Source organism: Pseudomonadaceae bacterium SI-3, from assembly GCA_004010935.1.
Classification (GTDB): Bacteria; Pseudomonadota; Gammaproteobacteria; order Pseudomonadales; family Pseudomonadaceae; genus Stutzerimonas.
This window is the reverse complement of record CP026511.1, coordinates 1-229,988: the sequence shown is the minus strand read 5'-3', so window position 1 is coordinate 229,988 and position 229,988 is coordinate 1. Positions and strand designations below refer to the sequence as shown.

At 61.1% G+C, this 229,988-nt stretch carries 221 protein-coding genes and 3 pseudogenes (1 of these 224 running past the window's edge); 78 read left to right on the top strand and 146 right to left on the bottom strand.

Going from position 1 to position 229,988, the window contains the following annotated elements:
* Positions 1-2,111: the 5' portion of a hybrid sensor histidine kinase/response regulator gene (locus tag C1896_01120; protein ID AZZ47473.1), read on the bottom strand. Its footprint begins 649 nt before the window's first position; the window shows 2,111 of its 2,760 coding nt (coding positions 1-2,111); it begins with the start codon at positions 2,109-2,111; its stop codon lies off the left edge, out of view.
* Positions 2,112-2,179: 68 nt separating this feature from the next.
* Complete coding sequence (locus tag C1896_01115; GenBank protein ID AZZ43647.1) at positions 2,180-3,334, bottom strand: acyl-CoA dehydrogenase; 1,155 nt, start codon at positions 3,332-3,334, stop codon at positions 2,180-2,182.
* A gap of 243 nt (positions 3,335-3,577) precedes the next feature.
* Here C1896_01115 and C1896_01110 point away from each other — a divergent pair, with 243 nt between their 5' ends.
* Complete coding sequence (locus C1896_01110; GenBank protein ID AZZ43646.1) at positions 3,578-4,756, top strand: 3-carboxymuconate cyclase; 1,179 nt, start codon at positions 3,578-3,580, stop codon at positions 4,754-4,756.
* Positions 4,757-4,782: 26 nt separating this feature from the next.
* On the opposite strand, the gene C1896_01105 is transcribed toward C1896_01110, so the two are convergent.
* From C1896_01105 to flgB, 12 genes are all read right to left on the bottom strand, one after another.
* Positions 4,783-5,814 (bottom strand): hypothetical protein, encoded by a 1,032-nt coding sequence (locus C1896_01105; GenBank protein ID AZZ43645.1) that lies wholly within the window; start codon positions 5,812-5,814, stop codon positions 4,783-4,785.
* Positions 5,815-5,828: 14 nt separating this feature from the next.
* On the bottom strand, positions 5,829-6,743 hold the full coding sequence (gene flgL / locus C1896_01100) for a flagellar hook-associated protein 3 (GenBank protein ID AZZ43644.1): 915 nt from the start codon (positions 6,741-6,743) through the stop codon (positions 5,829-5,831).
* A 37-nt stretch (positions 6,744-6,780) separates the two neighbouring features.
* Positions 6,781-8,148, bottom strand: coding sequence for a flagellar hook-associated protein FlgK (locus C1896_01095; protein ID AZZ43643.1), 1,368 nt, complete (start codon positions 8,146-8,148; stop codon positions 6,781-6,783).
* Positions 8,145-9,170, bottom strand: a complete 1,026-nt coding sequence (locus C1896_01090) for a lytic transglycosylase (protein AZZ43642.1) — start codon at positions 9,168-9,170, stop codon at positions 8,145-8,147. The genes C1896_01095 and C1896_01090 overlap by 4 nt, the downstream gene beginning before the upstream one ends.
* A gap of 61 nt (positions 9,171-9,231) precedes the next feature.
* Complete coding sequence (locus C1896_01085; GenBank protein ID AZZ43641.1) at positions 9,232-10,329, bottom strand: flagellar biosynthesis protein FlgI; 1,098 nt, start codon at positions 10,327-10,329, stop codon at positions 9,232-9,234.
* 28 nt (positions 10,330-10,357) lie between these two features.
* A complete protein-coding gene (locus C1896_01080; protein AZZ43640.1) occupies positions 10,358-11,023 on the bottom strand; it encodes a flagellar basal body L-ring protein FlgH in 666 nt (221 codons plus the stop codon).
* Between the two features lie 5 nt (positions 11,024-11,028).
* On the bottom strand, positions 11,029-11,814 hold the full coding sequence (flgG, locus tag C1896_01075) for a flagellar basal-body rod protein FlgG (GenBank protein ID AZZ43639.1): 786 nt from the start codon (positions 11,812-11,814) through the stop codon (positions 11,029-11,031).
* A gap of 14 nt (positions 11,815-11,828) precedes the next feature.
* Entirely contained in the window at positions 11,829-12,557 is a 729-nt protein-coding gene (gene flgF / locus C1896_01070; protein ID AZZ43638.1) for a flagellar basal-body rod protein FlgF, read from the bottom strand.
* Between the two features lie 9 nt (positions 12,558-12,566).
* Complete coding sequence (gene flgE, locus C1896_01065; GenBank protein ID AZZ43637.1) at positions 12,567-13,754, bottom strand: flagellar hook protein FlgE; 1,188 nt, start codon at positions 13,752-13,754, stop codon at positions 12,567-12,569.
* 50 nt (positions 13,755-13,804) lie between these two features.
* Complete coding sequence (gene flgD / locus C1896_01060) at positions 13,805-14,482, bottom strand: flagellar basal body rod modification protein (protein AZZ47472.1); 678 nt, start codon at positions 14,480-14,482, stop codon at positions 13,805-13,807.
* A gap of 5 nt (positions 14,483-14,487) precedes the next feature.
* Positions 14,488-14,916, bottom strand: coding sequence for a flagellar basal body rod protein FlgC (locus tag C1896_01055; protein AZZ43636.1), 429 nt, complete (start codon positions 14,914-14,916; stop codon positions 14,488-14,490).
* A gap of 3 nt (positions 14,917-14,919) precedes the next feature.
* A complete protein-coding gene (gene flgB, locus C1896_01050) occupies positions 14,920-15,285 on the bottom strand; it encodes a flagellar basal body rod protein FlgB (protein AZZ43635.1) in 366 nt (121 codons plus the stop codon).
* A 110-nt stretch (positions 15,286-15,395) separates the two neighbouring features.
* Between flgB and flgA the strand changes: the two genes are divergently transcribed.
* The 4 genes from flgA (at position 15,396) to C1896_01030 (ending at position 19,093) form a co-directional block, all read left to right on the top strand.
* Positions 15,396-16,190, top strand: coding sequence for a flagella basal body P-ring formation protein FlgA (gene flgA / locus C1896_01045; protein ID AZZ47471.1), 795 nt, complete (start codon positions 15,396-15,398; stop codon positions 16,188-16,190).
* 287 nt (positions 16,191-16,477) lie between these two features.
* The gene (locus C1896_01040; GenBank protein AZZ43634.1) at positions 16,478-17,389 is read left to right on the top strand and encodes a Lateral flagellin; all 912 of its coding nucleotides are present in this window, start codon (positions 16,478-16,480) and stop codon (positions 17,387-17,389) included.
* 352 nt (positions 17,390-17,741) lie between these two features.
* Complete coding sequence (locus C1896_01035) at positions 17,742-18,614, top strand: CadC family transcriptional regulator (protein AZZ47470.1); 873 nt, start codon at positions 17,742-17,744, stop codon at positions 18,612-18,614.
* Positions 18,611-19,093, top strand: coding sequence for a hypothetical protein (locus C1896_01030; protein AZZ43633.1), 483 nt, complete (start codon positions 18,611-18,613; stop codon positions 19,091-19,093). Before C1896_01035 ends, C1896_01030 begins: the two co-directional genes overlap by 4 nt.
* A 634-nt stretch (positions 19,094-19,727) precedes the next feature.
* Here C1896_01030 and C1896_01025 read toward each other — a convergent pair.
* From C1896_01025 to C1896_00945, 17 genes are all read right to left on the bottom strand, one after another.
* Positions 19,728-20,642, bottom strand: coding sequence for a hypothetical protein (locus C1896_01025; protein AZZ43632.1), 915 nt, complete (start codon positions 20,640-20,642; stop codon positions 19,728-19,730).
* Positions 20,639-21,511: a flagellar motor stator protein MotA gene (locus C1896_01020; GenBank protein AZZ43631.1), complete on the bottom strand. Its 873-nt coding sequence runs from the start codon at positions 21,509-21,511 to the stop codon at positions 20,639-20,641. The genes C1896_01025 and C1896_01020 overlap by 4 nt, the downstream gene beginning before the upstream one ends.
* 225 nt (positions 21,512-21,736) lie before the next feature.
* Positions 21,737-22,516, bottom strand: a complete 780-nt coding sequence (locus C1896_01015) for an RNA polymerase sigma factor FliA (protein ID AZZ43630.1) — start codon at positions 22,514-22,516, stop codon at positions 21,737-21,739.
* A 10-nt stretch (positions 22,517-22,526) separates the two neighbouring features.
* Positions 22,527-22,988, bottom strand: coding sequence for a flagellar basal body-associated protein FliL (locus C1896_01010; GenBank protein AZZ43629.1), 462 nt, complete (start codon positions 22,986-22,988; stop codon positions 22,527-22,529).
* Positions 22,989-23,024: 36 nt separating this feature from the next.
* Entirely contained in the window at positions 23,025-24,203 is a 1,179-nt protein-coding gene (locus C1896_01005) for a flagellar hook-length control protein FliK (GenBank protein AZZ43628.1), read from the bottom strand.
* Complete coding sequence (locus tag C1896_01000) at positions 24,200-24,523, bottom strand: hypothetical protein (protein ID AZZ47469.1); 324 nt, start codon at positions 24,521-24,523, stop codon at positions 24,200-24,202. Before C1896_01000 ends, C1896_01005 begins: the two co-directional genes overlap by 4 nt.
* Entirely contained in the window at positions 24,507-24,905 is a 399-nt protein-coding gene (gene fliS / locus C1896_00995; protein AZZ43627.1) for a flagellar export chaperone FliS, read from the bottom strand. Before fliS ends, C1896_01000 begins: the two co-directional genes overlap by 17 nt.
* Positions 24,902-26,242, bottom strand: coding sequence for a flagellar hook protein FliD (locus C1896_00990; GenBank protein AZZ43626.1), 1,341 nt, complete (start codon positions 26,240-26,242; stop codon positions 24,902-24,904). Before C1896_00990 ends, fliS begins: the two co-directional genes overlap by 4 nt.
* Positions 26,243-26,857: 615 nt before the next feature.
* A complete protein-coding gene (locus C1896_00985) occupies positions 26,858-27,298 on the bottom strand; it encodes a flagellar protein FlgN (GenBank protein AZZ43625.1) in 441 nt (146 codons plus the stop codon).
* A complete protein-coding gene (gene flgM / locus C1896_00980; protein ID AZZ43624.1) occupies positions 27,295-27,570 on the bottom strand; it encodes a flagellar biosynthesis anti-sigma factor FlgM in 276 nt (91 codons plus the stop codon). Before flgM ends, C1896_00985 begins: the two co-directional genes overlap by 4 nt.
* 173 nt (positions 27,571-27,743) lie before the next feature.
* Positions 27,744-28,169, bottom strand: a complete 426-nt coding sequence (locus C1896_00975; protein ID AZZ43623.1) for a flagellar export protein FliJ — start codon at positions 28,167-28,169, stop codon at positions 27,744-27,746.
* Positions 28,166-29,497: a flagellum-specific ATP synthase FliI gene (gene fliI, locus C1896_00970; GenBank protein AZZ43622.1), complete on the bottom strand. Its 1,332-nt coding sequence runs from the start codon at positions 29,495-29,497 to the stop codon at positions 28,166-28,168. Before fliI ends, C1896_00975 begins: the two co-directional genes overlap by 4 nt.
* A 1-nt stretch (position 29,498) precedes the next feature.
* Entirely contained in the window at positions 29,499-30,197 is a 699-nt protein-coding gene (gene fliH / locus C1896_00965) for a flagellar assembly protein FliH (protein AZZ43621.1), read from the bottom strand.
* Positions 30,198-30,203: 6 nt separating this feature from the next.
* Positions 30,204-31,271 (bottom strand): flagellar motor switch protein FliG, encoded by a 1,068-nt coding sequence (gene fliG / locus C1896_00960; protein ID AZZ43620.1) that lies wholly within the window; start codon positions 31,269-31,271, stop codon positions 30,204-30,206.
* On the bottom strand, positions 31,243-32,922 hold the full coding sequence (locus C1896_00955; protein ID AZZ43619.1) for a flagellar M-ring protein FliF: 1,680 nt from the start codon (positions 32,920-32,922) through the stop codon (positions 31,243-31,245). The genes fliG and C1896_00955 overlap by 29 nt, the downstream gene beginning before the upstream one ends.
* Positions 32,923-32,942: 20 nt before the next feature.
* Positions 32,943-33,263: a flagellar hook-basal body protein FliE gene (locus tag C1896_00950; GenBank protein AZZ43618.1), complete on the bottom strand. Its 321-nt coding sequence runs from the start codon at positions 33,261-33,263 to the stop codon at positions 32,943-32,945.
* A gap of 28 nt (positions 33,264-33,291) precedes the next feature.
* Positions 33,292-34,677, bottom strand: coding sequence for an AAA family ATPase (locus C1896_00945; GenBank protein ID AZZ43617.1), 1,386 nt, complete (start codon positions 34,675-34,677; stop codon positions 33,292-33,294).
* 436 nt (positions 34,678-35,113) lie between these two features.
* On the opposite strand from C1896_00945, the gene C1896_00940 reads away from it, so the two are divergent.
* From C1896_00940 to C1896_00910, 7 genes are all read left to right on the top strand, one after another.
* Entirely contained in the window at positions 35,114-35,953 is an 840-nt protein-coding gene (locus C1896_00940) for a hypothetical protein (GenBank protein AZZ43616.1), read from the top strand.
* Entirely contained in the window at positions 35,950-36,321 is a 372-nt protein-coding gene (fliN, locus tag C1896_00935; protein AZZ43615.1) for a flagellar motor switch protein FliN, read from the top strand. Before C1896_00940 ends, fliN begins: the two co-directional genes overlap by 4 nt.
* The gene (gene fliP / locus C1896_00930) at positions 36,318-37,073 is read left to right on the top strand and encodes a flagellar biosynthetic protein FliP (protein ID AZZ43614.1); all 756 of its coding nucleotides are present in this window, start codon (positions 36,318-36,320) and stop codon (positions 37,071-37,073) included. The genes fliN and fliP overlap by 4 nt, the downstream gene beginning before the upstream one ends.
* 955 nt (positions 37,074-38,028) lie before the next feature.
* Positions 38,029-38,301, top strand: coding sequence for a flagellar type III secretion system protein FliQ (locus C1896_00925; protein ID AZZ43613.1), 273 nt, complete (start codon positions 38,029-38,031; stop codon positions 38,299-38,301).
* Between the two features lie 20 nt (positions 38,302-38,321).
* Entirely contained in the window at positions 38,322-39,101 is a 780-nt protein-coding gene (gene fliR, locus C1896_00920) for a flagellar biosynthetic protein FliR (protein ID AZZ47468.1), read from the top strand.
* Positions 39,094-40,233: a flagellar type III secretion system protein FlhB gene (locus C1896_00915; GenBank protein ID AZZ43612.1), complete on the top strand. Its 1,140-nt coding sequence runs from the start codon at positions 39,094-39,096 to the stop codon at positions 40,231-40,233. The genes fliR and C1896_00915 overlap by 8 nt, the downstream gene beginning before the upstream one ends.
* Positions 40,230-42,326 carry a flagellar biosynthesis protein FlhA gene (locus C1896_00910; GenBank protein ID AZZ43611.1) on the top strand — a complete coding sequence of 699 codons (2,097 nt, stop codon included), beginning with the start codon at positions 40,230-40,232 and terminating at the stop codon, positions 42,324-42,326. The genes C1896_00915 and C1896_00910 overlap by 4 nt, the downstream gene beginning before the upstream one ends.
* Before the next feature lie 659 nt (positions 42,327-42,985).
* Here C1896_00910 and C1896_00905 read toward each other — a convergent pair.
* Positions 42,986-43,681, bottom strand: a complete 696-nt coding sequence (locus C1896_00905) for a carboxymethylenebutenolidase (protein AZZ43610.1) — start codon at positions 43,679-43,681, stop codon at positions 42,986-42,988.
* Between the two features lie 479 nt (positions 43,682-44,160).
* Between C1896_00905 and C1896_00900 the strand changes: the two genes are divergently transcribed.
* Positions 44,161-45,477 carry an MFS transporter gene (locus C1896_00900; GenBank protein AZZ43609.1) on the top strand — a complete coding sequence of 439 codons (1,317 nt, stop codon included), beginning with the start codon at positions 44,161-44,163 and terminating at the stop codon, positions 45,475-45,477.
* Here C1896_00900 and C1896_00895 read toward each other — a convergent pair.
* Together C1896_00895 and C1896_00890 are read right to left on the bottom strand one after the other, a co-directional pair.
* A complete protein-coding gene (locus tag C1896_00895; GenBank protein ID AZZ43608.1) occupies positions 45,474-45,809 on the bottom strand; it encodes a PilZ domain-containing protein in 336 nt (111 codons plus the stop codon). The two genes, C1896_00900 and C1896_00895, sit on opposite strands and share 4 nt — an antisense overlap.
* Positions 45,810-45,985: 176 nt before the next feature.
* Positions 45,986-46,204 (bottom strand): hypothetical protein, encoded by a 219-nt coding sequence (locus C1896_00890; protein ID AZZ43607.1) that lies wholly within the window; start codon positions 46,202-46,204, stop codon positions 45,986-45,988.
* A 189-nt stretch (positions 46,205-46,393) separates the two neighbouring features.
* Between C1896_00890 and C1896_00885 the strand changes: the two genes are divergently transcribed.
* Positions 46,394-47,842, top strand: a complete 1,449-nt coding sequence (locus tag C1896_00885) for a hypothetical protein (GenBank protein ID AZZ43606.1) — start codon at positions 46,394-46,396, stop codon at positions 47,840-47,842.
* A 24-nt stretch (positions 47,843-47,866) separates the two neighbouring features.
* Entirely contained in the window at positions 47,867-48,814 is a 948-nt protein-coding gene (locus tag C1896_00880; protein AZZ43605.1) for an SAM-dependent methyltransferase, read from the top strand.
* A gap of 98 nt (positions 48,815-48,912) precedes the next feature.
* Here the strand turns inward: C1896_00880 and C1896_00875 are convergent, their stop codons facing one another.
* The 4 genes from C1896_00875 to C1896_00860 all read right to left on the bottom strand — a co-directional run bounded on the left by C1896_00875 (position 48,913) and on the right by C1896_00860 (position 53,389).
* Positions 48,913-49,845, bottom strand: coding sequence for a transporter (locus C1896_00875; protein ID AZZ43604.1), 933 nt, complete (start codon positions 49,843-49,845; stop codon positions 48,913-48,915).
* 543 nt (positions 49,846-50,388) lie between these two features.
* Positions 50,389-50,913 carry a transcriptional regulator gene (locus C1896_00870; protein AZZ43603.1) on the bottom strand — a complete coding sequence of 175 codons (525 nt, stop codon included), beginning with the start codon at positions 50,911-50,913 and terminating at the stop codon, positions 50,389-50,391.
* Between the two features lie 71 nt (positions 50,914-50,984).
* Complete coding sequence (locus tag C1896_00865) at positions 50,985-52,157, bottom strand: glutathione-dependent formaldehyde dehydrogenase (GenBank protein AZZ43602.1); 1,173 nt, start codon at positions 52,155-52,157, stop codon at positions 50,985-50,987.
* A 368-nt stretch (positions 52,158-52,525) separates the two neighbouring features.
* Entirely contained in the window at positions 52,526-53,389 is an 864-nt protein-coding gene (locus tag C1896_00860) for an NAD(P)-dependent oxidoreductase (GenBank protein ID AZZ43601.1), read from the bottom strand.
* A gap of 167 nt (positions 53,390-53,556) precedes the next feature.
* On the opposite strand from C1896_00860, the gene C1896_00855 reads away from it, so the two are divergent.
* The 3 genes from C1896_00855 (at position 53,557) to C1896_00845 (ending at position 58,035) form a co-directional block, all read left to right on the top strand.
* Positions 53,557-54,477, top strand: a complete 921-nt coding sequence (locus tag C1896_00855; protein ID AZZ43600.1) for a hydrogen peroxide-inducible genes activator — start codon at positions 53,557-53,559, stop codon at positions 54,475-54,477.
* A 4-nt stretch (positions 54,478-54,481) separates the two neighbouring features.
* A complete protein-coding gene (locus C1896_00850) occupies positions 54,482-56,557 on the top strand; it encodes an ATP-dependent DNA helicase RecG (protein AZZ43599.1) in 2,076 nt (691 codons plus the stop codon).
* Between the two features lie 74 nt (positions 56,558-56,631).
* Positions 56,632-58,035: a histidine kinase gene (locus tag C1896_00845; GenBank protein AZZ43598.1), complete on the top strand. Its 1,404-nt coding sequence runs from the start codon at positions 56,632-56,634 to the stop codon at positions 58,033-58,035.
* Between the two features lie 69 nt (positions 58,036-58,104).
* Here the strand turns inward: C1896_00845 and C1896_00840 are convergent, their stop codons facing one another.
* From C1896_00840 to gspE, 9 genes are all read right to left on the bottom strand, one after another.
* The gene (locus C1896_00840; GenBank protein ID AZZ43597.1) at positions 58,105-58,617 is read right to left on the bottom strand and encodes a type II secretion system protein M; all 513 of its coding nucleotides are present in this window, start codon (positions 58,615-58,617) and stop codon (positions 58,105-58,107) included.
* Complete coding sequence (gene gspL, locus C1896_00835) at positions 58,614-59,756, bottom strand: type II secretion system protein GspL (protein ID AZZ43596.1); 1,143 nt, start codon at positions 59,754-59,756, stop codon at positions 58,614-58,616. Before gspL ends, C1896_00840 begins: the two co-directional genes overlap by 4 nt.
* A 3-nt stretch (positions 59,757-59,759) precedes the next feature.
* Positions 59,760-60,743: a general secretion pathway protein GspK gene (locus tag C1896_00830; GenBank protein ID AZZ43595.1), complete on the bottom strand. Its 984-nt coding sequence runs from the start codon at positions 60,741-60,743 to the stop codon at positions 59,760-59,762.
* Positions 60,740-61,456 carry a type II secretion system protein GspJ gene (gspJ, locus tag C1896_00825; GenBank protein AZZ43594.1) on the bottom strand — a complete coding sequence of 239 codons (717 nt, stop codon included), beginning with the start codon at positions 61,454-61,456 and terminating at the stop codon, positions 60,740-60,742. The genes C1896_00830 and gspJ overlap by 4 nt, the downstream gene beginning before the upstream one ends.
* Positions 61,453-61,860: a type II secretion system protein GspI gene (gene gspI / locus C1896_00820; protein ID AZZ43593.1), complete on the bottom strand. Its 408-nt coding sequence runs from the start codon at positions 61,858-61,860 to the stop codon at positions 61,453-61,455. Before gspI ends, gspJ begins: the two co-directional genes overlap by 4 nt.
* On the bottom strand, positions 61,857-62,432 hold the full coding sequence (gene gspH, locus C1896_00815; GenBank protein AZZ43592.1) for a type II secretion system protein GspH: 576 nt from the start codon (positions 62,430-62,432) through the stop codon (positions 61,857-61,859). The genes gspI and gspH overlap by 4 nt, the downstream gene beginning before the upstream one ends.
* 3 nt (positions 62,433-62,435) lie before the next feature.
* Positions 62,436-62,870 carry a type II secretion system protein GspG gene (gene gspG, locus C1896_00810; protein ID AZZ43591.1) on the bottom strand — a complete coding sequence of 145 codons (435 nt, stop codon included), beginning with the start codon at positions 62,868-62,870 and terminating at the stop codon, positions 62,436-62,438.
* 5 nt (positions 62,871-62,875) lie between these two features.
* A complete protein-coding gene (gspF, locus tag C1896_00805; protein AZZ43590.1) occupies positions 62,876-64,090 on the bottom strand; it encodes a type II secretion system protein GspF in 1,215 nt (404 codons plus the stop codon).
* A 161-nt stretch (positions 64,091-64,251) separates the two neighbouring features.
* Complete coding sequence (gspE, locus tag C1896_00800) at positions 64,252-65,763, bottom strand: type II secretion system protein GspE (GenBank protein ID AZZ43589.1); 1,512 nt, start codon at positions 65,761-65,763, stop codon at positions 64,252-64,254.
* A gap of 522 nt (positions 65,764-66,285) precedes the next feature.
* Here gspE and C1896_00795 point away from each other — a divergent pair.
* The 8 genes from C1896_00795 (at position 66,286) to C1896_00760 (ending at position 72,729) form a co-directional block, all read left to right on the top strand.
* Positions 66,286-67,407: an NAD(P)(+) transhydrogenase (Re/Si-specific) subunit alpha gene (locus C1896_00795; GenBank protein ID AZZ43588.1), complete on the top strand. Its 1,122-nt coding sequence runs from the start codon at positions 66,286-66,288 to the stop codon at positions 67,405-67,407.
* Between the two features lie 13 nt (positions 67,408-67,420).
* The gene (locus C1896_00790; protein AZZ43587.1) at positions 67,421-67,741 is read left to right on the top strand and encodes an NAD(P) transhydrogenase subunit alpha; all 321 of its coding nucleotides are present in this window, start codon (positions 67,421-67,423) and stop codon (positions 67,739-67,741) included.
* Positions 67,738-69,189 carry an NAD synthetase gene (locus C1896_00785; protein ID AZZ43586.1) on the top strand — a complete coding sequence of 484 codons (1,452 nt, stop codon included), beginning with the start codon at positions 67,738-67,740 and terminating at the stop codon, positions 69,187-69,189. The genes C1896_00790 and C1896_00785 overlap by 4 nt, the downstream gene beginning before the upstream one ends.
* A gap of 224 nt (positions 69,190-69,413) precedes the next feature.
* Positions 69,414-69,614: a hypothetical protein gene (locus tag C1896_00780; protein ID AZZ43585.1), complete on the top strand. Its 201-nt coding sequence runs from the start codon at positions 69,414-69,416 to the stop codon at positions 69,612-69,614.
* Positions 69,615-69,721: 107 nt separating this feature from the next.
* Positions 69,722-70,039, top strand: a complete 318-nt coding sequence (locus C1896_00775; protein ID AZZ43584.1) for a DUF2388 domain-containing protein — start codon at positions 69,722-69,724, stop codon at positions 70,037-70,039.
* An 85-nt stretch (positions 70,040-70,124) separates the two neighbouring features.
* Positions 70,125-70,448, top strand: coding sequence for a Holliday junction resolvase (locus C1896_00770; GenBank protein ID AZZ43583.1), 324 nt, complete (start codon positions 70,125-70,127; stop codon positions 70,446-70,448).
* A complete protein-coding gene (locus C1896_00765; protein AZZ43582.1) occupies positions 70,445-70,765 on the top strand; it encodes a DUF2388 domain-containing protein in 321 nt (106 codons plus the stop codon). The genes C1896_00770 and C1896_00765 overlap by 4 nt, the downstream gene beginning before the upstream one ends.
* A gap of 44 nt (positions 70,766-70,809) precedes the next feature.
* On the top strand, positions 70,810-72,729 hold the full coding sequence (locus tag C1896_00760) for a hypothetical protein (GenBank protein AZZ47467.1): 1,920 nt from the start codon (positions 70,810-70,812) through the stop codon (positions 72,727-72,729).
* 627 nt (positions 72,730-73,356) lie between these two features.
* On the opposite strand, the gene C1896_00755 is transcribed toward C1896_00760, so the two are convergent.
* Positions 73,357-76,101: a DNA polymerase I gene (locus C1896_00755; protein AZZ43581.1), complete on the bottom strand. Its 2,745-nt coding sequence runs from the start codon at positions 76,099-76,101 to the stop codon at positions 73,357-73,359.
* A 76-nt stretch (positions 76,102-76,177) separates the two neighbouring features.
* Between C1896_00755 and C1896_00750 the strand changes: the two genes are divergently transcribed.
* The 3 genes from C1896_00750 (at position 76,178) to C1896_00740 (ending at position 79,224) form a co-directional block, all read left to right on the top strand.
* Positions 76,178-76,459, top strand: coding sequence for a DUF2782 domain-containing protein (locus tag C1896_00750; GenBank protein AZZ43580.1), 282 nt, complete (start codon positions 76,178-76,180; stop codon positions 76,457-76,459).
* Between the two features lie 30 nt (positions 76,460-76,489).
* Complete coding sequence (locus C1896_00745) at positions 76,490-77,440, top strand: homoserine kinase (protein ID AZZ43579.1); 951 nt, start codon at positions 76,490-76,492, stop codon at positions 77,438-77,440.
* A 410-nt stretch (positions 77,441-77,850) separates the two neighbouring features.
* Positions 77,851-79,224, top strand: coding sequence for an LOG family protein (locus C1896_00740; GenBank protein AZZ43578.1), 1,374 nt, complete (start codon positions 77,851-77,853; stop codon positions 79,222-79,224).
* 144 nt (positions 79,225-79,368) lie between these two features.
* Here C1896_00740 and C1896_00735 read toward each other — a convergent pair whose 3' ends face one another.
* Complete coding sequence (locus C1896_00735; GenBank protein AZZ47465.1) at positions 79,369-80,148, bottom strand: Zn-dependent hydrolase; 780 nt, start codon at positions 80,146-80,148, stop codon at positions 79,369-79,371.
* Between the two features lie 91 nt (positions 80,149-80,239).
* Between C1896_00735 and C1896_00730 the strand changes: the two genes are divergently transcribed.
* A complete protein-coding gene (locus tag C1896_00730) occupies positions 80,240-81,208 on the top strand; it encodes an AraC family transcriptional regulator (protein ID AZZ47466.1) in 969 nt (322 codons plus the stop codon).
* 141 nt (positions 81,209-81,349) lie between these two features.
* Here the strand turns inward: C1896_00730 and C1896_00725 are convergent, their stop codons facing one another.
* The 3 genes from C1896_00725 to C1896_00715 form a co-directional block, all read right to left on the bottom strand.
* Positions 81,350-82,045, bottom strand: coding sequence for an NrdJb (locus tag C1896_00725; GenBank protein ID AZZ43577.1), 696 nt, complete (start codon positions 82,043-82,045; stop codon positions 81,350-81,352).
* A gap of 48 nt (positions 82,046-82,093) precedes the next feature.
* Positions 82,094-84,244 carry a ribonucleoside-diphosphate reductase, adenosylcobalamin-dependent gene (locus C1896_00720; GenBank protein ID AZZ43576.1) on the bottom strand — a complete coding sequence of 717 codons (2,151 nt, stop codon included), beginning with the start codon at positions 84,242-84,244 and terminating at the stop codon, positions 82,094-82,096.
* A gap of 152 nt (positions 84,245-84,396) precedes the next feature.
* Positions 84,397-85,422 (bottom strand): zinc ABC transporter substrate-binding protein, encoded by a 1,026-nt coding sequence (locus C1896_00715; protein ID AZZ47464.1) that lies wholly within the window; start codon positions 85,420-85,422, stop codon positions 84,397-84,399.
* Positions 85,423-85,486: 64 nt separating this feature from the next.
* On the opposite strand from C1896_00715, the gene C1896_00710 reads away from it, so the two are divergent.
* Genes C1896_00710 through C1896_00695 form a run of 4 tightly spaced genes read left to right on the top strand, consistent with a single transcriptional unit; the run spans position 85,487 to position 88,038 of the window.
* Positions 85,487-85,972, top strand: coding sequence for a Fur family transcriptional regulator (locus C1896_00710; protein AZZ43575.1), 486 nt, complete (start codon positions 85,487-85,489; stop codon positions 85,970-85,972).
* Positions 85,969-86,739 carry a zinc ABC transporter ATP-binding protein ZnuC gene (locus C1896_00705; GenBank protein ID AZZ43574.1) on the top strand — a complete coding sequence of 257 codons (771 nt, stop codon included), beginning with the start codon at positions 85,969-85,971 and terminating at the stop codon, positions 86,737-86,739. The genes C1896_00710 and C1896_00705 overlap by 4 nt, the downstream gene beginning before the upstream one ends.
* A gap of 5 nt (positions 86,740-86,744) precedes the next feature.
* Positions 86,745-87,530: a zinc ABC transporter permease gene (locus C1896_00700; GenBank protein AZZ47463.1), complete on the top strand. Its 786-nt coding sequence runs from the start codon at positions 86,745-86,747 to the stop codon at positions 87,528-87,530.
* A gap of 22 nt (positions 87,531-87,552) precedes the next feature.
* Entirely contained in the window at positions 87,553-88,038 is a 486-nt protein-coding gene (locus tag C1896_00695; GenBank protein ID AZZ47462.1) for a metal-dependent hydrolase, read from the top strand.
* 90 nt (positions 88,039-88,128) lie between these two features.
* On the opposite strand, the gene C1896_00690 is transcribed toward C1896_00695, so the two are convergent.
* Positions 88,129-90,273, bottom strand: coding sequence for a catalase HPII (locus tag C1896_00690; protein AZZ43573.1), 2,145 nt, complete (start codon positions 90,271-90,273; stop codon positions 88,129-88,131).
* A gap of 260 nt (positions 90,274-90,533) precedes the next feature.
* Here C1896_00690 and C1896_00685 point away from each other — a divergent pair, with 260 nt between their 5' ends.
* The 3 genes from C1896_00685 to C1896_00675 are packed head-to-tail and all read left to right on the top strand — an operon-like array spanning position 90,534 to position 93,047.
* The gene (locus tag C1896_00685) at positions 90,534-91,553 is read left to right on the top strand and encodes a methionine ABC transporter ATP-binding protein (protein AZZ43572.1); all 1,020 of its coding nucleotides are present in this window, start codon (positions 90,534-90,536) and stop codon (positions 91,551-91,553) included.
* Positions 91,553-92,230, top strand: coding sequence for an ABC transporter permease (locus tag C1896_00680; protein ID AZZ43571.1), 678 nt, complete (start codon positions 91,553-91,555; stop codon positions 92,228-92,230). The genes C1896_00685 and C1896_00680 overlap by 1 nt, the downstream gene beginning before the upstream one ends.
* Positions 92,231-92,273: 43 nt before the next feature.
* On the top strand, positions 92,274-93,047 hold the full coding sequence (locus tag C1896_00675; protein AZZ43570.1) for a methionine ABC transporter substrate-binding protein: 774 nt from the start codon (positions 92,274-92,276) through the stop codon (positions 93,045-93,047).
* Positions 93,048-93,181: 134 nt separating this feature from the next.
* On the opposite strand, the gene C1896_00670 is transcribed toward C1896_00675, so the two are convergent.
* The 5 genes from C1896_00670 to C1896_00650 are packed head-to-tail and all read right to left on the bottom strand — an operon-like array spanning position 93,182 to position 97,158.
* Positions 93,182-93,814, bottom strand: a complete 633-nt coding sequence (locus C1896_00670; GenBank protein ID AZZ43569.1) for a cytochrome c oxidase assembly protein — start codon at positions 93,812-93,814, stop codon at positions 93,182-93,184.
* A gap of 20 nt (positions 93,815-93,834) precedes the next feature.
* Positions 93,835-94,734 (bottom strand): protoheme IX farnesyltransferase, encoded by a 900-nt coding sequence (locus C1896_00665; GenBank protein AZZ43568.1) that lies wholly within the window; start codon positions 94,732-94,734, stop codon positions 93,835-93,837.
* Positions 94,735-94,744: 10 nt separating this feature from the next.
* Positions 94,745-95,806 (bottom strand): cytochrome B, encoded by a 1,062-nt coding sequence (locus tag C1896_00660; protein AZZ43567.1) that lies wholly within the window; start codon positions 95,804-95,806, stop codon positions 94,745-94,747.
* A gap of 57 nt (positions 95,807-95,863) precedes the next feature.
* A complete protein-coding gene (locus C1896_00655; GenBank protein ID AZZ43566.1) occupies positions 95,864-96,445 on the bottom strand; it encodes a hypothetical protein in 582 nt (193 codons plus the stop codon).
* Between the two features lie 5 nt (positions 96,446-96,450).
* The gene (locus C1896_00650; protein ID AZZ43565.1) at positions 96,451-97,158 is read right to left on the bottom strand and encodes an SURF1 family protein; all 708 of its coding nucleotides are present in this window, start codon (positions 97,156-97,158) and stop codon (positions 96,451-96,453) included.
* Positions 97,159-97,240: 82 nt separating this feature from the next.
* On the opposite strand from C1896_00650, the gene C1896_00645 reads away from it, so the two are divergent.
* Positions 97,241-97,444, top strand: coding sequence for a twin transmembrane helix small protein (locus C1896_00645; GenBank protein ID AZZ43564.1), 204 nt, complete (start codon positions 97,241-97,243; stop codon positions 97,442-97,444).
* A 5-nt stretch (positions 97,445-97,449) separates the two neighbouring features.
* Here C1896_00645 and C1896_00640 read toward each other — a convergent pair whose 3' ends face one another.
* From C1896_00640 to C1896_00590, 11 genes are all read right to left on the bottom strand, one after another.
* Entirely contained in the window at positions 97,450-98,349 is a 900-nt protein-coding gene (locus C1896_00640; protein ID AZZ43563.1) for a cytochrome c oxidase subunit 3, read from the bottom strand.
* Positions 98,346-98,927, bottom strand: coding sequence for a cytochrome c oxidase assembly protein (locus tag C1896_00635; GenBank protein ID AZZ43562.1), 582 nt, complete (start codon positions 98,925-98,927; stop codon positions 98,346-98,348). The genes C1896_00640 and C1896_00635 overlap by 4 nt, the downstream gene beginning before the upstream one ends.
* Before the next feature lie 273 nt (positions 98,928-99,200).
* Positions 99,201-100,829, bottom strand: coding sequence for a cytochrome c oxidase subunit I (gene ctaD / locus C1896_00630; protein AZZ43561.1), 1,629 nt, complete (start codon positions 100,827-100,829; stop codon positions 99,201-99,203).
* A gap of 12 nt (positions 100,830-100,841) precedes the next feature.
* Positions 100,842-101,975, bottom strand: a complete 1,134-nt coding sequence (gene coxB / locus C1896_00625; GenBank protein AZZ43560.1) for a cytochrome c oxidase subunit II — start codon at positions 101,973-101,975, stop codon at positions 100,842-100,844.
* A gap of 212 nt (positions 101,976-102,187) precedes the next feature.
* Complete coding sequence (locus C1896_00620; GenBank protein ID AZZ43559.1) at positions 102,188-102,442, bottom strand: hypothetical protein; 255 nt, start codon at positions 102,440-102,442, stop codon at positions 102,188-102,190.
* Between the two features lie 114 nt (positions 102,443-102,556).
* A complete protein-coding gene (locus C1896_00615; protein AZZ43558.1) occupies positions 102,557-103,621 on the bottom strand; it encodes a radical SAM protein in 1,065 nt (354 codons plus the stop codon).
* Positions 103,622-103,834: 213 nt separating this feature from the next.
* Entirely contained in the window at positions 103,835-104,605 is a 771-nt protein-coding gene (locus C1896_00610) for a hypothetical protein (protein ID AZZ43557.1), read from the bottom strand.
* Positions 104,606-104,622: 17 nt separating this feature from the next.
* Positions 104,623-104,904, bottom strand: a complete 282-nt coding sequence (locus C1896_00605) for a DNA-binding protein (protein AZZ43556.1) — start codon at positions 104,902-104,904, stop codon at positions 104,623-104,625.
* On the bottom strand, positions 104,901-106,949 hold the full coding sequence (locus C1896_00600) for an oligopeptidase A (GenBank protein ID AZZ43555.1): 2,049 nt from the start codon (positions 106,947-106,949) through the stop codon (positions 104,901-104,903). Before C1896_00600 ends, C1896_00605 begins: the two co-directional genes overlap by 4 nt.
* 124 nt (positions 106,950-107,073) lie before the next feature.
* Entirely contained in the window at positions 107,074-107,259 is a 186-nt protein-coding gene (locus C1896_00595) for a hypothetical protein (protein AZZ43554.1), read from the bottom strand.
* A 294-nt stretch (positions 107,260-107,553) separates the two neighbouring features.
* Positions 107,554-108,546, bottom strand: coding sequence for a bile acid:sodium symporter (locus C1896_00590; GenBank protein AZZ43553.1), 993 nt, complete (start codon positions 108,544-108,546; stop codon positions 107,554-107,556).
* Positions 108,547-108,631: 85 nt separating this feature from the next.
* Between C1896_00590 and C1896_00585 the strand changes: the two genes are divergently transcribed.
* From C1896_00585 to C1896_00575, 3 genes are all read left to right on the top strand, one after another.
* A complete protein-coding gene (locus C1896_00585; protein AZZ43552.1) occupies positions 108,632-109,453 on the top strand; it encodes an AraC family transcriptional regulator in 822 nt (273 codons plus the stop codon).
* Between the two features lie 34 nt (positions 109,454-109,487).
* Positions 109,488-110,030, top strand: a complete 543-nt coding sequence (locus C1896_00580) for a gamma carbonic anhydrase family protein (GenBank protein ID AZZ43551.1) — start codon at positions 109,488-109,490, stop codon at positions 110,028-110,030.
* A gap of 336 nt (positions 110,031-110,366) precedes the next feature.
* Positions 110,367-111,011, top strand: coding sequence for an HAD family hydrolase (locus C1896_00575; GenBank protein ID AZZ43550.1), 645 nt, complete (start codon positions 110,367-110,369; stop codon positions 111,009-111,011).
* A gap of 6 nt (positions 111,012-111,017) precedes the next feature.
* Here C1896_00575 and C1896_00570 read toward each other — a convergent pair whose 3' ends face one another.
* The 6 genes from C1896_00570 to C1896_00545 all read right to left on the bottom strand — a co-directional run bounded on the left by C1896_00570 (position 111,018) and on the right by C1896_00545 (position 118,588).
* Positions 111,018-112,907 carry a hypothetical protein gene (locus C1896_00570; GenBank protein ID AZZ47461.1) on the bottom strand — a complete coding sequence of 630 codons (1,890 nt, stop codon included), beginning with the start codon at positions 112,905-112,907 and terminating at the stop codon, positions 111,018-111,020.
* Positions 112,908-113,324: 417 nt separating this feature from the next.
* Positions 113,325-114,296, bottom strand: coding sequence for an IS110 family transposase (locus C1896_00565; protein AZZ43549.1), 972 nt, complete (start codon positions 114,294-114,296; stop codon positions 113,325-113,327).
* A gap of 312 nt (positions 114,297-114,608) precedes the next feature.
* The gene (locus C1896_00560; protein AZZ43548.1) at positions 114,609-115,190 is read right to left on the bottom strand and encodes an alpha/beta hydrolase; all 582 of its coding nucleotides are present in this window, start codon (positions 115,188-115,190) and stop codon (positions 114,609-114,611) included.
* Positions 115,191-115,368: 178 nt separating this feature from the next.
* Positions 115,369-116,091 (bottom strand): ferritin Dps family protein, encoded by a 723-nt coding sequence (locus C1896_00555; GenBank protein ID AZZ43547.1) that lies wholly within the window; start codon positions 116,089-116,091, stop codon positions 115,369-115,371.
* Positions 116,092-116,102: 11 nt separating this feature from the next.
* On the bottom strand, positions 116,103-117,278 hold the full coding sequence (locus C1896_00550; GenBank protein ID AZZ43546.1) for a hypothetical protein: 1,176 nt from the start codon (positions 117,276-117,278) through the stop codon (positions 116,103-116,105).
* A 251-nt stretch (positions 117,279-117,529) separates the two neighbouring features.
* Positions 117,530-118,588, bottom strand: coding sequence for an aminopeptidase (locus C1896_00545; protein ID AZZ47460.1), 1,059 nt, complete (start codon positions 118,586-118,588; stop codon positions 117,530-117,532).
* A gap of 124 nt (positions 118,589-118,712) precedes the next feature.
* Between C1896_00545 and C1896_00540 the strand changes: the two genes are divergently transcribed.
* The 4 genes from C1896_00540 (at position 118,713) to C1896_00525 (ending at position 122,327) form a co-directional block, all read left to right on the top strand.
* Entirely contained in the window at positions 118,713-119,138 is a 426-nt protein-coding gene (locus C1896_00540; protein ID AZZ43545.1) for a hypothetical protein, read from the top strand.
* 120 nt (positions 119,139-119,258) lie between these two features.
* On the top strand, positions 119,259-119,669 hold the full coding sequence (locus C1896_00535; GenBank protein ID AZZ43544.1) for a hypothetical protein: 411 nt from the start codon (positions 119,259-119,261) through the stop codon (positions 119,667-119,669).
* Positions 119,670-119,694: 25 nt separating this feature from the next.
* On the top strand, positions 119,695-120,690 hold the full coding sequence (locus C1896_00530) for an LLM class flavin-dependent oxidoreductase (GenBank protein ID AZZ43543.1): 996 nt from the start codon (positions 119,695-119,697) through the stop codon (positions 120,688-120,690).
* Positions 120,691-120,962: 272 nt separating this feature from the next.
* Entirely contained in the window at positions 120,963-122,327 is a 1,365-nt protein-coding gene (locus tag C1896_00525; protein AZZ43542.1) for a sodium:proton antiporter, read from the top strand.
* A 69-nt stretch (positions 122,328-122,396) separates the two neighbouring features.
* Here C1896_00525 and C1896_00520 read toward each other — a convergent pair whose 3' ends face one another.
* From C1896_00520 to C1896_00495, 6 genes are all read right to left on the bottom strand, one after another.
* On the bottom strand, positions 122,397-122,612 hold the full coding sequence (locus C1896_00520; protein ID AZZ43541.1) for a dodecin flavoprotein: 216 nt from the start codon (positions 122,610-122,612) through the stop codon (positions 122,397-122,399).
* A gap of 344 nt (positions 122,613-122,956) precedes the next feature.
* Positions 122,957-123,172 carry a KTSC domain-containing protein gene (locus C1896_00515; protein AZZ43540.1) on the bottom strand — a complete coding sequence of 72 codons (216 nt, stop codon included), beginning with the start codon at positions 123,170-123,172 and terminating at the stop codon, positions 122,957-122,959.
* Positions 123,169-124,968, bottom strand: a complete 1,800-nt coding sequence (locus tag C1896_00510; GenBank protein AZZ43539.1) for an ABC transporter — start codon at positions 124,966-124,968, stop codon at positions 123,169-123,171. The genes C1896_00515 and C1896_00510 overlap by 4 nt, the downstream gene beginning before the upstream one ends.
* Positions 124,965-126,119, bottom strand: coding sequence for a beta-glucosidase (locus C1896_00505; protein ID AZZ43538.1), 1,155 nt, complete (start codon positions 126,117-126,119; stop codon positions 124,965-124,967). The genes C1896_00510 and C1896_00505 overlap by 4 nt, the downstream gene beginning before the upstream one ends.
* A gap of 15 nt (positions 126,120-126,134) precedes the next feature.
* Positions 126,135-127,376, bottom strand: coding sequence for a UDP-galactopyranose mutase (gene glf, locus C1896_00500; protein AZZ43537.1), 1,242 nt, complete (start codon positions 127,374-127,376; stop codon positions 126,135-126,137).
* Positions 127,364-128,548: a glycosyl transferase gene (locus C1896_00495; GenBank protein AZZ43536.1), complete on the bottom strand. Its 1,185-nt coding sequence runs from the start codon at positions 128,546-128,548 to the stop codon at positions 127,364-127,366. Before C1896_00495 ends, glf begins: the two co-directional genes overlap by 13 nt.
* A gap of 407 nt (positions 128,549-128,955) precedes the next feature.
* On the opposite strand from C1896_00495, the gene galE reads away from it, so the two are divergent.
* Entirely contained in the window at positions 128,956-130,026 is a 1,071-nt protein-coding gene (gene galE / locus C1896_00490) for a UDP-glucose 4-epimerase GalE (GenBank protein AZZ43535.1), read from the top strand.
* A 31-nt stretch (positions 130,027-130,057) separates the two neighbouring features.
* On the opposite strand, the gene C1896_00485 is transcribed toward galE, so the two are convergent.
* From C1896_00485 to C1896_00470, 4 genes are all read right to left on the bottom strand, one after another.
* Complete coding sequence (locus C1896_00485) at positions 130,058-131,449, bottom strand: serine protease (protein ID AZZ43534.1); 1,392 nt, start codon at positions 131,447-131,449, stop codon at positions 130,058-130,060.
* 238 nt (positions 131,450-131,687) lie between these two features.
* Positions 131,688-132,350 (bottom strand): hypothetical protein, encoded by a 663-nt coding sequence (locus C1896_00480; GenBank protein ID AZZ43533.1) that lies wholly within the window; start codon positions 132,348-132,350, stop codon positions 131,688-131,690.
* Positions 132,351-132,491: 141 nt separating this feature from the next.
* Positions 132,492-132,821 (bottom strand): hypothetical protein, encoded by a 330-nt coding sequence (locus C1896_00475; protein AZZ43532.1) that lies wholly within the window; start codon positions 132,819-132,821, stop codon positions 132,492-132,494.
* A gap of 312 nt (positions 132,822-133,133) precedes the next feature.
* Positions 133,134-134,018 carry a LysR family transcriptional regulator gene (locus C1896_00470; protein ID AZZ43531.1) on the bottom strand — a complete coding sequence of 295 codons (885 nt, stop codon included), beginning with the start codon at positions 134,016-134,018 and terminating at the stop codon, positions 133,134-133,136.
* 126 nt (positions 134,019-134,144) lie between these two features.
* On the opposite strand from C1896_00470, the gene trpB reads away from it, so the two are divergent.
* From trpB to C1896_00440, 6 genes are all read left to right on the top strand, one after another.
* Positions 134,145-135,362 (top strand): tryptophan synthase subunit beta, encoded by a 1,218-nt coding sequence (trpB, locus tag C1896_00465; GenBank protein ID AZZ43530.1) that lies wholly within the window; start codon positions 134,145-134,147, stop codon positions 135,360-135,362.
* A complete protein-coding gene (locus C1896_00460) occupies positions 135,359-136,168 on the top strand; it encodes a tryptophan synthase subunit alpha (GenBank protein ID AZZ43529.1) in 810 nt (269 codons plus the stop codon). The genes trpB and C1896_00460 overlap by 4 nt, the downstream gene beginning before the upstream one ends.
* Positions 136,169-136,263: 95 nt before the next feature.
* On the top strand, positions 136,264-136,476 hold the full coding sequence (locus tag C1896_00455; protein ID AZZ43528.1) for a hypothetical protein: 213 nt from the start codon (positions 136,264-136,266) through the stop codon (positions 136,474-136,476).
* An 808-nt stretch (positions 136,477-137,284) separates the two neighbouring features.
* Positions 137,285-138,436, top strand: coding sequence for a two-component sensor histidine kinase (locus C1896_00450; protein AZZ43527.1), 1,152 nt, complete (start codon positions 137,285-137,287; stop codon positions 138,434-138,436).
* A gap of 217 nt (positions 138,437-138,653) precedes the next feature.
* Positions 138,654-139,496: a glutathione-dependent disulfide-bond oxidoreductase gene (locus C1896_00445; GenBank protein ID AZZ43526.1), complete on the top strand. Its 843-nt coding sequence runs from the start codon at positions 138,654-138,656 to the stop codon at positions 139,494-139,496.
* Between the two features lie 392 nt (positions 139,497-139,888).
* Positions 139,889-140,683, top strand: a complete 795-nt coding sequence (locus C1896_00440; protein ID AZZ43525.1) for a hypothetical protein — start codon at positions 139,889-139,891, stop codon at positions 140,681-140,683.
* Between the two features lie 82 nt (positions 140,684-140,765).
* Here C1896_00440 and C1896_00435 read toward each other — a convergent pair whose 3' ends face one another.
* The 4 genes from C1896_00435 to C1896_00420 form a co-directional block, all read right to left on the bottom strand.
* Positions 140,766-141,257 (bottom strand): DUF4126 domain-containing protein, encoded by a 492-nt coding sequence (locus C1896_00435; GenBank protein ID AZZ43524.1) that lies wholly within the window; start codon positions 141,255-141,257, stop codon positions 140,766-140,768.
* 97 nt (positions 141,258-141,354) lie between these two features.
* A complete protein-coding gene (locus tag C1896_00430; GenBank protein AZZ43523.1) occupies positions 141,355-142,038 on the bottom strand; it encodes a TrkA family potassium uptake protein in 684 nt (227 codons plus the stop codon).
* Positions 142,028-143,359: an ATPase gene (locus C1896_00425; GenBank protein AZZ43522.1), complete on the bottom strand. Its 1,332-nt coding sequence runs from the start codon at positions 143,357-143,359 to the stop codon at positions 142,028-142,030. The genes C1896_00430 and C1896_00425 overlap by 11 nt, the downstream gene beginning before the upstream one ends.
* A gap of 245 nt (positions 143,360-143,604) precedes the next feature.
* Positions 143,605-145,083 (bottom strand): DUF945 domain-containing protein, encoded by a 1,479-nt coding sequence (locus C1896_00420; protein ID AZZ43521.1) that lies wholly within the window; start codon positions 145,081-145,083, stop codon positions 143,605-143,607.
* Positions 145,084-145,575: 492 nt separating this feature from the next.
* On the opposite strand from C1896_00420, the gene C1896_00415 reads away from it, so the two are divergent.
* Positions 145,576-146,100 carry a transposase gene (locus C1896_00415; GenBank protein AZZ43520.1) on the top strand — a complete coding sequence of 175 codons (525 nt, stop codon included), beginning with the start codon at positions 145,576-145,578 and terminating at the stop codon, positions 146,098-146,100.
* Between the two features lie 192 nt (positions 146,101-146,292).
* Here the strand turns inward: C1896_00415 and C1896_00410 are convergent, their stop codons facing one another.
* From C1896_00410 to C1896_00395, 4 genes are all read right to left on the bottom strand, one after another.
* Positions 146,293-146,919 (bottom strand): peptidase S51, encoded by a 627-nt coding sequence (locus C1896_00410; protein ID AZZ43519.1) that lies wholly within the window; start codon positions 146,917-146,919, stop codon positions 146,293-146,295.
* A 109-nt stretch (positions 146,920-147,028) separates the two neighbouring features.
* The gene (locus C1896_00405) at positions 147,029-147,556 is read right to left on the bottom strand and encodes an N-acetylglucosamine-6-sulfatase (GenBank protein AZZ47459.1); all 528 of its coding nucleotides are present in this window, start codon (positions 147,554-147,556) and stop codon (positions 147,029-147,031) included.
* Positions 147,557-147,581: 25 nt separating this feature from the next.
* Positions 147,582-149,417: a multidrug ABC transporter ATP-binding protein gene (locus C1896_00400; protein AZZ43518.1), complete on the bottom strand. Its 1,836-nt coding sequence runs from the start codon at positions 149,415-149,417 to the stop codon at positions 147,582-147,584.
* Between the two features lie 376 nt (positions 149,418-149,793).
* Positions 149,794-150,381, bottom strand: a complete 588-nt coding sequence (locus tag C1896_00395; GenBank protein AZZ43517.1) for an aminotransferase — start codon at positions 150,379-150,381, stop codon at positions 149,794-149,796.
* Between the two features lie 308 nt (positions 150,382-150,689).
* On the opposite strand from C1896_00395, the gene C1896_00390 reads away from it, so the two are divergent.
* Positions 150,690-151,871, top strand: a complete 1,182-nt coding sequence (locus C1896_00390; GenBank protein AZZ43516.1) for a Patatin — start codon at positions 150,690-150,692, stop codon at positions 151,869-151,871.
* A 158-nt stretch (positions 151,872-152,029) separates the two neighbouring features.
* Here the strand turns inward: C1896_00390 and C1896_00385 are convergent, their stop codons facing one another.
* From C1896_00385 to C1896_00345, 9 genes and pseudogenes are all read right to left on the bottom strand, one after another.
* Complete coding sequence (locus C1896_00385; protein ID AZZ43515.1) at positions 152,030-152,596, bottom strand: DUF1993 domain-containing protein; 567 nt, start codon at positions 152,594-152,596, stop codon at positions 152,030-152,032.
* Positions 152,597-152,706: 110 nt separating this feature from the next.
* Complete coding sequence (locus C1896_00380) at positions 152,707-153,090, bottom strand: ACT domain-containing protein (GenBank protein AZZ43514.1); 384 nt, start codon at positions 153,088-153,090, stop codon at positions 152,707-152,709.
* Positions 153,091-153,374: 284 nt separating this feature from the next.
* Entirely contained in the window at positions 153,375-154,265 is an 891-nt protein-coding gene (locus tag C1896_00375; protein AZZ43513.1) for a hypothetical protein, read from the bottom strand.
* Between the two features lie 201 nt (positions 154,266-154,466).
* Positions 154,467-154,949 (bottom strand): hypothetical protein, encoded by a 483-nt coding sequence (locus C1896_00370; protein ID AZZ47458.1) that lies wholly within the window; start codon positions 154,947-154,949, stop codon positions 154,467-154,469.
* A gap of 114 nt (positions 154,950-155,063) precedes the next feature.
* Positions 155,064-156,197, bottom strand: coding sequence for a hypothetical protein (locus C1896_00365; GenBank protein ID AZZ43512.1), 1,134 nt, complete (start codon positions 156,195-156,197; stop codon positions 155,064-155,066).
* A gap of 482 nt (positions 156,198-156,679) precedes the next feature.
* Complete coding sequence (locus tag C1896_00360; protein AZZ43511.1) at positions 156,680-157,678, bottom strand: NAD(P)H-quinone oxidoreductase; 999 nt, start codon at positions 157,676-157,678, stop codon at positions 156,680-156,682.
* A gap of 220 nt (positions 157,679-157,898) precedes the next feature.
* Positions 157,899-159,933 (bottom strand): annotated as a pseudogene (locus C1896_00355) (hybrid sensor histidine kinase/response regulator).
* 110 nt (positions 159,934-160,043) lie between these two features.
* Entirely contained in the window at positions 160,044-160,241 is a 198-nt protein-coding gene (locus C1896_00350) for a DUF2934 domain-containing protein (protein ID AZZ43510.1), read from the bottom strand.
* Between the two features lie 156 nt (positions 160,242-160,397).
* A complete protein-coding gene (locus tag C1896_00345) occupies positions 160,398-162,491 on the bottom strand; it encodes a hybrid sensor histidine kinase/response regulator (protein ID AZZ43509.1) in 2,094 nt (697 codons plus the stop codon).
* Positions 162,492-162,869: 378 nt separating this feature from the next.
* On the opposite strand from C1896_00345, the gene C1896_00340 reads away from it, so the two are divergent.
* Entirely contained in the window at positions 162,870-164,663 is a 1,794-nt protein-coding gene (locus C1896_00340) for a sensor domain-containing phosphodiesterase (GenBank protein AZZ43508.1), read from the top strand.
* A gap of 85 nt (positions 164,664-164,748) precedes the next feature.
* Here C1896_00340 and C1896_00335 read toward each other — a convergent pair whose 3' ends face one another.
* The 3 genes from C1896_00335 to treS form a co-directional block, all read right to left on the bottom strand.
* Positions 164,749-164,931 carry a hypothetical protein gene (locus tag C1896_00335; GenBank protein ID AZZ43507.1) on the bottom strand — a complete coding sequence of 61 codons (183 nt, stop codon included), beginning with the start codon at positions 164,929-164,931 and terminating at the stop codon, positions 164,749-164,751.
* 64 nt (positions 164,932-164,995) lie between these two features.
* Entirely contained in the window at positions 164,996-165,637 is a 642-nt protein-coding gene (locus tag C1896_00330) for a hypothetical protein (protein AZZ43506.1), read from the bottom strand.
* Between the two features lie 97 nt (positions 165,638-165,734).
* On the bottom strand, positions 165,735-167,804 hold the full coding sequence (gene treS, locus C1896_00325) for a maltose alpha-D-glucosyltransferase (GenBank protein ID AZZ43505.1): 2,070 nt from the start codon (positions 167,802-167,804) through the stop codon (positions 165,735-165,737).
* Between the two features lie 351 nt (positions 167,805-168,155).
* On the opposite strand from treS, the pseudogene C1896_00320 reads away from it, so the two are divergent.
* Positions 168,156-168,389: pseudogene (locus tag C1896_00320) on the top strand (hypothetical protein).
* Positions 168,390-168,451: 62 nt separating this feature from the next.
* Here the strand turns inward: C1896_00320 and C1896_00315 are convergent.
* A complete protein-coding gene (locus tag C1896_00315; protein AZZ47457.1) occupies positions 168,452-169,393 on the bottom strand; it encodes a D-alanyl-D-alanine endopeptidase in 942 nt (313 codons plus the stop codon).
* Between the two features lie 417 nt (positions 169,394-169,810).
* Here C1896_00315 and C1896_00310 point away from each other — a divergent pair, with 417 nt between their 5' ends.
* A complete protein-coding gene (locus C1896_00310; GenBank protein ID AZZ43504.1) occupies positions 169,811-170,122 on the top strand; it encodes a DUF883 domain-containing protein in 312 nt (103 codons plus the stop codon).
* Between the two features lie 15 nt (positions 170,123-170,137).
* Positions 170,138-170,746, top strand: a complete 609-nt coding sequence (locus C1896_00305; GenBank protein ID AZZ43503.1) for an NADH-flavin reductase — start codon at positions 170,138-170,140, stop codon at positions 170,744-170,746.
* Positions 170,747-170,753: 7 nt separating this feature from the next.
* Here C1896_00305 and C1896_00300 read toward each other — a convergent pair whose 3' ends face one another.
* A complete protein-coding gene (locus tag C1896_00300) occupies positions 170,754-171,572 on the bottom strand; it encodes a shikimate dehydrogenase (protein AZZ43502.1) in 819 nt (272 codons plus the stop codon).
* A 45-nt stretch (positions 171,573-171,617) separates the two neighbouring features.
* A complete protein-coding gene (locus C1896_00295) occupies positions 171,618-172,535 on the bottom strand; it encodes an oxygen-dependent coproporphyrinogen oxidase (protein ID AZZ43501.1) in 918 nt (305 codons plus the stop codon).
* 154 nt (positions 172,536-172,689) lie between these two features.
* On the opposite strand from C1896_00295, the gene C1896_00290 reads away from it, so the two are divergent.
* Entirely contained in the window at positions 172,690-173,667 is a 978-nt protein-coding gene (locus tag C1896_00290; protein AZZ43500.1) for a quinone oxidoreductase, read from the top strand.
* A 28-nt stretch (positions 173,668-173,695) separates the two neighbouring features.
* Here C1896_00290 and C1896_00285 read toward each other — a convergent pair whose 3' ends face one another.
* The 3 genes from C1896_00285 to C1896_00275 all read right to left on the bottom strand — a co-directional run bounded on the left by C1896_00285 (position 173,696) and on the right by C1896_00275 (position 176,518).
* Positions 173,696-174,253, bottom strand: coding sequence for a tRNA threonylcarbamoyladenosine biosynthesis protein RimN (locus C1896_00285; GenBank protein ID AZZ43499.1), 558 nt, complete (start codon positions 174,251-174,253; stop codon positions 173,696-173,698).
* A 63-nt stretch (positions 174,254-174,316) separates the two neighbouring features.
* A complete protein-coding gene (dprA, locus tag C1896_00280; GenBank protein AZZ43498.1) occupies positions 174,317-175,408 on the bottom strand; it encodes a DNA-protecting protein DprA in 1,092 nt (363 codons plus the stop codon).
* Between the two features lie 84 nt (positions 175,409-175,492).
* Positions 175,493-176,518 carry a LysM peptidoglycan-binding domain-containing protein gene (locus C1896_00275; protein AZZ43497.1) on the bottom strand — a complete coding sequence of 342 codons (1,026 nt, stop codon included), beginning with the start codon at positions 176,516-176,518 and terminating at the stop codon, positions 175,493-175,495.
* A gap of 148 nt (positions 176,519-176,666) precedes the next feature.
* Here C1896_00275 and C1896_00270 point away from each other — a divergent pair, with 148 nt between their 5' ends.
* The 4 genes from C1896_00270 (at position 176,667) to C1896_00255 (ending at position 180,930) form a co-directional block, all read left to right on the top strand.
* Positions 176,667-177,173, top strand: coding sequence for a peptide deformylase (locus C1896_00270; GenBank protein ID AZZ43496.1), 507 nt, complete (start codon positions 176,667-176,669; stop codon positions 177,171-177,173).
* Positions 177,174-177,226: 53 nt separating this feature from the next.
* The gene (locus C1896_00265) at positions 177,227-178,156 is read left to right on the top strand and encodes a methionyl-tRNA formyltransferase (GenBank protein ID AZZ43495.1); all 930 of its coding nucleotides are present in this window, start codon (positions 177,227-177,229) and stop codon (positions 178,154-178,156) included.
* 5 nt (positions 178,157-178,161) lie between these two features.
* A complete protein-coding gene (locus C1896_00260; protein AZZ47456.1) occupies positions 178,162-179,484 on the top strand; it encodes a 16S rRNA (cytosine(967)-C(5))-methyltransferase in 1,323 nt (440 codons plus the stop codon).
* Between the two features lie 72 nt (positions 179,485-179,556).
* Positions 179,557-180,930 carry a Trk system potassium transporter TrkA gene (locus C1896_00255; protein ID AZZ43494.1) on the top strand — a complete coding sequence of 458 codons (1,374 nt, stop codon included), beginning with the start codon at positions 179,557-179,559 and terminating at the stop codon, positions 180,928-180,930.
* A 65-nt stretch (positions 180,931-180,995) separates the two neighbouring features.
* On the opposite strand, the gene C1896_00250 is transcribed toward C1896_00255, so the two are convergent.
* Together C1896_00250 and C1896_00245 are read right to left on the bottom strand one after the other, a co-directional pair.
* A complete protein-coding gene (locus C1896_00250; GenBank protein ID AZZ43493.1) occupies positions 180,996-181,649 on the bottom strand; it encodes a hypothetical protein in 654 nt (217 codons plus the stop codon).
* A 196-nt stretch (positions 181,650-181,845) separates the two neighbouring features.
* Positions 181,846-183,255: a GntR family transcriptional regulator gene (locus C1896_00245; protein ID AZZ43492.1), complete on the bottom strand. Its 1,410-nt coding sequence runs from the start codon at positions 183,253-183,255 to the stop codon at positions 181,846-181,848.
* Between the two features lie 247 nt (positions 183,256-183,502).
* On the opposite strand from C1896_00245, the gene ehuB reads away from it, so the two are divergent.
* The 5 genes from ehuB to C1896_00220 all read left to right on the top strand — a co-directional run bounded on the left by ehuB (position 183,503) and on the right by C1896_00220 (position 187,130).
* The gene (ehuB, locus tag C1896_00240) at positions 183,503-184,357 is read left to right on the top strand and encodes an ectoine/hydroxyectoine ABC transporter substrate-binding protein EhuB (GenBank protein AZZ43491.1); all 855 of its coding nucleotides are present in this window, start codon (positions 183,503-183,505) and stop codon (positions 184,355-184,357) included.
* Positions 184,358-184,601: 244 nt separating this feature from the next.
* On the top strand, positions 184,602-185,261 hold the full coding sequence (ehuC, locus tag C1896_00235; GenBank protein AZZ43490.1) for an ectoine/hydroxyectoine ABC transporter permease subunit EhuC: 660 nt from the start codon (positions 184,602-184,604) through the stop codon (positions 185,259-185,261).
* Positions 185,258-185,917, top strand: coding sequence for an ectoine/hydroxyectoine ABC transporter permease subunit EhuD (gene ehuD / locus C1896_00230; GenBank protein ID AZZ43489.1), 660 nt, complete (start codon positions 185,258-185,260; stop codon positions 185,915-185,917). Before ehuC ends, ehuD begins: the two co-directional genes overlap by 4 nt.
* Positions 185,914-186,747, top strand: coding sequence for an ectoine/hydroxyectoine ABC transporter ATP-binding protein EhuA (ehuA, locus tag C1896_00225; protein AZZ43488.1), 834 nt, complete (start codon positions 185,914-185,916; stop codon positions 186,745-186,747). The genes ehuD and ehuA overlap by 4 nt, the downstream gene beginning before the upstream one ends.
* 65 nt (positions 186,748-186,812) lie before the next feature.
* Complete coding sequence (locus C1896_00220) at positions 186,813-187,130, top strand: tetratricopeptide repeat protein (GenBank protein ID AZZ43487.1); 318 nt, start codon at positions 186,813-186,815, stop codon at positions 187,128-187,130.
* A gap of 33 nt (positions 187,131-187,163) precedes the next feature.
* Here the strand turns inward: C1896_00220 and C1896_00215 are convergent, their stop codons facing one another.
* The 3 genes from C1896_00215 to C1896_00205 form a co-directional block, all read right to left on the bottom strand.
* Positions 187,164-187,436: a PilZ domain-containing protein gene (locus C1896_00215; protein ID AZZ43486.1), complete on the bottom strand. Its 273-nt coding sequence runs from the start codon at positions 187,434-187,436 to the stop codon at positions 187,164-187,166.
* A gap of 28 nt (positions 187,437-187,464) precedes the next feature.
* The gene (locus tag C1896_00210; GenBank protein AZZ43485.1) at positions 187,465-188,352 is read right to left on the bottom strand and encodes a lipid A biosynthesis lauroyl acyltransferase; all 888 of its coding nucleotides are present in this window, start codon (positions 188,350-188,352) and stop codon (positions 187,465-187,467) included.
* Between the two features lie 76 nt (positions 188,353-188,428).
* Positions 188,429-188,995 carry a DNA-3-methyladenine glycosylase I gene (locus tag C1896_00205; protein AZZ43484.1) on the bottom strand — a complete coding sequence of 189 codons (567 nt, stop codon included), beginning with the start codon at positions 188,993-188,995 and terminating at the stop codon, positions 188,429-188,431.
* A 139-nt stretch (positions 188,996-189,134) separates the two neighbouring features.
* Between C1896_00205 and glyQ the strand changes: the two genes are divergently transcribed.
* Genes glyQ through C1896_00185 form a run of 4 tightly spaced genes read left to right on the top strand, consistent with a single transcriptional unit; the run spans position 189,135 to position 193,414 of the window.
* On the top strand, positions 189,135-190,082 hold the full coding sequence (gene glyQ, locus C1896_00200; GenBank protein ID AZZ43483.1) for a glycine--tRNA ligase subunit alpha: 948 nt from the start codon (positions 189,135-189,137) through the stop codon (positions 190,080-190,082).
* The gene (locus tag C1896_00195; GenBank protein AZZ43482.1) at positions 190,079-192,133 is read left to right on the top strand and encodes a glycine--tRNA ligase subunit beta; all 2,055 of its coding nucleotides are present in this window, start codon (positions 190,079-190,081) and stop codon (positions 192,131-192,133) included. The genes glyQ and C1896_00195 overlap by 4 nt, the downstream gene beginning before the upstream one ends.
* A gap of 4 nt (positions 192,134-192,137) precedes the next feature.
* On the top strand, positions 192,138-192,680 hold the full coding sequence (locus C1896_00190; protein ID AZZ47455.1) for a D-glycero-beta-D-manno-heptose-1,7-bisphosphate 7-phosphatase: 543 nt from the start codon (positions 192,138-192,140) through the stop codon (positions 192,678-192,680).
* Positions 192,677-193,414, top strand: a complete 738-nt coding sequence (locus C1896_00185) for a 1-acyl-sn-glycerol-3-phosphate acyltransferase (GenBank protein AZZ43481.1) — start codon at positions 192,677-192,679, stop codon at positions 193,412-193,414. The genes C1896_00190 and C1896_00185 overlap by 4 nt, the downstream gene beginning before the upstream one ends.
* A gap of 67 nt (positions 193,415-193,481) precedes the next feature.
* Here C1896_00185 and C1896_00180 read toward each other — a convergent pair whose 3' ends face one another.
* The 20 genes from C1896_00180 to C1896_00085 form a co-directional block, all read right to left on the bottom strand.
* Positions 193,482-195,044: an alkyl hydroperoxide reductase subunit F gene (locus C1896_00180; GenBank protein AZZ43480.1), complete on the bottom strand. Its 1,563-nt coding sequence runs from the start codon at positions 195,042-195,044 to the stop codon at positions 193,482-193,484.
* Positions 195,045-195,614: 570 nt separating this feature from the next.
* Positions 195,615-196,796, bottom strand: coding sequence for a hypothetical protein (locus tag C1896_00175; protein AZZ43479.1), 1,182 nt, complete (start codon positions 196,794-196,796; stop codon positions 195,615-195,617).
* Between the two features lie 219 nt (positions 196,797-197,015).
* A complete protein-coding gene (locus tag C1896_00170; protein AZZ43478.1) occupies positions 197,016-197,879 on the bottom strand; it encodes a hypothetical protein in 864 nt (287 codons plus the stop codon).
* The gene (locus C1896_00165; protein AZZ43477.1) at positions 197,879-198,544 is read right to left on the bottom strand and encodes a hypothetical protein; all 666 of its coding nucleotides are present in this window, start codon (positions 198,542-198,544) and stop codon (positions 197,879-197,881) included. Before C1896_00165 ends, C1896_00170 begins: the two co-directional genes overlap by 1 nt.
* Positions 198,545-198,557: 13 nt before the next feature.
* Positions 198,558-198,971, bottom strand: coding sequence for a hypothetical protein (locus C1896_00160; GenBank protein AZZ43476.1), 414 nt, complete (start codon positions 198,969-198,971; stop codon positions 198,558-198,560).
* A 411-nt stretch (positions 198,972-199,382) separates the two neighbouring features.
* Positions 199,383-199,904 carry a hypothetical protein gene (locus C1896_00155; GenBank protein ID AZZ43475.1) on the bottom strand — a complete coding sequence of 174 codons (522 nt, stop codon included), beginning with the start codon at positions 199,902-199,904 and terminating at the stop codon, positions 199,383-199,385.
* Positions 199,901-200,212, bottom strand: a complete 312-nt coding sequence (locus tag C1896_00150; GenBank protein ID AZZ43474.1) for a hypothetical protein — start codon at positions 200,210-200,212, stop codon at positions 199,901-199,903. Before C1896_00150 ends, C1896_00155 begins: the two co-directional genes overlap by 4 nt.
* Before the next feature lie 60 nt (positions 200,213-200,272).
* Complete coding sequence (locus tag C1896_00145; GenBank protein AZZ43473.1) at positions 200,273-200,995, bottom strand: hypothetical protein; 723 nt, start codon at positions 200,993-200,995, stop codon at positions 200,273-200,275.
* A 28-nt stretch (positions 200,996-201,023) separates the two neighbouring features.
* A complete protein-coding gene (locus C1896_00140) occupies positions 201,024-201,368 on the bottom strand; it encodes a hypothetical protein (protein AZZ43472.1) in 345 nt (114 codons plus the stop codon).
* Positions 201,365-201,898: a hypothetical protein gene (locus C1896_00135; GenBank protein AZZ43471.1), complete on the bottom strand. Its 534-nt coding sequence runs from the start codon at positions 201,896-201,898 to the stop codon at positions 201,365-201,367. Before C1896_00135 ends, C1896_00140 begins: the two co-directional genes overlap by 4 nt.
* 120 nt (positions 201,899-202,018) lie before the next feature.
* The gene (locus tag C1896_00130; protein AZZ43470.1) at positions 202,019-202,675 is read right to left on the bottom strand and encodes a hypothetical protein; all 657 of its coding nucleotides are present in this window, start codon (positions 202,673-202,675) and stop codon (positions 202,019-202,021) included.
* 38 nt (positions 202,676-202,713) lie between these two features.
* Complete coding sequence (locus C1896_00125) at positions 202,714-203,064, bottom strand: hypothetical protein (protein AZZ43469.1); 351 nt, start codon at positions 203,062-203,064, stop codon at positions 202,714-202,716.
* A 66-nt stretch (positions 203,065-203,130) separates the two neighbouring features.
* The gene (locus tag C1896_00120; protein AZZ43468.1) at positions 203,131-203,421 is read right to left on the bottom strand and encodes a hypothetical protein; all 291 of its coding nucleotides are present in this window, start codon (positions 203,419-203,421) and stop codon (positions 203,131-203,133) included.
* Positions 203,422-203,524: 103 nt separating this feature from the next.
* Positions 203,525-203,920, bottom strand: a complete 396-nt coding sequence (locus tag C1896_00115; GenBank protein AZZ43467.1) for a hypothetical protein — start codon at positions 203,918-203,920, stop codon at positions 203,525-203,527.
* A gap of 2 nt (positions 203,921-203,922) precedes the next feature.
* A complete protein-coding gene (locus tag C1896_00110) occupies positions 203,923-204,336 on the bottom strand; it encodes a hypothetical protein (protein ID AZZ43466.1) in 414 nt (137 codons plus the stop codon).
* A gap of 14 nt (positions 204,337-204,350) precedes the next feature.
* Complete coding sequence (locus C1896_00105) at positions 204,351-204,686, bottom strand: hypothetical protein (GenBank protein ID AZZ43465.1); 336 nt, start codon at positions 204,684-204,686, stop codon at positions 204,351-204,353.
* A complete protein-coding gene (locus C1896_00100; GenBank protein AZZ43464.1) occupies positions 204,680-206,560 on the bottom strand; it encodes a hypothetical protein in 1,881 nt (626 codons plus the stop codon). Before C1896_00100 ends, C1896_00105 begins: the two co-directional genes overlap by 7 nt.
* Complete coding sequence (locus C1896_00095; GenBank protein ID AZZ43463.1) at positions 206,557-207,519, bottom strand: transposase; 963 nt, start codon at positions 207,517-207,519, stop codon at positions 206,557-206,559. The genes C1896_00100 and C1896_00095 overlap by 4 nt, the downstream gene beginning before the upstream one ends.
* A 40-nt stretch (positions 207,520-207,559) precedes the next feature.
* On the bottom strand, positions 207,560-209,470 hold the full coding sequence (locus tag C1896_00090; protein ID AZZ43462.1) for a hypothetical protein: 1,911 nt from the start codon (positions 209,468-209,470) through the stop codon (positions 207,560-207,562).
* Entirely contained in the window at positions 209,467-210,183 is a 717-nt protein-coding gene (locus C1896_00085; protein AZZ43461.1) for a hypothetical protein, read from the bottom strand. The genes C1896_00090 and C1896_00085 overlap by 4 nt, the downstream gene beginning before the upstream one ends.
* Before the next feature lie 123 nt (positions 210,184-210,306).
* On the opposite strand from C1896_00085, the gene C1896_00080 reads away from it, so the two are divergent.
* The 6 genes from C1896_00080 (at position 210,307) to C1896_00055 (ending at position 214,721) form a co-directional block, all read left to right on the top strand.
* Positions 210,307-211,356: a hypothetical protein gene (locus C1896_00080; protein AZZ43460.1), complete on the top strand. Its 1,050-nt coding sequence runs from the start codon at positions 210,307-210,309 to the stop codon at positions 211,354-211,356.
* Between the two features lie 445 nt (positions 211,357-211,801).
* Positions 211,802-211,987 carry a hypothetical protein gene (locus C1896_00075; GenBank protein AZZ43459.1) on the top strand — a complete coding sequence of 62 codons (186 nt, stop codon included), beginning with the start codon at positions 211,802-211,804 and terminating at the stop codon, positions 211,985-211,987.
* A gap of 63 nt (positions 211,988-212,050) precedes the next feature.
* Positions 212,051-213,343: a hypothetical protein gene (locus C1896_00070; GenBank protein ID AZZ43458.1), complete on the top strand. Its 1,293-nt coding sequence runs from the start codon at positions 212,051-212,053 to the stop codon at positions 213,341-213,343.
* Between the two features lie 225 nt (positions 213,344-213,568).
* Positions 213,569-213,955 (top strand): hypothetical protein, encoded by a 387-nt coding sequence (locus C1896_00065; protein AZZ43457.1) that lies wholly within the window; start codon positions 213,569-213,571, stop codon positions 213,953-213,955.
* A gap of 58 nt (positions 213,956-214,013) precedes the next feature.
* Positions 214,014-214,259, top strand: coding sequence for a hypothetical protein (locus C1896_00060; GenBank protein AZZ43456.1), 246 nt, complete (start codon positions 214,014-214,016; stop codon positions 214,257-214,259).
* A gap of 255 nt (positions 214,260-214,514) precedes the next feature.
* The gene (locus C1896_00055; protein ID AZZ43455.1) at positions 214,515-214,721 is read left to right on the top strand and encodes a hypothetical protein; all 207 of its coding nucleotides are present in this window, start codon (positions 214,515-214,517) and stop codon (positions 214,719-214,721) included.
* A 54-nt stretch (positions 214,722-214,775) separates the two neighbouring features.
* On the opposite strand, the gene C1896_00050 is transcribed toward C1896_00055, so the two are convergent.
* From C1896_00050 to C1896_00005, 10 genes and pseudogenes are all read right to left on the bottom strand, one after another.
* Positions 214,776-215,294: a preprotein translocase subunit SecB gene (locus C1896_00050; GenBank protein ID AZZ43454.1), complete on the bottom strand. Its 519-nt coding sequence runs from the start codon at positions 215,292-215,294 to the stop codon at positions 214,776-214,778.
* On the bottom strand, positions 215,291-215,782 hold the full coding sequence (locus C1896_00045; GenBank protein ID AZZ43453.1) for a toxin-antitoxin system HicB family antitoxin: 492 nt from the start codon (positions 215,780-215,782) through the stop codon (positions 215,291-215,293). The genes C1896_00050 and C1896_00045 overlap by 4 nt, the downstream gene beginning before the upstream one ends.
* Positions 215,779-216,066, bottom strand: coding sequence for a hypothetical protein (locus C1896_00040; protein AZZ43452.1), 288 nt, complete (start codon positions 216,064-216,066; stop codon positions 215,779-215,781). The genes C1896_00045 and C1896_00040 overlap by 4 nt, the downstream gene beginning before the upstream one ends.
* Positions 216,067-216,323: 257 nt before the next feature.
* On the bottom strand, positions 216,324-219,662 hold the full coding sequence (locus C1896_00035) for a type I restriction endonuclease subunit R (protein AZZ43451.1): 3,339 nt from the start codon (positions 219,660-219,662) through the stop codon (positions 216,324-216,326).
* 25 nt (positions 219,663-219,687) lie between these two features.
* The gene (locus C1896_00030) at positions 219,688-220,845 is read right to left on the bottom strand and encodes a hypothetical protein (protein AZZ43450.1); all 1,158 of its coding nucleotides are present in this window, start codon (positions 220,843-220,845) and stop codon (positions 219,688-219,690) included.
* A pseudogene (locus C1896_00025) lies at positions 220,842-223,105 on the bottom strand (DNA methyltransferase). Before C1896_00025 ends, C1896_00030 begins: the two are co-directional and overlap by 4 nt.
* Before the next feature lie 648 nt (positions 223,106-223,753).
* Positions 223,754-226,168: a DNA topoisomerase (ATP-hydrolyzing) subunit B gene (gene gyrB, locus C1896_00020; GenBank protein AZZ43449.1), complete on the bottom strand. Its 2,415-nt coding sequence runs from the start codon at positions 226,166-226,168 to the stop codon at positions 223,754-223,756.
* Entirely contained in the window at positions 226,165-227,277 is a 1,113-nt protein-coding gene (locus C1896_00015; GenBank protein AZZ43448.1) for a DNA replication/repair protein RecF, read from the bottom strand. Before C1896_00015 ends, gyrB begins: the two co-directional genes overlap by 4 nt.
* Positions 227,278-227,287: 10 nt before the next feature.
* Positions 227,288-228,391 (bottom strand): DNA polymerase III subunit beta, encoded by a 1,104-nt coding sequence (locus C1896_00010; protein ID AZZ43447.1) that lies wholly within the window; start codon positions 228,389-228,391, stop codon positions 227,288-227,290.
* A gap of 37 nt (positions 228,392-228,428) precedes the next feature.
* Complete coding sequence (locus tag C1896_00005) at positions 228,429-229,889, bottom strand: chromosomal replication initiator protein DnaA (protein AZZ43446.1); 1,461 nt, start codon at positions 229,887-229,889, stop codon at positions 228,429-228,431.
* Positions 229,890-229,988 lie beyond the last annotated feature (99 nt).

Genomic DNA, 229,988 nt, shown 5'->3' with positions numbered 1-229,988 from the left:
TAGCCGAGCCCATTGAGCAGCTCGACCACCGTACCCTGTACCGCCAGGTCATCCTCGACCACCAAAATGGTTTCGTCGCCACCCACAGCCGGCCCGACCGGCAGTGGCACGGCTAGGACTTCCGGCTGTTCGGTTCGCGGCAGATACAGCTTCACTGTGGTGCCGCTGCCGGGCTCGCTGTAGATCCGTATGTGCCCGCCGCTCTGCTTGGCAAACCCGTAAGCCATGCTGAGGCCGAGGCCGGTACCTTCGCCCTCGGGCTTGGTGGTGTAAAAGGGTTCGAACGCATGCTCGAGGGTTTGCGCCGACATGCCAGAACCGGTATCGGACACGGCCAGCAGCACGTACTGTCCGGGCTCGACATCCACTTGAGTCTGGGTATACAGCTCGTCAAGCATCGCGTTGCTCAGTTCCAGCGTCAGCTTGCCGCTGGCCTGCATGGCATCGCGCGCGTTGATCGCCAGGTTGAGCACGACGTTTTCAAGCTGGTGCGGGTCCACCATGGTGGTCCACAGCCCGCCGGAAACGACCGTCTCGATCTCGATCGCCTCGCCGAGTGCCTGGCGCAGCAGTGCATCCATGTTGCGCAACAGACGGGCCAGTTGCGTGGGCGCCGGACGCAAAGGCTGTTTGCGAGCAAAGGCAAGCAACTCCGCCGCCAGCTTGGCACCCCGATCAACAGCGCCGGTCGCTGCATCGAGCCGGCCGGTACCAAGGCGATTGCCGCTCAGCAGCGGACGCAACAGCTGTAGATTGCCGCTGACGACCTGAAGCACGTTATTGAAATCATGGGCCACACCCCCGGTCAGCTTGCCGATGGCTTCCAATTTCTGCGACTGGTAGAGCGCATGACGGCTCTGCTCCAGCTCCCGGGTCCGTTCGTCCACCAGCGCTTGCAGGTCTTCTTGTGAACGCTGCAGCGCCAGCTGCGCCAGTACCTGCTGAGTTACATCATGGCCCTGACAGAAAACGCCAGTGAGCTGATCCTGCTCGGACAGCACCGGCTGGAAGACGAAATCGACATAGCCTCTGCGCGGCTGCTCTTCGTCAGCACGAGTGACCAATATTGGCGTGCCGCGCCCCACGTAGGGCCGCCTGGTGATGTAGACCCGCTGCAGCAGGCTGCCAACGTCCTGTCCCTCAATCTGAGGAAACACGACTGCAGCGGGCAGGCCGATCACGTCACGTAACCCAACGAGCTGGTGAAACGAGCGATTGGCGATTTCAACAACGTGCTGCGGACCCTGAGTGATGGCGATGAAGCCGGGCGCCTGTTCAAACAGCCGATGCAGGTGCTGGCGCTCCTCGCTCAGCTGACGCCCCCGCTCTGCGTTGGCGCGACGTTCCGCGGCCAGGGCCGTAATGTCGCGGATAGTCAGGGACGCGCCCACAGCCAAACCATCGCCACCACTCACTGCCGAGACGTTGACCTCAAGGGCCAGCTCGACTTCCCCGACTACGCAGCTGCATTCATGGCTTTGCGTACCGCTACCCGACAACACCTGGCGTACTGCGGTTACCAGCGCTTCCGACCAGAACGGCAGCTGCTCGGCCTGCCGCCCGACCGTGTCACGAGCGGAGAGCCGGAACAACTCGCAAGCGCCAGCACTCCAGTACAACACCTCAAGCGTGGTATCTAGCCCGACAATGGCATCACGGGCGGCGTCGATGATGTTGTGCACGTAGTAATCGGCGTTCAGCCGACGCTGCGATATGCCTTCGAACTCCGTACGGGGTTTTGCAATCGTCGCATTGGCACGGTCCAGCGTGGTTCGCAGCTTGCTACGCCGCCGCCCCGCGTTCAGCGAGCGAGCCACCTCACGGGCGAGCTGGTCACGCTCCATCTCGGCGATGGACCAGTGCGTCCCAATGAGCGGTGCGATACCGAACGACTGACGTAGCGTATCGACGCCGCCCGGCAGGCAAAGAAAAATCAGCTCGCATTGCGGCCATCGCTTGCGCACCGCGCGGGCAAGCGACAACGTCTTGCCAAGCCCAGGTGCCAGCAGCACCAGCGAGGGTTCATCTTCTGTCTGGAGCCGCTCGCTTAATGATGATTGGTCAAGGATATCCAGCCGTAATTGCTGCGCTACCGCAATGTCTTCAAGCATGCGGCGCGGTGCTTCCTGATTTGCCACGGCGGTGAGCAAGAGCAGCGATTGCACGGCCTCGATCCTCTTCAAAGCAGTGGCAGGCCGAGCAAGCTACGGCCTGCCCAGAGTTTCAACAGATCGGTCGTAGGACTCATGATGTGAGCGGCACGGGCGTCACGCAGCATTTGGCCGATGCGGCTGTTCTCCCGGTACGCAGCTCCACCACAGAGCGTCATCGCCTCATTGGTGACTCGCACCACCGTGTCACCGGCGTCAGCCTTGCAGGAGAGGATGAACGGCAGCGCCTCGGGATGGTTCATGTCGCCGCGCCGACTCGCCTCGCGAATCAGCGCACGGGTCTTCTCAACCGCCATCCACATTTCGGCGTAACGCGTCTGCATCGATTCGATATCGCGCAACGATTCGCCCGAATGGGTATAACGCCGCGCACGCAAATGCTCACCGGTAACGTCGAGCGCAGCCTGAGCCAGGCCGAGATAGGTGCCGGCCATGGCCATCAGAAAGAACGGCGCGACTACCTCAAAGACATACCAGACTTGGTCGCCCTCTTCTCCGAGCAGATTTTCGTGCCTCACCTGCACCCGATCCAGATGCAGCGGACGCGATGAGTTGCCGCGCATGCCGAAACCCCGCCAGGGATCGAGCCAGTTCATGCCAGCGCTGTCGGAATCAACGATCAGACAGCTGAAGTCGCCAGCATCACTGTCCGAACTCGCGACCGAGGAAACAACATAGGAGTCGGCGTGTCCGCCATTGGTGACGAACTGCTTGGTGCCGTCGACGAGAAAATGCTGGCCGGTATCCTCGATTCGGGTCTGGGGTACGTAGAAATGCGCACCGGAACCATGCTCGGACAACGCCAGCGTGGTGATGTGACGCCCTTCAGCGATGGCCCGCAGATAGTGCTCCTGCTGGAACTCGGTAGCCTTGGCGGCGATAACCGCCGTGCCCACGCAATGCATGCCGAAACACAGCGCAGACGACGGACAAGCCCGCCCGATGGCTTCGGTAATCACGCTCAGTCCCAGTAGTCCTTGGCCATGGCCGCCGAGCGCGGCTGGCACCATCAGCCCCAGCAGCCCTGCTTCGCCAAGCGCCTTCATCGAATGGGCTGGCCACTGAGCGGCCTGGTCCACCTGAGAAGAGCGCGGCGCGATTTCGGCTTCAACGACAGCGGCCGTGCGTTCCTGGAGCGACTGAAGGTAAGCAGGTAGTTCCATGAGAGATAAGCCACGCTGATGAGAGTCAGTGCCCGGAATGGTTCGGGATGGAGTCTGGTGGGATTGGCCCCGTCATAATGCCCGAGCTTTTCGCTTGGGCAATGGTCTAGTCAGAGAAATGACACAGATCGCCCTACGCAGTTCGGCAGAGAGCTTCACAACGTACCGCCAGTAAGTTGGTCAAAGACGATCCACAGGCAAGAACGGCTCCCAGCCACGCGCCGCCATCAAAAGGATGCAGGCATGCACGAACCACGCACCTTTCGCCACGGCATAGCCGCGGCACTCCTAACCATTTGTACCAGCGGAGCAGCGGCCCCCATGCATCAGATATTGGTCGGTAGCTACACCAGCGAAGGAAACAGCGAAGGGATTTATCGCATGCAGTTCGATGCCGAAAGCGGCCAGATCGAACCGCAACCGCTACAGGTCGCACGGACCCACAACCCGTCCTGGTTGACGCTGGATCTCAACCGCAACCGGCTCTATGCGGTAAACGAGAACGGACCGGGCCATCCTGATCCGGTGGGTCGGGTCAGCGCATTCATCCTGGCGCCGACCAGTGGCAAGCTGTCGGTTCTGGAGCAGCAGATCACCCTGGGCGACGAACCCACGCACCTGAGCCAGAGCCGCGACGGGCGTTATCTATTCGTCTCCAACTACGGGTCGCGCGCAAATCCGGGTGGCAGCCTCGCGGTGGTCCCGCTAGCCAAGGATGGGACGCTTTTGCCGGTCACCCAGATCGCGACCCACAAGGCCAGCGAAGTGCACCCGGAGCGCCAGCAATCGCCTCACGTGCACTCCGCGGTGATGTCGCCGGATGGCAAGACGCTTTTCGTCAGCGACCTAGGCGCCGACAAGATCTTCGTCTATCGCTACGACCCGACCAACGCCGAGCGACCATTGTCGCCAGCCGACCCGGCCTTCATCAGCCTGCCGGACGGCAGCGGCCCACGTCATTTGGTGTTCAGCCCGGATGGCAGCCAGGCCTACGCGACGCTGGAGCTGAGCGCCCAGATCGCGCGCTTCGATCATGTCGATGGCAGCCTGGTGCAGCGTCAGTTGGTCGATCTAGCCGCTGGCGGCGATGTCAGCCTGCACTCGCCCGGCGCCATTCATCCTTCACCGGACGGTCGCTTCCTCTACGTCAGTGACCGCGCCGAGAAGAACCGCATCATGGTGTATGCCATCGAGGAGAACGACAATCTGCGCGAGATCCAGCAGCGCGACAGTGAGGGCCGCGAGCCGCGGGAGTTCGCCATCGACCCGAGCGGCCAGTTCATGATCATTGCCAACCAGAAGAGTGATGCGCTGGTGATCGTGCAGCGCGACTCCGACAGCGGCAAGCTGGGCGATACCGTGCAGACGTTGCCGATGGGGCGACCTTCGGATGTGAAATTCATCGATCGAACCGGGCCGTAAGCAAGGCAGGCCCGGCGCAGGATCGATCAGGAGAGCAGACTGACCACCGCGAAGCGGCTGATGGTCGCCTGGGCCACCACCGTCTGGGTGACCGCCGCGTAGCTGGAGGGGCTGCGCTGCATCAGGTTGAACACCGAGCGGGAGAAGTCCATCGCCCACTGCTTCTCATCGGCATGAGCCTGACGGGCAAGGAACTCGCGAATTTCCTGCTGGCGGTTGCTCAGCTGCTCGCGCAGCGAGGTGACCTTGTCGAGCCCTGCGACGACCGAGTCGAGCAGACGGCGCAGTTCACGGAAGGAGTCGAGCTGCAGCTCTTCGGGGAAGCTCAGCAGTTGCTCGTCCTCGCTCTGCACACGAACGTATCGGCCTTTGTCGAACAGCTTGCCTTCGCCCTGCACCGCCAGCTGGTCCTTGAGCTTTTGCCAGTCGCCTTCGCGAGCGGAAAACTTCAGCTCGCCGTTCTGATCCAGTTCGGCGCGGATACCGGCCTGGCCCAGGCTGCCATTGAAGCGGCGCAGGATTTGCTCGTCGCTCATCTCGTCGTCGAGCACTACGGCCACCGGCTCGGCCAGTTGGCGACCGCCGCTGAACAGCAATGTCTCGCGGCCTGACTGGCGAATCTTTTCCAGCGACTCCAGCCCTTGCAGGCTGAAGCGGCTGCGCACCGGTTCGGTCAGTCGCAGTTTGAGATTGGCATCCAGGGAGTTGCCGGAGCGTTTGCTGCGTTCTTTGAGCAACTCGCCAACCTGCTGCACGGTCTGGCGAATGCTTTCCTCGCCGTTGGGCTGCGGCGAGCTGATCTGGCGACTGAGGTTCAGCTTGAGCTGCGACAGGCGCGTCTGCAGATCGCCCAGGTAGCTGTCGGCCGACTGCATCGAGGACAGTTGCTGATTGAGCTGCAGGCTGAAGCTGGTGTTCTTGCTGGGGGCCGTCTCGGTGTGCGGCGTGTCAACCGGCGTACCGGCCCGCAGCGGCGCAGGCGCATCCCGCAGCAGCGCCTCGCGGCGTTCCTGTGGGTTGATTGCGGAAACAGCGGGGAGCTGCTTGCCAATCTTCATTCACGCTACCTCGGTCAGAGCATGCCGAACAGCGACAGCCCGTTGATCTTCAAATAGGTTTTCTGCGTCGCCTGCAGCGACAGCTGATAGTTGTTCAGGTCGATGCTGGCCGAGGCGTAGTCGAGTTGCGACAGCTCGCCGTCGATTTTCTGGTTCACCAGCGAAACATCCTCGTTGCTGCTCGACAGCAACGTCAGGGTGTTCTGCCGCCCGCCCAACTCCGAGACCGCACCGAGCAAGTCGCCGTGAGTCTTGTCGAGGCTGTTGAGCGTAGCGCTGATCGAAGCCTGTACTGCCGGATCGTTGGCATTCAGTGCCGGGTCGGCGAGCATTTTGACCAGCGCGTTGAGGTCGTTGAGCATGCCGACGCCGCCACCGAAGACCTGCGCGGCGGTGACATTCTCCTCGACCAGTACGCCATTGGCGACTGCCGCCTGGCGGTATTGATCGTTGCCGGTCAGCTGGTAGCTCTGGGTGGCGGCATCGAAGGTAATGGCCGGCCGGTCGCTGAGGGTGCCTGAGAACAGATAACGGCCTTCCTCGTCACGCACGTTGGCGAAGCTGACGATGGTGCGTTCCAGATTGCCCATCTCATTGGCGATGGCGGCCAGGTCTTCGCTGGTGTTGCTGCCGTTGGCGGCCCACAGCAGCAGGTCGCGCACGTTGAGCATGGTGTCCGACGTCGCCTTGAGGTTGGCTTCTTGCTTGGACAGGTTGCCGGACACGTTGGCGATGTTGGTGCGGTACTGGGTCAGCGTCGCTTCCTCGCGCTGGATGCGCAGCACGCGCACGGCGGAGATCGGGTCATCCGAGGGCATCAGCATGCGCTCGCCGGTGGCCATCTGCTGCATCAGCTTGCCGAGCTTCTCGGAGCTGGTGTTCATCGAGCCGTGCATCATGGCGGTGATTTGGGCGTTGGAGATGCGCATGGTGTCTTTCTCGTCAGTCAAGTTGGCTTGCGCCAGCTCAGAACATCGCCAGTACGGCGTTGAACAGATCGTTGGATGTGCTGATGACTTTCATGTTGGCTTGGTAGGCCTGCTCGTAGGCCATGAGATTGACGGCCTCCTCGTCCAGGTTGACCGCACTGACGCTGTCGCGCTGCGCCTGAGCCTGCTCGGCTACCGTGGTCGCGGCGCGCAGATCCGCCTGGTTCTGCCGGCTGGCACTGGCAACGCGGCCAACCAGGCCGGCGTAGGCGTCGTTGAGCGGTACGGTGTTGCCGGCGACCGTGACACCCGCTGATTTGAGTTCAAGCATGGTGAGCAGGGTCTTGTTGTTACCCACCTCGCCTGCGGTGCCGGAAAACGCCAGTTCCGAAGCGCCCAACGCGTTGACCGCCAGCATCCCGCTGGTGCTGCCCGCGTTGTAGCTGAACAGCGGCTGGCCCGGGTTGCCGTTGAGGTCGAAGCCACCGGCGAGGGCGTCGTTGACCATGGTCGCCACGGCCGAGGCCATGTCGTGCAAATCCTGCTGGGCCGGGCGCAGCGCGCCGTACTCCATGTCGTAGAGACCGCCGAGCGAGCCGCCGATGCCCTGCTGGTTGAGCGGGAAGGTGGTCTTGGCGAACACCAGCGTCATCTCCTGCTCGCCGGCGAGGTTGGCGTTGACCTTCAACTGGCCCGCCGTCGCACCGGCAACCAGCGGCTGACCGTTGGCCAGCGAGACATTCAGAGTGCCATCAGCGGCTTCCTGCACGCGGATGCCGGCGTATTGGCTAAGGTCCTTGACCAGGTTGTCGCGGTAATCGCGCAGGGTCGCGGTATCACGGCCCGAGGATTCCATCTCGCGGATCTGTGCGTTCAACTCGGCGATGTTGCCGGACAGCCCGTTGATTTCGCTGGTCATGGCCACGCGCTGGCCCTGCAGGGCGTTGAGCTGGGTGCCGATGTTGCTGTTCAGCCCGTTGAAGCGCTGCGCCAACTGCTTCGACTCGCCGATGATCTGCTGGCGCAGGGCGATGGATTCGGGGGTCGAACTGGCTTCGCTGAGGGCGGCGAAGAAGTTGTCCAGGCCAACGCTGACGCTCGAGCCTTCGCTATCGATCAGGCCTTCGAGGGCGGTGAGGTATTGCTGGCTGGTGTTGAAGTAGTTCTCGTCGGTGCTGGCGCGCCAGAGCTGCTGATTCTGGAAGTCGTTGGACAGACGCCGGATGCTGCTGACCTGTACGCCACCACCGATGCTGACCGAGGTCTGCCCGCCCACCGACTTCATGTCTGGCGTCAGACGGCTGAAGCCCGGCGTGTTGACGTTGGCGATGTTCTGCCCGGTCGCCGAGAGGGCGATCTGCGAGGCGCGAACGCCGCTGTAGCCAATTTGACCAAGAATACTCACGACACGACTTCCTTCGGCTCGATCCGGATCGGTTGCGCGAACGCCACCGAGAGGCGGGCGCCAGCAACAACACTGTGCCCAGTAGAAAGAGCGACCGAATCGCCAGCGGAATTAAGCGGCGACGGCACAACAGGCGGAACGGCTTGCAGCTGCGCACGCGGTTCGGCCTGCCGAGGCGCGGCGGCGCTCAGATCGTTGAGGATGTTGCGGGTGTAGTTGCGGGTCTCCGCAAAAGGGATCTTCTGCACCCAGGCGCCGGTGCCGATCTCGCCCTTGCGGGGGTCACCGTGGCTCTTCAGCCACTCGTCTACCCGGCCGGGGCCGGCGTTATAGGCGGCCAGCGCCAGCGCCTGATGGCCGTCGTAGCGGTCGAGCATCTTGTTCAGGTAGGCACTGCCGAGGCGCTTGTTGTATTCCGCATCGGTGGTCAGCCGCGCTTCACTGAACGGCAAACCCAGCTCGGCCGCCATGTCCCGCGCCGTACCCGGCATCAACTGCATCAGGCCACGCGCGCCCTTCGGCGAGACGGCGGCGATGTTGCCACTGGACTCATGCTTGATGACGCTGTCGACCAGCGACTTGAAGCCGGCCTTGCCGCTTTCCCAAGCACTGTCCAGCGCATCGACGCCTCGCTGCCAGGTGCCACGCAGCGCATGCAAGCCGCCACCCTGCAAACCGCTGCCAGCGTGACCGGCCAGGGCTGTCGGCGCGGGCGCGCTGCCGGCTTCACCACTTAGCTGCTGAACCAGCATGTCGGCGATCCCCGTCTGGCGCTTGCCGGCCAGGGTGTCGGCGAGCACTTCGTCATAGAAGTCGCGCATGGTATCCAGCTCGCGGCTGCGCATCGGGTTGCCGGCACCGAGCACGTCGCCGGCCTTGCGCATCTGCTTGAGGATCTGCTGCAGGAACATCGCCTCGAACTGTTCGGCAACGACTTCCAGCTGCTGGCGCCGGGCCGCGGTCGGGCCGTCCTGGCGGTTGCGCAGGGTGTTGAGGTGCTGGGGGAGGGATACGATGCTCATCCGACAAAAACCTATTCAATCTGCTGCGCGTCAGGCCTGCTTCATCAGAAGCAGGCGCTTGTTACATCACGATCAATTCAGCGTTCAGGGCGCCGGCACGTTCCAGCGACTGCAGGATGCTCATCACGTCGTCGGGTGTGGCGCCAAGACTGTTGATGGTGCTGATGATGCTTTCCAGGCTGGCGCCTTCGGGCCACTTGAACATCGCCTTGCGGTCCTGCTCGATGGTGACGTCCGACTGCGGCGTGACCACGGTTTCGCCGTCCGCGAATGCGTTTGGCTGGCTGACCTGGGGATTCTCGCTGATCGTCACGGTCAGGCTGCCGTGGGCCACCGCCGCGGCTTTGACCCGCACACCCTGACCGACCACGACAGTGCCGGTGCGGCTGTTGAACACCACTTTCGGCCGGGTGCGGCCCTCTTCGACTTCCAGGCGTTCGAGCATGGCCATGAAGCTCATGCGCTGAGTGCTGGTAAGGGGCGCACGGATCGACACCTTGGTGGCGTTGAGCGCCGTGGCGGTGCCTTTGCCGAAATAGGCATCCACCGCGTCGACCACACGGGTGACGGTCTGGAAGCTCGGCTGGCGCACGTTAAGCATCACTTCCGGGCGTTCGGTGAAGTCGCTGGGAATCATCCGCTCGACCGTCGCACCGTTGGGGATCAGGCCGCTGTTGGAGGTGTTGATGGAAACCTTGGAGCCGTCTGCACCTTCGGCGCTGACGCCGCCAACGATCACCGCGCCCTGAGCCAGGGCATAGATCTCACCGTCGACGCCCTGCAGCGGGGTCATCAGCAGTTGGCCGCCGCGCAGGCTCTTGGCGTCGCCCAGCGAGGAGACGGTGACATCCACCGTCTGGCCGGCGCTGTAGGACGGCGGCACCGTCGCGGTGATGGTCACCGCGGCGACGTTCTTCAGCTTCGGGTCGACGTTCGGCGGCAGGTTCACGCCGAACTGCTTGATCATGTTCGTCACCGACTGGCTGGTGAATTTGACCTGATTCTTGTCGCCGGTACCGTCGAGGCCCACAACTAGGCCGTAGCCGATCAGCTGGTTGCCACGGATGCCCTCGACATCCACCAGGTCCATCAACGGCACGGCCTGGGCCGGCAGTTGCCACAGCGCGACGGCGGCGAGGAACAGCTTGAGTGGTCGCATGAGGCTAGTCATGTGGAGATCGGCTCGCTTAAAGGGGGAACAGCGGCGACGCGAAGAACCGCGTCAGCCAGCCGGCCGAGTTGCTGTCGTTGAGCACGCCGCGCCCGGCGTAGGAAATCTTGGCGTTGGCCACGCTTTGCGAGGACACCTGGTTGTAGCGGTTGATGTCGTCGATACGCACCAGGCCGGTCAGGCGGATGTATTCGTCGCCCTGATTCAGCCGCAGGGCCTTCTCACCCTTGATCAGCAAGGTGCCGTTGGGCAGCACGCGGTGCACGCTGACGGCAATGGAGCCGCGCAGGGTGTTCTGCTGCGAGCTCTTGGCCGAGCCCTTGAACTCGCGTTCGCCGGAGGCTGAGGTTTCAACGTCCGGGTAGGTCTTGCCGAGAATGGTCGGCACGCCGATGCCTACGCTCGATTCCTTGCCGAAACTGGTACCGGCGCTCTTGCTCGACTGCGTGGACTCGTCCAGCACCACCGTGAGGATGTCGCCGACCCGCACCGCGCGCCTGTCGCTGATCAGCGAGCCGCTGTAACCGGAGCGGAACAGGCCGCCACCGGTGGTCGGCGGCAGGCTGTAGTCCAACTCCAGCGGTTCGTACTCGGTGGAGGGCTCTTCCGGCAGCATTTCGTTGAAGCTGGCGCAGCCGCCGAGCAAGGCCAGAGCGACGAGCAGAATGGGCGTACGCATCATGATTCTCAGACGGTCTGGTTGAGGAACTGCTGCATGCCGCTGGCGGCATCGAGGACCTTGGCGTTGGCCTCGTAGGCGCGCTGGATGGCGATCATCGCTACCATGGCCTCGACCACCTGCACGTTGGAGCCTTCGAGCACGCCCTGCTTGAGCTGGCCGAGGCCCTCCTCGCCCGGCACGCCTTCCACCGCTTCGCCGCTGGCGACACTTTCGCGATAGAGGTTGCCGCCCAGTGCTTCCAGGCCACCCGGATTGGTGAAGTTGACCAGGGTGATCTGGCCCAGCTCGGACGGCAGTGTGTCACCGGGCAGAACGGCCGTAACGATGCCATCGGCGCCCACGGTAAAGCCGGTGCTGCCCTGCGGCACTTCGATGGCAGGCGTCAGCGGCAAGCCCTGGGCATTGACCATCACGCCTTCGGCGTTGAGCTGGAACTGGCCGTTCTCGGTGTAGAGGATGTCGCCGTTGGGCGACTCGACCTGGAAGAAGCCACGACCGACGATCGCCAGGTCCATCGGCTGACCGGTGGTCTGGATGCTGCCTTCGGTGAACACCTTCTGCGTGCCGGCGACGCGCACGCCGCTGCCCAGCTGAATGCCGGACGGCACGGTGTTGATCTCATCCGCTTGGGCGCCGGGCTGCTTCTCGATGCTGTAGAACAGATCCTCGAAGACCGCGCGGTCGGCCTTGAAGCCGTTGGTGTTGACGTTGGCCAGGTTGTTGGCGACGGTCGCCATGGCGGTGTCTTGTGCAGCCAGGCCGGTCTTGCTGACCCAAAGTGCGGAATTCATGCGTTATCTCCCGATCAGCTGCCGCGGATCATTCGGTTGCCGGCGTCGGAGAGGTCCTCGGCGGCTTTCATCATCTTTACCTGAGTCTCGAACAGGCGGTTGAGGCTCATGGTCGAGGCCAGCTCGTCGATGGCCGAGACGTTGCTCGACTCGAGGAAACCACTGGCCAGGCGCACGTCTTCGCTGGGCGCGGCGGGCTCGCCGTTGCGCGTGACCAGCAAGCCGGCCTCGTTCTTCATCAGGTCCGCAGCCGGCACGTCGACCAGGCGGATGCGGTCGACCTCGGCCATCATCCAGTCGCCCGGCGCCATGATCGACACGGTGCCGTCATTGCCAATCTCAACCCGCTCATGCTCGGGCAGCTCGATCGGCCCGCCCTCGCCCATGACCGCGCGGCCATTGAGCGTCAGGCGACCTTCGGCATCGATCTGCATGCTGCCCTGGCGCGTATAGGCCTCGCCTTCGCCGTCCTGCAGGACGATCAGGCCGGTGCCCTTGACGGCGAAATCCAGCTCGCGACCGGTGGCGACCATCGGGCCGGCGGCCAGGCTGACACCGTTGTTCTCGACCACCGCCATGTGGCGGCTGTCATAGCCGTAGCCTTCCACGGCGACGGCCTGAGCGCGCTCGAGGTCGGCGCGAAAGCCCGGTGTGTTGACGTTGGCGAGGTTGTTGGAGCGCACCTGCAGCGACATCATCGTGCGGCTCGCAGCGGTCATCGCCGTGTATCCCAAACGATCCATGGATCAGCCTCAGAGTGCGCTAAACAGAACCTGGGTCAGTTCCTTGTTGGTGGAAATAACCTGGGTGTTGGCCTGGTAGTTACGCTGGCCTTCCATTAGGCCTACCAGCTGCTGGGTGAGGTCGACGTTGGAGCTTTCCAGCGCGCCGCTGGCCAGGTTGCCGTACTGGCCGACACCCGGCGCCCCGAGCATGGCCGCGCCGGACGCCGCGGTTTCGGTCCAGGCGGTGCCACTGATGTTCTTCAGGCCTTCGGCATTGACGAAGTTCGCCAGCACCACCTGGCCCTGAAGCAGGCGCTCGCCGTTGGAATAGCTGGCGTAGACCTTGCCGTCCTTCTCGACACTCATGCCGGTCTGCTCGCCGGCCGAGTAGCCGGTGGCGCGGTTGCTGGTGACGCTGAATTCAGAGCCGTACTGGCTGGTGCCGCTGTAGTCGAGCTGGATGGCCAGCGGATCGACGCCGCCGGTCAGCGCCGCATTGATCGCAACCTTGCCGATGGGCGCGGCAAGCGTGCCGGCGCCGTCAAAGGTCAACGCTTGCGGGCCGGCAACCGCAGCGCCGTCGACGTAGTAATGGGCGTTCCAGCTGTTATCAGCGGTCTTGGCGAAGTACTGGGTCAGGGTGTGTTCCTTGCCCTGGGAGTCGTACAGCTTGGTGGTGTAGGTGGAGTTGTAGCTGTCGGCGACCAGCGGATCGAAAGCGACCGCAGGGACTTCCTGGTTCGCGTCGAGGTTGGCAACGAAGCTCAGCGCATCGGTGGCTTTGGCGGGCAGACCACCGGATTTCATTTGCAGGTCGCTGACCACGCCGGTCTGCGGGTTGCCAGTTGCATCGGCCGGATAACCTTGCAGGCGTTGGCCGAGGCTGTTGGTCAGGTAGCTGTCCTTGTCGGTGCCGAACACGCCCGCACGGGTGTAGGCCACATCGCCGTTACTGGCGCGGGTGACGAAGAAGCCACCGCCGGAAATGGCCAGGTCGAGGTTGCGATTGGTGGTGGTCAAGGCACCGCCCTGACTGATGCTCTGGCTGGTGCCGGTCACTTCAACGCCCATGGCCTGGCTTTCGGCATAGAGACTGCCGAAGTTGGTCCGGGATGACTTGAAGCCGACGGTGCCGGCGTTGGCGATGTTGTTACCGATGGTGTTGAGTTGCTCGTTGACGGCGGACAGGCCGGTCAGGGCGATGTTGAAGCTCATGGGCTGATCTCGATACTTAAAGGGAAATGAAGACTGGCGAGCCCTGGGGCTCAGCCGCCGAGCAGCCCGGCATCGGCCTGGGCAAATTCAAGGATGTTGTAGAAAGGCACCGAACCGACGCCCTTAACCTGGAGCACCGGACCTTCGGCGCTGACGCGCACGTTGGAGACCTGACCGGCGACTTCCACCTGTGGGAATTCACCGTTCTCCGATTCGATGCTGACGCTGTATTGGCCATCGCGCAGCCCGTGTTTGGCCGGGTCGATGACGAAGGGCACCTTGCCAGCGGACTGCGCGCCCAGCTCGATGCGGGTCTGGGTGCCGTTGGAATCGGTCAGGAGGACTGCGGTGCGGGTCGAGGCATGGCTTAAATCGAAGCCACCGCTGACGGCCTGCCCACTGAGATCCAGCGACTCGACCGCCACGCTCACCTGCTGGCCGACCAGACCAGCCGCGGTCAGGGTCTGCAGGTTGTCGGTCAGCACCAGATTGTTCTGCGCCAGGGTGGCCAGGTTCTCCATGCTCTTGACCTGAGACATCGCCGAGAACTGATTGAGAAACTCGGTGCTGTCGACCGGCTTGGTCGGATCCTGATACTTGATCTGCGCAACCATCAGGCTGATGAAATTGTTCTCCATCTGCGTGGCGTCGCTGATGTTCACCGCCTGCTTGGGCAGATCGCTCGCTGCAGCGCCGGACAGACCGCTGCCCTGTAGGTTATTGGTCACCGCCATCAGGATTCTCCCAGCCGCAACAGGCTCTGCTGCATGCTTTTCACGCGGTTAAGCACCTCGACGCCGGTCTCGAAGCTGCGCGTGGCCGACATCATGTCGGTCATCTCTTCGATCTCGTTGATGTCTGGGTAATAGACGTAGCCATCGCCATCGGCCAGCGGATTGCCCGGCTCATAGCGGCGCTTGGGCTCGGCGCCGGAGGTGACTACGTCGAGCACCTGTACATGGGCACCACCGAGACCGACGCCGCGGGTCAGCGAGTTGTTCTCATACACGGCGGCAAACATCGGCTTGCGCGCCTGGTAGACATCGGCCGCGTTGTTGGCGGCCGAGTCGGTGTTGGCCAGGTTGCTCGCCACGGTATTAAGGCGCACGGTCTGGGCATTCATCGCCGAGCCGGCGATGCGGTAGATAGAATCGAATGACATGGCTTAACGGCCCTCGATGGCTTGCTTCAAGCCACGAAATTTCATCGTGACGAAGGTCAGGCTGGTCTGGAAATCCATGGAGTTGCGCGAGAACTGCGCCTGCTCGGTCGACAGCTCGACGGTATTGCCGTCCTGAGAAGCCTGGCCCGGTACGCGGAACAGCAGATGTGGGTCGCTACTGGCCATGCTGGCGCGCGGTGCGGTGCTGCTTTCCAGGCGACGCATCTCCTTGTTGAAGTCGATGTCCCGCGCTTGGAAGCCCGGGGTGTCTTCGTTGGCCAGGTTTGCCGCGAGAATCTCGCTGCGCTGCATGCGCAGACCGAGGGCGCGCTCGTGAACGCCCAGCGCATCATCAATCCGTATACTCATTTGCCGATACCCTTTGCAGCCTGTGCAGGCTGAACCCAGCCCACCGCTTTGCTGTTACTTTTTGCAGAAAGCGTGCCGAACCTACAGATATGGGTAATCCATTGATTTTCATGGCAAAAAAAGAGAACAGGGCAGAACGCAGCGAGCGTCTTTTTCCGCTTGGCAAGAAGCGGCCATGCGGAAGCGGAAAAGCGCCTTCCGCATGGTGGCTCGTCACCTTTCTCCTGATGGGTGTCATGCCCCAGGCGCAGGCGGACGCCACAACGCAGGTTCAGCAGGTCGTGGAAAACCACCTGCGGCTGATGCTCGAACAGCAGGCCACGCGGCAGGGCTGGCAAGGCATGCAACTGCGTTACGACATCAGCGTGCCGGCCAGCGCGGCCAATCTGCCGCGCTGCTCCGAAGCACTCCAGGTCCGGGCGACTGGCGAGGCGCCATCGGCCATGGAGCGGCAGAACCTGAAGCTTCGCTGCGTCGACACACCCGGCTGGTCAACGAACGCCACAGGCCAAGCCCACGTCTTCCTTCCGGCCGTCCACGCCGAAGGCATCATCGACCGCGGCCAGACCCTGACCGCCAACGACCTCAAACTGCAACGCATCAACGTCGCCAAGGCCCGGCGCGGCTACTACAACCGCATCGAAGAGGTGGTCGGCCTGGCGGCCAAACGCCGCATCCGCGCCGGCCAGACCATCACCCCAGCACTGCTCGAACAAGCCATGGCGGTCAAACGCGGCCAGCCGGTAAAGATCGTCGCCAACAACGAAGGCATCGAAGCCTCCACCTCCGGCGAAGCCCTGGCCGACGGCCAGCCAGGCGACGTCATCCGCGTGCGCAACGTCGGTAGCGGCAAGGTGATCGACGCGAAGGTCGTGGAAGCAGGGGTCGTCACCAGCACTTTCTAAAAGCTGTTTGCGGGCCAGCCCCTACAAAGAAGCGGTGGATCACCGGCGCCCGATCGTCCCGTTCTGTAGGAGCCAGCTCGCTGGCGATCCGAGCGGCAATAAGCGGTACAGACGAGGCTTAACCCTACAGCCCAGCCGCGACCAAACCGATGCCTTATCCGACGCGCCGATCGATTTCGAAAAAATTTGACGTCAGGATTTAATCCTTCGCTTGGTGCTGTCGCCTTACCTTTTCAGCAGGCAGTCAAGCCAGCTCCTAACAGCCCAACGCACGAAGGATGATCACCATGGCCCTGTCCATTCACACCAACTACTCCGCACTGACCACCAACACTGCACTGAACAAGTCGAACAGCGCTCTGAGCACCAACCAGCAGCGTCTGGGTACTGGTCTGCGCATCAACTCCGCTGCCGACGATGCCGCTGGCCTGCAGATCGCCACTCGCCTGAACGCCCAGAGCCGCGGCATGGGTGTTGCAATGCGCAACACGGGTGATGCGACCTCCATGCTGCAGACCGCCGAAGGCGCCTTCAGCGAGATGACTGACATCGTTCAGCGCATGAAGGACCTCACCACACAAGGTGCCAACGGAACCAACAGCGGCAGCGACCTGATCTCTCTTCAAGCAGAGTTCGACGAACTTGGCAAAGAGCTGGCCAACATCGTCAAGAACACTCGTTATGCTGGCGAAACACTATTCAGTAACGGCACAGCCGTAGACGGTACCGTGGGTAAATTCTCCGCAGCCGTCAGCTTCCAGATCGGAGCAAGCCAAGCCGAGACACTTAGCTTTGACGCAACTGCCGCTCTCACCAAAATTACTGGGTCCCTGGCCGCAGCAGCCGATACCTACAGCGTTCCGGGCACGCCTGGTACCGAGATCGCAAGCACTCAGGTTGCAGCAACGGCCGTGAACACCAACGCTGGTGCAACTATCACGCTGCTTGAGACGGCATTGAATGACCTGGGTTCAATGCGCGCCAAGTTCGGTTCAACCATCAACCGCCTGAACCACGTCAACAACAACTTGGCGAACATGAAAGACAACACCGACATGGCCAAAGGCCGGATCATGGACGCCGACTTCGCCATCGAAAGCGCCAACATGAGCAAGAATTCCATGCTCATGCAGTCGGGCATCTCTATGCTCAAGCAGGCTGGCCAGATGCCAGGCATGGTCATGGGCCTGCTGGGCTAAGCCGCACGCAGTACCGCTGGTCGCTAAGACCGGATCAAAAAGCCCCGACTGGTTCGGGGCTTTTTGCTTTCCAAGCCCAGCCCCATGGAAGCTCCGACAAACGGCGGCTATTTTTAGCCAGACGTCCGCACACCAGATATGCCCGATTAATCCTAAATTTCAGCCGTAAAACGCTATATCTGCCCTTCCAACGGCACCTGTTCGGAGCGCTCGGCCCCTCGCCGCTCAGCGCTTTTAATGGTCTACCCGCTTGCCCTATCAAAAAAACGACGCCAATATGCCGGCGTCCCGTTTTGCCAAGGTCATCACACCGGTAAAACCATTAATCCGCAAAACCCGAACTCAGGCGCTCATGACCTCATCTCTGACCCCACCGGCCACCGATGCCCTCATCTGTCACCTGTTGAAAACCGGGCGCGACGGTTGCACGGCTCGCTTCGACCGCGCGCTCTTCCAGCTCGTGCTGACCCATGATGAACACGAAGAAACGCTCGATCTGGGTTTTTCCGGTAGCCGAGTGCTGGAGCGCCTGCTGCAGGTGCCAGGACAGGTGGTGTCCCGCGAGGAGCTGATGACCTATGCCTGGGAGGGTCGGGTAGTTGGCCAAGGCAGCCTCAATCAGCAGATCTACACGCTGCGCCAGGCCCTGTTCGATGCGGGCAACCAGATCATCCAGACGTTGCCGCGCCGCGGCTACCTGTTCAATCCGCAGTATTTGAAAGTCGACCAGGCGCAGCCCTCAATCAAAGCCGCGCCGTTGACGGTCATTGCTGAAAAGCATGGCGCGGTGGTGATGGACCTGCCGGCGCCGAGCGTTTTGCCAAAGACCGAGCAGCCTAAAGCCGCACGTCGTTACCGTTCGTGGCAAAGCATGGCACTCGCCGGCTCGGGAATGATGGTGCTGCTGGGCCTGGCGACCCTCGGCTTTCGCCTGGCCAGCAGCTCTGCGCCGTCGTTTACTCAAACGGTCGATGTCGGGGCGCTTGAGGTGCTGTATGTGGAGAAGAGCCAACACCTGCTCGATTCGCTGATTAAGGAAACAGGGCTGCTGGTCGATACGATGAGCAACATAAGTGCCGAGCCGGCGCGGTTGATCGTCAACATGTCCCCGGGCTTCTACGAGATCCGTTGCCTGCAAGGTGACGGCCGGGTCAATTGGCTCAAGGTACACAAGAGCCGCGTCCAGACCATTCCCAGCGACCATTTACAAGAGTGCCTGCAATGAATAGCCAGAACGAAACCGGCGCAGTCGGCAAACGCATGCTGCGGGTGATGGCACCTGCTGCGCTGCTGCTATGGGCGTTCGTGGCAATGGGCACCACTGGCACGGCTTCGTCGAGTCTCGACGGTCATTACAGTTCCAGCGGACATGTCTTGCTGAGCGACGGTACGACCCTCAAAGTCAGTCAGAGCCTGGTCTTCAACAAGGGCCGCTTTTACTCGATGACACGCAACGCGCCGGCCATCGTCGAGGCGTCCGGTCGCCTGGAAACAGATCTGCTCGGGCGGGCATCGCTGGTGGTGGAAGAAGGTCAGGTGCACGGCCTGGGGCCGAAAGACCAGATGGACGATGAGCTGGTATTCAACCTGTTCTACGGCTCCCACAAGGGCGCACGCATCACCCTCGAGCAGGTCGGCGCCTGCCTGTACGGCGTCGAAACCCGACAGGTCTATTGCGCAGACGACCACCCTAACCGCGGCTGAAATACATACCCGCCAGCGGCTGCGATGCGCCTGACAGAGCGCCTATCGGAATCGCGATATAGGCGCTGCAATCCATCCCATGCAGTGAACACCAGCGCCTGAACCCGTAACGGCGCCCGCGTGATCCAGCACCGATACGGCCCATCGCCAGCAAGCTGGCTCCTACGAACGGCCTATCTGCTAGATCCAAACCCGACATTTTGGTCCGAATGCCGAGCCTGCCGTCAGCCAATTCTGTAGGAGCGAGCTTGCTCGCGATCAAGGCACAGGGAGCTCCAAGGAGCCAGTCTCTGCAAAATGCCCAATCGTCAGCAAGCTGGCTTCTACAAACGGCCTATCTGCTAGATCCGCCCCGACATATTGTTCCGGATGTCGGGCCTGCCGTTGGCAGATTCTGTAGGAGCGAGCTCACTCGCGAACAAGGCGCAGCGAACTCCAAGAGCCGGTTTCTGCAAATATCCCACCCCAGCAAGCTGGCTCCTACGAACGGCCTATCTGCTAGATCCAACCCGATATATTGTTCAGGATGTCGGCCCAGCCACCGGCCAATTCTGTAGGAGCGAGCTTGCTCGCGATCCAAGCTTTAGTGGCACGCTCCGTAGGCGCTCATTCGCGCCTACCGCCCCCGAGCTGGTTAATCCGCGGACGCTCCGCTATAGCTCGCCCCGCTTTCGGAAAAGCGCACCTTGCCGTAGCTGTCGCCGAACAATTCCTTGTACAGCGCCTCGGCCGAGGCGGTGAGCAACAGGATTTCTACCCGGCGGTTGGCGCCGCTCTGTGGGTCTTCGGGGTGCAGCGGCATGACGTCCGCCTGAGCCGTTACCTGCAGCACCGAGCCTTCGCCCAGGCCTGAGTCGACCAGTGCATTGCGGGCGCGCAAGGCGCGATCCCCGGAGAGGTTCCAGTTGTTGTAGCCATTCTTCTGCCGGTACGGCGTGGCGTCAGTGTGACCGCTGATGATCAGCTTGTTGTCGACCTTGGCCAGCACGCCGGCGAGCACGCCTAGCAGCTTCTGGAAATGCGGATTGAGCGTCGCGCTGCCACGCTGGAACATGAAGCGCTGCTGGTCGTCCTTGATCAGAATGCGCAGCCCCTGCGGGACCACGTCTACTTCCAGGTTGGCCAAAGCATCGACTTCGCTGGCGACCTCGCGCATCAGCTCGGCGAGCTTTTTCAGCTCTTCGGTCGAGCCATAGTTGTGGCTGCCATCCCGATCGCCTTTCCCTTCCTTGTGGTCGGTGTCGTCAGCCTGCGGTGGGCGCACCGGCACGCCGTCGAGCTCCAGCGGCGAGGTGCTGGTGCCATCGAAGATACCGGCTCCGCCATCAACCAGTGGGTTGCTTTCCATCTCACCATAGGAGGGGTTGGTCTGATTCATCTGCGGCTGGATGATCCAGAGCACCATGAACAGCGCCATCATCGCCAGGGTGAAGTCGGCAAAGGCCACCTTCCAGGCACCACCATGTTCGTCGCCATGGCCCTTCTTGCTGCGGCGCTTGATGATGATCTCGTGCTCGCCGCCGCCCTTGCTCTTGTCCCGGCTCCTCATGCGGCGTCCCTTTCTTCCTCGTACTGCGTCACCCATTTTTCCAGCTGACGGAAGGCGGGTTTGACGTCCTGCTCGATCAGCTTGCGACCGGCGTCCACCGCCAGCAGCGTGGGCTTGCCGGCCACATGGGCGACCAGCGTGGTGCGCACGCATTCCAGCGCCGACAGCTCGGTCTTGATCCGCTGACTCATGGCGTTCGACAGTGGGTCCATCAGGCAGTAGCAGAAGAAGATGCCGAGGAAGGTACCCACCAGCGCTGCGGCCACGTGTGCGCCGATTTCCGCGACGCTGCCGCCGATGCTGCCCATGGTGATGATGATGCCCATGATCGCCGCGAGAATGCCGAAGCCCGGCATGGCTTCGCCGATCTTGTGCAGCGAGCGCGCCGGCTGCAGGAGGGCGTGCTCCATGGCTTCGAGCTCTTGTTCGAGAAAGCCTTCCAGCTCGTGCGCGGTGATCTTGCCCATGGCCATCAGACGGAAATTGTCAGCGATGAAGGCCATCAGGTTCTTTTCTTGGAGGATCAGGGGATAGCGCACGAACAGGTCGCTCTGCTCCGGCTCTTCGATATGCGAGTCGAGAACCTTCAGACCACCCACGTCGACCATCTCCAGCAATTCATAGAGCAGCATCAGCAACTGACGCTGAAATTCCTCGCCACGGCGCTGGTAGGCAAAGACGCCCTTGATCTGATGCAGCATCTCGATCAGGACTTCCTTGGGGTTACCGACCACCAGACTGCCGAGCGCGGCGCCGAGGATGATGACCACCTCGGCTGGCTGCCAGAGCATGCGCATATCGCCATTGGCCATGGCGTAGCCGCCCAGCACGCAACCGATGATGATGAAGGCACCTAATACTTTCTGCATGACTACTGACTTCTCTCGGTTAAGGGGCTGCTGACGCTTCGGCGCGAGCCGCGTTGCTGCGCCAAATGACGCCAGGTAAGGCGCGGGACGCCGGTAATGGTTATTCCCTTGCCAAGTCCCGCAACGCCGCATGGCGTCATTTGCCGCGCAACCCGAAGGGCCGGGCCTGTTTTTGCGCGGTTCAGCGTTATTCGTCGTTCATTTGGAGTAACCAAACTTCTCTCCTCATGCCTTGCCGCGCGCAAAAACAGGCTCCCGCGCGGCCGCGATCGAAGCGTCAGAAGCCCCTAAAAACCGACAGGCCTTGCCGATCGCCTGCTTGCTTAGCTGACAAACCCGGGCATCGCTGACTTCCAGCACCAGGGCGATTTCCTTCAGGCTCAGTTCGTGCTGGTAATACAGTGTCAGCACCAGGCGTTCGCGCTCGTCCAGTCGCGCCAGCGCTTGCGCCAGCACGCGCTCCTTGATCAGGCGCTCCTCGAATAGCTCGGTGGTGTCAGGGAAGTGCTCGTGGCCGCTCTGCAACAGCTCATCGAGGCTTTCGATCGCTTCGGATGAGTCAGCACAGAGGAATTCCTGGTATTCCTTTTCATCGAGGCCGGTGTGGGCTTTGATCTCTTCATCGCTGGGTTCATGGCCCAGTTGACGTGACAGATCGCGGATCGCATCGCGGACTTTGTGGGCTTGCTGGCGGACCTGGCGCGGGCGCCAGTCCTGGCGGCGCAGCTCATCGAGAATGGCACCACGGATTCGCAGGGACGCGAACTTGCCGAAGCCTTCGTCCGGCTCGCCGTAGCGGCGTAGGCCTTCGAGCAGCCCCATCATGCCGATCTGTTCCATGTCCTCGCGGTCGAGCACCTGGTTGGCCTGCAGTGACAGCTGGCGAACGATGCGTTTGACCAGCGGCAGGTACTGCATCAGCCAGCGCTGTTCGACCGCCGGTGCGAACACCGAGGGGCCGGCCGGCGTAGCGCCGTAATAGTCGATGGGGCAAGTGGCACTCATGGCGCGGCCTTTACTGCACGATCAGCTTGTTGACCAGCACGTGCTTGAAGGGCACCGCTGCATTCTTGGCTGCAAAATCGGCGAACAGGGCTGTTTCCAGACGCTCCTGCAACTCACCGATCTTCAGTCCACGCAATTCATCGAAGGAACGGGACGACAGGTAGCCCACCACCGAGTTACGCACGATGGGTTCCACCTGCTCGAAGTTCTTTGGCTCGTCCGAGGCGTCCGCCTGCAGCGCCAGATCGAGCACGAAATAGTGCTCACGACCCTCGCCGCGCACGCTGACGATCACTTTATCGACAGGGAAAAATTCGTACTCGGAGGGCTCAACCGGCTCGGCCGCTGCGACCTGTTCCGAGCCAGTGCCTTCCAGGCCAGGCTTGAGCAGCCAGTAGCTGACGCCAACCCCACCGGCAACGGTCAGGACGTTGAGCAACAGCATCAGCAGGACAATACGGGACGTCGACATAACTCACTCACAAATGGCTAATTAGGTTGAAACGGGTCAAACCGTTACCAGGACGTCCCGGGCGCGGCCGCTTTCACGTTGCTGTTCCTGCTCCTGCGGCCGGGCCGCCAGAGGTGCCTCTTCCCCTGCAAGCACAGGCCGTTGACGCGGCTGACCCTGCTGGCCGCCGCTGTCGGCGCCGACCTGCACGTTGACCTGGACGAAGTGCTGGCCCACCAGTTCATGGCGCAGACGCTCGCTGGTCTGCTGCAGCAGGCGCGCCACGTCGGCGTTCGCGGCAGACAGGTGCACGTTGAGCCGGCCCGACTCGTGGCTGAGCAGGATTTCCATGCTGCCCAGTTCCGGCGGATCGAGGCGGATGGTGGCGCTCTGGATCTTCTGCTGGATTTGCAGATCTACGTTTTCGCGCAAGGCGTGGAGCATCTGCTCGCCCCACTTGGCCTCCGGTGCCTGCAACTTCAGCGCACGGTCGGCAGACTGCAGCGGCGCGCTTTGTCCGCGCTTGACCGTCGCGGTCAGCGGGTCGCCCGCTTCCAGTGGCTCAGCGACGTCCAGAAGCGAGTCCAGCGACGCGGCCGGCATGGCATCGGCCGGCGTGATTGCGGCGGCCAGGGATTGGCCGACGCTCATCTCGACGATGGGCTTGGGCATGGCCGTCGCCACCGGGTTCAGCTCGACGATGCGGCCCTGAACAGCCATCTTCACGATGTTCAGCGAATCGTCCTGCACGGCGTCGAGCGGGGCATTGGCAAGCTGGGCCTGCCCCGGCAATAGGCTGAGCAGGTCGTCGCTCGCCGATGTGGCGGTTTGCGACAGTGCCTGTGGCACAGGTGCGGCGGCAACTTGTGCCGCATCGCGCGCCTGAATTTCGGCCAGCTGCTGGTCGATCATCCCCAACAACCATTGCTCAGGGGTCAGCTCTTGGGGCGCTTCATTGCCCTGGCTGGAATTGCCGCCTGCCTGCATCACCTGGCCCTGCTCGGCTGCCAGCTCAGGCAGCGCACCTTGCAACAGGGCGGCGGAGAACTCAGAGAGCTGATCATCAGCTGTGGTCGACGCCCGCTGCATGCGCTCAGCAAAGCCTCGCAGGGCATCGGCTGCCATCGCTCGGCCGGCTGTGGCTTGCCCACCGTGGCTCGCGCGCGCGGCAACCGGCAATGCGGCTTCAGCACTTGCTGCGGCGGCACGCGGGGCGGAAATTGACTGGATGATCATCCCCTGTCTCCGGCTTGGAACATGTCTATGCGCTGATAGGCGGCACGCCCTTCGGCGTGTTCGAGGTGGTTCAACAACAACAGGCGCAGGCGCTCACATTCGTCGGCACAGGCTTGCAGGCCTTCACCGTGGAGCTGCTTGAGGCGGTTCTTGGCAGCGTGGGTCGGCTCGTCCAGCTCAAGCCGCCCGGCCAGTGTTTCGAGACACTGGCGGATCGCCGCGTCAACCGCGGCGACCGCCGTCCAGTCGCTGCTCTGCAACGCCTGCTGCAATTCGCCGTGCAGCGCCATCAGGCGCTCGCTGTCACTTACGGGCGGCACTGACGCCCTCCCAGCCCTCGCGGAGAATGCTGAGCAGGTTGATCACCTCGTCCAGCCCTTCCAGCGACAGCGACACGCTGACGTCCGAAAGCCGATAGATGCAGTACTCGTACAGACGCGCCAGTCCCTGAACCACCTCGCCACCGCCCTCTTCGTCGAGCGCACCGTTGAGGCCGTTGAGGATGTTCATGCACTTTTCCAGCGATACGCCCTTCTGCTGGTAACGCTTGTGTTCGATGTGGCCGCGGGCACGGGCCAGTTCGTCCAGCAGGCCGTCCATCAGCACCAGCACCAGTTCGTAAGGGGACGCCGAGGCTGCACGCGCCTCAAGGTCTACCGAGCGGTAGCTGTCATAACTGTCGTTAGGGTGATAGCTGTTCATGAGAACAATCCGTTAGCTTGCGGTGTGGTTGGCATCGAGAACATTCCGCTGGTCTGCTCCATGCTCTGCATGGTCTGCATCATGGTGGTGAACTGCCGCAGGTAGCGGCTGTAATGGGTGTCGTACTGCTGCTGGAGGTTCTCGAACTGCTCGTCGATACGGCGCAGGTTCATGTCCAGCGTGTCCATGCGGTTCTTCAGCAGCCCGTTGGTGCTGCTGGTGTACGCGGCGACGGTTTTGTCCATGCTGTCGAGCAGCTTGTCGGTGCCAGTGAACAGCTCCTCGAAGCCCGCTGGATCATTAGCGACCGCGGCTTCGAAACGCTTGGCGTCGATCGTCAGCTTGCCGTTACGGTCGGCACTGATGCCGAACTCGATCAGGCTCTTGCCACCGAAATCGGCACGCAGCAAGCCGTTCAGGCGGCTCTCGATGGAGCGCACGCTGGAATCGCCGGCCAGAGCGCCACGCTTGGCACTGTCACCGCCACTGGCGGTCAGCGAATCGAAGCTGGTCATCAGCGCATTGAAGGCGTCGATGAAGGTCTGCGCCTTGGCCTGGGTGCCGGCCTTGTCTTGCGCAATGTCGATCGTGAGTGCCTCTCCGGCCGCATGCGCCTTGGTGAACGTCATGCTGACGCCGTCAATGACGTTGGCAAACGTGTTGCTCGTGCTGGTCAGTTTGATGCCGGTCGCATCGCGCCCGAGATAAACCTCGGCATCTGCCGCACTGGACAGGCGTACTGGAGCGGTAACAGCAGCTTCGACGTCTGTATTGCCAGCAGCGCTCAGGCTGATGGCTTGATTGGCACCGGTTGTCGTGCTGGTCAGTACGAGATTGACGATGCCGTCGCTACGCACCAGGGTGGCTTGAACACCTGAATTATCAGCTGCACCGTTGATGGCGCTGGCAAGGCCGTCAAGCGTGGTAATGCCAGCCATGTCTACCCCGAACGAAGGAACGCCAACCTGTCCGATCGTGAGCGTGCCTCCGCCGGCCAGGCTGGCATCGGTAAATCCCTGCAGCGCGACCTGGTCTTTGCTGGCGAGCCGTTTGACGAAGAAGTCATAGCTTCCCGATTGCGCTGTGGTTCCGACCGTGGCGGTGGCGTACCCCTCCTGGCTGAAGGTCGCGCTATTGGTCAGCATGCTCGTCGTAGTGCTGTTGAGCTTGGTGATGGCCGACTTGAAAGTCGTCATCGACGTGCGCAGCGAGCTCAACGCGTCGCGCTGAGCCTTGTAGCGCGATTCGTTGCGGTTAAGCCGATCCAACGAACCCTGAACTTCGTAGGTGGCCAACTGCGTCGACATCTGTTGTACGTAATCGGAATTTATAGCCATCACCATCCCCTCTTGAAACAGGTAGAGCAAGTTGGATGCCAGTTCTCGAATACCCGTATTACAGGCGTTTCAGAGCCGGCCATGCAGAAAAAAGGCTTCCGCAACGCGACAAGACGAGGAAACGGGGAAGCACCGTTTCCGCCTCGGCCGATGGCGGAACATCTGTCTATAAAGGCGACGTGAAAGGCGAGGGAGTTAAAGCGGCAACCGAAAAGGATTAATCCTTATCAGCACGAGCGGCTTGACGATCGTGGGTCGCGCCCAAAAGCGCCATGCAGTGGATTGAGCTGTGGAAGGCTTGGGCTCGAGACGAGCCTTTTTACTTGATGGCGCTCGCAGACTTTGATCGCCAGCAAGCTGGCTCCTACGAAAAGCGATACGTGCAGGTTGGGTGCGTCACGACAGACAGCCGCCGCCGCGATAGCGCGCTCCTGTAGGAGCCAGCTTGCTGGCGATCGGCGGACTAGAGGAAACCTCGACCACCACTGGACGTAAGACGGGTTCGCTTTTCCCATCCAACGTTTCGCTTTAAAACACGCTGCATGATTTATCCCCCATGAGGCCAGCGCGACGTGCTCTGCTCATGGGAAGGCGCAGGGAGTCGAACGTTACGCCTCAGTAGGCCTGAGGCGAGTAGAGCCGCGCGTCCTGCCCACCGGCGAGCAGCTGCTGAAGGATGTCGTGGTGCATGGCGAGCAGCTTGCCGTTGTGCTCGTTGAACTGCTGGCACTGCACGGCGAGGTCGCCAACCTGGCGCCAATGCTGCTGGAGGGATTCGCCGCGCTCACCCGTGCAGCTGGACAACAGCCGCCGCATGCCCACGCCCGAGGTTTCCAGACGGAAAGCCGCCAGCACCTTGCTGCGGCGCTGGGCACGCGCGGCAATGGCTTCGACGCGGACGGTGATCTGCAGGTTGATGCGATCGATCTCCAGCACATCGCGTTCGAGCAGACGTCCGTAGAGTTCCTGCATCAGCTCGCGCAGGGCGAGGTAATCGCCGCAGTCCTGTTGCAGGTCGTCATCGACGACTGACAGCAACTTCTCACGCTGGCTCACGCATCGTTTCCACGGTGGTAGCTGAGCATGCTGCTGGCCAGCTCACCTACGTCGGTGGAGATTTCGCCGCGCTGCAGGGCTTGCTTGATGGCCGCTACCCGATCCATATCAACCTCGGGCATGGCGCGCAGGGCATCCTGCATTTGCTCCAGCGGCAGGCTTGCGGCTGGACGTGCGGTTGCCTGGGCAGCAGGACGGGCGCTGGCCGGACGCGCCGCGGCGGTCTCGGTGGGCATTGTAATGGCGGGCTTGAACTGCCGGCTGATTTCCATGATTTCGTTCCAACTCGGTGGTTACTGCCTAACAAGCGACCGCTCGGGCGGATTACTTAAATCTTTTTTGCAATCGGACGGACGAGTGGCGCCGTTAGCGCCGTGCGGCGCCGGGTGTACCGTGATCGCCAGCAAGGACTTGGCGTCCCCCTGGCTCCTACAGCCGAAGCGACCTAGGCAATCTGGTTTCGCCACCAGGTCTGCGCCGCCAGACCGTCCTGAATCTTCTGTTCCTGCGCCATCAACAGTTGCTGCCACTGCTGCATCTTGGCCTCGATCACATGCTCGACCACCTTCTCGCTGCGCATGGCCTGCAGCAGCTCCTGCTGAATGCGCGTCAGGGCCTGCTCGGCCACCGCCAGTTCGCGGCGCTGCAGCTCGACCATCTTGTACAGCGTGGCCTTGTAGCGCTGCTGGTTGTCACGCTGCAACGGCGTGCTCATCGGCACACTGAAGCCGCACAGGCGACTCAACCCGGTGATGTTGTTGCGATAGCGCTGGCAGAGGTTCTGCTGATACTGAACCTGCCCGAGCATCTGCTTGACCCGGTTGCCACGCAGGCTGGCCAGGCGCGTGAGCGTTTCGATCTGCTGCTTCATGGTTGTTTGATGATGCTCTGCAGGATGGTGAGACTGGTTTCCAGCTCCGCGGCCTCGCCCACCTCTTGGCGCAGGAAGCGCTCGATGGTGGGTGCCAGCTTCACGGCGCGGTCGGTTTTCAGGTCTGCGCCCGGGCTGTAGCCGCCCAGCGGGATCAGTTCCTTGATCTTCTCGTAGGTGCTGTAGAACTCCTTGAGCTGGCGCGCCGCGCCCAGATGCGGCGGCTGGCCGACCTGGCTCATGCAGCGGCTGACCGATGCGCAGATGTCGATGGCCGGGTAGTGCCCGGCATCGGCCAATCGGCGCGACAGCACGATGTGGCCGTCGAGAATCGCCCGTGCGCAATCGACGATTGGGTCCTGCTGGTCATCACCTTCAGCGAGTACGGTGTACAACGCACTGAGGCTGCCATTGTCGTTGGCACCATTGCCGGCGCTTTCCACCAATTCCGGCAGCATGCCGAATACCGACGGCGGATAGCCCTTGGTGGCCGGCGGTTCGCCCAGGGCCAGGGCGATTTCGCGCTGGGCCATGGCGTAGCGGGTCAGGGAGTCGACCAGCAACAGCACGTCGTTGCCCTGGTCGCGGAAGTAGGCAGCGATGCTGTGACACAGCTCGGTGGCCTTGAGGCGCATCAAGGGCGATTCGTTGGCCGGCGCGACAACGACGACTGCCTTCTTCAAGCCCTCCTCGCCCAGCGAATGCAGCAGAAACTCCTGCACCTCACGACCCCGCTCGCCGATTAGCCCGACCACCACCACGTCGGCCTTGGTCTGCCGGGTAATCATCCCAAGCAGCACGCTCTTGCCCACACCGGAACCGGCGAACAGGCCGACGCGCTGGCCCTTGCCGAGGGTGAGCATGGAATTGATCGCCCGCACGCCGACGTCCAGCGGTTCGCTGACCGGCTTGCGCTTGAGCGGATGCACCGATGGCAGCTCGGTGGGCAGCAGATCACGCCCGCTGAGCTTGCCCATTTCGTCCAGCGGCTCGCCAAGGCCGTTGACCACCCGCCCCAGCCAGGATTCGTCGATATGCAACTTGGCGTCATCCGGTGCCGGAAACACGCGCGAGCCGGAGGTGAGCCCAACCGGCTTCTTGAATGGCATCAGATAGGTGATATCGCGGTTGAAGCCCACCACCTGCGCTTCGAGCATGCTGCCGTCGCCCTGTTCGACGAAGCAGCGCTGGCCGGTCATGCGCTGGCAGCCGAGGCTTTCCAGCAGCATGCCGGAGACGCGCACCAGCCGGCCGCTGACTTTCGCCAGCTGCACGGTATCCAGCGAGCGCAGCGCCTCGTCGAGCCGGAAGCTCTCGCGCAAGGACATTTCAGGCTTCCGCCCGGATGTGTTCGGCCAGGGTGTCCATGCATGAATCCAGGCGCTGCTGGCAGCCGATATCGGCTTCGGCCTGAGCCGTCACTACACGGCACTCGCCGAGCGCCAGCTTCTCGTCCGGGACCAGCCGCCAGGCTGTTGCGCGCTCAGGCGCCAGCTCCTTGATGCGGGTGCATTCCTCCGGGTTGAGCAGGATGCGGACGTCTTCCTGGTCGCCCGGCATGGCGGCCAGGGCTTCCTCGGCCAGCGTCAGCAGCTGGGTCGGATGGAGGGTCAGTTCGCAGCGAATCACCTGCTTGGATACCTTCTGCACCAGCTCCAGTAACTGCTCGCGACGCGCCTGCTCGAACTCCTGCCGGAAGCGCTCGAAGCGCTCGACCAGTTCATCCATCGGCCGGGCCGCTTCGTCGAATGCGCGACGCCCGTGGGCGCGGCCTTCTTCACGGCCGATGGCCTTGCCGTCCTCGACACCACGCTCGAAACCTTCGCGATGCCCGGCCTCTCGGCCCTGCTCCAGCCCCTGCTCGTAACCCTTGTCGATGCCTTCCTGAAAGCCATCGGCGACCGCTCGTTGCAATGCAGCCGGGTCGCCAGCGACGCTGTCGGCCAGTTCGGCGGCGGTGCGCACGCGAGGCGGAAAGCGGAACGGACGCCAGGAGCGGCCTTCACCCTTGATGATCTTGATGCTCATCGGCGCTTACTCGACGGTCTGTTCGCGGAACAGCTGAACCTGCAGATCGCCGTCGTTGGACATGTCGCGGACCACCGCCATGATGTCCTTGCGCACCTGCTCCACCCGCGACAGCGGCACCGGGCCCTGGCGACGGTTGATCGATTCCATCTGCTGCGCCTGACGCTTGGGCATCGCACCCTGAATAGCCTTGACCAGCGCGGGTTCGGCGCCCTTGAGCGCAACCACCCACTCTTCCAGCGGGATCACTTCCAGCAGCGTCTGCAACACGTCCTGGTTCTGCCGCGAGAGGATGAAGAAGTCATACATCTCATCCTCGATCTTGCCCACCAGCTCTTCGTTGTGGGCGCGCAACAACTCGAACATCTGGTCACGGTTGCCCTTGAAGCGGTTCATGATGTCCGCCGCCTGCTTGACGCCACGCACCTGCGAACCCTGATTTGAGAGCACCTGCAGGCTGCGATCGATGAGCTGTTCCAGCTCGGCGATCACGTCACTGTTGACCTCGTTGAGGTTGGCGATGCGGTAGAGCAGCTCGTCCTGACGCTCGGCCGGCATGCACTCGAGCACGTCGGTGGCCATGCCCGGCGGCAGGAAAGCGAGGAACACCGCCTGCATCTGCGCGTGCTCCTTGGCAATCAGCGCAGCGAACTGCTTGGGATCGAGCCACTCCATCTTGGCCATCTTGGCGCGGATCTCCTCGCCATAGATGGAGTCGAGCAGCGAACGGGTGATGTCGCCACCCAGCGCCTTGCCGAGCATGCCAGACAGGTAGGTGCGCGAGGCGCCCTTGATGCTGCTCTGCTCCTTGTAATCGTCGAAGAAGCGGCTGATCACGTCGGAAACCATCGGCTGCTTGACGTTGGACAGACGCGCCATCGCTTGGCTGATGCTGATGATTTCCTCGCGGGAAAAGTTGCGCAGGATGCCAGCGGAAATGTCGTCGCCCATGCTCAGCATGAGGATCGCCGCTTGATCCAGCGAACTCACCGAGCGCAACTGCACCGGGCGCGCTTTGATTTCCTTGCTCGAGCCGGTCACCGACTCAGCTGGCTGGGTTGAGGTCTCTTTCATTGCGGCCTATCCAATGCTTGATGACTTCCGAAACGCGCTCCGGGTCGTTCTTGGCGAGCATCTGCAAATGCTCGATCTGTAGCTCCAGCCCCGAACCAGGCGCTGGCAGGCGAATTTCCGAAAGCGGATTGAGTTCGCCGAATACATGGATGCCGTCGCCACTGGGCCGTGGGCTGGCCAATGCCGCGCGGGTCTCGGCCTCGATGGGCAGCGGCCCGGGCGCAGCCGCCAGGGTGCCTTCCAGTGCAACCGGATCAGCTTCGCCTGGCGCGTTGCGCTGGGTCAGGCTGCGAACAGCCGGACGTACCACGATCAACAGCAGCAGCAGCGCGATCAGGCCGGCCACGCCAAGCTTGGCCAGGGCATGCACTTGACTGTTTTCCCACCACGGCACTTGTTCAGTGACGGTTTCAACGGCGGCGAAGGGCAGCACGCTGAGGGTCAGCAGGTCGCCACGCGTTTCCTTGAAACCGACGGCGCTGCGTACCATGGCCTCGAGTTCCGCGCGGGCCTCGTCGCTCCAGCCGCCTTCCGGCGCGGCGGCGGCGTTGAGCACCACAGCCACACTCTGCTGGCGCAGGGCAAAACCGGCGTGCTTCACGTGGATCACGCTCTGGTCGTAGTCCAGTTGACGGGTGGATTCTTCGCGCAGGGAGGTCGCGCCCTTGGTCTCGCCTGGGGCCGGCTTGGGCTCCTCGCCTTCCTTCGGCGGGGCCACAGGTCGGTTGGCCAGCGAGCCGGGCACGCCGAGCGCCAGTTGATCCAGCGCGCTCTCGTTGCTCAGCACTTCGCGACGTAGACGCGGCGTTTCGCCGTAGGACTGGAGCGTCTCTTCCTTCTGGCTGAAATCGATATCGGCCGCCACGCTGATGCGGTAGTTACCGCTGCCCAGCACCGGCGCCAGCACTTCCTCGATATTAGCCACGGCCTTCTGCTGGTACTCCTCCACCGCACCCCAGCTCTGCGACGGGCCACCACCGACATTCAGACCGCGAGACAGCAGTGCACCGTATTGATCGACCACGCCGACGTCTTCGCCCTTGAGGTTGGGCACGCTACCGGCCACCAGATTGACGATCGCGCCAACCTGATCCGCGCTCAGCTTGTAGCCGGGTTCGAGCTGCACCATCACCGAGGCCTTGGTCGGTGCGCGCTTGCTGACCACGAAGGAGCTGTTCTCCTCCTGCGCCAAGTGCACACGCGCATGCTGGATGCCCTTGAGCGACATCACGGTGCGCGCCAGCTCGCCTTCCAGGCTGCGCTTGAGGCGCACGTCCTGAACGAACTGGCTGGTGCCCAGCGGCTCTTCCTTGTCGAACAGCTCGTAGCCGGCCGGCAGTGCGACCTTCACACCCTTGGCGGCGAGCAGCATGCGTGCACGGGACAGCTGGTCCTCACGCACCAGAATCTGCCCGCTCTGCGGATGGATGCGGTATTGCACGACTTCGGCGTCAAGGACCTGCATCACCTCGGCGACCGGAAAGGCTTCACCGGCGCCATGCAGCGGCCGGAACGAGCCGTTGTCGCGCCACAGGTAGAAGGCCACAGCCACGGCCAGCGCGGCAGCGATCACCGCCATGCCGGCGAGCGTTACCCGCGGGTCGAGTTGGAAGCCACCTGCTGGCATCCTGCTTTTCAGTTTTTCAAACACGGCTTAGCTCTCACGCTCGATCACAGCGGCATTCTCATGACGTCATCGAACGCCGTGGTCAGTTTGTTGCGCACTTGCAGCAACGCGGAGAACGACACGCTGGCCTTCTGGCTGTCGATCATTGCGCCCACCAGGTCATCGCTCTTGCCGCTGTCCACCGCGGCCATGGCTGCGCCGGCCTGGTGTTGCTGGGCATCGACCGAACGCATCGCCGCCATGAACATCCCGCCCGCATCGGGCGCCGCCTGGTCAGCCGGCTTGATGGGCGCGCCTGAGGCGACACCCTGGAGCTGCTGCATCCGGCCCAGCAGCTCCTGCTGTACCTGAGTGATTGAACTCATCGCTGGCTCTCCCCTTGCCTTGTTTAAATCAGAAATTCAGCTCAATGCCCTGCTCGCGCATGGCATTGAGGCGGTAGCGCAAGGCACGCGAGGTCATGCCGAGGCTGGCTGCGGCCTTGGTCTTGTGCCCGTCGAACTTGCGAATCGTGTCGATCACGTGCTGGTACTCGGCCCACTTGCCGCTGGCGCGCAGGGCGGCCTTGCCGGTCTCGGCGTTGGGTAGCGGCAGCCGCTCGGTGCGCACTTCGGCTTTTGCCGGTGCCGCCAGGCCGAGATCCTGCGGCTGAATGAACAGGCCGTTGCGCAGGACCAGGGCGCGCTGCACGGTGTTCTCCAGCTCGCGAGCGTTGCCCGGCCAGTCGTGTTGCAGCAGAGCGCGGCAGGCATCGCTGGTGAACAGTTCTTCACCGGCTTCCTGCGGTGCGTACTTGGTCACGAAACGCCGAGCCAGCGGCAGTACGTCTTCCTTGCGCTCACGCAGCGGGCTGATATGCAACGGCAGTACGTCGAGACGGAACATAAGGTCGGCGCGGAAGCGCCCTTGTGCCACTTCCACCTGCAAATCACGGTTAGTGGCGGCGATGATGCGCACGTTGAGTTCGATTTCCTTGCGCCCGCCGAGGCGCTCCACACGCTGCTCCTGCAGTACGCGAAGCAGCTTGGCTTGCAGCCCCAGTGGCAGCTCGCCGATTTCGTCGAGCAGCAGGGTGCCGCCGTTGGCCAGTTCGAACTTGCCCGGCTGGGCCGTCACGGCACCGGTAAAGGCGCCCTTCTCGTGACCGAACAGAATCGATTCGAGCATCTGCTCGGGGATGGCCGCGCAGTTGACTGCAATGAAGGGTGCGTCGGCGCTGGCCGAGAAACGATGGATGTAACGTGCCATCAGCTCCTTGCCGGTTCCGGTTTCACCGGTGATCAGGATCGGCGCCCGGGTCAGCGACACACGCTGCGCCATGGCCAGCAAACGACGGCCAGCCTGGGAACAGGAGACGAAACTTTCCTGGGCCGCGTCGGCAAATTCCTGGCGACGCAACAACGCACTCAGCTGGCTTTCGCTGAACGGAGACAACAAGTAGTCGACACAACCCAGTTCAAGCAAGGCGGCGGCCTTTTCCTGATCGGCGTATTGCACGACGGGAATAACACTGATGGCGCGTCCACGACGAATCAGTGAATCGACCTGCGTATAGAGAGTTGGCTGTTGCATGCCGCTGATCAGGATAAAAACCAGCGACGCGCCCTTCAATGCGGCGTTATCCAGATCATTCAGGCCGGCATAGGAAAAGACCGCACAACCTTCCTTGCGCAGACCCGCTTCAAGGAACTCGCAACCCGCCTCTGCGGGATTGCCGACAATAAGTATTTTCTTGCGCGCCGGCGCTGGAGCGAATAGCTCTTCGCGGCAGTAGTTCATTGCATGACTGACACTGTTCAATGTGACCACCTTGGCGCTGTTACGCCTGTTGCTCGAGCACAACGCCGGATTCGCTGAAAAATTTATTTAAGTCTTTCGGAACTTTTGTCGCCCTGTCTGTCCAACTCGCCGAACGAGACAGGTAACTGCAGCCGACCACTCCGAAACAATTGCGCGCACGCTAACAAGCCCGCCCGGAACTGCCCAATCAGTTCCGCTAAATTAAAATCAAATGCTCATCAGTGATCTCAAAAAAGATCAATTGATACCTATTGATTTAATTCTTCCTCGCGCCCAAGCCTAGACTGGCGGCACGCTAGAGCCGTGCCCGTGACCTCAGGCATTGCACACCCGCCCTGGCCAAACCTTCTTCTGCTTATACCCGCGCGACAGGCCTTCGCCAGCCGAGCAAGAACCAGGAACTACCGTTCACAACATGTCTGGCAATTCAAAAGTCCACCATGGCGTGCCCGCCCAAAGCCTGACTGTATTGAAACCGCAGAAGCTTGGCCGGCATCACCACAAGATTCCTCAGTTCATCAAGGAAACCACCAACAAGAACCCTCGTTTGATCGGCGACTACTTCTTGCGCAATTACCGGATCAGCCTCGAGCTGAGCAAGGTCGATGTTCAGGAACCGGCAGATAACGCACCAGAATGCATCTACCGTTCGCCAATGGGAAAAGTTGGTTTTTCAATTGACCGGGCCCTGCTCACCGAGGCACTCGAGTGCTATTACGGCGGAACAATCGTGCCCAGTCAGGAAGCACCGCCGATCAGCACTTCCGAACAACGGATGCGTGATCGCCTGGGCTTGGATCTGACTTATATTTTTGCGCGCTCTATATTATCCGGCGACACATTCGGCGCACTTGAGCGCTACGAAAACGATTACGAAGAAACCACCTGGGAATATGTCGCTGAGTTCGAATACATCAGCCACCTGACCAATAGCCGCTCATCGATTTTTATTCATTTGGACACCGATCTGGTCGATGACCTGACCAGTCGCCTGGCCGGCCCGTTGCCTGCTCGGCTGACCGGCAATCCGGTCGATCACATCAAGCACCTGCCGGTACGCCTGGATTGCGTGGTCGCCTCGGTGCAGATGCCGCTGTCGCAGGTGCTTGCCCTGCAGCTCAACGACATTCTCATGGTGCGCCCGCTGGACCGCTACGAAGTGCGCATCAACCAGCAGAAGCTCTATCGGGGGACTGTCTTCGAAGAAGACGGCGCCTTGTTCCTCACTTCACTTGAAAGCGTGAAATCCCAATGACCGGTCAACTGTCCGACAACGAATTCGAGAACCTCATCAACGAGGGCGACCTGAGCCTCGACGGCACCGACGAGCCAGCCGCCGCGCCCGCTCCCCAGCCCCAGGCACCACGCCAGGACCTGAGCTTCTTCGGCAAGATCCCAGTGAACGTCACCCTGGAAGTGGCCTCGGCAGAGATTTCGCTGAAAGAACTGATGGAGTGCGACACCAGCAGCGTCATCGTGCTCGACAAGGTGGCCGGCGAGCCGCTGGACGTGAAGGTCAACGGCACCCTGTTCGCCAAGGCCGAAGTGGTGGTGATGAACGGCAGCTACGGCCTGCGTATCGTCGAACTGTCCGGCGTCGGCCTGGATGCGCTGACGCAATGAAGCTGCGCCACGGGCTGTCGCTGCTGTGTCTGCTGCTGGCCGGCCTGTTCCCGCTGGTGGCGCAGGCTGCCGGTGGCGAGATCACGTTGTTCAACCTGAACGATACCGAGAACGGCCAGGAATTCAGCATCAAGCTGCAGATCTTGATCATCATGACGCTGCTCGGCTTTCTGCCGGCGATGCTGATGATGATGACCTGCTTCACCCGCTTCATCATCGTGCTGGCCATCCTGCGCCAGGCCATCGGCCTGCAACAGAGCCCGCCGAACCAGGTGCTGATCGGCATTGCACTGATCGTCACCCTGCTGGTGATGCGCCCGGTCTGGCAGGAAATCCACAGCGCCGCCTTCGAGCCCTTCCAGAACGACGATATCAGCCTGGAGCAGGCGCTCGACGTGTCCAAAACCAGCCTCTCGGCGTTCATGCTGGCGCAGACCAACAAGACCTCGCTGGAAACCATGGTGTCGCTGGCCGGCGAAGAAGTGCCGGAGAATCTCGATGATCTGGACTTCTCCCTGCTGTTGCCGGCGTTCGTGCTCAGCGAGCTGAAGACGGCCTTTCAGCTCGGCTTCATGATCTTCGTGCCGTTTCTGGTAATCGACCTTGTTGTCGCCAGCGTGCTGATGGCGATGGGCATGATGATGCTGTCGCCGATGATGATCTCGTTGCCATTCAAGCTGATGGTGTTTGTGTTGGTGGATGGGTGGGCGTTGTTGATGGGTACGCTGACCACCAGTATTCAGCCGTTTTAGGGGGCGTTGAGATGACTCATCGCCCCTTCACTGCCGTTATCGCTTTTCGTAGCGAGCTTGCTCGCGATCCGGCAGCGTTGGCGCAACCTGCTAACGAAGGCGCCGCTCTACTGGTGGCCCTAGTCTCAGGTTTCGCCCTGCTGGGCGAGTCACTTTTTCCAAACGCCGAAAAAGTAACCAAAAACGCTTGCCCCTACATCCGGGTCTCGCTTCGCTCGACTTCCCTCATTCCATCCGCGCTCCGGGGGCCGGCGTACAAGGGCCATCCCTGGCCCTTTACGCCTCTCGCGGCATCCATGCCGCTCGCTCCCCTCCGCGCGGATTCCATTCGGCCTCCTGAAAGGGGCGTTCGGCGTCGTCTGGGAGGTCGTGCAATGGAAAAGCAGAAAGCCGTGTCGAGCCAGGATCACTTAATCAATGACCGTCAAAAGTTCGTAGGGTGGAAAACTGCGGAGCATTTTCCACCGAAACTGGCACTGGAATCGTCAGCGCCCAACCTTTCCGAAAACCGGTGGGTAAGCTTCGCGTTACCCACCCTACGTTTAGGTCCTACTTCCGCTTCGTTGCACAGGCCATCAGACGCCATCGAATCGCCCCTTTCAGAAGGCCGAGCGCAGGTGGCGTGGAAGGGATTGAGCGGCATGGATGCCGCGAGAGCGGCGTTGGGTCGGGGCCGCCATCGGCATGGATGGCCCGTCGCCGCGGGCCCCTGGAACGTCACCGGAGCGAGGGAAGTCGAGCGCAGCGAACCGGGGACGCCTAGTCCGGTGCAGGGGCAAGACCTTTTTGTTCCTTTGGGCGGGGCCGGCCATCCGGCAACTGCCAAAAGGGACTCGCCCAGCAGGGCGAAACCACTGCCTCAGCCAACCACAACAAAGAGCCATTACACTCGAGGCCAAAGCCACTACCGGCTCGCCGCGACCTGTAGCGGCTGTATCACCTCCCAGGTGCTCCCATGCTGACCCCCGACACCGCCGTCAACATCATCTCCAACGCCATCCACGTCATCGTACTGGTGGTCTGCGTATTGGTGGTGCCGAGCCTCCTCGGCGGGCTGCTGGTGAGCATTTTCCAGGCCGCCACTCAGATCAACGAACAGATGCTCAGCTTTCTGCCGCGCCTGCTGATCACCCTCGGCATGCTGGTGTTCGCCGGGCATTGGATCCTGCGCACCTTCAGCGACCTGTTCATCGAAACCTTCACCCAAGCCGGGCGGCTGGTCGGTTAGCCATGGGCAACGAACCCATCATGCAGGTCGGTCAATACCTGCAATCCTTGCTGGGCTACTGGTGGCCGTTCTGCCGGATCATGGCGGTGTTCAGCCTGGCGCCGATGTTCAGCCACAAGTCGCTGAGCATCCGCGCACGGGTGCTGCTGGCGATTGCCCTGACGGTGGTGCTCACCGCCGCCCTGCCGCCCACAGCGCCCATCGACCCGCTGTCCATGAAGGGCATTCTCACCGCGCTGGAGCAAATCGCCATGGGTTTGCTGCTGGGCGTGGCGCTGATGTTGGTGTTCACGGTATTCACCCTGATCGGCGACATCGTCTCGACCCAGCTGGGGCTGTCCATGGCGGTGTTCAACGACCCCATGAACGGTGTGTCGTCGGCCTCGATCGTTTATCAGCTGTATTTCATCCTGCTGGCGCTGCTGTTCTTCGCCACTGACGGCCACCTGGTGATCGTCACCATCATCTATCAGAGCTTCATCTTCTGGCCGATCGGCAGCGGCATCCATTTCGACGGCCTGCAGACCATCGCGATGTCGCTGAGCTGGGTCATTTCCGCCGCCCTGCTGATCGCGCTACCCATCGTCTTCTGCATGACGCTGGTGCAGTTCTGCTTTGGCCTGCTCAACCGAATCTCGCCAGCGATGAACCTGTTCTCTCTGGGCTTTCCCATGGCGATCATCGCCGGACTGATCCTGATTTTCCTGACCCTGCCAAACCTGTCGGAAGCCTACCTGCACCTGACGCGCGAGCTGCTGGGCAACATCGGCGAGATCTTGCGGAGCGGCCGCGATGTCTGAGCAGAACAGCAGCCAGGAAAAAACCGAAGAGGCCTCCGAGCAGAAACTCAAGAAGAGTCGCGACGATGGCCAGGTCACCCGCTCCAAGGACGTCGCCACCACCGTCTCGCTGCTGGCCACGCTGCTGGTGCTCAAATTCAGCCTGGGCTTTTTTTTCGACGGTCTGCAGCAGGCGTTCAGTTACTCGTACATCGACTTTCACAAGAGCGAAATCACCGTCGATGATCTGCAGCTGATCCTCACCCACAACCTGCTGGTGTTCATCAGCGTGCTGCTGCCGTTGCTGGTCACGCCGATCTTGGTCATCGCCTTCGCCCTGGTGCCGGGCGGCTGGGTGTTCGCCTCGAAGAATTTCTCCCCCCAGTTCAGCAAACTCAACCCCATTACCGGCCTGGGCCGGATGGTGGGCGCGCAGAACTGGACCGAACTGCTCAAGTCGCTGCTGAAGATCGCCACCCTGCTGGGCATCGCCGTCGGCCAGCTGTATTACGCCGCGCCCAAGCTGATCGCCTTGCAGCGCAGCGACATCACCAATGCCATCAGCAGCGCGTTCTCGCTGACCTTCGATCTGGCGATTTCGCTGCTGCTGGTATTCGTGCTGTTCTCGTTCATCGACATCCCGCTGCAGCGCTTCTTCTTTCTGAAAAAGATGCGCATGACCAAGCAGGAGCGCAAGGAAGAGCACAAGAACCAGGAAGGCCGGCCCGAGGTAAAGGCGCGGATCAAGCAGCTGCAGCGCCAGCTGGCCCAACGGCAGATCAGCCGAGTGATCAAGGACGCCGACGTGGTGATCGTCAACCCGACGCATTACGCCGTGGCGCTCAAGTACGACCCGAAGAAGGCCGAAACACCTTTCGTCATCGCCCGTGGTGTCGATGAAACGGCGTTGTACATCCGCAAGCTGGCCCAGGCCAACAACCTGGAGGTGGTCGAGCTGCCACCACTGGCACGGGCGATCTACTTCAGTACCCAGGTCAACCAGCAGATCCCGGCGCCGCTCTACACCGCGGTGGCCCATGTGCTGACCTACATCCTCCAGCTCAAGGCCTGGAAGCAGGGTCGCCGGGCCAAGCCCAAGCTGGCGAGTGACATCCATATTCCCGAAGAACTGTTCAACCGAGCCCGATCATGAATTTGATTCAGAAACTGACGCCGACCTTCAGCAGCGGACGGATTGGGATCCCGCTGATCATCCTGTCGATCCTGGCGATGATCATCCTGCCGCTGCCACCGCAGCTGCTGGACGTGCTGTTCACCTTCAACATCGCCATGTCGATTCTGGTGTTGCTGGTCAGCGTGTCGTCGAAAAGTCCGCTGGATTTCTCGCTGTTCCCGACGGTGATCCTGATCACCACGCTGATGCGCCTGACGCTCAACGTCGCCTCGACGCGGGTGGTGCTGCTCGAAGGTCATACCGGCACAGGCGCCGCGGGCAAGGTGATCGAAGCCTTCGGTGAGGTCGTCATCGGCGGCAACTTCATCGTCGGTCTGGTGGTGTTCATCATCCTGATGATCATCAACTTCATTGTCATCACCAAGGGCGGCGAGCGGATCTCGGAAGTGACTGCGCGCTTCACCCTGGACGCCCTGCCGGGCAAGCAGATGGCCATCGACGCCGACCTCAACGCGGGTCTGCTGACCAACGAAGAAGCCAAGGCCCGGCGCCAGGAAGTAGCCAAGGAAGCCGACTTCTACGGTGCAATGGACGGCGCCTCGAAGTTCGTTCGCGGTGACGCCATCGCCGGCATTCTGATCCTGCTGATCAACCTGTTCGGCGGCTTCGCCATCGGTGTTTTCGTTCATGAATTGGCCGCGGGCGAAGCCTTCAGGCAGTACGCCCTGCTGACCATCGGTGACGGCCTGGTCGCGCAGATTCCGGCGCTGCTGTTGTCCACCGCGGCGGCGATCATCGTCACCCGCATCAACGAATCCAGCGACATCACCAGCCAGGTTCAGCGCCAGCTGCTGGCCAATCCAGCGTCGCTGTACACGGTGGCCGGCATCCTGTTCGTGCTCGGCCTGGTGCCGGGCATGCCGCACCTGGCGTTCATCGGCTTTGCCGCGCTGATCGGCTTCATCGGCTGGCGTGTGTCGCTGCACGAGCCGCCAGCCGCCGGTGCCGATCTGAAGGAAATCCAGGCCATCGGCCAGGCGATGGACAAGGAAAAGGCCCAATCGCTGGCCTGGGAAGACATTCCGCTGGTCGAGCGGCTGTCGATTTCGCTGGGCTATAAGCTGGTCGGGCTGGTCAACGAAGCCTCCGGGGCGCCGTTGCCAGCGCGGGTACGCGGCGTGCGCCAGACCCTTTCCGAACACCTGGGCTTTTTGCTGCCAGAAGTGCAGATCCGCGACAGCTTGCGGCTCAAGGCGTCGCAATATGACATCTACATCAACGGCGAGAAGATCGACGGCGCCGAACTGCACGCCGATCGCCTGATGGCGATTCCGTCGCCGGAACTCTACGGCGAAATCGACGGCATCCTCGGCACCGACCCGGCCTATCGCATGCAGGTGGTTTGGATTCAGCCGTCGGACAAATCCCGCGCGCTGAACCTTGGCTATCAGGTCATCGATTGCGCCAGCGTGGTCGCTACGCACCTGAACAAGGTGGTCCGTGAACACCTGCCGGACCTGTTCAAGCACGACGACGTCGAGCACCTGATGCAGCGCTTGACGCTGCAGGCGCCGAAGCTGGCAGAAAGCCTGAAGAATGCGCTGAGCTATACGCAACAGATGCGCGTCTATCGCCAGCTGCTGCTGGAGGAAGTGCCGCTGCGCGATATCGAAACCATCGCCAGCACCCTGCTCGAATGCAGCGAAACCACCAAGGACCCGGTGCTGCTGGCGGCGGACGTACGCTACGCATTGCGCCGCAGCATCGTTTCGATGATTGCTGGTGATCGCCGCGAACTGGCGGTGTTCGTGCTGGAAAATGCACTGGAAAACACCCTGCTCAATGCGCTGGCGATCGCCCAGCAAGCCGGTCAGGTGAGCCTGGACAACATTCCGGTGGAGCCGAGCCTGCTCAACCAACTGCAGAACAGCATGCCCGTGGTGAAGGAGAAGCTGCGCAAGGACGGCCACCCGCCGATCCTTACCGTGATGCCGCAGCTGCGTCCGTTGCTGTCACGCTACGCGCGGGTGTTCAGCCCTGGCCTGCACGTGCTGTCGCAGAACGAAATTCCGGATCGGGTCGGGGTGAACATTCTCGGCACGCTGGGTTAACCAGTCGCAGACCTTGGCGCGCCGTGAGACGGCCAAGGGCGCCCAGTTTCGTGCTGCCTGTCAGAGCCCTGCCCGAACGACCAGGATCGCCAGCAAGCTGGCTCCTACGGGTGCGGAAAGGCGCTCCCGCTAACTGTCCGTGCGGGCTGCTTATGTAGGAGCGACCTTGGTCGCGATCAAGGATCCGTCGTGGCTACTCGCATGCAGACCAAGGATCGCCAGCAAGCTGGCTCCTACAAGTGCGGAAAGGCGCTCCCGCTCACTGTCCGTGCGGGTTTCTCGTGATGCCGCAGCTGCGTCCGCTGCTGTCGCGCTACGCACGGGTGTTCAGCCCGGGCCTGCACGTGCTGTCGCAGAAAGAAATTCCGGATCGGGTCGGCGTGAACATTCTCGGGACGCTGGGTTAACCAGTCGCAGTCCTTGGCCCGCCGTGAGACGGCCAAGGGCGCCCAGTTTCGTGCTGCCTGTCAGCGCCCTGCCCGAACGACCAAGGATCGCCAGCAAGCTGGCTCCTACGGGTGCGGAACGGCGCAACCGTTCGCCCCGAGCGAGCTGCTTATGTAGGAGCGAGCTTGCTCGCGATCACGGGCCCTTCGTGGCTGCAGACTGCCAGCAGAGCGTGTGCCTACAGCCCTCAGGGCACGGCCCGCTTGGATTGCTTACAGGTTCTCGGCCAGGAACACCAAGCTCCGCCCATGGGCCAGCGCCGCAGCGTTCTGGTTGTACATGGGCCGTGCCCAGCAGTTGAAGCCGTGGTCGACGCCCGGATAGGTCTCGATCTGCGCCTGACCGACCTGGGCCATCTTTTCCTGCACGGCGGCCACCGCGTCACTATCGATGTGGTCGTCTTCTTCGGCGAAGTGGAACAGCGTCGGGCAGGTAATCCGCTCGGCATGGTCCAGGCGTTTCTCGATGCTGCCGGGGTAGTAGCAGACTGCAGCATCGACGCCCGCATTGGCTGCGCTCAGAAACGACAGCACGCCGCCCATGCAATAGCCCACCGACGCCACGCGGCCGTTGCAGTCATCGCGCCCGCGCAGCAGCTCGACGCTGCGCCGTAGGTCGTCGATCGCCAGATCGAAATCCAGCGCCTGCATCAGCGAGAAGGCCTGCTCCCAGTCCTCCTCGCCATAACCGAGCTGGACGCCCGGTTCGCTGCGCCAGAACAGGTCCGGGGCCACTACAACGTAGCCATCGGACGCGTACTGATCGGCGACCGACTGGATGTGTTCGTTCACACCGAAGATTTCCTGAATCAGCACGATGCCGGGGCCATGGCCGGCCGGCGGCAGTGCCAGGTAGCCCTTGAAGGTCTTGCCGTCTTGCGCGGGAATGTCGATCCACTGTGAAGTCATGCCTGTCTCCGTTGGGTTGCGAGTTGCCGGACAATTTCAGGCGCACCGAAGAGCACCGGTCGAACAGGTGCGACAGGTGCAGACGGGGCGAGTTCGCGCCGGCTCACTCGTCATAAGCGGGTCGGGCCCGAAGCAGCAACCAGCCTCCGGCGCCGGCCCGATCCGGCCGCACGCTTGGCCATGCTCGGATTGGTAGTGGCATCACCGGTCTTCTTTTGGAACAGCAGACGCAGCTGAAACAGGGTCGGCTCGCACCGGCGAGTGGGCAAGATGTCGAGGGTGGGACAGAGAGGGGTATCGACACTGTCTGGGCAGTTATGCAGTTGCTGCTGTGCAGCTCCGTCAAGTCCGCCTGTCATCACGGCAGAGCGACGAGGAACATTCCGCCGCGCGCCTTGGGTCAGAGGTTCTGACTCGACAGCCCGGCTCCATTAACATGCCGGGCTTGCTTCGACACCCGACCAACACGGAGAAGACCGATGCCTCAGGCGCCCGCGCCAGATGCTCACGCCCTTAGCGGCGAGCCGAACAACCCGCGTCTTTATCGAAAGATCGCCTGGCGGTTGATTCCGTTTCTGTGCTTCTGCTACCTGGCCGCCTACCTGGACCGCATCAATGTCGGCTTCGCCAAGCTGCAGATGGCCGAGCAGCTGCAGCTCAGCGAGGCGGCGTTCGGCCTGGGTGCGGGCCTGTTCTTCGTCGGTTATATCCTCTTCGAAGTGCCCAGCAACCTGATCCTCAAGCGTGTCGGCGCGCGGGTCTGGATCGCGCGGATCATGATCACCTGGGGCGTGCTGTCGGCCTGCACCATGCTGGTCACCACGCCGGCGCAGTTCTACGTGGTGCGCCTGCTGCTGGGCGTCGCCGAAGCGGGCTTTCTACCGGGCGTGCTCTATTACCTGACGTTGTGGTTCCCGACCTATCGCCGAGGGCGGATCATCGCGCTATTCATGATCGGCCTGCCGCTATCGAGCGTGATCGGCGCGCCCTTGTCCGGCTGGATTCTCGGGGCATTCGATCAGGTGCAGGGCCTGCGTGGCTGGCAATGGCTGTTCCTGCTCGAAGGCATCCCCAGCGTGCTGCTCGGACTGCTGGCGCTGCGCCTGCTGCCCGACGGCCCAAAGCGCGCCGGCTGGCTGGACATCACCGAGCAGGGTCAGGTGCTGCGCGACCTGGCCGTCGACGAGGCGCAGAGCCCGGCCAGCGGCGAAACTTTTCGTCAGGGCTTCTTCAACCTCAAGGTGTGGATGCTCGGTGGCATCGATTTCGCGATCCTGCTGAGCGCCTATGCGCTGGGCTTCTGGATGCCGACCTTTATCCGCAATGCCGGTGTCAGTGATGTTTCAGAGATTGGCCTGCTGACTGCAGTGCCCAGCATTGCCGCGGTGATTGGCATGCTGGTGCTCGGCGCCAGTTCCGACCGCTTCCGCGAGCGGCGCTGGCACATCATCCTGCCGTTCTGGATCGGCGCCGCAGCCATGGCCACCAGTACCGCCTTCACCGACAACGTGATGGCAACGGTGCTGCTGTTCTCCATCGCCCAAGCGGCGATCATTGGCGCGGTTCCGGTCTTTTTCAGCCTGCCGGCCACCTTTCTCACCGGCACCGCGGCGGCAACCGGCTTTGCCCTGGCCTGCTCCCTGGCGAACATCGCCGGACTGGTCAGCAATACGTTGATCGGCGTTACGCTCGACCTCACCGGGGAAAGCGGTGCGGCACTCTGGTTTTTCGCGGCGTGTCTGGTGCTCGGCTCGCTGCTGGTGATCGCGCTGCCGGCAAAGGTGGTGAATCGCTAGTCGCGCCGCCTGGGCATCAGCTCACCAATCAGCCGGGTGTATTCATCACTCGGCCGGTCCAGGGAGAAGCCCATTTCGAAACTGTCACGGCGGGAATCCTTGCGTACCCACTGGCACAGCACCACGACCTGCACTTCACGGGTTCGATCGCCTACGGTGGGCACATGCAGGCACATTTCGTAGCAGCCGTTCACGCCCAGGGGTTGCTTCGCGACCAGGCGCAGCCCGCCCATCGACAGGTCGGCCACGTAGCCCATGGGGTCGCCGCTGAGGCGGTTGGTGACTTGAATACGGCTGAGATGGCGAAAGGTGAGTCGGCTGTGTTGGCGCATGGCGAGGCTCTGGCAGTCCTTTATTCCGCAGCACTGCAGCAGAGAGCGTGCTCCCCGGCACGACGGCATGCGGTGTACCTACTGCCTGCAAGCGACCGAAACACAGCAGAAATTAAGTGCCTATCCAGCTTTTTTTCAGCTAGCGGAGCGGGGCCAAACCTCCGCTCCGCCGTTGCTCAGCGCTCGGGGCGGTCCTGCTTGTTGCGCTTGAGCGCCTCTTCCTCACTGACATCGTCAGCCATCCCCGGCGGGACGTTGTAGGCACCGCCTGGAACGTCGTCGCGATCGCCTCCGGCGGCTTCGCCATTGCTGGTTCTGCTCGCCTGATCGACACGCTCATCGTTGCGATCGTTGATCGTTTCCAGGTTCTCTTTGCCGCGTTCGGATTGATTCATGGGACCTCCGTCTGGTTGCACATTCGGACACCGCTCGGCATCCCCATAGGTTAGGAAGACGCGCGATCGCAGAAGTTGCATGCAGTGTTGTCGAGAAGACCGGCCATTCGGCAGACACGCTGAACTAATCCGGCCTGATGACGGCCAAAAAATCATCTGGGGGTTTCCCCACTGCCACCGTGTGAATCTATGCAACTGACTCGAAGCCTGCCCGTCGACACCACGCCTGTAACCTGTGAGGTGGCAGCGCCTTCCAGGGCACTTTACTTCGCCCTGCTCGACGCTCCCGATGACGCAGCCGTGCGCAATCGCGCCGCTGACTACCTCAATGCACAGTTGGACGAAGCCTCAGCGATGCCCTGCGACCTGCCGCACGACCCAGCCGGGCTCGGGGATTGGCTGGACGCACACACGGCAAAGGTCGGCGGGCAGTATCAGGCCTACCTCGACGAACGCCGCGCCGGCGGGCCACGCCGCTACTTCACCAGCAAGGCTCATGCGCTGCATTTTCTGCGCGGCGTGGCACCGACCAAACTGGTCGATGGCGCCTGGCTCTATGGCCTGCTGCAGCGCTGGGACGATGCGCGTTTCACTTCGCTGATTCAGACCTATCTCGAGGAGCTGGGCGAAGGTCAGCCGGAAAAGAACCACGTGGTGCTTTACCGCAAGCTGCTCGCCAGCCAGGGCTGTGACGACTGGCAGACGCTGGATGACGACAACTTCGTTCAGGGGGCCATCCAGCTCGCGCTGGCTGAGCACGCCGAGCAGTTCCTGCCTGAGGTGATCGGTTTCAACCTCGGCTACGAACAGCTCCCGCTGCACCTCTTGATCAGCTCCTACGAGCTCACCGAGCTGGGCATCGACCCCTATTACTTCACCTTGCACGTGACGGTCGACAACGCCGACAACGGCCATGCGAAGAAGGCCATTCAAGGTTTGCTTGCGGCCTGGCCGCAGGTGGGCGACAGCGAAGAATTCTATCGACGAGTCATGAACGGCTATCGCCTGAATGATCTGGGTGCGAGCACGCTTTCGGTGATTTGCGGTTTTGAACCCGAGCAGGAAGTGATGCGCGTGCTGGAGAAAAAGGCCGGCGTCGGCCAGTTCGTGCATTCGGACTACTGCCGCTTCGATGGGCGTACCGTGAACCAATGGCTGGCCGAGCCGGAACAGATCCCGCAATTCATCGAGACGCTGCAGCGCCGCAGCTGGATCAAGCGTCACGAAGACCCACAGCACAGCCGATTCTGGCAGCTGATTACCGGCGAACAGGCCCCGATGTTCGGCGTGTTCAGCGCCCACGAGCAGCAACTGATTCACGACTGGATCGCTGGCGACTGGCTGGCCGAGCAGACGCCCACCCGTGGCAAGCCGCACCCGTCGCTTGCACAACGCCAGGTGCCGTTCAGCAGCCGTCGACGGACATCTACCGAGCGGCCGGCAAAGCCGGCGCTGGTGCAGCAGGGCCAGCACGTCAGCGACTTCGATCAAGAAGCCTTGCTGCTCGAGCAGCAACTGACACAGCTGCCCACACGTGAAGCACGCATGCGCCACCTGCTGCCGCTGTTGGCACCGACGCGCCATCACAGCGCGGCCGGGCTGTTGGCCACCCGCATCTTCACCGGATTATTCAATTGAGGCGAACTCGCCAGGGAATCTGAAATGCCCACGGAAACTGCCCAGGACCGCGCGCTGCTGCACCTGGCCCAGGCGCTGCGCGAGCGCGGTTATCACTTCATCACCCCCACGCCGCTGACGCACGAGCGGGTCAACGCGCGGGTGGAAAACCAGCTGGCTAAAGATCTGGAAGGTGTCTTCGGCTGGAGCCGGCCGTTCCAGCATGAGCTGCTGCCGCCGGCAATTTTCAGCCTGATGGATCAAGCCGGCGTGCTTGCCCCCAGCGACTCACGCTGGCGTAGCCGGGTGCGGATGTCGAGCCTCGACGGCCAGGTGTTCGTACACTCGGCCTACCCCACCGACGCGGCAGACGCCGTGTTTTTCGGCCCGGACACCTACCGGTTCGCCAATGCAATCCTGGCCCACCTGAACAACCACAAAGGTCATATCGGGCGAGCCGTGGACATCGGATGCGGCTCCGGTGCGGGGGCCATCCTGACGGCACTGGCACGGCCACAGGCCGAGGTGCTGGCGGTGGACATCAACCCGGCCGCGCTGCGCATGACCCGCATCAACGCAGCCCTGGCCGAAGCCGACAACCTGAAGGCCCACCATAGCGATCTGCTCAATGACATAGACGGTCAGTTCGACCTGATCCTGGCCAACCCGCCCTATCTGGTCGATCCGGACGAGCGCGCCTATCGCCACGGCGGTGGCCCCTTGGGGGCCGGGCTTTCCCTGGCGATTTTCGACAGCGCACTGGCGCGTCTCGCCCCGCGCGGCACCTTGCTGCTCTATACCGGCGTAGCGATGAAGGGCAATCAGGACCCGTTCCGCCGCGAAATCGAGCAGCGTCTCGAAGGTCACGGGCTGGAATGGCGATATCGAGAAGTCGATCCCGATGTCTTCGGTGAAGAGCTGCTCGACGGCGCCTATACCGAATGCGACCGGATTGCGGCGGTGGTGCTGGAAGTCAGCCGATCGGCGGGCTGAACGTTACCGCGTGGAAAACGCTTCGCGGTTTCCACCCTACGACCGGCCCAGACGTAGGGTAGATAACGCCGCAGGCTTATCCACGGGTACCAGGACCTTTATATGGGCAGCAGCACCAGGCAGGCCGATAGCGTGACAAGCGACCCGAGCGTCGATAGCAGCACCACGCGCGACACTCGTGACGCCTCGCGGCCGTAGAACTCAGCGAGCATGTAAGGCCCGGTGCCGGTGGGTAGTGCGCTGAGCAAGAGCGCCGAATACGCCCACAGGGTCGGCAGCTCGAACACCTGAAAGGCCAGATACCAGGTGATCAGCGGCTGCACCACCAGCTTCAACGTGACCAGCGGCCAGACACCACTCACCGTGCCACCCGGCTGCGGTTGCGCGAGGAACAACCCCAGCGAAACCAACGCGCAGGGTGCCGCCGCCGCGCCCAGCAACTTCAGCAGCGTCGCCACCGGCACCGGCAGATCCAACCCGCTCGCCGCCCATAACCCACCCAGCAGGGGCGCCACCACCAGCGGATTACGCAGCAGCGCGGCACTGACCTTTCGCAACGTCTGGTTGAAGCCCTGCCCGGCGTGCAGCCCGGTCTCCACGCACGCCAGCGCAATGGCGAACAGCACACAGACGACGATGATCGACGCCACCATGGCTGGCTGCAGCGCTTCGTCGCCCAGCACCAACATGCACAGCGGAATGCCGATGTAGCCGGTATTGGCATAGGACGCACCGAGCGCATCGAGACTGGCGTCGGCCAGCGGCTGCTTTTGCAACAGTCGATAGCCAAGCGTGAAGCCGAACACACCGAGGCAGCCCACCGAGAACGCCGTGATGAAGCCTGGTTGCCAAAGCTGCTCCCAGGTGGAATTGGCGACGACACTGAACAGCAGCGCTGGCAACCCCAGCCAGACCACGAATCGGTTCAGCTCGGAGGCGCCCGTCGGGCCCATGCGCCCGGTACGGCGACAGATGAAACCCAGCAGGATCAGAGCGAAGACTGGGAGGACGATGTTAACGACGGCGGACATGGACTCTCATTGTGTGGTGGCCGCCAGAGGGTGGTGTAGGCGGCCGGCTGCCGACCTTAGCAAAAAAATGGCTCATCGCATGCCTGAGGCGGATCGTCACTCGACTGGCAAACGGGTTGGCTGGGCGTTTCGCTTTCACAGCGATTAACCAATGGGTTGAGCGTTTGGTGGTGGACGGTTTTGCTTCGCTTATTAGCGCACGGCCTGGCAGACGACACCGGCCGTCCCTTTCATGAGGCCTAAACGCAGGTGGCACGTAGGGGTTGAGCGGCATGGATGCCGCAAGAGCAGCGATTGGTCGGGCGCCCCTAGCCATGGAGGCCCTTCGCGGCGGGCCCTGGAACGTCACCTCAGCCGGGGCCGGATGGTGGGCAAGCGTTTTTGCTCACTTTTATGGGGGCCGGCCTTCCGGCGACTGGCCAAAGTGAGTCGCCCAGCAGGACAAACCCAAGCCCTCAATCAGCCCGCTAATCGCCGTAAAAGCAAAACGCCCAACCCACACACCCAACCTCACCAAATCGGCAACCGTCGAGCACGCTCCATCTAATGCAACAAAGTCGACACCGGATACCCATTCGGCTCGGCGCGCCCTGCGGCAAACTCCGCTTCGACTCGGCCACGCATGGCATCCGCTCCCTGCGGGAAACCACTGCGGTCGCTGTAATCCCATTCCGTCACCAACTGGCCTTCGCTCGCCAGCCCCTTTGCACAGGAGATGTCCAGCGCAGTGATGCCGGCCACAGCGCCCGCTGCGATGGCAGCGTTGGCCTGCTCGGTGCCCTTCTCGATGCTCAAGCCCAGGCCGATAAGGTCCAGCGCATCGCCGCCGATGCGGCCGTAGATCCAGGGCTTGGGATCGTCACTCAGCAACAGCCCGACGCCAGTGGCGATTTCCCGCGCGCCACAGGCGCGAATCAGTCCTTCGTTGCCGGGCACGCCGAGAAAGCGCGCCAGTTTGCCGGGCATCAGCACCTCGGCCAGACCCAGCCCGATGCTGAACCAGCCGAGGCCACGGGCCAGCGTACGGGCGGAGTGGTTGGTATGGGTGACACGATGTGGAACGCTCATGAATCAGTCCCTCCTCGGGGCTTGGAGATGCAGCCGACCACGTCCCGCTAGCGAGACGCGAGGCCCGGCCCTCAGGGTTTGAGAACGACCTTGATGCAGCCGTCATGCTTGTCGCGGAAGGTCTTGTACATCTCCGGACCCTGCTCGAGGCTGACGCTGTGGGTAATGACGAAGCTGGGGTCTATCTGCCCTTCCTGAATCCGCTTGAGCAGATCATCGGTCCAGCGGTTGACGTGGGTCTGGCCCATGCGGAAGGTCAGGCCTTTGTTCATCGCCGCGCCGAATGGAATCTTGTCGATCAGCCCACCATAGACGCCGGGAATCGAGATGATGCCAGCCGGACGGCAGACATAGATCATCTCGCGCAGCACGTGAGGACGGTCGGTTTCCATCATCAGCGCCTGCTTCGCGCGGTCGTACATGGAGTCGATGGAGCGCGCCGCATGGGCCTCCATGCCCACCGAGTCGATGCACTTTTCCGGGCCCTTGCCGCGGGTCAGCTCCTTGAGGCGTTCGAGCACGCTTTCTTCATCGAAGTTGATGGTGATGGCGCCACCGGCGCGGGCCATAGACAGCCGCTCAGGCACGTTGTCGATGCAGATGACCTGCTCGGCACCCATCATGATCGCGCTGCGGATGGCGAACTGGCCGACCGGACCTGCACCCCAGACGGCCACGGTATCGGTGGGCTGGATATCGCATTGCGCCGCGGCTTGCCAGCCCGTGGGCAGGATGTCGCCGAGGAACAGCACCTGTTCGTCGGTCATGCCATCCGGCACCACGACGGGGCCGACGTCGGCATAGGGCACACGGACGAATTCGGCCTGGCCACCGGCATAGCCGCCAGTGAGGTGTGTGTAGCCATAGAGGCCGGCGGTGGTGTGGCCGAAGACCTTGTCGGCCACGTCCTTGTTGCGGTTGGTGCGCTCGCAGACGGAGAAATTGCCGCGCCGGCACTGATCGCACTCACCGCAAACGATGGTGAAGGGCACCACCACACGGTCGCCGACCTTGAGCTTCTTGTTCGCCGAGCCGACCTCCATCACTTCGCCCATGAACTCATGGCCCATGATGTCGCCGTGCTGCATGCCGGGCATGAAGCCGTCGTACAGGTGCAGGTCGGAGCCGCAGATGGCACAGGACGACACTTTGATGATGGCGTCGCGGGGGTCTTCTATCGACGGGTCGGGTACATGGTTGTCGCAGCGAATGTCGTGTTTACCGTGCCAGCGAAGGGCTCTCATTGGAAAAATCTCCAGGTTCGGTGTTCGAAAACGCCGCCGTAGTGGTTCTTCCTGATTGATCGCCGCTAAAGGCGGCAGCTGCTCCTGACCCGACTGCTGCCATGCGGCAAGGTGTACGGCGTGCGTGCTATCAGATTTTTAGTGTTCGCGACCGCTGCAGAGTTGCGAGAAATGATGCCGTTGGCGTGGAATCGCCGACGGACTGTCATGAATGCGTTGAGATAGGCATTTTTTCGCAGCAGGTACACCACCTGCCTGTGCAGGCGCGCAGGCAAGGGGTATCGAGCCCTTTACGATCCGATGGCACCTATTGCTGCGGAGCAGCACTTGGGTGCGGATCGCTAGCAGACCGAGGCGCGGACGCGATCTCAGCTCTTGCCGTTCGGCCTGATGCCCGCGTAACCGTTGCGATAGCTGGGGTATTGCGGCACCCAACCAAGCGCCCGCGCTCGGGCGTTGCTGCACCGTTTGCTGCCAGCACGGCGGGTCATGGCCTGCTCGGCCCATTGGGTCACGCCGAGTCGCTCGCGCAACCAGTCCACCACTTCGTGCAACGGCGCAGGGTCATCGTCGACACCCAGGTAGCAATCTTCCAGAGCGCCACCGTTCAGATCGGTCTGCAGCAGGCAGGCCAATAGGGCCGCAGCATCATCGCGATGGATGCGGTTGCTGTACTGCGGCGGATCGCGTTCGACCCGCAGACCCGAGCGCACCTGGTTCTGCATCCATGGCCGCACCGGGTCATACAACCCCGCCATGCGCACCCGCGTCGCTGGAAAGCCGCACTCATGCGCCAGTTGTTCGGCCTCGAGCATCACCTGCCCGGTGTAGCCAGTAGGCTCGGTGGCCGAGGTCTCATCGATCCATTCGCCGCCGTTCTGCGCGTAGACACCAGTGCTGGAAACAAAGAAAACGCGCTGCGGGCGTTGCCCCCGCTGCTCCAGCCAGCCAAGCGCATTGCGCAGGCCCTCAACGTAGGCCTGCCGATAACCGGGCTCGTCGTGCTGGCTGGCCGAGGCGGCATACACCAGATAGTCCAGCTTGCCATTAGGCCAGCCACGCGGCACCTCGCTCGAGGCAAGGTCGCCACGTACCGGCAGGATAGGTACCGGCAGGCTCGCCGCCTGACGTCGCAGGCCGTACACCGTCCAACCTGCGCGGCTCAGCTGCAGGCCGAGGCGAATACCGACATCGCCGCAGCCGGCGATCATTACAGAGGGTCGAGTTGCCATGGCGGTTGCTCCATAACCGATGCGGACCACAGATTCGGCCCGCCTTTTTTGAGTGTACTGCTGTCAGCAGGATTTCCGCTGATCCCTTAATAAGGGAACGGCTGCTGGCCAGTTGGTTCGAACACGAGCAAAGGCTATGCTAGCCCGCACTCTGATGGAATAACGCTATGACACTGACCGAACTGCGCTACATCGTCACGCTCGCCCAGGAATCTCACTTCGGCCGCGCTGCCGAACGTTGCCACGTCAGTCAGCCTACCCTCTCGGTGGGTGTGAAAAAGCTCGAGGACGAACTCGGCGTGCTGATTTTCGAGCGGACCAAAAGCGCGGTACGGCTGACACCGGTCGGTGAAGGCATCGTCACCCAGGCGCAAAAGGTGCTGGAGCAGGCGCAGAGCATTCGCGAGCTGGCCCAGGCCGGCAAGAATCAGCTGGCCGCCCCGCTCAAGGTTGGCGCCATCTATACGGTCGGCCCCTACATGTTCCCGCATCTGATCCCGCAGCTGCATCGCGTGGCACCGGACATGCCGTTGTACATCGAAGAGAATTTCACCCACATCCTGCGTGACAAGCTGCGCACCGGCGAGCTGGACGCGATCATCATCGCGCTGCCTTTCCAGGAAGCCGACGTGCTGACCCTGCCGCTGTATGACGAGCCCTTCTATGTGCTGATGCCCGCTGGGCATCCCTGGACGAAGAAGGAAACCATCGACAGCGAGATGCTCAACGACAAGAGCCTGCTGCTCCTGGGTGAGGGTCATTGCTTCCGCGATCAGGTGCTCGAAGCCTGCCCGACCACGCGCAAAGGCGAGGCCCCAAGCCACACCACGGTGGAGTCGTCGTCGCTGGAAACCATCCGCCACATGGTCGCCTCCGGCCTTGGCGTGTCGATCCTGCCGCTGTCGGCGGTCGACAGCCATCACTACTCCCCTGGCGTGCTGGACATCCGTCCGCTGACGCCGCCTGTGCCATTCCGCACCGTGGCGATCGCCTGGCGCGCCAGCTTCCCGCGCCCGAAGGCCATCGAGGTCCTGGCCGACTCCATCCGTCTGTGCTCGGTTGCAAAACCGCCCGCCGACAAAGCCTGACGTCATGAGCGAGCTGGCAGCGGTCCCGGTGACCGCATTGAAGGGCGTCGGCGCGGCGCTGGCCGAAAAGCTCGCCAAGGTTGGCCTGAAAACCCTACAGGACCTGCTGTTTCACCTGCCGCTACGCTATCAGGACCGCACCCGCATCGTGCCGATCGGTGCCCTGCGCCCCGGTCAGGATGCGGTCGTCGAAGGCACCGTCACCGGCGCGGATGTGGTGATGGGGCGGCGCCGCAGCCTGCTGGTGCGCCTACATGACGGCAGCGGCAGTCTCAGCCTGCGCTTCTACCATTTCAGCCAGGCGCAGAAGGAAGCCCTCAAGCGTGGCACCCAGGTACGCTGTTACGGGGAAGCGCGACCAGGCGCCTCGGGGCTGGAGATCTACCATCCCGAATACCGCACGCTCACCGACAGCGAGCCGGTGGCCGTCGAGCAGACGCTGACACCTATTTATCCCTCTACCGAAGGCTTGACCCAGCAGCGTCTGCGCCAACTGACCGCGCAAGCCCTGGCACGACTCGGCCCGCACAGCCTGCCCGACTGGTTGCCCGACGAGCTGACCCGCGACTACCGATTGGCCAAGTTGGACGAAGCGATTCGCTACCTGCACCGGCCGCCGCCCGATGCCGATCTGGAAGAACTCGCCGAGGGCCGCCATTGGGCCCAGCACCGCCTGGCCTTCGAGGAGCTGCTGACTCACCAGCTTTCGATGCAACGCCTGCGCGAGAGCAGCCGCGCCCAGCACGCACCGCCCTTACCGGCTGCCCGCGACCTGCCGCAGCGTTACCTGCAGAACCTCGGTTTCCAGCCCACCGGCGCCCAGCAGCGAGTCGGCGCGGAGATCGCCTATGACCTCGCCCAGAACGAGCCGATGCTGCGCCTGGTGCAGGGAGACGTCGGTGCCGGCAAGACGGTGGTCGCCGCCCTCGCCGCCTTGCAAGCCTTGGAGGCGGGCTATCAGGTGGCCTTGATGGCGCCGACCGAGATCCTCGCCGAACAGCACTTCATCACCTTCTGCAAATGGCTCGAACCGCTGGGCATAGAAGTCGCTTGGCTGGCCGGCAAGCTCAAGGGCAAGGCACGAACCGCATCGCTGGAGCGCATCGCCGCCGGCTGCCCAATGGTGGTCGGCACTCACGCGCTGTTTCAGGATGAAGTGCGGTTCAGCAGGCTCGCGCTGGTGATCATCGACGAGCAGCACCGGTTCGGCGTGCAGCAGCGCCTGGCGCTGCGCCGCAAGGGCGTCGAGGGACGACTCTGCCCGCACCAGCTGATCATGACCGCCACGCCGATCCCGCGAACCCTGGCGATGAGTGCCTACGCCGATCTGGACACCTCGATCCTCGACGAGCTGCCCCCCGGTCGTACGCCGGTCAACACCGTACTGGTGGCCGACAGCCGCCGCCTGGAGGTTATCGAGCGGGTGCGCTCGGCCTGTAACGAAGGCCGCCAGGCCTACTGGGTCTGCACCCTGATCGAGGAGTCCGAAGAGCTGACCTGCCAGGCGGCGGAAACCACCTTCGAAGACCTCTCCGCCGCGCTCGGCGGGCTCAATGTCGGGCTGATCCATGGCCGCATGAAGCCCGCCGAAAAAGCCGCGGTGATGGCCGAGTTCAAGAAAGGCCGCCTGCAACTGTTGGTTGCGACTACGGTGATCGAGGTGGGGGTCGACGTGCCCAACTCAAGTCTGATGATCATCGAAAACCCCGAACGCCTTGGCCTTGCCCAGCTGCACCAGCTACGTGGGCGGGTCGGTCGCGGCAGTGCCGCCAGCCATTGCGTGCTGCTCTACCACCCGCCGCTGTCTCAGATCGGCCGTGAACGTTTGGCGATCATGCGCGAGACCTGCGATGGCTTCATCATTGCCGAAAAGGATCTGGAACTGCGCGGCCCGGGCGAAATGCTCGGCACCCGGCAGACCGGCCTGCTGCAGTTCAAGGTCGCCGATCTGATGCGCGATGCCGATTTGCTGCCTGCCGTGCGCGACGCAGCCCACGCATTGTTGGAACGCTGGCCACAGCACGTAAGCCCCTTGCTAGAGCGCTGGCTGCGCCACGGCCAGCAATACGGGCAGGTTTGACGCTCGTCGGCAAACCCAAACCGCACTAACGCTAAGGCTATACTGCGCCGATCGGGAATAAAGACGGACTTTCCATGAATTCGGCTGCTGAAACCAAAAACAACATAACGCTCCCACCCATGATCGTTCAGCTGCTGGACAAGCTGGCGCTGCCTTACCGCGCCTGCGAGGACCGACCGGATCTTGATCCGGCCCGGCGCGTGCAGGCCATTCTGGTCGACGATGCCATCGGCGCGCTGCTGGTGCTCTATCCCAGCGACCATTTGCTCGATCTGCCACGTCTGGTTGAACTGACCGGGCGCCAGTTGGTGGCGGTTAAGCCCGAGCGGCTCACTCGAATGCTGTCCAAGCATGACCTGAAGGTTCTGCCCGGGCTGCCGCCGCTGACCAGCTCGCCCTGCCTGTACGAGGACCGGCTGTTGCAACAGCCGGAGTTGTTGATCGAATCAGGTCAGCCCGGCTTGCTGCTGGCGCTGGCGAGCCAGGATTTCAAGCAACTGCTCAGCAAAGCCAGCGCCGGTCAGTTCGCCGTTCCGTTGAGTACCATCCAGCCGAACCTCGACCGTCCCGAAGAGGACCGCGCCGAAATCACCAAGGCGGTGCAAAGCTTTACCGCCCGGCGCATTCAGAAGCGGCTGGAGGAAACCATCGAGATTCCTCCGCTGGCACAGACGGCGCAGAAAATCATCAAGCTACGTGTCGACCCTGACGCCACCGTGGACGATATCACCGGCGTGGTCGAAACCGACCCGGCGCTGGCCGCCCAAGTGGTCAGCTGGGCCGCTTCGCCCTACTACGCCGCGCCCGGCAAGATCCGCTCGGTGGAAGATGCCATCGTGCGGGTGCTCGGTTTCGACCTGGTGATCAACCTGGCGCTCGGCCTGGCGCTGGGCAAGAGCCTAAGCCTGCCCAAGGATCAGCCGCAGCAGGCCACACCTTACTGGCAGCAGTCGATCTATACCGCGGCGGTGATCGAGGGGCTGAACCGCGCCATTCCGCGCACCCAGCGGCCCGAGGCAGGCATCAGCTATCTTGCCGGGTTATTGCACAACTTCGGCTATCTGGTGCTCGCGCATGTCTTTCCGCCGCATTTTTCGTTGATATGTCGACACCTGGAGGTCAATCCGCATCTGAGTCACAGCGTGATCGAACAGCACCTGCTGGGCATTACCCGTGAGCAGATCGGGGCCTGGCTGATGCGCTACTGGGGGATGCCTGACGAGCTGTCGACGGCACTGCGCTTCCAGCATGACCCGCACTACCAGGGCGAGCATGCCGGGCATGCCAACCTAGTCTGCCTGGCGGTCCGCCTGCTGCGTAACCGTGGCATCGGCTCCGGCCCCTACAGCGAGATCCCGCAGGATCTCTTCGATCGCCTGGGGCTGAGCCGTGAGAAGGCCAACGAGGTGTTGAACAAGGTGCTTGATGCCGAAGCCGCGCTACGCGCCCTGGCGATGCAGATTCATCCGGCGCCGTGAACCTTGGCCAGCAGCGCCTGCGCGGCGCTGCTGGCCACCGAGCCCTGCCCGCTTCCGTTGTGCAACGGTCTAGCCCTCTGCACGGAAACTTACGCGTGCATCGACCAGCCCATCTCCAACCTGACTGATGCTGACCTCGGCGAGGCTCGCACCCGCAGCTTGAAGCTCGTCGAACCAGCGCAACAGCGTCCCATAGGATGCACTGGGGAGCGTTACCTGCAGGCTACCGTCATTGCCGAAATCGAAGCTCTCGATGGTCAAGCCACTCTGCTGCGCACTTTGCGTTACCAGTCCCTGCAACTGATCCGGTGCCAGCGAAACCGGGTTGCTGCGTGACATCTGTCGCGCCAACTCGGTGTTTTGCTCGAGATAGGCATGCAGCTGACGCTCCTGCTGGAAGTACGCTTGCGCGTCCCGCACGCGCTGCTGGGCAGGCGCCCAGAGCAGAACGTAGAACAACACCACCAGCAAAAAGGCGCCAAGCAAGGTAAGCGACAGGCGCTCGCGGGGTTGCAGTCGTTGCCAGCGCAGCCACAGGGGCGACTCGGCCAGGCGCACGCGCATCTGTTGTCTCAAATTCATCCTCGGCCTCCGATCACCACACGCGCGCTGACGGCATCACCGTCACGACTGGCCGACCCTAACTGGACGCTCTCCCCGGTTTGCCCGAGGCGTTGTCGCAGCTGCTCGAGTACAGCGAAATCGCTGGCACGCACCTGCAGGGCAAGATCACCTCGGGCCTGGTTGAAATCAAGCTGCCCGATCGACACCGGAATACCCTCCGCCAATGCCAGCGCCACTTCATTCAACAAGCGCATGAACTCTGCCGAAGCACCGGCGTTCTGGCTGATATGGTCGTCGAACTGAGCACGCAGATTGACGATGCGTCGGTCCTCGGGAAACAGCTCGGTGTAGAGCGCCCGACTTGCCTCTGCATACTGCTCGGCCTGGCTTTGCAGCGTCCAGGCCTGGACCAGGTTGAACACCAGCTGCACAGCCAGCACCAGCGCCAGCACGATCATGACCGGCTTCCATTGACCCAGCCCGCTACCCGCGGCGTGAATGGCGAAATCGCCCTGCGCCAGATTGAGCGCAGCAGCGCGACCCGAGGCCAGGAAACGATAGGGCTCGTCCAGCTGCTGGTAGTCGTCCAGCGGTGAGGGTGCTGCTTCCAGCGTGCCATGTCCGTGATGCGGCACAGGACACTGCCCAGCCAGGTGCGGCCACTGGGCACTCTCGAAGGCCAGTCGCGCTTCCGGCTTGCCTCCGAGCAGCGCACGACCGTCGATGAACAGTAGCTGTGTACCGTCGCGCGGCAGCAAGTCGGCATCGACATGAATCGCGACGATGGTCAGGCCGAGCCCCTGCAGATCCTCCAGCCAGTCGGCCAGCAGCTGCCGGCGAATGGCGATGACCCGACGGCGCCCGTCTTCCAGCGCATCGCCATGCGTCAGGTGCAGGTCATCGACGTTTTCGGCGAGCAGTTCTTCCACGGCATAGGCCAGTGCCTGATTGACCCAGCGCGCCTTGCGGGTCGGCAGGTTGACTGCGAACGAGCTGCAGACTTCGGCCGGCAGCACCAGGGTCACAGCCGCCGACGCCCGCTCGATGACGTTCGCCAACGGCATCCAGCCATCATCCCCTTCACCCGGCAGCCAGTAGACGCGCGTATCGCTGTCGATCCGGGAACCGCAATCAGCGGGCAGAAACAGGCAGTCCATCGGCTATCGATCTCCGTCATTGGTTGGTCGGGGCAGCCGTGGCGGCTGTCCCAGGTTGCGCTGCAGCACGCGAACATCGCCATCGTCCTCACGCCGCAGCTGACTCACCAGTGCCAGGCGGCGGTCCGCCAGGCGCACCTCGCTGATGGCCTGGAAGAATTGACTGGTCACTGCGATGTTGGTGCTTTGAAGTTGGACACCGCTGAGCGCTGGTTGCGCCATGAAACTGGCCGTGTCACGGAACGGGGCAGATTGTCGTGCCTTCACCAGCGATTCGGCGGCGCTGGGGCTGAGGCTGTCGGCAAGGCTCGACAGCACCATGGCACTGGCCGTGTTGACGTTCAGCGGTGTATCCGCTGGCAGCACACTGACATAGGGCGCCAGACGCTGAAAGTCTTCATCGCGCATGCCGAGCAGCAGGCGCAGTTCGGAGAGGTCCTCCAGCCGCCTGCCCGCCGTGCGATAAGGCGGATCAAGCAGCAGGTAGGCGTTGTCCTCCGCGCCCGTTACGCCGCTGGGTTGCTGATCGCTGTCGATCCAGTCCACCAGGCGCTCGGCATAAGGCTCGGTGATCTGCAGGCGCAGCAGCAGCCGGCGAAACTGTGCGAGCGCTGCCGCGTTGGGCTGTTGTTCCTGCACCAGGCTGTTGAGATTGAAACGCCCGGCCAGGTCCTCGATTCGTACCTGGACCTGCCCCTGACCCTCGTCGAGATCGTACGCCGGTTGCGGCAGCGCCCAGGGCTCCAGCAGATGATCCACCGCCGGTTGCCCTGTGCCCTGACCGGACAGTTGCAGATCACGGCGCAGCATGGTTTGCGCCAGCGCCTCCCCACCCAGCGCGTAGTGCCAGGCCTGGCGCGCCTGCAGCTGGTTGCCGGTACCTCGGATCGACAGCTGCTGACGCGCAATCATCCCGGCGCAAATCACCGTAACGATGGCGACCACCAGCAGCACGGTGATGAGCGCGACGCCGCGCTGGGCCTTCATTGCATCTCTCCCACGCCGCCGGGCTCCGGTACGCCCTGGGAGTCGGGCTGGATGAATTGCGGAGCCGGCGTCGGGCCATCCGGCAACCGCAGCAGGCGGGTGATGGTGCCGTAACGCTGATGGTCAATGGAGACCTCCACGGCGAGCGGCAGCCGCCGCGCTTGTTCAGCCGGGTCACCGCGACCGAATTCGAACGGCGGCCATTCCTCGTGCCAGGTGTTCTCCGCATCCAGATAGCGCAGCCGCAGTGCCAACACATTGTCGAGCACAGGCTGCACCCGTGGCTCGCTGTCCACGTCGCGATCAAGCACCACCCAATAGACCCGCTCCAGCGTGTCGCCAACCAGCCGCCAGCGTACCCGCTGCAGGTTGGCCCGACGCATACCGGTGGGGTTTCGCCAGCCGCTGCGGGTCAGCTCCAGCGACACGCCGTCTGCGGCGCCGGCCATCTGGCCGATGAACGCGTTCTGCTCGTCGCCATAGCCGTCGCGCACCGGTCGTGGCATGGCCTGAATGAGGTCGCGCTCCAAACTCCACATCGCGCGCCCGAGTTCGCGCAGCTGCACTTCCTGCGCCCGCACCACCTCATCACTGCGCATTACCGCTTCGAGCATGCGGTAGGTGGCCAAGCCCAACAGCGCGAACAGGGCGATGGCGATCAGCAATTCGAGTAGCGTGAAGCCTGCGGTGGCACGAGGTGTGCGGATCTTCATGGGTCAACGCCAACGAAGCCGGTGAGGCTGGTCACCGCGCGCTCTTCGATGGAGCCGGCCCCGGCACCCCGCCGCTGCTCGGCAGCCGCGACCCAGACGCGAATACGCAGCAAACCGGGCGTGCCGCTGGTTTCCACTTCGCTCAGGGTCTGCCATTGACGGCCAGCGAACTCCAAGCGGGCATCTTCGCGGCCAACGCTCGGTGCCGGTTGCTGCAGCTGCAGCTCGGTGAGGCGGTTGTCGGCGATCCAGCCGGCCAGGGTCAGCGCTTCCAGCCGCCCAGCATTGCTCACGCTGCGCGCGGCTGCGGTCAGCACCACAGCCGCGACGATAGCGAAAATTGCCAGTGCCACCAGCACTTCGAGCAGGGTGAAGCCGCGCGAGCGTGCCGGACGATGACTCATCGACGGGTCTCCACGGGTTCGGCACGCGGCATGCGAAAGCCATCGCTGGATACCGTCCAGCGGCTCCCTCTAGGTCGCTGATCGGACAGGGTCAGGGTGAACGGAGACAGCTCACCGCTGGAAAGGATCAGCAGCTGCGGTTGCACGCGAGGGGCTCGCCGACGCTCTCGGTCCTCGTCGTTGGACAGCCCGGCCGGGTCATCCTCGCGCTTGACCGGCGCCACCAATTGCAACGGCGTGCCGTCGAGTTCCAGCTCCAGGCGCATCCATTCGGGAGCCTGGTGCGCCTCGCGATCACCAACATCGCGCCAGCGCGCATCGGCTTCGTCGTACTGCATCACCCGGTAACCGTCCCGGTCGAACCGCAGGCCATATTCGCGGCTATCGAGTACGGCTTCGTCGGCCATCAGGCTGATCAGGGTAGCCACGCGCTGCGCTTCATCACGGATTTCACGCGACGAGCTGGTGTTACCGGTCGATAGCACCGCCAGGCCCACCAGGCTGCCAAGGATGACGATCACCACCAGCAGCTCGATCAGCGTGAAGCCACCGTCCCGGCGCGCCTGGGGCATGGATCAGAGGTCCCAGTTACCGATGTCCGCGTTCAGCTCAGAGCCGCCCTGCTTACCGTCGGCACCATAGGAGTACAGGTCGTACGCGCCTTCGGTGCCGGGCGACAGGTACTGGTACTCGTTGCCCCAGGGATCCTTCGGCACGCGCTTGAGGTAGCCGTCGCGATTCCAGTTCTTTGGCTGCGGATTGCCACCGGGCTTTTCCACCAGCGCATCGAGACCCTGCTGAGTACTGGGGTAGGCATAGTTGTCCAGCTTGTACATGTCGAGGGCGGCGCTGACCGCCTTGATGTCGCCCTTGGCCACGGTCACCTTGGCCTGGTCCGGGCGGTTCATCACCTGCGGCACCACCAGCGCGGCGAGAATCCCCAGGATCACCACCACCACCATGATTTCGATAAGGGTGAAGCCACCCTGTTTGCGTCTGTTCAACATCATTCTCACTAGCCCACCAGTTGATTGAGAGAAAGGATCGGCAGCAGGATCGCCAGCACGATCACCAATACCACAGCCCCCATGAACACCAGCATGAAGGGTTCGAAAAGTCCCACCATCAGGGAGATTTGCGCAGCCAGGTCGTTTTCCTGGTTACGTGCGGTGCGCGCCAGCATCTGATCCAGCTCACCGGATTTCTCACCGCTGGCGATCATGTGCAGCATCATCGGCGGAAATTCGCCGGTGGCATCCAGCGCGCGGGTCAGGCTGCCGCCTTCACGCACACGTTGGGCCGCCTCAATGACCTTGTCACGGATACGCAGGTTGGCGATCACCGCCGCCGCAATGCCCAGCGCATCCACCAGCGGCACACCGCTACGGGTCAGAATCGCCAGGGTCGAGGCGAAACGCGCGGTGTTGGTCGCCCGCGCCAGCCGCCCTACCAGCGGGATACGCAGGATTAGCGCATGCCAGCGACGCTTGATCTTTTCGTCGCGCAGCGCCTGTCGCATCGCCAAGGCTGCCGCGACGATGCCGATGAGCATCAGCCAACCCCAGCGCTGCACCACCTCACTTACCGCGATCAGCCCGGTCGTCAACGCCGGAAGCTGCTGTCCGGTATTGACGAACACCTTGACCACGTCCGGCACCACGTAGCCCAGCAGCAACACGACGATGGCCAGCGAGGCCACCAGCAGGATGACCGGATACAGCAGCGCCAGTTGTATTTTCTGCCGCGACTGTTGGCGCTGATCGGTGTAATCGGCCAGTTGGTCGAGCACCAACCCGAGGTGTCCGGCATGCTCGCCCGCCGCAACGGTGGCGCGATACAACTCGGGAAAGGCCGACGGATATTCACGTAGCGATCCCGCCAGGCTATGCCCTTCCATCACCCGTGCCCGAACGGCCAGCAGCATCGACTTGATCTTCTGAGATGACGACTGTGCCGCCGCCGCACGCAGCGCTTCCTCGATGGGCAACGCGGCCTGCACCAGGGTTGCCAGCTGCCGGGTCACCAGCGCCAGGTCGCGCGCCGACAATCCACGACCAAAGGCGAAACCGCCCCCGCCAGTGTCTTCCTTGGCCTTGGCCTGCTTGACGTCCAGCGGCGACCACTGCTTCTCACGCAACAGCTGCCGCGCCTGCCGCGCGCTGTCCGCCTCGATCAGGCCCTTCTGCTCGCGACCACGCGGATCGAGGGCGATGTATTCGAACGCCGCCATCAGCGCTCAGCCATCGCGGTCAGGTGCCCTAGCGCGGGGCAGCGGACACGAAACCGCTGGAGGGCAGTCGCCTGCCCAACGTCGGCGACGGCGGTATGGATGTATTCATCAGGGCTGGTCATGGCCGGGTAGCGATCCTTCTGCCAGTACTGCTCATGCGCTTATTCCTCGCGTGTCACGCGCAACACTTCTTCGATGGTGGTCACACCTTCTCGCACCTTGCGCAGGCCATCGTCACGAATGCTCGGGCCCAGGCGGCGGGCATGGCGAACCATGTCCTGCTCGGCCGCACGGGTGTGGATCATGCTGCGCAGGCTGTCATCGAACATCACCAGTTCGTAGATCCCGGTCCGCCCGCGATAGCCTAGCTGCCGGCACACCTCACAGCCTTCGGCGTGGTACAGCGTCGGGGCCTCGCTGAGGTCGAGGCCGAACAGCGCGCACTCAGCTTCATCGGCCACATAGGCGCGTTTGCAGTCATTACACAGCACGCGGACGAGGCGCTGGGCCAGCACGCCGAGCAGCGACGAGGAGATCAGGAAGGGCTCGACGCCCATGTCCACCAGGCGGGTCACGGCGCCGATGGCGCTGTTGGTGTGCAGTGTCGAGAGCACCAGGTGACCGGTCAGCGACGCCTGCACCGCCATGTCGGCGGTTTCCTGGTCGCGGATCTCGCCAACCATCACCACGTCCGGGTCCTGACGCAGGATGGCGCGCAAGCCGCGGGCAAAGGTCATGTCAACCTTGGTGTTGACCTGGGTCTGGCCGATGCCCTCGAGGTTGTATTCGATCGGGTCCTCGACAGTGAGAATGTTGCGCGTGCGGTCGTTGAGCGTAACCAGGCTGGCGTAAAGGGTAGTGGTCTTACCCGAGCCGGTGGGGCCGGTGACGAGAATGATCCCGTGCGGCTTCTGCACCGCCTGTTCCATAATCTTGCGATCCCGGTCGCTCATGCCCAGATGGCGCAGGGTCAGGCGACCGGCCTGCTTGTCCAACAGACGCAGCACAACGCGTTCGCCGTTGGCCGAAGGCAGCGTCGACACACGGATATCGACCTCCCGCCCGCCGACTCGCAGGGAAATCCGACCGTCCTGCGGGATGCGCTTCTCAGCGATGTCCAGCCGAGCCATGACCTTGATCCGCGATACCAGCAATGCCGCGAGCTCGCGCTTGGGCTGCACCACTTCACGCAGAATGCCATCGATGCGAAAACGGATGACCAGGCGCTTCTCGAAGGTTTCGACGTGGATATCCGAGGCGTTTTCCTTGATCGCCTCGCCGAGGATGGCGTTGATCAGGCGGATGATCGGCGCGTCGTCTTCCTGCTCCAGCAGGTCTTCGGTTTCCTGGATCTGGTCGGCCAGGCTATGCAGATCCATGTCGTCGCCGAGGCCTTCAACCATCTGCATGGCAGCCGAAGAGTCATGCTGGTAGGCCGCGCTCAAGGCCTGCTCGAACTCGTCCTGCGCCAGCCACTGCATCGCCAACGGCCCGCCGGCGACGCGCTGTGCTTCCTGCAAGGCGGTCAGCGGCGCACCTTCGCGCGCACACAAACGCAGGCCTTCCGGGCGTTCCAACAGAAGCACGCCGTGGCGGCGAGCGAAGGCGAACGGCAGCCGCCTGGGCTGCGCTTCTTCCATCAGGATCATTTCATTCACGTCTAGATCGGCCATGTGAATTTCTCATGAGTAATGCGATCGAACGTCGTCGGCATTCCGAAGCCAGCGCAACCAAATGCATTGGACTACAGGGAATCCATGACATTACAGGCCCTGATCCGTTTTTTTTGCACATGCGCCGCCCCGACCGGCACCAAGGTCGCATACAGACAAGCCCGCCGACGAATACAACGTCTATGGTCCGTCATTCATGATTGCGCCGCGCATAACCGGGCACGGAACCTTAGACGAAGGTCGAACCCAATACCGACGCAGCCTGCAGCGATACAAAGCAACCTAATGGTCACGTCGTGAACGAATCGCCATTGTTGCGTTCCGATTAAAACAGTTGTTTGATTTCCGCAGCCCTTGCAGAATGCCGCGCCGCAGCAGGCTCAAACCAACTAGTGCAGGGCCCGTTAGCCGATCCACACCCAGTCACCATCCGCAGTGGCCGGGCGAAAAGTAACACCAGCGGTGCGATAACCGGTTTACCGGGCAGCACGCTGGTTACGATCAAGCAGGAGAACAAGAACAATGCACATTGGTGTTCCTCTCGAAACCAGGCCCGGTGAAACGCGCGTTGCCGCGACACCGGAAACCATCAAAAAGCTGATCGGGCAAGGGCATCGGGTGACGGTGCAGAGCGGAGCTGGCGTACAGGCCAGTGTTCCGGACAGTGCCTTCGAAGCGGCAGGCGCAACCATCGCCGATGCCGCTGCGGCGTTCGCAGCAGAGATCCTGCTGAAGGTGAACGCACCGAGCGAAACCGAACTGGCTCAGATGCAGCCAGGTACGGTCTTGGTCGGCATGCTCAACCCCTTCGACAACGAAAACATTGCACGCATGGCCGAACGCGGCATCACTGCCTTCGCCCTGGAAGCGGCGCCGCGCACCTCGCGCGCGCAGAGCCTCGACGTGCTCTCCTCCCAGGCCAACATCGCCGGCTACAAGGCCGTGATGGTCGCTGCCAACCAGTACCCGCGCTTCATGCCGATGCTGATGACCGCCGCCGGTACGGTGAAAGCCGCACGCGTGCTGATCCTCGGCGCCGGCGTTGCTGGTCTGCAGGCCATCGCCACGGCCAAGCGTCTGGGCGCGGTGATCGAAGCCTCGGACGTGCGTCCGGCGGTGAAGGAGCAGATCGAATCGCTCGGCGCCAAATTCGTCGACGTGCCTTGCGAGACCGATGAAGAGCGCGAATGTGCCGAGGGTGTCGGCGGCTATGCCCGGCCGATGCCGGCCAGCTGGATGGCCCGCCAGGCACAGGCCGTGCACGAGCGCGCCAAGCAGGCCGACATCATCATCACCACTGCGCTGATTCCGGGCCGCAAGGCGCCGACCCTGTTGCAGGAAGAAACCGTGCAGCAGATGAAGCCCGGTTCGGTGGTGATCGACCTCGCCGCCTCCCAGGGCGGTAACTGTCCATTGACCGAAGCCGATCAGGTGGTGGTCAAGCACGGCGTGACCCTGGTTGGCTACACCAACCTGGCGACCCTCGTGCCGGCGGACGCTTCGGCGCTATACGCCCGCAACCTGCTGGACTTCCTCAAGCTGGTGATCGATGGCGAAGCCAAGTTCCAGCTCAATCTTGAAGACGACATCGTCGCTGCGTGCCTGATGTGCCGTGACGGCCAGGTCGTACGCACCAACGGTTAAGGGAGCCCTGAACATGGACATGATTTCTGATGGCATCTACAACCTGATCATCTTCGTGCTGGCGATCTACGTCGGCTACCACGTGGTCTGGAACGTTACCCCCGCGCTGCACACCCCGCTGATGGCGGTCACCAACGCCATCTCGGCGATCGTCATCGTCGGCGCCATGCTGGCCGCCGCCCTGACCGTCACCCCGATGGGCAAGCTGATGGGCACCCTGGCGGTGACCCTGGCCGCCGTGAACGTCTTCGGTGGCTTCCTGGTTACCCGGCGCATGCTGGAAATGTTCAAGAAGAAGGAGCGCGCTGGCGCCAAGGCGGAGTCCAAGCCATGAGCATGAACCTGATCACCCTGCTGTATCTCATCGCTTCGGTGAGCTTCATCCAGGCCCTCAAAGGCCTGTCGCACCCCACCACCTCGCGCCGCGGCAACCTGTTCGGCATGATCGGCATGGGCATCGCCGTGGTCACCACGGTGTTCCTGGTGTTCAAACTTGGCTCACAGCTGGCCGAGAGCGCCAGCCCCTGGAGCGGCCTGGGCTTCATCGTCCTCGGCCTGCTGATCGGCGGCACCATCGGTACGCTGATGGCCAAGCGCGTCGAGATGACCAAGATGCCCGAGCTGGTCGCCTTCATGCACAGCATGATCGGCCTGGCCGCGGTGTTCATCGCCATCGCTGCCGTGCTCGAGCCGCAGTCGCTGGGTATCGTCCAGGCCATCGGCTATCCGATCCCGGCCGGCAACCGTCTGGAACTGTTCCTCGGTGCAGCCATCGGCGCTATCACCTTCTCCGGTTCGGTGATCGCCTTCGGCAAGCTGTCGGGCAAGTACAAGTTCCGTCTGTTCCAGGGCGCGCCGGTGTCGTTCCCTAACCAGCACAAGATCAACCTCGCCGTCGGCGTCGCGATCCTGGTGCTGGGCCTGATCTACACCTTCAGCGGCAACTTCACCGCGTTCATGATTCTGGTGGCGCTGGCTTTCGTCATTGGTGTGCTGATCATCATCCCCATCGGCGGCGCCGACATGCCGGTGGTGGTCTCGATGCTCAACAGCTACTCGGGCTGGGCGGCGGCTGGTATCGGCTTCTCGCTGAACAACTCGATGCTGATCATCGCAGGTTCCCTGGTGGGCTCGAGCGGCGCAATCCTCTCGTACATCATGTGCAAGGCGATGAACCGCTCCTTCTTCAACGTCATCCTCGGCGGCTTCGGTGGCGAAGCGGATGCCGGCCCCGCGGCTGGCAGCCAGGAACAGCGTCCGGTCAAATCCGGCTCCAGCGATGATGCCGCTTTCCTGCTGTCGAACGCCGACACCGTGATTATCGTTCCCGGCTACGGCCTGGCGGTGGCCCGCGCGCAGCATGCGCTGATGGAGCTGACCGAGAAGCTGACGCATATGGGCGTGACCGTGAAGTACGCGATCCACCCGGTCGCCGGTCGTATGCCCGGTCACATGAACGTGTTGCTGGCCGAAGCCGAAGTACCGTACGAGATGGTCTTCGAGATGGAAGACATCAACTCCGAGTTCGGCCAGGCCGACGTGGTGCTGGTGCTTGGCGCCAATGACGTGGTCAACCCGGCGGCGAAGAACGATCCCAAGTCGCCCATCGCCGGCATGCCGATCCTCGAGGCCTACAAAGCCAAGACGGTCATCGTCAACAAGCGCTCCATGGCCAGCGGTTATGCCGGCCTGGACAACGAGCTGTTCTACATGGACAAGACCATGATGGTCTTTGGCGATGCCAAGAAGGTCGTCGAGGACATGGTCAAAGCCGTGGAATAAGCGACACCGCGACACCGAAACCCCTCCCGGCCTTGCCGCGAGGGGTTTTGTTTTTAGCGCCCTCAGCAGCCGAACACTTCGGCGCCTGAAGCACCGGTACAGTAGTTCTGCTCGCGCAACTGAACCGACACAATTCAAGCTCCCTGTGACTGTTACGTAACAGCCCGGCACGCGACTCTATCTGCCCATAACCCATCCCCGTTGATTGCGGGAAGGAGCGGCTCATGGAGCGCGTACTGACTCGGAGACTCACCCCCTCATTCGGCCTGCCATCGCTGCGTCGGCCGCTGCAATCACTGCGACTCTGGCAGCAGCGAGCGCGTACTCGCCGGCAGCTGGCCGCGCTCAATGATCATCAGCTGGCTGATATCGGCATCAGTCAAAGCGAGCGGATGGCCGAGCTGGAAAAGCCCTTCTGGCGCTGACATGGCGCTTTCCAGGCGACGTCGCCGAGCCGTAAGCTGAACGGCATGCCCCGCCCGACGGTCAAAGCGACTATCGGCGGGAAGCCGCGTCTAGTCTGGAGAACACCATGAACAAGTATCTGTTGTCAGTTGCCACCGCTGCCTGCCTGGTTGCAGGCACCGCGTCGGCGGGAAGCATCACCGGCACCATCGACGCCATCGGCGCCTCGCTGGTCAACACCGTGGAAGGCACCTCCGATATCACCTCGAACCTGGGCGATGACAAGCTGGTACTCGACGCCAAGGACGATGCGGCCCGCTTCGTTGCCAGCAATGGCGAATCCCGTGGCGCTCAACTGGAAGCGGCACTGAAGCACATTCGCACCCAGGCACCGGCCCTGCACGCCACCGACCTTCAGCTGGCCAGCGCAATTCTGGCGCTCTGATCCGCGGCGTGAGCGAGCATGACGCTGGCTCTGAGGCTGGCGTTTCGCTAGCCTTGCCGGCTGATTGTCCAGCCTCAGGATTCACATGCGTTCGCTTTACCTTGTACTCGCCGGCTGCTGCGTCTGCGGCAGCGCGCAGGCCTTCGACAGCCTCATCGGCAACACCGTCGCGTCTTCCTACGTCGCCAGCCAGGTGACCAGCGCGCCCTTCGACAACAAGCTGATCCTCAACGCCCGCGACGACGCCGCCGGGTTCGTTGCCAGCCACGGCGAGCTTCGTGGCGCTCGCCTGGAAGGTGCCTTGCGCTGGCTGCGCGAGCGGCAACCGCAGCTGACGGCAAGCGACCTTGAACTGGCCGAGGCAATCCTCGTCCAATCACCCACTCCGCTCCCTCGAGAAGACTCATGAACCTCAAGCTGATCGCCGCGCCTTTTGCCCTGGCCCTTCTTGCCAGCGGTGCTCAGGCACAGACGCTGGTGGCTACCAGCAATATCGTCGTCAATGCCCTGGACCGCAGCATCAATTTCACCTCCGACGTGACCAGCCGCATCAGCGACATGAAGGTCGTCAGCGAAGCCCGCGATGAAGCAGCCGGCTTTGTCGCCAGCGGTGGTGAGATTCGTGGCGCGCGACTGGAAGCCGCGCTCGGCCGCTTGCGCGGTGCATTCCCGGAAGCACAGCAAGCCAGTGACCTGGCGCTGGCCGAAGCCATCCTCGCTCAGTGAAACCGTCCTGGGCCCGCTGGCTGGGCGTTGCGCTCACTGCGGTCATGGCGTTCGACAATGTGTGCCAGGCCGAGCTGCGCCTGACCCTGGATGACGCCGACCTGCAACCGGCCGAACGGGCAGCCAGCCAGCAGTTGCTGGACGAAGCGGTAGCCGCGCTGCCGCCGCGCATGATGGAACGTCTGGACCGGGACGTCCGCGTCCGCTGGCATGACGGGCTGACCCACGACGTTTATGGAAGTGCCGGCGGCAACCTGCTGCTGCTCAATCGGCGCCTGTTGCCAGCACTGACCGATGGCAGCGCGGCCAATCAACGTACGGAACGACCGCACGGCACGGTGCGGCGCGAGATGCTGGCGACACTGGTCCATGAGATTGCCCATCTGTATGACCGCGCCCACCTCTGGTCAGCGGAAACCCATCGGCAACTGGGTTTCTGTAATCAACGTGCCGGCAGCCTCGGCCTGGTCGGGTTGCCGGACAGTTGCCGCGGCCAGACCGAGCGCCGCTTTACCCTCAGTGATGATCCATATCTGCTTGATCTTGCTGGCTGGCCGCAACGCGTCGGCGAGCGTGGCGAGCGCGAGCGCGAAAATGCGCAACAGGCGCGCAGCCCCGATGCCTATGAGCTGACCAGCCCACTGGAATTCGTTGCGGTGAACCTGGAGTACTTTCTTCTGGACCCCAGCTACGCCTGCCGTCGGCCGCTGCTGCATCGCTATTTCACTGAGCATTTCGGCTGGCAGCCGGCCAGAGCGGAGGCATGCAAAGGCGCACTGCCGATCCTCAATGCCGGACATGACTTTGCGCGCACCCCGCTGATCGAGCTCGACCCCGAGCGCGTCTACGCCGTTGACTATCTGTTCGCCGAGGCCAACGACGCATGGGTCAGTCGCTGGGGCCACAGCATGCTGCGCCTGGTTATCTGTGCGCCAGGTCGGCCGCGCGGGTCAGACTGCCGCCTGGATCTGGACCATCATCTGGTGCTGTCTTTCCGCGCCTTCGTTGGCGACGTGCAGCTGTCGAGCTGGGACGGACTCACCGGCGTCTATCCGTCACGTCTGTTCGTCCTGCCGCTGGGCCAGGTGATCGACGAGTACACCAAGGTCGAACTGCGCAGCCTCGCCTCGATTCCGCTGAAACTGCAGCGTGAGGAGATCGAGAACCTGGTGACCCGCAGCGCCGAAATGCACTGGAGCTACGACGGTGATTACTACTTCCTGTCCAACAATTGCGCGGTGGAAACGCTCAAGCTGCTACGCAGCGGCACCGCCCGCTCCGAACTCGTTGCGCTGGACAGCATCCTGCCTAGCGGCCTGCTGGAACTCCTGATCAGCCGTGGCCTGGCCGATGCCAGCGTACTCGACGACCCACAAGAGGCGCTGCGCCTGGGGTATCGCTTCGATTCCTACCGTGATCGCTACCAGGCCATGTTCACCGTGCTTCGCGAGCGTCTGGGCTTGCCGCAGACGGACGTCGAAGCCTGGCTAGCGCTCAGCGCCGAGCAACGCCGTCCTTGGATTGAAAAGGCCGACCTGCGCGCCAGCGCTGCCCTGCTGCTGGTCGAACAGGCGGCGCTGCGCCGGCATCTGCTGCTGGCTCAAGAAGAGTTGAAAAATCGTTATCTGAGCGGCCGCGAGCACGGCGACAGGAGCCTGGCCAAGGCGGACGAAACCCTGCAGGGCATCCTCGCCAACAGCGGTTATCTGAGCCAGCCGGCGCAATTGCTCGACGGCAACGGCTACGGGCTGCCGCAGGCCAGCGAATGGCAGCGCCTGGAGTCGGAAAGCAACCAACGCCAGGCGCGCTTGAATCAGCTTACCGATGCGCTGAATGCCGAGGTGCGCCTGTTGCTCGGCGAAGAGCGGCGGCTGGAGTTGGAAAGCGTCGAAGCCAATCTGGCGCAGATCAGTAAACACCTTCGCGGATTGCACAAGGCCGGCGGAGGTCTGCAGCTACCCTGACGCCCGTCCGCCGCGCCGTGCCGTGCCCCCGTTAACGCCGATCTCGTAGGCCCCAGCTTGCTGGCGATACACATCCCGCGCAGCGTCCCAGGTCATGCGCAACGCCCATAATCACGGGCAAGAATTGAGGCGCCTCCCTCGCTCCTACAAAGCGAAGCGGATCGGCAGCGCCACATGAAGGCGCAGCCGGAGGCACCTGCCAGCAACGTGCCGGTACTTTTTCCGAGGCGAAAAAAAACCTCGAACTTCGTTGGGGGAGGGGGAAGTTCGAGGTCTAAATCCGGAACGCCATAGGCGTATCCAGAGATCTGCCAACACTTAACACAACAAGGAGCATCGAAGGGCTTTTACACCCTTCGTAGCCTATGACCAGGCTTTCGATCCGTCAGTTCAATACGGATCGAAAAATAATTTCATAACAAGGCATGGCCGCTCTAAAACGGGGCGTCCCGAGGCTGCACGAACGCGACGCGCCCTTGTCCAGCCGCCCCTCACCTCGTTTTCACGCAGCTTTCCTAACCTGGCGCTTTCCGCCAACGCCCCTTTCCGACTATCCGCGGTAAGCGCTGACGTCCGTTTGCTCGCCGCTGAGCGAGCCGACTACAGAACGTCGACTCGCAGATGCCGTCAGTGCGCTTCGTCCCAGTTATTGCCGACGCCCGCCTCGACCAGCAGCGGCACGTCCAGCTGGGCTGCTCCGCTCATCAACGGAAGAATCTGCTCGCGAACCTGCTCGACCAGATCTTCACGGACCTCGACCACCAGTTCATCGTGCACCTGCAGGATGACGCGCGCATCCAGCCCGCTCTCTTGCAGCCAGTTGTCCACCGCGATCATGGCGCGCTTGATGATGTCCGCCGCGGTGCCCTGCATCGGCGCGTTGATCGCCGTGCGCTCGGCACCTTTTCGCATGGCGCCATTTTTCGAGTTGATCTCGGGTAAATACAGCCGCCGGCCGAACAGCGTCTCCACATAGCCCTGCTCCGCGGCCTGGGTGCGGGTGCGTTCCATGTAGGCGAGCACGCCGGGATAGCGGGCAAAGTAGCGGTCGATATAGGCCTGTGCTTCGCCACGCGAAACGTCGATCTGCTTGGCCAGGCCAAAGGCGCTCATGCCATAGATCAGGCCGAAGTTGATCGCCTTGGCGCTGCGCCGCTGATCGTTGCTGACCTGGTCCAGCTCGATGCCGAACACTTCGGCCGCCGTGGCACGGTGGACGTCCAGGTCGTTCTGGAAGGCGTACAACAGCCCGGCGTCCTGCGCCAGGTGCGCCATGATGCGCAACTCGATCTGCGAATAGTCGGCGGCCAGCAGTTTGTAACCCGGCGCCGCGACGAATGCCTGACGGATCCGCCGGCCTTCTGCCGTGCGGATCGGGATGTTCTGCAGGTTCGGATCGCTGGAGGACAACCGTCCGGTCGCGGTCACGGCCTGGTGGTAGCTGGTGTGGATGCGCCCGGTGCGCGGATTGATCTGCTGCGGCAGCTTGTCGGTGTAGGTGCCTTTGAGCTTGCTCAAACTACGGTGCTGCATGATCACCTTGGGCAGCGGGTAGTCCCGCTCAGCCAGCTCGGCCAGCACGCTTTCCGCCGTAGACGGCTGACCGCCAGCGGTCTTCGACAGCACCGGGCAGCCAAGCTTGTCATAGAGGATCGCGCAGAGCTGCTTCGGCGAGCCGAGGTTGAATTCCTCACCGGCAATTTCGAACGCCTCACGCTCCAGCTCGACCAGCTTGTTACCCAGCTCGACGCTCTGCAGCCCGAGCAGATTGGCGTCGACCAGCGCGCCGTTGCGCTCGATGCGCGCCAGCACCGGCACCAACGGCATCTCGATCTCGTTGAGGACCTTGAGCAGAGAGGGCGTGGCCTCGAGCTTGCTCATCAAAGTCTGGTGCAGGCGCAGGGTGACGTCGGCGTCTTCGGCGGCGTAGGGTCCGGCCTGCTCGACGGCGATCTGGTCGAAGGTCAGCTGCTTGGCGCCCTTGCCGGCGATGTCCTCGAAGCGGATGGTGCCGCGGCCCAGGTACTTGAGCGCCAGGCTGTCCATGTCATGGCGGGTCGCGGTGGCGTCGAGCACGTAGGATTCGAGCATGGTGTCGAAGGTCATGCCGCGCATCTCGATGCCGTAGTGCATCAATACATTCATGTCGTACTTGCCGTGCTGGCAGATCTTGCGCTTACTCGGGTCTTCGAGCAGCGGCTTGAGGGCGGCGAGCACGGCATCGCGATCGAGCTGCTGCGGCACGCCCATGTAGCTGTGGGCCAGCGGTACGTACGCCGCTTTGCCCGCCTCGATGGCAAATGACACGCCCACCAGCTGTGCCTTCTGTGCATCAAGGCTGGTGGTCTCGGTGTCGAAGGCAAAGCAATCGGCGGCCTTCAATTGTTCAAGCCAGGCGTCGAACTCGGCTTGCTCGAAAATCGTGCTGTACTCGGCTTCGGCCTGGATCGAACAGCCCTCGGGCTGCACCTCGCAATCCTCTCCGGCGGCCTTGGCTTCACGCAGCAGATCGTCGAGCCAGTTCTTGAACTCCAACTCGCGATACAAGGCGATCAGCGCCTCGCGGTGCGGCTCACCGGGCATCAGGTCGCCGACCTGCACGTCCAGCGCCACATCGATCTTGATCGTTGCCAGCTCGTAGGACATGAACGCGGCGTCACGATGCTCCTCGAGCTTGGCGGCCAGCGACTTGGCGCCGCGAATCGGCAGGTCGCAAACCTTGTCGAGGTTCTCGTAGAGCCCCTTGATGCCGCCTTCGATGCCGTTGAGCAGGCCGCAAGCGGTCTTCTCACCAACGCCAGGAACACCGGGGATGTTGTCGACCTTGTCGCCCATCAGCGCGAGGAAGTCGATGATCAGCTCCGGGCCAACGCCGAACTTGTTCTTCACGCCTTCGATGTCATAGACGCTGCCGGTCATGGTGTTGACCAGGGTGACATGCGGACACACCAGCTGCGCCATGTCCTTGTCGCCGGTGGAGATGATCACGTCGCGTCCCAGCGCCGCGCATTGGCGCGCCAGTGTTCCAATCACGTCGTCGGCTTCGACGCCGTCGACGCACAGCAGCGGCATGCCAAGGGCGCGGACGCTGGCGTGCAGCGGCTCGACCTGACCGCGGAGGTCGTCGGGCATCGGTGGTCGATGGGATTTGTATTCAGCGAACAGCGTGTCGCGGAAGGTCGGGCCCTTGGCATCGAAGACCACCGCGAAGGGGCTGTCCGGGTATTGCCGGCGCAGCGACAGCAACATGTTCAGCACGCCCTTGACCGCCCCGGTGGGCTTGCCGGTCGAGGTGGTCAGCGGCGGTAGGGCGTGGAAGGCGCGGTAGAGGTAGGACGAACCGTCCACCAGAACGAGGGGCGCTTGGCTCATGAGCAGGATCAACCTTTTCGACGGGTCCGCGGCTAGAATGCACAGGACCACTTGACGACAAAGGGACAAGGTTATCATGCGCACATTCAAACCTTTGCTGCTGGCCGGGCTGCTGGCACTGGTGCCGCTGAGCGGTTTCGCTCAGGAATCGGTCGATGGCGAACCCGACGTCACGATTCGCCAGGAAGGTGATCGCACGGTTGAGGAATACCGGGTCAACGGCTTCCTCTATGCAGTGAAGATCACGCCCAAGGTCGGCAAGCCGTACTTCCTGGTACGCGCCGATGGCGACAGCAACTTCATTCGCGCCGACAAGCCGGACATGCTGATCCCGGCCTGGGAAATCTTCAGCTGGTAACCTGGCGCCACACGTAACGGAAGGCAGCTCATGTCGGTTTTCACGCCCCTGCAACGCGAAGAACTCGAAGCTTTCCTGGCCCCTTATGGACTGGGACGCCTGCGCGATTTCGAGGGCATCGCCGCTGGCAGCGAGAACAGCAATTTCTTCGTCAGCCTGGAACAGGGCGAATACGTCCTGACCCTGATCGAACGCGGCCCCAGCCAGGATCTGCCGTTCTTCATCGAACTGCTCGACGTGCTTCATCGTCACGGTCTGCCGGTGCCCTACGCGCTGCGTACCGATCGCGGTGAAGCGCTACGTACGCTGGCGGAAAAGCCAGCTCTGCTGCAGCCACGCCTGGCCGGCAAACACGTCAGTGCACCCAACCCCCATCAGTGCGCTGAAGTGGGTCGATTACTGGCGCGACTGCACCTGGCGACCCGCGACCACATCATCGAGCGGCGCAGCGACCGTGGCCTGGACTGGATGCAGGAAGAAGGCCCGAGCCTGGCGCTGTCGCTAGACGACGCTCAAATGCCGCTGCTGCGTGACAGCCTTGCAGAGATTGCCGAGCTGAAGCCGAAGCTTCTGGCGCTGCCGCGAGCCAACCTGCACGCTGACCTGTTCCGCGACAACCTGCTCTTCGAGGGCAGCCACCTGACCGGCGTGATCGACTTCTACAACGCCTGCTCCGGGCCAATGCTCTATGACATAGCCATCGCCCTTAACGACTGGTGCTCGCACCCCAACGGCGAGATCGATGAGACGCGCAGTCAGGCATTGCTGGCTGCCTATTCCAGCCTGCGCCGCTTCACCCCGGCCGAGGCCGAACTATGGCGCCCGATGCTACGCGTCGCCTGCGTGCGTTTCTGGCTGTCGCGCTTGATCGCCGCGCAGAAGTTCGCTGGCCAACCTGTGTTGATCAAGGACCCCGACGAATTCCGCCGTATGCTCAACGCCCGTCAGCACTGCCACAGCGCCCTGCCGTTTGCCTTTTAAGGCCCTCTTCAAGCGGAAGGCCGGCCCGCGCCGCGTGCCGGAAAAACCCTTCACGCCGTGCGCAATCAAACAGCCATGCTCGCGGTCAAAGTTCCTGCACCTAAGACCGTACGGGATGTACGTATGAACAGAGCAATGCCCCAGGAGGGGATTTCAGGAACGTTTTCGCCGGTTAAACGTCAAGTACAGCCCGTCCAGGCGCATCGTCGCACCCGGAAAGATACAGCCGGCACCAGCAAGCAGCTTGCGGCTATGGGTTTAGCCGCTGCGCCGAGCAGCAACCCTGTCCCCTGGCGCACTGCCCGCTCGGACGGCCCTATTCATACGCCGCTGCCCACCGCCGTGGCGCTCAACATCCTGATGCACCTGCCCGTCTCGGCCAGGCCGCATTGTTTTCAGGGAAAACACGCATGACCTCACGCTATGTAATCAATGCCTCGGTTACCCCGAAAGGTAGTCTGGAGACGCTGTCCCAACGGGAAGTCCAGCAACTGAGCGAAGCTGGTTGTGGCAGTACGTACACGCTGTTCCGCCAGTGCGCCTTGGCCATTCTCAATACCGGCGCGCGCATCGATAACGCCAAGACCATCCTTGAGGCCTACGACGACTTCGAAGTACGTATCCACCAACAAGATCGTGGTGTGCGTCTGGAATTGCTCAATGCGCCGGCCGATGCCTTCGTCGACGGCGAGATGATCGCCAGCACCCGCGAAATGCTATTCAGTGCGCTGCGCGACATCGTCTACACCGAAAGCGAACTGGGAAGCCCGCGCATCGACCTGAGCAGCTCCCAGGGCATCACCGATTACGTCTTCCATCTACTGCGCAACGCTCGCACGCTGCGTCCCGGCGTCGAGCCGAACATGGTGGTGTGCTGGGGCGGACACTCGATCAGCACCGAGGAATACAAGTACAGCAAGCGCGTCGGCCACGAGCTGGGCCTGCGCAACCTGAATATCTGCACCGGCTGCGGCCCTGGCGTGATGAAGGGCCCGATGAAGGGCGCGACCATCGCTCATGCCAAGCAGCGCATCGTCGGCGGCCGTTACCTGGGCCTGACCGAGCCGGGCATCATTGCCGCCGAGGCGCCGAACCCGATCGTCAACGAGCTGGTGATCCTGCCGGATATCGAAAAGCGCCTGGAAGCTTTCGTCCGCGTCGGTCACGGCATCATCATCTTCCCCGGCGGCGTCGGCACGGCGGAGGAATTCCTCTATTTACTGGGCATTCTGCTACACCCGGACAACCGCGACGTGCCCTTCCCGGTCATCCTCACCGGCCCGGAAAGTGCCGCGCCGTATTTGCAGCAGCTGCGTGACTTCGTCGGCGCCACCCTCGGCGAAAAAGCACAGGGCTTGTACCAGATCATCATCGACAACCCGGCCGAGGTAGCCCGGCAGATGTCCGAAGGCTTGAAAGCGGTCAAGCAGTTCCGCCGTGAGCGTAACGACGCCTTCCATTTCAACTGGCTGCTGAAAATCGAGGAAGGCTTCCAGCACCCGTTCGACCCGACTCACGAAAACATGGCCAGCCTGCAGCTGACCCGCGACGTGCCGCCCCATCTGCTGGCGGCGAACCTGCGTCGGGCGTTCTCCGGGATCGTCGCGGGTAACGTCAAGGACAAGGGGATTCGCCGCATCGAGCAGTTCGGCCGCTACGAAATCAATGGCGACACGGCGATCATGAAGCCCCTGGATGAGTTACTGCAGGCATTTGTCCAGCAACACCGGATGAAACTCCCCGGCGGCCGACCCTACGAGCCGTGCTATCGCGTGGTGACCTGACGGAGCGGGTCGTGGGCGATGCAGCATAGGCGTCCGATCTGTCGTGGAGCCGCAAGCAGCAGCTGCGCTCCCCCTCGGAGCCCCGGCCCATCTCCGCATCATGGAAACCATGCACGCCTCCATCGCTGTCTGTTGAGTATCGGCTCAATCATTCACTGTTAACGTCTGCCCATCGGCCGGGATGACCAGCCGGTGGGCCACACCGGCGCCAATCGCTGCAGCTGCCAATTCCGCTCGGGTAACTGGGCAATGGCTGATCGCTTCTAGATGGTTGGCAATCACCCTACCCCGACTCAGTCGCGTGAACTCAAGCACCTCGTCTACGCCCATGATGATCTCGTCGCCTATGTCGAAACGGGCCCCCCCGGCGGGAACGACGCTGACCTGAGGTTGATGCCGCAAGACGAACTCCCGAACTGTCGCAGTGAGAAGGGTGTCGCCAGCCAGATACAGGCTGGGCTCGTTGGGTAGCTCAATCAGATAGCCGACGCCGTGCTCCATCAGCTTCCCGACCAGGCCCTTGCCATGAGTGCAGCCGACCGTGCGGATAACCCCACCCAGAAACGGGCTTGGCTGTTCATGATTGTCAGGAAGCGACTGGACATTCAGGCCACGTTCCGCGAGATGCGACGCATCGTGCGGGGTGCAGATGACGGGCGTCTGCCGCTCTCTAAGCCAGTGCTTGGCTGCGCGGTCTAGGTGATCGAAGTGGCCTTTCTGGCAGTGGGTAATCAAGCAGTGCGTCACGTCCTCGAGCGCATCGCCTGTTGAATCGGGCAGCTCAACTACCGGGTTTCTCTGCCTAGCGGACAGTATCCGCAAGGGAGGAAGCGCTCCTTTTCTGGCCAGCATGGGGTCGACGAGAATGCGGTAAGGACCCAGTTCGACAATGATTGTGGCGTTGCGAATTTGCTGAATTTTCATGATGAAGCCCCCTTCAGGTATGACTTCATGGTGCCAATCCATCGCCGTCGCCATAATGGCCAACTTAGACATATTCAGTTCATTTCAAGCCATGACCAGACCCCTTCAGGTAGGCCTTCTCCTGTACCCCGGTTGCATGCCTGCCGGGCTGCTCGCTTTTGCGGATATGCTGCATGCCGCCAACCGTCGAACCGGGCAGCAGCTTTTTGAAACGCGCTTCATGGCCTTGCATAAAGGGCCGATTGCCTGTGCCCATGGCCTGATTCTGGAAGCAACACACGCCATCCATGACGGTTCGCTCGAAGCCTTACTGATACCTGGGTTCTGGGCAGAGTCGGCGGAACATATCGACACGGCGTTGGCAGCCAATGCAGACCTCGTGGCGGCCTTATCGATACGAGGAAAACGTTGCCAGTTATGGAGCTACTGCGTGGGTGTTTGCCTGGCTGCTGCGAGTGGTCGGCTGAGTAATCAACACGCGACCGTGACCTGGTGGTTGGCTGACACCATGCTCAAGCGTTATCCGAAGGTTCGCTGGCAGATCGAGCAAAACTGCATTTTCAACGAGCACAACGCCACCGCTACGGGAGTGAATGGCTATCTACCCATTGCACAGTCGCTGATCGAGCGACACGTCAGCCCAGCGATCTTTCGTGACCTCATCAAATTGATGGTGCTCCCACGCCCTGCACAGGCACATGACGTCTTTCAGGCCATAAGCCTCATCAAGCAGCCCAGCACGCTACTCCGTCAGGTACACGCCCTAGTGGAAAGGCTGCCGGCCGACCAAATCACCCTGTTGAAGCTGGCGTCTGAACTTGGCATGTCCGAGCGCACGCTGGCACGCAAGGTGAGAAGCGAGGCAGGCGTACCGGCGGCCACCTATGCACGGCGCATCAAGCTGAGCCAAGTCGGTGAACGCCTCACCCTGACCTCAGCACCGGTCAACGCCATCAGTACAGAGTTGGGTTTCAGCAGCGACGCCAACATGCGACGGATGTTCAAGGATTTGACTGCACTCACTCCGGCAAAGTATCGACAGCAATTTTCTCGCTGCTAGTCGCTGGGCAGATTGGTTCTGCCAGATACGCCGGCGTATCGCCCGCTTGCTACAGCGGCTGGCCAGGTTTTCTGGTAGCCAGTGGGTTGGCCCTAGCCCCGATAACGGCCCAACCGGCGTTAGCCCCAGCGCCGCCAACCCTCAACCACACTTGGAATTGCCGCAATTCAGGCAAGTCGCGCAGCCATCCATCTGGACCACCGCCTGGGTGTTGCACTTGCTGCACAGCTGCGCACCGGCCGGGAAGCCCTCGCCCGGCTCGACGGTCACCGCCCCCTGGCTGGCCTCGTAAGCGGCGCGCTTTTCCGCCAGGTACTTGAGCTGAGTCTCGTCCAAGGCATGACCTTCGAGCATGCCGATGTGGATTAGGTGGCGCTCCAATACGCCGCCGATCTCCGCCACGATGGACGGCATATAGACGCCGCCCTTTTTCAGATAGCCGCCGCGGGGATCGAACACCGCTTTCAGTTCCTCGACGAGGAAGGTGCAGTCACCCCCCTTGCGGAACACTGCAGACATGATCCGGGTGAGCGCGACGATCCACTGGAAGTGGTCCATATTTTTCGAGTTGATGAAGATCTCGAACGGGCGTCGCTGCTCGTGGGGCGTGCCGGCGTTGAGCACCACGTCGTTGACGGTGACGTAGAGCGCATGTTCGAACAGCGGCGACTTGATCTTGTAAGTCATGCCGACAAGTGTTTCGGGGCGCTGCAAACTTTCATCCATTTCCACCACGGTGGCCTTGCCAGTGGCGTTGTCGGCGGTGACGGCGGGGCGCTCCAAGGTCTCGTCGACGACCTTGAAGCCCTTGATGCGCTGAGTGATCTTTACGGTCATTGCATGTTCTCCACGGACGGTGCGGGCCGCCCGGCTATCAGTCGGGACTCAGTATTTGCCGTAGTAGCCTTCTTTCAAGGCGTCGAACAGGTTGGCGGCAGAATTGACCTCACCGTCGTACTCGACCTCTTCATTGCCTTTCAGCTCGACCACACTGCCGTCCTCGAGAATGAAGCGGTACAGGGTCTTTTCCAGATCCGCTTCCTTGACCAGCACACCCTGGAACGCCGCCGGATTGAAGCGGAAAGTGGTGCAGCCCTTGAGACCTTGGCGCCAGGCATAGCGGTAGATGTCCTTGAACGCCTCGAATGGGTAGTCGGTGGGCACGTTGGCGGTCTTGGAAATCGACGAGTCGACCCACTTCTGCGCTGCGGCCTGAATGTCGACGTGCTGCGTCGGGGTGACGTCGTCGGCGGTGATGAAGTACTCCGGCAGTTGCTCGCCCGGCTCGGTCGAGCCCGGCTTGGCGCGCGAGTTGATCAGCGTGCGATAGGCCAGCAACTCATAGCTGAACACCTCGATCTTTTCCTTGGCCTTGCGCCCCGCGCGGATCAGGTTGCGTGAATAGTGATGGGCGAAGCTTGGCTCGATGCCATTGGAGGCGTTGTTGGCCAGGCTCAGGCTGATGGTGCCAGTGGGCGCGATGGAGCTGTGGTGGGTGAAACGTGCGCCCTGCTCGGCCAGCTGATCGATCAGCTCGGGTGCGTATTCGGCGATCTTCTGCATGTAGCGCGAATACTTTGCGTGCAATACGCGGCCCGGCACCTGATCGCCCAGCTTGTAACCATCGGCTTTCATTTCTGGACGCTTGCGCAGCATCTCGGCGGTGACTTCGAAGATTTCGGTCAGCAGAGGCGCCGGGCCTTTTTCCTTCGACAGATCCAACGCCTGCTCCCAGCCAACCAGCGCCATCTCCCGCGCAACCTCTTCGGTAAATACGCAAGCTTCGGCGCTGCCATAGCGCAGTTTGAGCAATGTCAGTGCCGAGCCGAGCCCTAGGAAACCCATGCCGTGGCGGCGCTTGCTCTCGATTTCGTGGCGCTGCTGCGCCAGCGGCAGGCCATTGATCTCCACCACGTTGTCGAGCATCCGGGTAAACACACGCACCACTTCGCGATACTTGTCCCAATCGAAGCGCGCATCGGCGCCGAAGGGGTCAATGACGAAGCGGGTCAGGTTGATCGAGCCCAACAGGCAAGAGCCGTAGGGCGGCAGCGGCTGCTCGCCACAGGGATTGGTCGCGCGAACAGCTTCGCACCACCAGTTGTTGTTCAACTGGTTGACCCGGTCGATGAGGATGAAGCCCGGCTCGGCGTAGTCGTAGGTGGACACCATGATCATGTCCCACAGATGTCTCGCCTTGACCCGCCCGTAGATCTTGCAGGCCACGAGGCCGTCGTCGCGGACGATGTAGCCGTCATGGCTCGGCCATTCTCGCCACACCACCTGTTCGGCATCGGCCAGATCAAGCTCGGCTTTTTCCTTCATGTGCAGCGGAAAGATCAACGGCCAGTCCGCATCGCTTTCCACCGCCTGCATGAACTCGTCAGTGATCAGCAAGCTGAGGTTGAATTGCCGCAGTCGGCCGTCTTCACGTTTGGCGCGGATGAATTCGCGCACGTCCGGATGGCCGACGTCGAAGGTGCCCATCTGCGCCCCGCGGCGCCCACCGGCCGAGCTGACGGTGAAGCACATCTTGTCGAAGATATCCATGAACGACAGCGGGCCGCTGGTGTGCGCGCCCGCGCCGGAGACGAAGGAGCCGCGCGGGCGCAGGGTGCTGAACTCGTAACCGATGCCGCAGCCGGCCTTGAGGGTCAGACCGGCCTCGTGAACCTTGCCGAGGATGTCGTCCATCGAGTCGGTGATGGTGCCGGAGACGGTGCAGTTGATCGTCGAGGTGGCCGGTTTGTAGTCCTGCGCGCCGGCGTTGGAAATGATCCGCCCGGCGGGGATGGCGCCGTTGCGCAGCGCCCAGAGGAAGCGTTCGTACCAGTGCTCGCGGGCACCCTGTTCTTCCACATCAGCAAGCGCGCGGGCAACCCGCTGCCAGGTGGCGTCGACGCTGTCATCAACGGCGCTACCGTCCTTGCGGGTCAGGCGGTATTTTTGCGCCCAGATGTCTTCGGATGCCGTCTGAAGAGCGATTTCTGGGGTGGTTTTCGTCTCTGCCGTGATGGGCCCGTCCGTCTTCGCCATGCGCTGCGCATCCTCGTGTCGATGGAGTGGAAACCAAAGAACGAAGCATAGCCACGAGCGCCAGAAGCACTATGACGCGCATCAAGTCGGCCGACGGACGACCCGGACAAGCGCCGGGCGGAGCGTTGCCGCCGAGCGCTATGAACCGAGGGTCAGAGCGATTCCAGACATTCCGCCAGCGAGCGACCGAGGTTATCGATCAACTGCTCGTAGCCGCCCGCCGAGGCGTCGATGCCGTGACCCAGCGCGTCCAGCTCGGTGACCTTCACTGGCAGCCCCCGGATCAGACTATCCGCCAGACGCGGACGAACCGGTGGCTCGTAGAACACGCAGCTCGGGCCGGCCTGTTCCAGACGCTCTCGCATGGCGGCAACATGCCGCGCGCCGGGCTGGGCTTCGCCACCGGCGCTGAATACGCCGGCGTGTTTGATCCCATAAGCGGCTTCGAAATAATCGAAGGCTTCATGGAAGACGAAGAACGGCTTGGTTCGGGTTTCGCTCAGGCGCTGGCTGAGCCGCTTATCCAGCGCATCCAGCCGCTGCTTGAATGCGGCCAGGTTGGCTCTGTAGCGCTCGGCGTTGGCCGGGTCGGCCTTGGCCATGTCCTGTGCCATGCCTTCGGCGATGGTCACCGCATTGGCGGGCAACAACCAGAGGTGTGCGTCCAGGCTGCCGGGACGATGGGCGTGGTCGTGTTCGTGTTCGTCGTGGTCGGCGGCCTGGGCGGCGGCGGCTTCATGAGCGTGGTCGTCATGCTCTTCATGTGCCTGCTCGGAGTGCTCGCCGTGCGCCTCGTGTGCATGCTCGTCGTGACGATCATGCTCGCCGGCTGCGTCGCCGAAGTGGCGCAGGGTCAGTCCGGGCAGCGACTGTATCGCCACGCTCGGCCGCTTGCGGCCTTCCAGCACCGGCGCGAGAAAACCTTCCATGTCCGGGCCGATCCAGTAGAACAAATCGGCGCTGCGAATCTGCCGTACGTCGGACGGGCGCATTGCGTAATGGTGGGGCGAGGCACCCGGCGGCAACAGAACGGCAGGCTTGCCGACACCGTCCTGAACGGCAGCGGCGATCAGCTGCAGCGGCTTGATGCTGGTCAGCACCTCGATCTCGGCATGGGCTTGGGCGCTGCTGAACAGGCTCGCGGTCACTAGAAGCGGTATCGAAAAAAGACGAAACACGGGCAACACTCGATTGAACTGAATGGGTAACATAATAACGTCTCTCAACCACATCGTCTCGCTCATGCCCAAGTCTCCGCTGGCCTGCACGCCCCACGACCACAACCACTGCGTCAGCCATGCTCTGGCCGAAGCCGACCTCCTCTGCGAACGTTCCGGTGTGCGCCTGACCGCCCTGCGCAAACGCGTACTGGAGCTGGTCTGGCAGAGCCACAAGCCGCTCGGCGCCTATGACATCCTCGCCGAGCTGACGGCCCAGGACGGCCGCCGCGCCGCGCCGCCTACCGTTTATCGCGCGCTGGATTTCCTGCTTGAGAACGGGCTGGTGCACCGCATCGCCTCACTCAACGCGTTTATTGGCTGCAATCACCCCGAACACCCGCACCAGGGCCAGTTTCTGATCTGCCGCAACTGCCATACCGCCATTGAGCTTGAGCGACCGGCCATCAGCGAGGCCATCAACCAGGCCGCGCACAGCGTCGGTTTCCAAGTCGAGGGTGAGACAGTCGAGGTCGTTGGTCTGTGCGACCCCTGCAGGAACGCGGCATGAACGAAGCGTTGATCCGCCTGGACGATATTCATGTCCGCTTCGCCAACCAGGCGGTGCTCGAAGGCGCCCAGCTGCAGGTCCATCGGGGCGAGATCGTGACCCTGATCGGCCCCAATGGCGCCGGTAAGACCACTCTGGTGCGCGCCGTGCTCGGCCTGCTCAAGCCGGACAGCGGCACCGTCTGGCGCAAACCCAAGCTGCGCGTCGGCTATATGCCGCAGAAGCTTAACGTCGACCCGACCCTGCCCCTGTCCGTACTGCGCTTTCTGCGCCTGGTGCCGGGAGTGGATAGAGCCGCGGCGCTGTCGGCGCTTAACGAAGTGGGCGCCGAGCACGTCATCGACAGTCCGCTGCAATCGGTTTCCGGCGGCGAGATGCAACGGGTACTGCTGGCCCGCGCGCTGCTCCGTGAACCAGAGCTGCTGGTGCTGGACGAGCCGGTCCAAGGTGTCGATGTGGCCGGCCAGGCCGAGCTCTACCGGCTGATCGGACGATTGCGCGAGCGCTATGGCTGCGGCGTACTGATGGTGTCACACGACCTGCATCTGGTGATGAGCGCCACCGATCAGGTGGTCTGCCTGAATCGCCACGTCTGTTGCTCCGGCCACCCGGAACAGGTCAGCGCTGACCCGGCGTTCGTCGAACTGTTCGGCCAGGATGCCCGCAGCCTGGCGGTCTATCACCATCAGCACGACCACAGCCACGACCTGCACGGCAGCGTAGTGACCGGCAAACCTCACGTCCACGGCCCGAACTGCAAGCATTGATCGATATGCCAGATTTCCTACTGAATGCCCTGCTCGCCGGCCTCGCGCTGGCGTTGGTCGCCGGCCCACTTGGCTCCTTCGTGGTCTGGCGGCGGATGGCCTATTTTGGCGATACCCTGTCCCATTCCGCCCTGCTTGGTGTGGCGCTGGGTCTGATGCTCGAGGTCAACCTGACCCTGGCGGTCATCGTTTGCTGCGTGCTACTGGCGGTGCTGCTGGTGACCTTGCAGCAGCGCCAGCCACTAGCCTCCGACACGCTGCTGGGCATTCTCGCCCATAGCACGCTGTCGCTCGGACTGGTGTCGCTGAGCTTCATGCAGGACGTGCGCATCGACCTGATGGGTTATCTATTCGGCGATCTGCTGGCCGTCAGCCCGACCGATCTGGCCTGGATCGTTGGTGGCAGCGCCTTGGTGCTGCTGGCGCTCATCCCGCTATGGCGACCCTTGCTAGCGGTTACCGTGCACGAGGAACTGGCCAAGGTAGAAGGCTTGCCGGTGGCCGCCATCCGCCTGGCCCTGATGTTGTTGATCGCGATGGTGATTGCCGTAGCGATGAAGATCGTCGGTGTGCTGCTGATCACTTCACTGCTGATCATTCCGGCCGCTGCCGCTCAGCGCCATGCACGCACGCCGGAACAGATGGCCCTGGGTGCCAGCCTGCTGGGACTGCTGGCGGTCTGCTGCGGACTTGCATTGTCCTGGTATCAGGACACGCCGGCCGGCCCGTCTATTGTCGTCTCGGCGGCCGCGATATTCCTGCTCAGTTTTGCCTGGCCGCGTAGGACCTAACGCAATGGCTGCTGCGCCGGCCATGCTCAAATACCTGCAGGGTTACCCCGAATCATTGCAGCAGCAGGTTCGCCAGCTGATCGCCGAGCAGCGGCTGGGCGACTACCTTGAGCGCCGCTATCCGCAGCGCCATCAGGTGCAGAGCGACAAGGCGCTGTATGGCTACGTCCAGCAGTTGCGCCAGAGCCACCTGAAAAGCGCGCCGAACATCGACAAGGTGCTCTACGACAACCGCCTAGACCTCACCCATCGCGCGCTGGGCCTGCACACCGCCGTTTCACGCGTCCAAGGCGGCAAGCTGAAGGCGAAGAAGGAGATCCGCGTCGCTGCGCTGTTCAAGGAAGCGGCGCCGGAATTCCTGCAGATGATCGTCGTGCATGAGCTGGCGCACCTGCGCGAGAGCGATCACAACCGCGCCTTCTACAAGCTCTGCGAACACATGATGCCGGGTTACGCGCAGACCGAATTTGACTTGCGCTGCTACCTACACTGGCGCGAGCTGAGCTGAGCTGAGCTGAGCTGAGCTGACACACAGCCTCCAGGCATAAAAAAAGGCGGCTCGGAACAAACCGAGCCGCCTCTGGACATGCCGCTACGATCAGGCCGGCACTTGCTCCGCAGCCGCCTCGCGCGCCCAGATGCGATGCTGCGCCAGGGCCTGGGCGAACGCCGTGAATACCCGAGCCACATCACCGTCATCACCGGTCACCAGACCGGCATCCTCCGGCAGGTTGAGCGCAGTGAGCAGCTGCCGCGCCTCGCCCAGTACCGCGATGGGCTTGAGGTGCTTGTAGGCCTCGAGCAGGTAGTGCTTAGCCACGCCATTCTTGGCCATGGCCTGCACGCTCTGCGCGCCGCCCGGGACGAAGACCGCGTCGAAGGCGATCGAGGGCATGCCATCCATCGCTGCATCAGGCGTGAGCATCGTGCCGTCAGCCGCCTTGACCGGAGCCGGTGACGGACCGATCAGTTTGGCGATTGCACCCTCGTCTGCCAGCTTCTGCTTGAAAGCCTCGATAGCCTTACCGTCCACACCGTTGGCGATAAGGATGGCCACTTTGCGCGACTTGATGTTGCCGGACAGGTGATTCATCAGGCTCAGAGCCGGCGAGCTGGCCGGGTTCGGCTGCTTGAGGCTGATGGTCGGCGCCGTCGGCGGTGTCACCCCGATGTTTTCAGCAACCCGGCGAGCCAGTTCCAGATCGATATTAGCGAGGATCTCGTTGACCTGACGCTCGCGGATGAAGACGCGCTCGACCTTGCCCAACTCGAAGCTGTAGGCGCCGATGATGTGCTCCTTCTCCGGGGCGCTCATGCTGTTCCAGAACAAAGTCGCCTGGGAGAAGTGGTCGCCGAACGAAGGGCTGCGTGCCCGCACCTTATGGCCTTCCATGCGCTCCGGATAGCTCTCGAACCCGCCGCCGCTGGCTGCTGGCGGGGTTTCTTTCGGCCAGCCGCTGTCGATGGAGTTAGGCTCGTAGTTAGCGCGGCCCTTGTTGATGGTCTGCCGGTGAAACGCATCACGCTGGTTGTTGTGTACCGGCGCAATCGAGCGGTTGATCGGGAGTTCGTGGAAGTTCGGCCCGCCCAAACGCAGCAATTGGGTATCGGTGTAGGAAAACAGCCGGCCCTGCAGCAGCGGATCGTTGGTGAAATCGATGCCGGGCACGATGTGGCCGATGTGGAAGGCGGCCTGCTCGGTTTCGGCGAAGAAGTTGTCCGGGTTGCGGTTGAGCGTCATCTTGCCGAGCTTCTGTACCGGCACCAGCTCTTCCGGAATGATCTTGGTCGGGTCGAGCAGGTCGAAATCGAACTTGTGCTCGTCGGCCTCTTCCACCACCTGCACGCCCAGCTCCCACTCGAAATAGTCGCCCATCTCGATGGATTCCCAAAGATCGCGGCGGTTGAAGTCCGGGTCCTTGCCGGCGAGCTTCAGCGTCTCGTCCCAGACCAGGGAGAAGGCGCCAGCTACTGGCTTCCAGTGGAATTTGACGAAGCGGCTCACGCCCTCGGCGTTGATCAGGCGGAAGGTGTGCACGCCGAACCCTTCCATGGCACGCAGGCTACGCGGGATACCGCGGTCGGACATGGCCCAGATGACCATGTGCGCCGACTCGGGGGTCAGTGAAACGAAGTCCCAGAAGCTGTCATGGGCCGACTGGCCCTGTGGGATCTCATTGTGCGGCTCGGGTTTGACCGCATGCACGAAGTCGGGAAACTTGATCGCATCCTGAATGAAGAACACCGGCATGTTATTGCCGACCAGGTCGAAGATGCCTTCGTCGGTGTAGAACTTGGTGGCGAAACCGCGCACGTCACGCACGGTATCGGCCGAGCCACGCGAGCCCTGCACCGTGGAGAAACGCACGAATACCGGGGTTTCCTTGCCCTTGCCGGCCAGGAATGAGGCCTTGGTCAGCGCGCTGTGGTCGTCATAGCTGACAAACACGCCATGGGCAGCCGAGCCGCGGGCGTGCACGATGCGCTCGGGGATGCGCTCGTGGTCGAAGTGGGTCAGCTTCTCGCGCATGATGAAGTCTTCGAGCAGCGAGGGTCCCCGTTCGCCTGCCCTCAGCGTGTTCTGGTTATCAGCGATCTTGACGCCCTGGTTCGTGCTCAGGGCCTCGCCCGTGGCATCGGAGCGAAAGGTTTCGAGCTGATCGAGCTTGGCGTTGTGGTTCTTGCGATCGACAGTGTCGGTACCGGCGAGCTCGCTGTTCTTAGGATCTTTGTTGTCCGTCATCATGGGCCTCGGTTGAGCGGGTGTGCTGAACCGCGAAGAAATCGGGCCATGCGGCCCAACACTTGATCAATTCACGGCGTACCAGTTAGTGACCCGATAAAGCCGCTCAAGGTTGCGAGCTGCGACGATTTGCTCAGACTATAGAGGCGATGGCTTGTCTCAATCACCGCAGTTCGCTACGCCCGCCCGCTGCAAATGCGTAGAATGCACGCCTTTCGCCACCATCCAGGCACATACGACCGCACCCACAAGGTTCGCCCGTGATCGAATTTCAGCAAGTCCACAAAACCTATCGGGTTGCCGGCCGGGGCACTGCTCGAGAAGTGCCGGCGCTCAAGCCGACCGAACTGACCATCGGTGCAGGCGAAGTGTTTGGCCTGATTGGCCATTCCGGTGCGGGCAAGAGCACCTTGCTGCGCCTGATCAACCGGCTGGAAGAACCATCCGGTGGCCGCATCCTGGTTAACGGAGAAGACGTCACGGCGCTCGACGCCAACGGCCTGCGTCGCTTCCGTCAGCGGGTCGGGATGATCTTCCAGCACTTCAACCTGCTGATGTCCAAGACTGTGGCCGATAACGTCGCCATGCCGCTGCGCCTGGCGGGTAACCACTCACGCGGCGAGATCGACAGCCGGGTCGCCGCCTTGCTCGACCGCGTCGGCCTGAAAGATCAGGCGCGCAAGTACCCGGCGCAATTGTCGGGCGGCCAGAAACAGCGCGTCGGTATCGCCCGCGCGCTGGCGACCGAGCCGGACATTCTGCTCTGCGACGAAGCCACCAGCGCTCTCGACCCGCAGACCACTGCTTCGGTGCTACAGCTGCTCGCCGAGATCAATGCCGAGCTGAAACTGACCATCGTGTTGATTACTCACGAGATGGATGTGATCCGCCGTGTTTGTGACCGCGTCGCGGTGATGGATGGCGGTGAGATTGTCGAACAGGGGCCGGTCACCGAGGTATTCCTGCACCCGAAGCATCCGACCACGCAACGTTTCGTCCTTGAAAACGAAGCGGTCGACGAAGGCGAGCAGCACGATGATTTTGCCCATGTCCCCGGCCGAATTCTGCGCCTGACCTTCCAGGGTGAAGCCACCTACAAACCGCTGCTCGGCACCGTCGCCCGGGAGACCGGTGTGGATTTCAGCATCCTCTCGGGACGCATCGACCGCATCAAGGACACCCCCTACGGCCAGCTGACCCTGGCGCTGGTAGGGGGCGACATGGGTGCTGCCCTGGCCCAGCTGGATGCAGCTGACGTGCACGTGGAGGTGCTGCGCTGATGGACGCCTTGTTTAGCTCTTTGTTGGGGAATGTCGACTGGTACGAAATCTGGCTGGCGACCCTGGACACCCTGCTGATGCTCGGCGGGTCGCTGCTGTTCACCATCATCCTCGGCCTGCCGCTGGGCGTGCTGCTGTTCCTCACCGGCCCGCGCCAACTGTTCGAGAACGGCCCGCTGTACGGCTTTCTGTCCTTCGTGGTGAACGTGCTGCGCTCATTGCCGTTCATCATTCTGCTGATCGTGATGATTCCCTTCACGGTGCTGGTCACTGGCACCTCGCTGGGCGTGGCGGGGGCGATTCCGCCACTGGTGGTGGGTGCCGCACCGTTCTTTGCGCGACTGGTGGAAACCGCGCTGCGCGAAGTCGACCGCGGCATCATCGAGGCCACCCAGGCGATGGGGGCCACCACCCGGCAGATCATCTTCAATGCCCTGCTGCCCGAGGCTCGCCCAGGCATTATTGCTGCCGTAACCGTCACCGCCATCACGTTGGTTTCCTACACCGCCATGGCTGGCGTGGTGGGTGCAGGCGGGCTCGGCGACCTGGCCATCCGCTTCGGCTATCAACGTTTCCAAACCGACGTCATGGTCGTCACCGTGGTGCTGCTGCTGGTCCTGGTCCAGGTACTGCAGAGCGTCGGTGACAAGTTGGTAACGCATTTTTCAAGAAAATAACTGCCTAACCGGCACCGATACAGGAACCCACAAGGAGCCCTCCATGAAAAAACTGCTTGCCGCCTTTGCCGCTGTCGCGGCTTTCTCCGCCCAAGCTGCCGACGAGCTGAACGTCGCTGCCACTGCCGTCCCGCATGCGGAGATTCTGGAATTCATCAAACCCCAGCTGGCCGAACAGGGCGTCGACCTGAAGGTGAAAGTCTTCACCGACTACGTGCAGCCGAACATTCAAGTGGCCGAGAAACGTCTGGACGCCAACTTCTTCCAGCACCAGCCGTACCTGGATGAGTTCAACAAGGGCAAGGGCACCGAGCTGGTCAGCGTTGCTGGCGTGCACATCGAGCCCTTCGGCGCCTACTCGAGCAAACACAAGTCGCTGGACGAGCTGCCCAATGGCGCAACCGTGGTGATCCCCAACGACGCGACCAATGGCGGCCGCGCCCTGCTGCTGCTGCAGAAGGCCGGTGTGATCACGCTGAAGGATGGCGCCGGCATCACCGCCACGCCGAAGGACATCGCCGAGAATCCGAAGGACATCAAGATTCGTGAGCTGGAAGCCGCCACCCTGCCACGGGTGCTGACCCAGGTCGACCTGGCGCTGATCAACACGAACTACGCCCTGGAAGCCAAGCTGAACCCCACCGAAGACGCCCTGTTCATCGAAGGCAACGACTCGCCGTACGTGAACATCCTGGTCGCCCGCCCGGACAACAAGGACAGCGCCGCCATGCAGAAGCTGATTGAAGCGCTGCACAGCGAAGAGGTGAAGCAGTTCATCAATGAGAAGTACAAGGGCGCCGTCGTACCGGCGTTCTAAGCGCGATGGCAGGAGGAGCGGCGCACAGCGCCGCCCCGTTGCACTTGAGACAGGCCCGCCACGTGCGGGCCTTCTTGTTTCTAGCAACGGCAAATCAGGGTGGTGTTTAACCGCTCCTGAGCCGAGGTTAACCGTTACTCCAGTGCAAGCACGGCCGGCAGCTGCTCAGCCAGCTTCTCGGTACGCAGCGGCCCGCGGACGAAACCGCGCAGACGGCCGTCCGGGCCGATCAGGGCAAGGTTGCCGCCGTGGTCGACGGTGTAGTCCTCTTTCGAGGTATCGGCAGGGATGAAGGGTACGCCGACGGCATTGGCGAGTTCCTGGATGTCGTCCAGCGAACCGGTCAGGCCGATAAAGCCGGCGCCGAAGTATTCCAGGTACTTCTTCAGCTGTTCCGGCGTGTCTCGCTCGGGATCGACGCTGACCAAAACCGGTTGCATCCGCTGTTTCGCGTCTTCCGGCAGTTTAGTGCGCAGCTGCCGCAGTTCCGCGAGCGTCGCGGGGCAGATGTCCGGGCAGAAGGTGTAGCCGAAAAACAGCAGGTTCCAACGTCCCTTCAGCTGCTCCATGGATACCGGCTCGCCGTCCTGGTTGGTCAGCGTCAGGTTGGGCACATCGCGGCCCTGAGGCAGCATGACGATGCCGGCATCGAGCAGGTCGGCGGTATCGAGTTGCTGCTCGGTATTGAGCACCTTGTAGACCGTCAGGCCAATGACCAGCGCAACCAGCGCCACTAGAACAATTACGGTTTTCTGGATGCGTGTCATGAAGGTCCTTGGCGGCCGGCTTAGAAGGTCAGCGGCAGATAATGATCAACCAGCAAGGCGATGAACAGCGCAAACAGGTACCAGATGCTGAATTTGAAGGTCTTGATGGCGGCATGCGGGCGGCTGTCGCGATAGAGCACCACGGCCCAGAACAGGAAGCGCGCGCCCAGCAGCACGGCCGCAGCCAGGTACAGCGGGCCGCTCATGTGAATGGCGAAAGGCATGACGCTCACGGCCAGGAGCATCGCGGTGTACAGGAGGATATGCACTTTGGTGTAGTGCTCGCCGTGGGTCACTGGCAGCATCGGCACGTTGACCTTGGCGTACTCATCCTTGCGGTGGATGGCCAGCGCCCAGAAGTGCGGCGGCGTCCAGGCGAAGATGATCAAAACCAGCAGCAGCGGTTCGGCCGTCACCTGCCCGGTTACCGCAACCCAGCCGAGCAGCGGCGGCGCGGCGCCTGCCAAGCCGCCAATCACGATGTTCTGCGGCGTGGCGCGTTTGAGAAAGCCGGTGTAGATCACCGCGTAGCCGATCAGCGAGGCCAGCGTCAGCCATGCCGCCAGTGCATTGGTAAAGGTCAGCAGCAGGGCCATCCCGGCAACGCTGAGCACCAGGGCGAACAGCAAAGCCGCGACTGGCGCGACCCGTCCTTGTGCCAGCGGCCGCTTGTGGGTGCGCGCCATTTCCAGGTCGATGCGCCGGTCCACCACATGGTTGATCGCCGCCGCGCCACCGGCACAGAGGGCGATGCCTAGGTTGCCGAACACCAGAACGGTCCAGGGCACGCCTGAGCGCGTCGCGAGAAACATGCCCACCAAGGACGTGATGAGCATCAGGACCACCACCTTCGGCTTGGTCAGCTCCAGATAATCGCGCCAGATGGCTTGGGCGCCGCGTTCGCTGATGAGAGTGGCCATGGGGTTCTCCTTATGCGCGAGGCAGGTCGAGCCTGCTCGTCGTGTTCGAATTCAGATGCGGCTGAGGCGCCTGTACGGCGTCAACCGATGGGGCCAGGCGGAGGCGATGGTTGATCAGCACGGTTACCAGCAGCAGCAACGCACCGCCGCCGTTATGGGCGACCGCAACCGCCAATGGCAGATTGAGCAGCACGTTGCTGATGCCCAGCGCGATCTGCAGGGCCAGGGCGGCGACAAGCAACGCGGCCAGACGCGACAGGCCGTGACGCCAGAGCTGCCAGGCCAGCGCCAGCAGAATCAGCGTCAGGGTCAGTGCACCGAGTCGGTGTGTCAGGTGAATGGCGGTACGCGCCTCGCCGTAAAGCATGCCGCCGAGATAGTTCGGGCCGATGTCGTGATGAGTCAGGTTGAAGGCATTGGCGAAATCCATCTGCGGCCACCACTGGCCATGGCAGGTTGGGAAATCGGTACAGGCCACCGCCGCGTAGTTACTGCTGACCCAGCCACCCAGGGCCACCTGGATGATCACCGCGAACATGCCGATCAGCGCGAAGGTTCTGAGCCTGCCCGGCACGCTCGGCATCGCCGGCCTCCGGCCGGACAGGCGCAGCGTCAGCAGGAACAAGAGGCTCAAAGTGGTGAAGCCGCCCAGCAGGTGCGCAGTGACCACCTGTGGCCAGAGCTGCAGGGTGACGGTCCACATGCCGAATGCCGCCTGAGCGATGACCACCACGAGCAGCAGCAAGGGAAGCTTGAGTGGCTGTCCCGGCTCGGCGCGGCGGCGTAGCGCCTGCACTGCGAGCCCAAGGATGAGCAGCCCCAGCGCACCGGCGAAATAACGGTGCACCATCTCGTTCCAGCCCTTATGAACCTCCAGCGGGGCATCCGGGAAGCGCATCGCGGCCAGACTTTGCTTGTCCTCGCTCATAGGGACGCTGAGAAATCCGTAGCAACCGGGCCAGTCCGGGCAGCCCAAGCCGGCATGGGTCAGCCGTGTATAGGCGCCAAGCAGCACAACCACGACAGCCAATAGCGTGGCGACAAGGGCGAGGCGGTAGCCGGGTTTTGCCATCTGGTTCTCCTTGGGCAGCCTTTCTGGGACTCCAGCGAGGCGGCCGAGTGCCTTGGATCAACCGATCTGGGAAATTTTCAGCAGGTACTTGAGGTCGTCGAGGATCGCCTTGCCATTGGCTTTGCTGTCATAGCGCAGCACCAGATTGCCGTGCGGGTCGACAATCCACAGCTGTGCGCCATCCGGTAGATCAGGATTTGCGCCGTATACGTTGGGATCCAGGGAGTAGCGTTGCAGCTGTGGATACTCGCGTTGCAAACGCTGGACGTAATCGGCCGCTAAAGGCTGAGCACTGGCGATGGCGTGGCTGGCCCGACCGGCTTCGCGGGCCAGGCCGATGTTGATTTGCCGAGCCAGATAGACCAGCTGCTGGCAGTCTTCGGCACAGCCATCCGGCGCCGTAACCAGCAGTTCCCAGCGCGGCTCGGCGGCGACCGGCGCGTTGATACCCAGGGCGTCGCGGCCTTGCCCAGTAGCGACCAGGGCGCCGTCATAGGTGCGGGTTTCAGGCACCCAGAAACCGAAGCGGTACATCGCGCTTGCCAGCAGCATGGGGCCAATCACAACGGCGAAGATCAGCAGCAGTTGCAAACGCCCCCGGCGCCGTTGCGCCGGTGCAGGCTTATAGGTCGGATTCATCGCGGTCACTGCTTGCTCCCCCGTGCCTGATGCACGCCGAAGTAGATGAACAACGCCAGCAATGCCGCTGCCAGCGCAAACCATTGCACTGCATAGCCGACGTGCTGCTGCGGCTGCATGAAGGTCACCGGCCAATCGGCGCGATACGCTGCCGGGCCCGGTTCCAGCCGCAGCTGATATTTGATGCCGTCACGGTCGAGCAACTGCCAGATGTCCTCAACCTCGACGTGGTTGATCAGCCGCGGCCAGCCTTCGGCCATGCGTCGGTTGAGAATGAACGGCTCGCCTGACGGCGCGTACACCCACGCAGACAGCTTCAGGGGACGATCCGGGGTGTCGAATTTCGGTGGGATGCGCCGGTCCGGCCAGGGCAGCCAGCCGCGGTTGACCAACACCCAGCGGCCGCTGGGCTGATCCTGAAACGGCTGCAGCAGTTCGACGCCGACCCGGCCGTCGCGGGTGCGGCTATCCAGCAGGAAGCTGTGCTCAGCGTCGAAGCTGCCCTGCAAGTTAATGCGCGCGTAGGCGGGGTCCTGGAGAGTTTCGATCTGCTCCGGCCCCAATGGCGCTGCGGCTTCGCGTGCCTCCTGACGCGCCAGCATGTCGCGCTTCTGGTCGGCGCGTTCCAGCTGCCAGAAACCCAGCCAGACCAGAAATGGCAACAGGCACAGCACCACAAGTGTAGGTATGACGCCCGGCTTGAAGCCGCTCATACCCGGCCCCGCGGCGTATTGATCCGGCTGGCTATACTGCACCCCCACTTACCCCCAGTCACCTGTCACGGCGGACCCGCTCATGCTCAAGGCGGCGATTGTTCTGTTATTAGTAGCCACACTGGTCAGTCTGTTCAGTGGTCTGTTCTTTCTCGTCAAGGATGAGGGCCGTACATCACGTGTGCTCACGGCCCTCTTCGTTCGCGTCTCCCTCACCGCAATGACTGTCGCCCTGATTGCATGGGGCTTTTATAGCGGGCAGTTGCAGCCCGGTTTTGGCGCCTGATCGTGCTAGATCACGTAAACGAAAACGAACAGGCCAATCCACACCACATCCACGAAATGCCAGTACCAGGCTGCAGCCTCGAAGCCGAAATGCTGCTCAGGTGTGAAATGGCCGCGAAAGCTGCGTACCAGCATGACCGTCAGGATGATCGCGCCCATCGTCACGTGGGCACCGTGGAAGCCCGTGAGCATGAAGAAGGTTGCGCCGTAGATGCCCGAGCCCAGCGTCAGCCCAAGCTCGGTATAGGCGTGGATGTACTCCTCGATCTGCAGGACCAGGAAGGCCGCGCCCAGCAGAACGGTCAGGCCCAGCCCAAGCTTGAGCTGCTTGCGGTTGCCCTTGCGCAGAGCGTGATGAGCCCAGGTCAGGGTGAAGCTGGACGTCACCAGCAGGATGGTGTTGATCAGCGGCAGCCCCCAGGGGCTGATGGTGCCGGACGGCGCGGGGTAGAACCTCGGGTCCGGGTTGTTCAGCAGCGGCCAGCTGTACTCGAAGTTCGGCCAGAGCATGGCGCTGACGCCCTTGTCACCGTCACCGTCGAGCCAGGGGCCGACCCAGTAGCGGATGTAGAACAACACCCCGAAGAAGGCGAGAAAGAACATCACCTCGGAAAAGATGAACCAGCTCATGCCCCAGCGGAACGAGCGATCCATCTGCGCGCTGTAGAGGCCTGCTCGACCTTCACGGACGACTGCTCCAAACCAGCCGAACATCATGTAGGCGATCAGCAGTGCGCCGACAAAGAAGATCACCGGCCCGCTGATCTCGTCGCGACCGGCCTTGAGGTCATTGAACCAGCTGCCCAGGCCGAACACGGTGGTCAGCAGCGCCACGGTCCCGACGATTGGCCATTTGCTCTGGGCGGGGACGTAATAATTCTCGTGCGTGGTGGTCTGTTGGCTCATTGCAGACTCTCCTTGGCCACCACCAAAGACGCCTGGGAAACGGCGGCGACGGGAGGTTGGCGAGACGTGATGTCGAACAGGGTGTAAGCGAGCGTCAGGTGACGCACATCCGCAGGCAGATCACGGTCGACGATGAAACGCACCGGCATTTCGATGCGCTCACCGGGTTGCAGCACTTGCTGGGTAAAGCAGAAGCATTCGGTCTTGTGAAAAAATGCCGCGGCCTTGGACGGCGACACGCTGGGCACCGCCTGGGCGGTCATCGGTTTGTCCGTCGGGTTGTAGGCGATGAAACGCATTTCACGACTGGCGCCGGGATGAACACTGAGCTGGTCAGCCACCGGCTTGAATTCCCAGACCATCCCTGACGCGTTGGTGGCAAGAAATTGAACCCGCACCTCGCGGTCTTCATCCACCGTCTGCACCCCTTGGTAGGCCCCCGCCGTCTTGCCGTTGATGCCGAACGCCTTGCACATGACGTCGTAGATCGGCACCAGGGCGAAGCCGAAGGCGAACATCGCCACGACCAACAGCAGCAGTCGGCGTACCAGGCGGGGTATGGGCAAGGCATCGCTCATGGCACCCGCCTCGTACAGAGCTTTTCGTCAGGCGCCGCCTCACCCTGTTCATAACCACTCCGGTGGGCTGAAGCCCACCCTACCGGGCCGCTATGGCGTGCTGAAGCGGAGCGCTGACCGGCCCCTCCGGATTTCTGGTAATGCCAGGCGCCATGTAGGGTGGGCTTCAGCCCACCAACGGCACCACCTACCTCGCGTCCAATAGCCACGGCGCAGCCCGTCGAGGCCACCCGAAGCCCAGCCTCCGGCCTCCAACCTTTAGCGGCTTGTGCCCTAATCATCCTTGGGCCCCGTGCGGTGTTCGTGGAGTTGATACATGTCCGGCGGGACACTGAAGGTGTGGTACGGCGCCGGTGACGGCACGCTCCACTCCAGACCCTCTGCACCGTCCCAGGGCTTGGCTGCGGCAGCCGGGCCGCCGCGGATGCACTTGATGACGATGAACAGGAACAGCAACTGGGTTGCGCCGAACATGAACGCGCCGATGCTCGAAACCATGTTGAAGTTGGCGAACATCATGTTGTAGTCCGGGATCCGCCGCGGCATGCCGGCTAGCCCAACGAAGTGCATCGGGAAAAACGCCAGGTTCATGCCGATGAAGCTCATCCAGAAATGCAGCTTGGCCAGGGTTTCGTCGTACATGTGGCCAGTCCACTTCGGCAGCCAGTAGTAGGCCGAAGCGAAGATGCCGAAGATCGCACCCGGCACCAGTACGTAGTGGAAGTGCGCCACCACGAAGTATGTGTCGTGGTACTGGAAGTCCGCCGGGGCGATGGCCAGCATCAATCCGGAAAAGCCGCCGATGGTGAAGAGAATGACGAAGGCCACGGCGAACAGCATCGGCGCCTCGAAGGACAGCGACCCCCGCCACATCGTCGAGACCCAGTTGAACACCTTCACCCCAGTGGGCACCGCGATCAGCATGGTGGCGTACATGAAGAACAACTCGCCAGTCAGCGGGATGCCGACGGTGAACATGTGGTGCGCCCAGACGATGAACGAGAGGAAGGCGATCGCCGCGGTGGCGTAGACCATCGAGGTGTAGCCGAACAACGGTTTGCGCGAGAACGCCGGGATGATCGAGCTGACCGCGCCGAATGCCGGCAGGATCATGATGTATACCTCGGGATGGCCGAAGAACCAGAACACGTGCTGGAACAGAACCGGGTCGCCGCCACCGGCCGCGCTGAAGAAACTGGTGCCGAAGTGGATGTCCATCAGCATCATGGTCACCACGCCCGCCAGTACCGGCATTACCGCAATCAGCAGGAAAGCGGTGATCAGCCAGGTCCAGACGAACAGCGGCATCTTCATCAGCGTCATGCCCGGTGCACGCAGGTTGAGGATGGTGGCGACCACGTTGATTGCCCCCATGATCGAGCTGATACCCATCAGGTGAATGGCAAAGATGAAGAAGGTCACCGACTCAGGTGCATAGGTGGTCGACAGCGGCGCGTAGAAGGTCCAGCCGAAGTTAGGCCCCCCGCCCTCCATGAACAGCGTGCTGACCAGCAACCCGAACGCGGCGGGCAACAGCCAGAAACTGAAGTTGTTCATCCGCGGCAGGGCCATGTCCGGCGCGCCGATCATCAGCGGGATCATCCAGTTGGCCAGGCCGACGAAGGCCGGCATCACCGCGCCGAAGACCATGATCAGGCCGTGCATGGTGGTCATCTGGTTAAAGAATTCCGGCTGCACGATCTGCAAGCCCGGCTGGAACAGCTCGGCGCGGATCACCATCGCCATCGAGCCGCCCAGCAGGAAGGCACAGAAGCTGAACCACAGGTACATCGAACCGATGTCCTTGTGATTGGTGGTCAGCAGCCAGCGTGAGAGCCCCTTGGCCGGGCCGTGGTGATGGTCATGCCCGGCATGACCATGATCGTCGATCACTGCACTCATCGCCTGATCCTCTTACTGGGTGGCTTCTTCGGCCTGTTTGAAGACGAGCACGTCTTTCGGCGTGACCATGTCACCCGTATCGTTGCCCCACGCGTGGCGCTCGTAGGTCACCACTGCGGCGATGTCGACTTCCGACAGCTGCGGGCCGAAGGCCGGCATCGAGGTACCCGGTGAGCCTTTCACAACGATGCTGATGTGGTTTTCCGCTTCACCCGTGGCGATCGGTGAGCCCTTGAGTGCGGGGAACATCGGCGGCAGCCCTTCGCCTGAAGCCTGGTGACAGGCGGCACAGTTGGTCTGGTAGACCTTCTCGCCACGTGCGGTCAGCTCTTCGAGCGTCCACTCCTTGCTGGTAAGTTCGGCAAGCTTGGCAGCTTCGGCCTTCTTCTCGCCGAGCCAAGTGGCGTAGTCCTCCTGGGATTTGACCTCCACCACCACCGGCATGAAGCCGTGGTCCTTGCCACAGAGTTCGGTGCACTGGCCCCGGTAGATGCCAGGCTGGTCGACTCGGGTCCAGGACTCGTTGATGAAACCCGGAATGGCATCCTTCTTCACTGCCAGATCCGGCACCCACCAGGAATGGATGACGTCTGCCGCAGTAATCAGAAAGCGCACCTTGGCGCCGACTGGAATCACCAGCGGCTCGTCCACTTCCAGCAGGTAGTGCTCGCCCTTGGGCGCCAGGTTGTTGATCTGTTCACGCGGGGTGGTGAGGTTGCTGAAGAATTCGACGTCTTCACCCAGGTACTTGTAGTGCCACTTCCACTGATAGCCAGTGATCTGGATATCCACGTCCGATTCGCTGGAGTCGTAGATGTGGATCAGCGTGCGGGTGGCCGGTACCGCCATGGCGACGAGGATCAGCAACGGAATGATGGTCCAGAGCACCTCGACCTTGGTGTTTTCGTGGAAGTGCGCCGATTGCAGCCTCTTGGAGCGGCGGTGGGCAAACATCGACCAGAACATCACCGCGAATACCAGCACGCCGATGATCACGCAGATCCAGAAGATGGTCATGTGCAGATTGAAAACGGAGTGGCTGACCTCGGTGGCACCGGGGCGCATATTCACTTCCCAGGCCGCGTGGGCCTGGCTGAATAGCGAACACAATCCAATCCCCATCCAGGCTCGTGGATGTCGCGACATTGCGGGTTCCCCTTATGGTTCTTGTTATCCCGCCGACCGCCTGTCCGGCCGCAGAGCAGCGCAAAACGCTCGCTACGACAGCCTGACCACGCTCCGATCTGGCTCCCCCCAATTCCTGGTTGCCAGTCCTCGCTTTGCACGCGCAGTCGGATTCAATCGGTACGCTTACGATCGGAGTATAGACAGCGATCCGAGACTGGCAATTTAGTCGATCAAACGCTGGCCTCTGCCTCCGCGGAATGGTCGTTCTTCTTCACCCCTCGGATATTCATCAGCGCCAGGCACACCTGCAGCGTGATCAACGCCCAGGCCTCGGCATACCAGCCCCAGATGACCCAGAGCAGGTTGCTGAGCAGAAAGCACCAGAACCCCACCGTTCGCCGTTGCGGTTTGAGCGAGCCGATCAGCCACGCTGCCAACACCGTGACCACCATTGCCGGCCATTGCAGAAGATCGATCCAGTCCACCTTGCCTCCAGATGCGAATGCGCGCCGGACCATACCGGCGCCGCAGCGATATCTGGATTGGTGCGCCGAGCGCTTCGTATAGTTCCGGTGAACTGCCCTACGGCCCGGTCCTGACTAGAGCAGATTCATCTGCTGCCCGGGGGGAGCGAAGCGACTGCAATCGAGCCCGTAGTTCTGATCACGACGGTTGTAGCCCAGCCGCTTACAGGCTAGCTGAAAGCGCTGCGCCAGCAATTGCGCGAACTGTCCTTCTCCACGCATGCGGCTGCCGAAACGGCTGTCGTAATCCTTGCCGCCGCGCGACTGCCGTACCAGGCTCATGACGTGAGCGGCACGTTGCGGGAAATGCTCCTGCAGCCATTCGTCGAAGAGCGTGGCGACTTCGTGAGGCAACCGCAGCAGCACGTAGCCAGCCGAGCGCGCGCCGGCCTCCCGCGCGGCTTCGAGCATGCGCTCCAGCTCCATGTCGTTGATCATCGGAATCATCGGCGCGCACATCACGCTGACCGGCACACCCGCCTCATGCAGGGTGCGCAACACCCGCAGCCGCGCCGAAGGCGACGCCGCGCGCGGCTCCATGAAGCGTTTGAGCTCATCGTCCAGCGTGGTCAGGCTGACCGAGACGCTGACCAGTCGCTGCTCGGCCAGCGGCACCAGCAGATCCAGGTCACGCAGCACCAGCGAGCCCTTGGTGATGATGTGCACGGGATGCTTGAAGCGCAGGAGGATCTCCAGCGCACGGCGGGTCAGCTGTTGTTCGCGTTCGATGGGTTGATACGCATCGGTGTTGACGCCCAGCGCAATGGGCTGGGGCACGTAGCCCGGCTTGCTCAGCTCCTGCTCAAGGCGCTCGGCCAGGTTGGTCTTGGCGATCAGCCGCGTCTCGAAATCGATCCCCGGCGACATGTCCCAATAGGCATGGCTGGGCCGCGCAAAACAGTAGATGCAGCCGTGCTCACAGCCGCGATAGGGATTGACCGAGCGGTCGAAGCCAACGTCCGGCGACTGGTTGCGGGTCAGCACGCTCTTGGCCGTCTCGAACCGTACCTCGGTGGCGCGGGTAAGCGGCACGTCCTGTTCCCAGCCGTCGTCATACGCCTCGCTAGTGGTCGGGGCGAAACGATTATCCGGGTTGATCGCGGTGCCGCGGCCGCGCGGCGTGCTTTTCGGCGGGAACATTGAAGGCTCCGAAATACTGTATATAGATACAGTATCAGAATACGACAAAGCCTCTGCAATGTCGCCGCACCGCCCGTCGCGTAGCGTGGATCGCGCCTTGTCGCTCCACCGCCCCGCGAGCGACCGGTGATGTCTCATGCAGGAGCGATCGTGGATGTAAAAAGCGGCATCTACCCTAGGTCAGGCGACAAACCCCAAGCCCACCGGCGGACGTCACATGTCTGAAGCGCGGCGCACCTGCACTTGGCTGTACTCGGCTTCAGCTGCGTCGCTGAGCTCAATGACACCATGTTTCGCCAGCTCACGGGCGCGCCAATAGAGGAACAGGTCAGTCGCGAAGAAGCCGTCGCAATGGCCCATCACCTCCGCCATGGCGCGGGCGAGCGGCATCCAGTCATTGCCGCAGGCCGTCAGCAGCTCACTGTCGATCCGCGAGTGGTCTTCACCGACGAAACGCCCGTCGACCCAGCGGCGTATCGCTGCGCTCTCTTCGACAGCGGCCCGCCATTGACCAGCGAGTTCGGCGATGCGAGCAGGCGCAACGAGGCGAGGTTGGTAGAGCGCTGCCAGGGCATCCGGCGCACGCATCGACACCGCCATGCGTGTACCGACTCGGCTGTCACCGGTGCCGCAGGCGACCTCATGTAGCGGTATCGCTGAGCCTTCCAGAGCGGCCGCCACCCGCGCCAACATCAGCTGTTCGGAGGCGCTGTCGCCATGCCAGACGGTTATTTGCCGCCGCTGATCGGGCAGTCGCGCCAGCCACTCGGCGTCGCTGGCAATGCCGGAGAAATCCGGTCGGGGCTCCAGCCCGATAGGCCAGACACCTTCCCAGAACGCCATGCGTGTCTTGCACGGTGGTGATTCGATATCCGCGAGCGGCCCGACCGCCAAGTCGTCGCGCAGAACGCGGAGCTCATTGCCCTCGGCCAGCAGTTGCCGGACGCTGTCGGCGGCGAGATCGCCACAGGTGATATGCCACATGGCGATGCTCCAGTCGGTCAGTCGGGTTTTTTCTTCAGCTTCGGGTTGGGGAAGAACTGCACCGCCTGCACCTGCGGATCAGCCGCCTTCGGCTTGGCCTTGTTAACCCGCGTCCCCAGTTCCGAGGGCACCGACTGGCCCTGGGCGTTGAGGGTGTCGGCGTAGCCGCACTCCACGCATTCGCGGTGGGGAACGCCGTCGACGTCCCACATCTTGATGCTGTCACTGGCGCTGCACGCCGGGCACACGGCACCGGCGATGAAGCGCTTGGTGGTGGTTACACTCTGCTCGTCGCTCATGCCACTTCCTCGGTCAAACCTAGATGACGCAGCAGCGCGTCGGTAGATGGCTCGCGGCCGCGGAAGTCAACGAACAGCACCATGGGCTCCTGCGAACCACCGCGCGCCAGAATGGCGTCGCGGAAGGCACGGCCCGTATCGGCGTTGAACACGCCCTCCTCTTCGAAACGCGAGAAGGCGTCTGACGACAGCACCTCGGCCCACTTGTAGCTGTAGTAACCGGCTGCATAACCGCCGGAAAAGATGTGCGCGAAGCTGTTGGGGAAGCGGTTGCTGGCCGGCGGACGCATCACCGAGACTTCGTCGCGGATGCTTTCCAGCACCTGGAGCACGCTACGGCCATCGCCATGGGTGGCATGCAGTTCGAAGTCGAACAGCGAGAATTCCAGCTGGCGCACCATCATCAGGCCGGACTGGAAGTTCTTCGCCGCCAGCATTTGGTCCAGCTTGTCCTGAGGCAGGCGCTCGCCCGTCTGATAGTGCCCGGAGATCCACGCAAGGCCTTCCGGCTCCCAGCACCAGTTCTCCATGAACTGGCTCGGCAGCTCCACCGCATCCCAGGCCACGCCGTTGATGCCCGAGGCGCCGGCATGTTCGACCTGGGTCAGCAGGTGATGCAGGCCGTGGCCGAACTCATGGAACAGCGTGGTGACTTCATCATGGGTCAGCAGCGCCGGGCGCTCGCCCACCGGCGGCGTGAAGTTGCAGACCAGGTTGGCCACCGGCGTCTGCAACGTGCCCAGGCAGGTGCGGCGCTTATCGCGCGCGCCATCCATCCAGGCACCGCCGCGCTTGTTCGGTCGCGCATAGAGGTCGAAGAAGAAACGCCCGACGTGCTCGCCCTTCTCGCGAATTTCGAACAGGCGAACGTCCGGGTGCCAGCTGTCGAAGTCTTCCAGCTCGTGAATCTCGATGCCGTACAGGCGCTTGACGATGGCGAACAGGCCGGACAGGACCTTATCCACCGGGAAGTAGGCACGCAGCTCTTCCTGGCTCAGGCTGTAACGGGCCTGGCGCAGCTTCTCGCCAAAGTAATTGACGTCCCAGCTCTGCAGGTCGGTAACGCCCTGCTCGGCGGCGAAGGCGCGCAGCTCCTTGAGGTCACGCTCGGCGAAGGGTTTGCTGCGCTTGGCCAGATCTCGCAGGAAGCCCAGCACCTGATCGGTGCTCTCGGCCATCTTGGTGGCCAGCGACAGCTCGGCGTAATTGCCGAAGCCCAGCAGCTTGGCCAGTTCCTGACGCAGGTCGAGGATCTGCTCCATCACCGGGCCGTTGTCGAACTGACCGGCGTTCGGTCCCTGATCGGAGGCGCGGGTGGAATAGGCGACATAGACCTCTTCGCGCAGAGCACGGTTGTCGGCGTAGGTCATCACGGCGAAGTAGCTGGGGAATTCCAGGCTGATCAGCCAGCCGTCTAGCTCTTTGGCTTTGGCGGCCTCCGCCATCTGCGTCTTGGACGAATCGGTGATGCCAGCCAGCAGGCTTTCGTCGGTGACGTGCTTGGTCCAGGCCTGGGTGGCGTCGAGCAGCTGGTTGGAAAAGGTGCTGCCCAGCTCGGCGAGCTTCATGCGGATCGCGCCGAAGCGCTGCTGTTCGGCGGGCGGCAGATCAATGCCGGACAGACGGAAGTCGCGCAGCGCGTGTTCGAGAATGGTCTTCTGCGCCACGTCGAAGCCGTCTGCTTCGGGGCTGAGCGACAACGCCTGGTAGGCCGCGAAGAGGTCAGCGTTCTGGCCCAGCTCGGTGGCGTAGGCGGACAGCTTCGGCAGGCAGGCCTCATAGGCGCTGCGCAGTTCAGCGTTGTTGCGCACGGCATTGAGATGGCTGACCGGGCCCCAGGCACGACTGAGGCGCTCGTTCATTTCGTCCAGGCCCACCACCAGGGTGCTCCAGTCGAGGCTTTCGGCCGGGCGGCTGAGCAACTCCTGCAAGGCGACACGGTTGTCACCGAGGACGGCGTCCACCGCCGGCTCGACGTGCTCGGGTCGGATCTCGGAATAAGGCGGCAGGTCGAATTCCCGAAGCAGCGGGTTGGTATCGGTCACGGCATTTGCCCCTTTTTGAATAAGTGATCAGCTGAGCATGTTAAAGACAATTGCCCGACCGCGCAGCCAGCAAACGGATCGATAGCGTGGCGCTATGGATAACGAAACCGCAGGGTCTATACGATCAAGAATGCGCGCCGCCACGCGGCATCATCGAACCCGCCTCGCCCACGCCGAGTGGCTGCTTAACTGCGACGGTATCCTGCAGCGCGGGTTCCCGCCGCACAGCTTCTGTAGGAGCGAGCTTGCTCGCGATCAAAAGTATGCAGCGTCCGGCAGCGTTGTGTTCCGCCACCGCGGACGCCAGCAAGGGTTGGACATCCCCCTGGCTCCTACATATTGCAACGGGGCGCGCCGGATAGCGGAGCCAGGTGGCGCCAAAGAAGCTGCCATTGCGAAGGTCTCCTGCAACGCGGTCCCCCGCCGCACAGCTCCTGTAGGAGCGAGCTTGCTCGCGATCAAAGGTGTGCGGCTTCCGGCAGCGTCGTGTTCCGAACGCGGATCGCAGTCCTCCTTGGCTCCTACGGGTTCAAAGTTGCTGCGGTGTGGATCCGCAGCAAGCGGGCACCCATGTATTGCAGTGGATGCGTGCCCGATAGCGGCTCTACTGAGCCGCAGGCGACTCCACGGGCAGCTCGGGACGGCGCGCGTAGCGCTGCGCCAGCACTGTGCAGACCATCAGCTGGATCTGATGAAAGATCATCAGCGGCAGGATGATCATGCCCACCGCGCTGGTGGCGAACAGCACCTGGGCCATCGGCACGCCAGTGGCCAGGCTCTTCTTCGAGCCGGCGAATAGGATGGTGATGCGGTCTTCGAGGTTGAAGCCAAACACCTTGGCCAGCACGCTGGTCAGCCACAGGACGATTGCCAGCAACAGGCAGCAGGCGACCACCAGCCCCATCAAATGGCCCAGCGGCACAATCTGCCAGAGGCCATCGACCACCGCGCCGCTGAACGCGGTGTAGACCACCAGCAGGATGGAACTTTGATCGACGGTCTTCAGCCAGGTCTTGTTGCGCGCGACCCAGGCGCCGATCCAACGCCGTGCGACCTGCCCCGCGATGAAGGGCACCAGCAACTGCAGAACGATCTTGCCGATGGAATCCAGCGTCGAGCCGCTCTCACCTTCGACGCCCATGAGCAACAGCACCAGTAGCGGCGTGAGGAAGATGCCGATCAGGCTGGATGCGGCAGCACTGCAGATCGCCGCCGGGACGTTGCCGCGCGCCAGTGAAGTGAAGGCGATGGCCGATTGCACCGTAGCCGGCAGCGCACAGAGGTAGAGCATGCCCAGGTACAACTCGTCGCCGACCATCGGCGTCAACACCGGCTTGAGCGCCAGCCCCAGCAGCGGAAACATGACGAAGGTGCAGGCGAAGACCAGCAGGTGCAGGCGCCAGTGGCCGGCGCCAGCGAGGATGGCCTCACGGGACAATTTGGCGCCGTGCATGAAGAACAACAGCGCGATAGCGGCCGCCGTCAGCCACTCGAAGAACACCGCACCTCGGCCTTCGCAGGGAAACACCGTGGCGATGGCGACCACCGCCAGCAAGGCGAGCGTGAAGTTATCGAAGAGGATGCGGAGCTTGGCCATGAACACTATTCCTTAGGGCTTGCGGGTAACTGGAATCGACCTTAACGTGGGCGCAACCTTCCGACTAACGCCAAGCAGGCACGAAATGTCGCCAATCGGACAAGAAGCCGCATTGATCACCCGCCTGGGCGAACTCAAAGCACTGCCGCGACCCGTCTATGGACAGCTCGACTCGCCGCCCAACCTCAAGCTTGGCTACCGTCACGCCCATCCCTGGGTGCAGCTGTCCCATGCGGTCGAGGGTGTGCTCGAGGTGCGCACCGACAGCGGCCGCTTCATTGCGCCGCCGCTGCGCGCAGTATGGATTCCCGCCGGCATCACCCATCAGGTGTTCTGCGCGCCGGACACCTGCATTCGCAGCCTGTACATCGATCGCAGCGTGGTCAGCCATGCGCCGGAGCATTGCCGCGTGCTGCAGGTGAGCCCCTTGTTGCGCGAGCTGATCCGACATTTCAGCACGCTGCCTGAAGCCTATGCCGAGGACGGCGCCGAAGGTCGTCTGGTACAGGTGCTGCTGGACCAGCTGGGATCCGCCCCGGAAGTCGAGCTGGTCCTGCCGCTGCCGACCGAGCCGCGCCTGCATCGGCTGTGCAAGAGTCTGCAGGCGCAACCGGAGTCGCAGGAAGGGCTGGCTGACTGGAGCCGAATCCTGGGGGTCTCGGAACGCACCCTGAGCCGCTTGTTCCTCCGCGAAACCGGGTTGACCTTCCGCGCCTGGCGCCAGCGCTTGCGGCTGCTCAGCGCACTACCGGCACTCGAGCGAGGCGAGCGAGTCACCGACGTCGCGCTGGGCTGCGGCTATGAATCCCTGTCGGCCTTCATCGCGGCCTTTCGCGAACAATTCGGCGCCACCCCAGGCGAATTCTTCCGGCCCGGCAGCAGTTCAGCCGCTGGGCCTGTCCACTAGAAACCGCCCAATCTTCGAGCTAGAGGAGCAACTCATGAGCATCCGAACCTACCAGGGCCACACGCCCACCTTGGGCGAGCGTGTCTTCGTCGACCCCAGCGCGGTGCTTATCGGCGATATCGAGATCGGCGCGGACAGCTCGGTCTGGCCACTCACCGTGATCCGCGGCGATATGCACCGCATCCGCATCGGCACGCGTAGCAGCATCCAGGACGGCAGCGTCCTGCACATCACCCACGCCGGCCCCTTCAACCCGGACGGCTTCCCGCTGACCATCGGTGACGAGGTGACGGTCGGGCACAAGGTCACCCTGCATGGCTGCACGCTGGGCAGTCGCATCCTGGTGGGGATGGGGTCCATCGTGATGGATGGCGCGGTGGTCGAGGACGAGGTGATCATTGGCGCTGGCAGCCTGGTGCCGCCGGGCAAGACCCTGCAGAGCGGCTACCTCTACGTCGGCAGCCCGGCGAAACAAGCCCGCCCGCTGACCGAGAAGGAGCGCAGCTTTTTCAGCTATACCGCGGGTAACTACGTGAAGCTGAAGGATCAGCATCTGGAGCAGGCGTACGCTGACTGATGTGTTCGCAGCGGATAGCCAGCAAGCTGGCTCCTACGAAAGGCAGTGCCATGCTCGCGCCTCTGTCCGGGGCCCTGCGACTCTGGCGTGGTTGCTGATCCAATCCGGGATCGAATTCCAGATTTCGCAGAGAATTGGTGATCCGTAGGAGCCAGCTTGCTGGCGATCATGGCGAGGTTCAACGAAACATCCCGCTAAGACGCCTCAATGCGCTCCCCGCTGATCCACTGCGCCGAGCCCACGCTTGCCGGGGGGCTAGGTTGCCGGAGCTCGGGTTTGCCGGCCGCGCGCCGAGTGCGGGACAATCGGCGGCCACCTAGCAGCCGGCTCGACTTCATGCATCATTCGACCATCCTCTTCGACCTCGACGGCACCCTCACCGATCCGCGCGAGGGCATCACCCGCTCGATCCAGCATGCGCTGGCCAAGCTCGGCATCGACGAGCCGGATCTGACCAAGCTCGAGCCCTTCATCGGGCCGCCGCTGCTGCAAGCCTTCATGGAGTTCTATGGCTTCGACGAAGCGCGCGCCTGGGAAGCGGTGGGGCATTACCGCGAGCGGTTCAAGACGGTCGGCCTGTACGAGAACCTGCTATTCGACGGCGTATTGGAGATGCTCGAGCACCTGCGCGGTCAGGGTCGGACGCTCTATGTTGCGACCTCGAAACCCTCGGTGTTCGCCCGCGAGATCGCCCGGCATTTTGCCTTCGATCACCATTTCAAGGTCATCTACGGCAGTGAGCTGGACGGCACCCGCACAAACAAGGTCGAGCTGATTGCCCACCTGATCACCGAAGAAAGGCTCGATCCCGAACACACCTTGATGATCGGCGACCGCAAGCACGACCTGATCGGCGCACACCGCAACGGCTTGCAGGCGGTCGGCGTGGGCTACGGCTTTGGCAGCCACGCCGAGCTGATGGCCGAGTCCCCGGCCTACTACTACGCGACCCTGCCAGCGCTGCGGGCTGCGTTCAGCTGATGCACGCTACTCGCGTTCAGGCGCAAAGGTCACCGGGGGCGAGCCGTCGGCGTTGATCTGCTCCACCCGTGCCGGGCGACCTTCCGCATCCAGGCGGACGCGCCCGATCCCCGAGCCGTTCCACAACCGCTCACCGGACCGGCTGCGGCTGGGCAGCCACGGTTGGACTCGCACGCGGCGGCGTTTGGTGAACCAGTTCAACGGCGAGCGCGGTGAATACAGCCAGCGATTGAGGCGATCGAACAGGTCCAACAGACGGCGTGGAAATTCGTTCTTCACCCCGCTGCTGGTGATCTGCCAAATCTTCGGCCCTTCCGCCCGCCCGCGTACATGTACCTCGTAGGCGAAGGAGTAATGCACGTCACCGGAGAGGACAACGTAGTTGCCCGGCGTGCGGGTGTGACGAAAGATGTTGAGCATGACCTGGGCGGCGCCGCGGTGCGCCATCCAGTTTTCCGCATCGACCAGCAGGGAAAGCCCGGCCCAGCTGAACACGCGCTGGACAGTCTCGATCAGCTTGACGCCGAACATCGGCGCCGGCGAGACGATGACTACCGAGCGATGGTCGAGGATGTGCTGTTGCAGATCGGTGAGTGCCTCCCAATCCATCAGGCCCGAAGGCCGACTCAGGTTGCGCTCGTTGCGCCAGCGTCGGGTGCGGGTGTCGAGCACCACCAGCGCCGGTTCGCTGGCGATGACATAGCCCCAATCACCGCGCTTCAACACCTCGTCCACCACTTGATCATGCAGCGCACAGTCGAGCTGGCCGTCCTCGCCGCTTGCCAACAATGCCTCGACCGTCTGCAACGACGTGACACAGGCATCCGGTGCATTGCCCCAGGCCTGGCACAGCAAATAACCCAGCAGCGCATTACCGATGATGCGCCGTGAGAAGGGATGGCCGTAGGCGGTCTCCTCCCAGCGCGCACTGAGGTTCCAGTCATCGGTGATGTCGTGGTCGTCGAAGATCATCAGCGACGGCAGATGTGCCAGTCCGCGTGCCACCTGCGGCAACCCCTGGCGGAACGCGTCGATGCACTCGGCTTCGCGGGCGTAGCGCTGGGCCATATCCTCGTCCAGCGGCGGCGCCTGTAGCTCGATCAGCGTCCAGGGCACCGGTGACCAGACCAGCAGGTACATGGCCAGGACTTCGCCCAACGTCACCAGATGGTTGTGCGCGCTGGAGGTGGTGAATACCGGTTTCTCGACGCCACCGAAGAAGCGCTCGCGCAGCGCCTCGTTGGATTTGAACGCCGGCAGCAGTTCGGCGCGCCGGTAATAGGTGGCCGGGTGCGCCATCAGCTCTTCGCTGTTGGCCACGGTCGCGCCCTCCAGGCATTCGCCGTATAGCCCGAGCCGGCGGATCAGCGCATGGATGGCGACCAGCATTGGGCCCGCCACATCATCGGCGTACACCTGATCTCCGGTCATCAGCAGCGCGGCCGGCCAGCGCTCGGGCGCGTGGCGTACATCCTTGATCAGCGAATCGACGGTCACCAGCCCATCCGACGACGCGTGATGGGGCTTGCGACAGGAGCCGTGCAGTAGATCGTCATAGCGCGAGCGGACGACGAAGGCCGGCCGGTCGCAGCCTTCGTGGATCAGGTGCGGCGCCCATTGAGCGATGCCCCGCTCGACGCCCTGTCCGCTGATTAGCAGGTCGTATTCGATCAGTCGGTCGACCGGCAGCGGCGTCTCGAGGTGGACATCAATCAGATGCAGCCAGGCCGAGGTGCCGATGCGCAGACGACGGCAGGCCTCCCCTTCCAATGCCAGCAAACGCGACGCGTCACCTTCGGGCTGCAACATCAGGCGCAATGACAGGGGCTCACGGGCCACCAGCCAGAGCACCAGCCGCCCCGCGTCGAGCCGGCGCAGCATGGGCCCGGCAAGCACAAGGGGAAGGGATGCAGCGGTGTCGGATGGTGCGGAGCTGGGCATGCAACTGCTCAATGGCGGCGGTGGAGCATGAGAGTGTAACGAATGACGCCGGTTCGCCCTGGATTGAGGTCGAGTCGCTCGCTGGTGAGGCTGAGCCTTTGTAGGGGAATCGCGCTTCACCGGTCCGCCGAGCAGAGGCCAACGGTGGATAAAAAAGCGTCAGCCACCCTACGGTCGGGCTGCTCTATCTGAGGCTCAGCCTTTGTGGGGTGAATCGCGCTTCACCGGTCCACCGAGCAGTGGCCAACGGTGGATGAAAAAAACGTCATCTGCCCTTCGGGCTTTGCCAGCGCTGGGTTGCTTCCGTGCAAGTGGTGGGCTAAAGCCCACCCTGCTTGCTGAGGCTTGGGGTCGTAGATACCGTCTTCCCCATTACCGAGCAAGGGCCAGTTGAGGGTCGAAACGCTGGCCCGATTTAAGTACCCCATAGGCGATGTGCAGCAGCTTGCGCATCGCTGCACAGACGATTTGTTTTCCGGATTTTCCTTTTGCACTCAGACGCTCGCGTAGAGCACTAATGGCCGGGTTGTGTGTGAGCGAGCAGACCGCCGGCATGTAGAGCCCAGCCCTCAAGCGAGACGATCCTGTGCGGGATATGCGCGTCTGGCCTTTGTAGGAGCCAGACTCCTGAAGGCGGGGGTTCAGCCCGGCATAAGCGGTGATCGCGCGTGAGCTGGCGAAGCGTAACGGATCGCCCAGCTCAGCCAGCAACAGGGCTGCGGAACGATCGCCGATGCCATCAATGCTGGTCAGCAGGTCGCGTTTGTTGCGCAGGTCCGGGTCATCATCGATGTGGTCTCGGATCGCACGGAGCGTCTCTCCGATCTGCCGCTCGACATGGTGCAGCACTGAGTAGATTGAAGCCTGCACACTAGCGTCGGCCAGATCCAAGCGGTTGCGTTCCATTTGTTGGATCTCCTGCAGATCCTCCAAGCGCCGCACTAATGCTTTCAAGCGCCGGACGGCGGGAGGCTCAGGCTGCCAGGCCCGCAGATCGCTCTGGTGCCGCTCGCCATACTCAGCGATGAGTTTGGCGTCGACTTTGTCGGTCTTTACGCGCTGGAGCTGGCTTCGAGCGTAATAGGCGACCTGTGCAGGATTGAGCACGCAGACCTGATAGCCTTTATCGTGAAGCCAGGTCGCGAGCGCTTCATGGTAAGCGCCGGTCGCTTCCATCACGATCCAGGCTTGGGCATTGGCGTGCTTGAGCAGCCACTGCTGGAGCGCTTCGAAACCGGCCACCTCGTTAGGCAATTTGGCCTTGGTGCGGTACTTGCCATTGGGCTGCTGGGTGGCGATGTCGAACGTGCGTTTGGCGATATCGATGCCGATGACGCTGGGCATAAGAACTCCTCCTGCTGGTTCAGAAAGATCAATACTTCACTCAGCTCTACCTTGCTGATGCGAGCTCTCGCCGGAGGCGGGCTCTGGATACCGTTCGAGCTGTAAGAGTGAGTATGGAAGGCCGCAGCGCTATCTACGTCGCAGGCTCAAAGCCTAAGGGTGGATACGGCTTTCTGACCTTCCCCCGATGATCAGTCGGGAACTATCACCCCAACATAGCGTGGTAGTCGAGATACAAGGGTGGATCACGCTTCTTCGATCCACCGAGCAATGGCCAGGTGGATGAGAAGAGTTCCACCGATCTGAGCGCCATCAGGCGCGCCGTTGTTCCTGCTCGCTGATCAGCGTTTGCAGGCGATGGAGAAAGGCCAGCCCCTCCTCCCAGCGATGATGACCAGACTCCACGTTAATGTGCCCCACTCCACTGAGCACGGTCACTTCGCTGCCCCAGGCTTCACCCATGGCACGCGCCCGGTCGGCACTGGCGGCGGGATCGTTGTCGGACCCCACCAGCACGCTGGGAAATGGCAGCGGCACCAGGGGCAGCGGAGCGAAGTTGCGCAGTGGCTCAGGGCACCCCGGTCGCTCCACATCCGCAGGCGCGACCAGCAACACACCCTCAACGCACCGCAACGCCTCGGGCGACGCCTGCGCCACCCAGTGCGCGACGGTGGGACAGCCGAGGCTGTGCGCGATCAGCACCACCGGCGCTGATGCCGCGGCGATTCCGCGATGCAGTTCGGTCACCCAGTCGGGACGTTGCGGCTGCAGCCAGTCGGCCTGCTCAATGCGCTGACTGTTGGGCAGGGTGCGCTGCCAGTGGCTCTGCCAATGGTCCTCAGGCGAGCCATGCCAGCCGGGGACGATCAGATAGTGGAACGCTCCGCGCCGCATAGGATGGCCTCTCGATGGTCGCTGAGCGGCGAGTCTATCGCCCACAGAATCTTCACCATAAAGAATAAGAATTCATTTGCTTATGCACTAAAAAATGCATCGGAAGTGCCCGAGTGACGCTGTGCCCATAAAAAAGACGCGCCCTAAGGCGCGCCAAGGTTTGAAGCGCACGCAGTACTCATTGCACCTGGCTGAGCAGGTCCTTACGCAGGAGCGATTTGATCTGCACTACATGGTCGTCTTCCTGCGCCTTGGCCTTATGGAAGCCCTTGGCGATGCGTGGGTGACCACCGGCCTCGGCCAGCTCGATCAGCAGCTCCCAGGCAGCGTTGTCTTCGAGCTCCAGCGTCAGCAAGGCATTGATGCCCTGAGCAACATTCGTCCGCGGGTCGGTCAGCACCTGCATCACGCCCATGGACTTGACGCCGACGATGTCGGCACAGGGCGTTTGCGCAGTCGGGTCGGCACCGAGGGTTTCGATCGCTTCAGCGACCATGTTCATGTGCTCGAACTCTTCGTCACGGATGTGCTGCAGCACTTGGACCAGGTCCGATTGGGCGGTTTCGAGTCCCTTGGCCTTGGCGATCATGGCGTCATACATGCGCACGCCGCTGCGCTCGAAGGCCAGACGCTCGCCGAGCTTGTCCACCAGCAGCTCCGGGCTCTTGCCCAGCGCCATGTCGAAGGTGGACTTGAGCATGCCTTTGGCCGAACCCGGGACCGGCACCGAGCCGATGCGATCGGCTTCCTCGGCGCGGGACGTGCGTTCGAGCATCATGCCCTTGGAATCACCCGGAACGTCCGGTTGGATCTCGTTGACGGCATCGAGCAGGCGCTTGGTGTCCTTCGGGGACATCTGCACGCCGGTGAAATTGGTGCCCAGTTTTGCTGAAGTTGCCATGTCTGTTCTCCTCAGGAAGCCTTGCGCATCTGCATGAGTTCACCGCCCGGTGCCCATTGGTAACCGGCCGACACGATGTTCGAGGCGATGCCTTCGGAATTGAGCTGGGCCCGATAATCCAGGGAGTTCTGCGGCTCCTGGCTCTTGTCGACGTACTGGGTGCCGCTGGTGCGCAGGTTGACCTCGGCGGCAAGCACCTGGCGCACAAACTCACGCTGGCTCTTGAACTCGATCATCTTCGGTAATGGGCCGCCGAGAATCTCCGCCGGATCGCGACGCTCGATGTTCTTGAAGTGCTCACAGGCGATGTTCAGATGGCCCAGCTCGTAGTCGAGGAAGCGCTCCCACATGGCCTTGATGCGCGGGTTGGTTTCCTGCTCGGCGCAGCTGGCGTAGGCATAGACCTCCATCGCTTCGTGCACCAACCACTTCTCCATGAAGGATTCCTGGGGGTCGGCCAACGATCCGTACTGGGTGACGTGCTGCTCTTCGACCGACGCAATTTCGGCATACAGCTGACGTGCCAACGGATCGGCGAACAGCGGGCCGATGTTCATGTAGTAGTCGTGGGTCTGGTACTCAGCCGCGGTGATCATGGCCGCATGAATCTTGGTGATGAGATCCGCCTGCTCCTTGGTATAGCTTTCGCGCAGGTCATTGTCCGGATGACGGTGGTGCTCGGAGGTCTGCCGGCCTGGGACGATGTCGGTGTAGCCCTGCAGGATATTGTTCGCGTCCTTGCCTTCGAGGCGATCGAGCATGGCCGAGTAGCGATACAGGTGGTCGAAGTCTTCCAGCAGGCCGAAGCGGTAAGTCTGCGCCTGGTAGGGGTCCGGCTCGGTCTGGGCGACGGCTGCGGTAACTTCGATGGCGACCTGCTCGTAGGCGACGGTGGTTTCCAGCGGTGAATGGTCGGCGGAGATCAGCCAGTTGACCATGGTCGCCTGGTGTTGCTCGACTCGGCGGATCTCGGCGAGCGGGCCGCGCAGCTGGCCGGTGATGCGGGCGATGCCGTGCTTGAGGCGCAACGCATCGGTTTCGATCCCGTTCATCAGGATGATGCGCACGCGGGTGAAGGCGTCATCGTCGAGCTTGCTGATGGGCTTGCCCGCCATTTCCTTCCAGGTGAACTTCTGCTTATCGAGCGGCGTGCCCTTGTTGTCGAGAATGCCGGTTAGGTTGTCCATGGAGCCTCCGTTTGAACGGCTTGTATTGGTTCGGCGTACGAATCTGTACGGCCTAATCACGGGTCAGCTGAGCTGACGTCTTAAAAAAGGGACGGAGGCAAGCGGAAAAGAATTCCGTAGAACGTGAGGCGAACATGCAAAGAGTCGACAAGCGGCAGCAGCCAACCCCTTCGAACAGGCTCAGATGCAGCGAAGCGCAATCGGTCCCGAAACCTTGCCGCATCGGCGTTCAAGCGAAGCGGCAAGGCGTCTCAGCGAAGTGCCTCCAACTGACGCTTCCGCTCGTCGGCAGGCAGTTGGCCCAAGGCAGCGACTTGGGCGTGAAAACGCGGCCAATCTCCGCCGACCTGCTCGAACAACGCAGCGAAGGCAGGCACCCATTCATCGTAGAGGCCGAACGGAACCAGGCTGGCATTGTTCAGTGGCTGGGCCATCCAGCGATCGAAACGGTCATCGCCGTTCCACGGCCCGTCTCTCAGCCGCCGATAGGCCTGTCGCATACGCATGAGTTCGGCGGCCTTGGCAGCGCGCATCTCCGGTTCGCTCAAACCGGATGCATAGAGCGCGGCCAAGCGCTCGCGGGTCGCCAGCGCCAGCCGGCTGAGGTCGGCGTATTGATCCCGCAGCGCATCGCTTGACGGCGGCAGCCCACGACTGGCGCGCCACTGCCGCAGCCCTTCCCGCTCGACAAAGGAGGCATAGGATTCGTTGAACGCCGTATCGTCAGTGACATACAGCCGCTGATGCGCCAACTCGTGGAAAATCAGCCCGGCCAGCCGATCGTCGTCCCAGCGCAGCATCGAGCTGAGGAGCGGATCGTCGAACCAGCCCAGGGTCGAATAAGCCGGCACGCCGGCCACCAACGTGTCGTAGCCCTCGGCTTGCAGCAGTGCCGCAGCGCCGCGGGCGCGGCCCTGCTGGTAGTAACCGCGATAGCCCACACAACCGGCTATCGGAAAGCACTGGGTCTGCTGCGCCACGGAAAACTCCTCAGCAACGAACAGATTCCACATCACATAAGGCCGCTGGAGCTCGGCGTAGACCCGATAACTGCGATTGTCCGGCAGTGCCAAGGCACGGCTGGCGAAGCCTCTAGCCTGCAGGGCCAGGGTCAGTCGTTGGCGCAACAGCGGATCGCTTTGCGGGTTGTCGATGATCGCTGCAATGGGCTCACGCTGCCGCAGCAACTCGAGCTGGCCGACCGCCAGTTGCCCGTAGTAACTGCTGCAACCGCTCAGACCAACCGCCATCAGCAGGGGAACCCAACGCCGCTTGCGGTTGTCGACTGCGGCGATTTTCGACTTCGACATGAACAAACGCTTACCGGCTAAATGCCCCGCGGGGCGATGCGCGGAGCCTACAACGAAGTCCACCCAAACACCGAACACGCCGGTGCCAAACAGCCAGGCCGACACCGATCGGAGACCCAGTTCCATGCGAATCCTGATGCTTGCTCTTGCGCTATCCAGTCTGGGCGGTTGCGCCATGTGGATGCCCAAACCGGACCCGAACCAGGCCTGGGTCGACCTCGCACCGCACGGGGAGACCGAACTGGTAGCCGTGGCGGTCGATGACAAGCCGCTCGACGACAGTCGCTATTTTCAGGTCGAGCCAGGCAGTCATCAGCTGGGCATGCGCTATCGCTTCGAAGTCGGCCCAGCCGACGTAGGTCGCGACAGCGAAGCGCTGGCACGCGACTGCCGCCTGACCCTGAGCTATGACAGCTTCAATGCCGGGGCCCGCTATCGACTGGTGGCTGGCGGCTACGGCTTCCGTCCCTGGGCCAAACTTTACGACCAGCATGACCGCGTGCTGGCCAAGGCCACTGAGCGTGGCTGCGGCGGAGTCGCTACCCGCTAGCGTTCTGTTGTGAACCGTTCTGTTGCGGTGCAGTCGTTGAAAAAGAGCACTATCTGGCTCAGGCTCATTGGCTGACCGCGACAGCAGACGCTGATCCTGCGGTTATCCGGAGGATTCACCATGCGTCTGTTATTGGCTCCATTGCTGGCGCTCGGCCTGACCGGCTGTGCCGGCCCCCTGCCCGCACCCGACCCGAACATGGCCTGGGTCGAGCTGACCGCCCAACCCAGTGACATTTTCATGTCCGATCAGCTGGACGGTGAGCGCACACCCGATGGGCGCTATTTCCAGGTCAGCCCCGGTGCGCATGAACTCGAAGCGCGCTACGAATTCGAAATCAGCAGTGGCGGCTTTGGCGATTTTGGCGATACCCAATACCTGCGCTGCACCATGGTAATCAACTACGACGATTTCCAGCCCGGCCGGCGTTACCTATTCCAGGCCCGCTCGCTGGGCTTCACCCCACAAGGCTGGCTGCGCGACGAAGACCACAACGTCCTGGCGCGCGCCGAGGCCGAGCACTGCTACTGAGCAGCCGTCAGCAAAGAGGTAGACGATGTCCCGTATCGAACACACCCGTTTCTCCACCCTGGACCTGGCGCCGATCCGCGATGACGGCGACGCCGGCCTGGCCCTGCGCAACTCGTTGGCCCTGGCGCAGCATGTCGAGAAGCTTGGCTTCGAGCGCTTCTGGGTTGCCGAGCACCACAACATGGACGGCATCGCCAGCGCCGCCACCTCGGTGCTGATCGGTTATCTGGCATCCGGCACCTCGCGGATTCGCCTGGGCGCGGGCGGCGTAATGCTGCCCAACCACGCGCCGCTGGTGGTGGCCGAACAGTTCGGCACGCTGGAGGCGCTCTATCCGGGGCGGATCGAGCTGGGTCTGGGTCGCGCGCCGGGCGCCGACCAGTTCACCGCCCATGCCTTGCGCCGCGACCGCATGGGCAGCGCCGATGACTTCCCGGCGGACGTGGAAGAACTGCAGCTGCTGCTCGGTCCACGCCAGCCCAACCAACGCGTCATCGCCATGCCTGGCATGGGCAGCAATGTCCCGATCTGGCTGCTCGGCTCGAGCCTGTTCAGCGCTCAGCTGGCTGCTGCCAAAGGCCTGCCCTACGCCTTCGCTTCGCATTTCGCGCCGCGTTATATGCACGACGCGATTCGCCTGTACCGCGAGAACTTCCGCCCCTCCGAGGTGCTGGACAAGCCGTACGTCATGCTCGGCGTGCCGCTGATGGCAGCCGACACCGACGAGCAAGCCGAGTACCTGGCGACTACCGCCTATCAGCGCATCCTCGCGCTGATCCGCGGCCAGAGCCTGGTGCTGGTGCCGCCAGTGACGAGCATGCAGGGCAAGTGGCTGCCCCACGAGCAGGACGCCGTCGGCAGCTTCCTCGGCATGGCCATGATCGGTGGTCCGGAAAAGATCCGCGCTCGCCTGGACGTCTTGCTCGAGCAGACTCAGGCCGACGAGCTGATCTTCACCTGCGACCTTTACGAAACCGCCGACCGCCACCGCGCCTTCGAGATCCTCGCCGAGCTACGTTGATCAGCAAAATGCATCGGGGCGACACCTAGCGCCCCGTCGCACCAGCGCAACCTGTGAAAGGGCCACTCGACAGCAGGCCCGTGCGGGTGACTCGCAAACAACACTTCGCACCGCGACGGGCCTTGCACGAGGCCGGCAAGGCGAGCGCCGCGTCTGCATTGGACGCGCTGGCGTTCCGCTCGACGAACGCGGCTGAACCCCATCCAATCGCGCCGATCAAAACAGCAGCCCATGCGTACTTCGGCGCGTCACGCTTGTTTGCGGAAGACTGAATGAATTTTCTTGAATGGATGGCCGTGCTCGGCATCCTGCTGTTGATCCTCGCCCTGGCATCGGCCTACCTGCGCTGGCTGCCTGTCACCACGTCATTGATCTACCTCGGCTTCGGCCTGCTCATCGGCCAGCTCGGCGTCGGCTTGTGGGAGATGGAGTTCATGCACATCGCCAGCTGGATGGAGCACCTCACCGAGATCGCGGTGCTGGTGTCACTGTTTGTCAGCGGCCTTAAACTGCGCATGCCGCTGCATCACCGGGCATGGCGAAGCGCGTACATACTCGCAGGCCCAGTGATGCTCGCCTGCATCGCGGGCGTCGCCGCGCTCTGCCATTACCTGCTCGGGCTCAGCTGGGGTCTCTCGGTATTGATCGGCGCCATCCTCGCCCCCACCGATCCGGTGCTCGCCAGCCTGGTACAGGTAAACAATTCCCGCGACAGCGATCACGTCCGCTACGGCCTGTCCGGCGAAGCCGGCTTCAACGATGGCACCGCCTTCCCGTTCGTCGTGTTCGGCCTGCTGCTGATCGAGCAGGAAACCCTGGCTAGCGGCTGGGTGAGCGAGTGGGCGCTGCATCGGCTGGTTTGGGCCGTACCGGCTGGCCTGGGGTTTGGTTATCTGCTCGGCAGGCTTATCGGCAAGCTGGCGATCTTTCTGCGCGCCCGCCACGCCGATACATCCATGTCGCCGAACGATTCGCTGGCACTTGCGCTGATCGCACTGGCCTACGTCGGCGCCGAGCTGATCGGCGCCTGGGGCTTCCTCGCGGTATTCGCGGCCGGCCTGGGGTTGCGCCATGCGGAGAAGGACGCAGCAGAGGAATCAGATACGCCATCCGAGGAGCTGATCGCCCACGCGGTGCCGCACTTGGCTGAAGGCGGCCTGAGCCCGCGAGAACTGCCGCTGGAAAACGAGAAAATCGCCGAACCCAAGGTCGCCGCAGGTGTGATGGTGGGTGACATCCTGACCTTTGGCGGCCAGCTGGAGCGCAGCCTGGAAGTGCTGTTGGTGACGATTCTTGGTGTGTTGGTCTCGGTGCACTGGGACTGGCGTGCGGTGCCCCTGGCGCTGGCGCTGTTCGTGGTGATCCGGCCGCTAAGCGTATGGCTGCTGATGCCAAGCCGCTACCTGGACCGTACCCAACGCCTGACCGTCGGCTGGTTTGGCATCCGAGGCATCGGCAGCTTGTACTACCTGAGCTACGCGGTCACCCACGGCCTGATGCCAGAAGAGGCCGAAGCGATCATCTCACTGGTGATTTCAGTGGTGGTGTTGAGCATCGTCCTGCACGGCTTGAGCACTCAGCCATTGCTACGACGTTACGAACGCAGCCGCGGCGAGGCGCCGACGGACCACGCCTGACACGGCGAGGCGAGCCGGCCTCCCAGGCAGCTGGCTGGATAGCCGCTGCCGGGCCGCCTGGACGGCAGATCAGCTGTCCGCGAGACGGAAGCCGACCTTCATGGTGACCTGGAAATGGCCGACCTTGCCGTTTTCGACATGGCCGCGGATCTCGCCGACTTCGAACCACTCGACGTTCTGCAGTTTGCTGCTGGCCTCGGCGATACCGTTCTGAATCGCTTCATCAACGCTATTGCGCGAAGAACCGACGATTTCAATCTTCTTGTACGTGTGATGATCCGACATGAATAAATCCCCTTCTGGTCTGAGGAGCCTCCGCTCGGTAATGATGCGTCCTGTTCATTGAGGCCCGCGAAGGGCCTCGGAAGTTCAGCGGAGCGGTCGATCCGCCGATGGCGGCCGGCGAATCTCAGCACCCACTACCTGGATAACTCGAAGGTTATCCGTATTGATCGACGTACAGCCGTAGGGTGGGCTTCAGCCCACCGGAACGCTCGGCCCAAGTTGGTGGGCTGAAGCCCACCCTACAACTCTGCAACCCACCGGCAGTAGGCTTCGTGCGTCTGTAGGAGCGAGCTTGCTCGCGATCCGCTTCCACTCGTAGCCCGAGTGGCAACACGCAGCGCAGGTTAATCGATGCGCCGATAGGGATACTGCTGCGCCTTGAACACCTGATTGAAATACCGGCCGAGGGAATCAGCCTCCAGCAGCGCCTGCACCACGTCGGCGGGCACCAGCTCGTAGCGATACAGTGAACCGTTATGAAACTTGACCTCCAGCGCCTGCTCGTCCGGGTCGTAACCCAAGGCGCGCAGGCTGCTCGAATTCACCGCGACTCGCTTCATACCGCCGGATCGGGCTCGTGTTTGAAGCCCTCGGCCTGCATCCGCCAAAGGGCCTCGAAGGCACCGCCGCGGCTGCGCAGCTCCATCGGTGCGCCGTCTTCGATGATCAGCCCGTTGCGCAGCACGATGATCCGATCGAAGCTCGCCAGCGTCGACAGCCGATGGGCGACGGCGACCACGGTGCGGTTGTGTACCAGATTGTTCAGCGCCGCCTGGATCTCGCCTTCCGACTGGGTATCCAGCGCTGAGGTCGCCTCGTCGAGAATCAGGATCGGTGCATCCTTGAGGAACGCCCGAGCGATACCCAGACGCTGACGCTGGCCACCGGAGAGCATCACGCCGCGCTCGCCGACCAGGGTGTCGTAGCCCTGCGGAAGTTCGCGGATGAACGCATCGCAGAAGGCCTGGCGGGCCGCTTCCTCCACTTCGCCATCGGTCGCATCAGGGCGCCCGTAGCGGATGTTCTCGCGGATCGTCCGGTTGAACAGCGCCGTCTCTTGCGGCACCACCGCGATCTTCTCGCGCAGGCTGTTCTGGCTGACGGAGCGGACATCCTGACCGTCGATCAGGATGCGCCCGGCCTGTACATCGTCCAGGCGTTGCAGCAACTGAATGAGGGTCGACTTGCCCGCCCCAGACGGCCCGACCACGCCGACCTTCTGCCCAGCCGGGATATGCAGATTGAGATGCTCAAAGATGATGCCGCGCTTCGGATAGCCGAAGCTGATGTCCTCGAAGGTGATGTCCCCTTCAGCCAGCAACAGCAGGGTTTCGGAGTCTTCAAGGCCGTGCGGCTGGACGATGATGCGCAGGGTGTCGTCGATGGCGCCGATCTGCTGCGTGGTATCCACCAAGGCCAAGGCCAGATCACGCGAGCCATGCAGGATACGGAAGGTCAGCGCGCTGACCAGCACCACGTCGCCGGCGGTCACCGAGCCGTCCACCCATAAAGTGATTGCCCAGACCAGCATGCCCCCGGCCATCAGCGACAGGCAGATGTCGTGGATAACGCGGGCCTTTTCCAGATACATCCAGCTGCGCCGCTGGGCCTTGGCTTCGTAGCCGATCTCGTTGGCCAGGCGTTCCGCTTCACGGTCGCGTGCGGAAAACGCCTTGATCGTCCAGACGTTGGACACCGCATCGACCAGCTCGCCGCCAACCCGCGCCGATTGCGCGGCGAAGCGTTGATGCTTGGCGCGGCCCCGAATACCGAACCCGGTGATCAGTACCGCGACGATGGCCACGAACAGGATCAGCACAACCGCCATGCGCCAATCGACGGTCAGCAGCACCACCACCGCCCCGATGAAGTCGACGATGGGCGGCACGATCTTCCAGACCAGACCGCCATAGATCGCCCCAGCTGCCTGGCCCAGCGCCGAGATCCGATTGCCCAGCGAACCGGCGAAATGCTCGGTGAAGTAGCGCATGGGGTGACCGGTCAGGTGTTTGAACAGGTCTACGCGGATATCCACCATGCTCGCCACGACTGTTCGGCAGCCGATCCAGCCGCCGAGACGCCAGAACACGTTTTCAACGACGATCAGGCCGATGAACAGCCCCAGCGGAAACCACACATCGGCGGCGCCCCGGTTGGAGCTGCCCTGCGCCATGGCGTCGACCAGCAGCTTCATGCCGTACTGCACCGCCACCGCGCAGGTCGCTGCACCGACGATCAGCAGCAGCAAGCCGCCGAAATGCCAGGGCCGCGCGCAAACGTAGTGCCACAAGAAGGCGACCGGCCGATCCGGCAGGAGCGGCACCAGGGGCGGCTTGCGCAGTGCCGGGGCGTTCATGACAAGGCTTCAGCGATGTTCGAAGCCGGACTCGAGTGGCTGAAGCGCGCCTGCTGCAGCCGCAGCTCATCGGCCAGCCCTTGGTGAACACAACGGTTGCCGTTTTTGTCCGCAAAACCCAACAGCCCCACCGGGCAGTGGCGGTCGTCGGTCCAGCCCGGGTAATCCACCACCGGGTACAGGCAGATACCTTCCACCGGCACGCCACGCTGCATCGCCAGCCCGGCCTGCTCGCTGACGTAGCGCAGCCAGTCGCCGCGCACATCGCCTTCGGCGCCGGTTTCGGCGATCACGATCGGCCGTTTGTAGCGCTGCGCGATCTCGCTGAGGATGCCTTTGAAAGGACGGTAGTCTGGGCTGTCCCGGCCGATGGTATTACCTGCGCCGTGATACCACTGGTTGTCGGGGTAATAGTTCACGCCGAGCAGATCAAGGTATTCCGGGGCGCCGCCGAGGCCCGGCCAGAGTTCGCCGCAGAGCATGTCCCAGGCCTCGAACTGCGATTGACGGTAGCGCTCGGCCTCGCGCTGCGGGCCGGGCCGATCATTCGGCGCGACGACGTGAATGGCCGGTTCGACCTGAATAAAACGCGCCCGCGGTTCAACCTCGCGGATCGCCTGCATCGCGGCGATGGTGGCGCGCACCAGCTGATGCTTGAGCTCAAAGCCACGGCCGCGTGCCATCGGGTTAAAGTAGGCCTCGTCGCCGCCAGCCCAGGCCCAGAAGGAAATCTCGTTCAACGGCGCGTAGAACGGCACCGTATCGGTCTCGTCCTTGATCAACTGCGCAGCCGCGGCAGCATAGCGGGCAAAGCGCTCGACGAACTGCGGTCGCCAGATGTCTATGTCGTCCGGCCAGCCGTAGTGGCACAGATCCCAGATCACCTGGGTGCCCTGGCGTCGGGCCGCCTGCAGCATCGGCAGGAAGCTTGACCAGTCGTATTGCCCGGGCGTCGGTTCGATCAGGTGCCAGCGCAGGCCGTCACGCACGGTGTGCAAGCCATGTCGATGCAGCACCGCGTAATCATGGGCGGCCCAGCGGTCATGCCCGGTGGCGGCCAGCAGGTCCAGGCGGCGGCCGTCGCTGCGACGATGGTTCGAGCATTCGAAACCGCCGAGGAAAAAGCTTTTGAACAGCGTCGGCTGATGCATCCTTGTGCCTCGTCTTCAGGGAACCTGTTTGGCCAGTGAACCGCTGTGCTCTGCACTTTCGCCAGCCGTCGGGCCACGCTCGGCCTCTTCGATGCGCTTGTACAGCGCCAGCGCCTGTCCGACCACCTGATCCATGTTGTAGTACTTGTAGGTGCCGAGGCGGCCGACGAAGGTCACGCCGGGCGTCTCGTCCGCCAGCTTCTGGTAGCGCTTGTACAGCTCGGCATTCTCCGGCCGCGGAATGGGGTAATAGGGATCGCCCTCCGCCGACGGGTATTCGTAGGTGATGCTGGTCTTCGGGTGGACCTGCCCGGTCAGGTGCTTGTACTCGCTGATGCGCGTGTAGAGCACGTCTTCACTCGGGTAGTTGACCGTACCGACGGCCTGGAACTGTTCCTGGTCGAGCTGCTTGTGTTCGAACTTCAGCGAACGATAGGGCAGCTTGCCGAAGCGGTAGTCGAAGTACTCGTCGATGGGCCCGCAGAAGATCAGGTGGTCGTGCTGCACCTCGTCGCGGATTTCCCGGTAATCGGTGTTGGTCATGACTTTGATGTTCGGGTGCGCGAGCATTTTCTCGAACATTTTGGTGTAGCCATGCTTGGGCATCTGCTGGAAGGTATCGGTGAAGTAGCGGTCGTCGGTGTTGGTTCGCGTCGGGATGCGCGAGGTGACCGACTTGTCCAGCTGCGACGGGTCCAGGCCCCACTGTTTGCGGGTGTAGCCGCGGAAGAACTTCTGGTACAGCTCACGGCCGATGCCGTTGATCACCACGTCCTCGCTGGTCTTGATGTCTTCCACCGGTTCGGCGCGACTGGCGAGGAAGTCCGCCGCTTCCTGTTCGGTGGTCATGTTCAGACCGTAGAGCTTGTTCAGCGTAGTCATGTTGATCGGGATCGGCACTTCCTGACCATCCACCTGCGCCAATACACGATGCTCGTAAGGGCGCCACTCGGTGAACTGCGAGAGGTAGTCGACGATGCGCTGGGCGTTGGTGTGGAAAATGTGCGGGCCGTAGCGGTGGATCAATACGCCGGCTTCGTCGTAGTGATCGTAGGCATTGCCGCCGATGTGCGGCCGCCGGTCGACCACCAGCACACGCTTGTTCAGCCCGGCCGCCAGCCGTTCGGCGAGTACGCTGCCGGCGAAACCGGCGCCGACGATCAGGTAGTCGAAGCCGCGGCGGCCATGGGACGAGCCGTCGCTGGCGCCGCCGCCTGCGTATTCGGGATTGCTGTCTCGCAGGCTCACTTCGCGCATTGCATCTTCTCCTTCATCAGCGCCCAGGTGTGGTCCCAGGACATGTCGCCGAGAATTTCGTCAGCGGTCTTCAACAAACGGTCGCGGTCTTCAGCATCGGCCAGTGCCTTTTCCACGGACGCGATGAACGCATCGGGTGTGTCGGCGATGTAGACGATCTCGGTGTCGCCATAGGTGCGCACCACGTCCTTGATTGGCGTGGACACCACGGGCCGGCCGCCAGCCAGGTATTCAGGCGTCTTGGTCGGGCTGATGAAACGGGTCGAGTCGTTCATCGCGAACGGCATGATGGCCACGTCCCAGCCGGCCAGGTATTTGGGTAACTCGTCGTACGTCTTGCCGCCCAGGTAGTGGATGTTGTCGCGCTGCGGCAGCTCCGCCGGATCGATCTTGACCACCGGCCCAACCAGCACGAACTGCCAGTCAGGGCGTTTTTCCGCCATGTTGGCCACCAGTTCGATATCGAAACGCTCGTCGATCACGCCGTAGAAGCCCAGCCGTGGATGGGGGATCTCGGCTTGGTCGTCGGGGTCGGCCTGAGTCCGCCGGGCCTCGGCGAAGTGCGCCACGTCGACGCTGCTGGGAAAGGCGAAGGCGTTGTCGTGCAGTTCGCGCTTGGCTTCCCAGATGCTGTAGCCACCCGTGAAGACCAGATCAGCGCGCTCGAGCAACTCACGCTCGCGCTGCACCAGCTCCGGCGGTGCGCCACGGAATGCCGAGAGTTCGTCCATGCAGTCGTAGACGGTGAGCTTGGGCTTAAGGTGGCCGGCATAACCGAGCGCCATCGGCGTGTAGTACCAAAGCATCAGCTCATTGACGCCGAGCTTTTCCAGATAGCCGTCGAGCAGATCGCGCTGCACGCGCAGCGCTGCCTCGCCCGCGCAGTCCTGTGGCAGACGCGGAATCAGTACCTGGACACCATTTTCCTCGGGCCGTACCTCCAGCCAGGGCTGGGCATCCTCGGTCGGGATCGGCTCTTCGGCAAACAGCACGTTGAAGTCACGGGCGAAGCGCGACATCAGGTGCTGCGGGCGTTGGTAGACGAAGCTCCAGCGCAAATGGGAAAGACACAACAAGGTCGGCACCAGCTCATCGAAGATGACTTCAGGTGGCGTCGCTTGTTTATCGGGGGATTTGCCAATTTCGTATTGGTAGGGGCCGGCCCAGCTCATGGAAACCTCGTAAAGGGTGGCAATGCCCTCCAGAGTCCCTTCTGCCGCATCGCATAGGCCTGCGCAGCCCGCGCAAAGCAAAACCTGACGGCGCTCGGCGGCAGAAACGACCAATCCGCAAGCGCTGTCCGCCGGCTATTGACGACAGCTGATGAGCCAAGGTTCCCGATGCCCTACTGCAGAGGTCGGTCATCGGGTGACTGCCGTTTCGTTGGAACTTGCTCACACCTTCCCCCGTCCCTATCACAGGACGCCTGTTTCACCCGGCATCGGTGCTGTGTGCTTCCTGCAGTCAGTACCGCCCGATTCGCCGACCCAACCCTGGAGATGCTTGCAGCGGCCGCGCTCATACGGTCAGCCGTGCGCTCCCGTGTGCGTCAGATAATTCTGGTTCATGAGGTAGAGACATGATTCTCGTCACGGGTGGTGCTGGTTATATCGGGTCCCATGCGGTGCTTGAGCTCCTGCTGGCTGGCCATGAAGTGCTGGTGTTGGACGACCTCAGCAACAGTTCGAAAGTGGCACTGGACCGCGTGGAGCATCTGGCTGGCCGCACGCTGCAGTTCATCAAGGGTGACGTGCGAAACCGCTCGCTGCTCAAGGCGCTGTTTGCCTCTTACCCCATCACGGCGGTGCTGCACTTCGCCGGTCTCAAGGCGGTCGGTGAAAGCGTGCGCGAACCGCTGCGCTATTACGAAACCAACGTCAGCGGCAGCATCGCGCTGTGTCAGGCCATGGCCGAAGCCGGCGTTTTCAAGTTGGTGTTCAGCTCATCGGCGACGGTCTACGGCGACTCACCCAAGATGCCGATCACCGAGAACTGCCCCACCGGCATTCCAACCAACCCCTACGGCCAATCCAAGTTGATGGCGGAGAACGTGCTGAAAGGGCTGGCCGAATCCGACCCGCGCTGGTCGATTGCACTGCTGCGCTACTTCAATCCGATTGGCGCTCACGAGTCTGGCCTTATCGGCGAAGACCCCAACGGCATTCCCAATAACCTGCTGCCCTACATGCTGCAGGTAGCGGTGGGTCGTCGTAAGCAATTGAACGTATACGGAGCGGACTACCCGACGCCGGACGGCACAGGAGTGCGCGATTACATTCACGTGGTGGATCTGGCCAAGGGGCACCTCAAGGCACTGGAGCGCCTCGACCTGGTTCATGGTGTTTCCACGTGGAACCTCGGCACCGGCCGGGGCTACTCGGTACGCCAGATGATCACTGCGTTCGAAGAAGTGATCGGCAGACCACTCCCCCATGTGTTCAAGGCGCGCCGCCCGGGCGATGCCGCGCAGTGCTGGTCGGACCCGAGCAAGGCCTGTGACGATCTGGGCTGGAAAGCGGAGCGTGACCTGCTGGTAATGCTGACCGACGCCTGGCGCTGGCAGAGCCGCAATCCGCAGGGTTATGGAACGGAGAAGCCAGCGGCCAAGGCTCCGGTGGCGTCGAACAGCAATACCGCCATGGCCAGCTGAGCACCCGACACGCGGATGCTCAGCCTGCGTCTTACGGTACGCTGCAGTTCAGTTCAGCGCGGATTTTCGAAACATCGAGCCGGCGGTTCTGCTGTACCGCCCCGGTGAGCTGCGGGTCGATCACCGCGGTGCGCAGCAACGCCTCGCGGATCTGCGCGCTGCTGGCACAGGGGTTCAGCGAGGCATACAGCGCCGCCGCACCGGTCACGTGAGGCGCCGCCATGGAGGTGCCGCTCATGTAGGCGAAGCCGGCCGCGCCAGTTGAAGTCGGCACCGTCGAAACGATGTCGACGCCCGGCGCGGCGATATGCACGTTGTTCACGCCATAGTTCGAGAAACCCGCGCGACGGCCGTTCTGGTCGATCGCACCCACCGAAATTACGTTTGGCAGGTTGTAGCTGGCTGGGTAGCTCGGCGTGCTATCGATATTCAGCCCACTGTTGCCCGCAGCTGCGATGAACAAAATGTTCGCGTTGCCAGCCGCCTGAATTGCGTCATACAGCGCCTGCGAGTATCCGCCACCGCCCCATGAGTTGTTCGTGGCGACCAGGTTGATCTTCTTCGCCAGCTTCAGTTGCGTCAGGTAGTTGATGGCCCTGACGGCTCCCGCTGTAGTACCGCCATTGGCCCCGAGGAACTTGGCGGAAATCAACTTGGCGCTCGGACAAACACCGAACACGCCAGCACCATTGTTCGCCACGGCCCCTACCGTGCCGGCGACATGCGTACCGTGATCGTCAGCCGGGCCGTCGTACACGCTGGCGTTGTTGGCAGCAAAGTCCCAGCCGTAGATGTCGTCGGCAAAACCGTTGCGGTCATTGTCCTTGCGGTCAGCGCGAGTGCCCTCGCCTGGGTTGACCCAGACGTTGGCGCGCAGATCGCCATGAGTGGTCATCACACCTTCGTCGATGATGCCCACGTGGACTTTGTTGGAGCACAGCGCGCCGGCGTTCCAGCTCGCCAGCGCACCGCTGCCATACGGGGAAGCAGGCGACGTCGTCGCGCCCTGCATGCCCCAGAGCATGTTGATGCCCGGGTCATTGGGGTTGGCCAGTTGGGTGTTGTAGATCCAGTTGGGCTCGACGTATTCGACTGCGGGATCAGCCGCCAGCTGTGCGATCAACGCGGCGTCCACCTTCTTGCCTTTACCCAGCTGCGCCCGGACCAGATCACCCTTGGCATCCTTGCGCGCTGCCTTATCGAGCAGTTTCTGGGTCGCTTTTGCGTTCCGCTTGCTAAGCGCTGCCGTCATTGCCGCTTCAGATGCACCTGATTTGAACTGAACCAGCAACTCGCCTTCGACAAAGGGTCGACCGGCTTTGAGCGAAGCATCAACCGCAGGGTTGGGCTTGGCGGCTAGCTGTTCTGCTCCGGCCGCGAGCAGCGCACACATCACGATACCGACACGTTTTTTATAGACCATCACTGTTCTCCCGAACGACTACAGACAGTCCCACGGACAGGCAACATGGCCGCTCGGTGGGTATCTGGACTGTATCGGCAATGATGGTGTCGATTTAGTGGCGCCGGACGAGTGGCACAACCGCTCATCGGCAACGAAGGGGAGTTACTCAGCTACCGCGGCTGGACGCTTTCCAAAAAAAACCCGCTTCGCAGAAGCGAAACGGGCGAAACAGGAGATGATGCGCGTAGGTCGCGAACTAGCTGTTCTGCTCTTGCTGGCTGTCGTCGGAAATCGTGATGATCGACTTCGCGTTGAACTCACGATTGCCAAAGAAGGCAGGGTCCATTTGTCCCATGACACTGATGCGGTCGCCCTTCTCGACCTGCTGGAAACCGTCCTTGTCCAAAGGGTTATAGGACATGGTGAGGGTATTGATGGTCAGCGAGCCGTCACCCGTATCGAGGGTGAGTTCTCGATCCTTGACCGATTGCACGGTGCCCTGAATCGTGGTTTCGGCAGAGGGCACAAAGGTTGCGGTCCGCCATGGCGTTTCTTCATCGTTGGCGCTGGCGAAGAAGAAGCTGTTCAGACCCTCGACATAAACACTGTTGGCCTCGATCGACGTCACTTCGAATATGTCGTCATCCACATCACCATAGACCGTCACCTTGTCCCCAGCCGTCAAGGCGGTGCCTTCGGAGTACCAGTCCCAGTCGTCCATCTCGACGACGATGCTGCCCTTGCCGTAGTTGAGCATGAAGGAATCGGGCTTCACCGACTCTACGGTGCCGTTCAGGCTGATCCAGGTCCCATCGTGCTTCTGGTAAGGGCTAGGGGCATTACCCGATTCCGCTGCAAGTGGAGCAGTCGCGAATCCGGCGATAGCGGTTGCAATCAGCGTTTTCGTAATCGTGTTCATGGAAACCTCTCTTGCGATAGGTTCTTTGCAGAGCGACAGACCTAACTCCAACGCTCACGAGATACTGCTAGGCGAGCGGCCCGCACCATGAAAAGCCCGCCAGTACGTCAGGGGTCTTTTCATGGATGCAGAGCGGATACGTTAGATATCCAGCCAGCCACCATCACCCGCGTCGTCATAGAAGGCGTTGTATTCCGTCTCGTTCCAATCGCCGCTATCGTCGGCGTCATAGGCGTCGTACAGACCTTGTCCGTACTCGTTGTTGGAGAGCATGCCGTCCTTGTCGCTGTCCCAGCTGGTGAACAAGGCGTCGTTATCGAAACCGGTGTCCCATTCGCCCATGGTGACCACGCCGGAATTGTCTTTATCCCATACGTCGAAATCGCCTACTTCCGCGAAGGCCGGAGCGCTGGCCGCCATGGCCGTTGCGAGTGCAATACCACCGAGCATTGTGTGAAGTTTGTTAGTCATCGTGCTTCTCCTCTGTGATTGATTGGAAGTCAGCACCAGAGGATGGCGCTCACATAAATACCGAGCGCCCGGGCCGTTTGTGAGTTCATGAAAATCGAGAAATCAGCCGTCGAGTGCCTTACCGATACGAATGAGGCGAAACGCGCATTGCGCTTCTGGTGCGGGCTGCGGAAAAATCCTAAAGTGCACCCCAGAAGATGTTACGAAATCTTACGAGACGAACCGCTACGAGCGCCGCGCTGCCGTTCCGACCACGGGCCATCGAAGTCAAAAACCGCTCGATCTTTCACGTCTCACCTAGGCTGGGCTCCATCAAGCCAGCTGCTGGCGCAACCAGTCCGCCAATCGCTCAGCGCGTCGATCCGTGCGCCGTGACGGCACCCACAGCGACAGCCGCGCCCGGGTTTCGACGAATCCCCAGGGCGCCAGCAAGCGGCCCTGGCGCAGGTCATCGGCCACCAATTGCTGCGGTGCGATGGCGACACCCAGCCCGGCCAGCGCCGCTTCCAGCAAAAAGTAGAGATGCTCGAAGCCCTGCCCCATGCGCAACATGCTGGGATCAAGCCCATTGCCCTGGGCCCAGGCGGGCCACGCCTGCGGACGCGACGCGGTGTAGAGCAGCGCTTCGTTGAACAGCACCGACGGCGGTGCCTGGCGCAACGCCGCACAGTTCGGATGATGCGGGCTCAGTACCGGGCCGATGCATTCGGTGGCCAGCTCGAATACCTGCATATCGGCTGGCCACGGCGGCTCGGCATAGAGCAGGGTGGCGTCCAGCCCCGGCCTGCGTGGGTCCAGCTCGCCCTCGCTGGCGGACAGTTGCAAATGCAGATCCGGCAGATCGCGGTTGAGCCTGTCCAGCCGCGGAATGAACCAGCGCGCCAGCAGGCTGCCCGGACAGCCGAGCACGAACGGCGCATCGGCGGTCTGCTGGCGCAGCTCGGCGCAGCTGTCGCGCAACCGCTCGAAGGCCTCGCCTGCTGCATCACGCAACCGCAGCCCTGCATCGGTGAGTTTTACGCCGCGACCTTCCTTGCTGAACAGCGCCACGCCAAGGTCGTCTTCGAGCAACCGGATCTGCCGGCTGACGGCTCCGTGCGTCACGCTGAGTTCCGCAGCCGCTTGGCTTACGCTCTGCAACCGGGCGGCCGCTTCGAAAGCGCGAAGTGCATTGAGGGGAGGAAGGGCTTGGCTCATTAGTGAGTTTTCCTGACAGGTCGAGGCGATCTTATCGCTTTTTATCCGGGCCAGAGTCGGTTAATTTTCCGCCCATCGCGCAATCCTTACTCGTGTCTGGATGGCCGCCACCCTTTTCCGCAGGAGATGACCATGACCTCATTCCGCAGCGGCCCTGATGCCAAGGGCCTGTTTGGCCACTTTGGCGGTCAGTACGTCGCCGAAACCCTGATGCCGCTCATCCATGAGCTGGCCGCCGAGTACGAGAAAGCCAAGACCGATCCCGAGTTTGCCAAGGAACTCGCGTACTTCCAGCGCGACTACGTCGGCCGCCCCTCCCCGCTGTACTACGCCGAGCGCCTGACCGAGTTCTGCGGCGGCGCGAAGATCTACCTCAAGCGCGAAGAGCTGAATCACACCGGCGCGCACAAGATCAACAACTGCATCGGCCAGATCCTCCTGGCGCGGCGCATGGGCAAGCAGCGCATCATCGCCGAGACCGGCGCCGGCATGCACGGCGTGGCCACTGCCACCGTGGCCGCGCGCTTCGGCATGCAGTGCGTGATCTACATGGGCACCACCGACATCGAGCGCCAGCAGGCCAACGTCTTCCGCATGAAGCTGCTCGGCGCCACGGTGATCCCGGTCACCGCCGGCACCGGCACCCTGAAAGACGCGATGAACGAAGCCCTGCGCGACTGGGTGACCAATATCCACGACACCTTCTACCTGATCGGCACCGTCGCCGGCCCGCACCCCTACCCGGCCATGGTTCGCGATTTCCAGTCCGTGATCGGCAAGGAAACCCGTGACCAGATGATGGCGCAAGAAGGTCGCCTGCCCGATTCGCTGGTGGCCTGCATCGGTGGCGGCTCCAACGCCATGGGCCTGTTCCACCCCTTCCTCGACGATAAAGACGTCAAGATCATTGGCGTCGAAGCAGCTGGCCACGGCATCGAATCCGGCAAGCATGCCGCGAGCCTCAACGGCGGCGTGCCGGGCGTGCTGCACGGCAACCGCACCTTCCTGCTGCAGGACGACGACGGTCAGATCATCGACGCTCACTCGATCTCCGCCGGCCTCGACTACCCAGGCATCGGCCCGGAACACGCCTGGTTGCATGACATCGGCCGCGTCGAATACACCTCGGTGACCGACGACGAAGCCCTCGCCGCGTTCCACAAGTGCTGTCGCCTGGAAGGGATCATCCCGGCCCTGGAAAGCGCCCACGCGCTGGCTGAAGTCTTCAAGCGCGCCCCCGGCCTGCCGAAGGATCACCTGATGGTGATCAACCTCTCCGGCCGCGGCGACAAGGACATGCAGACCGTCATGCACCACTACGACGAACAGGAAGAACATATATGAGCCGTTTGCAGACGCGCTTCGACCAGCTGAAACAGGAAAACCGCGCGGCCCTGGTGACCTTCGTCACCGGCGGCGACCCGGACTACGCCACCTCGCTGGCCATCCTCAAGGGCCTGCCAGACGCCGGCGCCGACGTCATCGAACTGGGCATGCCCTTCACCGACCCGATGGCCGACGGCCCGGCGATCCAGCTCGCGAACATCCGCGCCCTGGCGGCCAAGCAGGACTTGGCGAAAACCCTGCAAATGGTTCGCGAATTTCGCGAGGGCAATCAGACCACGCCGCTGGTGCTGATGGGCTACTTCAACCCCATCCACAAGATGGGCGTCGAACGCTTCCTTGCCGAGGCGGTGGAAGCAGGCGTCGACGGCCTGATCGTCGTTGACCTGCCGCCGGAGCATAACGAAGACCTCTGCGACCCGGCCCAGGCCGCGGGCATCGACTTCATCCGCCTGACCACCCCGACCACCGACGACAAGCGCCTGCCGACCGTGCTCAACGGCAGCTCGGGCTTCGTCTACTACGTCTCGGTGGCCGGTGTGACCGGTGCCGGTTCGGCAACGCTGGAACACGTCGAAGAAGCCGTGGCCCGCCTCAAGCGCCACACCGATCTGCCGCTGTGCATCGGCTTCGGCATCCGCACCCCGGACCAGGCCGCTGCCATCGCCCGACTGGCCGATGGCGTGGTGGTGGGCTCGGCGCTGATCGACCAGATCGCCAATGCCGAAACCTCTGAACAAGCCGTCAAGGGCGTGCTCGGTCTGTGCCGTGAGTTGAGCGAAGGGGTGCGGGGCGCTCGCGGCTAAGCTCTCTCGCAAAACGAACCTAAAGCCGCTGCACCATGATCTGGGCAGCGGCTTTTTCGTTTCAGCCGTAAGCCATCTCCCCTGTAGGAGCCAGCTTGCTGGCGATCAATAACGCCCTGCAGCCCCGGATCGCCAGCAAGCTGGCTCCTACAAAAACCGCTCGGCTATCCGATGCCCACGACCCCTATCGAATCTGCTTGATCGACCTGCCGAGCCGTACCGCCTGGGCCTCGGCGTACGCTGCGGACCGTTCCTCCAAGACTTACCCAGGCCGCCGCCCGGTGACCGAGCAGCGGTTCGCGCCATAACTGCGACAGGGCTGGTGCATACCGGGTGCGCGTTACACGACCCTTTGATTTCGCGTCGGCCACATCCGCATAAGCCGTGGGCAATCAGCAGTAAGCCATCTCCCTTGTAGGAGCCAGCTTGCTGGCGATCAGATAACGCCCTGCAGCCCCGGGTCGCCAGCAAGCTGGCTCCTACAAAAACCGCTCGGCTATCCGATGCCGACGATCCCTATCGAATCTGCTTGATCGACCTGCAGAGCCGCACCGCCTGGGCATGGGCGTTCGCTACTGACCGTTCCTCTAGACTTCCCCAGGCCGCCGCCCGGTGACCGAGCAGCGGTTCGCGCCATAACTGCGACAGGGCTCGTGCATACTGGGCGCGCGTCACACGACCCTTTGATTTCGCGTCGGCCACATCCGCATCAGCCGTGGGCAATCAGCAGTAAGCCATTTCCCCTGTAGGAGCCAGCTTGCTGGCGATCAGATAACGCCCTGCAGCCCCGGATCGCCAGCAAGCTGGCTCCTACAAAAGCCGCTCGGCTATCCGATGCCGACGATCCCTATCAAATTTGCTTGATCAACCTTACGAGGTGCCCCCCCTGGGCCTGGGTGTTCGCTGCTGACCTGCTGACCGTTCCTCCAGGACTTCCCCAGGCCGCCGTCCGGTGACCGAGCAGCGGTTCGCGCCATAACTGCGACAGCGCTCGTGCATACTGAGCGCGTTACACGACCCTTTGATTTCGCGTCGGCCACATCCGCATCAGCCGTGGGCAAGACGCCACCGTTGTCCAGGTGAGCTTAGCGGCGTCCAACCTTGCGGAGCAGCCCGATGCGCCTTGCCAATTTCATTCTCGACAACCTCGAGCCCATTCTCCAGTCGTGGGAAGACTTCGCCAGAACCATTCTGGGATCCCGCTCCATGGACACCGAAGCCCTACGGGACCATGCCGAGCAGATGCTGCGAACGATTGCCGAGGACCTGAGCACCAGTCAGTCCAAAGCCCAGCAGTTCAACAAATCCGTCGGCAACACCCACAAAAGCGGCGGTGAAACGGCGGCGCAAACTCACGCCGTGTTGCGTCATGACGCCGGCTTCAGCATCGATGAAATGGTTTCCGAGTACCGCGCCCTGCGCTCCAGCGTACTGAGCAAGTGGTTGCAGGCAATCAAGTCAGGCACTGACTTCGAAGTCGAGGACATGACCCGCTTCAACGAGGCCATCGACCAAGCGCTCGCCGAGTCCGTGGCCAGCTACTCACAAACGGTCAACGGCACGCGCAATGTTTTTCTGGGCATCCTTGGACACGATTTGCGCACGCCTCTGGGCGCGATTCAGCTCGGTGCGGAAGTGCTGTTGCTCGACGGCAGCCTCGGGCCCAAGCCGACCATGTTGGCGTCGCGCATCTATACCAGCGTCAAACGTGCCAACAAGATCGTTAACGACCTGCTCGATTTCACCCGTTCGCAGAGCGGTGCAGGCATTCCGGTGCACCGGGTGGAAACCAATCTGGCAGCAGTGTGCGAAGGCATGGCCGAAGAAGTGCTGGCCTATCACCCGGACCGCAACATTCTCTGCGAGACCAGCGGAAACCTGACCGGGCTGTTCGACGCGTCGCGGATGGAGCAGGTTTTTTCCAATCTGATCGGCAACGCTGTGCAGCACGGCAGCGCCACGTCCCAGATCAGGGTGGCCTTGCACCCCGAACAGGCGCATGCGGTGTTTTCCGTGCACAACCAGGGCGAGCCGATTGCGGAGGAGGCAATTGCTGACATCTTCAACCCCATGAGCCGACACTCTCAGTACGCCGCTGGTGAGCATGGACCTCACTCCGGGCTAGGCCTGGGGCTCTATATTGCCAGCGAGATCGTGGCCGCCCACCAGGGCACCATTCATGTCGAATCCAATGCCGAGCAAGGCACGACCTTTATCGTCCGGCTGCCGCTGACCAAACACGACCTGCCGCATTTCCGAGAGTCCTGACTCGCCAACGTCGCTCTGGATAGATCGCTGTAGGCGCCAGCTTGCTGGCGATCACTAGGCCCGTTTAGCCACGGACTACCAGCGCTGCCCACCTAAAGATCGCGCACGCCTGCGCATCGTTGATGCCCACTATCAACCCGCTTGATTTCGACCCTGCCGTCCAAACGCGTAGGATGCTGTGCACATCCCCGGTTCAACCCACTCGAGGAGATTGCCCATGCCTGACACCCCTTACGTACCGCCAAAAGTCTGGACCCACGACGCGCCCTCGGGCGGCAAGTTTGCCAGCATCAACGCGCCTACCGCCGGAGCGCGGGAAGAGAAGGCGCTGCCGGTGGGCAAGCATCCCCTGCAGCTGTATTCGCTGGCCACACCCAACGGGGTGAAGGTCTCGATCATGCTCGAAGAGCTGCTGGCGCTCGGCCACAGCGGTGCCGAATACGACGCCTGGCTGATCAAGATCGGTGATGGCGACCAGTTCGGCAGCGGCTTTGTCGAGATCAATCCGAACTCCAAGATTCCTGCACTCGCCGACCACAGCGTCGAAGGCGAACCGCTGCGGGTGTTCGAGTCCGGCTCGATCCTGATGTATCTCGCCGAGAAATTCGGCGCGTTCCTGCCGACCGAAACCCGCGCACGGACCGAAACCCTGAACTGGTTGTTCTGGCAGATGGGCTCGGCGCCCTTCCTCGGCGGCGGCTTCGGGCATTTCTATGCCTATGCACCGGAGAAGTACGAGTACCCGATCAACCGCTACGCCATGGAGGTCAAGCGCCAACTCGACGTGCTCGACCGCCAGCTGGCCGACAACCGCTACATCGCTGGCGACGAATACACCATCGCCGACATGGCCATCTGGCCCTGGTACGGCGTGCTGGCCCGCGGTGAGCTGTACGAGGCCGGTGAATTCCTCTCCGTGCAGGACTACAAACACGTACAGCGCTGGGCCGCTGAGGTGGCCGAGCGGCCGGGGGTGATTCGCGGACGCAAGGTCAATCGCACCTGGGGCGATGAGTCCGAACAAGCGCCGGAACGCCACGACGCGTCGGACCTGGACTAAGCCACGCGGCCGGTCAGGCAAACTGACCGGCCTTCGAACACACCAGCGAAGCCCCACCCTGCACCCGCCTTCAGGCCGACGCAACACTGCAGCTGCCGTCCCCTGCGTTCGCCGTCATGGGCAGCGCTGACGGCCGTCATCAAGCGCCTTCATCCTCAACCAAACGCCCATCTCGCCTTGAGCCGCCATCGCCTGCGCAAGCCAGGTCGGCCGAGTTTCCGACCGCTGATCTGAACTATAGCGGTACGTCCCGACCCAATATCAATGAGCGTTGCTCTTGTTGCCGCCGATCAAGCAGAAGGCTGCCGTGGTTACCCGCACCCATACGTGTCGGCGGTACTGACAGCGCAGCGCTCGACTACCCAGTTGTTCAACACAACGCGAGGTGAACCATGAAACACACACTAGTAGCAGCGTTCGCAACGCTGACCGATGCCAACCGCACACAGGGTGACCTGATGTCGCGGGGCATCGCCAGAGAACAGATTCATTCCGTGGGCGCCGACCGCGCGGAGATCCATGCCTACGACGCGCCCTATTCCACCACTAGCGAAACCGTCGACCGCGAACATCACGAGTCCAAAGTCGCGCACTTCTTCAAGTCGTTGTTCGGCCATGAGCCGCATGAAGAACACCGTCGCCATGCCACAGCATATCCGGAGGCCGTGCGCCGCGGCTCGCTGGTGATCGCAGTCGACGTGTACGACGAGGATCAGCTGCTCCGCGCACGTGACGCATTGGAGTACAACGGCGCGCTCAATATCGACGACAGCGCCGGTGCAAGTTCGACCCCTGGCTATGCCGGAGCGACCAGCCCCTATGCCGGCGCCACCGGCGGTGACAGTCACCTGGACAAGCATTTCGCGGGGTCCACCAGCCATGCAGCCGGGACAGAGAGCCATTCAACCGGAACCCGCGATACGGCTGCTCCGGTCACCGGCACAACGGGTACAGCGAGTACCGGTCATGGGGCCGACACCCACACAGGCTCCGGCGATACCGGGCGCTACGACGTGGGCACTGCGGCCAAACGGGCCGGTACGGACTACCCGGAAAACACCGGAACCGCCTCCCCGACTGGCGGCGGCCTGGCTGGCGAAACCGTCGGTACCCGCGACGCAACGGAAAGCCTGGACGCCACCCACGCCGGCACCTGTACAGACCGGGTGTGCGTGATCAAGCGGTAGAACGCCGACCGCTGAGCGATCACGGGCCGCGGATGCGGCCCGTGTGTTTTCAACCGGCTTTAGCGAACCACGTCACCTCCCCTTAACGCTTGCCCAGCGCGCACCGCAGCCCGGCGCTACCGATTGCCAGCGCCACACAATCTTCCGTCAGCCCCAGCGCGGCGTTGACATAAGGATTGGCCTGATAGGGTTTACGCAAGGCGAGCCCGACCTTCGACGAGACAAGCGCGGCCGTTGCGCCAATCAATGCCGGAAGCCATATCGGCTGTCGCCGTGCGCTGGCCAGCGCCGCAGCAGTCACCCCTCCCGACAGGGCGCGAAACATCATCGACGGTAGGATGGTCCTGTCCGGTGCAAAGGGCATCTTGTCGCCCAGCAGTTCACCCGTCGCCATGGGCAGCAGAAATTGCTGTGCGCGGTGCGAGGCCAGAGTGCGCGCCGGCTCGTCTGCGGCGTCGATATCGTCCTGCGCAGCCAGTGCCCGACTGGTCATGGTGGGCGCCAGCGTGCTGCGCATCCCGGTTACCAGGCCGAGCGCCAGAGCGCCCCATAAAACATTGCTCAGAGTGGTCATGCGTGTGTCTCCCGATTGCTCTTATGTGCGACCGGGATAGGGCATCAGCCGTTCATGTTCAGCTCCGAGCGGTCAGCTAGCCGCAGCGGCCACGCGGCTAGCCCTTTGCCGCCGCAAACTTTTCCACCCGCTTGGTTTCGCCCGCCACGATGAGAATGTCACCTGGGTGTATCAGGGTCTCTGGCTTGGCGTAGATGAAGTCTTCATGGGTCCGCTTCACCCCGACGATGGTCACGCCGTAATGCGTATGCACCCCGGAGTCAGCGAGTGTCTTGTCGTGGATACGCTTCGGCGCGTGGGTCGAAGCGATGGCGAAGCCGTCGTCGAACTCGATGAACTCGAACATCTTGCCGGTGACCAGATGGGCCACACGCTCGCCCATTGACGTTTCCGGGTAGACGACGTGATGGGCGCCGGTGCGCTCGAGAATCAACCCGTGGCGCTTGCTCAGGGCCTTGGCCCAGATGTCCGGCACGCCCAACTCCTGCAGCGCGAGCACGGTCAATACGCTGGCCTCGAGATCGGTCCCGATGCTCACCACCACATGGCGAAACTGATCGACGCCCAGCTGGCGCAACGCGCGGACGTCGGTCGAGTCGGCTTGAGCCACGTGGGTCAGGCGATCCACCCATTGCTGGACGTTCGCACTGTTGCTGTCGATGCCCAGCACTTCGTGCCCCATGGACGTAAGCGAGTCGGCGACGGCCGAACCGAATCGCCCCAGGCCGATGACGGCGACGCTGTCGTTCTCGAATGTCTTGCCGAACAGGTTATCCAACAATGGGGCGCTCCTCCGGGTAGCGGTAGTGTTTGGTCACGCTGCGCAGCGCAAGGGCCGTGGCCAGGGTAATGGTGCCGACCCGGCCGATGAACATCAGCGCGATGATCACCAGCTGACCGGACGGTGGCAGGTCCGCCGTGATGCCGGTCGACAGACCGACCGTGGCGAACGCGGAAATGACTTCGAACAGCACGACGCCCAGCTCCAGCCGCGTCACGCTGAGCAGGATCATGGTGCCGATGGCCACGGTGAGCGAGCCGAGGAACAGCACGGTCAGCGCCTGGCGCTGCGTCGCATAAGAGATGCGGCGGCGGAACGCCACGGTGTCGGCGTTGCCCCGAATCTCGGCCCAGATGAAAAAGAACAGCAGGAAGAAGGTCGTCACCTTGATTCCGCCCGCGGTGCCCGCGCTGCCGCCGCCGACGAACATCAGGAAGTAATGCACGGCCAGCGTCTGCGCCTCGAACTGGCCGACGTCCAGGCTGTTGAAGCCCGCCGTGCGCGCCACTGCCGAGCTGAACAGCCCCGACAGCAGTTTGTCGCCCAGGCTCATGCCGCCGAGCGTGGCCGGGTTGCTCCACTCGTAGAACAGGATCGCCACCATGCCGCCGAACAGCAGCACCGCCGAACCCCACAGCGTGATGCGCGTATGGATGGTCCAGGGCCTGCCGCGCTGGTCGCGGCGGAACTCGTAGAGCACGGGAAAGCCCAGACCGCCGATGATCACCGCCAGCATGACCGGCACCAGTACCACCGGGTCCGTGGCGAAGCTCATCAGGCTGTCGGAATAGGTCGAAAAGCCGGCGTTGTTGAACGCCGATACCGCATGGAAAAGCCCGTCCCAGAGCGCCTTGGACCAGGTCAGGTCATAGCTCAGGCGAAAATGCAGGGTGAGGATCGCCGTCACGACCAGTTCGACGCTCAAGGTAACCAGCAGGATCAGCCGCAACACGCCCGTGACGTCCCCGAGCCCTAGCGAGCGTGTCTCCTGCTGCGCGACCAGACGGCTGCTCAACTGCAGCCGTCGCTTGACCATCAGGCCGAGCAGGGTCGCGCCACTCATGATGCCCAGGCCGCCGATCTGGAACAGCAGCAGAATCACGCATTGCCCGAAAAACGACCAATACACAGCCGTGTCCTGCACGATAAGCCCCGTCACACAGACCGCCGACACGGCGGTGAACAGCGCCGTCAGCAGCGGTGCCTGACCAGGCCCGGCCGTGGCCGCCGGAAGCGACAGCAGCGCCGTGCCCAGCAAGGTCGCGATGAGAAAGGCGAGCGGAATGAGACGAGCCGGTCGGCGGGCAGCATTGTGTAGCAAAGGCGACACCTAAACGGTTGCGAGGCCGAACGTCCGGCCATCGAGGTCTGTGTGGGTTCTGGTTGGCCGAGCTACAGGCAGCGTCGACGAAGTGGCCGCCACGATAGCAAAAAAGGGCATCGATACGGCGCGCTTGCCGCTCGCAAGGGGCCTCGCCGCCCGAGCCGTCACGACAGGGCGCATACGGTTTCCGCAGACACAAAAAAGGCGACCAGGGGGTCGCCTTTTTCATGCATGACCAGTGCTTACTGGCCGAGCAGGCCGGCGCCCAGTACCGAACCGAAGGCAAAGCCGATGAATTCCTGAACGGTCATATCTTGGCCGTTCAAGGTCACCTTGTTGTCGGCGAAATGCAGCGAGCTGACCAGGCGATCGCCTTGCAGCTGGAACCAGCCCGCACCGAGTGCCATACCGCTAAACAGCTCGGTCGTCAGGTCTGCCTGCTGCTGCAACGCAGCCGGGTCGGCGCTGTACTGCGGTTCGCGCTGAGCGATCAGGCTGGCAACGTCGCGAACCAGGGCTTTATCGATACCGGCTTCGGCTTTGAGCGACGCCAGCATGCTGATGATCATCGCATCAGGGGTAAAGGCTTCCGCGCTCGGGCCCTGCAGGTCGGCCACCACAGACAGCCGGGCCTTACCGTTAGCGGTCTCGAAGCCGAACTCGTCGAGCGCCACGGTGGGCTTGTGCTCCAGCAATTGCAGGGCAAGCGCCTGCAGCTCCTGCTGCTGAACGTCGGTGATGTTGTCGAGTGCCTCCTGCGGGGTGGCCGCGCTGTCGAGGATCTGCTTGTAACTTTCCACCAGCGCCTTGAGGCTGCCTTCATCCAGGTTGCGCAGGCTAAGGGCGAGCGTCAGGTTGCGGATAGACTGACCGTTGGCCCCCACCTCGCCGACGCGGTAAGCGATCGACTGGTCGAAGCCGTCGCTGCTTCGACTCGACGCTTCTTCAATGGAGGCGTTCTTGATGACCACGGCGGGATTGTCGTCGGTCTGGATTTCCATGCGTTCAAGCGTGATGGCCGAGGGGCCTTGGCCGAATCCATTGACGTAGTCGTGCTTGTCGACGGTCATGCCGATCCCGCTTAGCTTGACCCGCACCGGCTTGCCATCGTCACGGCGTTGCAGGTTCATGTCGATTTCCGGCAGCTGACCTTCCAGGCGCACGGTCGTGGTTTCGTCGGCCACTTCGAAGTTCACGGTGCCGGCCGCAACGCGAACCGTGCCGTCTTCGTTCTCAAGATTGAGGGGGGCCGAGCGCAGCGCGCCTTGTTGACTGCCGTCATAGCCGAAGGCGACATCGCCGACCAGCGGGTTTTCGCCGACAGCGGCCTCGAACAGCGCTTCAGTTTGCGCTGACCGCTCGAGGCGGAAATGGCTCTGGGCGGCAACCGGCATCAACTGTCCGCGGGTCAGGCGCGATACCGGAAAGGGGCCGTGCTCGATGCGGTCTTGCAGCAGCACAGTGAACTGCCGGGGCTCGCCGTCAGTGTCCTGGGCCTCGATGTCGACCTGATAGCGGGCGTTACTGGACAGCAGGCCGCTTTCGAAACTGAGCATTTTGACGGCAACCTCGGCTCCGGCCCCAACGCTCATCTCGCGCAGCTGGATATTGGCCTGCTCGACGGCATCGCGAGTAGTCGATTCAACCTGGGTGCTGGTGTAAAGGGTAGCGGCGCCGACGAGAGCCAGCGGTACGGCAGCGGCAAGTACGAGTTTTTTCATGGAAACATCCTGTGCGGCGGCTGGGCAGACGTCCTGTCAGCCGGTGGTTGGCAAGCGGCGGCACTCTAGCAGCGCGCCTGTACAGGCTCCAGCACGCCATGCTGCGGGATCGACAGGGTGAGAACGCGGCGACAGATCATGGCGCCCTCACCACTGATACACCCCATAGGCGAACACGCCCATGCCAAAACCCATCTGCGCCAGCAACAGGGCACGAATGGCAAAGGTGTAGCGCCGTAGGGTGGGCTTTAGCCCACCGTTGCCCGGTGGCCCATGCTGTGCCGTAGGGTTGGCCCTCAGGGCGCGGTTCAGCTACCAATTGGTGGGCTAAAGCCCTCCCTACAATTCGACTACTCCGTTACGTAAAGCCGTTGCTGGAACCCCACGCCCGTAGGGTGGGCTTCAGCCCACCGTTGCCCGGCAAGCATTTCCAGTCAACCGGCAGAAGCTCAACGGCGTCGACATACATCTCGTGAAGGCAAGGAGGCCTCCATGTCCAACTACCGCCGCAGTCTGGTACCTGGCGGCACGTGGTTTTTCACCGTGACCCTGGCCGACCGCCAATCTCCCTTGCTGGTAGAACAAATCGCGCTGCTCCGACATGCCTATCGCCTGACCCACCACACCCGACCTTTCCAAACCCTCGCCATCTGCATCCTGCCGGATCACCTGCACGCTATCTGGACACTCCCAAACGACGACGCCGATTTTGCCGTTCGCTGGAGCCTGCTCAAGAGCACCTTCTCTCGACAACTTCCGGCCGTACCTCGCAATGCGAGCCAGATGCGCAAGCGTGAGAAAGGCATCTGGCAGCGACGCTACTGGGAGCATCAGATTCGGAACGAAACGGATTTGCAGCGACACGTTGATTACATCCACTACAACCCAGTCAAGCACGGGCTGGTAGAACAGGTCGCGGACTGGCCCTATTCGAGTTTCAACCGGTACGTGGAGAAAGGTCTGTTAGCACAGGACTGGGCGGGTAACGCAGGGCTCAGCGGCTCGTTCGGTGAGTAGGTATCAGCCAAACCTTGGCATGTTTGGAACGCCACACGTCCACTTACGGCAGCTACATGGCCATCAGATCGCTGCGGTGCCGAATAGCTAGTGCACCATGGCCCACACGACAAATAAATCGCCCCGCACCGCTGCCCGTTCGAACCGGGCATACGAACCCGGCCAAGAGGGATCATCGCGCAGCCCCGTTGCTCAGAGGGGCTTCGCGCTCGTCTGGATATCGACCTCATTGCCCGCGATGGCGATCGCCTGGTGATTGCTGAATGGGCGAAGGTCCAGGGTATCGCCGTACTCGATCAATACCCGCTCGACCGCTTCTTTGAACGGAGGGTTTCCGTAATGCGGCAGCGGGTAGAAATCGATCAATGCGAGCGACGTAAACGAGTCGAGATCGGGCGCGGCGCTGGGGTCATCCAGCCTCTGCAGGTACTCGATGCTCGGAGCGAGCACGGCGGAACCGGCGGACTCGCCGATGTAGCACTTGCCTGCCCTGACCTGCTCGGCAATCAGCTTGTCCGCGCCGGTGCGCTTCAGCTCCTGCAGCAGAAAGAAGGTGTTGCCGCCTGCCACATAGATGTAGTCGTTACGTTCGAGCTTTTCGACGATGTCTTGCTGGCTGGCGGTCGAGACTTCGAGTTCATCGATAACCAGGCCCGCTTCAACCAGCGCATCCTTGGCCGCGATCAGGTAGGCATTCACTTCCTCAGCAAGGCTTGCCGTAGGAATCAACGTCACCCGCTTGCCCCGGCACTCGCCTTGGGTGAAGGCGACGAACAAGCCAGCGACGTCAGCGAATGAAGAGGTCAGGAAAATATTCATAGCAATCTCCGGTAAGCGTGTTGACCAAACGGACCTGCCCTATCCGGGCTCGGAATCATCTGCTCAAGCAATTGAAAGATGACAGCCGCTCGCGCGTGCGGTTTGCGCTTCACCGTTCCAGTAGCGCCTGGACCTGAGCAATCGCCTGCTCCTCGCGGCTGGCCCAGTCCCCAGCGATCTCCACGAAAGGCTGACGGTGGCGCTCGAGCCAGCTGCGGCAGGCCTCATGGAAACCCAAACGTTGTGCAGCCTCCGGTTGGCAGCGCTGGCCGTCGGCGTGCCACTCGGCGCCTTCGGGTGAGAGCAGCAGGTGCTGGTCGTAATGGCGGGCGAGCAGCTCGTCTTCCAGCCACGCCGGGCAGCTGCCAAACAGCGTCTGGCTCCAGATCATGTTGCTCAGCAGATGGGTATCGAGGATCAGCAGCTCAGGCGCCCGACCCCGCGCAGCTTCTTCCCAGGCCAGTTGACCACGAGCAATGGCCGGGATGTCGTCCAGGCAGGTATCGCGCTTTTCCCGGTCGATGAAGTGGCGCACATATTCACCCACCACCACCACACCGCCGAAGCGCTGCTGCAACCGTGCGGCGAGCCAGCTCTTGCCGGTGGATTCGGCTCCCGTGAGCACCAACACTTTCATTGCCCGTTCACCCTCGCGCGCGCCATCAATCGACACCCACGAAGCCACCGGTCTGGTGCTGCCACAGGCGCGCATAAAGGCCGCCGCGCTCGATCAGCTCGGCGTGGGTACCGGTCTCGATCACCCGGCCTTCGTCGATGACCACCAGGCGATCCATGCGCGCGATGGTCGACAGCCGGTGCGCGATGGCGATCACCGTCTTGCCCTCCATCAGGGTGTCGAGGCTCTCCTGAATTGCCGCTTCGACTTCCGAATCCAGCGCCGAGGTGGCTTCGTCCATCACCAGGATCGGCGCGTCCTTGAGCAGCACGCGGGCAATGGCGATGCGCTGGCGCTGGCCCCCGGAGAGTTTAACGCCCCGTTCGCCGACCTTGGCCTCGAAACCAAAGCCGCCCTGGCTGTCGTCCAGCGTGGCGATAAAGCCATCCGCGCGGGCCTTTCGCGCCGCCGCCCAGAGCTGTTCATCGCTGGCATCGGGCCTGCCGTAGCGCAGGTTGTCGCGGATCGACCGGTGCAGCAGCGAGGTGTCCTGCGTGACCATGCCGATGTTGGCGCGCAGGCTTTCCTGGCTGACCTCGGCGACGTTTTGCCCGTCGATGAGGATGCGCCCGCTTTCCAGGTCATAGAGGCGCAGCAGCAGGTTGACCAGCGTCGACTTGCCGGCACCGGACGGCCCCACCAAGCCGATTTTCTCCCCGGGACGGATATCGATGCTCAGCCCGCTGATCACGCCACCCTTTTTGCCGTAGTGGAAATGCACGTCCTCGAAGCGAACGCCGCCCTGCTCCACCTTGAGCGGTTTGGCGCCTTCGCGGTCGACCACGTGACGCGGCTGGACGATGGTCTGCATGCCGTCCTGCACGGTGCCGACGTTCTCGAAGATGCCGTTGACCACCCACATGATCCACTCGGCCATGTTGTTGATGCGGATCACCAGGCCCAGCGCCAGAGCGATGGCGCCGGTGCTGATCAACGCCTCGCTCCACAGCCACAGCGCCAGCGCGCCGGTGCCGACGATTAGCAGGCCGTTCATGCAGGTGATCAGGAAATCCAGGCTGGTGATGATGCGCGACTGCAGCTGGAACTTGCCGAGCAGCTCCTGCATGGCCTCGCGGGCGTAGCTTTCCTCTTCCTTGGAGTGCGCGAACAGCTTGAGCGTGGCGACGTTGCTGTAACCGTCCACCACGCGGCCCATGACTTTCGAACGCGCCGCGGAAGCGGCCGCCGAGCGCGCCTTGATCCGCGGCACGAAGTACCAGAGCGCCGCGGTGTAGCCGATGATCCATAGCACCAGCGGCACGATCAGGCGTAGATCGGCGGCGGCGAACAGGTACAGCGCACTGCCGGCATAGACCACCACATGCCAGAGCGCGTCGATCACCTGCATGGCCGAATCGCGCAGCGACGGGCCGGTCTGCATCACGCGCTGGGCGATGCGCCCCGCAAAGTCGTTCTGGAAAAAATTCAGGCTTTGCTTGAGCACATAGCGGTGGTTCTGCCAGCGAACCAGATTGGTCAGCCCCGGGTTTATCGCCTGATGGGTCAGCAGATTGTGCAGGCCGAACACCAAGGGCCGGATTATCAGCGCCACCACCGCCATCCACAGCAATGCGTTGCGGTGTTCGGTGAAAAAGGTCCGCGCGTCATCGGTCGTCTGGGCCATGTCGATCAGCTGGCCGAGGAAGCTGAACAGCGCCACCTCGATCAACGCCGCGAAGAAGCCGATCACCAGCACCGCGGCCATCAACGGCCAGACCTGCTTCAGGTAGTGGGCATAGAAGCGCAGCATGCCGGCGGGCGGCTCCACGTCCGGGCTGGGCTTGAAGACATCGATCAGGTTTTCGAAACGGCTGAACAACATGGGGCACGGTCTGCTGTTGGCGAATGGGCGGGGTTGTTGCTGACAGGGGCGATGCCGATCTTTGAGAGCGGCAACCGGGGTCTACCTGGACGTGGGTCGAGGCGCTCTGAAACGCGGGTTTTGCTGATGCAGCGTAGCAGTATCCGAAGTGCCTGGCGGCACCCTGGTCGGAAATGAGCCCCGTGCCGAAAGTAGACAGGCCTGCCAATTTAGGCGTGCAAGAAGAGCTTAAAGTGCGCCACCCAGGCGGGGACTAGTTGGGCCTGTTCATCAGGTCTACGACACCGGGGCTGCTGGCCCTCATCCGTAGGGTGGGCTTCAGCCCGCCATCCTCGGCCCAACACCGTTCCGGTGGGCTAAAAGCCACCCTACATCGTTAACTGTCTGCGGGCGCCGCGTGTTCATGAACCGCTGCCCTCGCCTGCCGCCATTCGCGCAGGCCCATCACCGCCAGCAATGTGAACAATCCATACAGCCCTGCGGTGAGCCAGTATTCCTGAAAGGCAAAGAAGGCCACGTAGAGCGTGTCCACCACGATCCACAGCACCCAGCACTGCCAGCGCTTGAGCGCCATCCACAGCTGCGCCAGTAGGCTAAAGGCCGTGAGCGTTGCATCCGGCCAGGGATAGGCCGCTTCGGTAGCGGTCGCCATCAGCACACCCAGCCCGACACTCCCCAGCACGGCGACAACAAGCCCAACGCCGACCTCCGTTGCCGTCGCGCCCGCCACCGGCCGACCGCCTTCACTGCCGCTGCCCCGCGTCCACTGCCACCACCCATAAACCTGCATGGCCGCAAACACCCCGTTGAGCAGCACCTGCGAATACAACCGCACCTCGAAGAAGAACCAGGCGTAGAGCGACACCATCACCAACCCGATGGGCCAGCACAGCGGGTTCTGGCGGACGGTAAGCCAGACGGCGAGTACGCCAAGGGCAGAGGCGATGAGTTCGAGGGTGGTCATGGGGTGGAGGTCAGAAGCGGCTACGGGGCGGGCATGATACGGCAAGCATGCGGAACGGTTCGAAGCGCACCGGGTGAGTGGGAATGGCTGGGCTATTCAGTTCAGGTTCACAAATATTGGTCAGCCACGCACGTACTCGTAGGGTGGGCTTCAGCCCACCGTCAAACCCCACCCCTCCGGTGGGCTAAAGCCCACCCTACGTTTACTGCCTTCGCCGGCGGGTGACTGCCCCCCTTTTTCAGTAATCTGTTCTTGGTTGTTCATGTGCGAGCCCTAGCTCTACCGAAAACCCCGAACTGGAATCATTGATGACCGAGGACACTTCAACCAACCCAGGTACCACTGGGCTCATTCTCTCGGGCGGTGGCGCACGAGCGGCGTATCAGGTTGGCGTGCTTTCCGCGATTGCCGATCTGCTGCCCGATTCTTCACGCAACCCGTTCCCCGTGACCGTCGGCACCTCGGCGGGTGCGATCAATGCCGTCAGCCTGGCGTGTGGCGCCCTGCACTTTTGCGAGGCGGTGCGGCGGCTGAGCAACGTGTGGCGCAGTATTCATACCGATCAGGTGTACCGCAGCGACTGGCCGGGTGTGTTGCACCAAGCCAGCCGTTTCATTGGCCACAGCGTGCTCGGTATTGGCAAGCAAGTGCCCGTTGCGCTGCTCGATAGTTCGCCACTGGCCAGGCTGCTCGAACGCGAACTGGATTTCTCGGGAATCGCCGCGGCAATGCGCCATCGGCAACTGCGCGCAATAGCGGTGACGGCATTCGGCTACGAGTCGGCCGAGGCGGTGACCTTCTATCACGGCCATGGCGCCATCGACCCATGGCTCCGCCATCGTCGGGTGGGTGTGCCGACCCGCCTGGCTATTCCCCATTTGCTGGCCAGCTCTGCCATTCCGCTGATCTTTGAGCCGGTCAAGATCAACCGCGAGTATTTTGGTGATGGCGCGGTACGCCAGACCGCACCGATCAGCCCCGCCCTGCACCTGGGCGCCACACGTGTACTGGTGGTCGGGGTCAGTGGCAATCCTATAGATGACCAGACCAAGACTGCGCCAACACCAAGGCCGACAGGCACCATCCCGAGCCTGGCGCAAATCGCCGGGCACATGCTCAACAGTACCTTCATCGACAACGTGGAGAGTGATATCGAGCTGCTGGAGCGCCTAAATCTACTGGGGAAACTGGTGCCTATCGAACAGCGCAAGCGCGCCTACGGCCTGACGCCCATCGAGGTGCTGGTGATTTCACCCAGCCAACCGCTGGACAAGATCGCCGCCCGCCATCGGCACGAAATGCCTGGGGCCCTGAGACTTTTCCTGCGCGGCCCTGGCGGCACACGCGAAGGCGGCGGTGGGCTGTTGAGTTATCTGCTGTTCGAACCCGGCTACTGCAGCGAGCTGATCGAACTGGGTTACCGGGATGCCATGGCCAAGAAAAGCGAGCTCATGGCGTTTTTAAGGCTTGAGCGTCCAGAGTTCGCATAGCGCTTTACAGCGCCCACGGCAGAAAGCGGTGGGTCTCGGGTGGGCAAGCGAAGCGTTGTCCACCCTACGCCACCACACCCGCCTGCTCCGCCGGACCTCGGCATCGTAGGGTGGAAAACGGCGGAGCCTTTTCCACACGCCACGTCCTGGCAACTTTGCTAGCCCTTCGGAATCGTTTCCGGACGCACATAGGGCAGCAAGTGCGCCACATAGTCCGCCTTGCCGAGATTGATCCCTTCTTTACGCAATATCGAATAAGCAGTCATGACGTGGAAATAGAACTGGCCCAGCGTCCAGTCACGGGCGTACTGGTCCGCTGTCAGATCCAAGACCATCCCGTTCGGGAGTTCATGGGCGATGGGCTTATCCCCGCCTACATCGAGCGCATCGGCTGCGAGGCGGTCGAGCAACGCGACCGTCTCATTGATCCGCGCATGAGCATCAGCGAGCGATCCGGGGCTTTTGACAGCGTGACGTCCCTCGTTCAGCAGCTCGTTGATAGCAGGCGGAAACGCCTCTCCTCTCAGACGGCACACGGCTTCTCGAGCCTGCACACAGGCAAAGCGAACCTGAGTCGACAGCGGATACATGTCGGGCGCCAAACGTGCGGATAACAGTGCTTGCGCCTCTGCTTCCGGTAGATGGGCCTGCGCCTTCTTTAGCCAGCCTGCGAGGGTTTTGAGCATTTGGGAATAAGTTGGGATGAGCAGTGTCGTTAGCTGCATGGCTTCACACCTTGTGGGATTGAGAGGCGACGTCGAAGAAAGTGACAGGGTGTTATGAAGCTAACTAACTGAAAGGTAAATAACCGTTCGCTTTTCCCTACTGCGAGTTATCAGCCCAAGAGGCGGTGACCCGCGTCTTTCAAAACCTGCACGGCATTTTCAAGATTCATCGACTTGACCAATATGTAGTCAGTATCGAACGTACTCACCGCGAAAATACCGATAGCGGCAGCCGCGAGCGGGTCAAGGAAGGAGGCCAGGACACCCGTCTGATCAAAGGCGAACGGACCCTGGACCTTGATCGCGCGCCAACCGCTGTCCACTCGGGCTAAACCGGTTGCGGCACCCTCAGCGCAGACAATCGAAAGCTCATCATCCGTCCGGGTGATCGACATAAAGCCTGGCGATGCCAAAACCTCGTTCGGCAGGTCAGCATCCCGCTCCAACTGTGCGATCACAAAGCTTTGGGGGAGTACAGAAAAGGCGTGGTTCATGTCATGTCACCTTGTGATAAAGCGAGCGGGCCGCGAAGGTAGGACATAGGCGACCCGGCAAATAACGGCAGGAGAAAAAATCGGTCCTTTTACCCAGGCGTTACCATCAGGCAGCAACGCGTGGACAAGCGAAGCGTTGTCCACCCTACGTCACCGCCCTCGCCTGCTCCGCCGGACCTCGGCATCGTAGGGTGGAAAACGGCGGAGCCTTTTCCACGCGTTTCGTCCAGGCTAGCTCGCTATCCCCTTTTCCCTGGTAACAACAAAACTGTGCCCTTTCCGCGTCACGCACCGGCCACTGCTTTGAACCAAGCCTCGCCTTTCGCCGAACTCATGCAAAATTCTTTGAAGACTGTCTCTAGCGGAAAAATAATATGTCGGTTTAGGTGCAAAACCGATGTACCTCTGCAAAAAAGCAAAGTGTGGCCGCCTTCTCTGCTATAAGCATCAAGCTTTTTTAGTTTTTCCTTTGCGGCAGTACTTGAAAACCCATGAAACGTAACTTGAGCCGATATCGGTTTTGAATCATACCCTATGGCAAGTATATCGAGATCTTTCATTGTTCTGCCAACCGGCATTAGCGTGTAGAGAATCTGTGGCAAACCAAACTCGGCCGCTTCGGAAGTCCTCAGAAATTCCATACACATCACCTCTTGTAGGTCTGGCGTGAGGCAGTCAAGTTCATATTTTACATTGCCCGATACGAGGTTTTTGACTCGATCTCCAACCTTCCTCCAATGGCATAGGGTTCCCTGCCGCGGCTGCACCGACGTAAGGGAGAGCCCCTCAAACGCCGAAAGTGTGTTTGTATGTTTAATTTTAAGCACTTTGAGCCATGCTTCACGCCCTGCTTGGCCATTTTTGCTCCCCCACGCCCCGCAAAACAACTTTATATCGGTGCCAGGTTCTACAAAACCAACCTTCGCGCCGGGGTACCCTCGGTAAACACTAAATATGAAACCTCCCTCTTTGCCAATTTTTTTTAGTCTAGCCAACGTATGGCGTGCCGAACCCGAATAATCGTCAGGCTCAAGACTTTGAGAGTCTTCACCTGTACTACTATTTCTTGCGTCATGAGGATAATGTATGCCCACATAATCGCCGTCCCATAGCGCTTTTAAGGTTGCAGTATCGACGTCCAAAGCGGAAGAGTGGCGAATGAAATAAGTCTGCATAGAAGCCTCATTCTTTTCAGAGGAAACGAACTATTTTTACTGTTCTGGCCCAATCCCAGCCTCTTTGGTCACACAAACTTAAACAGTTATTTAAGTGCGATACGCTTAGAGTTCACGAGCAATAGATCGCTTAATTGATAAGGTCAGCCGCGCTCGCGTTACAGCGTCAGCTGTGATGCTTCGCTAGATCTCTCGTTCAGGCTAATCTGACCATACTCGAAGGTTGCCGGACCTCCAAAATTCACCATCCCAGCAAATTACGTCATGAAGGTCAGCGTAGATAGAAAGCTGATTAAACCGCGGAGACCCGTCTTTTCTGAACCAGTGAGACAAGAGCGCGGTGGGCCGAGGCGGATATATCCTCTTACGCTCGTTGAGATTTGGTTGCCAAAAGTAAACGATTATGGATTCAGCGATTTCCAGATGTGTCCTCTTGTGCTCCTGCGGATAGGCCACAGTGCCTATCCAGACTCCTAGTTCGCGAGTGATCTCAAATATCTTGTGATGCTGCTTAAACCGATTCTTATATAGCCCTTCGGTAATACCACAATACTGAATCTGTTCATTACGTTCGTATCGGCGCTTGCCCGTCAGAAGGTAAAGGCCGTTTCCCATGTTGGAGTCGCATACCTCGTCAAGTCCATACGGCCCATGCCAGTTCACACGTATTGTCAGGTTTTCCAAAATCTCGGTCTTCATTCTAGGTGTTGGCTTATTAAACCAAAAGGGTATTAGAATTATTTGCTACGTCTTGCCGTCTGCAAATAAATAAACTGCGGTAAATTGCTGAATGCAGTCTTATTGCAGCCTCAGCCCTAAATTTGGATACACAGAAGTCACAGGATTTTCTACCACATTAGGGTCGTCAAGAACTCGTCTAGCCTGGGATGCAATCTCTGACTTATATGTTTCAAGCTTCGGGACTAACGTGTATATATCGGAGCAGTCCAAAATTATAGTTCTGAAATTTCCTATATCGAAAGGAATCTTGTCTCCCTTCCTCACAATCTGGATAGTCGGCAAGCGAGACACGTGACGCAAGGCAAGCTCATAAAACACATTAGGATTGTGGAAAGAAAGATCCGCAATGACTAACCTTGACCGGAGTATATATTCGATTATTTGGTTGGTTATCAAGCCCGGCGTATCAATCGCATCTGCTCGAACTACCTTCAACCCTAGAGGCTCAATTGCGGGCTCAATAATCGAGCCAAGAAATAAATCGGAATGTTTTCTAGCATCCGAGTCGTCGTCGCCGATAGGCGTAATATAAAAACACGTCATATCAAACGAGGAATTTCCAGACGTAATTATCCCTGCTATCGAGACACCTATAGCGGCTGATGGGAAGGAAGAGTCGCGGAGTTCGCTCTCAAAATGAGTCTTGGGAAATTTTTCGAGGGCATGCTCAATGGTCACGAGCCTTTCTGCACCAGCTAAAGTTTGCAGAACCCCTACGTACTCAGCATTAACCACAAAGTTATCAACAAGCGAATCAACTATGTTTTCGTCTACATTGTGTTCTTTAAGAGTATCGGCCAAGACTGTCCTTGCAGGCAGCTTATTGCCCACAAACTTCTCATAGAGCAGCTTAAAAGGATCTATGCTTAATATAGCTATTTCGATTTTAGCTTCGGCTTTTACGTGTTCTGAGCTTTTTTCTCCAAACGCTTTTTTTGCTATATCAGTAATAACAAGCTGCTCGGCACTATAGTTTCCTTTTATCAGGCCATATTTACCGGCGTTTGTAACTAATGAGCGTGAAGGGCCGCTGTCTGGTGATTTGCCTAAATGATCAAACAACGTGACTCGCCTTACACTGTGCCCCGATCCCAAATCGTAGGCTGCCGCAGCAAAATCAGCTACTTCCTCGAATGAGCAGAGCGGGTAAGGAACGACTCTTCTTGTTCGTCTCTTCTTTGTTAACTCCATTTCGTCAGACACTTAGTTCTCCTTTCTTAATAAAGTAAGCTCAGCATTCTTGCGCGATCGCCACGACATGAGCGTCTGAAGCATCTATGCCTAATCCCAATATATTTTGTTTTCGGCTCGTCACTTCTACCGGATTGGCTGCCGTTAGTAATAGTTACGTCTAGCGATTCGCTGGAAAACGTAAAGCGTTGCTCACCCGGCGCATCGAACCGGCACTGAGACTGAGCGGAGAGAGAGCGGGCCATCTGTACCTGTCCTTGGCATGGGCCTGGTGCCCGTTGTGCTGGCCGCTGGGCTTACGCCGGGGCGGGGAGTGTGATGCTGTGCGCAACTCCTGCTGCGCTGGCTAAGTTACCCACGTCTCGAAACTCGGTAAAGCGTCTAAAAGACTTAATCACTACTTTTTGTAGGGTTGGCCTGTGAGGCGACCGATAGGCGCTCGACCTTAGCGGTGCGAGCGCTGAGCTGGCTTGAACGAGGGTCTACTGCCCAACCTCCAACATAATCTTCCCGATGTGTTTGCTGCTTTCCATCAGCCGGTGCGCTTCGGCGGCTTGATCGAGGGGGAAGGTGGCGTGGATGACGGGGTGGCAGAGGCCCTGGTCCAGCAGTGGCCAGACCTTGTCCTGCAGCGCCTTGGCGATGTCGGCTTTTTCCTCGCGGCTGCGGGGGCGCAGGGTGGAGCCGGTGAAGGTGAGGCGCTTGCGCATGATCGGCGCGGTGTCGAGTTCGACGCGGCTGCCTTTGAGGAAGGCGATCTGCACCAGGCGGCCCTCCACAGCGAGGGATTTGATGTTGCGGGGGATGTAGTCGCCGCCGACCATGTCGAGGATGACGTTGACGCCGTTGCCGTCGGTGGCGTGCTTGAGCACCTCGACGAAGTCTTCTTCGTGGTAGTTGATCACCCGATCCGCACCGGCACGCCGGCAGGCGTCGGCTTTTTCGCTACTGCCAACCGTCGTGTAGACAGTGGCACCGAATTGTTTGGCGAGCTGGATGGCGGTCAGGCCGATGCCGCTGGAGCCGCCGTGCACGAGGAAGGCTTCGCCGGGTTGCAGGGCACCGCGCTCGAACACGTTGCTCCAGACGGTGAAGTAGGTTTCCGGCAGCGCCGCCGCTTCCAGCATTGACAGCCCGGCGGGCACTGGCAAGCAGTGTTCGGCCGGGGCCACGCAATATTCGGCGTAGCCGCCGCCGGGGGTCAGCGCGCAGACCTGATCGCCGACTTTCCAGCCGCTGACGTCAGCCCCGAGCGCGACGATTTCGCCGGAGATTTCCAGGCCGAGCAGCGGCGAGGCGTCCGCTGGCGGCGGGTAGCTGCCGGAGCGCTGAAACACATCGGGCCGGTTGATGCCGGCGTAGGCCACTCGCACCAGCACGTCGTGCGGGCCGGGTTCGGGCACCGGGCCTTCGGCCATTCGCAGGCATTCGGGGCCTCCGCCGGGGCGGTGATCGATATGACGCATGGTTTCAGCACTCATAGGTTTTCCTTTCAAAGGCGGCTGATGGCCGCGTTGATTGAATTGGCTCGCTGGTACACGGTAGTTCCCGCGAGTCGCAGAGCCAACCCTGATGGGTCAGGTTGATCTGCGGGCTTGGTGCAACCGCAAAGCGGTGGCATTTGGCAAGGGTAGGGGCAGGGCGCTGAGCGGCCCGGGGTTAGCGTTGGGCAGCGCCTCGGCAGAGCGACCGTCAACTGGCCTACGAACCCAACATCTCTCCGACCTTTTGCGCAAACGCATCGATGGCGAACGGCTTGGCCATCACGGCCATGTCCGGCCCGAGGATGTCGTTGGCAGCGAAGCTTTCGGCGTAGCCGGTGGCGAAGAGCACTTTCAGGCCGGGACGCTGCTGGCGAACGATCTCGGCCAGTTGCCGGCCGTTCATGCCGGGCAGGCCGACGTCCGAGACCATCAGATCGATTCGCTGCGAGCTCTCGGTGATCAACAGCGCTTCGGAGGCTTCGCCGGCTTCCAGCGTCTCGTAGCCCAGGTCGTTGAGCACTTCGACCACCAGCGAGCGGACCACGGGTTCGTCTTCGACCACCAGAATCGTCTCGCCAGTGCCTTGTAGCGTGCGCTCTTGCGCCACTTCCACAGCGCTGGCTTCGCCATGATGGACAGGCAGGTAGAGGTGCACGCGGGAGCCGCTTTCAGGCTTGGACTCGATGTGGATGTAGCCCTTGGCCTGTTTGATGTAGCCATAGATCATCGAAAGCCCAAGCCCGGTGCCCTTGCCGATGGGCTTGGTGGTGAAGAAGGGCTCAAAGGCGCGCTCGATGACGTCCGGGGTCATGCCGACGCCGGTGTCGCTGACCGTCAGCAGTACATACTCGCCCTCAGTCAGCCCGCGCCGAGCGGGATCCGGCTCGCTGCCCAGCTGAAAGTTGGCCGTGGAGATGGTGATTCGGCCACCGTGCGGCATGGCATCGCGCGTTGATGACAAGGTTGATCACGGCGTTTTCAAGCTGATTCACGTCCATGCAGGCGGGCGGCAGCCCCGCACTGAGCTGGGTGATGACCGCAATGTTCTCGCCAGTGGTGCGATGGAGCAGATCTTCCAGCGAGGCGACCAGTTGGTTGACGTCGACCGGCTTGAGGTCGAGCGCTTGCTGACGAGAGAAGGCCAGCAGCCGTTGCGTCAGTGCCGACGCACGCTGCGCAGAGGTTACCGCCGCATTGATGTAGCGCTCCACATCCGCGACCTCCCCACGGCGGAAACGTCGCTGCATGAGGTCCAGGCTGCCGATGATGCCGGTCAGCAGGTTGTTGAAGTCGTGAGCGATACCACCAGTGAGCTGGCCGACAGCCTCCATTTTCTGGGCCTGGCGCAGCGCCTGTTCGGTGCGGCTGCGCTCGCTGACCTCTGCGGCCACACGCGCTTCAAGGGTTTCGTTAAGCTGACGCAGCCGTTTCTCGCTGATCTGCTGGGCTTCCTCGGCGTGCTTGCGTGCACTGATGTCGGTGCAGGCCCCAGCTACGTAGGCGAGTTGGCCGGTAGCATCGCGGAAAGCTTTGGCCCGGCAGATCAACCAGGATTCCGGGCTGGTATGCGCCAGGCGGAACTCCACCGCACCATCGAGTGCCTGAGCGTAGCGGTCGAATGCCCGCCGTACCCGCGTGCGGTCTTCGGCATGCACCTGCTCGATGAACCGCTCGAAGCTGTCGAGCCGCTGCCCCAGCGCCAGCCCGAACATCTGCTCCAGCGAGCTATCGAACTGAATGCTGCCGTCGTTCAGGTACCAGTTGAAGGTTCCAGTGCCTGATGCCATCAGCGCGGCACGGAAGCGCTCGTTGGTGTGGCTCAACGCAGCGCGTTCCTCACCTTTTACATGCTCGGTGACATCTTCGACCTGATGAAGGATGCAATGCAGCTCTCCATTGTCGTCCAGCACCGGCACGTTGAGCGGGCTCCAATAGCGCAGCTCGAAGCCGCCACCTTCGGCTTGCGGGCGAGCGATGTCGTATCGGGTAATGGCCATGCGATCCGGTGCACGTGTGTTCAGCACGCGTTCAAGCGAGGCGCGCAAAACGCCGGTACCGAACTCTTTGGGCTCGTCAGGGTTCTTGCGGAATACATCGAAAACCGGTCGCCCGACGCTGTCTTCCCGACGCGTATTGGTCGCGCGCAACTGCGCATCACTGGCCGCCAGGATCGTGAAGGTCGGATCAGGCGAAAGGATCAGGTGCAGGTTGGGGACAGCCTGAAAGATGGCCTTGTAGTCGAGTGTTTGCATCGGGACGAATAACCAGGTGAAGGAGAGCGCTGTCTGCTTTAGCCGCTGCGAAAATGAAAGTGTCTGGCGTCGGAGACGGCTAACACGCCGCGCTCCGACAGCTCAGCCGATCAGCGTTCGCCTTCCGGCTTGGGCATGGGTATCGCGACACTGCTTTCGATGCTGCCAGCGGTGGCATCGCCTTCCTTGTAGAAAGGTTCCATCTCGTCGCGGGCTTCTGCCCAGTGCTCGTCTTGCTGGCCTTCGGGACGGCCCTTGGCTTCCCAGATTTCGTGGGCGCGTTCGCGGATACGTTGTTCGTCAGCCATGTGTTTGCCCTCTTTGTGCTGATAGAGACGCCATAGCACGGCGTCTCGGCTCGGTTCGGTGCTTTCTCATCTGTATTCAGCAGAGGGGAATAGCAGGCGGATGGTTCCGGCAATAAACCGGGAAGCCGACGAAAGCCCCAGTAAAAGGGTAGGAGTTCAGCCGTGAAGCGCAGGCGGCTGTCCGATCAGCTCGCGCATCCGCTCGGCCAGGCTGTTAACCGAAAACGGTTTGCTGAGCACCGACATTCCGGGCTCCAGCAGGCCGTTGTGGAACAATGCGTTCTCGGCATAACCGGTGATGAACAGCACGCGCAGATCGGGACGAGCGAGCCGACCGGCATTGGCGAGCTGCAGACCGTTCATGCCGCCGGGCAGGCCGACATCGGTCAGCAGCAGATCGAGGTGCTCGCCGGATTGCAGCACTTCGAGTGCCGCAACCCCGTCGGCGACGACGATGGCGCGATAGCCGAGATCCGCCAATAGATCGGTGATCAGCAGCCGCACGGTCGGTTCGTCATCGACGACCAGCACCGTCTCGCCTCGCTGGGCGGGCAGCACGGGTGCCAGACCGAGCGGGCCGTTATCGCGCTCCGCCGTGCCGGTGTACCGCGGCAAGTAGAGGCTGACGGTGGTGCCGATACCAAGCTGGGAATGGATACGCACCTGACCACCGGACTGCTGCGTAAATCCATGGATCATCGACAGGCCGAGGCCTGTTCCTTCCCCCATCGGCTTGGTGGTGAAGAAGGGGTCGAAGGCCTTGGTCAGCACCTCGGGCGACATGCCGGTGCCGCTGTCGGTGACGCGGATGGCCAGGTATTCGCCCTCGGGAATGTCCTGCTGCCGGGCACTCTCGGCATCGAACACGCGGTTGCCGGTTTCGACCGTGATGCGACCGCCCTCAGGCATTGCGTCGCGGGCATTGAGGCACAGGTTGAGCAGGGCATTTTCCAGCTGTGACGGGTCGACCCGAGCCGTCCACAAATCAGCGGTGCAGTAACTCTCCACGACGATGTTCGGCCCCACGGTGCGCTGGACCATGTCGAGCATGCCGCTGACCAGCCGCCCGGCATTGATGGCTTTTGGGGCCAGCGTCTGACGGCGGGAAAAGGCCAGCAGGCGATGGGTCAGCGCCGCGGCCCGCTTGGTCGCACCCTGCGCTACCAGCAGATATTTCGAGACCTCGCCGGTGCGGTCCTGCCGAATGCGGGCCTCAATCATTTCCAGGCTGACCGAGATGCCGGCGAGCAGGTTGTTGAAGTCGTGTGCCAGGCCGCCGGTGAGCTGGCCGACTGCTTCCATCTTCTGTGCCTGGCGCAGCTGCTCGTGGGTCGACTCGAGTTGTGCCTGACGCTCTATTTCTTCGGTGATGTCACGGCCGGTGGCGTACGTTTTGTCACCGGCGGGTGCGGCGACCCACGAAATCCAGTGGTGCGCCCCGTTCTTGTGTCGGTAGCGATTGACGATCCGCACCTGCTTGCCACCGGCTGTAGTCAGGTAGGCGTCAACGGTACGCAGATGGTCTTCTTCGGTAATGAATTCATTGATGTGATGGCCGATCAGTTCTTCGGGCTGGTAACCGAGCAGGGTCGTCCATGCTGGGTTCACACGCTGGAATATCCCTTTGAAGTTGATCACCACCATCAAGTCGGGCGAGGTGTCCCACATCAGGTTGCGTTCTTCCGTGCGGATGGCAACCTCTTGAGCCAACTGCTCATTCATGTCACGCAACTGCTGCTTGGCGACCAGGCGCTGCTGTTCGGCAACCACCTGACCGGTGATCTCGATGCCCTGGTTCAGCAGGCCGACGACTCTGCCGTCTTCACCGAAAATCGGTGTCGCGCTGATGTTCCAATAGGTGATTTCTGGTTGGCCGTTGCGCACCATTGGCAACTCGACCCGGTCCTGCGCGAAGCCTTCCCCCGTGCGCATCGCATGTTCAAACGGGGGCGCCACCAGGTCCCAGACGTCACCCCATACCTCGGCTACCGGCCGCCCTATCGCGGCCGGATGACGATCGGCCATTGAGGCGACGTAAGCATCGTTATAGAGCATTCGCAGCTCTGGCCCCCAGAGCACCGTTCCCAACAGCGGGGAATTCAGACAGGCGCCGACCATGGAGCGCAAGGATTGCGGCCAACACTCGACAGGGCCGAACGGCGTGGCCGCCCAATCATGGTTTCGCATCAACGCACCCATCTCTCCGCCACCGGAGAGAAAACCAGGCACCTCATTCATCGCATCGGGCATGTCCGGCCATCGTCCTTTGAAACCGCCACCTGGCGGCGGCTTTGTACTGCTGGGTTGTCGCGGTTATGAACCGCATGGAGGCGAATTCACCAGTGGGGGTGAAGGTTGGAAAGCGATGCGTCGAAGGCGTTCCGGAGCGACAGATAAGCGAGAAGCCTACAAGCATGCTGGCGCGTATCCACTATGCGGATGCTCATGTCGCGCCCATCTGCACCTCCCGTCGGCACCTCATCAAGGAACAAACGAACCGGTCGATATGCGGGCAAGAGGTCCCGTTGTGCCGACCGTTCGGGCATGACGTCCAGATATCCGTTGCAACCCATACCGGACGCCGCGCCGACGGCTCGGACCCATTCGAATTTCCAGGCAGTTGATCATATGGCTGGTGCTCCCACCCCGATAAATGAAGCGCAGCGACAGCTGCAAGTGACGCAGCTGTGCCGGCTGGACACGGCGCCCGACGAGGTGTTCGAGCACATCGTGGCGATGGTGGCGGAGTATTTTCAGGCGCCGATTGCGTTGATCTCGATCGTCGACGAACAGCGCCAGTGGTTCACAGCCCGGATCGGGCTGCTGACTCAGGAGACGCCGCGACACGATTCCTTCTGCGCCTATGCAATCCTCGCTAACGAGCCGCTCCAGGTGCTCGATGCCACCCAGGATGTGCGCTTCCAGAACAACTCGCTGGTCACGGGCGAGCCGGGCATTCGTTTTTATGCGGGCATGCCACTGATTACGCCGGAAGGGCTGGGCCTGGGCAGCCTGTGCATCATCGACACCAAACCGCGACGGGCACTGACCCCGCAGGAACTGTCGATGCTTGGCCATTTCGCCAAACTGACGATGGCGCGCATCCTGACACTGCGCAACACCAACTTCATCGATGCATCCACGGGTTTGTACAACCGCTCGCGGCTCGAAGATGACGTGGCGCGGGCAGCTGCCACGTCTGATCAGAGCAATGTGTTGGTCGTGGCCGATGTGATCGGGCCGATGCTGTTGAACGACATCATCAAGGTGCTCGGTCACAGCTTTGCCCAAACGCTGATGCTGCGCATGCAACAGACCCTGCAAGCGCAGCTTCCAGATCGGTGCGGGCTGTATTGCATCAGCCCGAGTCGTTTTGCTTTTCTGATCCCCGACGGGCCGCAGGATGAGCTGATCCAGCTCTATGACCGGATCATCGCGGCGTTCGACGCCCCGGTGCAGTGCAATTCGATTCCGATCAAGACCCAGATCGGTCTCGGCGTGCTGCCGCTGCACAGTGGCGTGCTGGAGCAGGACTGGCTGCGCCTGGCGATCACGTCGGCGGACGACGCGCGTGATCGTGGCATCGGCTGGTCGCCTTACGAATCCCGACTCGATGCGGTGCAGCAGCGTGCTTTCACCTTGCTCAGCGGTCTCGCCGAGGCGTTACACAGCGACGGACAGCTGCGGCTGGTCTATCAGCCGCGTATCAGCCTGGTGGATGGGCACTGCACTTCGGTCGAGGCGCTGCTGCGCTGGGATCATCCGACGCTCGGCGCCATCGGCCCGGCTGAATTCATTCCGCTGGCCGAGAAGACCGCACTGATCCGCGAGCTGAGCCTGTGGGTCGCCGAGAAGGCCGTCATGCAGGCGGCAACCTGGCAGCGCCAAGGGGCGAGGTTCAAGGTCGCCATCAACGTGTCGGCGTCGGATCTGGACAGCCCGGCCTTCGTCGATCGCATCATTGAGTTGCTGAGCGATCAGCGTGTCGACCCGAGAAGTCTGGAGGTGGAATTTACCGAAAGCGCCCTGATGCGTAACCCGGGAGAAGTCAGTCGCCAGCTGCTGCGCCTGCGCTCACTGGGCGTGGAGGTGGCCATCGATGACTTCGGCACCGGCTACAGCAACTGGACCTATCTGCGCGACCTGCCCGCGTCGACGGTCAAGCTCGATCAATCCTTCATCCGCAACTTGGGCGACGACGAGAAAGACTGTCGGCTGGTGCGAACCATCATCGATTTGGCCAAGCGCCTCGAACTGCGCGTCGTGGCCGAAGGGATCGAAACCCAGGCGGTCTACGATCTGGTGGCCCAGTGGGGCTGTGAAGAGGGACAGGGGTATTACATTGCCCGCCCCATGGCGCCTGAGCTGCTGCTGGGTTGGGCTGACGAAAACACCCAGGCGACTCAAGGCAGCGCCGGTTGAGTCACCGCGGCGAGAGGGCATCGGCCAGCCGAAAACAAGCTGTCGGATTGTCAGGCCCTACGCGGCTTTTAAGCTGCCGCAGCGGTCACCCTTTCGCGGCCTGACGTTCATCGCTGGCCCGCACGGCGCTCTGTGCGGCTTCGACATCGTCCAGCAGGTATTTCACCTTGCCCTCATGGTCGGTGACGCGGAATACCACCTCGACCTCGGGCCCACGCATCTCCTCGGGGATATCGTTGCCCTGGAGCTTGGTCACGGTAACAGGCATGGCAGTCTCCTTATGGCGATAAGGCTGTGACCGGAGCTGCCCTGGGCCGATCCCTCGATCTAGGTCATTCGGCTGAATGGCGCGACGCTGTGCTTCTGCCGGTTTCGCGCAAGGCCGCTTCGCGCTCGAGCTGCAGCTCCATGGCATAACCCGGCCGTTCGACGCTGCTGTAATCGCGGGTATAGCGCCGCGCGAATTCGCCTACGCCCCATTCCAGGTATTGCTCGACGTGCTTGAGCTCGTGCGCCCAGAGGGCAACGTTGTCCAGGGCATCGGCCTCGTTGCGGAAGACGATGATGTCGATCAGCGTCACCGCGACGATGTCCGGGTTGCGCAGCAGGGTGTTGGCGGCGGTGAGCACGCTGTCATCGCCGACGCGGTAGCGCGCGGTCTCCAACACCGCCAGATCGAAATAGGGCTCGAGCTGCGAGCGGATGTGCAGCGGGATAGGCTGGCTCTCCTGCAACGCCAGCCGATCGCGCGACTGGCGAATCCAGGTCTCCAGCCCCGCGGCAGCCAGCCACTGCATCTGCTCGTACAGCGTTTCGGAATGCTGCGCAGAGACCGGCATGCATACGCAGGCGCCGAGGCAGAGGGGCTGTTGGCCGGACGGGCAGGCGGTCTGCGCCTGGCTCGAAAAGATCGACGAACCGAGCACGCAGGCGAACACCGTGCGCAGGAAACGGAAGCGGGAGGTGGCGGACACGTATGCACTCTTCGGATGAGCTAGGCGGCCCGCAGGGCCGGCCGGCGCGCACTATAGCTGCGCCGGCGAGCCAAGCGAAGAGGGCGCTGATGCTCGGTCAGAGTACCGGTGATGCGGCGCTGACCACTCGCAGGGCAAGGCCTTCGTAAGGGTCGAGGTTGAAGGTCATCTCACCGTTTTCGGTGAGGTCGCCTTCGATGCTTTCGTGGATGATGTCCACCACCGGCCCAGGCGCTACGCCGGGGAGGGTGACCGTCTCGCTGATGGTCTCGGCGCTGAAGTTGAGCGCCGTGATCTGCACGCCTTTACCGGCGGGCAGTTCGTGGACCATTACCAGTAACCCTGGCGCCTGCACGTCTGGAATCAGGATCTGCTTGCTGGCGGCGATGTCGTAGGCGCGGCGTACGCTGAGGATGCGCTTGAGCTGGCAGGCGAAGGAGCCGGTGTTCTTCAGCTGCTCGACCAGGCTGCCGTAGAGCGAACGCGCCTTGGGCAAGCCCTCGCTGGAGGTGTCCACCTCGGGTGCGATATCGGCCAGGTCATAACCGCCGCGATGCAGCCAGCGGGTGTCGCCTTCGGTCATCAGGTGTTCCACCTGCTCGGCTTCCAGCGGCAACGCGCCGACCAGATCCCAGCCGGAAAGGGCGAACACGCCAGGCTGCATGGCATTGAACATCACCAGCAGGATATGCAGGCGTTGGATCTGTTCGATATCGGCCGCGCTGATGGTGTTGAGGTCACGGATGCCCAGCGCCGCCGTGATGACGCTGACGGTGGTGCAGGACACGCCGTTGGTGACGAACTTGAGGTTGTAGGGCGCATGCTCGCCGGTCAGGCGTTCGTACATTTCCTCACGGATGTGCTCGCGCAGGACGCCGCCGGGCAGCGTCTGCCCGTGGTAGTGGTAATGGTCGTAGGCGTGCAGTGTCCAGAAATGCACCAGTTCCAGGGTCAGCTCGTCGTGGTTCTGCATCGCGTGGATCAGCGAAGCCGGATCGATGCCGAACGCGTGGACTTCACGCAGCATCAACCGCAGGAATTCGGTATCCCCAGTCACGAGGGCATGGTGATAAGCGGGACGAGTGATGAAGTCGTAGGAGAGGTCGGCGCCGCCGTGGGACATCGAGGCGATGTCGTCGATGGTCAGGTTCAGTTCCTGGAAGCTGAAACCACCGGCTTTGCGGATTGCGCCAGCAATCAGCTGGTTGCCGGTCACTGACAGCGGATGGCCTTCGGACCAGGCGGTGCCTTCAGCGCGACGCTCGACACCCAGGAAGCCGTTGGCATCCAGGCGCAAGACCCGCGCGCCCGAGACGTCGATGGCATGCAGCGCATCGCCAATGATCAGTTGCTGGGCGGCGAAGGTGGGGTCAAGCCAGTTCAGCGACGGCTGGCCTTCCTTGAAGTAGTGCAGGTACACCCAGCGCCGACGCTTGCCATCGACGCCGGTCACGATGCCGGTCACGCTCCAGTCGGTGTCCTTGATGCCCGGCTCGAAGAAGATCACCCGTTGCAGCTGGCCGACGATGTAGTGCTTTTCCTTCAACTGGTCGACCACCGGGGGCGACAGGTTGATCGCATCTCGGCCCTTGGGCACGTCCGGCAGCAGGGGCCAGTCTTCTTCATTGATCTCGACCATGTGATAGAGACCGGGGTAATCACCGTAAGCCATCTCGGCAAGACGGAAATCCGCGCCCTTGCCGGTGTGCGCCGGGACGACGTCATCGATGACGATGGCGTTGTGCGCGGCCGCCATACGGCTGAGCTGCTGCATCTCCGCCTCAGTGCCGAGGTTGGGGTCGATATCGAAGCTGATGCGGTCGAAGTTGCCATCAATGGTGGGGGTGTACTCACGCCCACGCAGGCCACCGGAGCGTTTCATCGGCCCGTTATGGATGCCCTGCACGCCAAGTTCCGATAGTGCGCTCCAGAGGCGATCGTCCCCCAGCGCCTGCAACACCGAGCCGCCTTCGGGCGTGATGATCGCCGCTGGGTAGGCGGTGAACCACACCGAGGAAATCGCACTGGCATCACGCGGTCGCGCCTGGGCGTAAGGGCGCTGCCAGAGCCGCGCCTGGCCGGCATAGAGTCGGGCCCGATCACGGGCAGCTTTTAGCATGGACTGGCTTTCCAGCCACTCGATGTAGGTATTGTCTGGCGTGCTCATAACGACCTTCGGTTCCCGTTGCGCTGAGGGCGAATGTAGTCGTTTGAGTAGGGCGGGCCAGCATCGTTGCATTGGATTCCATGGATCACCACTTCAGCAAAGCAGCCTTTCTACCCAGCTCAACCTCAAGCCGCGCCACCACGCTTCTTCGTAGGAGCCAGCTTGCTGGCGATCCGGACCTCCGCGGTGCCGAAAACATCGCCAGCAAGCTGGCTCCTACAGACGACGCTGTGCCGATACCGGCTGATAGATATCGTCGGCCATTCACGACGCGGCGAGTAGACCGAGCAGGGAACCGTGACGACCCAGACGCCTCGAAAAGACCGAGCGGCAGCCGCCGTGGATTCAATCATCGTCGAAGCTGTGGGGTTGGCGGTCGACATGGCAGTCACCACCCCGACACCACCGGGCCATGGGCATGTGTATGCGCCTGCCGATTATGTCGATGCCTGGCGGTTGGTGACTGCGCCCAACGATTGGAATGACGAGACCTTGCCCCGCCTGAAAGCCCATCTGACCCGCGAACTCGCGAGTGCCGCCGAACAGGACGGCAATGAAGCAGCCTACGGCAATCGTGGCGGCTAGATCGGTCGCCCTTCGCCTGGCTCAACCACCACGCGACGAGACGTGGCGGTGGTGGCGAACGGTCAGCGCGTGCCAATCACCGTCGCCGCATCGCCCGGTTGGCCCGCAAGCTGACGTTGGGCCATCTTCTGCTGCTTATAGGCCAGAGCAGCCGGCGCGACCGGCGTCACCTTGCCGGTTTCCATCCACTTCTTCAGGCGGTTGGCATCGGCCATGTGGGTGTACTTGCCAAAGGCATCAAGCACCACGAAGGCTACGGGGCGCTTGTTCATCACGGTGCGCATCACCAGGCAATGGCCGGCCGCATTGGTAAAGCCGGTCTTGGTCAGCTGGATGCTCCAGTCCGGCTTGCGCACCAGGGCATTGGTATTGCGGAAACCCAGGGTGTAGTTGGGCTTGTGGAAGGCCACGGTCTTTTCGCTGGTGGTGCTGAACTGCTCGATCAATGGATAGGCCTGGCTGGCCTTGAGCAGTTTGACTAGGTCATTGGCGCTGGAGACGTTCCGCTCGGACAGGCCGGTGGGCTCGACATAGTGCGTACGGGTCATTCCCAGCGCCTTGGCTTTGGCGTTCATCGCCTGGATGAAGGCGCTGTAACCGCCCGGATAGTGGTGTGCCAGGCTCGCGGCGGCGCGGTTCTCGGACGACATCAGGGTCAACAGCAGCATTTCGCGACGGCTGATCTCGCTGCCGATGCGTACACGCGAGTACACACCCTGCATTTCGCGCGCGTCACGGATGGTGACGGACAGGCGCTGATCGAGCGGCAGCTTTGCGTCGAGCGCCACCATCGCGGTCATCAGCTTGGTCACCGATGCGATCGGCACCACCACGTCTGGATTGCTGGAATAGAGCACTTCATTGGTTTTCAGATCGATCACCAGCGCGCTCCCGGAGGCGAGCTCCTGTTGCGCAGGGGCCTTCGCAGCAGCGGTGGAAACGGGGGTCAACATGACGCTGCTGCAGGCGAGCAGCAAGCCGAGAATGGAATGACGAAGCTTCAAGATGGACACCGATGAATTGGCAGTGAAAAAAGGCGCGCCGAAGCAGACGGACGCGGCGCGCATTATACGGAAAAGGCGAGCATAAACATGGCCGCCAGCCCTTATATTTCGGCGCTTGCAGCGTATCGACCGGGCGCAAGGCTCTGGCCGTTTCGCTTGTTTCGCCTCACGGATCGTTCAGCGCAACGGCCACAATCCAAAGCGTAGAACAACATGCGTCGCGCTGCTGGGTTTGCCGGCTCGCGGCTCATAAGGTTGTCGGCAGCGCGACTTTTCGCCACAACCGAGCCGACCGGCGGAACCCAGTTACTATTGATAGGTCCGCTTCTAGCAGTCCGGTTTTTTTGGTTGACCACGACCGAAGGCACCTTCACTGCTTCGCAGAGTCCAAACCCTACATTCAAAGGGGAAAACGCTATGTCCCGCTTCAGCCGCACACCTACCACCCGCGACGAAATCGAGCGCGAAATCCAGAATTTGATGACCGCGCTTGACGACCTCAAGGACGATGCCTCGCGCGAATCGCGTCATCGCTTCAATGCGCTGCGCTCGCGCGCCGAGACGCTGTGGAACGACAACAAGTGGGACGAGCACTGCCACGACCTGTCCCCCCGGGGCCGCGATGCCGGGCGCATGGCCAAGGATTGCGCTCGCGAGCATCCGCTGAGCACGGTCGCTCTGGCCGCTGGCGCAGTTGCGCTGATTGGCTATCTCGCCACGCGTCGCTGATCCGGCCGAGCCGTCATGCTCAACGCTGAAACGCCGCGGCTCAAATTCGCTCTGTATGGCGCGCATTCGAGCCTCGGTAACGCGCTGCTCTGCGAGCTGCTGACGCGGCAACACGAAGCCGTGGCCCTGGTCGACGATCTCAATTCGATGACCGTCCGCCCAGGACTGCGCGCAAAGGCCGGTGATCTGTTCGACGCCGTCAGTGTCTCGCAGAGCGTGGCCGGGATGGATGCGGTGATCTGTCTGTACGACAGCCCGTCATTGGCCACAGCCTCCGGCGCAGCAGCCAATCAGCCGCATGACCTGTATCAGGCGGTCGATGCCTTGCTGTCCGGGTTGCCAAAGGTCGGTGTCGCACGGCTGGTACTGGTCGCCGATCTGTCCGCGAAGGGCGACGATCCGACCGTCACCGCCGCGCTGCAACGCATTGCTGCGCATCCGTTGAAGTGGACGCTGGTGGATGCCAACGCTGATGGCGACGACCTGTCGATCGAGGATTTCAGCGTGATTGACGATCTCGACCCCAGTGATCGACGTGTGCAGCTACGGCGTATCGCTGCGGGAATCGTCGACGAGCTGGAGACACCGCAGCACCTGCACGAGCAGATTCACTTCCGTATTTGAGCGACCCTCAAGCGTCGAGCTGGCTGCGCAGCTGCGCCAGAACCGGGCCCGAATCCGGCCGAACCCCGCGCCACAACTCGAAGGCCGCCGCCGCCTGTTCGACCAACATGCCGAGCCCATCGCGGGTCGCTGCGTCACGTTCGGCCGCCCACAGGCAGAAGGGCGTCGGCTTCGCGCCGTACATCATGTCGTAGCAGAGGGTAACGCCAGGGTCGATCAGGTCATCGCCCAACGGTGGCAGCTCGCCGCCGAGGCTCGCCGAGGTGCCATTGATGATCACATCGAACGGGCCTCGCAGCTGCTCGAAGGCGCTTGCACTGACCGGCCCCAGCTCGGCGAACTCGCCGGCCAGCTGTTCGGCCTTGGCCAGGGTGCGGTTGGATATGACCAATGCTACCGGGCGCTGCGCCAGCAGGGGCTCGAGCACCCCACGCACCGCACCACCAGCGCCCAGCAACAGAATTCGCTTGCCTTGCAGCGTGACGCCAGCGTTGTCCAGCAAGTCGCGGACCAGGCCAATGCCGTCGGTGTTATCGCCCAGCAGGCGACCATCTTCCAGCTTCTTCAGGGTGTTCACCGCCCCGGCACGTTGGGCGCGCTCGCTCAGCTGGTCGGCAAGGCGAAACGCCTGTTCCTTGAAGGGCACGGTGACATTGGCGCCCAACCCCTGTTCGAAGAATGCGCGGGCATAGCCGGGAAAGTCATCGAGCGGCGCCAGCAAAGGCTCGTAGCTGAGCGTCTGCCCGGTCTGCTCGGCAAACAGACGGTGGATCTGAGGCGATTTGCTGTGGCCGATGGGGTTGCCGAAGACGCCGTAACGGTCCATTGATGCTCCTAAAAGCAGTAGCGATTCAGAGGTGGTGGGGGCTATTCAAGGCTGTTCGCCCAGCCAGTCCCGATCCTGCAGGAAGTACTCGGTCAGCCGCGCCTCGGGTGTGCCGGGCTCGGGATGCTTGTCGTAACCCCAGCGCACCAGCGGCGGCAGCGACATCAGGATCGACTCGGTGCGTCCACCTGACTGCAGACCGAACAGGGTGCCGCGGTCGTAGACTAGGTTGTATTCCACATAGCGCCCGCGGCGCAGCTCTTGGAATTCCCGCTCGCGCTCACCGAAAGGCATCGCTTTGCGCCGCTGGACGATTGGCAGGTAGGCCTCGATGTAGGCATCGCCTACCGCCCGCATGAACGCGAAGCTGGTGTCGAAATCCCATTCGTTCAGGTCGTCGAAGAACAGCCCACCGACCCCGCGCGGCTCGTTGCGGTGCTTGATGTGAAAATACCGATCACACCATTCCTTGTAGCGCGAATAGACATCGGCGCCGAACGGCGCACACGCATCCCGGGCCACCCGGTGCCAGTGCACACAGTCCTCTTCGTTGCCGTAGTAGGGCGTCAGGTCGAAGCCACCGCCAAACCACCAGACCGGCTCTTCGCCTTCTTTCTCGGCAACGAAGAAGCGCACGTTGGCGTGGGAGGTCGGCACATAGGGGTTTTCCGGGTGGATCACCAGGGACACGCCGAGCGCTTCGAAGCCGCGGCCGGCCAGTTCGGGGCGATGGGCACTGGCCGAAGGGGGCAGACCGCTGCCATGAACGTGAGAGAAATTGACGCCGCCCTTTTCGATCAGCGCACCGTTTTCGATGACCCGGGTCCGGCCACCACCGCCTGCGGGCCGCGTCCAGGCATCCTCGACGAAGCGTGCGCCGCCGTCTTCGGCTTCAAGGGTGGCGCAGATACGGTCCTGCAGATCGAGCAGGTAGGCTTTGACGGCTTCGGTACGCTCGTTCACGAATTCACCTTGGCAAGTGGGCTGCGCTGCTGCCGGCCATGGGCCCAGAGCCGCAGCGCTAGAACAGAAGGCCGGCAAGCATATCACCGGGCCAATTGACGGACGCGCCCGGGAAGCGTTGGATAGGCTCCTTTAGTATTTGTCAGGAGTCGATATGTCGCAGCGCATCCAGTTCAGTCAGCACGGTGGTCCTGAAGTCCTCGAACAGGTCGACGTCCCGGTCGCGGAACCAGGCGCTGGTGAGGTCCGCGTGCGTAACCATGCGATCGGTCTGAACTTCATCGACACTTACTTCCGCAGCGGGCTCTACGCGCCGCCGAGCCTTCCGTCGGGCCTGGGCACCGAAGGTGCCGGTGTCGTCGAAGCGCTGGGTGAGGGCGTCGATGATTTCGCGGTAGGTGATCGTGTCGCTTACGCGACCGGGCCGCTGGGTGCTTACGGTGAACACCACACCCTTCCAGCGCGGCATCTGGTCAAGCTGCCCGAAAGCGTGAGCTTCGAACAAGCCGCCTCGGTGATGCTCAAGGGCCTGACGACTCAATATCTGCTGCGCCAGACCTATGAGCTGAAAGCAGGAGAGACCATCCTTTTCCACGCGGCGGCCGGTGGTGTCGGCTCGATCGCCTGTCAGTGGGCCAAGGCCATCGGTGCGCGGCTGATCGGCGTGGTTGGCTCGGCAGAAAAGGCCGTGCGCGCCAAATCACTGGGCGCCTGGGAGACTATCGATCGCACTCAGGAAGACATCGTCCAGCGCGTGTTGGAGCTGACTGACGGTCAGAAATGTCCGGTTGTCTACGACTCGGTGGGCAAGAGCAGCTGGGACGTCTCGCTCGATTGTGTCGCCCCGCGTGGCCTGCTGGTCAGCTTCGGCAATGCATCCGGCGCGGTTACCGGGGTCAATCTTGGCGTACTGGCTCAGAAGGGCTCGCTGTATGTCACCCGGCCAACTCTGGCCGGTTACGCCACCTCAGCCGAACGCCTGCGAGGCATGGCGACCGAGCTGTTCGAGATGATCGCCAGCGGCCAGATCAAGGTGGAGATCGGCCAGCGTTACCCGCTCGCCGACGCTGCCGAGGCGCAGCGCCAGCTCGCCGCAGGCAAGACGACCGGCTCGACCATCCTCCTGCCCTGAACTGGCTGGGAACCAGCGCGCCCTGGCGTCAGGAAGCGCGGATGACCTCGCCGTTTCGTATATCGCGAATGGTGGAGGGGTTTTTACGGCCGCCCAGGCTGCCGCCAAGCACGCCGTCCAGATCCCCTGGGAAGTACTGCTCGACGCGCAGACGTGAGCGCGCCGAAGGTCGGCCGGCCGGGTTGGCCGAGGTGGACACCAATGGGCCGGTTAAGGCGCAAAGCCTCGCCACCAGCGGGTGATCGGTCACACGCAGTGCAACACTGTCGTGTTGGCCGGTGATCCAGTCTGGCAAGCGATCACGGTGCGGGACCAGCCAGGTATTCGGCCCCGGCCAGCTGCCAACCAAACGGTCCAGCCAACGCTCAGGAAGGTCTTCCAGCAGAAAATCGAATTGCTCGACGCAGTCGGCGACCAGAATCAGTCCTTTCTCCACCGGCCGCTCCTTCAGAGCCAGCAACCGATGTACCGCGTCGCTATCCCAAGGATCGCAGCCCAAGCCCCAGACCGCCTCGGTCGGATAGGCGATCACCCCGCCACGCCTGACGACCCGCGCCGCCTGCTGCACACGCCAATTGCCGACCATTGCCACCTCCCCTGAGACTGATCGGCGAAGTGTACCCAAGCGCTGTCGGCAGTACAGCAGGCCTCAACCCGCGCAAGCGACCCAGCGACCGTTCTCGCAAGCGACGAGTCCCTCGATTTCCAGCTCGGTGAGCGCTGCGAGGATTTCTGACAAGGGCTGGTTCACGGCATCTGCCAGCACCTCGCTGCTCATGGGAGCGGCATGCAGCTGGGCGAGCAACGGGTGCATCGGCTCGGATCGTTGCGCTTCGGGCGTGGCCGGGGCTTGCTGCCAGCCGCGCAAGGCCTGCAGTACGTCGTCGACACTTTCCACCAGTGCAGCGCCCTGGCGAATCAGCTGGTGACAGCCTCGGGCGCCGGGATGGTGGATCGAGCCGGGGATCGCATAGACCTCACGGCCCTGTTCGGCAGCCAGGCGGGCGGTGATCAGCGAGCCGCTCGAAGGACTTGCCTCGACCACCAGCACACCCAATGACAAGCCGCTGATGATTCGATTACGACGAGGAAAGTTGGCGGCCTGCGGCGGACAGTCGAGCGGCAGTTCTGAGACCACCGCACCACCACCCTCAACAATGCGCGCAGCCAGCCCCAGATGGCGACGCGGATAAAGGCACTGCAGCCCCGTACCCAGTACGGCGATCGTCTTGCCACCCACATCCAGCGCACCCTGGTGTGCTGCGCCGTCGATACCCAGGGCCAGCCCGCTGGTAATCACGAAACCGCCGCGAGCCAGGCTGCGCGCAAAGGCAGTGGCGTTATCCAGCCCTGGTCGAGAGGCGCGACGGCTGCCGACCATGGCCAGCTGCGGTCGCTCAAGCAGGCCTGGATCACCCTCGATGAACAACAGGAGTGGGGCGTCCGGCAGCTCCTCTAGCAACCCGGGATACGCCGGGTCATCCCACATCAGCAGATGGTGCCCCGGTGCCTCCAACCAGACCAGGCTGGCCGCGGCTCGCTCGCGGATCGCCGGGCTGCGCCTGGCGTCGGCACAACTGACCGGCAAGCCCAACGAGCGCCACGCGGAGGCTGGCGCGCTGAGCGCTGAGGACGCATCGGGAAAGGCACTGAGCAATTTATGCAGGCGACGCGGGCCCAGCTCCGGCAACAAATGCAGGCGCAGGCGTGCTTCCAGTTCGGCAGGGGAAATCGAAGGCATGAGAACAGTCCTTGTCTCTTGGCACCGCATCCATGCAGTGCTGTTCAGAAATGACAAGCCCCGCGATGCGGGGCTTGGGGGGTATCAGGGGTTGCGCACCTTATCCATCACCGACAGTGAGCGAGTTGCCTGCAGGACCAGGCCATAGCTGAGCTTGTCGTAGGTGCGGAACACCATCAGCAAGCCCGAACGCTCGTCCGGAATCTTCACGTTTTCACCGGTGACCCGGTCGCGGACGGTTTCGCCGGTCTTGTACACGGCAAGCACGTTGCCAACATTCAGCCCGTCACGCGCACCCCGGTTCAGGGTAACCACATCGAACTGACCGATCTGCGTCACGCCGCGCGGCACATCCAGAATCACACCGTTGATCTCTTCTTTCGGCTCGCTCGGCATGAAGGTCGAATTCACTGCGCGCTCTTCACTGGGGAACAGGCGGTCGCCGATGCGCGCTTCCTGAGTGACCCGCGTGAGCATCATGGTGGCAATGTCACCTTCCATGTCGAGAAGCTCGGCGGTGCCAACATCGTCGGCGTTAATACCTAGGAATTCCCCGGTCTCCGGGTCCACGTAAGTCTTGCCCTGACGGAAGATGCCGTAGATACCGATGTCATCCTGGAACTCGCCGCGGCCGTAGACGCGATCGCCAGAGCCACTGATCACGCGCTCGGCGTTGCCTGCCACGATGTAAGGAGCGGCCTCGAACTCTGCTGCGCTGTCGACAATGCGGTTACTCAGCAGAAAGCTATTGATGGCTTCCAGCGGAATGGTGCTGATGGCCTCGGCCATGGGTGTCGTGCGAACGGTTGGCGAGAGCTTGATGGTCCCGCGCGACGCGCCACGGTTGAGCATGATGCGCGGTTGGCCGTCGACGTAGACCAGGCTGAGGCTGTCGCCCGGATAGATCAGATGCGGGTTTTCCACCTGCGGGTTCGCATGCCAGAGTTCCGGCCATTTCCAGGGCTCGCTGAGAAAGCGGCCGGAAATGTCCCAGAGTGTGTCGCCTTTCACTACGGTGTATTGCTCAGGATGGCCATCCTTCAGCTCCACAGCGGCCTGCGCCATGCCGCCAACCGCCACCAACAGCAGGGCGAGTAGTGATTTCCTCATGTGGTGAATCCCTTTATGATGTGCCTTCACGTAAAGCGCCCTAGCGCCGCAGAAACCCTTGTGGAAAGCGGCGTTAAGCCGTTTACAAGCTGCTCGGCATCTTAGCAGCGGCTTTTGACTTTATTCCATAAGTGCATCACAAACGCATATGGCAATCCTGAACATCCTAGAATTTCCCGATCCACGCCTGCGCACCATCGCCAAGCCGGTGGACGTGGTCGACGACGGCATTCGTCAGCTTATCGACGACATGTTCGAGACCATGTACGACGCACCGGGCATCGGCCTGGCCGCCACGCAGGTCAACGTGCACAAGCGGATCGTGGTGATGGACCTGTCCGAAGACAAGACCGAGCCACGGGTCTTCATCAATCCCGAGTTTGAGTTCCTCACCGACGAGATGGAGCAGTACCAGGAAGGATGCCTGTCGGTCCCCGGCTTCTACGAAAACGTAGATCGTCCACAAAAGGTGAAGATCAAGGCGCTGGACCGCGACGGTCAGCCCTATGAGCTGATTGCCGAAGGTCTGCTCGCGGTCTGCATCCAGCACGAATGCGATCACCTCAACGGCAAGCTGTTCGTCGATTATCTTTCCAACCTCAAGCGCGACCGGATCAAGAAGAAGCTGGAAAAGCTTCACCGTCAGCAGGCTTGATCTCCCACTCCAAAGGCTTGCAGCAGCAAGCCTTTTTTATTGATGAGTCTTCTATGCGCATCGTTTTCGCCGGCACGCCGGAATTCGCCGCTCAGCATCTACAAGCCCTGCTCGACGCCAAGCGTCAGGTCGTGGCGGTGTATACGCAGCCGGATCGCCCGGCAGGTCGTGGCCAGAAACTGATGCCCAGCCCGGTCAAGCAGTTGGCGCTGCAGCACGCCATACCTGTGTATCAACCCCAGACCCTGCGCGACCCGGCTGCCCAGGCAGAGCTGGCCGGTTTGGAGGCGGACCTGATGGTCGTGGTCGCCTATGGCTTGATTCTGCCGCAGGCCGTGCTGGACATGCCGCGCCTGGGCTGTATCAACAGCCATGCCTCGTTGTTGCCACGTTGGCGTGGCGCAGCGCCGATTCAGCGGGCCATTGAAGCAGGCGATACCGAATCAGGTGTCACCGTCATGCAAATGGAAGCAGGGCTGGATACCGGGCCGATGCTGCTCAAGGTCAGCACGCCGATTACCCGTGAGGATACGGGCGGCACCCTGCATGATCGCCTCGCCGAACTCGGCTCGCGCGCCGTGATCGAGGCGGCAGCGGCGCTGGAAGCCGGCACACTGAAAGGCGAAGTCCAGGACGACAGCCTGGCTACCTATGCGCACAAGCTCAACAAGGACGAAGCTCGCCTCGACTGGCAGCGCCCCGCAGTTGAGCTTGAACGCCTGGTGCGGGCGTTCAATCCCTGGCCGATTTGCCACAGCAGCCTCGACGGCGCGCCGGTGAAAGTTCACGCCGCGCAACTATCCACAGGTCAGGGCGCGCCGGGCCAGATCATCGAAGCAAGCAAGGACGGCCTGGAGGTTGCCTGTGGCGAGGGTTCGCTGACGCTCACCCGTCTGCAACTCCCTGGCGGCAAGGCACTGGCCGTCAGCGACCTGTTCAATAGCCGCCGCGAACAGTTTGCCGTCGGCAAGGCGTTCGAATAATGTTGATAAATCCGCGTCTCGCCGCAGCACGCGCGCTAGCTGTGGTGCTGTCCGGCAAGGCCTCGCTGAACAGCAGCCTTCCGGATGTATTGGGTAAGGTCGACGCCCGTGACCGCGGCCTGACTCAGGAACTGGCATTTGGCACTGCCCGCTGGCAGCCACGTCTGTCAGGCCTCGCCGAGCGCTTGTTGCAGAAGCCGTTCAAGGCAGCGGACCGTGATGTCGAAGCCTTACTGCTAGTCGGCCTGTACCAGCTGTTCTACACCCGCATTCCGCCGCATGCCGCCATTGGCGAAACCGTTGGCTGCGCCGAGAAGCTGAAGAAGCCCTGGGCGAAAGGCTTGCTCAACGCGGTGCTGCGCAACGCCCAGCGTGACGGCGAAGCGCTGTTCGCCGAGCTCGAACGCGATCCGGTGATTCGCTTCGCCCACCCGCGCTGGCTGCAGAAATCGCTCAAGGCGCATTGGCCGGAGCACTGGGAAGCAATCTGCACGGCGAACAACCTGCATCCTCCGATGATGCTGCGAGTCAACCACCGCCAGGTCGAGCGCGACACCTATCTCGCGGAACTGCAGAAAGCTGGCATCGAGGCCTTCCGCTGCAGCCACAGCAAAGATGGCATCCGACTCGCCGCGGCCTGCGACGTCACTCAGCTGCCTGGCTTTGCCGAGGGCCGCATCAGTGTGCAGGACGAGGCGGCGCAGCTGGCCGCCGGTCTGCTCGATCTGGCCCCCGGTCAACGCGTGCTGGACGCCTGCTGCGCCCCGGGCGGCAAGACCTGCCACATTCTCGAACGCGAGCCTGCCTTGGCTGAAGTCATCGCGCTGGACCTTGAGCCGAAACGATTGCAGCGTGTGCAGGAAAACCTCAACCGCTTGCAGCTCGACGCCAAACTGGTGGCTGCCGATGCCCGCGCCACCGAGGTCTGGTGGGACGGCCAACTGTTCCAGCGGATCTTGCTCGACGCACCGTGTTCGGCCACCGGCGTGATCCGTCGCCATCCGGACATCAAGCTGGCGCGCCAGGCCGATGACATCGCGCCGCTGGCCACGCTGCAGGGCGAGATGCTCGATGCGCTGTGGCCAACCCTGGCAGTGGGCGGGGTGCTGCTGTACGCCACCTGTTCGGTGCTGCCGACCGAAAACCGCGAGGTGATCGAAGCCTTCCTGGCGCGCACGACCGGCGCCCGAGAATTGGACCTGCCCAAGGGTTTCGGCGTCGAACAGACGCATGGACGTCAGCTGTTGCCTCAGGACAATGGCCACGACGGCTTCTACTACGCCAAATTGATAAAAGTCGCGGCCCAACCCAATGGCCGACAATCCTAAGGTGGGCCAGACGCCAATGTCTCGGCCACCCCATGCTGTGGCGGTTACAAGCCGCCTTTCAGGAGCGATCGCGTGAAGATCATTATTCTCGGCGCAGGGCAGGTGGGCGGTACGCTTGCCGAAAATCTCGCCAGCGAAGCCAACGACATCACCGTGGTCGACACCGACGCTGATCGCCTGCGTGATCTCGGCGATCGGCTGGACATCCGCACCGTGGTAGGCCGCGGTTCATTCCCGACGGTACTGCGCCAGGCGGGTGCGGATGACGCCGACATGCTGGTCGCCGTAACCAACAGCGACGAAACCAACATGGTTGCCTGTCAGGTTGCCTACACCCTGTTCCACACACCGACCAAGATTGCCCGAGTCCGTGAGTCGGTGTATCTCACCCGCTCCGGCCTGTTCAGTAACGAGGCGATTCCGGTCGACGTGCTGATCAGCCCCGAACAGGTAGTGACCAACTACATCAAGCGTCTGATCGAGCACCCTGGCTCGCTGCAGGTGATCGACTTCGCGGGTGGCAAGGCACAGCTGGTCGCCGTGCGGGCCTACTACGGTGGGCCGCTGGTGGGGCAGGAGCTGCGCCAGATCCGCAAACACATGCCCAACGTCGACACGCGTGTGGCCGCGATATTCCGACGCAACCAGGCGATCCTGCCGCAAGGCGATACGGTCATCGAAGCTGATGACGAGGTGTTCTTCATCGCGGCGCGCGGCCACATCCGCGCGGTGATGAGTGAGATGCGCCGGCTGGACGACAACTACAAACGCATCGTCATTGCTGGCGGCGGCCACATTGGGGAGCGCCTCGCCGAAGCCATCGAAAGCCGCTATCAGGTCAAGATCATCGAAATGAACCCGGCGCGCTGCCGCTACCTCTCCGACACGCTGGACAGCACCATCATCCTGCAGGGCAGCGCTTCCGATCGCGACCTGCTGGTGGAGGAGAACATCAACGATGCCGACGTCTTCCTAGCCCTGACCAACGACGACGAAGCGAACATCATGTCGTCGCTGCTGGCCAAGCGTCTCGGCGCGCGTAAGGTCATGTGCATCATCAACAACCCGGCCTATGTCGATCTGGTCCAGGGCGGTGAGATCGATATCGCCATCAGCCCGCAGCTGGCCACCATTGGCACCTTGCTGACCCACGTGCGCCGCGGCGATATCGTCAGCGCCCACTCCTTGCGCCGCGGTGCCGCCGAGGCAATCGAGGTGATCGCCCACGGTGACTCACGCTCCAGCAAGGTGGTTGGCCGGGCTATCGGCAAGATCGCATTGCCGCCCGGCACCACCATCGGCGCCGTGATCCGTGACGAAGAGGTGCTGATTGCCCATGACAATACGGTCATCGAATCAGGCGATCACGTGATCCTGTTTCTCGTCGACAAGAAGCATATCCGCGACGTGGAGCGGCTGTTCCAGGCGGGGCTTACCTTCTTCTGACGACCCGTTTCTGATGAGCGGCTCGCTCGGCCTGTGCTCACAGGCCGAGCGGTGGCAGGTCACCCTTATGCCGTCACAGTCCGCTGACCGGGCAGCAGACGCACGATCGCGTTCAGCAGCATGCCGTAGAGCGGAACGAACAACGCCAGGCTGATGATCAGCTTGATGACGTAATCGACGCTGGCAATCTCCACCCAGTTCGCCGCCATGAACGGGTCGTCGCTGTGCCAGAAGGCAATGGAGAAGAACAGAAAGGTGTCCAGCAGGTTGCCGAAGATGGTCGAAGCGCTCGGCGCGATCCACCACTGGCGCAAGCGCCGCAGCCGGTCGAATACCTGGATGTCGAGGATCTGGCCGAACGCATAGGCGAGAAAGCTAGCAACCGCAATGCGGAACACGAACAGATTGAACTCGCCCAGGGCCGAGAACCCAGCGAACGCACCCTGGTGAAACAACACCGAGACCACGTAGGAGGCGACCAGCGCTGGAATCATCACCTGGGCGATGACCCGGCGCGCCGGGCCTTTGCCGAGTAGACGCACGGTCAGGTCAGTGGCGAGAAAGATGAAGGGGAAACTGAACGCGCCCCAGGTGGTGTGCCAGCCGAACAGGGTGATCGGCAGCTGCACCAGATAGTTGCTGGCGATGATGATGACGATGTGGAACGCGATCAGACCGGCCAAAGTGGCTCGGCGGACCGATGGAGGGAGCTGCAACATGGCATTTCCTTTTTGAAGTGATGGGGTTAGGGAACCCATTGCCGGGCCGACATGGCCCGAGCGGCGCGCATTCTAGTGTCATTTCAGGCTGGAGGGTAGCGCGCCGGTCGGAACGCCGGACGCGTTGCATCACATGGGAACCCGTGTAGCCGAAGAATCCGGTGCTTTTCAATTCACTGCGATCTAACCCGACAGGCTAGCGAGCACCGCGAAACTCGTGGATTTCCGGGTACTGCTCAAACACGTCTCGTATGCTTGCCAGCCCCGTGCGCAAGCGCTGGTCGCTGCATTCAGCGCCGATACACAAGCGCATTGCCCTGGGCCTCGGGCTGCCAGGGGGAAGAAAGGGATCAGGCAGCGTCAGCGCGATCCCACGCGCTCGCAACTCATGCTGCAGGGCGTCGAGATCCCAGTGTTCGGGCACATCTAGCCAGGCACTGAGCGAGGCAGGATGGCTGCCGCGCAGATAATCACCCAGCTCGGCGGTCACCGCAGCCTGTCGGGCAGCGATCAGCTCGCGCTGCAGGCTCACCAGCTCCCTGGCACGACCGCGCTCGATCCAGCGCGTCGCGATCTCACCCAGCAACGGGGCTGCCATCCAGCTGTTGACCCTGAAGATGCTCTCGGTACGCAACGCCAACCGCCGAGGCATCGCCAGGTAGCCGAGGCGCAAGCCGGTCAGCACCGACTTGGTCAGGCTGGTGCAATAAAACGACAACTCCGGCAGGTAGTGACTGAGCGGTGGGGCCGCTCGGTCATCGCCGAGCAAAGGGCCGTATACGTCGTCCTCAATCACGTAAACACCATAACGGCGCGCGATGTCGGCAATCTCGCGACGACGTGAGTCGGGCATCAAACTGCTGGTGGGGTTATTCAGGTTCGGCGTGCAGACCAGCGCGGTGACCCGCTCGTTGGCGCAGATATCCTCGAAATGCTCCGGATCGAGACCGTCGCAATCCGCCTCGACACCCTGGAGTTTGAAGCCGAGCACCTGAGCGGTACCAATCACACCGTGATCCGTACAGCTTTCACAGAGCACCAGATCGTCAGGTCCCGCCAGCGAGGCAAGGGCGAGGAAGATTGCCTGAGAAGCGCCATTGGTCAGAAGCAGGTCCTGCGGCTCAACTCCCAACCCCAACCCGGCAAGCCACTGCACGCCGGCCTCGCGGTGATGTTCGAATCCGGCGATTGGTCGGCAGGCGTGGATCCACGGCTGCTCGTGCTCGGCAGCCAGTTCTGCGCAGGTCTGCCGCCAGTAGCGGTCATGGCGTTCGCTGCGAACGATGCGGGCCGTGGAAAAGTCGAGCAGCGATTGTTCGCCGCGATCGAGCATGGATGTGGCGACCCGCTCGCTGATGCGCCGGCTAACGAAGCTGCCGCGTCCGACCTCGCAGCGCACCCAGCCCTGGCGCTCCAGTTCCTTGTAGGCGTTAGTCACCGTTTGCACGCTGATGTCCAGCTGCTCGGCCAGCAAGCGTTGGGTTGGCAGCCGCTGACCGTCGATAAGCTCGCCCTGTTCAATGTCGGTTGCGATAGCCGTGACCAGCAGCTTGTATTTTGATCCGCCGCCATGGGCAGCCAGCAAGGCCTGTTTCCAGTTGTGCATGACGTTCCACCTCTGTCGAGGCGACAGGATCAGCTGAAGCGCAATGTCATGCAATTGTCCTAGTGCAATCCTTTGGGGAAAACCGCTTTTGCTATGCTCGGACAGCGAAACGCGGCGCACCTCATATAGAAAAGAAGTCCAACGTCGCGTCGAGGCAGGGAATGCCCTGTCCTGATGCTCTTGAAGCTGCCCTCCAAACTGCTGGTTCTGTTGCCGGCGAACGATAAAAAGCACAGGAGAATTCACGATGAATCGCGCACGTCCTTTCCATTTCGGCAAGCTTTTGCTGGCCTCAGCCGTACTGACCGGCTTTTCCCTCGGCGGCCTGGCCCAGGCCGATACCCTCGACGACATCAAGGCAAAGAGCAGCGTCCGGATCGGTTATGCCAACGAAACACCGTTCGCCTACACCGCCACTGATGGCAGCGTGACCGGCGAATCCCCGGAAATCGTCGAGAAGATTTTTCAGAAGATGGGTATCGAAACCATCAAACCTGTGCTGACCGAATGGGGCTCGCTGATCCCGGGTCTTCGTGCCAGCCGGTTCGACCTGATCGCCGCTGGCATGTACATCACCCCAGAGCGCTGCAAGCAGGTGCTGTTTACCGATCCGCACTATCAGCTGCAGGACACCCTGCTGGTCAAGGCCGGCAACCCAAAGCAACTGCAGAGCTACGAAGATATCGCCAAGGATGAGTCGATCAAGCTGGCAATCATGTCCGGCACGGTCAACCTCAACTACGCGCGCAAGGCCGGTATCAAGGATTCGCAGATCGTTCAGGTCCCAGACACCACCTCGCAACTGCAGGCTGTGCGCACTGGTCGCGCCGACGCGGCAGTGGGCACGCAGCTGACCATGAGAGGCCTGGCCGAGAAAGCCGGGGATCAGGTCGAGGCCACGGATGACTTCAAGGACGATCCGGCCAACACCGGTTACGGCGCGCTGGCGTTCCGTCCAGAAGACAAGGCGCTGCGTGACGCCGTCAACGTGGAGCTGAAGAAATGGCTTGGCAGCGATGATCATCTGAAAACCGTCGAACCCTTTGGCTTCGACCGCTCGAACATCACCGACAAGACCGCTGAGGAACTCTGCAGCGCCTGATCCAATGGCGCATGAACAAGGAACCGGCGCGGGCTTTTGAGCCCCTGCCGGGCTCTTACGTGAATAGCCTTCAGATAGCTCTACCCCTTCTCTCCGGCTCCGTCGCAGCACTGCGATGCGACCGCTTTCGACTGGCCTGTTGCCCGTCGCGTAACGCTACCCGGCGCCACGATTGGTCCTCCCACGCAGCCAAGCCTGACGGGCGACGTGTTCCTATCGCCGCGCCGCTAACCGGATATCCACGATGAACGAACTACTCCCCCTCATGCTGGAAGGAGCCTGGGTGACCGTGCAAATCACCTTTTTTGGCTCCCTGCTGGCCATAGTCGCCGCGCTGATCGGCGCCCTGGGCCGACTGTCGCCGATCAAGCCGTTGCGCTGGCTGGCAATCGTCTACATAGAAGTGTTCCGTGGCAGTTCCCTGCTGGTGCAGCTGTTCTGGCTCTACTTCGTCCTGCCGATGCCACCTTTTAACGTTTCCATGAGCGCTTTCAATGTCGCGGTCATCGGCCTGGGCCTGAACATCGGCGCCTACGGCGCGGAGGTGCTGCGCGGTGCCATAAGGTCGGTGCACGAAGGACAGTACGAGGCCTGCCAGGCACTGAACATGACCGCTGGGCAGCGTCTGCGCCGGGTCATCCTGCCGCAAGCGCTGTTGGCGGCGATCCCGCCAGGCACCAACCTGCTGATCGAGTTGCTGAAAAATACCTCGCTGGTGTCGCTGATTACGCTGTCCGATCTGGCGTTCCGTGCACGCCAGCTGGACCAGGCAACCTTGATGACCCTTGAAATTTTCGGCCTGGCGCTGGTGATGTACTTCGTTCTCGCCCAAATCATCAATTTCTCCATGCGCACCCTTGAGCGGCGCCTGGCGCGCGGCCGGATGCGGGGAGGCATGTCATGAATTTCTTCGATTGGGAGTTCGCCTGGGAAATCCTGCCCAGATTGCTCGACGCATCACTGAAAACCATCGGCATCACCATCGCCGGGTTTTCCATCGCCATCGTGCTGGGCCTGTTCCTCGCAGTGGGACGCCGCAGCCGGCATCGCTGGCTGTCCTGGCCGATGACTGGTTTGATCGAGTTCATCCGCAGCACACCGCTGTTGATTCAGGTGTACTTCCTGTTTTTCGTCCTGCCGAATTATGGTTTCAATCTAACCGCTTTGCAGGCCGGCATCATCGGCATCGCGCTGCATTACGCCTGTTACACAGCGGAGGTCTATCGCGCCGGGCTCGATGCCGTACCCCGCGCGCAATGGGAGGCGGTGACGGCGCTGAACATGAAGCCGCTCAACGCCTACCGCAAGGTGATCCTGCCACAGGCGCTGCGACCGATCCTGCCAGCACTGGGCAATTACATGATCTCGATGCTCAAGGACACACCCGTGCTCTCGGCTATCACCGTGGTGGAAATCATGCAGCGGGCCAAGAACATCGGCTCGGAGCACTTTCGTTATCTGGAACCGATCACCATGGTCGGCCTGTTCTTTCTCATTCTCAGCCTCGGCCTCGCCTGGTTCGTACGCCGACTGGAAAACCGTATGGAGCTAGCCCGATGAACGCATCGACGCCTGCCGGCGAAACCCAGAACTCAACCAGCCCTGCCAACGAGCCGGAACTGATGGTGCAGTTTCGGGATGTGAGCAAACACTTCGGCGACCTGACGGTGCTCAACCATCTTGATCTGGATGTCCGAACGGGTGAGAAGGTCGCCATCATCGGCCCCAGCGGCTCCGGGAAATCAACGCTGCTACGTGCATTGATGACCCTGGAGGACATCGACGAAGGCGTAATCATGGTCGATGACGAACCGTTGACTCACATGCCGAATGCCAGTGGCAATCTGGTCCGCGCCAACGCGCGGCATTTGCGTCGGGTCCGCGGCAAGGTGGGCATGGTATTCCAGAGCTTCAACCTGTTTCCGCACATGAGTACCCGGCAGAACGTGATGGAAGCACCGGTCCAGGTGCTCGGTCTGTCGAAGAAGGAAGCTCGCGAGCGTGCCGAGGAATTGCTGGCGATGGTGGGGCTGGAAGACAAACTTGAGCACTATCCCTCGCAACTGTCAGGTGGTCAGCAACAGCGGGTAGCCATTGCCCGAGCGTTGGCGATGCGGCCCAAGGTGATGCTGTTCGACGAGGTGACCTCTGCGCTGGATCCGGAGCTCTGCGGCGAAGTGCTCAATGTCATCCGCAGACTGGGCGATGCGCACAGTCTGACCATGCTGATGGTGACCCATCAGATGGGCTTCGCTCGGGAATTCGCTGACCGGGTATGCTTTTTCAATGAAGGCAGGATCCACGAACAGGGCACGCCGGACGAGCTGTTCGGCAACCCTCAGGAGACCCGCACTCAGGAGTTTCTCAGTGCGGTAACCCAGGCGAGCTAAGCTAGTGGTCAGAGTACGTCACTGCTTCACCGGCTGTTTTAGGAAAGATTTCCCAGGGGAACGCAATGATCGAATCGCTGCAAAAGATGCTTGCCAAGGGCATGGACAATCCGATGCTGCGCTTTGGGCTTGGCAAGGGCTACCTGGATCTTGGGGACGCAGCTGAAGCGGCGGTTCATTTGCAACGCTGCGTCGAACAGGATCCGAAATACTCTGCCGCTTGGAAGCTGCTCGGCAAGGCATTAAAGGCTTGTGGGGATCTCGACGGCGCGAGGCGCGCCTGGGAACAAGGCCTGCTCGCGGCGCAAGCACACGGTGACAAGCAGGCCGAGAAGGAAATGGATGTGTTTCTACGCAAGCTGAACAAACAGGCCGGCAGCTAGTACCAGCCGATCGCACGCTCTGCCGGGCCTCTATTAATCGGGCTGGACGAAGCGCAAGCCAACACCCTCAGCATCGACACGCATCACTTCCATCTGCAGCACTGGTGCGGGAATGGGGAGATCCTGCACCTGCCCACTGACCGTCATGCCCGGCTGCAACTCGATCAGCTGCGGATGTTTGACGTAGACGCCGCCATCTGAGAGATCGCGGGTGTGCGCGAACACCTCGCCAAATGACTCGTGGGTAATGCGGATACGGCACTTCATGGGTGCGCGTGGATGCTGCCGCTGATTCGAGTTTCCCATGGAAGTCCCTTTGCTGGGTGAGCTGTCGTTAGTACCAGCGTTTTTCGCCGGCTGGCCGCTTTTTGAAGCGTTTCATCGTCCACATGTACTGGCTCGGCCAAGTCCGCACGTATCGCTCGATGACGCCGCTCATGGCTGCCACCGCGACCTCGACGTCCTCGTCGTACATGGCTGGAGGTGCTGCCTCGAGAATGACCTTGTAGCCCGAACCATCATCCAAGCGCAACGCGTGAAGGAACACCCCTACCGCTTTGCCGCCCGTCAGCATGCCAGGCACGAACTTGCTCGTCAGTGCTTGTGTGCCAAGGAACGGCACGAAAACGCCCGCGCCCTCGCTGGGTTCCGGATCCGCGGGTATGCCCACGGCGCCGCCCTTTCGGACTTCCTTGATCACGCTGATGATGCCCTCTCGGGTCGAGGGCGCGACCTTGTTGCCCAGTTGGACACGCTGGCGTTGCAGGAGATCATCGACCGCCTTGAGCTTCGGCGGGCGATAGAAAATGATCGGTTTGCATTGTGCGCAATAAAAGTGATTGAGGACTTCCCAGTTGCCCAGGTGGCTGGTGATACCTACGACTCCCTTGCCTGAAGCCAACGCTTGCTCCAGCACTTCCAACCCCTCGACTTCCTTGACCAGCCGCAGCGTCTTCTCTGCTGGCCAGATCCAGGCGCAGGCACTCTCAGTAAACGCCATGCCGATCTGCTGCAGGCTCTGTTCGAGCAAGCGCTCGCGTTCGGCAGCATCGAGTTCTGGAAAACATTTGGAAAGATTGATCCGGGCGACTTCGCGAGACCGATTGGGCAGCTTCCACATCAGCCAGCCAATGAAGCGACCCGATCCCTGAACTGCGCGCCAGGGGAGTAGGGCGAACAGGCGCAGAAAGCCAACCACCAGCGCACCTTTGAGCTTGTCCAAGGATCTCTCCCGAAAAATCAAAGACGCTAGTGTAACTGCTTAGCGCGATTGGCTACCCCTAAGGCGTCACAGCCGTTTAGGCGCTGGCCGGTACACGCGCCAGAGCGGGGTAACGATCGCAGTCAGTGGTGTGGTCCATGACCATGCCGCACGCCTGCATATAGGCGTAACAGATGGTCGGGCCGACAAAGCCGAACCCGGCCTTCTTCAACGCACGGCTCATGGCCTCAGCTTCAGCGGTCACCGCAGGCACCTGGTTGATCGACTCGAAATGGTTGATCTTCGGCTCGCCCCCAACGAAGGACCACAACCAACCCGCCGGGTCTTCCAACTCGAGCCAGAGCTGGGCATTGCGCCGTGCGGCTTCGAGTTTTCGACGGTTGCGGATGATGCCGGCGTCGAGCATGCGTTCGTCGATCTCCGCATCGGTCATCTGTGCCAGACGCTTCGGATCGAGGCCGAACAACACCTGGCGATAACGCTCTCGCTTGCGCAATACCGTGATCCAAGACAGTCCCGCCTGTGCGCCTTCAAGAATGAGAAATTCGAAGAGGACCTGAGGATCACGGGTGGGAACACCCCACTCGCTGTCGTGGTAGTCGATGTATAACGGGTCGTCACTGCACCAGGCGCAACGCGGCATGTTTTCAGATCCTTGAACGCGGCGAAAAGCAGATCGGAAGTGCGACCGGCGCTACGCCGTAGAGCACGTGTCTCCACGGGTTCGAGCCGTTATCGGGTATACTCCGAGGCTTTCTGTCGAAGCCAGCACAGGTGAAATTTTGACCCAGCCTACGCCTGCCGTGCGCACCTTCCAAGACCTGATCCTCGCCCTGCAAAGCTATTGGGCAGAGCAGGGTTGCGTTGTTCTGCAACCCTACGATATGGAAATGGGTGCCGGCACCTTCCACACCGCCACATTCTTGCGCGCTGTCGGTCCTGAAACCTGGAACGCAGCCTATGTTCAGCCTTCGCGTCGCCCTGCCGATGGTCGTTATGGCGAGAACCCTAACCGTCTGCAGCACTACTACCAGTTTCAGGTCGTGCTCAAGCCAAACCCGGACAACATCCAGGACCTGTATCTGGAGTCGCTGCGCCGCATTGGCGTCGACACCTCGGTACACGATGTGCGCTTCGTCGAAGACAACTGGGAATCGCCGACGCTGGGCGCCTGGGGGCTCGGCTGGGAGGTCTGGCTCAACGGTATGGAAGTCACCCAGTTCACCTACTTCCAGCAGGTCGGCGGCATCGAGTGCTATCCCGTTACCGGTGAAATCACCTACGGTCTCGAGCGACTCGCGATGTATCTGCAGGGCGTCGACTCGGTCTACGACCTGATCTGGACGGACGGCCCGTTCGGCACCGTCACCTATGGCGATGTGTTCCATCAGAACGAGGTGGAACAGTCCACCTATAACTTCGAACACGCCAACGTCGACAAGCTGTTCGAACTGTTCGACTTCTATGAATCGGAAGCCAACCGGTTGATCGAACTGGAGCTGCCGTTGCCCACCTATGAAATGGTGCTGAAGGCCTCGCATACCTTCAACCTGCTGGATGCTCGCCGGGCCATCTCGGTGACTGCGCGGCAGCAGTACATCCTGCGCGTGCGGGCACTGGCTCGCTCGGTGGCGCAGAGCTATTTGCAGGCACGCGCCAAACTCGGCTTCCCCATGGCCACCCCGGACCTGCGTGACGAAGTACTGGCCAAGCTGGAGGCTGCAGAATGAGTGCACTGGATTTCCTGGTCGAGCTCGGCACAGAAGAGCTGCCGCCCAAGGCCTTGGGCAAGTTGTCCGACGCGTTTCGCACGGGCATCGAGAAAGGCTTGAAGGACGCTGGTCTCAAGCATGGCCGGGTACAGGCGTTTGCCGCACCCCGACGTCTCGCAGTGCTGATCGAGCAGCTCGACACCGAGCAGCCTGATCGCAGCATCAACCTCGACGGGCCGCCGCTGCAGGCGGCGTTCGACGCCGAGGGCGAACCGACCCAGGCCGCCCTGGGCTTTGCGCGCAAGTGCGGCGTGGACCTTGCCGAAGTCGACCGCAGCGGCCCCAAACTCCGGTACAGCCGCTCGATACCTGGCCAGGCGACTGCTGAGCTGCTGCCCGCTATCGTCGAGACATCGCTTAACGAGCTGCCAATTCCGAAGCGCATGCGCTGGGCCGCTCGCAAGGAAGAATTCGTCCGGCCAACCCAGTGGCTGGTCATGCTATTCGGTGATCAGGTCGTTGACTGCACCATCCTGACTCAACGCGCCGGTCGCGAATCGCGTGGCCACCGGTTCCATAGCCCGAGCCCAGTTCGCATTTCCAAGCCGACAAGCTATCTGGAAGACCTGCGCGGCGCTCATGTCATTGCCGATTTTGCCGAACGCCGCGAGCTGATCGCCAAGCGTGTCGAGCAGCTGGCCAGCGAGCAGAACGGCAGTGCTATCGTGCCGCCAGCGCTGTTGGACGAAGTGACCGCGCTAGTCGAATGGCCTGTACCGCTGGTGTGTTCGTTCGAAGAACGCTTCCTTGAAGTACCACAGGAAGCGTTGATCACCACCATGCAGGACAACCAGAAGTACTTCTGCCTGCTGGACGCCAACGGCAAGCTGCTTCCGCGCTTCATCACAGTTGCCAACATTGAATCCAAGGATCCGGCTCAGATCGTTGCGGGTAACGAGAAAGTGGTGCGTCCGCGCCTCACCGACGCCGAGTTTTTCTTCAAGCAGGACAAGAAACAGAAGCTCGACAGCTTCAATGAGCGCTTGAAGAACGTGGTCTTCCAGGCTCAGCTTGGGACTGTGTACGACAAGGCGGTGCGAGTCTCCAGGCTGGCCGCATTCATTGCCGAACGCACCGAAGGCAATGCCCAGTGGGCGGCGCGCGCGGGCCTGCTGAGCAAATGCGACCTGGCCACCGAGATGGTCGGCGAATTCCCGGAAATGCAGGGAATTGCGGGTTATTACTACGCCGTCAACGACGGTGAACCCACCGACGTCGCCCTGGCATTGAATGAGCAGTACATGCCCCGCGGTGCGGGTGCAGAGCTGCCGGTGACCCACACAGGTGCCATCCTGGCGGTGGCGGACAAGCTGGATACTCTGGTGGGCATCTTCGGCATTGGCATGCTTCCCACCGGCAGCAAGGACCCTTACGCGCTTCGCCGCGCGGCCTTGGGCATTCTGCGCATCCTGATCGAAAAGCGTCTGGATCTAGATCTGGTTGCTGCCGTGCGCTTCTCCATTAACCAGTTCGGAGGTCAGGTCAAGACTGAAGGCTTGGCTGATCAGATCCTCGATTTCATTTTTGATCGCCTGCGTGCGCGGTACGAAGACGAGGGCGTCGAGGTGGCGTCCTATCTATCGGTTCGTGCCGTACAGCCGGGTTCAGCGTTGGACTTCGATCAGCGCGTGCAAGCCGTACAGGCGTTCCGCAATCTGCCGGAAGCCGAAGCCTTGGCGGCTGCGAACAAGCGCGTCTCGAATCTGCTGAGCAAGTTCGAAGCAAAGCTACCGGAAACCGTCGAGCCCCGTTACTTCGACAATGCCACCGAGTTCTCTTTGTATTCTGCGCTGCAGCAGGCCGAACAAGCCGTGCAGCCCCTGGCTGCGGATCGTCAGTATCGCGAGGCGCTCGAGCGTCTGGCGCACCTGCGCGGTCCGGTGGATGCCTTTTTCGAGGCGGTATTGGTCAACGCCGAAGACGCTTCGGTTCGCGCCAACCGCTATGCCTTGCTTGCCCGGTTGAGAGGATTGTTCCTTGGCGTTGCCGATATTTCCGCACTTGGCTAAGCCGGTGAAGCTGATCGTGCTGGATCGCGACGGCGTGATCAACGAGGACTCCGACGCCTATGTGAAGAGCCTGGAAGAATGGATTCCGATCCCCGGCTCGATCAAGGCGATCGCACGGCTATGTAAGGCTGGCTGGACGGTGGCAGTTGCCACCAACCAGTCCGGCCTTGCCCGCGGCCTGTTCGACGCCACCACACTCGGCGACATGCATTTCAAAATGCAGCAGCTGGTGATGGAAGAGGGCGGTCGCGTCGATCTGATCGTGCATTGCCCGCATGGCCCCGACGATGGCTGTGATTGCCGCAAGCCGCTGCCCGGGCTGTTCGAGCAGATCGCCGAGCACTTTCATCTTGAAAGCCTCACAGGTGTCCCTGTGGTGGGCGACAGCCAACGCGATCTGCATGCAGGGATGCGCCTCGGCGGCATTCCTTACCTAGTTCGCACCGGAAAGGGCTCGAAGACTGCAAAAGGTCCGCTACCAACCGGCACTCAGGTGTTCGATGATTTGTCAGCTGTGGTCGATCATCTGTTGGGAGCCAAACGATGAACGTCTTGCTGCCGATACGCATCCTGGTGTTCTACTTGCTGCTGTCGTTCACGGCCTTCGCCTGGTGTTTGGTCAGTCTGGTTTTTGCACCCTTCATGTCGTTCCGCACGCGCTACCGGTTCGTGGTCCAGACTTGGTGTCGCAGCGCCGTATGGTTAGCCCAAACCATCATCGGGTTGCGCTATGAGGTGAGGGGTGCGGAGAATATTCCGGAAAAGCCCTGCGTGATTCTTTCCAAACACCAGAGCACCTGGGAAACGTTTTTTCTTTCGGCCTACTTCGAGCCGTTGAGCCAGGTGCTCAAACGTGAATTGCTCAACGTCCCGTTTTTTGGATGGGCGATTCGGCTGCTCAAGCCGATAGCGATTGACCGTGAAAACCCCAAAGAGGCATTACGCCAAGTTGCTAAACAGGGACTGGAGCGGCTAGAGCAAGGCGCCTGGGTGCTAATTTTTCCAGAGGGGACGCGCGTTCCTGTCGGGCAGGTTGGCAAGTTCTCGCGCAGCGGTGCTGCCTTGGCAGTCAACGCCAAACTCCCAATCTTGCCGGTAGCGCACAATGCCGGTACGTTCTGGCCGAAGTCGGGGTGGGGTAAACGGCCAGGGACCATCCAGGTTGTCATCGGCCCAGCCATGCACGCTGAGAGCGAAGGTCCTCGTGCAGCAGCTGAGCTCAATCAGCGCGCCGAAGACTGGATCAATGCGACCGTGGCAGACCTCGAGCGCAACGTCTGATTCACACACGTGCAAATAAAAAGGGGAGCAGACCTTGGTCTGCTCCCCTTTCTTTTTACTTCGACGCTCAGTCTTCGACAGAGCTGCGGATCAGGTGATCGAAGGCACTTAGCGACGCCTTGGCGCCCTCACCAACAGCGATGACGATCTGCTTGTACGGCACGGTTGTAACGTCACCAGCGGCGAAGATACCCGGCAGCGATGTCTCGCCACGCGCATCGACGATGATCTCGCCGCGCGACGTCAGCTCTACCGTACCCTTCAGCCAGTCGGAGTTCGGCAGCAGACCGATCTGTACGAAGATGCCTTCCAGCTCCAGCTCATGGAATTCGCTGGAGTTGCGGTCCTTGTAGATCAGCCCGGTGACCTTCTTGCCATCGCCGGTGACTTCGCTGGTCAGTGCACTGGTGATTACGGTGACGTTGGGCAGGCTGTGCAGCTTCTTCTGCAGCACGGCATCGGCGCGTAGCTGGCTGTCGAATTCTATCAGCGTGACCTGGGCGACGATGCCGGCCAGGTCGATGGCCGCTTCCACGCCGGAGTTGCCACCACCGATGACCGCCACGCGTTTGCCCTTGAACAACGGGCCATCACAGTGCGGGCAGTAGGCGACGCCACGGCCACGGTATTCCTGCTCGCCCGGCACGTTCATTTCGCGCCAGCGCGCACCGGTCGCCAGGATCAGCGTCTTGGCCTTCAACGAGCCACCATTCTCCAGCTTGATCTCGTGCAGGCCGCCCTCGGAGCCAGGGATGAGCTGGGCGGCGCGCTGCAGGTTCATGATATCGACGTCGTATTCGCGCACGTGGTTTTCCAGTGCTCGCGCCAGCTTCGGGCCTTCGGTCTCGGTGACCGAAATGAAGTTCTCGATGGCCATGGTGTCGAGCACCTGACCACCGAAACGCTCGGCTGCGACACCGGTACGGATGCCCTTGCGCGCCGCATAGATGGCCGCAGCAGCGCCGGCTGGACCACCACCGACAACGAGCACGTCGTAAGCATCCCTGGCGCTGAGCTTCTCGGCATCGCGCGCTGACGCGCCGGTGTCGAGCTTGGCCAGAATCTCCTCTTCACCCATGCGGCCCTGACCGAACAGCTCGCCGTTGAGGTAGATGCTCGGCACGGACATGACCTGGCGAATGGTGACTTCTTCCTGAAACAGGGCACCGTCGATGGCGACGTGGCGGATGTTCGGATTGAGCACGGCCATCAGGTTCAGCGCCTGGACCACGTCCGGGCAGTTCTGGCAGGACAACGAGAAATAGGTTTCGAAATTGTATTCGCCGTCGAGATTCTTGATCTGCTCGATGACTTCAGGTGCGGTCTTGGACGGATGACCACCGACCTGCAGCAGGGCCAGCACCAGCGAGGTGAACTCGTGGCCCATCGGAATGCCGGCGAAACGCAGACTGATGTTGCCACCGATACGGTTGAGGGCGAACGAAGGTTTGCGCACGTCGTTGCCGTCGGTGCGTAGGGTGATCTTGTCACTCAGGCTGGTAATGTCTTCCAGCATGGCGAGCATTTCCTGGGATTTGGCGCCGTCATCGAGGGATGCAACGATCTCGAACGGCTGGGTGACCTTTTCCAGATAGGTTTTCAGTTGCGCTTTCAAATTGCTGTCGAGCATTAGAGACCCCGTAATAATCTGGTCCCTGCATAGGGACGGGAAGCTGAACTCTTTATGGTGTTGAGCTTACGGGGAGGAGGGGGATTGTGAAAATTGAATAAACATTGCACTGCCATGTAGCCAAGCTATCAAGGAGCAATGTTTCACGTGGAACAAAAAACCCGGCTTGCGCCGGGTTTGATAACCACGAATCGGATTTGTCGATGGGCGACAAACCTGGCATTCGAATCAAATTAGAATATCAATAAAATCAGCGACTTATGAAAATCATTGGGCGCGATTATTGGCATAATCGTGCCACATAAATTGGCATTTTCCGTCGAGATGACCGCAATAAATGGCATTTTCCGTAGCCCCTCCGTAGGAGGGCACTACAAACCAAGGTAACCGCCACCTGGGGCGGGGCGGTCTGGATTGACACCTTGTCAATGAAGCTCAGCTTAGAGAGGACGGCAAATTGATGGAAGCCCCGTCCGTCGCGGGTTTCAGGGCTATCCCTCCCTTGAACCTACACCCCAAAGCTGGGGCAGCCACACGCTGCGAAAGCTTGAAGCATGCCCAGGCTGCTTACTATGGGTGGCTGATACGGCTAAAAAGCTCCTGAGCTGTATCCCTGGCTCTCGAATCATCTAAAGCGCTCAGCGATTCAAGCTGAACACCCTCGTCCCCAGCGACGTATAGAGGCCCACCTTGGTCATCGTCGTACTCCTGGCCTGCATACAGACCGCCATCGTGGTATGCCCGCAGCGTACTCTTGCGCAGGTCGCTTCCCAGCTGCTCGGCAAGGTAAACCCAGACCCAGGTCTGGAATAGATTGCCCCGGTCATCTTCATCGATCAGATCGCGCATTGCATCGACGTCACCGTGCAGAGCGGCCTGATGATTCCATTGCCTTGCAGTGTCCTCATCACCGGCGCCCTGAGCCAACCAGGCTAATGAGCGCATCGCCTCCACATGACCTAAGCCTGCGGCCTCCTTGTACCAATGCTCAGCTTGCCCATGGTCGCCTCGATGCTCAGCACGCTGCGCCTTATCAAGAGCAATATCCAACCTGGCATCTGCCCATCCCAGGCGCGCAGCCTCATTCAAATGAAGTGCCTCCCGCTCGGCATTGAGCAGCTGAGTCTTATAGGCCGTCGCCCATTCGAGCTGCACCCCATCAAGATCACGGCCCTGCTCCATCAGTGAATACCAATAAGCGGAGCCCTCCTCTTCACTGAGGTCATCGCCTCTATATATAAGTGCCAAAGCATAGTGAGCTGCCGCGCTGCCCCTCGAAGCCAAACCGTTTAGGCCGTCAATCAACAACGCGATTTTTGCAAGGTCGAGAGATGGAGGCTGGTTGCCTGCTGACTCAGAGTCAGAGGCTTCATCCTCGACCTCCTCATCAATGTCATACCAGTCCTCGGGGTATGCCCAATAGCCTTGTTGAAGGGTATCTATAACCAACTCAACGGAGGTAACCCCAACACACTGATCTGCAATCATGCTTAACAAGGCCGCACCAGCCGAGTCAGCAACCGACTCATAACCCAACTCGGCTAAACGACGATGAAGCGTTGCCAGTGAAGAGGCCACTGGCACTGGCGCACGTTCCATTACGGCCATGACGTGGGCCGCATCCAACGAGGCACGGGTACTGAACCCGAAGCTCGCTGCAAATAGCTCATAGATATGCGAGTGCCGAAATGACTGCTGGGTAGCAGACTCAAGCTGCTGCTTGGCGGCGTAAACGAGTTCTTTGATAGCCATGAAACCAATCCTCATCGCCTGACGTACGGAGCGAACGGCACACGTTTAAGCCCCGGACATCCAGGCTTGGAAGGGTTTCTCAGCTAGAGAGATATGAATCGAAGAAATGCGAAGCCTTTTTTAACTCGTGTGCAAGTTGGGCGGGCGCCTGCGGCAGATTCTAGCTAGCAATCTGTCGCAAAGTCGAGCGCTGCGGCAGCTGACTCGCTAGACGCCATTTCACTTGCTGGAGGAGCTGGCTTCCACCAGGGAAAGAATCCACTGGACAGGAGCATCCTGCCCCTGCGTGTCAAAAACGAACTCTTGCCCTCTGGCCACACTGTTGAGCAAACACTCATCACCAACTACGCGCCATCGACGTTCATCACCGTGATAACTCAGCTGTGAGCGTCCATCTACTGGAGCCAAAAAGCTTGGAAGCCTCCAGCTAGCCTGGGCAGTACTCTCGGGGGCTGTCAGCACCAACCTCTGATCAAAATGCGTGAATACACCTGCTCCTTGAGCATGGGTGTGAGCGCCGCCAATGACTAGCCGATCTGCCGACTCGTACAAGGTATTGGATGCATCACGTGAGTAGGCGAAATGTGGGTGATAGCGGGCCCAACGCATTTCATCGCCAGGTAGTTCATCGACCTTGTGGAACCGCCCAATCTGCATCCAACCCCAGATGATATGCCGCGCCCGTTCCGTTCTTTTGAAACGCCAGCCATCTGCTGTCTGCTCAACAGGCCTGAAAGATCCAAAAAACAAGAACACATCACCAGCCTGAACGCCCTGCTTACGCAGGTGCCCCTGGGCACTACCGGTCTGCCCCAATAAAGGTTTCCAACCAGGCAATCGCGGTAAAGAATCAGCGCGCAGGTCAGGATCTAAGTGGGCAAAATGTCGACTCCGCTTAGCATCGCCTGTGAGCTCTACAACCAGATCACCAACGTTCATATCCCCAAACGACAGGTCTTGATAAGCAATGGGGGAGCCTTTATCCGGAATAGGCAATGAAAGCATGCGCCCGTCCGGAAAAATCGGGCTTGGACACCCCCCTGCCGTGGAATCAAACCCTTTGCGGCTCAGGATGATGCGCATCAGCGGCCTCCACATTTAGACGTACTGGTGAGCTCATCTTCTGGCCACTGCGTCGGATTGCCATGCCTACCCGGTTGGTATCGCGACCGTATAAAAGAGATAAAACGCTCGGCTAACGCTTCGGAGGACTGTATGCCATGTGCCGACTGCCCACCGGGCAGGGCAGGTCGAACTGCTTCAGGGAGCGCTATAGCTTGAGCTCCAAAGTAATAGAACTCGTCGGCAATCAGGGCGTACTGTCCAGATACATCTCGACGTAGATCATCACCACTGGGAGCATCAGCCCCCGTATCCCAGTGATTGGGATTACGCACTTGCTCAAAATGTCCCGGCTCACAGGCACCTGGCACAAGGGGCCGGTAGATGTTATCCCCCGCCTTGGGGACAGGGCCGGACTTGCCGAGGTTAGGTGTTTTATCCTGGAACAAGGGATCGCTGAAGTAGTCGCGTAGATGCAGTTTTTTCCCCACTTGCATCAGATAGATCAGGCGTTCTTCACCAACCCGATCTCCCGTCAGCGCCTTGGATGTGAATCCAGCGATCCAATCACCCTGTTTCTTTGAGCGGCGAATCTGCGGCTTGCAGGTAGCTAGCGTCAGTGTGTGGCCAAACGGATTTGGAGCAAATCCAGTGTCGTGGGTCATTTTGTAGCTGAACAGCCGCATTGGTAGCTTCCTTTTACCAGCAGAAAATCAAACTAAAGGGCTCGCCCGTACCGGCCTCAAGCCATTCCAAAGATACTCGATGCAAATCACCAAATGCCGTCTCGCAAAAGCGACCATGGCGGCTGTATGCGGACAAATCGCTTGCACACCCACCAAGGAAAAAGCCATGGAGCGTAGTGAGGAAGCCGGCGACGGGCAGCTCTAGCCTGCTCAGCGGCATACCCAACTGCGTCGAGAGCCACTGCACCGCTTCGGCAGAAGCACGGTCTTTCAATGCATCTGCCCCAAGCCCTGAATACAGTGCTTTGGCAGTCCCCAGAGATATACATGCCCCCCAAGCCTGCATGCCCTGCCCTGAATCAAAAGCAACCATAAGATTGATGTGGGGCTCCACATCATTGATCTCAGGCCATTGAATGCGTGTCATCTGTGCCATCTCCTGTGTACTTGGATACGAAGACAGGCTTCAGGTCGCTCTAAGAGCCCAGAGAAAGTGACGCGCATGCCAATTTCTAGCGGTGAGCCAGTGACGCATCAAGCCCAGATTTTATTAACAGTTTTGATAAATAAATCCTGAGGGTTGTCGATCCAGATCCAGATGGAAATCGGGCCAGCCAGACCCCGGAAGGAGTGCATCCCGTGCAGGGGCTAACAGGCCCATTGATGAGCCTGTTAGCCCTATTCAGTTACTTCGACTTGGCTGGTGGGTAGTTACCGCGACCACCTCCCGATTTGTTACCCGTGGTACTGGGCAAATTGGGGACGACCGGGCGAGGGGCTGGTTTGGATGGCTGACTGGTAGGGCTTTTCGGCTGCTTACTCATATCCACCTCCAGAATTAATAGGCCACTACATCGTCTTTGCATGCACCCGAAACACGGCATGCACACTCTGATTTCACGTGGCACGCGTGATCCTTGCAGCGCATGGCTTGAGACTCACTGCCACCGCCTGGATACGCACCAAAGTGCTTCTCATACAGCGCCACGGTTTGGGCAAAGGCGTTGGTTAACTCCTGGTAGTCATCCTCGCCGTAGATGCCAAAGTAGGGGTAGTGATCAATGAAGCGACCGAAGACCTGCTGGCAGTCCTCACGATAGGCGCGGGTATCCAGGATGTGGGCATGCCAAATGGCATCCACCATCTTGCTAGGCACCAAGGCTACCGAGGGGTAGAAGCACTTCAGGGTCAGAAAGCGGCGGTACTCCTGCTCAGCAAAGTCCCACTCCGCCGCCGACATTTCCGCTTCCGAAGACTCGGTGTACTTATGCTTCAGGCGCTTGAAATCCAGACGGCTAACGTTCACGTCTAGGCCATTAGCCGTAAGCAAAGGCTGATTCAGCAATGCGATGGCATTCATGCTTGTTTCTCCTGTGATTGAAGGTTGCAGGCCTTGATGACCCGCCTTCGCTTCAGCTCACGTTCAAAACACTGGCGGCTGACCAGCGCACAGGGCACGTAACCGTTAGCAACCACTTGATAAAGCAGGCGCCAGTCACTGCCGAGCTTGAAGCGGAGCAATCCCTCACGACAGCGCACGCGCTTGCCGCCCAAAGCAGTGAAGGGAACACCGGCATGCAGGGCTTGATCGATATCGAGTGCTTTCGCCTTATGACAAGCACTGACCTGATGCGGACAACTGGAGAGAATGGCTTGAATGGTGTGCATGATTAGCTCCGTGTGTGATGACGGAGCCAGTCTCAGTGTGTGGATTCCACAACCAAGCGCTCAGCGAAGAAAATCCAGCAAATCATCAAACTCCTTCGCGTCCTGGTATTCGCTGATGATCAGATCGCGATACTTCAACAGCAGCGGACTGTCTGTCACAACCTTATTGGCCGCGAGATAGGCGCGCTCCAATTCGCCATTGAGGTAATGCGTCATCATGCTGTCCCCTACTGACAGAACGGCTGTTTGTGCCGCCAAAGTCTTCAGCAGACTGCCTTGATGGGGGCCAAGCCCCATTTGTGGCCAGGCATCCACGAATGGATTGGGGAGTTTTATCTGGGTCAGGTCACTATCGACCAAGCTACTGAGCAGCAAACTCAACTCATGCCGATATAGCCCCAGGCCAGCCACCGAGGGGCGTTCTAGGAAGAGCTGCTTGGCCCAATCCACATAAGCCTGCCGCTCTGAATGATCACGGATGAGCATGCCCGCGATTTTCGGAGCCCCAAACAACCCCTGTAAGACGATGGCATTCCACACCAACACCTCGTCATCAGGGTGTATGTACCAGCGCTCACGGCCATCTCCGGCGCCCGGCCCATCAGCACGTCTACGATCCATCCTGATCAAGGGCGGCGGTTTGGGGTTGAGCCCGTCTTGCTCCTTTTTCACTTTGGGTGGAGCTAAGGCCTCAATCAGCGTGTTGAGCGCAACTCGGAGTGTCCCGTATTGCTTCTGAGATAAAGGTGGCGAAAGCGGCGGGCACAGCAGACGCTCCAGCATCTGCGTGTGTTCGATCCCATGGTCTGAATTAGATCGCACAGGACTGCTTCAACAATTCATCTATCGCTGGTAGCTGCTCTGCATACTCAGGGTAGTCAGCAATACGAGAGGCCTGCACATACCAGTCGCCCTGGTAGCAGAAATCAGTGCGCCGCCGAAACTCGTCTAGAACGCCACGACAATACCCCGCACGCAATGCCGCTGAGGTGGAGGTTGTCAGCCCTGCCAGGAGATGCTGCTGATCGCGTTTTGCATAGATTTCCACCAGCGCCTGGCAGCTAGTCACCAGATGCTTCGAGTCACTGTCAGGCAAGGCATAGGCGATATTGCTACTGCCCAGCACCAGGAAAATCACAAAGTTGAGGGCCTTCATACAGCGACTTCCTTTTCAGCAGGAACGAGCTTGGGCTCGACGGGGGCAGACACATTGGATCGCATGTTTGTAGTGGAGGAGGTGGGTGCCGCCAGGTAAAGCATCAGCAGCACAAGGCCTAATCCCGTCACATCCATGGCCGGGTCTACGGTGCTTGGAAGATCCGCCGATGTGCCGAGCAGGGATTCAAGGCCCACCAAAAACCCCAAAATACTGAGGCCTATGCACGCAAACCGGCCTTGGAAAACCACTAATCGGCTTAACCCTGTCCAAAACCCAATGGAGAAGTGACGGCAATAGCGGATGTGTCGCCGAAGCAGCAACACGAACAGGAGCATAAAGCCCCATTCTGCCCACGAGACATCAGACAGGCCTTCACCATACTCAAAGATCTGTATGGGTTGGCCTACCAGCACCAGCAAGCCTAAGAGCCAAATAAATGTGTTGGCTAATCCGCCAAGCAGTGAACAGAGGCCTTTAGTTAGAAGGTTATCAAGCTTCCCGGCCAGCGAGAGATCAGGGGACTGCATGAGACTCCCTTTACATCCTTGTTGTATTAGTCGGTGGTACGCCGGAGCCTATCATGCTGGTTCTCGATAAAGGCCATTGCTTCGACTGAACCGTGGCCTTGATGCCCACACCACACAGGCTTAAAGCCTTTTTACCTTCTTCAACAGATGTAGCCCATGCAGGTTCTCATCCCAAAGAAATCCAGCGAGCTTAGAGATGCTTGCGAACCATTCTCCGCGCTCGTCATCAACTAGCAGCACAACCCGTCGATTGCTGACAAAGTCGCCGTCCCAACTCATCGAGTAGGTGTCAATCTGAAGCTTTTCACCGGGCTCGATCACTGCGCCCGCAGCGATGCCATCGGCGAATGCACTGCCAGAGTCCTGGTATTCGTCGACACCGTCATCTGTGCTCGCATAAGCGTACAAAGATCGCCGGATGTACGTAACTCGCTGTGCAGTACGATTCAATAGCCATACAGGCTGTTTGTCAGAGCATCGCAAGAAGTAAGGAATAGTCAGATAGATCCCTGACTCTGCCTCCTGCTCGAAAGCTTCGAGATTAGCCTGTGCGAGTAGATCAGCGATCTGGCTGCGACGTTGCGCGAGTGTGCTGAAGACATCCTCATCCGCAAGTGGACGACACCCCATGAAGCACTCCAGCGCGTCGCACGCGGACGTTAGTCGTGCGTATCGTGCCAGCTCATTGGCATAGCGCTCTGCTACTGAGGGATGGCAGCCATTTGCCCAGCGTGCAGCTCGGCTCATGACTTCGTCGTAAATGGGGCGATGAAGCATAAATGCACCTGCATTTAGATTTGCTCAAAAAGACCGAGCTACTGAATATGCCGAGCCGTCGGGTGAATGCCTTTTTCTCGAAGCTTGAGAAACGCCTGAAGTGACTGCCGACCGCCATGCGGATGGAAGCTGGCAACAACGTAAAAGCTACCGCTACGTGTGCGCAGCACCCAGAAAGGCCCGTGCTTTTCAGCCCGAAGGATGTCAGACGTTCTCAGTCGATGGCCGTCTTGAAAACGGCCAAACGGATCCGCTTTGCTATGCCGGTACATCACACCAAAACCACAACAGGCGACCACCACCACCTCGGTTAGATATGCAGTCACCGGTTCACCGAAGGGGTAGTTAAATGCCTTGGCCAAGCGCCGCGCTGCGTGCGAGATACTCATATGACTTGTCCCGATATGGGCAGCAAGTGGATACGAATTGTCATGTCCATTGCCGGTGAAAGTGAGTTACACGTCGCCAAAGAAATCATCGCGAACAACTCGACCAAACACTTGGTCATCTGTTGGCTGCTCGTCATCAAACAAGGTGTGGATGCGTCGCTCCTGACGCAGATATGCCAGCGTTTGGAAGAAACAGGGTTCACACAGATGCACGCGGTAACGCTCACCGTCATGCTTCGAGCCGTACCCCCAAAGAGCCTGCAAGATGCCAAATTGCTGGCCGTAGCCAGGTACACGCGTGTCAGTGCTGCACACTGCGCAGTGAATATCGGCATCGATCTGACTCGGCTTATCCATCACGATCACTCCTGGTGTCTGCGGCGGGTGGTGTCGTCCCGCGATCTAACCGAAACGGTGTTATGCGCAGCCCGGTTCGAATCCCAAACCGCTGACCACGCCATCAGAAAATTCGTCCGATGGTTTCCAAGGCGGCGCGTTTGCGCACGCCATCGCCCAGCAGCACATAAGTCGTGTTGGAGGTCTTGAAGAGGAAGCCTTCATCAAAGCGGTGTAGCGGTGAGGTGCGGACAAAATCACCGGCATCCCAACGTCGGGCGGAGTCATAAACAACGGTGTGGGCATAGATCATCACCGGCTGGCGTCCGATCTTTTCCAGTACCGCGCGCTGCTCGTCAGTGACATCGAGATCGAGCCACATCCAATCCCGAACCAGACAGAAGGCCCCCAATCGTCGGCTCTGCATATGCGCCAACGCTTGCTCGTCAGTCATGGCCGACCCCGACATCGGTTCACCGTCGCCATAGAGCATTTCTGTGACTGCATTGAGGTCTTTCATCGTCATTCCTTTTCCACTCGGAAGATTTTCACCATCGCACTCAGCTCTGCGCGCTTGCGCACGCCATGCCCAAGCAGCGCGTACACCGTGTCGTGTGTTTCGAAAAAACAGCCGTGCGTAAAAGAAACCAGCGGTGTGCTGCGCACCCAGTCGCCTTTCCCGAAACGACCCAGGCTGTCTGTGACTACACAGTTTGCGTACAACATGACCGGCAGAAGCGGTATGCGGTTGAGTTCTTCGCGGACAGCTTCTGGAAGATCGAGATCAACCCAGATCCAATCGCGTACGAGGCAAAAATGGCGGCCCGGAAAGCCTTCGGCGATAAGCTCAATGGCATAAGCGTTCGTCAACTGATGGCCGATCATGGCCGTGCCGGGCGCTTGCAACAGGGCGAGTCGAGCAGTTTGCGGGCTCATAGGCTGCCCCCGACTCAGTGGACGCACCAGCGCGAATGCGCCAGCGCCGCTGTTTCAAAAAGGGCGGTCAGGTGCAGCAGCGACCGTCGCCCACCGGGGACAAAGCTCACTATGGAGAGGCAATCACCGTCGACTGTTTTGATCAGCCAGCGCCGCTCGTACTGAATGATCTGTGTGACGGCACCGGAAATGAGCCGCTCGCCCTGGGCGTAGCCCCATGTTTGGTAGACGGCGCCAACAAGGCAGGCGGAGACGATGCGAGCATTCATCACGTATCCGGTGATTATTTCGTCGGGATAGCGTTCCAGTAGCGCGTCGAGGAGCCGTATCTTTTGATGGCGCGTCAGCATGAGGAAGCCTCCAACTGCTCCGCCAGCTCAGCGATGGTGGGTTGTCGTAACTGCGCTGCACGTGCGAGATCAGCAGTTCGTACCAGCAATCCGCGCTGCCCGCCGCCCATATCCTGCGGCGGCACAACCGTCTCGATACGCGCCGGGCGCCACGACTGCATCATGTACTGAGTTTTAGTGTTCAGCTGCTTCGAGAGCTCAGCAGTCGGGCTGTAAGTCAGCAGAAACTGGATTAGCGCAGAGACCGGGATAACATCGCGCTTGGCTTTTCCGTGTCGCTCTTCAACCGCCTTCAGATACCCACCTTGTATCCACTTTTTGATTACGCCGGCTTTCCAGCCGGACACCTGGGCCAGGTCGTCAACGCTCAGTGCGACGTCAGGGTCATTGTCCCGCACCCGCTGCTCGATCTCGGCTTTGTCGAATTGCAAACCGGCGAGTCCAGGCAGTGAGCTGACATGCGCCACGGGGCGAATGGTTCCATGGAGGATGTCCTGCAATACACCGACGATCTTGCTGTTGGAGATGCCATGCTTAGCTGAAATGTCTTGTAGGCCGATCAATACGGATGCCTTGGACTTTTGCCGGGCACCCCCCGCCAGCTGCTGGATCACTTGATCGACGTCTTCAACTCGGAACTCGCCGGCTACCAATACCGCACGCTCGTTGCGCTTGTAGCGACGCAAGCCACCGGCCTGGATAAACCGCTCAAAGAAATTTTTCGAAACGTTCAGACGCTGGCGTGCTTCCGTTGCCGAGAGATAAGACGCTCGCTGCGCAGCAATTTGATCGAGAGTCGCACGTCGTATGGCAATGATCCGATTTGTGCCCTCTTGGTGAATTCTTCCCTGAACCTGCTGCGTGATGACCAGGTTCGTAAGAATGTCTGGCGCCACTCCTAGTAGCCGAGCGGCTTCCGCAGCTGAGAACCATTGCAGAGCATCGACGCCATCAGCGCCGAGCATCCTTGCTCGGATGCTGGGCCTTAAACAGCCATCAAAATGGGATGCCAAAACACGTCCAGTCACCTCTGCAAAGAAGCCGTAGACTTCGTGATCAAACTGCTTATAAAAGACAGCCAACCACCGTCCTACACGCTGATGAACAGAGCGACCCTCACCCTCGCCAATCCGTGCCTCAATAAAGGCCTCAATCGCCATTGGCCACTGCCCGAGCACAGACCAGATGCGCATCAGCACAGCGCGCGACTCCTGGAGCGTTTTGGGACGCGGCTCCCTTCCTGTCCGAACAGGTAGTGCACTGGGCTGTATATGACTCGCCAGGTAGGTCAGGAATGCTGCGATATCTAGCGGTGGGCTGCCACACTGGAGAGCACCTGGGAGTCGGCCTCTGGCCCCACAGTCTGCTCCAGCAATCAACGCAGAAATGGCCAGGTCGAAGTCCTCTGCGGAACTCGTCTTGGTATCAGCGAAAGGAAAATTGCAATGCTGGCAGTGAAGGATCGACTTCCGGTCACGCGTAATCGGCTCACTACACCCGGGGCAGGCACCCATCAGAAGCACACCATGCTTCGGACATGCCGTGATCAGCTCGTGATCCCACATGGCTTTAACATAGGGAGCTTCGCGGATGCAGCAGGGGCAAATAGGGCTGCATACTGATCGCTGATACTTCATGTCAGAGATCGGCGCCTTGGCAGCATGGCTTGGGCTCATCGCCGTTAGCACGTCGAGGCTCAGACCAAACTCTTCCCCCAACGCCCTAAGCTGCTCTTGGTCATAACAAAGACGAGGCTTTAGATTTACCGCTCTCAGCAACTGCTTACTGCTCTCAAGGCCATAACCTTGAGCCAACCGCAGCAGGTAACTGTGTAGTGCCTCATCAGTGAATGGTTCTAGGTGAATCTGCATCATCGCTGGCCGCCCCCATCAACGCAGGCATCGCCGGATGTGCTTTTCTGAACTCTTTTCTGCCGGGGTGCCTTCAACCCGGATTCATTCAGCAAAGCGACATAGCGCTGCACCAAAACGCTATCGCTAAGCTCAGCATCAGATTCGAACGGATTTCCCACTTCCCCTTCATCGCCTACGCTCACCTGGAAAGCATCGGCGAGTGCCTGCATCGTGATGGTCTTGACCTTGGCTTTCTGTGCTTGGTGCCTCGCCTCTTCAAACAGCTTGACTACCATTCCGTAACGCCCATGGGTGGCGGCATAACAACGCCAGACCAGGTCAAGATCCGTCATAGATGGCAGTGTGTAGCCCTGCTGGGCCAGTACCTCCGAAACAGACAGCAAGCAGCGACAGAACTCCTTGATATCCGCTGGGTGATTCCAGTTGTATGGGTAGATGATGTGGGGAGAGGTAGCGCGGTCTCGCAGCTGGTGGTTGACTGACAGGATCTCTCGCGCCGCCGGCAAACCGACCAACAGCAGCGACAGGTTAAGCCCGTCAGACAAGGTCTTGAGCCAGTCGGCGACTTCATACCAGCTCCTAGCGGTGTTGAGCTCCACCACATGCTGAATCTCATCGAAGAGAAGGACTCGCACCTTGGCTGACTTCAGCAGGAAGCTGGCTCGCGCCGTTGCCTGCTCGGCGGTATAGCGCCCGTAGCGACGCTTATCTAGTGCGTCAATGATTGCTTCTGCCATAGCCTTCTTCGTCGGCCTTGTTGGCGTTACGACGCGAACGATTGGGATCACTTGCAGACCCTGAACCGAGCAGGAAGGAAAGTCCGCCAGCAGCAGCTCGCTGATCAGCGATTTCCCTTGCCGAGGCACGCCCAGGAGCATGGCGATCAGCCGCTCCCCCTCTACAGACCGCTCGACGATACCTCGTGCAAAGTCATAGGCCTTCTGGAACTCCCGGTGCATGACTCGCTGTGTCGATAGTGGCTGGAACACCTGGAATACCTCAGCTGCGCGTCGGCGCAGGTGTCAGCGCCTGCAAGTCAAGAATTGAAGAAGCAACCGTGTCTGGTGCTCTGGTGGCTTTGTTCGCCTGAAGTGCTTTCGTTTGCTGCTGCTTGTCCGCCGACCTAGCACCCCGCTTGCGATTGGCGACCTTGGCCGCTTTGTTCAGCGCGTGAATGTCTCGATAGAGCTCAACAGCAGCCTGGTGATACGCCTCCTCGGTTAGCTCGGCATCCGACTTGTATAGTTGGCGGCGAATCTGTTTCGCTTCACCGAAACTCATCGGTGGCAGGTTGCGCTGCTTGTTCGGCACCGTAATCATGGCTTTCTGATCGAGTGGCGAAACGACTGAGATTGAACTGACATCCAGCGGGTGCCAGCGAATTTCCACTTTGGATTTTCGCGGTGCCGCCAGATACAGCTCATAAAGCTCTTGGCTGTTGTACCGGAACGTCTCGAACACAACTCCTTGGCTGGTCAGCACAACTTTCTTGCTGCGATATTGCAAGCAGGCCTCTCGAAACTCTTCGGGGGTCGGCGGTGGCACCAGTGGAAAGATTTTCGTCAGCTCATTCATCGCCTGACGCGGCGAGCAGCGGTATCCAAAGCGATAGGTCAGGCGCTCCAGTGGTTTATTCATGTAAACATCGCAGATCCACCTCGCCACCAGATTTTCCAGCTGAGGCAAGGTCAATCCGGCTTCGTGCACCGCTCGCCCTTCCGGATTTTTCTCCAGAATTTCTTCCGACAAGTTGGCACCGCAGAGCTTTTTGATCAGGCCGGTTTTCGTCGATCCATGCGTGCGCTCCACATACGGGTGCGACTGAGGTTTTCCAGCTTGCGAAAACTCATTTGCCACTCCTAAGTACCAGAGCGCGTGATACATCCCTTGGCCATGATGCGCCGCACTGTTGTCGCCGCACATCTTGTGCCACAGCGCAGGTGGAGTGAGTGCTTGCTTGACGCCATAACGCTGCAAGAAGAGCTCATCCCGGGGCATGAACGCCATCTCAAGCAGCCTGAGAAAGGTCTCTTCAGATTCAGCTTGAATCGTCAGGTAGAAAGCGATGATGGCGCCGGTAGCACAATCGATCAGCAGGTAAAGCGTGGGTTTGCCGATCACAACGCCGTGCTCATTGACGATGTGTACGTTTAGCACCGTCGAGTCATATTCGACCCGTTCGAATGGCGCCTCGATACACAACAACTCCAGTGCGGCATGCAGAATCTGCCGGGCTGTGCGTGAATCCAATCGGCCCTTTACTGATTCAAAGTTGCCAATCCTACGAATGGCGCGTGAGACTGAGCGCCTCGACACCCCTGTAAATGGCAACCTCAACTCCGCGCAGATATCTCTAGCCCGGGTGTTCACCAGCTCGGTAATCGCGGTAACGCAGAAGCGATCAGACTCCTTGAAGAACTCAAGGAGGGTCTCTTGCAGTGCTTGCTCGGTTACTTCGGAAAGCTTCGACCCTCGATTACCGCGAGCCGAGTAGAGCGGTGCGACCAACTGCTTATTAACAACACTGGTGTACTTTGAGTACCAGCGCTGAATTGTGCGCATCCTGGATGCGTTCACGCCTAACATGGGTGCAATTTCTTGCCACGGCACTCCTAACTCGCGAAGTGGCTTCACTTTCGCGAGCACGTCCAACCGTGCTTTAAGCGCATCTTTTTCGGTCAAAGAGAGCTGTCTGGATGGCCCCTCTTCAATGGTCGAGCGCTGTGAGAACACCGGTTTGGTAAGGCCTTGGGCAACGCGGTTGTTGAACTCGCTGACACCATAGAAAACGAGATTGCCTGCGGCACCTTCCAGCACGATCTGATCAGTCTGCAAGCGAATGTCATGCACGTTGCATAACTGGCTGTTGTCGTTAACCAGATCGCCGAGTTTGAGCAGCCTATTGTTCATACAAAACCGAGCTCTAGGTGAGTCAATTCTCCCAAGGCGGGTGTAATCACTCCCTGGCCAGACAACAGATCGCGTTGTAAATCCGCTTGAAAAATTCCGTATGCAATTCCGATAAAAACGCCAAAACCGCCGTGTGGCGCTAATTGGGCGAGATCTGTGTAAGTCCAACGGGGGCGCTGCTGAGACAGTTCCAACAACTGTTCAAGCATCTCCGGCAGCGTTTTCTTCAGGTATTCAGCCGAGGTTCTAACCAAGTATTCGCAGTTGCGCAGGAGCGCCGCGGTGAGATGAGCTCCTTCAAGCATCAGGAACTCAAACCCGTTTTCCTGGCAGCGGCACTTAACTAAGTTGTACTTCTCGGAGCGCTCAGCGGAGGGGAGGGCCTTCTTCACTTCGACAATCAGAATGCGCCCACCAGCTAGGCGCACGGTGAAATCAGGCGTGTAGAAGCGCATATCAGCGGTGACCGGCTTGAATGCATCCCGTGTCGGACGAATTTCCCCGCTATTCACTTCCATCGTCCAAGGCTGCTCGCTAAAACACACCACTCGTGGATCAAGCTCTAGCAGCACAGCGCGCTTGTACTCCTCATAACTCTCCATCGAGATGAGCCCGCCTGCCTTGGCGGACATAAACACATGGCACGGCCGCCCCCGGCGTGTGCGTTTCGACACGTTGCGCGCTACAGGTACAGCCTCAAGACCGCGATGCATTTCTTCTCCAATTTCGTTAACCAGCTACGTTATGGAAAGAATTAGTAGCTGCGGATTCATTGCCCGTCAACCTATTTCTGTAATAGGCTACGAATTGAATCGCTAAGCCTTACAAGGAGAGCCATGGCTCGGACAGTCGATAGCCGCTGGTTTGATACCTATCTCAACGCTAAGCGGGCCTTCGAGCAGCAAGGGCAAGACGCCACAATGGCCAGCGTCGCCCAAGCTCTGGGGATGAATCAGAAAACGCTCAGCCGTATGGTTTCTGCCGGGCGCTACCTAGAGCGCTGCCTACCCGAAGCTGATCAGTTGCAGGTTCGATGCAGTTACGTGCACATGGAGCTGCTCGACAAGATTTCACGTATTGCGCCGCTGCTGGCAGAGGAGCTTCTGTCTGGAGCCCTAGTAAACCAGATCAGTATTTCAGCGCTGTCAGAGCGACTCGCAGAGTTACGCAGTCAGAGCCCCATGCTGGCACACGCCATCAATGCCCGCGCTGAAAAACGGCGTACCGCAAAGGGGTTGGTTAGGGATCTGTTTAGCTACCTAGCCGCAACACCCTTGGAGTTTTTCGAAGCACCTGACGGAGCGGTGCTGAAATCCGCCAGCGCCAATGTGTTTCAAGCGCCCACCGCTGCGGTGCTGGACAGCCAAGGCGATCCTCAAGCCGTGCTGTTCTGCAAAGTCGGAGGGGACTCGCGGCAAGCCAGCGGGGTGGCGATGGATCTCTATGAACTGGCTCTCGCGCGCCGCCACATGGCGCGTAAGGTGTGGATGGTGTTTCCGGAGCGCAGTGAGGTGTTGCTGCATCTAGCCGAGCTGTCGCTTTGGCTTGGCGGAAGCCCCTTGCATGAAGACACCGGCTGGTTGCGCCTCGCGTATTTTCGAGACTTTCATGAGCGGCTGACACTTTCGGTGTTCTTCGAAAACGATAGCGCGAAATTGCTAGCGGAGGTCGAATCAGGGCACGGGCGTTTTGCAGCGCATCAATTGACGTGGACTGGGGCGGCCCCCGAGCGTCCAGATGATCTGCGGGTCTTGGGCCTTGGTTATACCCCTGAGCTCCCCCAAGCCAGATTCACACGCAGTTATGAGGAATACCTTAGAACCACCGCGACTGAGGAGACGAATTTTATTAAGCGTTTAAAGATACAAGACGGCCTCGGCATCTGAATGCCCACAGCACTGCGTGTAATTTCCGCGCCTGGGCGAAACTTCCTTGAAAGAGGGCCCGGAGCCGAAGAGCTGCTCACGCTAGCCATGTCGGTGAAACGCTATTCCAGCGCATTGCTACTACTACCTTCTGACTCAACCCTGGCCCAAGAGTTGGTCACGCGTGCAGAGTAGACCGGTGCGTTCGAAAGCTGGCTGCATCTGGCAACGCCTAGTGAGGATTCACTTGCATTAATCTCCTGTCGGAATCGGCGGCGCGTCCTCGAAAAGGTCTCCAGGGAGAGGATGGCAGCGCTTGGGAAGGGGTTTAGCTGAGTGATGGCTGAAAATTGTCCAACAGCCTTCACCCCACAGAAAAAGTTGACCAGTTGCGCGCGGGCCTTCTGCCAAGCGTCTCCGTACCTTAGGCCATGTAGCGATCCGCTACTCACACAGGAGATGCAGCATGATTCGTCACACGCTCAAAACAACCGCGCAAATGGCCAAGCGCAGTAGCGGAAAATCCTCTGACACAGCAGGGAAAGGTAATTCCCGACCAGCGACCAACAATCCGTTTCCCGGCGGAAACTTGCCCAGCAAAATACACGGCCACAAATCCGGTGGGAACCGTGGGCAGGGGCCAAAAGCCTGATCGCCAGAGTACTGCCCGTTGCTAGCAGCGGGCAGCTAACACGGATGAAGAGAGACATCTGCAATGCCGAAAGCAGAAAACACCCCACTGCCACCATACCCTCGCCTAGGTGAATGCTACCGCCTACTCGCCAAGGCACTCGATACCAAAGCCAGTAACCGCCATGTCGATCAGTTGGCCAGGCAAGGTGATTTTGACTGGCAGTTGATTACGCAATTGCGCCAAGAACTGATCGAAGCGCCCCTGCTGGCCAGGAGCAATCCTGACTTCACTGCTTTCGTAATGAGCGCGGAGAAGAGCTTTCACCAAGGCTATATAAAGCTGATCAAAACCGTTCAGCTGGATGCCCTTACCCGCCAGGAAAGCCTACCCGCCCTCATTACCCATTTGTTTGCCCCTTTTGCTGCATCCTTCTTGCTGCAAATGCAAAGGGCCGTAGCGAGTCCCCCTATCGCCATGCTGCTCAACGACCAGCAACATCCAGTGGCGGTCATCTTTTCATGGTTGGAGCATGAGCTCGGAATTGAACCCCATCGATTAGGTCATCAGCTGTATCCAGACGCCAATGGTGAGAACAAGAACGGGCGAGAACTGATGCAGCGTTGGCGTCAGGGGAAACAGCTGCCCACGCTGCAACGCATCAGCCTGCTACAGAAAACACTGTTGGGTGCGTTCACCGTCCGAGAGCGCCTCATCACCGCATTCACGGAATGGCTCATCATTGCGCGAGCCCTAGCGGTCTTCGACGAGGCCGCTGCCGCACACCTGAAACTGCGCGACTGCATCCTGCGTGAAGTACTCAGCGATGTGCAGCCCGACGATATCGGGGCAAAGCTGGCAGCACTGAACGTTCAAGCATCGGCACATAAGCGTGACATGGTCTGCCACGGGCTAGTGCTTGACGATCAGTTAAAGCGCACCACCGATAAATCCGTCGGCCAACAGGCTCGAACGCGCTTCGCCCTGGATCAATTCCGCCACCAGATATCAATCCACGAGCCAGAATCGGTCAGCACTTACTTTCTCGAATTTCTGGAGGGTCGCTGGCATGTGCTTGCGGGCCAGCTAGAGACGGCGCTAGGCCATTATGAGCAGGCTGCTGACCTGGCACTTTACCGCTCTGGCGAAACACAAAAAACCATCCTCAGGGAAGCCTTACTGCTTGCGGCCTATCAGGGAGATTTGCCGCTCTACAAGCGCTTGAAGCATCGCGCCTTGGTTATGGGTTTCAGCTTTCTACCGGCCTGGGACAAAGCGGTGGCCACCGCCCAAGAGCTGAAGATGATTCGAGGAAACTTAGAAGAGCGGTTCCCTGAGCATGGGCGCTTCCTAGAAGCGCGCATGAGCGTCCACTAATGCCAGGCCTGCGAGTAGGGGATTCCCGTCTGCCTGGCGATGCACCAGCCCCCGGTCTCGCCAAAGGCTCGCGGATCGGCGCGGTGGTTCACGGCCAAGCATCCGTGCAAAGAGACTCCAATCGGAACTGGCACCTAACCTTAACCAATAAAGTTGCTACTTTTTCTGGATAAGTAACAACCTAAACGTTATCCTGCCGCTACCGCCACCAGCCCAGGAGTCACCATGCTTCCTTACCCAGCATCCCCTGAATTCCCAGCGGCCCTGAAAGCCCGTCGGGAGTTCCTCGGCCTGAGCCGTTCCGCCTTGGCGCGGGCAGCCAATATTCATGGGGTAATGCCCCGACGCTACGAAGAGCCCGGTTGCAGGGATTTCGCGAGGCCTCGCGCTGACAGCACCTGGATTGCCCTGAATAAGGCGCTTGGGTATGACGTTCCAGATGAAATTCAGGCAGCGCTGGAACAGGAAGAGCCTACGAACTCAACCAACACGGATACACCATCAACGGTTTCAGGAGTTATCAAGGCGTTGACCTTAGCGGAGGCAAAAGCCGGTCTGGCGATTACTTTCGGTGTAGACATCGACCGTATCGAAATCACCATTCGTGGCTAGTTCATACCAATCCATCATCACTCAAACCGATAAGGTTATAACTTTTAAGGAGCTTAGAATGGACAATATGCAGACGTCGGATTGGGACAAGGCTTCGGACACACTGAAAAAAAATATTTCTGCAATGCCACTCGGCCAAGCGAGCAAGATTCGCGACATCATTGGGGAAGTGACCTGGGCGCCGCTGCAACGGACAACACGCCACCGCTTCGGTAAACACGTGCGAGCCAACCTTGAGCACTACGGATTGGTATTTGCGGGCGTGGCCGGGCGTATTGCTGTTTATAAAAAGTCGGTCATTTGAGATCGTAAATCTGGGCCCAGGGCACCTCAGACAGTGGGATTCGGCTCATTTGACGACCGCGATTCTGTCGTAATGCAGATTGCCTGCCCCCTGCGCTTAATAGGACGTTATGGTTCAATCCGTCCCCTCACCTGCACCAGGATCGGTGATCGCTCGGCCTGCTGCGGAAACCGACCACCTGCCCTGCGCTATACCAGACCCCCGGTGACTGGCTAATGGAGAGCAGGGCGATGAAAAGGCACCGAACAAGACACCTTGCAGGGACTGGTTGAGGCCGGCGCCGCGCGGAAGTTTCGCTTGCTGCGCGAAGGGGAAGCCTGGCGCCGGCAACTGCGTCTCGGGGTGAAATGGCTGCCGGTGCGCTCGCGGCGGCGGGAGCCGGTAAGACTCTGGCGCTCACTGACAGCGGTGGGGCGATTTTGTGAAGGACTGGAGATCAAGGCTCTGACAGTAGAGCTTTGATCAGCCCACCGTTTCAGCTTGAAACCACATAAGCCAACATCAGCGAATCCAGCACTACTCCGGTTTTTTCGCAGTGTTGGCCGAGCTTGCTTTGGTGAACTGCATCATCGGAAGCATGACTTTGGGCAAATTCATGCGCGACACTTGGCTGGAGAAATATTCACGCCAATACGGCCAGACGTGATACCCCGCATTAGCGACGGCAAAAGCATCCAACGCTTCGCGATCCGCTTTCAGCTCAGGATTGGCGATGACATAGTCCGCCATAAAAGTAGCGTCGATCTGCACCACTACATCCGGCTGAGCTTCTTCGCCTTCCTCACCCTCAAAGGGGCATACCTGCCTGGCACCCAGCTCCATCTCCACTCGGAAGATCGCAATATTTTCGCCCTGGTGGACACCTTCAATGAGGTAGGAGCGCTTAGGGTTATTACGAAGCTCTAGCTGCAAGCTCTCTAGGCGTGGATCGAATTTAGGGTCGAAACCTTCGGCCAGCTTTGAGCTAGAGGCCTTCATGAACACATCTTGGATTTGCAGGCCATCTTTGGCCCGCTGGAGTGCTTCAAGGTTCATGCTGCGTCCGCAACGTTCCAGCCAACAACACTCAGTTTCGGCAGTTCTCGCCGAGCCATGGAAACACCATCCACCTGAATCGGAGATGGCATTGGTTGCACCAGCCGTTCCCATTCATCGTGCGAGTTCTGCATGCCCAGATCGAAACCGCGATAGGCAGACAAAATCGAAACCATCAGCGCATTCAGGCTTACATCTTCGCAGTCCGCACGGCGCGCCAGCGACGCATGCAACGACCTGGGTAGGCGCAGTGTTACTCGCCCACTGAACTCTTCGACGTGCTCGAACGGCGCAGGAATCTGCTTGCCCTGCTCCGCGAGAGCCTCGGCTGTCATTGCAATCGATTCGATGACCAGGCCATAGGCTTCATCGTAGCTGTCGGCATATTCATAAAGATCCGGCAACTCCAGCACGCGCGCTTGAAAGCAGACTTCACCCTCATAGGTTCCGCGTCTAATTTCAATGCTATAAGCATGAGGATCGATCATTTTTGCTCCTTCAGGAACTCGTCGAGTTCTGACTCATACTGCCGCAAAATGCGGAGTATTTTCCCGATATAAGCTGGCTTTATCTCGGGGTTCTTTCCATGACCACAGTTATAGGCCGCCGAGTAAAATCCCTTTAGACCGGGATGCGTCACGACCTTGTGGCCTGCCTCGCCAGCACGCACAACGAAGCCCAAGTCGCGCAAAGAGGCCGCAAGTTCCTCGCAACGGATGGAGGATTTTGCAGCCTGGAGCTGGGCTATCGTTTCGCCAAGCCTAGCATGCATGTGACACCACCGGTAGTGTCACTGTTCCACAAAACGTGTAATCCCGTCCGATCAAAAGCACTGTCTCCCTTCACAAACGTTCAACGTCAAGGCTCCTTTCAGGCCTAAGGCAGGCCCAGAACCATTAACCCGGAATACAGAATAGGCGGGGGGTAGCATATCGCCTCCACGCAGAGCCGTGGTGTGGTTGCGTCGCGAGGAACTCCAAGCGCGGATACCTACAGCTGAGAAGGAACCCCAAAGCCTTCATATTGGCCTCAGTGAAGAACCTGTCCCGCTGATCCCTGCTGTAAAAAACGGAAAACAACTTCAGCTCGTGCCTCGATGTCTTCATTTGAAAACTCATCAGGCATGCCAACCAGCATGTGGTCGATGATCACGGTTTTGAGCTGTGCCTGTGTGGATGCCTTGTCACGCAGATTGCCCATTTCAGCTCGGCGAGCTCCAACGACAGATAGAAGATCCATGGCAACCTTCTTCAACTTGCCAATGTCGCCTTTACTCAGCGCTGATTTGTCCTTGCCGAGCAGGTCATAGACGGCGAGTTCTTTCTCCGTCGAAAAGCCTTCACGGATAAAGCGCTGCTCTTCCTGATCCAGCGAATCATGCACCTGAAGCAATTGATCAAAGACCTTCTGAATCTCGACTTTGTCCTTGTCGCGGTTGTACTCCTCGATGATCTCCTCATAGCGCTTATACAAATCAACGCGTGTAGGGTTAGCCATCAGCATCGCCTCGATACGCGCCTGGATCCGCTCCTGCAAGCTCAGAGTTACCGCCTGTTGCTGACTCGACTTGGCGAACTCCGCACGTAGTCGCTCAAAATCAATACCAGACAGGTTGTATGGCTGAGTCGGCTTTTCGTTGAGCGTATCGAGCGGTACAACCTCAAGGGCGTTATCCACCAGCCCGCGCAGCTCCTGCATGATTGAGCTGACATCAACTTTGCCTTTAGGCTTTTGCAGCATGTTGTAGATGGCTGCGATAGCACTTTCTTGGGGCTCGTAATGATGCAGCTCATCACGTGGAAATAGCCCGCGATAACGGTCAGCCACATCCTCGGCAAGCACCTGGAAGGTCTTCTTGGCCTCAGCCGAAACAGAAATAGCATTCTGCGCATCCAGCAGTGCCTGCCAGCGCTCTTCGCCGTTTGTGGCCTTAGCCAAATCGTCTAACTCAAAACCTATGCTGGTCAGGTGGGCCTGTACTTTAAAGATCGCGGCGGCGTACTCCACAAGAGCTTGCTCCTCATCGAGCAAGGGATCAGTGCCGTCGTCTTGGGAATTACCCTGCTCACCTTGCCCGTAAACGGATAGCGCCTTACGCAAGCTTTTGAGCATGCCGTTGTAATCAATGATTAGGCCGTTTTTCTTGTGCGCTGCTACACGATTCACCCGAGCGATGGCCTGCATCAGGGTATGGCCCTTCATAGGTTTATCGAGATACAGGGTTGCCAGCGACTTCACATCAAAGCCGGTCAACCACATCGCACAGACGATAGCGACGCGAAACGGATGCTTACCATCCTTGAAGCACTCCTCAATATCGCGGCTATCGATGCCCTTACTGATAACTTCACGATAGGGTTTGACGTCGATGCCTTCCTGGCTGAAATCCTGGATCTCATTCTGATCTGAACTGAATATTGGATGAATTTGGGTCGTCTTCATCCACTCGATCAGCGCAGCATCGCGACGTAATCCCTCGGAGAACGGCTTGCCCTTGGTTATGAACGGCGCCTGATCGTCCAGCAACTTGATCTCCAGCGCTTGGATCTTCTCGGCCCACTTGCTCTTGATTCGGATGGCCATCTTCACGCAGGTGACCTTGTCGATGCAGACAAATAGCGCCTTGGCATTGCCGCCATAATTGATCGGTTGGCCAGCTCTTGGCGGTGCCTCCATAAGCCGCCAGCGCTGATGGAAGTGCTCGACGAAATCCGTAGCGACGTCATTCAGATGGGTATCCGAGGTGAACACCGGATAATCACGGGCCAGCTCGCGGTAGAGCTTTTCTTCCTGCTCTTCCGTTAGGTCACCATCAGCGCGAGCCTGGTCTATACGATCTTCGATACGCCTGTTCAGCGCCTCATCGACAATGTGCAGCTTTTCGCCCCGACTCTCATAATAGAGGGGAAGGGTGGCACCATCTGCCACGGCACGCTGGAAATCGTAGACAGAGACATAGCTGCCAAAGACCCGTTCGGTTTCACTTTTCTCAAGCCCATCGATCAGCGGTGTACCGGTGAAACCAATGAACTTAGCCCGCGACAACGCCATTCGCATTTGCGTTGCCAGTCGCCCGTACTGGGTACGATGGACCTCATCGGAGACCACGATGATGTCATCGCGTTCAGACCACGGCTCAGTTACGCGCTTGCGAAATTTGTGAATCAGGCTGAACACATAACGGCGATTTTCGTCTTTCAGCAGACGTTCCAGGCCTTCAGCCCCAGCCGCCTTGTCACGGCTGTTAGTAGAAATTCCACAGCCGACAAAGGTGCTGAAGATTTGATTGTCCAACTCCTTACGGTCAGTGAGCAGCACGAAGGTGTAGCGGGCGGAAATCTTTCGGTGAATCTTCTGGCAGAAGAACACCATCGAATAACTCTTGCCGCTACCTTGGGTATGCCAGAACACCCCAAGCTTACCGGCCAGAACATTAGGGCCACCTTCGCGCAGATTATCGATAGCGCGATTAACACCAAGATATTGGTGGTTGCGAGCAATTACCTTGGCGGTATGTTCTTCGCTGTGGTCGAAGAGCGTGTAGTTCTCGACGATATCCAACAGACGGTTTTTGCTGCACATGCCGCGCAGCAGGATCGGCAAAATAGGCTTGAGCGGTGCAGTGTCCGGTTTCGGGGCAGGGTCTGCATCCTCCTCAGCCAAACGCTTCCAGCGGTAAAAGTGATCCCAGCTGCTGGTAATCCCGCCATAGCGCGCATCCAAACCGTTAGAAACAATCACCAGTGCGTTGTAGTGAAATAGCTGGGAAATGGTGCCCGGGTGACTATCGTCAGGACGACCTCGATAGTCGATATAGTTCTCGTCGAACGCAGCTTTTAACCCTTTGTCGTGGCGCTTCAGCTCGATAAACACCAGAGGCAAGCCGTTGACGAAACCGACCAAATCGCAGCGCTTGGTATAGGGGCCGATCTTGACCCAAAGCTCACGCACCACCAAAAAGTCATTGTCATCCTGTTTACCTTCAGCGAACTCGACGACTTTGACGTGAACGTCCTCTTCGGGGCGACCACTGGGTGCTTTCAGGCTGATACCGTCACGCAGCATCCGCCACTTTTCTTCGTTGTGTTGCAGCAGGGTCTTGGTTGGGTCGGCATCCAGCAGCAGTTCACGCGCCTGTGCCAGTTTGATCGGCGACACCTTGGGGTTGAGGCGGGCCAAGGCCTTATCCAGCTCGCGAACCAGCACCACCTCGCTGCGATCCTTACGCCCCAGCGTGGAGTCCGGATCAGATGGCAAACCATGGACTTCGTCCATGGCATAAACCGAACGCCAGCCTAATTCATCAGCCAGCAGTTTGGCGGCGGGCTCCTGGATATTTTTGTCTTCCGAATAACTGGCCTTGCCCATACTGCATTCTCCCTGCTCAGGTGGCTTAGACCTGGATTGCTCCTGACATTAACTGAGGTAACAACGCATCGCGAGCCTCTACCGCTCGCAGATTGGCCTCGCGCAAATACTCTATCTGTTGAAATAGCGGCCCAACATACTCGTCAAACTGATCAATGACTTTTCCCGGCGGAATTAGTATCTCAACGGGATGTACAACCTTCCTGTCTAACGAGGGCACCGATGCACCAGAGTTGTACTGTGCCAAGTTCATCTCCGACAACATGAAGTAGGCAAAGAGGGGGGTTACACGGCGAAATTCCTTGACCCACAAGGCAGTATTTAGAGGCCAAAAGTCCTCGGCTACGTAGTGAACTAATCCCAGAGTTCCGCTTCGCCCCGTCACAACACCGGGCCCCTTAACCTTTGCCTCGCAGTGATAGCCGTTGATCCCAGCCGATGCGTAGATAGGAATGCTACCTGGCGTTCTTACAGCATTAGGCAAATCGAACCCACGCTGTAACAGCAATGCCGAGTCGAGTCGCTCGCGACTCCAGCCTTCAGGCATACCTTCAAACCGTTTAACTTGCTCGAACCCAGGGAAACGTAGATTAACGAACCACTCCCGATACAGCAGGCGGGCTGATTCCTCCAGAAATTCGAGGCGACGGTGGTTTGTCTCAATTAGCTCATTGTATCTATCCAGCGTCTCTGCAATTTTTGCCTGCTCGCAGACATCATCTGGAATAGTTACCCTGACTTTATAGATACGCTCTGGAGCTGTGTGCCTAACCTTTGTCCCTGTCGACGAGCCTCGAATTTGAGTTCGAACAGGTTTTGAGTTCAGCAACCAGTACAGAAACCCTTTATCCAATCGAGCTGCATCAGTTACAGCCACCAGTCCGATGCGTTGGTTGTGTAAATACTTATCACCTTCAGGTATTCGGGCAGCGCTGCCAAGCAACCCCTCTCCTTGTTCAGTCATGGCGACGATAAGGTCATCTTTGGCCAGCAAGTAGCTTTCCGGGAAATCGCTTGTATAAAAACGCTCCTTCCCCGCACGAACACGAAACCCGCCTGGCTCCAGAAAATTTCCAGGTGTTACCACCATGAGATTGCCTACTGGCGCAAAAAACTCCCCTTTAAAGGCAAAACCATGCTTCACATGTATTGCCTTACCAAGCTGAAGCTCCGACCAACTCATTCTGCAAACTCTGAAAAAGCCAGCTGAATACGATCAGCCAACCCGACAGCTTTGTCATTCAACTCCGCCAGCTCGCTGTGGATTTCCTTCATCCTTTCGCGGAAAGCCTGACCTTCGTCGTCGTCTTCAACGCCAAGCGCCACTCCTACGTAGCGCCCCGGTGTCAGCGAATAATCGTTGGCTGCGATAGTCCCGCGGCTGACCACGGCGCACAAACCCGGCACATCGGCATAAACGCCATCGGGGAAACGGCTCAGCAGCCAGTGTCCCTGAGCGATGAAGTAACCAGCACGCTTGAAAGCCTCAACGGCCAAGTCACGCACCGTGGGTTGCTCTCGTTTCTTCAAATCGCGGTGGAGTAGGGCTTTTTTCACCTCACGGCAATCTTCGTAAGCAAAGGTATAGCCAGCAGAGGCCCATTGACGGCTGCGTAGTTGCTTGTCTGCCATATCCAGTAGCTTAAGCCAGGCCTTGTGACGGGCCTCAAGCGCGGCAAGGCCCGCCTTGAAGACGGCGTTGCCCGCTTCTGCCTTACCCTGCGCTGTTTTTCGAGCAGCTAAGTTGGCTGGTGCAGACAACTCACCCAACAACGACTGAGCCTCTTCCAGCGCCTTATCTATGAGCTGTTGCCATGCATGGCTTTCCGTTTGTACCTGCTTCAACTCATCACGAAAGCTGGCCAACAGCTCATCCATCAAACCATGGTCTTCACCCAATTTGGTACGGACAATGGCAACAGGGGTCGCTTGTAAGGTAGCGGCGGCAAGTTCGCTTAGGGCCTTATCTAGCAAGCTGATCTGCTCATTGTCAGCGCCAATCCGTTCGGGCAACTGTTGCAGATGCTCAGTCAGTTGCTGCTGGTAGTGACCTAGTAACTCAACAAAACGCTCAGTCTGACCACGATACAGCCACGTAATTGCCGACAGGTTGCTTAGCTGTTCTTCAGTGAATACATGTGAACGTGCCGAGACCACCGTGTAGACATTTCGTGCATCAATCATCAGCACGCCGTCCAAGCGCTCCTTCGGCTTACTCTTGTCGTAAAACCACAAAGTGCAGGGGAGACTGCGGGTATAGAAAAACTTTGGCCCGATGGACATCATCACGTCCACATGGCCGGTCTCCACCAGTTGCTGGCGAATGTCTCTGTCTTTATTGCCAGCATCCGAGGCACTGGCCGCCATGACGAATCCGGCCCTGCCAGTGGCATTTAGGTAACTGTAAAAATACTGAATCCACAGGCTGTTGCCATTCGAAATGGTCTCGGTGGAGTCTTTGGCTCGGCTCTTGCCAGCGGTGCCAGGCAAACCAAAAGGCAGACGCTTGGGTGGCTTGTCTTCGAGAGTTCCAACCTGACTTTTGATCTTCGTAACCTGCACACCATCAACGTTAAACGGCGGGTTAGCCATGACGAAGTCACACTGCCCAACCAGCTGATGCTGGTCTTCATAGAAGGTGTTGCCCAGCAGGATTTTGCCTTCTAGACCATGTACCGCGAGGTTCAAACGCGCCAGCTTGCTGTTGACCTCGGCTTTCTCCTGACCGTAGAAAGTGATGTCCGCATCATGGGTAAGCTTGTGCCGCACGTCCTCCATGAAGTGGCCAGTCTGTACGAACATGCCCGCCGAACCACATGCTGGATCAAGCACGGTTCCGTGGTCAGGCTCGATCACGTTGACGATCATCCGCACCAAGCTTGGTGGCGTGAAGAACTCACCGCCTTCCTGAGCACCGCTCTGGGCAAACTGATTAAGGAAGTATTCATAGATCCGCCGAACACATCGCCGCTGGCATTTTGCAGAGCGGGGCGGTTAAAAATCTTGATCAGGTCAGGTAGTAGGTCGCGCTCTAGCCCGTGATAATTTTTGGGCAGGGCACCGGCCAGCAGCTTATTGCCGTCCTGGTCGGTGACACTGTCTTCAATCGCCTGCATAGCGTCATGGATTGCTGCTGCGATGTTTTCGCTGGCAGGCAAACTAGCGAGGTATTCGTAGCGGGCGATTTCCGGCAGGTAGATTGCCGCTTTACCCTGAAACCCCAATTTGATGCGGTCTTCACGCAGCTGACCAGTAGCCCGAGTAGGAATACTGTTTTCTACTTCTTCGAGCAATGCATAAAAACGAGTCGTGGCGTGCCTTAGAAAAATCAGCCCCAACACAGGCATCGAGTATTCGCTGGCGGTGAGTTTGGAGTTTGCCCGTAGCTGATCAGCAGCCTCCCAGAGGTCGGATTCGAGCTGCTTGAGTTCCTGATAATCCATAGTCAACGACGTGCCTTGTTTCGAAATTGCCATGATGAATGCGCAGGTGATTACCTGCGATTCATAAAATTGCTCGCGCTCTTTGAGGGGGAGTGTGATGCGCCGATTGTAACAAGGTAGCGACACCGCAATGTGCTGCCACACCGCTAGCTGTCGCACCAAATGCCATAGTTCAATACGCAAAACCCCCAACAGATCCGCATCTGCCGGGGGCTTTGTTTTTATCCTAGGTGACCCTTAACTCCGGCCGAACCGTTTAACTTTGGCCGAAATGCAAATAACTTTGCCTGCCTACAGGCAGGGTGGCAGGCACATCAGCATACGGTTCGTTTTAAAGAAGCCGCAAGCGTGTCGCATCGCATTACCCATCAGTAATCACTGCTGATGGGCGATGCCCTTTTGATTGGCATAAATTGCAGCGCCCCAGCCGTCCCGCCGAATCTCCCAGAATTTCGTCCACGCCAAAACGAGTTTTTCCGCCCCTTCCTTGTAGCTTCACTACACAGCACATCTATGCGGTGCTGTGTGGCTATGCCTAATAAACTGATCTATAAAGAAAAACCCCGGCGCTAGGCCGGGGTAGTGACAGAAATAGTCATGACAATAACTTGCACAAACATGACAATTTATCTGCCCGTCGACAGGATTTTAGAAATCCAAATTGGAAACCGCCAATGCATTGGATTCGATAAAGTCGCGGCGAGGCTCGACCGCATCCCCCATCAATGTATTGAATATCTGATCGGCTCCAATCGCATCCTCGATAGTTACCTTAAGCATGCGGCGAACAGCCGGGTCCATTGTGGTCTCCCAGAGCTGGTCAGGGTTCATCTCACCGAGACCTTTATATCGCTGAACGCTATGACGACGGGTTCCCTCAGTCATCAACCAGTCCAACGCCTGCTTGAAGGTCGTCACCGGCTTCTTGCGCTCGCCGCGCTGAACGTAGGCTCCTTCCTCGAGCAAGCTGTTCAGCTTGTCCCCGAGTACCGTTACGGTCTTGTAGTCATTACTACCGAAGAAATCGCGGTTGAATGTGATGTAACTGGCCAGGCCGTGTGAAACGATCTCCACTTCAGGGAGCCACACGTTGCGTTCCTTGTCCTCGCGCAAGCTTACCTTGTACGCAAGCCCAGAGCGTTCGACGCCTTTGAGCAACGCCGCATAGGGCTCCAACCACGCCTGCATAGCCGCATGATCACCTAGCTGTTCAACCGACACGCGTGGCAGGTAGATGAAGTGCTCGGTCAGCTCCTGTGGATAGAGTCGCGACAGGCGCTGCAGCGTCTTCATCACAGTGCGGTAATCGTTAACTAGGCGTTCCAACGCTTCACCTGACAGACCAGGCGCATGCTCATTGACGTGCAGGCTGGCGTCTTCGAGAGCTGACTGAGTCAAATACTCGTCCATCGCCTCGTCGTCTTTGATGTATTGCTCCTGCTTGCCACGCTTAACCTTGTACAACGGCGGCTGAGCGATGTAGATATAGCCGCGTTCGATCAGCTCCGGCAGCTGGCGGAAGAAGAATGTCAGCAACAGCGTCCGGATATGAGAGCCGTCGACGTCCGCGTCGGTCATGATGATGATGTTGTGATACCGCAACTTATCGATGTTGTACTCGTCACGACCGATGCCACAACCAAGCGCGGTGATCAGCGTGCCAACCTCCTGAGAGGAGATCATCTTGTCGAAACGAGCCTTCTCGACGTTGAGGATCTTGCCCTTGAGCGGAAGGATAGCCTGGGTCCTGCGGTTGCGGCCCTGCTTGGCAGAACCGCCCGCGGAATCACCCTCCACAATATAGAGTTCGGAGAGGGCGGGGTCCTTCTCCTGGCAGTCGGCCAGCTTGCCGGGAAGGCCGGCAATATCCAAAGCCCCCTTGCGTCGGGTCATCTCGCGCGCCTTGCGTGCGGCTTCACGAGCTCGCGCGGCATCGATCATCTTGCCGACCACCGCCTTCGCCTCGTTGGGGTGCTCGAGCAGGAAATCCGCGAAATGCTTGCCCATCTCTTGCTCGACTGCGGTCTTCACTTCGGACGAGACGAGCTTGTCCTTAGTCTGCGAACTGAACTTCGGGTCTGGCACCTTGACCGAGATGATCGCTGTGAGACCTTCACGCGCATCATCGCCAGTCGTAGCGACCTTATGCTTCTTGGCCAGCCCTTCCTGCTCAATGTAGTTATTCAGGTTCCGGGTCAGCGCCGAACGAAAGCCCGCCAAGTGGGTTCCACCGTCGCGCTGAGGGATGTTATTGGTGAAGCAGAGCAGATTTTCGTTGAAACTGTCGTTCCACTGAAGCGCCACTTCGACACCAACGCCATCATCACGCTGGATATTGAAGTGGAACACCTCATTGACTGGCGTCTTGTTGGTGTTGAGATAAGCCACGAAGGCGCTGAGTCCGCCTTCGTATTTGAACAGTTCTTCCTTGGCGTTGCGCTCATCGCGCAGCACAATGCCGACACCCGAGTTCAGAAATGACAGCTCACGCAGCCGCTTAGCCAGAATATCCCAGCTGAAGTGGATATTCGCAAAGGTCTCGGCTGATGGTTTGAAATGGATTTCGGTGCCCGAATCCTCGGTTTCACCGACTGCAGCGAGCGGCGCTTGCGGTACACCGTGACGATAGATCTGCTCCCATACCTTTCCTTCGCGGCGAATGGTCAGGATCAATTCCTCAGACAAGGCGTTCACCACCGAAACACCCACGCCATGCAGACCGCCGGAAACCTTATAGGAATTGTCGTCGAACTTACCGCCAGCGTGCAGGACGGTCATGATGACCTCTGCTGCAGATACACCTTCTTCGTGGATATCTACTGGAATGCCACGGCCGTTGTCACGAACGCTGATGGATTCATCAACATGTATGGTGATTGATATATCGTTGCAATGACCTGCCAGCGCTTCGTCGATCGAGTTATCCACGACTTCGAAGACCATATGGTGCAGACCAGTGCCGTCGTCCGTATCGCCGATATACATACCGGGGCGCTTACGTACTGCATCAAGGCCCTTGAGGACCTTGATACTGGACGAATCGTACGTGTGGTTTTCGCTCATGCCTTCACTCCCGAGGGGCCGTGGTCCTGGGCTATCGCACCATGTTCCACGTGAAACATTGAGACTGGCGTGTCTTGGCGCCAACCTTCTCGCAATACGTTCGAATCAACGCAGGTGATAAAAACCTGGCAATTCAGTTGTTCCAGCAACCGGCACAATGCCAGCCGGTGCTGATCGTCCAGCTCGGACGGTAGGTCATCAACCAGATAAATACACTGGCCTCGTTTGGCTTCACTGACCAAATGGCCCTGCGCAATACGTAACGCGCACACAACCAGTTTCTGCTGGCCACGAGATAAGGTTTCCGCAGCGTTATGGTTGGCTACCCGCAATCGGAGGTCAGCCCGCTGAGGACCCGCCTGGGTATGCCCCATGAGCCTGTCGCGTTCGATGGACACCGACAACACCTCAGCCAGGGAACGCCCTTTGTCCCAGCCACGGTAATAACTCAACTGGAAACCGTGAAGATCCAAAAGCGCGGCCAAGGTGACCTCGAATATTGGTTTCAGCGCTTGAATGTAGGCCCGCCTGTACCCGTCTATTTCCTCACTCGCAGCGCTAAGCTCGCGGCTCCAAGCCGCCTGAGACGCGGAGTCAAGTGTACCATGACGCAGCCACGAGTTCCGTTGCCTCAAGGCCTGCTGCAAGCGCTGCCAAGCATGGAGGAATCGGTGTTCCACGTGGAACACCCCCCAATCCAGAAACTGCCGGCGAAGCTTGGGTGCACCTTCGAGCAAGCGAAAACTGTCCGGATTGATCAGCTGCAACGGTAACGTCTCAGCGAGTTCCGCTGCGCTTCGAACGCTCTGGCCATTGATTCTGATGCGTACGTCGCCGCTGCGATCTCGAGAGATGCCGAGGGCGGTTGACTGCTCATCAGCCAATTCGACCTGACCAAAGACCGTGCAACTTGAATGCTCGTGGCTTATGACCGGCGTCAGACGCGTGCTGCGGAACGAGCGCGCCATTCCGAGGAGATGGATCGCCTCGAGAAAACTGGTTTTTCCGCTACCGTTATCACCGTAGAGGATGTTGATCCGGGGGGAGGGGTTTAACGTCACCGGCTGGAGGTTACGTATGCCGGTGACGGAGATGCGGCTAAGGGACATTCAATGTGGATTACAAGCGCATCGGCATAACGACGTAAGCCGAGTCGTCGTTATCGTATTCCTGAACCAAAGCACTGCTATTCGCATCGGACAGAATTAGCCGGACCTGATCAGTGGTCATGACGCTCAGCACATCAAGCAAATAGCTGACGTTAAAACCGATCTCCAAAGGCCCACCGGTATAGTCCACCGCGACTTCTTCTTCCGCTTCTTCCTGCTCAGGATTATTCGCCTGGATTTTCAACAGGCCAGTTTCCAGTTGCAGCCGAATGCCGCGATATTTTTCATTGGAAAGAATGGCCGTACGGCTGAACGCCTCGCGCAGTGTCTGACGTTCACCAACCACCAGCTTGTCGCCGCCACGGGGCAGAACGCGCTCGTAGTCAGGAAATTTTCCGTCAACGAGTTTAGAGGTAAAGGTGAATTCCCCTGTAGTGGCTCGAATGTGGTGTTGGCCAAGGACGATGCTGACTTCGCCATCCTGATCCGTCAGTAGCCTTGCCAACTCAAGGATGCCCTTGCGGGGGACGATAACCTGATGTCGGTCGGGCTGTTCGATACCGGCTTGCATGGAACACATCGCCAAACGATGCCCGTCCGTCGCGACTGCACGCAACATCCCGCTAGAAACCTCAATCAGCATACCGTTCAGATAGTAACGCACATCCTGCTGGGCCATGGCGAAGCTGCTGCGCTCAATGAGACGACGCATCTTGCCCTGGTTAACGCTGAAATTCAGCGAGCCAGGACCTTCCTCAACGGTGGGAAAGTCATTGGCTGGCAAGGTCGAAAGAGAAAAGCGGCTGCGCCCGGACTTGATTACGATCTTCTGATCATCCAGCCGGATATCGATGAGCGCGTCAGGCTGAAGGCTTTTGCAGATATCCATCAATTTGCGCGCCGGCACCGTGATTTCGCCGGGTTCGGATGCATCCTCCAAGGCGACACGGCCAACCAACTCTACCTCTAGATCAGTGCCTGTCAGCGACAGCTGATGGTCTTGAACCACCAGCAATACGTTCGACAATACCGGTAAGGTCTGGCGACGCTCGACGACGCCGGCCACCAGCTGCAGAGGTTTCAACAAGGCTTCGCGCTGAATAGTGAAATGCATGGTCTGGTCCCTTGCCTATTAAATGGCCGCAGTCTGTTCAGGTTGTCAAAGTACGCAGCAAATTTTTGTAATCCTCGCGAATATCAGCATCCAATTCGCGAAGTTCGGCAATCTTACGACAGGCGTGCAGCACGGTCGTGTGATCGCGCCCACCAAAGGCGTCGCCAATTTCCGGCAAGCTATGATTGGTAAGTTCTTTGGACAAAGCCATCGCGACCTGACGGGGTCTTGCGACCGAACGCGAGCGTCGTTTTGACAGAAGGTCGGATATTTTGATTTTGTAGTATTCCGCGACGGTGCGTTGAATGTTATCAACACTCACCAACTTGTCTTGCAGTGCGAGCAGGTCCTTCAGCGACTCACGAATCAGCTCGATAGTAATGTCCCGCCCCATGAAATGGGCGTGGGCGATTACGCGTTTCAGCGCACCTTCCAACTCGCGAACATTCGATCGGATGCGCTGCGCAATGAAGAACGCAGCATCATGGGGAAGCTCGACGTTGGCCTGGTCAGCCTTTTTCATCAAGATCGCCACACGCGTCTCGAGTTCTGGCGGTTCGACCGCAACTGTCAGCCCCCACCCAAAGCGAGACTTCAACCGCTCTTCAAGCCCGTCAATTTCCTTGGGGTAGCGGTCACTGGTGAGAATCACCTGCTGCCCACCTTCTAGCAACGCGTTGAACGTGTGAAAGAACTCTTCCTGAGACCGTTCCTTTTTTGCGAAGAACTGGATGTCGTCGATCAGCAAAGCATCCACCGATCGATAAAAGCGCTTGAACTCGTTGATCGCGTTGAGCTGCAACGCCTTGACCATGTCCGCGACGAACCGCTCAGAATGAAGATAGACCACCTTGGCGTTAGGGTTCTTCTTCAGCAAATGATTGCCGACCGCATGCATCAGGTGAGTCTTGCCAAGCCCTACACCTCCGTAGAGGAACAACGGGTTGTAGCCATGCTTGGGATTGTCTGCAACTTGCCAGGCAGCAGCTCGCGCCAGTTGGTTGGATTTGCCTTCGACAAAATTCTCGAAGGTAAAGGTCCGATTGAGATAGCTGGTGTGCTTGAGCCCACCCTCAACCTGTACGTTACGTTCGGCTGGACGCGAAGGCGAGCTAGGCGCTGCGACAGGCGCAGCGGAAGCCGCGGTTGCTGGTTCGGTGAACGAAGCGGGAGGCGGAGCAGCGGCCGCAGGAGCGCCAACTTGCGACTGAGAACGAGGTGAGGAACCGCCAGCCGGCCGCGTAGAAGCGACTCGCCTGCTGCCTATCAACAATGACAAAGAGGGTGCCGGCCCTGATGCGCGTTCTGACAATAGCTCCAGCAGGCGCGAAAGATACTTCTCGTTAACCCAGTCGAGAACGAAGCGATTCGGTGCATAGATCCGCAATTCATCTCCATCTGATTCGACCTGAAGCGGACGAATCCAGGTGTTGAATTGCTGGGCCGGCAGCTCATCTCTCAAGAGGTCAACGCACTGCTGCCAAAGTTCCACCGACACAAGGTCTCCTAGAAGCTGTCGAGCTTAAAACGGGGCTCATTGTAGCCTTGAGACGTGTCAGTTATCCACAGTAAGAAGGCTGTTTCTATAGGCAAAGCG

Bases quoted from the DNA above. Each gene is read 5' to 3' on its own strand.
- C1896_00380 (AZZ43514.1), bottom strand. From the start codon at position 153,090: ATGAACCACGCCTTTTCTGTACTCCCCCAAAGCTTTGTGATCGCACAG.
- C1896_00725 (AZZ43577.1), bottom strand. From the start codon at position 82,045: ATGACCGTAAAGATCACTCAGCGCATCAAGGGCTTCAAGGTCGTCGAC.
- C1896_00470 (AZZ43531.1), bottom strand. From the start codon at position 134,018: ATGAGCCAAGCCCTTCCTCCCCTCAATGCACTTCGCGCTTTCGAAGCG.
- galE (AZZ43535.1), top strand. From the start codon at position 128,956: ATGATTCTCGTCACGGGTGGTGCTGGTTATATCGGGTCCCATGCGGTG.
- C1896_00145 (AZZ43473.1), bottom strand. From the start codon at position 200,995: ATGCTGGAGCGTCTGCTGTGCCCGCCGCTTTCGCCACCTTTATCTCAG.
- C1896_00045 (AZZ43453.1), bottom strand. From the start codon at position 215,782: ATGATCGATCCTCATGCTTATAGCATTGAAATTAGACGCGGAACCTAT.
- C1896_00755 (AZZ43581.1), bottom strand. From the start codon at position 76,101: ATGAGCCAAGCGCCCCTCGTTCTGGTGGACGGTTCGTCCTACCTCTAC.
- C1896_00090 (AZZ43462.1), bottom strand. From the start codon at position 209,470: ATGAACAATAGGCTGCTCAAACTCGGCGATCTGGTTAACGACAACAGC.
- C1896_01055 (AZZ43636.1), bottom strand. From the start codon at position 14,916: ATGTCATTCGATTCTATCTACCGCATCGCCGGCTCGGCGATGAATGCC.
- C1896_00290 (AZZ43500.1), top strand. From the start codon at position 172,690: ATGTCGCAGCGCATCCAGTTCAGTCAGCACGGTGGTCCTGAAGTCCTC.
- C1896_00115 (AZZ43467.1), bottom strand. From the start codon at position 203,920: ATGAAAGACCTCAATGCAGTCACAGAAATGCTCTATGGCGACGGTGAA.
- C1896_00080 (AZZ43460.1), top strand. From the start codon at position 210,307: ATGGCTCGGACAGTCGATAGCCGCTGGTTTGATACCTATCTCAACGCT.
- C1896_00460 (AZZ43529.1), top strand. From the start codon at position 135,359: ATGAGCCGTTTGCAGACGCGCTTCGACCAGCTGAAACAGGAAAACCGC.
- C1896_00560 (AZZ43548.1), bottom strand. From the start codon at position 115,190: ATGCGGCGCGGAGCGTTCCACTATCTGATCGTCCCCGGCTGGCATGGC.
- C1896_00575 (AZZ43550.1), top strand. From the start codon at position 110,367: ATGCATCATTCGACCATCCTCTTCGACCTCGACGGCACCCTCACCGAT.
- C1896_00690 (AZZ43573.1), bottom strand. From the start codon at position 90,273: ATGACGGACAACAAAGATCCTAAGAACAGCGAGCTCGCCGGTACCGAC.
- C1896_00215 (AZZ43486.1), bottom strand. From the start codon at position 187,436: ATGGGAAACTCGAATCAGCGGCAGCATCCACGCGCACCCATGAAGTGC.
- C1896_00720 (AZZ43576.1), bottom strand. From the start codon at position 84,244: ATGGCGAAGACGGACGGGCCCATCACGGCAGAGACGAAAACCACCCCA.
- C1896_00590 (AZZ43553.1), bottom strand. From the start codon at position 108,546: ATGGCCAAGCTCCGCATCCTCTTCGATAACTTCACGCTCGCCTTGCTG.
- C1896_00700 (AZZ47463.1), top strand. From the start codon at position 86,745: ATGCCAGATTTCCTACTGAATGCCCTGCTCGCCGGCCTCGCGCTGGCG.
- C1896_00710 (AZZ43575.1), top strand. From the start codon at position 85,487: ATGCCCAAGTCTCCGCTGGCCTGCACGCCCCACGACCACAACCACTGC.
- gspJ (AZZ43594.1), bottom strand. From the start codon at position 61,456: ATGAAGATCCGCACACCTCGTGCCACCGCAGGCTTCACGCTACTCGAA.
- fliR (AZZ47468.1), top strand. From the start codon at position 38,322: ATGCAGGTCGGTCAATACCTGCAATCCTTGCTGGGCTACTGGTGGCCG.
- C1896_00340 (AZZ43508.1), top strand. From the start codon at position 162,870: ATGGCTGGTGCTCCCACCCCGATAAATGAAGCGCAGCGACAGCTGCAA.
- fliI (AZZ43622.1), bottom strand. From the start codon at position 29,497: ATGTCCTTGCGCGAGAGCTTCCGGCTCGACGAGGCGCTGCGCTCGCTG.
- C1896_00360 (AZZ43511.1), bottom strand. From the start codon at position 157,678: ATGAGTGCTGAAACCATGCGTCATATCGATCACCGCCCCGGCGGAGGC.
- C1896_00925 (AZZ43613.1), top strand. From the start codon at position 38,029: ATGCTGACCCCCGACACCGCCGTCAACATCATCTCCAACGCCATCCAC.
- C1896_01080 (AZZ43640.1), bottom strand. From the start codon at position 11,023: ATGATGCGTACGCCCATTCTGCTCGTCGCTCTGGCCTTGCTCGGCGGC.
- C1896_00655 (AZZ43566.1), bottom strand. From the start codon at position 96,445: ATGAATCCGACCTATAAGCCTGCACCGGCGCAACGGCGCCGGGGGCGT.
- C1896_00635 (AZZ43562.1), bottom strand. From the start codon at position 98,927: ATGAGCGATGCCTTGCCCATACCCCGCCTGGTACGCCGACTGCTGCTG.
- gyrB (AZZ43449.1), bottom strand. From the start codon at position 226,168: ATGAGCGAAAACCACACGTACGATTCGTCCAGTATCAAGGTCCTCAAG.
- coxB (AZZ43560.1), bottom strand. From the start codon at position 101,975: ATGTCGCGACATCCACGAGCCTGGATGGGGATTGGATTGTGTTCGCTA.
- C1896_00525 (AZZ43542.1), top strand. From the start codon at position 120,963: ATGAATTTTCTTGAATGGATGGCCGTGCTCGGCATCCTGCTGTTGATC.
- C1896_00150 (AZZ43474.1), bottom strand. From the start codon at position 200,212: ATGCACACCATTCAAGCCATTCTCTCCAGTTGTCCGCATCAGGTCAGT.
- C1896_00730 (AZZ47466.1), top strand. From the start codon at position 80,240: ATGACCAGACCCCTTCAGGTAGGCCTTCTCCTGTACCCCGGTTGCATG.
- gspL (AZZ43596.1), bottom strand. From the start codon at position 59,756: ATGGACTGCCTGTTTCTGCCCGCTGATTGCGGTTCCCGGATCGACAGC.
- C1896_00650 (AZZ43565.1), bottom strand. From the start codon at position 97,158: ATGAGCGGCTTCAAGCCGGGCGTCATACCTACACTTGTGGTGCTGTGC.
- gspG (AZZ43591.1), bottom strand. From the start codon at position 62,870: ATGATGTTGAACAGACGCAAACAGGGTGGCTTCACCCTTATCGAAATC.
- C1896_01110 (AZZ43646.1), top strand. From the start codon at position 3,578: ATGCACGAACCACGCACCTTTCGCCACGGCATAGCCGCGGCACTCCTA.
- C1896_00275 (AZZ43497.1), bottom strand. From the start codon at position 176,518: ATGAGGAAATCACTACTCGCCCTGCTGTTGGTGGCGGTTGGCGGCATG.
- fliS (AZZ43627.1), bottom strand. From the start codon at position 24,905: ATGAACAGCTATCACCCTAACGACAGTTATGACAGCTACCGCTCGGTA.
- C1896_00245 (AZZ43492.1), bottom strand. From the start codon at position 183,255: ATGCACAACTGGAAACAGGCCTTGCTGGCTGCCCATGGCGGCGGATCA.
- C1896_00855 (AZZ43600.1), top strand. From the start codon at position 53,557: ATGACACTGACCGAACTGCGCTACATCGTCACGCTCGCCCAGGAATCT.
- C1896_00445 (AZZ43526.1), top strand. From the start codon at position 138,654: ATGCCTGACACCCCTTACGTACCGCCAAAAGTCTGGACCCACGACGCG.
- C1896_00750 (AZZ43580.1), top strand. From the start codon at position 76,178: ATGCGCACATTCAAACCTTTGCTGCTGGCCGGGCTGCTGGCACTGGTG.
- C1896_01025 (AZZ43632.1), bottom strand. From the start codon at position 20,642: ATGAGGAGCCGGGACAAGAGCAAGGGCGGCGGCGAGCACGAGATCATC.
- C1896_00415 (AZZ43520.1), top strand. From the start codon at position 145,576: ATGTCCAACTACCGCCGCAGTCTGGTACCTGGCGGCACGTGGTTTTTC.
- C1896_00520 (AZZ43541.1), bottom strand. From the start codon at position 122,612: ATGTCGGATCATCACACGTACAAGAAGATTGAAATCGTCGGTTCTTCG.
- C1896_00680 (AZZ43571.1), top strand. From the start codon at position 91,553: ATGGACGCCTTGTTTAGCTCTTTGTTGGGGAATGTCGACTGGTACGAA.
- gspI (AZZ43593.1), bottom strand. From the start codon at position 61,860: ATGAGTCATCGTCCGGCACGCTCGCGCGGCTTCACCCTGCTCGAAGTG.
- ehuB (AZZ43491.1), top strand. From the start codon at position 183,503: ATGAATCGCGCACGTCCTTTCCATTTCGGCAAGCTTTTGCTGGCCTCA.
- C1896_00610 (AZZ43557.1), bottom strand. From the start codon at position 104,605: ATGTGGCATATCACCTGTGGCGATCTCGCCGCCGACAGCGTCCGGCAA.
- C1896_00910 (AZZ43611.1), top strand. From the start codon at position 40,230: ATGAATTTGATTCAGAAACTGACGCCGACCTTCAGCAGCGGACGGATT.
- fliH (AZZ43621.1), bottom strand. From the start codon at position 30,197: ATGAGCATCAAGATCATCAAGGGTGAAGGCCGCTCCTGGCGTCCGTTC.
- C1896_00945 (AZZ43617.1), bottom strand. From the start codon at position 34,677: ATGAACTACTGCCGCGAAGAGCTATTCGCTCCAGCGCCGGCGCGCAAG.
- C1896_00940 (AZZ43616.1), top strand. From the start codon at position 35,114: ATGTCTGGCAATTCAAAAGTCCACCATGGCGTGCCCGCCCAAAGCCTG.
- C1896_00785 (AZZ43586.1), top strand. From the start codon at position 67,738: ATGAGCATGAACCTGATCACCCTGCTGTATCTCATCGCTTCGGTGAGC.
- C1896_01090 (AZZ43642.1), bottom strand. From the start codon at position 9,170: ATGAGCATCGTATCCCTCCCCCAGCACCTCAACACCCTGCGCAACCGC.
- C1896_00070 (AZZ43458.1), top strand. From the start codon at position 212,051: ATGCCGAAAGCAGAAAACACCCCACTGCCACCATACCCTCGCCTAGGT.
- C1896_00765 (AZZ43582.1), top strand. From the start codon at position 70,445: ATGAACCTCAAGCTGATCGCCGCGCCTTTTGCCCTGGCCCTTCTTGCC.
- flgL (AZZ43644.1), bottom strand. From the start codon at position 6,743: ATGCGCATCTCCAACGCCCAAATCACCGCCATGATGCACGGCTCGATG.
- C1896_00850 (AZZ43599.1), top strand. From the start codon at position 54,482: ATGAGCGAGCTGGCAGCGGTCCCGGTGACCGCATTGAAGGGCGTCGGC.
- C1896_00180 (AZZ43480.1), bottom strand. From the start codon at position 195,044: ATGCTCGACAGCAATTTGAAAGCGCAACTGAAAACCTATCTGGAAAAG.
- C1896_00085 (AZZ43461.1), bottom strand. From the start codon at position 210,183: ATGCATCGCGGTCTTGAGGCTGTACCTGTAGCGCGCAACGTGTCGAAA.
- fliP (AZZ43614.1), top strand. From the start codon at position 36,318: ATGAAGCTGCGCCACGGGCTGTCGCTGCTGTGTCTGCTGCTGGCCGGC.
- C1896_00405 (AZZ47459.1), bottom strand. From the start codon at position 147,556: ATGAAAGTGTTGGTGCTCACGGGAGCCGAATCCACCGGCAAGAGCTGG.
- C1896_00310 (AZZ43504.1), top strand. From the start codon at position 169,811: ATGTCCCGCTTCAGCCGCACACCTACCACCCGCGACGAAATCGAGCGC.
- C1896_01105 (AZZ43645.1), bottom strand. From the start codon at position 5,814: ATGAAGATTGGCAAGCAGCTCCCCGCTGTTTCCGCAATCAACCCACAG.
- C1896_00860 (AZZ43601.1), bottom strand. From the start codon at position 53,389: ATGGCAACTCGACCCTCTGTAATGATCGCCGGCTGCGGCGATGTCGGT.
- C1896_00410 (AZZ43519.1), bottom strand. From the start codon at position 146,919: ATGAATATTTTCCTGACCTCTTCATTCGCTGACGTCGCTGGCTTGTTC.
- gspE (AZZ43589.1), bottom strand. From the start codon at position 65,763: ATGGCCGATCTAGACGTGAATGAAATGATCCTGATGGAAGAAGCGCAG.
- C1896_00040 (AZZ43452.1), bottom strand. From the start codon at position 216,066: ATGCATGCTAGGCTTGGCGAAACGATAGCCCAGCTCCAGGCTGCAAAA.
- C1896_00545 (AZZ47460.1), bottom strand. From the start codon at position 118,588: ATGTCGAAGTCGAAAATCGCCGCAGTCGACAACCGCAAGCGGCGTTGG.
- C1896_00640 (AZZ43563.1), bottom strand. From the start codon at position 98,349: ATGAGCCAACAGACCACCACGCACGAGAATTATTACGTCCCCGCCCAG.
- C1896_00840 (AZZ43597.1), bottom strand. From the start codon at position 58,617: ATGAATTTGAGACAACAGATGCGCGTGCGCCTGGCCGAGTCGCCCCTG.
- C1896_00670 (AZZ43569.1), bottom strand. From the start codon at position 93,814: ATGACACGCATCCAGAAAACCGTAATTGTTCTAGTGGCGCTGGTTGCG.
- fliN (AZZ43615.1), top strand. From the start codon at position 35,950: ATGACCGGTCAACTGTCCGACAACGAATTCGAGAACCTCATCAACGAG.
- treS (AZZ43505.1), bottom strand. From the start codon at position 167,804: ATGAGCACGCCAGACAATACCTACATCGAGTGGCTGGAAAGCCAGTCC.
- flgE (AZZ43637.1), bottom strand. From the start codon at position 13,754: ATGAGCTTCAACATCGCCCTGACCGGCCTGTCCGCCGTCAACGAGCAA.
- C1896_00350 (AZZ43510.1), bottom strand. From the start codon at position 160,241: ATGGCTGACGAACAACGTATCCGCGAACGCGCCCACGAAATCTGGGAA.
- C1896_00660 (AZZ43567.1), bottom strand. From the start codon at position 95,806: ATGGCAAAACCCGGCTACCGCCTCGCCCTTGTCGCCACGCTATTGGCT.
- C1896_00185 (AZZ43481.1), top strand. From the start codon at position 192,677: ATGAACGTCTTGCTGCCGATACGCATCCTGGTGTTCTACTTGCTGCTG.
- C1896_00585 (AZZ43552.1), top strand. From the start codon at position 108,632: ATGTCGCCAATCGGACAAGAAGCCGCATTGATCACCCGCCTGGGCGAA.
- C1896_00440 (AZZ43525.1), top strand. From the start codon at position 139,889: ATGAAACACACACTAGTAGCAGCGTTCGCAACGCTGACCGATGCCAAC.
- fliG (AZZ43620.1), bottom strand. From the start codon at position 31,271: ATGAAAGAGACCTCAACCCAGCCAGCTGAGTCGGTGACCGGCTCGAGC.
- C1896_00780 (AZZ43585.1), top strand. From the start codon at position 69,414: ATGGAGCGCGTACTGACTCGGAGACTCACCCCCTCATTCGGCCTGCCA.
- C1896_00975 (AZZ43623.1), bottom strand. From the start codon at position 28,169: ATGAAGCAGCAGATCGAAACGCTCACGCGCCTGGCCAGCCTGCGTGGC.
- C1896_00760 (AZZ47467.1), top strand. From the start codon at position 70,810: ATGGCGTTCGACAATGTGTGCCAGGCCGAGCTGCGCCTGACCCTGGAT.
- C1896_00495 (AZZ43536.1), bottom strand. From the start codon at position 128,548: ATGAGCTGGGCCGGCCCCTACCAATACGAAATTGGCAAATCCCCCGAT.
- C1896_00565 (AZZ43549.1), bottom strand. From the start codon at position 114,296: ATGCCCAGCGTCATCGGCATCGATATCGCCAAACGCACGTTCGACATC.
- C1896_00675 (AZZ43570.1), top strand. From the start codon at position 92,274: ATGAAAAAACTGCTTGCCGCCTTTGCCGCTGTCGCGGCTTTCTCCGCC.
- C1896_00790 (AZZ43587.1), top strand. From the start codon at position 67,421: ATGGACATGATTTCTGATGGCATCTACAACCTGATCATCTTCGTGCTG.
- ehuD (AZZ43489.1), top strand. From the start codon at position 185,258: ATGAATTTCTTCGATTGGGAGTTCGCCTGGGAAATCCTGCCCAGATTG.
- C1896_00385 (AZZ43515.1), bottom strand. From the start codon at position 152,596: ATGCAGCTAACGACACTGCTCATCCCAACTTATTCCCAAATGCTCAAA.
- C1896_00875 (AZZ43604.1), bottom strand. From the start codon at position 49,845: ATGTCCGCCGTCGTTAACATCGTCCTCCCAGTCTTCGCTCTGATCCTG.
- flgM (AZZ43624.1), bottom strand. From the start codon at position 27,570: ATGGAAATCAGCCGGCAGTTCAAGCCCGCCATTACAATGCCCACCGAG.
- C1896_00605 (AZZ43556.1), bottom strand. From the start codon at position 104,904: ATGAGCGACGAGCAGAGTGTAACCACCACCAAGCGCTTCATCGCCGGT.
- flgF (AZZ43638.1), bottom strand. From the start codon at position 12,557: ATGGATCGTTTGGGATACACGGCGATGACCGCTGCGAGCCGCACGATG.
- C1896_00165 (AZZ43477.1), bottom strand. From the start codon at position 198,544: ATGCGGCTGTTCAGCTACAAAATGACCCACGACACTGGATTTGCTCCA.
- C1896_00770 (AZZ43583.1), top strand. From the start codon at position 70,125: ATGCGTTCGCTTTACCTTGTACTCGCCGGCTGCTGCGTCTGCGGCAGC.
- C1896_00555 (AZZ43547.1), bottom strand. From the start codon at position 116,091: ATGGCAACTTCAGCAAAACTGGGCACCAATTTCACCGGCGTGCAGATG.
- ehuC (AZZ43490.1), top strand. From the start codon at position 184,602: ATGAACGAACTACTCCCCCTCATGCTGGAAGGAGCCTGGGTGACCGTG.
- C1896_00035 (AZZ43451.1), bottom strand. From the start codon at position 219,662: ATGGGCAAGGCCAGTTATTCGGAAGACAAAAATATCCAGGAGCCCGCC.
- C1896_00160 (AZZ43476.1), bottom strand. From the start codon at position 198,971: ATGACACGCATTCAATGGCCTGAGATCAATGATGTGGAGCCCCACATC.
- C1896_00450 (AZZ43527.1), top strand. From the start codon at position 137,285: ATGCGCCTTGCCAATTTCATTCTCGACAACCTCGAGCCCATTCTCCAG.
- C1896_00390 (AZZ43516.1), top strand. From the start codon at position 150,690: ATGACCGAGGACACTTCAACCAACCCAGGTACCACTGGGCTCATTCTC.
- C1896_00220 (AZZ43487.1), top strand. From the start codon at position 186,813: ATGATCGAATCGCTGCAAAAGATGCTTGCCAAGGGCATGGACAATCCG.
- C1896_00950 (AZZ43618.1), bottom strand. From the start codon at position 33,263: ATGAGTTCAATCACTCAGGTACAGCAGGAGCTGCTGGGCCGGATGCAG.
- C1896_00695 (AZZ47462.1), top strand. From the start codon at position 87,553: ATGCTCAAATACCTGCAGGGTTACCCCGAATCATTGCAGCAGCAGGTT.
- flgG (AZZ43639.1), bottom strand. From the start codon at position 11,814: ATGAATTCCGCACTTTGGGTCAGCAAGACCGGCCTGGCTGCACAAGAC.
- C1896_00900 (AZZ43609.1), top strand. From the start codon at position 44,161: ATGCCTCAGGCGCCCGCGCCAGATGCTCACGCCCTTAGCGGCGAGCCG.
- C1896_00740 (AZZ43578.1), top strand. From the start codon at position 77,851: ATGACCTCACGCTATGTAATCAATGCCTCGGTTACCCCGAAAGGTAGT.
- C1896_00535 (AZZ43544.1), top strand. From the start codon at position 119,259: ATGCGTCTGTTATTGGCTCCATTGCTGGCGCTCGGCCTGACCGGCTGT.
- C1896_00270 (AZZ43496.1), top strand. From the start codon at position 176,667: ATGGCAATCCTGAACATCCTAGAATTTCCCGATCCACGCCTGCGCACC.
- C1896_00530 (AZZ43543.1), top strand. From the start codon at position 119,695: ATGTCCCGTATCGAACACACCCGTTTCTCCACCCTGGACCTGGCGCCG.
- C1896_01085 (AZZ43641.1), bottom strand. From the start codon at position 10,329: ATGCGACCACTCAAGCTGTTCCTCGCCGCCGTCGCGCTGTGGCAACTG.
- flgB (AZZ43635.1), bottom strand. From the start codon at position 15,285: ATGAGTATACGGATTGATGATGCGCTGGGCGTTCACGAGCGCGCCCTC.
- C1896_00050 (AZZ43454.1), bottom strand. From the start codon at position 215,294: ATGAACCTTGAAGCACTCCAGCGGGCCAAAGATGGCCTGCAAATCCAA.
- C1896_00365 (AZZ43512.1), bottom strand. From the start codon at position 156,197: ATGGAGTTAACAAAGAAGAGACGAACAAGAAGAGTCGTTCCTTACCCG.
- C1896_00665 (AZZ43568.1), bottom strand. From the start codon at position 94,734: ATGGCCACTCTCATCAGCGAACGCGGCGCCCAAGCCATCTGGCGCGAT.
- C1896_00510 (AZZ43539.1), bottom strand. From the start codon at position 124,968: ATGAACGCCCCGGCACTGCGCAAGCCGCCCCTGGTGCCGCTCCTGCCG.
- C1896_00745 (AZZ43579.1), top strand. From the start codon at position 76,490: ATGTCGGTTTTCACGCCCCTGCAACGCGAAGAACTCGAAGCTTTCCTG.
- C1896_00195 (AZZ43482.1), top strand. From the start codon at position 190,079: ATGAGTGCACTGGATTTCCTGGTCGAGCTCGGCACAGAAGAGCTGCCG.
- C1896_00095 (AZZ43463.1), bottom strand. From the start codon at position 207,519: ATGCACCGGGAGTTCCAGAAGGCCTATGACTTTGCACGAGGTATCGTC.
- C1896_00105 (AZZ43465.1), bottom strand. From the start codon at position 204,686: ATGCTGACGCGCCATCAAAAGATACGGCTCCTCGACGCGCTACTGGAA.
- C1896_00905 (AZZ43610.1), bottom strand. From the start codon at position 43,681: ATGACTTCACAGTGGATCGACATTCCCGCGCAAGACGGCAAGACCTTC.
- glf (AZZ43537.1), bottom strand. From the start codon at position 127,376: ATGCGCGAAGTGAGCCTGCGAGACAGCAATCCCGAATACGCAGGCGGC.
- C1896_00135 (AZZ43471.1), bottom strand. From the start codon at position 201,898: ATGCAGTCCCCTGATCTCTCGCTGGCCGGGAAGCTTGATAACCTTCTA.
- C1896_01115 (AZZ43647.1), bottom strand. From the start codon at position 3,334: ATGGAACTACCTGCTTACCTTCAGTCGCTCCAGGAACGCACGGCCGCT.
- C1896_00615 (AZZ43558.1), bottom strand. From the start codon at position 103,621: ATGTTCCCGCCGAAAAGCACGCCGCGCGGCCGCGGCACCGCGATCAAC.
- C1896_00130 (AZZ43470.1), bottom strand. From the start codon at position 202,675: ATGCTTCATCGCCCCATTTACGACGAAGTCATGAGCCGAGCTGCACGC.
- C1896_00550 (AZZ43546.1), bottom strand. From the start codon at position 117,278: ATGGACAACCTAACCGGCATTCTCGACAACAAGGGCACGCCGCTCGAT.
- C1896_00100 (AZZ43464.1), bottom strand. From the start codon at position 206,560: ATGATGCAGATTCACCTAGAACCATTCACTGATGAGGCACTACACAGT.
- C1896_00645 (AZZ43564.1), top strand. From the start codon at position 97,241: ATGCTCAAGGCGGCGATTGTTCTGTTATTAGTAGCCACACTGGTCAGT.
- C1896_00845 (AZZ43598.1), top strand. From the start codon at position 56,632: ATGAATTCGGCTGCTGAAACCAAAAACAACATAACGCTCCCACCCATG.
- C1896_00155 (AZZ43475.1), bottom strand. From the start codon at position 199,904: ATGAATGCCATCGCATTGCTGAATCAGCCTTTGCTTACGGCTAATGGC.
- C1896_00505 (AZZ43538.1), bottom strand. From the start codon at position 126,119: ATGCATCAGCCGACGCTGTTCAAAAGCTTTTTCCTCGGCGGTTTCGAA.
- C1896_00395 (AZZ43517.1), bottom strand. From the start codon at position 150,381: ATGACCACCCTCGAACTCATCGCCTCTGCCCTTGGCGTACTCGCCGTC.
- C1896_01020 (AZZ43631.1), bottom strand. From the start codon at position 21,511: ATGCAGAAAGTATTAGGTGCCTTCATCATCATCGGTTGCGTGCTGGGC.
- C1896_00170 (AZZ43478.1), bottom strand. From the start codon at position 197,879: ATGCGCATCATCCTGAGCCGCAAAGGGTTTGATTCCACGGCAGGGGGG.
- C1896_01040 (AZZ43634.1), top strand. From the start codon at position 16,478: ATGGCCCTGTCCATTCACACCAACTACTCCGCACTGACCACCAACACT.
- C1896_00890 (AZZ43607.1), bottom strand. From the start codon at position 46,204: ATGAATCAATCCGAACGCGGCAAAGAGAACCTGGAAACGATCAACGAT.
- C1896_00300 (AZZ43502.1), bottom strand. From the start codon at position 171,572: ATGGACCGTTACGGCGTCTTCGGCAACCCCATCGGCCACAGCAAATCG.
- C1896_00345 (AZZ43509.1), bottom strand. From the start codon at position 162,491: ATGCCCGATGCGATGAATGAGGTGCCTGGTTTTCTCTCCGGTGGCGGA.
- C1896_00305 (AZZ43503.1), top strand. From the start codon at position 170,138: ATGCTCAACGCTGAAACGCCGCGGCTCAAATTCGCTCTGTATGGCGCG.
- C1896_01015 (AZZ43630.1), bottom strand. From the start codon at position 22,516: ATGAGTGCCACTTGCCCCATCGACTATTACGGCGCTACGCCGGCCGGC.
- C1896_00030 (AZZ43450.1), bottom strand. From the start codon at position 220,845: ATGAGTTGGTCGGAGCTTCAGCTTGGTAAGGCAATACATGTGAAGCAT.
- dprA (AZZ43498.1), bottom strand. From the start codon at position 175,408: ATGCCTTCGATTTCCCCTGCCGAACTGGAAGCACGCCTGCGCCTGCAT.
- C1896_00435 (AZZ43524.1), bottom strand. From the start codon at position 141,257: ATGACCACTCTGAGCAATGTTTTATGGGGCGCTCTGGCGCTCGGCCTG.
- C1896_00735 (AZZ47465.1), bottom strand. From the start codon at position 80,148: ATGAAAATTCAGCAAATTCGCAACGCCACAATCATTGTCGAACTGGGT.
- C1896_00175 (AZZ43479.1), bottom strand. From the start codon at position 196,796: ATGGCTATCAAAGAACTCGTTTACGCCGCCAAGCAGCAGCTTGAGTCT.
- C1896_00125 (AZZ43469.1), bottom strand. From the start codon at position 203,064: ATGAGTATCTCGCACGCAGCGCGGCGCTTGGCCAAGGCATTTAACTAC.
- C1896_00060 (AZZ43456.1), top strand. From the start codon at position 214,014: ATGGACAATATGCAGACGTCGGATTGGGACAAGGCTTCGGACACACTG.
- C1896_01010 (AZZ43629.1), bottom strand. From the start codon at position 22,988: ATGTCGACGTCCCGTATTGTCCTGCTGATGCTGTTGCTCAACGTCCTG.
- C1896_00420 (AZZ43521.1), bottom strand. From the start codon at position 145,083: ATGAAAAAACTCGTACTTGCCGCTGCCGTACCGCTGGCTCTCGTCGGC.
- C1896_00250 (AZZ43493.1), bottom strand. From the start codon at position 181,649: ATGTTGCAGCTCCCTCCATCGGTCCGCCGAGCCACTTTGGCCGGTCTG.
- flgA (AZZ47471.1), top strand. From the start codon at position 15,396: ATGGCAAAAAAAGAGAACAGGGCAGAACGCAGCGAGCGTCTTTTTCCG.
- C1896_00375 (AZZ43513.1), bottom strand. From the start codon at position 154,265: ATGCAGACTTATTTCATTCGCCACTCTTCCGCTTTGGACGTCGATACT.
- C1896_00120 (AZZ43468.1), bottom strand. From the start codon at position 203,421: ATGGATAAGCCGAGTCAGATCGATGCCGATATTCACTGCGCAGTGTGC.
- C1896_00335 (AZZ43507.1), bottom strand. From the start codon at position 164,931: ATGCCTGTTACCGTGACCAAGCTCCAGGGCAACGATATCCCCGAGGAG.
- C1896_00705 (AZZ43574.1), top strand. From the start codon at position 85,969: ATGAACGAAGCGTTGATCCGCCTGGACGATATTCATGTCCGCTTCGCC.
- C1896_00515 (AZZ43540.1), bottom strand. From the start codon at position 123,172: ATGAAGCGAGTCGCGGTGAATTCGAGCAGCCTGCGCGCCTTGGGTTAC.
- C1896_00285 (AZZ43499.1), bottom strand. From the start codon at position 174,253: ATGGTCGGCAATTGGCGTGTGCAGCAGGCGGCGCGGGTCGTCAGGCGT.
- C1896_01035 (AZZ47470.1), top strand. From the start codon at position 17,742: ATGACCTCATCTCTGACCCCACCGGCCACCGATGCCCTCATCTGTCAC.
- C1896_00475 (AZZ43532.1), bottom strand. From the start codon at position 132,821: ATGACTAACAAACTTCACACAATGCTCGGTGGTATTGCACTCGCAACG.
- C1896_00775 (AZZ43584.1), top strand. From the start codon at position 69,722: ATGAACAAGTATCTGTTGTCAGTTGCCACCGCTGCCTGCCTGGTTGCA.
- C1896_00015 (AZZ43448.1), bottom strand. From the start codon at position 227,277: ATGTCCCTTAGCCGCATCTCCGTCACCGGCATACGTAACCTCCAGCCG.
- C1896_00140 (AZZ43472.1), bottom strand. From the start codon at position 201,368: ATGAAGGCCCTCAACTTTGTGATTTTCCTGGTGCTGGGCAGTAGCAAT.
- gspH (AZZ43592.1), bottom strand. From the start codon at position 62,432: ATGCCCCAGGCGCGCCGGGACGGTGGCTTCACGCTGATCGAGCTGCTG.
- C1896_00075 (AZZ43459.1), top strand. From the start codon at position 211,802: ATGATTCGTCACACGCTCAAAACAACCGCGCAAATGGCCAAGCGCAGT.
- C1896_00865 (AZZ43602.1), bottom strand. From the start codon at position 52,157: ATGAGAGCCCTTCGCTGGCACGGTAAACACGACATTCGCTGCGACAAC.
- C1896_00540 (AZZ43545.1), top strand. From the start codon at position 118,713: ATGCGAATCCTGATGCTTGCTCTTGCGCTATCCAGTCTGGGCGGTTGC.
- C1896_00915 (AZZ43612.1), top strand. From the start codon at position 39,094: ATGTCTGAGCAGAACAGCAGCCAGGAAAAAACCGAAGAGGCCTCCGAG.
- C1896_00795 (AZZ43588.1), top strand. From the start codon at position 66,286: ATGCACATTGGTGTTCCTCTCGAAACCAGGCCCGGTGAAACGCGCGTT.
- C1896_00205 (AZZ43484.1), bottom strand. From the start codon at position 188,995: ATGCCGCGTTGCGCCTGGTGCAGTGACGACCCGTTATACATCGACTAC.
- C1896_00485 (AZZ43534.1), bottom strand. From the start codon at position 131,449: ATGGTCTATAAAAAACGTGTCGGTATCGTGATGTGTGCGCTGCTCGCG.
- C1896_00870 (AZZ43603.1), bottom strand. From the start codon at position 50,913: ATGAGCGTTCCACATCGTGTCACCCATACCAACCACTCCGCCCGTACG.
- C1896_00880 (AZZ43605.1), top strand. From the start codon at position 47,867: ATGCCCACGGAAACTGCCCAGGACCGCGCGCTGCTGCACCTGGCCCAG.
- C1896_00400 (AZZ43518.1), bottom strand. From the start codon at position 149,417: ATGTTGTTCAGCCGTTTCGAAAACCTGATCGATGTCTTCAAGCCCAGC.
- C1896_00895 (AZZ43608.1), bottom strand. From the start codon at position 45,809: ATGCGCCAACACAGCCGACTCACCTTTCGCCATCTCAGCCGTATTCAA.
- C1896_00830 (AZZ43595.1), bottom strand. From the start codon at position 60,743: ATGAAGGCCCAGCGCGGCGTCGCGCTCATCACCGTGCTGCTGGTGGTC.
- C1896_00265 (AZZ43495.1), top strand. From the start codon at position 177,227: ATGCGCATCGTTTTCGCCGGCACGCCGGAATTCGCCGCTCAGCATCTA.
- C1896_00010 (AZZ43447.1), bottom strand. From the start codon at position 228,391: ATGCATTTCACTATTCAGCGCGAAGCCTTGTTGAAACCTCTGCAGCTG.
- ehuA (AZZ43488.1), top strand. From the start codon at position 185,914: ATGAACGCATCGACGCCTGCCGGCGAAACCCAGAACTCAACCAGCCCT.
- C1896_00110 (AZZ43466.1), bottom strand. From the start codon at position 204,336: ATGAGCCCGCAAACTGCTCGACTCGCCCTGTTGCAAGCGCCCGGCACG.
- C1896_00990 (AZZ43626.1), bottom strand. From the start codon at position 26,242: ATGGCTATAAATTCCGATTACGTACAACAGATGTCGACGCAGTTGGCC.
- C1896_00065 (AZZ43457.1), top strand. From the start codon at position 213,569: ATGCTTCCTTACCCAGCATCCCCTGAATTCCCAGCGGCCCTGAAAGCC.
- trpB (AZZ43530.1), top strand. From the start codon at position 134,145: ATGACCATGACCTCATTCCGCAGCGGCCCTGATGCCAAGGGCCTGTTT.
- C1896_01030 (AZZ43633.1), top strand. From the start codon at position 18,611: ATGAATAGCCAGAACGAAACCGGCGCAGTCGGCAAACGCATGCTGCGG.
- gspF (AZZ43590.1), bottom strand. From the start codon at position 64,090: ATGGCGGCGTTCGAATACATCGCCCTCGATCCGCGTGGTCGCGAGCAG.
- C1896_00580 (AZZ43551.1), top strand. From the start codon at position 109,488: ATGAGCATCCGAACCTACCAGGGCCACACGCCCACCTTGGGCGAGCGT.
- ctaD (AZZ43561.1), bottom strand. From the start codon at position 100,829: ATGAGTGCAGTGATCGACGATCATGGTCATGCCGGGCATGACCATCAC.
- C1896_01005 (AZZ43628.1), bottom strand. From the start codon at position 24,203: ATGATCATCCAGTCAATTTCCGCCCCGCGTGCCGCCGCAGCAAGTGCT.
- C1896_00480 (AZZ43533.1), bottom strand. From the start codon at position 132,350: ATGAACACGATTACGAAAACGCTGATTGCAACCGCTATCGCCGGATTC.
- C1896_00885 (AZZ43606.1), top strand. From the start codon at position 46,394: ATGCAACTGACTCGAAGCCTGCCCGTCGACACCACGCCTGTAACCTGT.